The 230686-nt window shown below is 70.6% G+C and carries 209 protein-coding genes, 5 tRNA genes, 1 pseudogene and 2 riboswitches (2 of these 217 cut by a window edge); of the genes and pseudogenes, 69 read left to right on the top strand and 146 right to left on the bottom strand.

From position 1 onward, the window contains the following. The 6 genes from OG746_RS13015 to rpsB all read right to left on the bottom strand — a co-directional run. Positions 1 to 193, bottom strand: partial view of a YceI family protein gene (locus tag OG746_RS13015; protein ID WP_266714654.1) — the beginning only. The gene continues 470 nt to the left of window position 1, outside the view; only the first 193 of its 663 coding nucleotides appear in the window; the start codon lies at positions 191 to 193; its stop codon lies off the left edge, out of view. Positions 194 to 355: 162 nt separating this feature from the next. Next, positions 356 to 1588, bottom strand: coding sequence for a phosphatidate cytidylyltransferase (locus OG746_RS13010; protein WP_266714652.1), 1233 nt, complete (start codon positions 1586 to 1588; stop codon positions 356 to 358). A 32-nt stretch (positions 1589 to 1620) separates the two neighbouring features. Then, entirely contained in the window at positions 1621 to 2178 is a 558-nt protein-coding gene (gene frr, locus OG746_RS13005) for a ribosome recycling factor (RefSeq protein WP_266714650.1), read from the bottom strand. A gap of 157 nt (positions 2179 to 2335) precedes the next feature. Further along, positions 2336 to 3106: a UMP kinase gene (gene pyrH / locus OG746_RS13000; RefSeq protein WP_266714648.1), complete on the bottom strand. Its 771-nt coding sequence runs from the start codon at positions 3104 to 3106 to the stop codon at positions 2336 to 2338. A gap of 171 nt (positions 3107 to 3277) precedes the next feature. Continuing rightward, positions 3278 to 4114 carry a translation elongation factor Ts gene (gene tsf / locus OG746_RS12995; protein ID WP_266714646.1) on the bottom strand — a complete coding sequence of 279 codons (837 nt, stop codon included), beginning with the start codon at positions 4112 to 4114 and terminating at the stop codon, positions 3278 to 3280. 120 nt (positions 4115 to 4234) lie between these two features. Further along, on the bottom strand, positions 4235 to 5179 hold the full coding sequence (rpsB, locus tag OG746_RS12990) for a 30S ribosomal protein S2 (protein WP_266714644.1): 945 nt from the start codon (positions 5177 to 5179) through the stop codon (positions 4235 to 4237). Between the two features lie 289 nt (positions 5180 to 5468). Here rpsB and OG746_RS12985 point away from each other — a divergent pair, with 289 nt between their 5' ends. After that, entirely contained in the window at positions 5469 to 6014 is a 546-nt protein-coding gene (locus OG746_RS12985; RefSeq protein ID WP_266714642.1) for a M23 family metallopeptidase, read from the top strand. 146 nt (positions 6015 to 6160) lie between these two features. On the opposite strand, the gene OG746_RS12980 is transcribed toward OG746_RS12985, so the two are convergent. From OG746_RS12980 to proS, 18 genes are all read right to left on the bottom strand, one after another. Then, positions 6161 to 6718, bottom strand: coding sequence for a TetR/AcrR family transcriptional regulator (locus tag OG746_RS12980; protein WP_266718911.1), 558 nt, complete (start codon positions 6716 to 6718; stop codon positions 6161 to 6163). Positions 6719 to 6855: 137 nt separating this feature from the next. After that, on the bottom strand, positions 6856 to 7698 hold the full coding sequence (gene whiG / locus OG746_RS12975) for an RNA polymerase sigma factor WhiG (protein ID WP_266714640.1): 843 nt from the start codon (positions 7696 to 7698) through the stop codon (positions 6856 to 6858). 351 nt (positions 7699 to 8049) lie between these two features. Then, positions 8050 to 9216 carry a DNA-processing protein DprA gene (gene dprA, locus OG746_RS12970; RefSeq protein WP_266714638.1) on the bottom strand — a complete coding sequence of 389 codons (1167 nt, stop codon included), beginning with the start codon at positions 9214 to 9216 and terminating at the stop codon, positions 8050 to 8052. Positions 9217 to 9301: 85 nt separating this feature from the next. Beyond that, positions 9302 to 10921: a YifB family Mg chelatase-like AAA ATPase gene (locus OG746_RS12965; RefSeq protein WP_266714636.1), complete on the bottom strand. Its 1620-nt coding sequence runs from the start codon at positions 10919 to 10921 to the stop codon at positions 9302 to 9304. Continuing rightward, positions 10921 to 11298, bottom strand: a complete 378-nt coding sequence (locus OG746_RS12960; protein WP_266714634.1) for a YraN family protein — start codon at positions 11296 to 11298, stop codon at positions 10921 to 10923. The genes OG746_RS12965 and OG746_RS12960 overlap by 1 nt, the downstream gene beginning before the upstream one ends. A gap of 143 nt (positions 11299 to 11441) precedes the next feature. After that, positions 11442 to 11750, bottom strand: a complete 309-nt coding sequence (locus OG746_RS12955) for a DUF2469 domain-containing protein (protein WP_008737534.1) — start codon at positions 11748 to 11750, stop codon at positions 11442 to 11444. Between the two features lie 55 nt (positions 11751 to 11805). Next, entirely contained in the window at positions 11806 to 12318 is a 513-nt protein-coding gene (locus OG746_RS12950; protein ID WP_266714632.1) for an NUDIX hydrolase, read from the bottom strand. Beyond that, the gene (gene lepB / locus OG746_RS12945) at positions 12311 to 13048 is read right to left on the bottom strand and encodes a signal peptidase I (protein WP_266714630.1); all 738 of its coding nucleotides are present in this window, start codon (positions 13046 to 13048) and stop codon (positions 12311 to 12313) included. The genes OG746_RS12950 and lepB (OG746_RS12945) overlap by 8 nt, the downstream gene beginning before the upstream one ends. 93 nt (positions 13049 to 13141) lie before the next feature. Next, the gene (gene lepB, locus OG746_RS12940; protein ID WP_524540404.1) at positions 13142 to 13984 is read right to left on the bottom strand and encodes a signal peptidase I; all 843 of its coding nucleotides are present in this window, start codon (positions 13982 to 13984) and stop codon (positions 13142 to 13144) included. Between the two features lie 10 nt (positions 13985 to 13994). Continuing rightward, a complete protein-coding gene (lepB, locus tag OG746_RS12935; protein WP_266714626.1) occupies positions 13995 to 15107 on the bottom strand; it encodes a signal peptidase I in 1113 nt (370 codons plus the stop codon). Then, a complete protein-coding gene (gene lepB, locus OG746_RS12930; RefSeq protein WP_266714624.1) occupies positions 15100 to 15804 on the bottom strand; it encodes a signal peptidase I in 705 nt (234 codons plus the stop codon). Before lepB (OG746_RS12930) ends, lepB (OG746_RS12935) begins: the two co-directional genes overlap by 8 nt. Before the next feature lie 78 nt (positions 15805 to 15882). Next, a complete protein-coding gene (gene rplS, locus OG746_RS12925) occupies positions 15883 to 16233 on the bottom strand; it encodes a 50S ribosomal protein L19 (protein WP_266714622.1) in 351 nt (116 codons plus the stop codon). Positions 16234 to 16365: 132 nt separating this feature from the next. Beyond that, positions 16366 to 17187 (bottom strand): tRNA (guanosine(37)-N1)-methyltransferase TrmD, encoded by an 822-nt coding sequence (gene trmD, locus OG746_RS12920; protein WP_266714620.1) that lies wholly within the window; start codon positions 17185 to 17187, stop codon positions 16366 to 16368. Then, entirely contained in the window at positions 17184 to 17738 is a 555-nt protein-coding gene (gene rimM, locus OG746_RS12915) for a ribosome maturation factor RimM (protein ID WP_266714618.1), read from the bottom strand. Before rimM ends, trmD begins: the two co-directional genes overlap by 4 nt. Before the next feature lie 100 nt (positions 17739 to 17838). Beyond that, complete coding sequence (locus OG746_RS12910; RefSeq protein WP_014176063.1) at positions 17839 to 18078, bottom strand: RNA-binding protein; 240 nt, start codon at positions 18076 to 18078, stop codon at positions 17839 to 17841. A 2-nt stretch (positions 18079 to 18080) separates the two neighbouring features. Then, positions 18081 to 18500: a 30S ribosomal protein S16 gene (gene rpsP, locus OG746_RS12905; protein ID WP_266714616.1), complete on the bottom strand. Its 420-nt coding sequence runs from the start codon at positions 18498 to 18500 to the stop codon at positions 18081 to 18083. A gap of 208 nt (positions 18501 to 18708) precedes the next feature. Next, on the bottom strand, positions 18709 to 19305 hold the full coding sequence (locus OG746_RS12900; protein WP_266714614.1) for a hypothetical protein: 597 nt from the start codon (positions 19303 to 19305) through the stop codon (positions 18709 to 18711). A 195-nt stretch (positions 19306 to 19500) separates the two neighbouring features. Further along, complete coding sequence (gene proS / locus OG746_RS12895) at positions 19501 to 20916, bottom strand: proline--tRNA ligase (protein WP_266714612.1); 1416 nt, start codon at positions 20914 to 20916, stop codon at positions 19501 to 19503. A gap of 276 nt (positions 20917 to 21192) precedes the next feature. Between proS and OG746_RS12890 the strand changes: the two genes are divergently transcribed. Next, positions 21193 to 22056, top strand: a complete 864-nt coding sequence (locus OG746_RS12890; protein ID WP_266714610.1) for a class I SAM-dependent methyltransferase — start codon at positions 21193 to 21195, stop codon at positions 22054 to 22056. A gap of 36 nt (positions 22057 to 22092) precedes the next feature. Here OG746_RS12890 and ftsH read toward each other — a convergent pair whose 3' ends face one another. Beyond that, positions 22093 to 24036: an ATP-dependent zinc metalloprotease FtsH gene (gene ftsH, locus OG746_RS12885; RefSeq protein ID WP_266714608.1), complete on the bottom strand. Its 1944-nt coding sequence runs from the start codon at positions 24034 to 24036 to the stop codon at positions 22093 to 22095. A gap of 122 nt (positions 24037 to 24158) precedes the next feature. On the opposite strand from ftsH, the gene yhfZ reads away from it, so the two are divergent. The 8 genes from yhfZ to OG746_RS12845 all read left to right on the top strand — a co-directional run bounded on the left by yhfZ (position 24159) and on the right by OG746_RS12845 (position 32141). Then, the gene (gene yhfZ, locus OG746_RS12880; protein ID WP_266714606.1) at positions 24159 to 25103 is read left to right on the top strand and encodes a GntR family transcriptional regulator YhfZ; all 945 of its coding nucleotides are present in this window, start codon (positions 24159 to 24161) and stop codon (positions 25101 to 25103) included. 156 nt (positions 25104 to 25259) lie between these two features. Beyond that, the gene (locus tag OG746_RS12875; RefSeq protein ID WP_266714604.1) at positions 25260 to 25637 is read left to right on the top strand and encodes a PRD domain-containing protein; all 378 of its coding nucleotides are present in this window, start codon (positions 25260 to 25262) and stop codon (positions 25635 to 25637) included. Positions 25638 to 25658: 21 nt separating this feature from the next. Next, positions 25659 to 26015: a DUF2620 domain-containing protein gene (locus OG746_RS12870; RefSeq protein WP_266714602.1), complete on the top strand. Its 357-nt coding sequence runs from the start codon at positions 25659 to 25661 to the stop codon at positions 26013 to 26015. 15 nt (positions 26016 to 26030) lie between these two features. Continuing rightward, positions 26031 to 27395 (top strand): YhfT family protein, encoded by a 1365-nt coding sequence (locus OG746_RS12865; RefSeq protein ID WP_266714600.1) that lies wholly within the window; start codon positions 26031 to 26033, stop codon positions 27393 to 27395. Positions 27396 to 27499: 104 nt separating this feature from the next. After that, positions 27500 to 28447, top strand: coding sequence for a phosphotriesterase family protein (locus OG746_RS12860; protein ID WP_266714598.1), 948 nt, complete (start codon positions 27500 to 27502; stop codon positions 28445 to 28447). A 2-nt stretch (positions 28448 to 28449) separates the two neighbouring features. Next, the gene (locus tag OG746_RS12855; protein WP_266714596.1) at positions 28450 to 29679 is read left to right on the top strand and encodes an aminotransferase class V-fold PLP-dependent enzyme; all 1230 of its coding nucleotides are present in this window, start codon (positions 28450 to 28452) and stop codon (positions 29677 to 29679) included. 6 nt (positions 29680 to 29685) lie between these two features. Continuing rightward, on the top strand, positions 29686 to 30849 hold the full coding sequence (locus OG746_RS12850; RefSeq protein WP_266714595.1) for an alanine racemase: 1164 nt from the start codon (positions 29686 to 29688) through the stop codon (positions 30847 to 30849). After that, on the top strand, positions 30849 to 32141 hold the full coding sequence (locus OG746_RS12845; RefSeq protein WP_266714593.1) for a phosphopentomutase: 1293 nt from the start codon (positions 30849 to 30851) through the stop codon (positions 32139 to 32141). Before OG746_RS12850 ends, OG746_RS12845 begins: the two co-directional genes overlap by 1 nt. A 121-nt stretch (positions 32142 to 32262) precedes the next feature. Here the strand turns inward: OG746_RS12845 and ffh are convergent, their stop codons facing one another. Further along, a complete protein-coding gene (gene ffh, locus OG746_RS12840) occupies positions 32263 to 33822 on the bottom strand; it encodes a signal recognition particle protein (RefSeq protein ID WP_266714591.1) in 1560 nt (519 codons plus the stop codon). Positions 33823 to 34286: 464 nt separating this feature from the next. Between ffh and OG746_RS12835 the strand changes: the two genes are divergently transcribed. Genes OG746_RS12835 through OG746_RS12820 form a run of 4 tightly spaced genes read left to right on the top strand, consistent with a single transcriptional unit; the run spans position 34287 to position 37858 of the window. Continuing rightward, complete coding sequence (locus OG746_RS12835) at positions 34287 to 34934, top strand: ABC transporter permease (protein WP_266714589.1); 648 nt, start codon at positions 34287 to 34289, stop codon at positions 34932 to 34934. Beyond that, the gene (locus tag OG746_RS12830; RefSeq protein ID WP_266714587.1) at positions 34931 to 36040 is read left to right on the top strand and encodes an ABC transporter ATP-binding protein; all 1110 of its coding nucleotides are present in this window, start codon (positions 34931 to 34933) and stop codon (positions 36038 to 36040) included. The genes OG746_RS12835 and OG746_RS12830 overlap by 4 nt, the downstream gene beginning before the upstream one ends. Further along, positions 36037 to 36828 carry an ABC transporter permease gene (locus tag OG746_RS12825; RefSeq protein ID WP_266714585.1) on the top strand — a complete coding sequence of 264 codons (792 nt, stop codon included), beginning with the start codon at positions 36037 to 36039 and terminating at the stop codon, positions 36826 to 36828. Before OG746_RS12830 ends, OG746_RS12825 begins: the two co-directional genes overlap by 4 nt. A 31-nt stretch (positions 36829 to 36859) precedes the next feature. Further along, entirely contained in the window at positions 36860 to 37858 is a 999-nt protein-coding gene (locus OG746_RS12820; protein ID WP_266714583.1) for a glycine betaine ABC transporter substrate-binding protein, read from the top strand. A 77-nt stretch (positions 37859 to 37935) separates the two neighbouring features. Here the strand turns inward: OG746_RS12820 and OG746_RS12815 are convergent, their stop codons facing one another. The 4 genes from OG746_RS12815 to nsdA all read right to left on the bottom strand — a co-directional run bounded on the left by OG746_RS12815 (position 37936) and on the right by nsdA (position 43968). Beyond that, positions 37936 to 40434 carry a [protein-PII] uridylyltransferase gene (locus tag OG746_RS12815; protein WP_266714581.1) on the bottom strand — a complete coding sequence of 833 codons (2499 nt, stop codon included), beginning with the start codon at positions 40432 to 40434 and terminating at the stop codon, positions 37936 to 37938. Between the two features lie 33 nt (positions 40435 to 40467). Further along, positions 40468 to 40806 (bottom strand): P-II family nitrogen regulator, encoded by a 339-nt coding sequence (locus tag OG746_RS12810; RefSeq protein WP_266714579.1) that lies wholly within the window; start codon positions 40804 to 40806, stop codon positions 40468 to 40470. Beyond that, entirely contained in the window at positions 40803 to 42161 is a 1359-nt protein-coding gene (locus OG746_RS12805; RefSeq protein ID WP_266714577.1) for an ammonium transporter, read from the bottom strand. Before OG746_RS12805 ends, OG746_RS12810 begins: the two co-directional genes overlap by 4 nt. A gap of 328 nt (positions 42162 to 42489) precedes the next feature. After that, a complete protein-coding gene (gene nsdA / locus OG746_RS12800) occupies positions 42490 to 43968 on the bottom strand; it encodes a transcriptional repressor NsdA (RefSeq protein WP_266718909.1) in 1479 nt (492 codons plus the stop codon). Positions 43969 to 44442: 474 nt separating this feature from the next. Here nsdA and OG746_RS12795 point away from each other — a divergent pair, with 474 nt between their 5' ends. Further along, positions 44443 to 45111, top strand: a complete 669-nt coding sequence (locus tag OG746_RS12795; protein ID WP_266714575.1) for a bifunctional DNA primase/polymerase — start codon at positions 44443 to 44445, stop codon at positions 45109 to 45111. 71 nt (positions 45112 to 45182) lie between these two features. On the opposite strand, the gene ftsY is transcribed toward OG746_RS12795, so the two are convergent. Further along, complete coding sequence (gene ftsY, locus OG746_RS12790) at positions 45183 to 46409, bottom strand: signal recognition particle-docking protein FtsY (RefSeq protein WP_266714573.1); 1227 nt, start codon at positions 46407 to 46409, stop codon at positions 45183 to 45185. A gap of 257 nt (positions 46410 to 46666) precedes the next feature. On the opposite strand from ftsY, the gene OG746_RS12785 reads away from it, so the two are divergent. Both OG746_RS12785 and OG746_RS12780 read left to right on the top strand, forming a co-directional pair. Next, on the top strand, positions 46667 to 48112 hold the full coding sequence (locus OG746_RS12785; RefSeq protein WP_266714571.1) for a cytosine permease: 1446 nt from the start codon (positions 46667 to 46669) through the stop codon (positions 48110 to 48112). A 65-nt stretch (positions 48113 to 48177) separates the two neighbouring features. Continuing rightward, positions 48178 to 49155 (top strand): LLM class flavin-dependent oxidoreductase, encoded by a 978-nt coding sequence (locus OG746_RS12780; protein WP_266714569.1) that lies wholly within the window; start codon positions 48178 to 48180, stop codon positions 49153 to 49155. Positions 49156 to 49245: 90 nt separating this feature from the next. Here OG746_RS12780 and OG746_RS12775 read toward each other — a convergent pair whose 3' ends face one another. From OG746_RS12775 to OG746_RS12760, 4 genes are all read right to left on the bottom strand, one after another. After that, positions 49246 to 50664, bottom strand: coding sequence for a sugar porter family MFS transporter (locus OG746_RS12775; RefSeq protein WP_266714567.1), 1419 nt, complete (start codon positions 50662 to 50664; stop codon positions 49246 to 49248). 231 nt (positions 50665 to 50895) lie between these two features. After that, on the bottom strand, positions 50896 to 54477 hold the full coding sequence (smc, locus tag OG746_RS12770) for a chromosome segregation protein SMC (RefSeq protein ID WP_266714566.1): 3582 nt from the start codon (positions 54475 to 54477) through the stop codon (positions 50896 to 50898). Between the two features lie 239 nt (positions 54478 to 54716). Beyond that, entirely contained in the window at positions 54717 to 54920 is a 204-nt protein-coding gene (locus tag OG746_RS12765) for a hypothetical protein (RefSeq protein ID WP_266714564.1), read from the bottom strand. Between the two features lie 381 nt (positions 54921 to 55301). Continuing rightward, positions 55302 to 55583: an acylphosphatase gene (locus OG746_RS12760; RefSeq protein WP_266714562.1), complete on the bottom strand. Its 282-nt coding sequence runs from the start codon at positions 55581 to 55583 to the stop codon at positions 55302 to 55304. A 152-nt stretch (positions 55584 to 55735) separates the two neighbouring features. Here OG746_RS12760 and OG746_RS12755 point away from each other — a divergent pair, with 152 nt between their 5' ends. Next, a complete protein-coding gene (locus tag OG746_RS12755) occupies positions 55736 to 56674 on the top strand; it encodes a CAP domain-containing protein (RefSeq protein ID WP_266714560.1) in 939 nt (312 codons plus the stop codon). A 15-nt stretch (positions 56675 to 56689) separates the two neighbouring features. Here OG746_RS12755 and mutM read toward each other — a convergent pair whose 3' ends face one another. The 10 genes from mutM to kdgD form a co-directional block, all read right to left on the bottom strand. Beyond that, complete coding sequence (gene mutM, locus OG746_RS12750) at positions 56690 to 57550, bottom strand: bifunctional DNA-formamidopyrimidine glycosylase/DNA-(apurinic or apyrimidinic site) lyase (protein WP_266714558.1); 861 nt, start codon at positions 57548 to 57550, stop codon at positions 56690 to 56692. 176 nt (positions 57551 to 57726) lie between these two features. Further along, complete coding sequence (gene rnc / locus OG746_RS12745) at positions 57727 to 58527, bottom strand: ribonuclease III (RefSeq protein WP_266714556.1); 801 nt, start codon at positions 58525 to 58527, stop codon at positions 57727 to 57729. A 7-nt stretch (positions 58528 to 58534) separates the two neighbouring features. Beyond that, positions 58535 to 58708, bottom strand: a complete 174-nt coding sequence (gene rpmF / locus OG746_RS12740; protein WP_030361955.1) for a 50S ribosomal protein L32 — start codon at positions 58706 to 58708, stop codon at positions 58535 to 58537. 2 nt (positions 58709 to 58710) lie between these two features. Continuing rightward, positions 58711 to 59355 (bottom strand): YceD family protein, encoded by a 645-nt coding sequence (locus tag OG746_RS12735; RefSeq protein ID WP_266718907.1) that lies wholly within the window; start codon positions 59353 to 59355, stop codon positions 58711 to 58713. Positions 59356 to 59503: 148 nt separating this feature from the next. Beyond that, positions 59504 to 60571 (bottom strand): F0F1 ATP synthase subunit B, encoded by a 1068-nt coding sequence (locus OG746_RS12730; protein WP_266714552.1) that lies wholly within the window; start codon positions 60569 to 60571, stop codon positions 59504 to 59506. 91 nt (positions 60572 to 60662) lie between these two features. Beyond that, entirely contained in the window at positions 60663 to 61142 is a 480-nt protein-coding gene (gene coaD, locus OG746_RS12725) for a pantetheine-phosphate adenylyltransferase (protein ID WP_266714550.1), read from the bottom strand. A gap of 26 nt (positions 61143 to 61168) precedes the next feature. Next, a complete protein-coding gene (gene rsmD, locus OG746_RS12720) occupies positions 61169 to 61768 on the bottom strand; it encodes a 16S rRNA (guanine(966)-N(2))-methyltransferase RsmD (protein WP_266714548.1) in 600 nt (199 codons plus the stop codon). 1303 nt (positions 61769 to 63071) lie between these two features. Further along, the gene (gene recG / locus OG746_RS12715) at positions 63072 to 65282 is read right to left on the bottom strand and encodes an ATP-dependent DNA helicase RecG (protein WP_266714546.1); all 2211 of its coding nucleotides are present in this window, start codon (positions 65280 to 65282) and stop codon (positions 63072 to 63074) included. A gap of 117 nt (positions 65283 to 65399) precedes the next feature. Then, positions 65400 to 66371 (bottom strand): 2-hydroxyacid dehydrogenase, encoded by a 972-nt coding sequence (locus tag OG746_RS12710; protein WP_266714544.1) that lies wholly within the window; start codon positions 66369 to 66371, stop codon positions 65400 to 65402. Positions 66372 to 66444: 73 nt separating this feature from the next. Next, positions 66445 to 67359 (bottom strand): 5-dehydro-4-deoxyglucarate dehydratase, encoded by a 915-nt coding sequence (gene kdgD, locus OG746_RS12705; protein WP_266714542.1) that lies wholly within the window; start codon positions 67357 to 67359, stop codon positions 66445 to 66447. A 260-nt stretch (positions 67360 to 67619) separates the two neighbouring features. On the opposite strand from kdgD, the gene OG746_RS12700 reads away from it, so the two are divergent. From OG746_RS12700 to OG746_RS12675, 6 genes are all read left to right on the top strand, one after another. Beyond that, positions 67620 to 69161: an ABC transporter substrate-binding protein gene (locus OG746_RS12700; RefSeq protein WP_266714540.1), complete on the top strand. Its 1542-nt coding sequence runs from the start codon at positions 67620 to 67622 to the stop codon at positions 69159 to 69161. 164 nt (positions 69162 to 69325) lie between these two features. Beyond that, on the top strand, positions 69326 to 70255 hold the full coding sequence (locus OG746_RS12695) for an ABC transporter permease (RefSeq protein ID WP_266714538.1): 930 nt from the start codon (positions 69326 to 69328) through the stop codon (positions 70253 to 70255). Positions 70256 to 70265: 10 nt separating this feature from the next. Beyond that, entirely contained in the window at positions 70266 to 71276 is a 1011-nt protein-coding gene (locus tag OG746_RS12690; RefSeq protein ID WP_266714536.1) for an ABC transporter permease, read from the top strand. Beyond that, positions 71273 to 72262, top strand: a complete 990-nt coding sequence (locus OG746_RS12685; RefSeq protein ID WP_266714535.1) for an ABC transporter ATP-binding protein — start codon at positions 71273 to 71275, stop codon at positions 72260 to 72262. The genes OG746_RS12690 and OG746_RS12685 overlap by 4 nt, the downstream gene beginning before the upstream one ends. Further along, positions 72259 to 73275, top strand: coding sequence for an ABC transporter ATP-binding protein (locus OG746_RS12680; RefSeq protein WP_266714534.1), 1017 nt, complete (start codon positions 72259 to 72261; stop codon positions 73273 to 73275). Before OG746_RS12685 ends, OG746_RS12680 begins: the two co-directional genes overlap by 4 nt. Beyond that, the gene (locus tag OG746_RS12675) at positions 73272 to 73988 is read left to right on the top strand and encodes a sulfite exporter TauE/SafE family protein (RefSeq protein WP_266714533.1); all 717 of its coding nucleotides are present in this window, start codon (positions 73272 to 73274) and stop codon (positions 73986 to 73988) included. The genes OG746_RS12680 and OG746_RS12675 overlap by 4 nt, the downstream gene beginning before the upstream one ends. A gap of 100 nt (positions 73989 to 74088) precedes the next feature. Here OG746_RS12675 and OG746_RS12670 read toward each other — a convergent pair whose 3' ends face one another. Beyond that, a complete protein-coding gene (locus tag OG746_RS12670; protein ID WP_266714531.1) occupies positions 74089 to 75090 on the bottom strand; it encodes a 2-hydroxyacid dehydrogenase in 1002 nt (333 codons plus the stop codon). After that, positions 75084 to 76364, bottom strand: a complete 1281-nt coding sequence (locus tag OG746_RS12665; protein ID WP_266714529.1) for a glucarate dehydratase family protein — start codon at positions 76362 to 76364, stop codon at positions 75084 to 75086. Before OG746_RS12665 ends, OG746_RS12670 begins: the two co-directional genes overlap by 7 nt. A 122-nt stretch (positions 76365 to 76486) precedes the next feature. Between OG746_RS12665 and OG746_RS12660 the strand changes: the two genes are divergently transcribed. Then, positions 76487 to 77296 (top strand): IclR family transcriptional regulator, encoded by an 810-nt coding sequence (locus OG746_RS12660; protein ID WP_266714527.1) that lies wholly within the window; start codon positions 76487 to 76489, stop codon positions 77294 to 77296. Between the two features lie 37 nt (positions 77297 to 77333). Here OG746_RS12660 and fakA read toward each other — a convergent pair whose 3' ends face one another. Further along, entirely contained in the window at positions 77334 to 79043 is a 1710-nt protein-coding gene (gene fakA, locus OG746_RS12655; protein ID WP_266714525.1) for a fatty acid kinase ATP-binding subunit FakA, read from the bottom strand. 255 nt (positions 79044 to 79298) lie between these two features. Between fakA and rpmB the strand changes: the two genes are divergently transcribed. After that, positions 79299 to 79484, top strand: coding sequence for a 50S ribosomal protein L28 (rpmB, locus tag OG746_RS12650; RefSeq protein WP_266714523.1), 186 nt, complete (start codon positions 79299 to 79301; stop codon positions 79482 to 79484). A 138-nt stretch (positions 79485 to 79622) separates the two neighbouring features. Here the strand turns inward: rpmB and OG746_RS12645 are convergent, their stop codons facing one another. Then, a complete protein-coding gene (locus tag OG746_RS12645) occupies positions 79623 to 80606 on the bottom strand; it encodes a thiamine-phosphate kinase (protein WP_266714521.1) in 984 nt (327 codons plus the stop codon). A gap of 242 nt (positions 80607 to 80848) precedes the next feature. On the opposite strand from OG746_RS12645, the gene OG746_RS12640 reads away from it, so the two are divergent. Further along, entirely contained in the window at positions 80849 to 81082 is a 234-nt protein-coding gene (locus OG746_RS12640; RefSeq protein ID WP_016642988.1) for an Lrp/AsnC family transcriptional regulator, read from the top strand. A gap of 20 nt (positions 81083 to 81102) precedes the next feature. Continuing rightward, positions 81103 to 81615, top strand: coding sequence for a DUF3515 domain-containing protein (locus OG746_RS12635; protein ID WP_266714519.1), 513 nt, complete (start codon positions 81103 to 81105; stop codon positions 81613 to 81615). Between the two features lie 23 nt (positions 81616 to 81638). Here the strand turns inward: OG746_RS12635 and OG746_RS12630 are convergent, their stop codons facing one another. From OG746_RS12630 to OG746_RS12620, 3 genes are all read right to left on the bottom strand, one after another. After that, positions 81639 to 82802 carry a D-alanine--D-alanine ligase family protein gene (locus OG746_RS12630; RefSeq protein ID WP_266714517.1) on the bottom strand — a complete coding sequence of 388 codons (1164 nt, stop codon included), beginning with the start codon at positions 82800 to 82802 and terminating at the stop codon, positions 81639 to 81641. A gap of 80 nt (positions 82803 to 82882) precedes the next feature. Next, positions 82883 to 83893, bottom strand: a complete 1011-nt coding sequence (locus tag OG746_RS12625) for an NAD(P)H-dependent glycerol-3-phosphate dehydrogenase (RefSeq protein WP_266714515.1) — start codon at positions 83891 to 83893, stop codon at positions 82883 to 82885. Continuing rightward, complete coding sequence (locus OG746_RS12620) at positions 83890 to 84681, bottom strand: lysophospholipid acyltransferase family protein (protein ID WP_266714513.1); 792 nt, start codon at positions 84679 to 84681, stop codon at positions 83890 to 83892. Before OG746_RS12620 ends, OG746_RS12625 begins: the two co-directional genes overlap by 4 nt. A 121-nt stretch (positions 84682 to 84802) precedes the next feature. Between OG746_RS12620 and cofC the strand changes: the two genes are divergently transcribed. Then, positions 84803 to 85438, top strand: coding sequence for a 2-phospho-L-lactate guanylyltransferase (gene cofC, locus OG746_RS12615; protein WP_266714511.1), 636 nt, complete (start codon positions 84803 to 84805; stop codon positions 85436 to 85438). A gap of 13 nt (positions 85439 to 85451) precedes the next feature. Further along, a complete protein-coding gene (locus tag OG746_RS12610; RefSeq protein ID WP_266714509.1) occupies positions 85452 to 85664 on the top strand; it encodes a hypothetical protein in 213 nt (70 codons plus the stop codon). Positions 85665 to 85775: 111 nt separating this feature from the next. On the opposite strand, the gene OG746_RS12605 is transcribed toward OG746_RS12610, so the two are convergent. The 4 genes from OG746_RS12605 to leuC all read right to left on the bottom strand — a co-directional run bounded on the left by OG746_RS12605 (position 85776) and on the right by leuC (position 89178). Further along, complete coding sequence (locus OG746_RS12605; RefSeq protein WP_266714507.1) at positions 85776 to 86465, bottom strand: HU family DNA-binding protein; 690 nt, start codon at positions 86463 to 86465, stop codon at positions 85776 to 85778. Between the two features lie 131 nt (positions 86466 to 86596). After that, entirely contained in the window at positions 86597 to 86836 is a 240-nt protein-coding gene (locus OG746_RS12600) for an SCO5555 family protein (RefSeq protein WP_266714505.1), read from the bottom strand. 318 nt (positions 86837 to 87154) lie between these two features. Next, positions 87155 to 87748 carry a 3-isopropylmalate dehydratase small subunit gene (gene leuD / locus OG746_RS12595; protein ID WP_266714503.1) on the bottom strand — a complete coding sequence of 198 codons (594 nt, stop codon included), beginning with the start codon at positions 87746 to 87748 and terminating at the stop codon, positions 87155 to 87157. 5 nt (positions 87749 to 87753) lie between these two features. Beyond that, on the bottom strand, positions 87754 to 89178 hold the full coding sequence (gene leuC / locus OG746_RS12590) for a 3-isopropylmalate dehydratase large subunit (RefSeq protein WP_266714501.1): 1425 nt from the start codon (positions 89176 to 89178) through the stop codon (positions 87754 to 87756). A gap of 190 nt (positions 89179 to 89368) precedes the next feature. On the opposite strand from leuC, the gene ndgR reads away from it, so the two are divergent. Further along, the gene (ndgR, locus tag OG746_RS12585) at positions 89369 to 90085 is read left to right on the top strand and encodes an IclR family transcriptional regulator NdgR (RefSeq protein ID WP_266714499.1); all 717 of its coding nucleotides are present in this window, start codon (positions 89369 to 89371) and stop codon (positions 90083 to 90085) included. Between the two features lie 195 nt (positions 90086 to 90280). Here the strand turns inward: ndgR and OG746_RS12580 are convergent. The 9 genes from OG746_RS12580 to OG746_RS12540 all read right to left on the bottom strand — a co-directional run bounded on the left by OG746_RS12580 (position 90281) and on the right by OG746_RS12540 (position 94252). Then, positions 90281 to 90353: transfer RNA gene (locus tag OG746_RS12580), tRNA-Glu, on the bottom strand. Positions 90354 to 90375: 22 nt separating this feature from the next. After that, positions 90376 to 90447: transfer RNA gene (locus OG746_RS12575), tRNA-Gln, on the bottom strand. Positions 90448 to 90485: 38 nt separating this feature from the next. Next, positions 90486 to 90558, bottom strand: a tRNA-Glu gene (locus OG746_RS12570). Between the two features lie 62 nt (positions 90559 to 90620). After that, positions 90621 to 90693 (bottom strand) — tRNA-Glu (locus OG746_RS12565). A gap of 42 nt (positions 90694 to 90735) precedes the next feature. Further along, positions 90736 to 90807 (bottom strand) — tRNA-Gln (locus OG746_RS12560). 89 nt (positions 90808 to 90896) lie between these two features. Then, on the bottom strand, positions 90897 to 91628 hold the full coding sequence (locus OG746_RS12555) for an HAD family hydrolase (protein WP_266714497.1): 732 nt from the start codon (positions 91626 to 91628) through the stop codon (positions 90897 to 90899). Between the two features lie 90 nt (positions 91629 to 91718). Continuing rightward, a complete protein-coding gene (gene gltX, locus OG746_RS12550; protein WP_266714495.1) occupies positions 91719 to 93203 on the bottom strand; it encodes a glutamate--tRNA ligase in 1485 nt (494 codons plus the stop codon). Beyond that, complete coding sequence (locus tag OG746_RS12545) at positions 93187 to 93972, bottom strand: fumarylacetoacetate hydrolase family protein (protein WP_266714493.1); 786 nt, start codon at positions 93970 to 93972, stop codon at positions 93187 to 93189. The genes gltX and OG746_RS12545 overlap by 17 nt, the downstream gene beginning before the upstream one ends. Positions 93973 to 94063: 91 nt before the next feature. Next, the gene (locus OG746_RS12540; protein ID WP_266714491.1) at positions 94064 to 94252 is read right to left on the bottom strand and encodes a hypothetical protein; all 189 of its coding nucleotides are present in this window, start codon (positions 94250 to 94252) and stop codon (positions 94064 to 94066) included. Positions 94253 to 94822: 570 nt separating this feature from the next. Here OG746_RS12540 and OG746_RS12535 point away from each other — a divergent pair. From OG746_RS12535 to OG746_RS12500, 8 genes are all read left to right on the top strand, one after another. Continuing rightward, positions 94823 to 98890: a sensor histidine kinase gene (locus OG746_RS12535; RefSeq protein ID WP_266714489.1), complete on the top strand. Its 4068-nt coding sequence runs from the start codon at positions 94823 to 94825 to the stop codon at positions 98888 to 98890. A 9-nt stretch (positions 98891 to 98899) separates the two neighbouring features. Further along, entirely contained in the window at positions 98900 to 99313 is a 414-nt protein-coding gene (locus tag OG746_RS12530) for a roadblock/LC7 domain-containing protein (RefSeq protein WP_266718905.1), read from the top strand. Between the two features lie 171 nt (positions 99314 to 99484). Beyond that, complete coding sequence (locus OG746_RS12525; protein ID WP_266714487.1) at positions 99485 to 99895, top strand: DUF742 domain-containing protein; 411 nt, start codon at positions 99485 to 99487, stop codon at positions 99893 to 99895. Beyond that, complete coding sequence (locus OG746_RS12520; RefSeq protein ID WP_266714485.1) at positions 99876 to 100463, top strand: GTP-binding protein; 588 nt, start codon at positions 99876 to 99878, stop codon at positions 100461 to 100463. Before OG746_RS12525 ends, OG746_RS12520 begins: the two co-directional genes overlap by 20 nt. A 383-nt stretch (positions 100464 to 100846) precedes the next feature. Next, a complete protein-coding gene (locus OG746_RS12515) occupies positions 100847 to 104119 on the top strand; it encodes a sensor histidine kinase (protein ID WP_266714483.1) in 3273 nt (1090 codons plus the stop codon). Positions 104120 to 104129: 10 nt separating this feature from the next. Further along, complete coding sequence (locus tag OG746_RS12510) at positions 104130 to 104543, top strand: roadblock/LC7 domain-containing protein (protein WP_266714481.1); 414 nt, start codon at positions 104130 to 104132, stop codon at positions 104541 to 104543. Positions 104544 to 104637: 94 nt separating this feature from the next. Further along, positions 104638 to 105234, top strand: coding sequence for a DUF742 domain-containing protein (locus OG746_RS12505; RefSeq protein ID WP_443063146.1), 597 nt, complete (start codon positions 104638 to 104640; stop codon positions 105232 to 105234). After that, complete coding sequence (locus OG746_RS12500) at positions 105215 to 105805, top strand: GTP-binding protein (RefSeq protein ID WP_266714479.1); 591 nt, start codon at positions 105215 to 105217, stop codon at positions 105803 to 105805. The genes OG746_RS12505 and OG746_RS12500 overlap by 20 nt, the downstream gene beginning before the upstream one ends. Before the next feature lie 69 nt (positions 105806 to 105874). Here OG746_RS12500 and OG746_RS12495 read toward each other — a convergent pair whose 3' ends face one another. The 5 genes and pseudogenes from OG746_RS12495 to OG746_RS12480 form a co-directional block, all read right to left on the bottom strand. Beyond that, positions 105875 to 106228, bottom strand: a complete 354-nt coding sequence (locus tag OG746_RS12495) for an SRPBCC domain-containing protein (protein WP_266714477.1) — start codon at positions 106226 to 106228, stop codon at positions 105875 to 105877. A gap of 162 nt (positions 106229 to 106390) precedes the next feature. Continuing rightward, positions 106391 to 106819 (bottom strand): TetR-like C-terminal domain-containing protein, encoded by a 429-nt coding sequence (locus tag OG746_RS12490; protein ID WP_266714475.1) that lies wholly within the window; start codon positions 106817 to 106819, stop codon positions 106391 to 106393. Next, positions 106820 to 106948: pseudogene (locus OG746_RS45545) on the bottom strand (TetR/AcrR family transcriptional regulator); the annotation flags it as partial. A gap of 121 nt (positions 106949 to 107069) precedes the next feature. Further along, complete coding sequence (locus OG746_RS12485; protein WP_266714473.1) at positions 107070 to 107261, bottom strand: acyl-CoA carboxylase subunit epsilon; 192 nt, start codon at positions 107259 to 107261, stop codon at positions 107070 to 107072. 28 nt (positions 107262 to 107289) lie between these two features. Further along, positions 107290 to 108885, bottom strand: coding sequence for an acyl-CoA carboxylase subunit beta (locus OG746_RS12480; RefSeq protein ID WP_266714471.1), 1596 nt, complete (start codon positions 108883 to 108885; stop codon positions 107290 to 107292). Positions 108886 to 109273: 388 nt separating this feature from the next. Between OG746_RS12480 and OG746_RS12475 the strand changes: the two genes are divergently transcribed. The 3 genes from OG746_RS12475 to qcrB all read left to right on the top strand — a co-directional run bounded on the left by OG746_RS12475 (position 109274) and on the right by qcrB (position 113218). Next, positions 109274 to 109891, top strand: a complete 618-nt coding sequence (locus tag OG746_RS12475; RefSeq protein WP_266714469.1) for a YceI family protein — start codon at positions 109274 to 109276, stop codon at positions 109889 to 109891. A gap of 186 nt (positions 109892 to 110077) precedes the next feature. Further along, on the top strand, positions 110078 to 111472 hold the full coding sequence (locus OG746_RS12470) for an oxidoreductase (RefSeq protein ID WP_266714467.1): 1395 nt from the start codon (positions 110078 to 110080) through the stop codon (positions 111470 to 111472). Between the two features lie 72 nt (positions 111473 to 111544). Beyond that, complete coding sequence (qcrB, locus tag OG746_RS12465) at positions 111545 to 113218, top strand: cytochrome bc1 complex cytochrome b subunit (protein ID WP_266714465.1); 1674 nt, start codon at positions 111545 to 111547, stop codon at positions 113216 to 113218. A gap of 8 nt (positions 113219 to 113226) precedes the next feature. Here the strand turns inward: qcrB and OG746_RS12460 are convergent, their stop codons facing one another. The 4 genes from OG746_RS12460 to OG746_RS12445 all read right to left on the bottom strand — a co-directional run bounded on the left by OG746_RS12460 (position 113227) and on the right by OG746_RS12445 (position 118565). Continuing rightward, a complete protein-coding gene (locus tag OG746_RS12460) occupies positions 113227 to 114564 on the bottom strand; it encodes a hypothetical protein (protein WP_266714463.1) in 1338 nt (445 codons plus the stop codon). Positions 114565 to 114603: 39 nt separating this feature from the next. Next, the gene (gene cimA, locus OG746_RS12455) at positions 114604 to 116235 is read right to left on the bottom strand and encodes a citramalate synthase (RefSeq protein WP_266714461.1); all 1632 of its coding nucleotides are present in this window, start codon (positions 116233 to 116235) and stop codon (positions 114604 to 114606) included. Between the two features lie 292 nt (positions 116236 to 116527). Beyond that, positions 116528 to 117952: a DHA2 family efflux MFS transporter permease subunit gene (locus OG746_RS12450; protein WP_266714459.1), complete on the bottom strand. Its 1425-nt coding sequence runs from the start codon at positions 117950 to 117952 to the stop codon at positions 116528 to 116530. Positions 117953 to 117965: 13 nt separating this feature from the next. Further along, positions 117966 to 118565 (bottom strand): NADPH-dependent FMN reductase, encoded by a 600-nt coding sequence (locus OG746_RS12445; protein ID WP_266714457.1) that lies wholly within the window; start codon positions 118563 to 118565, stop codon positions 117966 to 117968. A 140-nt stretch (positions 118566 to 118705) separates the two neighbouring features. On the opposite strand from OG746_RS12445, the gene OG746_RS12440 reads away from it, so the two are divergent. Next, the gene (locus tag OG746_RS12440) at positions 118706 to 119452 is read left to right on the top strand and encodes a TetR/AcrR family transcriptional regulator (protein WP_266714455.1); all 747 of its coding nucleotides are present in this window, start codon (positions 118706 to 118708) and stop codon (positions 119450 to 119452) included. Between the two features lie 87 nt (positions 119453 to 119539). Here OG746_RS12440 and OG746_RS12435 read toward each other — a convergent pair whose 3' ends face one another. The 5 genes from OG746_RS12435 to OG746_RS12415 form a co-directional block, all read right to left on the bottom strand. Further along, a complete protein-coding gene (locus OG746_RS12435; RefSeq protein ID WP_266714453.1) occupies positions 119540 to 120862 on the bottom strand; it encodes an MFS transporter in 1323 nt (440 codons plus the stop codon). A 79-nt stretch (positions 120863 to 120941) separates the two neighbouring features. Then, the gene (locus tag OG746_RS12430) at positions 120942 to 121907 is read right to left on the bottom strand and encodes a DUF2891 domain-containing protein (RefSeq protein ID WP_266714451.1); all 966 of its coding nucleotides are present in this window, start codon (positions 121905 to 121907) and stop codon (positions 120942 to 120944) included. A 115-nt stretch (positions 121908 to 122022) separates the two neighbouring features. Further along, entirely contained in the window at positions 122023 to 122697 is a 675-nt protein-coding gene (gene pcp, locus OG746_RS12425; protein WP_266714449.1) for a pyroglutamyl-peptidase I, read from the bottom strand. 9 nt (positions 122698 to 122706) lie between these two features. Beyond that, positions 122707 to 123666: a DUF979 domain-containing protein gene (locus OG746_RS12420; RefSeq protein ID WP_266714447.1), complete on the bottom strand. Its 960-nt coding sequence runs from the start codon at positions 123664 to 123666 to the stop codon at positions 122707 to 122709. Next, positions 123663 to 124424 carry a DUF969 domain-containing protein gene (locus OG746_RS12415; RefSeq protein WP_266714445.1) on the bottom strand — a complete coding sequence of 254 codons (762 nt, stop codon included), beginning with the start codon at positions 124422 to 124424 and terminating at the stop codon, positions 123663 to 123665. The genes OG746_RS12420 and OG746_RS12415 overlap by 4 nt, the downstream gene beginning before the upstream one ends. A 172-nt stretch (positions 124425 to 124596) precedes the next feature. Here OG746_RS12415 and OG746_RS12410 point away from each other — a divergent pair, with 172 nt between their 5' ends. The 3 genes from OG746_RS12410 to OG746_RS12400 are packed head-to-tail and all read left to right on the top strand — an operon-like array spanning position 124597 to position 126970. Next, the gene (locus OG746_RS12410) at positions 124597 to 125361 is read left to right on the top strand and encodes a LamB/YcsF family protein (RefSeq protein WP_266714443.1); all 765 of its coding nucleotides are present in this window, start codon (positions 124597 to 124599) and stop codon (positions 125359 to 125361) included. After that, a complete protein-coding gene (locus tag OG746_RS12405; RefSeq protein WP_266714441.1) occupies positions 125358 to 126116 on the top strand; it encodes a 5-oxoprolinase subunit B family protein in 759 nt (252 codons plus the stop codon). Before OG746_RS12410 ends, OG746_RS12405 begins: the two co-directional genes overlap by 4 nt. Next, on the top strand, positions 126113 to 126970 hold the full coding sequence (locus OG746_RS12400; RefSeq protein WP_266714439.1) for a 5-oxoprolinase subunit C family protein: 858 nt from the start codon (positions 126113 to 126115) through the stop codon (positions 126968 to 126970). Before OG746_RS12405 ends, OG746_RS12400 begins: the two co-directional genes overlap by 4 nt. Here the strand turns inward: OG746_RS12400 and OG746_RS12395 are convergent. The 4 genes from OG746_RS12395 to ureA all read right to left on the bottom strand — a co-directional run bounded on the left by OG746_RS12395 (position 126967) and on the right by ureA (position 131018). Continuing rightward, positions 126967 to 127503, bottom strand: a complete 537-nt coding sequence (locus OG746_RS12395) for a TetR/AcrR family transcriptional regulator (RefSeq protein ID WP_266718902.1) — start codon at positions 127501 to 127503, stop codon at positions 126967 to 126969. The two genes, OG746_RS12400 and OG746_RS12395, sit on opposite strands and share 4 nt — an antisense overlap. 66 nt (positions 127504 to 127569) lie before the next feature. Continuing rightward, on the bottom strand, positions 127570 to 128601 hold the full coding sequence (locus tag OG746_RS12390) for an agmatine deiminase family protein (protein WP_266714437.1): 1032 nt from the start codon (positions 128599 to 128601) through the stop codon (positions 127570 to 127572). Between the two features lie 12 nt (positions 128602 to 128613). Continuing rightward, positions 128614 to 130326, bottom strand: a complete 1713-nt coding sequence (locus OG746_RS12385; protein WP_266714435.1) for an urease subunit alpha — start codon at positions 130324 to 130326, stop codon at positions 128614 to 128616. Continuing rightward, positions 130323 to 131018, bottom strand: coding sequence for an urease subunit gamma (gene ureA, locus OG746_RS12380; RefSeq protein WP_266714433.1), 696 nt, complete (start codon positions 131016 to 131018; stop codon positions 130323 to 130325). The genes OG746_RS12385 and ureA overlap by 4 nt, the downstream gene beginning before the upstream one ends. A gap of 330 nt (positions 131019 to 131348) precedes the next feature. On the opposite strand from ureA, the gene OG746_RS12375 reads away from it, so the two are divergent. Next, a complete protein-coding gene (locus OG746_RS12375; RefSeq protein ID WP_266714431.1) occupies positions 131349 to 131555 on the top strand; it encodes a hypothetical protein in 207 nt (68 codons plus the stop codon). 77 nt (positions 131556 to 131632) lie between these two features. Here OG746_RS12375 and OG746_RS12370 read toward each other — a convergent pair whose 3' ends face one another. After that, entirely contained in the window at positions 131633 to 132721 is a 1089-nt protein-coding gene (locus OG746_RS12370; protein WP_266714429.1) for a branched-chain amino acid aminotransferase, read from the bottom strand. Positions 132722 to 133004: 283 nt separating this feature from the next. Then, a complete protein-coding gene (locus OG746_RS12365; RefSeq protein WP_266714427.1) occupies positions 133005 to 134048 on the bottom strand; it encodes a 3-isopropylmalate dehydrogenase in 1044 nt (347 codons plus the stop codon). Positions 134049 to 134176: 128 nt separating this feature from the next. Between OG746_RS12365 and OG746_RS12360 the strand changes: the two genes are divergently transcribed. Then, the gene (locus OG746_RS12360) at positions 134177 to 135757 is read left to right on the top strand and encodes a purple acid phosphatase family protein (protein ID WP_266714425.1); all 1581 of its coding nucleotides are present in this window, start codon (positions 134177 to 134179) and stop codon (positions 135755 to 135757) included. Positions 135758 to 135763: 6 nt separating this feature from the next. On the opposite strand, the gene OG746_RS12355 is transcribed toward OG746_RS12360, so the two are convergent. From OG746_RS12355 to OG746_RS12340, 4 genes are all read right to left on the bottom strand, one after another. Next, entirely contained in the window at positions 135764 to 135907 is a 144-nt protein-coding gene (locus tag OG746_RS12355) for a hypothetical protein (protein WP_266714423.1), read from the bottom strand. Positions 135908 to 136187: 280 nt separating this feature from the next. After that, positions 136188 to 138242, bottom strand: coding sequence for an ATP-binding protein (locus OG746_RS12350; protein WP_266714421.1), 2055 nt, complete (start codon positions 138240 to 138242; stop codon positions 136188 to 136190). A gap of 2 nt (positions 138243 to 138244) precedes the next feature. Continuing rightward, positions 138245 to 139342: a PP2C family protein-serine/threonine phosphatase gene (locus OG746_RS12345; protein WP_266714419.1), complete on the bottom strand. Its 1098-nt coding sequence runs from the start codon at positions 139340 to 139342 to the stop codon at positions 138245 to 138247. Between the two features lie 69 nt (positions 139343 to 139411). After that, the gene (locus OG746_RS12340) at positions 139412 to 140215 is read right to left on the bottom strand and encodes an SDR family NAD(P)-dependent oxidoreductase (RefSeq protein ID WP_266714417.1); all 804 of its coding nucleotides are present in this window, start codon (positions 140213 to 140215) and stop codon (positions 139412 to 139414) included. A gap of 267 nt (positions 140216 to 140482) precedes the next feature. On the opposite strand from OG746_RS12340, the gene OG746_RS12335 reads away from it, so the two are divergent. Beyond that, complete coding sequence (locus OG746_RS12335; RefSeq protein ID WP_266714415.1) at positions 140483 to 141403, top strand: NADP-dependent oxidoreductase; 921 nt, start codon at positions 140483 to 140485, stop codon at positions 141401 to 141403. A 122-nt stretch (positions 141404 to 141525) separates the two neighbouring features. Here OG746_RS12335 and pruA read toward each other — a convergent pair whose 3' ends face one another. Both pruA and OG746_RS12325 read right to left on the bottom strand, forming a co-directional pair. Beyond that, the gene (pruA, locus tag OG746_RS12330; RefSeq protein ID WP_266714413.1) at positions 141526 to 143163 is read right to left on the bottom strand and encodes an L-glutamate gamma-semialdehyde dehydrogenase; all 1638 of its coding nucleotides are present in this window, start codon (positions 143161 to 143163) and stop codon (positions 141526 to 141528) included. 99 nt (positions 143164 to 143262) lie between these two features. Continuing rightward, entirely contained in the window at positions 143263 to 144189 is a 927-nt protein-coding gene (locus OG746_RS12325) for a proline dehydrogenase family protein (protein ID WP_266714411.1), read from the bottom strand. 201 nt (positions 144190 to 144390) lie between these two features. On the opposite strand from OG746_RS12325, the gene OG746_RS12320 reads away from it, so the two are divergent. Continuing rightward, complete coding sequence (locus tag OG746_RS12320) at positions 144391 to 145578, top strand: PucR family transcriptional regulator (RefSeq protein ID WP_266714409.1); 1188 nt, start codon at positions 144391 to 144393, stop codon at positions 145576 to 145578. Here the strand turns inward: OG746_RS12320 and OG746_RS12315 are convergent. Beyond that, positions 145567 to 146157, bottom strand: a complete 591-nt coding sequence (locus tag OG746_RS12315; RefSeq protein ID WP_266714407.1) for a TetR/AcrR family transcriptional regulator — start codon at positions 146155 to 146157, stop codon at positions 145567 to 145569. The genes OG746_RS12320 and OG746_RS12315 overlap by 12 nt on opposite strands. 148 nt (positions 146158 to 146305) lie before the next feature. Between OG746_RS12315 and OG746_RS12310 the strand changes: the two genes are divergently transcribed. Next, a complete protein-coding gene (locus OG746_RS12310; RefSeq protein ID WP_266714405.1) occupies positions 146306 to 147880 on the top strand; it encodes an MFS transporter in 1575 nt (524 codons plus the stop codon). A gap of 171 nt (positions 147881 to 148051) precedes the next feature. Continuing rightward, entirely contained in the window at positions 148052 to 151021 is a 2970-nt protein-coding gene (locus OG746_RS12305) for a helix-turn-helix transcriptional regulator (protein ID WP_266714403.1), read from the top strand. A 74-nt stretch (positions 151022 to 151095) separates the two neighbouring features. On the opposite strand, the gene serA is transcribed toward OG746_RS12305, so the two are convergent. The 6 genes from serA to OG746_RS12275 all read right to left on the bottom strand — a co-directional run bounded on the left by serA (position 151096) and on the right by OG746_RS12275 (position 160999). Further along, positions 151096 to 152697 (bottom strand): phosphoglycerate dehydrogenase, encoded by a 1602-nt coding sequence (gene serA, locus OG746_RS12300; RefSeq protein ID WP_266714401.1) that lies wholly within the window; start codon positions 152695 to 152697, stop codon positions 151096 to 151098. A gap of 227 nt (positions 152698 to 152924) precedes the next feature. Beyond that, positions 152925 to 153926: a ketol-acid reductoisomerase gene (ilvC, locus tag OG746_RS12295; RefSeq protein ID WP_266714399.1), complete on the bottom strand. Its 1002-nt coding sequence runs from the start codon at positions 153924 to 153926 to the stop codon at positions 152925 to 152927. Positions 153927 to 154041: 115 nt separating this feature from the next. Beyond that, positions 154042 to 154566: an acetolactate synthase small subunit gene (gene ilvN, locus OG746_RS12290; protein WP_266714397.1), complete on the bottom strand. Its 525-nt coding sequence runs from the start codon at positions 154564 to 154566 to the stop codon at positions 154042 to 154044. 23 nt (positions 154567 to 154589) lie between these two features. Further along, the gene (locus OG746_RS12285; protein ID WP_266714395.1) at positions 154590 to 156440 is read right to left on the bottom strand and encodes an acetolactate synthase large subunit; all 1851 of its coding nucleotides are present in this window, start codon (positions 156438 to 156440) and stop codon (positions 154590 to 154592) included. A gap of 265 nt (positions 156441 to 156705) precedes the next feature. Next, the gene (locus OG746_RS12280; protein ID WP_266718900.1) at positions 156706 to 159519 is read right to left on the bottom strand and encodes a putative bifunctional diguanylate cyclase/phosphodiesterase; all 2814 of its coding nucleotides are present in this window, start codon (positions 159517 to 159519) and stop codon (positions 156706 to 156708) included. Positions 159520 to 160048: 529 nt separating this feature from the next. Continuing rightward, a complete protein-coding gene (locus tag OG746_RS12275; RefSeq protein WP_266714393.1) occupies positions 160049 to 160999 on the bottom strand; it encodes a 2-hydroxyacid dehydrogenase in 951 nt (316 codons plus the stop codon). 165 nt (positions 161000 to 161164) lie between these two features. On the opposite strand from OG746_RS12275, the gene OG746_RS12270 reads away from it, so the two are divergent. Together OG746_RS12270 and OG746_RS12265 are read left to right on the top strand one after the other, a co-directional pair. Beyond that, complete coding sequence (locus OG746_RS12270; RefSeq protein ID WP_524540461.1) at positions 161165 to 162106, top strand: aldo/keto reductase; 942 nt, start codon at positions 161165 to 161167, stop codon at positions 162104 to 162106. Positions 162107 to 162243: 137 nt separating this feature from the next. Beyond that, the gene (locus OG746_RS12265) at positions 162244 to 163413 is read left to right on the top strand and encodes a PQQ-dependent sugar dehydrogenase (protein WP_266714389.1); all 1170 of its coding nucleotides are present in this window, start codon (positions 162244 to 162246) and stop codon (positions 163411 to 163413) included. Here the strand turns inward: OG746_RS12265 and OG746_RS12260 are convergent. From OG746_RS12260 to OG746_RS12180, 17 genes are all read right to left on the bottom strand, one after another. Then, positions 163406 to 163639, bottom strand: a complete 234-nt coding sequence (locus OG746_RS12260; protein WP_266714387.1) for a DUF6191 domain-containing protein — start codon at positions 163637 to 163639, stop codon at positions 163406 to 163408. The two genes, OG746_RS12265 and OG746_RS12260, sit on opposite strands and share 8 nt — an antisense overlap. A gap of 39 nt (positions 163640 to 163678) precedes the next feature. Then, complete coding sequence (locus tag OG746_RS12255) at positions 163679 to 166762, bottom strand: helix-turn-helix transcriptional regulator (protein WP_323179590.1); 3084 nt, start codon at positions 166760 to 166762, stop codon at positions 163679 to 163681. A 59-nt stretch (positions 166763 to 166821) separates the two neighbouring features. Then, a complete protein-coding gene (locus OG746_RS12250; protein ID WP_266714383.1) occupies positions 166822 to 167013 on the bottom strand; it encodes a hypothetical protein in 192 nt (63 codons plus the stop codon). A gap of 177 nt (positions 167014 to 167190) precedes the next feature. After that, positions 167191 to 167820: a hypothetical protein gene (locus OG746_RS12245; protein WP_266714381.1), complete on the bottom strand. Its 630-nt coding sequence runs from the start codon at positions 167818 to 167820 to the stop codon at positions 167191 to 167193. Positions 167821 to 167855: 35 nt separating this feature from the next. Further along, on the bottom strand, positions 167856 to 168428 hold the full coding sequence (locus OG746_RS12240) for a GNAT family N-acetyltransferase (RefSeq protein ID WP_266714379.1): 573 nt from the start codon (positions 168426 to 168428) through the stop codon (positions 167856 to 167858). Then, the gene (locus OG746_RS12235) at positions 168406 to 170664 is read right to left on the bottom strand and encodes an MMPL family transporter (protein ID WP_266714377.1); all 2259 of its coding nucleotides are present in this window, start codon (positions 170662 to 170664) and stop codon (positions 168406 to 168408) included. The genes OG746_RS12240 and OG746_RS12235 overlap by 23 nt, the downstream gene beginning before the upstream one ends. A 173-nt stretch (positions 170665 to 170837) precedes the next feature. Then, positions 170838 to 172067: an arsenic transporter gene (locus OG746_RS12230; RefSeq protein ID WP_266714375.1), complete on the bottom strand. Its 1230-nt coding sequence runs from the start codon at positions 172065 to 172067 to the stop codon at positions 170838 to 170840. Between the two features lie 111 nt (positions 172068 to 172178). Further along, entirely contained in the window at positions 172179 to 173699 is a 1521-nt protein-coding gene (gatB, locus tag OG746_RS12225) for an Asp-tRNA(Asn)/Glu-tRNA(Gln) amidotransferase subunit GatB (RefSeq protein ID WP_266714373.1), read from the bottom strand. A gap of 19 nt (positions 173700 to 173718) precedes the next feature. Beyond that, on the bottom strand, positions 173719 to 173952 hold the full coding sequence (locus OG746_RS12220; protein WP_266718898.1) for a hypothetical protein: 234 nt from the start codon (positions 173950 to 173952) through the stop codon (positions 173719 to 173721). 5 nt (positions 173953 to 173957) lie between these two features. Then, entirely contained in the window at positions 173958 to 175463 is a 1506-nt protein-coding gene (gene gatA / locus OG746_RS12215) for an Asp-tRNA(Asn)/Glu-tRNA(Gln) amidotransferase subunit GatA (RefSeq protein ID WP_266714371.1), read from the bottom strand. A 6-nt stretch (positions 175464 to 175469) separates the two neighbouring features. After that, entirely contained in the window at positions 175470 to 175766 is a 297-nt protein-coding gene (gene gatC, locus OG746_RS12210; RefSeq protein WP_016432511.1) for an Asp-tRNA(Asn)/Glu-tRNA(Gln) amidotransferase subunit GatC, read from the bottom strand. A 360-nt stretch (positions 175767 to 176126) separates the two neighbouring features. Further along, positions 176127 to 178844, bottom strand: a complete 2718-nt coding sequence (locus OG746_RS12205) for a putative bifunctional diguanylate cyclase/phosphodiesterase (protein ID WP_323179589.1) — start codon at positions 178842 to 178844, stop codon at positions 176127 to 176129. Between the two features lie 228 nt (positions 178845 to 179072). Next, positions 179073 to 181274 (bottom strand): NAD-dependent DNA ligase LigA, encoded by a 2202-nt coding sequence (ligA, locus tag OG746_RS12200; protein WP_266714366.1) that lies wholly within the window; start codon positions 181272 to 181274, stop codon positions 179073 to 179075. Between the two features lie 32 nt (positions 181275 to 181306). After that, positions 181307 to 182326: a methionine synthase gene (locus OG746_RS12195; RefSeq protein WP_266714364.1), complete on the bottom strand. Its 1020-nt coding sequence runs from the start codon at positions 182324 to 182326 to the stop codon at positions 181307 to 181309. A gap of 43 nt (positions 182327 to 182369) precedes the next feature. Beyond that, positions 182370 to 183068, bottom strand: coding sequence for an SDR family oxidoreductase (locus OG746_RS12190; protein WP_266714362.1), 699 nt, complete (start codon positions 183066 to 183068; stop codon positions 182370 to 182372). Positions 183069 to 183075: 7 nt separating this feature from the next. After that, positions 183076 to 183621, bottom strand: a complete 546-nt coding sequence (locus tag OG746_RS12185) for an LOG family protein (protein WP_266714360.1) — start codon at positions 183619 to 183621, stop codon at positions 183076 to 183078. A 110-nt stretch (positions 183622 to 183731) separates the two neighbouring features. Continuing rightward, on the bottom strand, positions 183732 to 183884 hold the full coding sequence (locus OG746_RS12180; protein ID WP_266714358.1) for a nuclear transport factor 2 family protein: 153 nt from the start codon (positions 183882 to 183884) through the stop codon (positions 183732 to 183734). 84 nt (positions 183885 to 183968) lie between these two features. Between OG746_RS12180 and OG746_RS12175 the strand changes: the two genes are divergently transcribed. After that, positions 183969 to 184298 carry a DUF427 domain-containing protein gene (locus tag OG746_RS12175; RefSeq protein ID WP_266714356.1) on the top strand — a complete coding sequence of 110 codons (330 nt, stop codon included), beginning with the start codon at positions 183969 to 183971 and terminating at the stop codon, positions 184296 to 184298. 59 nt (positions 184299 to 184357) lie between these two features. Next, positions 184358 to 184789: a hypothetical protein gene (locus OG746_RS12170; RefSeq protein WP_266714354.1), complete on the top strand. Its 432-nt coding sequence runs from the start codon at positions 184358 to 184360 to the stop codon at positions 184787 to 184789. Here the strand turns inward: OG746_RS12170 and mnmA are convergent. Beyond that, positions 184786 to 185937, bottom strand: a complete 1152-nt coding sequence (gene mnmA / locus OG746_RS12165; RefSeq protein WP_266714352.1) for a tRNA 2-thiouridine(34) synthase MnmA — start codon at positions 185935 to 185937, stop codon at positions 184786 to 184788. The genes OG746_RS12170 and mnmA overlap by 4 nt on opposite strands. Before the next feature lie 84 nt (positions 185938 to 186021). Between mnmA and OG746_RS12160 the strand changes: the two genes are divergently transcribed. After that, the gene (locus OG746_RS12160) at positions 186022 to 186717 is read left to right on the top strand and encodes an N-acetylmuramoyl-L-alanine amidase (protein ID WP_266714350.1); all 696 of its coding nucleotides are present in this window, start codon (positions 186022 to 186024) and stop codon (positions 186715 to 186717) included. 49 nt (positions 186718 to 186766) lie between these two features. On the opposite strand, the gene OG746_RS12155 is transcribed toward OG746_RS12160, so the two are convergent. Continuing rightward, a complete protein-coding gene (locus tag OG746_RS12155) occupies positions 186767 to 187936 on the bottom strand; it encodes a cysteine desulfurase family protein (RefSeq protein WP_266714348.1) in 1170 nt (389 codons plus the stop codon). Between OG746_RS12155 and OG746_RS45610 the strand changes: the two genes are divergently transcribed. Continuing rightward, positions 187835 to 188350 carry a pentapeptide repeat-containing protein gene (locus OG746_RS45610; RefSeq protein ID WP_524540403.1) on the top strand — a complete coding sequence of 172 codons (516 nt, stop codon included), beginning with the start codon at positions 187835 to 187837 and terminating at the stop codon, positions 188348 to 188350. The genes OG746_RS12155 and OG746_RS45610 overlap by 102 nt on opposite strands. 34 nt (positions 188351 to 188384) lie before the next feature. On the opposite strand, the gene OG746_RS12145 is transcribed toward OG746_RS45610, so the two are convergent. Next, positions 188385 to 188546 (bottom strand): hypothetical protein, encoded by a 162-nt coding sequence (locus tag OG746_RS12145; RefSeq protein ID WP_266714344.1) that lies wholly within the window; start codon positions 188544 to 188546, stop codon positions 188385 to 188387. A 101-nt stretch (positions 188547 to 188647) separates the two neighbouring features. Here OG746_RS12145 and OG746_RS12140 point away from each other — a divergent pair, with 101 nt between their 5' ends. Continuing rightward, positions 188648 to 189271, top strand: a complete 624-nt coding sequence (locus OG746_RS12140) for a TetR family transcriptional regulator (RefSeq protein ID WP_266714342.1) — start codon at positions 188648 to 188650, stop codon at positions 189269 to 189271. Between the two features lie 18 nt (positions 189272 to 189289). Then, entirely contained in the window at positions 189290 to 190144 is an 855-nt protein-coding gene (locus OG746_RS12135; protein WP_266714340.1) for an alpha/beta fold hydrolase, read from the top strand. A 20-nt stretch (positions 190145 to 190164) separates the two neighbouring features. On the opposite strand, the gene OG746_RS12130 is transcribed toward OG746_RS12135, so the two are convergent. From OG746_RS12130 to OG746_RS12080, 11 genes are all read right to left on the bottom strand, one after another. After that, entirely contained in the window at positions 190165 to 191040 is an 876-nt protein-coding gene (locus OG746_RS12130; protein WP_266714338.1) for a thioesterase family protein, read from the bottom strand. 61 nt (positions 191041 to 191101) lie between these two features. After that, complete coding sequence (locus OG746_RS12125) at positions 191102 to 191773, bottom strand: trimeric intracellular cation channel family protein (protein ID WP_266714336.1); 672 nt, start codon at positions 191771 to 191773, stop codon at positions 191102 to 191104. A 33-nt stretch (positions 191774 to 191806) separates the two neighbouring features. Further along, positions 191807 to 193204, bottom strand: a complete 1398-nt coding sequence (locus OG746_RS12120; protein WP_266714334.1) for a M1 family metallopeptidase — start codon at positions 193202 to 193204, stop codon at positions 191807 to 191809. A gap of 207 nt (positions 193205 to 193411) precedes the next feature. After that, a complete protein-coding gene (locus tag OG746_RS12115) occupies positions 193412 to 194572 on the bottom strand; it encodes an ABC transporter ATP-binding protein (RefSeq protein ID WP_323179588.1) in 1161 nt (386 codons plus the stop codon). 50 nt (positions 194573 to 194622) lie between these two features. Next, a complete protein-coding gene (locus tag OG746_RS12110; RefSeq protein WP_266714332.1) occupies positions 194623 to 195720 on the bottom strand; it encodes an ABC transporter ATP-binding protein in 1098 nt (365 codons plus the stop codon). Beyond that, entirely contained in the window at positions 195717 to 196718 is a 1002-nt protein-coding gene (locus tag OG746_RS12105; protein ID WP_266714330.1) for an ABC transporter permease, read from the bottom strand. The genes OG746_RS12110 and OG746_RS12105 overlap by 4 nt, the downstream gene beginning before the upstream one ends. Before the next feature lie 148 nt (positions 196719 to 196866). Continuing rightward, positions 196867 to 198639, bottom strand: a complete 1773-nt coding sequence (locus OG746_RS12100) for an ABC transporter substrate-binding protein (RefSeq protein ID WP_266714328.1) — start codon at positions 198637 to 198639, stop codon at positions 196867 to 196869. 116 nt (positions 198640 to 198755) lie between these two features. Next, positions 198756 to 199760, bottom strand: coding sequence for an ABC transporter permease (locus tag OG746_RS12095; RefSeq protein ID WP_266714326.1), 1005 nt, complete (start codon positions 199758 to 199760; stop codon positions 198756 to 198758). Between the two features lie 406 nt (positions 199761 to 200166). Next, the gene (locus tag OG746_RS12090) at positions 200167 to 200964 is read right to left on the bottom strand and encodes an enhanced serine sensitivity protein SseB C-terminal domain-containing protein (protein WP_266714324.1); all 798 of its coding nucleotides are present in this window, start codon (positions 200962 to 200964) and stop codon (positions 200167 to 200169) included. A gap of 124 nt (positions 200965 to 201088) precedes the next feature. After that, a complete protein-coding gene (locus OG746_RS12085; protein ID WP_266714322.1) occupies positions 201089 to 201922 on the bottom strand; it encodes an enhanced serine sensitivity protein SseB in 834 nt (277 codons plus the stop codon). A 111-nt stretch (positions 201923 to 202033) separates the two neighbouring features. Next, positions 202034 to 202654: an AAA family ATPase gene (locus tag OG746_RS12080; RefSeq protein WP_267072776.1), complete on the bottom strand. Its 621-nt coding sequence runs from the start codon at positions 202652 to 202654 to the stop codon at positions 202034 to 202036. 160 nt (positions 202655 to 202814) lie between these two features. Further along, positions 202815 to 202913, top strand: a riboswitch (glycine riboswitch). Further along, positions 202914 to 203015, top strand: a riboswitch (glycine riboswitch). 55 nt (positions 203016 to 203070) lie between these two features. Between OG746_RS12080 and gcvT the strand changes: the two genes are divergently transcribed. From gcvT to OG746_RS12055, 5 genes are all read left to right on the top strand, one after another. Next, positions 203071 to 204186: a glycine cleavage system aminomethyltransferase GcvT gene (gene gcvT / locus OG746_RS12075; protein WP_266714320.1), complete on the top strand. Its 1116-nt coding sequence runs from the start codon at positions 203071 to 203073 to the stop codon at positions 204184 to 204186. Between the two features lie 133 nt (positions 204187 to 204319). Further along, complete coding sequence (gcvH, locus tag OG746_RS12070; protein ID WP_266714318.1) at positions 204320 to 204697, top strand: glycine cleavage system protein GcvH; 378 nt, start codon at positions 204320 to 204322, stop codon at positions 204695 to 204697. Between the two features lie 8 nt (positions 204698 to 204705). Further along, the gene (gene glyA / locus OG746_RS12065; RefSeq protein WP_266714316.1) at positions 204706 to 205968 is read left to right on the top strand and encodes a serine hydroxymethyltransferase; all 1263 of its coding nucleotides are present in this window, start codon (positions 204706 to 204708) and stop codon (positions 205966 to 205968) included. Between the two features lie 160 nt (positions 205969 to 206128). Beyond that, on the top strand, positions 206129 to 207499 hold the full coding sequence (locus OG746_RS12060; RefSeq protein ID WP_266718892.1) for an L-serine ammonia-lyase: 1371 nt from the start codon (positions 206129 to 206131) through the stop codon (positions 207497 to 207499). A gap of 149 nt (positions 207500 to 207648) precedes the next feature. Further along, the gene (locus tag OG746_RS12055) at positions 207649 to 209526 is read left to right on the top strand and encodes an FHA domain-containing protein (protein ID WP_266714314.1); all 1878 of its coding nucleotides are present in this window, start codon (positions 207649 to 207651) and stop codon (positions 209524 to 209526) included. 65 nt (positions 209527 to 209591) lie between these two features. Here the strand turns inward: OG746_RS12055 and OG746_RS12050 are convergent, their stop codons facing one another. Together OG746_RS12050 and OG746_RS12045 are read right to left on the bottom strand one after the other, a co-directional pair. Next, on the bottom strand, positions 209592 to 210590 hold the full coding sequence (locus OG746_RS12050) for a L,D-transpeptidase (RefSeq protein ID WP_266714312.1): 999 nt from the start codon (positions 210588 to 210590) through the stop codon (positions 209592 to 209594). Between the two features lie 121 nt (positions 210591 to 210711). After that, complete coding sequence (locus OG746_RS12045) at positions 210712 to 211056, bottom strand: DoxX family protein (RefSeq protein ID WP_266714310.1); 345 nt, start codon at positions 211054 to 211056, stop codon at positions 210712 to 210714. Between the two features lie 125 nt (positions 211057 to 211181). Here OG746_RS12045 and OG746_RS12040 point away from each other — a divergent pair, with 125 nt between their 5' ends. Then, a complete protein-coding gene (locus OG746_RS12040; protein ID WP_266714308.1) occupies positions 211182 to 211733 on the top strand; it encodes a glycoside hydrolase family 25 protein in 552 nt (183 codons plus the stop codon). 22 nt (positions 211734 to 211755) lie between these two features. Here the strand turns inward: OG746_RS12040 and OG746_RS12035 are convergent, their stop codons facing one another. Together OG746_RS12035 and OG746_RS12030 are read right to left on the bottom strand one after the other, a co-directional pair. Then, on the bottom strand, positions 211756 to 212457 hold the full coding sequence (locus tag OG746_RS12035; RefSeq protein ID WP_266714306.1) for an NADPH-dependent F420 reductase: 702 nt from the start codon (positions 212455 to 212457) through the stop codon (positions 211756 to 211758). Positions 212458 to 212530: 73 nt separating this feature from the next. Continuing rightward, positions 212531 to 213235 (bottom strand): FadR/GntR family transcriptional regulator, encoded by a 705-nt coding sequence (locus OG746_RS12030; protein WP_266714304.1) that lies wholly within the window; start codon positions 213233 to 213235, stop codon positions 212531 to 212533. A gap of 187 nt (positions 213236 to 213422) precedes the next feature. On the opposite strand from OG746_RS12030, the gene leuA reads away from it, so the two are divergent. Then, complete coding sequence (leuA, locus tag OG746_RS12025) at positions 213423 to 215129, top strand: 2-isopropylmalate synthase (RefSeq protein ID WP_266714302.1); 1707 nt, start codon at positions 213423 to 213425, stop codon at positions 215127 to 215129. Positions 215130 to 215177: 48 nt separating this feature from the next. On the opposite strand, the gene OG746_RS12020 is transcribed toward leuA, so the two are convergent. The 7 genes from OG746_RS12020 to OG746_RS11990 all read right to left on the bottom strand — a co-directional run bounded on the left by OG746_RS12020 (position 215178) and on the right by OG746_RS11990 (position 222645). Beyond that, the gene (locus OG746_RS12020) at positions 215178 to 215390 is read right to left on the bottom strand and encodes an EF-hand domain-containing protein (protein ID WP_266714300.1); all 213 of its coding nucleotides are present in this window, start codon (positions 215388 to 215390) and stop codon (positions 215178 to 215180) included. Positions 215391 to 215436: 46 nt separating this feature from the next. Then, positions 215437 to 216351, bottom strand: coding sequence for a MerR family transcriptional regulator (locus OG746_RS12015; RefSeq protein WP_266714298.1), 915 nt, complete (start codon positions 216349 to 216351; stop codon positions 215437 to 215439). 44 nt (positions 216352 to 216395) lie between these two features. Further along, the gene (locus tag OG746_RS12010) at positions 216396 to 218360 is read right to left on the bottom strand and encodes a zinc ribbon domain-containing protein (RefSeq protein ID WP_266714296.1); all 1965 of its coding nucleotides are present in this window, start codon (positions 218358 to 218360) and stop codon (positions 216396 to 216398) included. 54 nt (positions 218361 to 218414) lie between these two features. After that, positions 218415 to 218918 (bottom strand): ATP-binding protein, encoded by a 504-nt coding sequence (locus tag OG746_RS12005; protein WP_323179586.1) that lies wholly within the window; start codon positions 218916 to 218918, stop codon positions 218415 to 218417. 294 nt (positions 218919 to 219212) lie between these two features. After that, positions 219213 to 219980 carry an enoyl-CoA hydratase/isomerase family protein gene (locus OG746_RS12000; RefSeq protein ID WP_266714292.1) on the bottom strand — a complete coding sequence of 256 codons (768 nt, stop codon included), beginning with the start codon at positions 219978 to 219980 and terminating at the stop codon, positions 219213 to 219215. Between the two features lie 102 nt (positions 219981 to 220082). After that, positions 220083 to 221270, bottom strand: a complete 1188-nt coding sequence (locus tag OG746_RS11995; protein ID WP_266714290.1) for a L,D-transpeptidase — start codon at positions 221268 to 221270, stop codon at positions 220083 to 220085. Positions 221271 to 221424: 154 nt separating this feature from the next. After that, on the bottom strand, positions 221425 to 222645 hold the full coding sequence (locus OG746_RS11990) for a L,D-transpeptidase (protein WP_266714288.1): 1221 nt from the start codon (positions 222643 to 222645) through the stop codon (positions 221425 to 221427). 146 nt (positions 222646 to 222791) lie between these two features. On the opposite strand from OG746_RS11990, the gene glgX reads away from it, so the two are divergent. Beyond that, on the top strand, positions 222792 to 225062 hold the full coding sequence (gene glgX / locus OG746_RS11985) for a glycogen debranching protein GlgX (RefSeq protein WP_524540402.1): 2271 nt from the start codon (positions 222792 to 222794) through the stop codon (positions 225060 to 225062). On the opposite strand, the gene OG746_RS11980 is transcribed toward glgX, so the two are convergent. After that, the gene (locus OG746_RS11980) at positions 225052 to 225507 is read right to left on the bottom strand and encodes a VOC family protein (protein WP_266714284.1); all 456 of its coding nucleotides are present in this window, start codon (positions 225505 to 225507) and stop codon (positions 225052 to 225054) included. The genes glgX and OG746_RS11980 overlap by 11 nt on opposite strands. Then, a complete protein-coding gene (locus tag OG746_RS11975) occupies positions 225504 to 226376 on the bottom strand; it encodes an AraC family transcriptional regulator (protein WP_266714283.1) in 873 nt (290 codons plus the stop codon). The genes OG746_RS11980 and OG746_RS11975 overlap by 4 nt, the downstream gene beginning before the upstream one ends. 134 nt (positions 226377 to 226510) lie before the next feature. Here OG746_RS11975 and pchP point away from each other — a divergent pair, with 134 nt between their 5' ends. Further along, complete coding sequence (gene pchP / locus OG746_RS11970; protein ID WP_323179584.1) at positions 226511 to 227617, top strand: phosphorylcholine phosphatase PcpP; 1107 nt, start codon at positions 226511 to 226513, stop codon at positions 227615 to 227617. Here the strand turns inward: pchP and OG746_RS11965 are convergent, their stop codons facing one another. The 4 genes from OG746_RS11965 to OG746_RS11950 all read right to left on the bottom strand — a co-directional run. Further along, positions 227618 to 228283, bottom strand: a complete 666-nt coding sequence (locus tag OG746_RS11965; RefSeq protein ID WP_266714282.1) for a response regulator — start codon at positions 228281 to 228283, stop codon at positions 227618 to 227620. It lies immediately after the preceding gene. Then, positions 228276 to 229565 (bottom strand): sensor histidine kinase, encoded by a 1290-nt coding sequence (locus OG746_RS11960; protein WP_266718888.1) that lies wholly within the window; start codon positions 229563 to 229565, stop codon positions 228276 to 228278. The genes OG746_RS11965 and OG746_RS11960 overlap by 8 nt, the downstream gene beginning before the upstream one ends. 71 nt (positions 229566 to 229636) lie before the next feature. Next, the gene (locus tag OG746_RS11955) at positions 229637 to 230425 is read right to left on the bottom strand and encodes an ABC transporter permease (protein ID WP_266714281.1); all 789 of its coding nucleotides are present in this window, start codon (positions 230423 to 230425) and stop codon (positions 229637 to 229639) included. Beyond that, positions 230422 to 230686: the 3' end of an ABC transporter ATP-binding protein gene (locus OG746_RS11950; RefSeq protein WP_266714279.1), read on the bottom strand. The gene runs 656 nt beyond the window's last position; 265 of the gene's 921 nt are visible here — the last part of the coding sequence; its start codon lies beyond the right edge, outside the window; it ends in the stop codon at positions 230422 to 230424. The genes OG746_RS11955 and OG746_RS11950 overlap by 4 nt, the downstream gene beginning before the upstream one ends.

The raw sequence follows: 230686 nt of genomic DNA, 5'->3' as shown, positions 1-230686 counted from the left end.
TCACCATGGCGTGCCGGACGGAGAACCCGATCCTGCTGTGCGCGGGGTCGACCATCCAGGTGCCGGTGAGCGCCGCCATGGAAGGGTCGTGACCGGCCGGGTCGGGCAGTACTGCGGTGCCGGTGCCGGCGGCCCCCGGAGCAGCGGATCCCTCTGCGCGCCGGGATGAGAAGCTGCGACCGAAAATGTTCATGAGGCATGTTGTTACTTGAGCGTAAAGAGCACCCGCAAGCCCCCCTCGACGAACCCGCCCACCTTCGCGAACAGGTCTTCACAAGTCCCGTCCTGGCACATACGGAGAGCCCCCGTCCGGTTACGGACGGGGGCTCTCACGGGGATCTCGCGTGGGTGTTCTTCAGGAACCGACGAACAGCACCAGGAGCAGCCAGACGACCGGGGCCGTCGGCAGCAGGGAGTCGAGCCGGTCCATGATTCCGCCGTGGCCCGGCAGCAGCGTCCCCATGTCCTTGATCCCGAGGTCCCGCTTGATCATGGACTCGCCGAGGTCGCCGAGGGTGGCGCTGGCCGCGACGCAGGCGCCGATGACGAGGCCCTGCCACCACGTGCCGCCGTCCACCAGGAACTGCATGCACAGCACGCCCCCCACCATGGCGAACGACACGGCGCCGACCAGGCCCTCGCGGGTCTTGCCGGGGCTGATCCGCGGCGCGAGCTTGTGCTTGCCGAAGCGCCAGCCGACCGCGTACGCCCCGGTGTCGCTGACGACGGTCAGGATCAGGAACGTGAGGACCCGCCACTCCCCGCCGTCCGCGGCGAGCATCATCGCCACGAAGGTCGCGAGGAACGGCACGTAGAAGGCCGCGAAGACCCCCGCCGTGACGTCCTTGAGGTAGCCCTCGGGAGGCTCCGTCATGCGCCATACGAGGACGGCGAGCGCGGTCAGCGCCATCGCCACCCAGGCGCCCTCGGCGCCCCGTACATACCCGGCCACCACCATGGCCGCGCCGCCGACGGCGAGCGGCACGAGCGGCGCCTTGATGCCCTTGCGCTCCTCGAGCCGCGAGGTCAGCTCCCACAGGCCGACGACGACGGCGACCGCTATCACGCCGACGAACACGGCCTTGACGATGAAGAGCGAAGCGACGATCACCGCGCCGAGCCCGACACCGACGCCTATGGCGGCCCCGAGGTCCCGGCCCGCGCTCTTCTTCTTGGGCGGTTCGGGCTGCGAGGACCCCGAAGGCTCCGCGGACCGGTCGGGCTCCGCGGGCCCCGAGTGCCGCCCGGCCGACTCCGGCCGGCCCGGCGCCTCGTCGCGGAACAAGGGACCACTCAGCCGAGCGGCCCCCCGGTCGTCCTGGTCGTCGCCCCTTCCGTCACCAGAAGGCGTATCAGGCATATCGGGCACGATGGGCATGGGCCGAGTCTCATCGACCGCGTGCCGTTCGTACGCGGGACCCGCCGGAGCGCGCCCGTGGTCGTACGACGGTCCTTGGTTGTACGACGGCCCTTGGCCGTACGCCGGCACCTGCCCGTACGCGGGCCCCTGACCAGGGGCGGACCCTTGGCCGTCGGTCGGGCCCCGATGTCCGGGCCCGGTCGGCGCACCCCAGGAAGAGTCGTTCACGGATTCCTCGAACCTCGATCTTCCGCGCTCGCTCAGACTTCGAGCAGCTCGGCTTCCTTGTGCTTGAGCAGCTCGTCGACCTGGGCCACGTACTTCGTGGTGGTGTCGTCCAGTTCCTTCTCGCCGCGACGGCCCTCGTCCTCGCCGATGTCGCCGTCCTTGATCGCCTTGTCGATCGTGTCCTTGGCCTTGCGGCGCACGGAGCGGATGGAGACCTTGGCGTCCTCGGCCTTGGCCTTGGCGACCTTGATGTACTCCTTGCGGCGCTCCTCGGTCAGCTCGGGGAACGTCACACGAATGATGCTGCCGTCGTTGCTCGGGTTGACGCCGAGGTCGGAGTCGCGGATCGCCTGCTCGATGTTGCGCAGCGCGCTCTTGTCGAACGGGGTCACCACGGCCATCCGCGGCTCGGGCACCGAGAACGAGGCCAGCTGGTTGATCGGCGTCAGCGCGCCGTAATAGTCGGCCACGATCTTGTTGAACATCGCCGGGTGCGCACGGCCTGTGCGGATCGCGGCGAAGTCCTCCTTGGCGACGACGACGGCCTTCTCCATCTTCTCCTCGGCCTCGAGGAGGGTCTCTTCGATCACCACTTGCTCCTGCGTGTCTTGAGTGAGGCCCGGCCGGGCACGGGGGCGCGGTCGGCTGCGTCGCGTGTCTTTCCTGCACGGTGTCCGACCGGCAGGACATTGTCCATCCCTCAGGAAACCTTCGAAGACACGGGGTTCCCAGGGAGACGGGAGGGTGTCAGGCGCGGGTGCCCTGCTCGCCCACAAGGGTCCCGATCTTCTCACCCTTGACCGCACGGGCGATATTGCCCGACGTGATGAGCTCGAAGACGAGGATCGGCAGCTTGTTGTCGCGGCACAGGGTGATCGCGGTCATGTCGGCGACCTTCAGGTCGCGGGTGATGACCTCGCCATAGCTGAGTCCGTCGAACTTCACGGCCTCGGGGTTGGTCTTCGGGTCCGAGTCGTAGACGCCGTCGACACCGTTCTTGCCCATGAGCAGCGCCTGGGCGTCGATCTCCAGGGCGCGCTGCGCGGCGGTCGTGTCGGTGGAGAAGTACGGCATGCCCATACCGGCGCCGAAGATGACGACGCGGCCCTTCTCCAGGTGACGCACGGCGCGCAGCGGGATGTACGGCTCGGCGACCTGACCCATCGTGATGGCGGTCTGCACGCGGCAGTCGATGCCCTCCTTCTCCAGGAAGTCCTGGAGGGCCAGGCAGTTCATGACCGTGCCGAGCATGCCCATGTAGTCGCTGCGGGCACGGTCCATGCCGCGCTGCTGCAGCTCGGCGCCGCGGAAGAAGTTGCCGCCGCCGATGACGACGGCGAGCTGCCAGCCGTCGCGTACGACTGCCGCGATCTCACGGGCAATGGCGTGCACCACGTCGGGGTCGACGCCCAGACCCCCGCCCCCGGCGAACGCCTCGCCGGAAAGCTTCAGCAGAAAGCGCCCCGCGCCTTTGCCTTCGTCGCTCTTGTCACCGTTGTCGGCCTGGGTGGTGGTCATGGGATTCTCGCCTCTTTTGCTTGGCACACATACGAAGAAGGCCATTGCCGGTGGGGTGGTTCGCATCCCATGCGCGGCAATGGCCTCCTCGTCACAACTGCGGTCGTCCGGCACGTTCCCGAACGACTGCTGTCGACCCTAGCGGGGTCTCGCGTCTGGCGCGGTACGGACTCAGATGCCGACCTTGATGCGCGAGAAGCGCTTCAGGGTGACACGGGCCTCCTGGAGGACCTTCTCGACGGACTTCTTGTTGTCGAGGGCGTACGGCTGACCGAGCAGCGTGGCCTCCTTGAAGAAGCCGTTGACGCGACCCTCGACGATCTTCGGGAGCGCGGCCTCCGGCTTGCCCTCGGCGCGCGTGGTCTCCTCGGCGACGCGACGCTCGGACTCGACGATCTCGGCCGGAACGTCCTCACGGGTGAGGTACTTCGGCGCGAAGGCGGCGATGTGCTGCGCGATGCCCTTGGCCAGCTCGGCGTCGGCCTTGTCCAGCTCGACCAGAACACCGATCTGCGGGGGCAGGTCGGGCATGGTGCGGTGCATGTAGGCAGAGACGTACGCGCCCGAGAACTGCGCGAAGCGGTCCAGGACGATCTTCTCGCCGAGGTTGGCGTTGGCCTCGTCGACGAAGGCCTGGACGGTCTTGCCGGCCTCGATCTCGGAGGCGAGCAGCGCCTCGAGGTCGGCCGGGGACGTCTTGGCGACGTGGGCGACCAGCTGGTCGGCGACGGCCTGGAACTTCGGGTTCTTGGCGACGAAGTCCGTCTCGCACTTCAGCTCGACGATGACACCGGAGGTGTTGTCGTCGGCGATGAGGGAGACGACCGCGCCGTTCTCGGCGGAACGGCCCTCGCGCTTGGCGACGCCCTTCTGGCCCTTGATGCGCAGGGCCTCGACGGCCTTGTCGACGCTGCCGTCGGCCTCGTCGAGCGCCTTCTTGCAGTCCATCATGCCGGCGCCCGTGAGCTCGCGGAGCTTCTTGACGTCAGCGGCGGTGTAGTTCGCCATGATCCTGGTTTTCTCTCTACGAAGTCTGAAGCAGTGTGAGAACGAAGGTGACGGTCACGGGTGAAGGCGGGGGTCGTAGTCGACCCCCGCCGTCACCTCATGAAACCGATCCCGTACGGGTCAGGCCTGCTCGGCGTCCGCGGCCGGAGCCTCGGCGGGGGCAGCCTCGACCGGGGCAGCCTCGACCGGGGCCTCGGCGGGGGCGGCAGCCTCGGCGGCCGGAGCCTCCTCGGCCTTCTCCTCGGTCTTCGCCTCGGCCTTGTCGTCGGCCTTGTCGTCGGCCTTCTTCTCGCCCTCGAGCAGGTCGCGCTCCCACTCGGCGAGGGGCTCGCCGGCGGCCTTCTCGCCCGGCTTCTGGTCGCCCGTGGCCACGCCGGAGCGGGCGATGAGGCCCTCGGCGACGGCGTCGGCGATCACGCGGGTGAGCAGGGTGACGGAGCGGATCGCGTCGTCGTTGCCCGGGATCTTGTAGTCGACCTCGTCGGGGTCACAGTTCGTGTCGAGGATCGCGACGACCGGAATGTTGAGCTTCCGGGCCTCGCCGACAGCGATGTGCTCCTTCTTGGTGTCCACGATCCAGACGGCGCTGGGCACCTTGGACATCTCGCGGATACCACCGAGGGTCTTCTCCAGCTTGGCCTTCTCGCGCGACAGCACGAGAAGCTCCTTCTTGGTGAGACCGGACGCGGCGACGTCCTCGAAGTCGATCTGCTCGAGCTCCTTGAGGCGCTGCAGACGCTTGTAGACGGTCGAGAAGTTGGTGAGCATGCCGCCCAGCCAGCGCTGGTTCACGTAGGGCATGCCGACGCGGGTCGCCTGCTCGGCGATCGCTTCCTGCGCCTGCTTCTTCGTACCGACGAACATGACCGTGCCGCCGTGGGCGACGGTCTCCTTGACGAACTCGTAGGCGCGGTCGATGTACGACAGCGACTGGAGAAGGTCGATGATGTAGATGCCGTTGCGCTCCGTGAAGATGAAGCGCTTCATCTTCGGGTTCCAACGACGGGTCTGGTGACCGAAGTGGACGCCGCTTTCCAGCAGCTCCCGCATCGTGACGACGGCCATGGCCGTACTCCTTGTGTTTTCTCGGTTGTTTCCTGACGCCCACTGCGTGTGCCTGCCGCGTACGCTCGCGCTCTTGCGAGGCGGTCGTACGGGACCGATAGGCCACTGACACGAAGCCTGTGAGGCCCGGTGTCGGGGCGTGCGAAGTCGATCCGGTGGGCCGGATCGCCACATGAAGTGTACGGGACCCGCGAGGTACCGGGTGACGCCGCTGTCCACAACCGTTCGGTAGTCCACGTTTCCCGGCCATGATCCCTTCGGATCCGCTCCTCGGTGGAACCTGAGCGCCATGCGAAAACTACTCACGGTGACGGTCGCGCTGTTCGTGCTGCTGGCCTTCCCGTCCTCGGCACGAGCGGGGGACGCCCGCCTGTGGCCGGTGGGCGAGCGGCCCGCGGTGGTCCGCGCCTGGGCGCCTCCGGCGACGCCCTACGGCCCCGGCCACCGCGGGGTCGACCTGGCGGCCCCCATCGATGCCCCCGTACGCGCGGTGACCGACGGACGGGTCTTCTTCGCGGGCGGGATCGCGGGCAGAGGCGTGGTGTCCCTGGAGCTCCCGGACACCGGCGACCCGCCTCTCCGCACGACGTACGAACCGGTGACACCGACGGTCCGCAAGGGCGAGGAGGTCACCGCCGGCGAGGTGGTGGGCACCCTCCAACTCCCCACGGGCCACTGCCCACTCGCCGCCCCGTCGTGCCTGCACTGGGGCCTGCTTCGGGGCGACACATACCTGAATCCGCTGACACTCCTGGACCCGTCGCTGATGCGCGGGGGACGTTCGAGGCTGCTGCCGGTGTGGGGGTGGGAGTGGCCGGGCGCGCTCCTCGGCTGAGGCCGGGCAGGTAGCCGGGCGCGCTCTTCGGCTGAGCCGGGCGGGTAGCCAGGGGCACTCGTCGGCTGAGCCGGGCGGGTAGCCAGGGGCACTCGTCGGCTGAGCCGGGCGGGTAGCCAGGGGCACTCGTCGGCCGAGCCGACCGCTCAGCCGCGGACGCCCCGCAGCGCCATCCCCACGGCCGCGTCCACGATCACGCCGGGCTCCTCCGCGGCCCCCAGCTCGATCCTGCGCACGGCCGCGTCCACCACACCCTGGACCAGCATCGCGGCGAGCCGGGGCTGCGCATGCCCCATCTGCTCGAGCGCCTCGACGATCATCGCGACGAGACCGCCGTGCGCGGCCCGGATCTTCTCCCGCGCCCCGGCGTCCAGCTCACTCGCGGAGATGGCGACGACCGCCCGGTGCCGCCGGTCCCCCACCAGCGCCAACTGCTCCCGCACATACGCCTCGACCTTGCCCTCGGGCGCCTCGGCCCGCGCCATCCCGGCCTCGACCTCCGCGGCCCACACCGGAAAGTCGACCTCGCACAGCTCCTCGACCACGGCCGCGCGCGACTTGAAGTATTCATAGACGGACGAGCGCGCAAGCCCCGTCCGTTCCGCGAGCGCGGGAAACGTCAGCGCGTCCGTCCCGCCCTCGGACAGCAGGGAACGCGCAGCGTCCAGAAGGGCGCCGCGCTGCATCGACCGGTGCTCGGCCACGGAGGCCGCTCGAATCCTAGGCACGTCTCCACTTTACGAAGATGCGGCCCGCGACGGGAGTCGGCCGCTTCAAGGAGCCCCGACCGGAGGCAGGCACGCGGCAGGCACGATTCGCCGCACCGCCGGATCGCGGCCCCTCAGCGCCCGAAACTCGCCAGCTTCGCCCGCAGCTGCAGCACGGACTTCGTATGGATCTGACTGACCCGGCTCTCCGTGACCCCGAGCACATTGCCGATCTCGGCCAGCGTCAGACCCTCGTAGTAGTAGAGCGTGACGACGGTCTTCTCGCGCTCCGGCAGCGTATTGATCGCCCGCGCCAGGAGGCGCCGCAGCTCCCGGTCCTCGGCGACCTCCACCGGATTGTCCGCGGCGTGGTCCTCGAGCGTGTCCAGGACGCTGAGCCGGTCGCTGCCGCCCTCACTGCCGACGTGCAGCAGCTCCTCGAGCGCCACCACGTTCGCCAGCGACAACTGACTGAAAACCGCGTGCAGTTCCTCGAGCGCGACCCCCATCTCCGCGGCCACCTCGCTCTCCGAAGGAGTGCGCCGCAGCTGGGCCTCGAGGGTGGCGTAGGCGCGCTCCACGTTGCGCGCCTTCTGCCGCACGGACCGGGGAATCCAGTCGAGCGCGCGCAGTTCGTCGATCATCGCGCCGCGGATCCGGGTGATCGCGTACGTCTCGAACTTGATCTCGCGCTCGATGTCGAACTTCTCGATCGCGTCGATGAGCCCGAAGACCCCGGACGAGACGAAGTCCGCCTGCTCCACATTGGGCGGCAGCCCCACGCTGACCCGGCCCGCCACATATTTCACCAGCGGCGAGTAGTGCAGGATCAGCTGCTCCCGCAGCCGCTCGTCGCCCGTCGCCTTGTACGACCTCCACAGCTCCTCGAGGGAGGAGGGAGCCGGAGGCCGCACGCTGGAGCCGCGCGCGGCGGGGGGTACCGCCGCCCGGTCGGACCCTGAGGTGTGTTGTGGCATGCGCCGCCTTGTGCCGTTCTGCTGCTGCGTACCCGGGAAACCGAGGGTGCTTGACGTACTGGTCGCTGTGATCGCTCTGCCTGTGAAGATGCCGTGTTGCCCGTCTGGTGATGACTGGTACCGAGCTACCCACCTGAATTCCGGATGGAGGGGACGAACCCGGATCCTGGTGAGCGTAGCGTGACTGGAGCGTCGCAGTGTGCGAAGGGTGGGAGATCGTCGTTGCGCAGATACGTTCCCTTCGTCGACTCGCGTGGACGGTTCCGTCGCCCCGGCCGATCACGATGGAGCGCCAACTGCCGGAATTGCCAAGGTCATCGGGGGGTCATCCGGACGGCGCAACGCAGCGCGTCAGAACAGCTCCCCTCCGGGAAAGACAGATTCGATCGCCTGGCGTGTCAACTGCCAGCCCTCGCCGTGTCGTTCGACGAACCCCAAAGAGCGCAGTTCGTACAACCTCCCGATCGTCTCGTCCCGACTCGTCCCCGCCCCGCGGCCGGCCTCGGCGACGCTGCACACCCCGCGCGCAGGGAGCGCGGCGAGCACCCGCGCCGCACCGGGTGGCAGCAGATCGCGGGGCAGCACCGGCCCACGCCTCTCCGGCGCGAGCTCGCCCATCTCCCCGACCAGCTCCACGACTTCCGCCGCATCGGTCACCAGCACCGCTTCCTTCCGCAGCAGTTCATGCACTCCCGCGGAGACGCTGCTGGTCACGGGCCCCGGGACGCCCATCGCGTGCCGCCCGAGGCGCTGCGCCCAACGGACCGTGCCCAGCGCTCCGCTGCGATAGGCCGCCTCCACCACGACGGTGCCTCTGGTGAGCGCGGCGATCACCCGGTTCCGGAGGATGAACCGGCTGGGCGTCGGATGATCCCCGGGCGGCAACTCCCCGATCACGAGTCCCTGTTCCGCGACCCGGTCGATCAACTGGGCGTGCCCCCGCGGATAGATCCGGTCGATGCCGCAGGCGAGCACGGCCACCGTCGCCCCGGTCGCCCCGAGCGCCCCACGATGCGCGGCGGCGTCGACCCCGTAGGCCCCGCCCGAGACCACGACCCAGCCCCGCTCGGCGAGCCCGGCCCCGAGGCTCGCGCCCATCCGCACCCCGTAGTCCGTGCAGGCCCGCGCGCCCACCACGGCCACCGAGCGCAGCGCCCACATCCGCAGGCTCGGCCCGCCCCGCACCCAGAGCCCGATCGGCCGCCCGTCCCCCAGGTCGTCCAACTGCCCCGGCCACTCGGCGTCCCCCGGACACACGAACCGCGCCCCGGCCGCCGCCGCCCGCGCCAGATCCCGCTCGGCGGGCGGCGCGTCCCCGGCCCGTGCGACCAGCCCCGCCCAGCGCCCGGACCGCACCCGGGGCAAGGGCTCACCCGTCTCACCCGCCTCGATGCGCCGCACCGTCTCCACGGCCCCGAACTCCCGCAGCCACTGCCCGGCGACCTCCCAGCCCGGCTCCACGATCCGCGTGAGCCGCACCCGCGCAAGCCGCACTTCGTCGCCCCCTTCCACACCCATCACGCCCCGCCCTCCCTCAACACCGCCGCCCCATGCGGGGCCCGGGCCCGCGCCGGCGACACGGACACCGCAGCCCCGCCCCCCGTCACGACCCCGCCCCGATCGTCATCGGCACCCCGCGCGAGATCCCGGTTCGTAGTTGCAGCGCGAGTGCCACGTCCTGGGCGAACGGGCGGTCACGGCCGGCGAGGTCGGCCACGGTCCAGGCCACCCGCAGCACCCGGTCGAGACCGCGCGCGGTGAGGAAGCCGCGCTCCAGGTCGAGCTCCGCCTCGTCGAGGGCGCCGGGAGCGGCGGGCCAGCGGGTGCGCAGGGCGTGGCCCGGCACCTCGCTGTTGGTCCGCCACGGGGTGTCCGCGAACCGGGCCGCCGCCCGCTCCCTGGACTCCCGCACCCGGTCCGCGACGACCTTGGTGCTCTCGCCCCGCGGCCCGTACCCCGCCAACTCGTTGCGCGTGACGGCGTCCACCTCCACGCGGAGGTCGACCCGGTCGAGCAGCGGCCCCGAGAGCCTGGCCTGGTAGCGGCGGACCGTGGCCGGCGGGCAGTCGCACTCGCCGCCCAGCGCCCGGTACTGCCCACAGGGGCAGGGGTTCGCGGCAAGAGCCATCAGGAACCGCGCGGGCAGCCGTACCACCCCGGCGCTGCGCGCGATCACCACATGCCCCGCCTCGAGCGGCTGGCGCAGGGCATCGAGCGCCTTGCCGCTGAACTCGGGGGCCTCGTCGAGAAACAGGACGCCCCGGTGCGACAGCGACACCGCGCCGGGCCTGGCCATCCCCGGCCCGCCCCCGACGAGGGACTGCATGGTCGCCGAGTGGTGCGGGGCGCAGTACGGCGCGGTGTCGATCATCGACTTGCCCGGCGGCAGCATTCCCGCGACCGAGTGGATCGCCGTGACCTCCAGGGCCTCCTCACGGGTGAGGGGCGGCAGGATGGCGGGCAGCCGCTCGGCCAGCATCGTCTTGCCCGCACCCGGCGGCCCCGACAGCATCACGTGGTGTCCGCCCGCCGCCGCGACCTCGATCGCCGTGCGGGCGGACAGCTGCCCGACGACCTCCGAGAGATCGATTCCCTGCCCGTCGTGCGCGGAGCCGCCGAGACCCGTGCCGACACCGCTGCCGGGCATGCTCAGGCCGGCGAGCAGTGGATCGGGCCGCCCCGGCTCGTCCGCCTCCTCCTGCGGCACCGGCTCGTCCGTGAGCACGGCGATGAGCTGACGCAGGCTGCGCACGCCGAGGACCGATACGCCCGGCACGAGAGCCGCCTCGCCCGCCGTGCACTCGGGGACCACCACCTGCTCGTAACCGGCGTCGGCCGCCGCGAGCACGGCCGGGAGCACGCCCCGCACCGGCCGCACCCGCCCGTCCAGGCCCAGCTCCCCGATCATCACGATGTCGGCGAGGGCCTTGGGGTCGATCCGCTCGGCGGCGCCGAGCACGGCACAGGCGACGGCCAAGTCGAAGCCCGAACCGCCTTTGGGCACGGACGCCGGGCTCAGCCCCACCGTGAGCTTCTTCTGCGGCCAGTCGCCCCCGGAATTGACCACCGCAGCCCTGACCCGGTCGCGGCTCTCCGTGAGGCTCTTGTCCGGCAGCCCCACGAGCGTGAACGCGGCGATGCCCGGCTCCAGGTCCGCCTGCACCTCGACGACGACGCCCTCGACTCCCACGAGGGCCACGGAACACGTACGCGCGAAGCCCATCAGGACACCCCTCGCGCATGCTCGACGCAGGGCGCTCCGCGCTCAGGCAGCAGCACGCCGATGAGATCGATGCGGACGCCGCCGGGCGGCGCTCCCCCGTGCTCCTGCACCCAGCGCTCGGCGAGATCGCGCAGCCGCGCCGCCTTGACCGGTGTGATCGCGGCCATCGGGTGCTCGAAGGCCCCGGCCTCGCCGCTCTGTCCGCTGCGGGTCTTGACCTCGCACACGACGATCGCGTCGCCGTCCCGCGCCACGATGTCGATCTCGCCGGACCTGCCCGCGCGCCAGTTGCGCGCGAGCACCGTCATCCCGGCCTCGGTCAGCCGCCTCGCGGCCAGATCCTCGCCGTACTTCCCCAGTGCTCCCCGTGCGTTCACGTCGGCACCACCTCCGGCACCCACGCTGACGCCCGGGCAGCAAAGAAGTGGATCTTGGTGAACTACCTACGGGTTGTGGAAAACTCCGTCACCCGCCGCCCAGCACCGGTCCCCCGCCACCGCCGCGCACCCCACAGGCCGGATCAGCTGCCGGGAAGCTCCAGATCAGTCTTGTTCAGCTCCTCGATGTTCACGTCCTTGAACGTAAGCACCCGGACCTGCTTCACGAATCGAGCAGGCCTGTACATGTCCCAGACCCAGGCATCCGCCATCGACACTTCGAAAAACACCTCGCCCTGGACCGAGTGCACCTGCATCTCGTAGTCATTGGTGAGGTAGAAGCGCCGTTCGGTCTCGATCACGTATTTGAACAGACCGACGACGTCGCGGTACTCCCGGTAGAGCTTCAGCTCCATCTCGGTCTCGTACTTCTCGAGGTCCTCGGCGCTCATGGCATGTTCCCCTTCAGCCGTGCGTCCCCCTATTGTGCGCCAGCCTCGTGCGCCTCTAGACGATTTCCGTGTCGAGGATCTCGGGCCGGCTCGGGGGACCTTCGTCGAGCAGCCGCTTCAGCAGCCCGGCGAGTCTGGTCGGATACACCGTCTCATGCGCCTCGACCAGTTCCCGGCACGTCCACCAGCGTGCTCCCGCGACACTGCGGCGTTCCAGGTCGGTCAGGCCCGTCCCCTTGAGCTCTCCAAGCTCCGCCGAAGCCGTCTTCGTACGGGCCAGGAAGTACCACTCGTCCTGATCCCAGCGCCGACCGTCGAAGGGGAAGGAGCAGATCCGCTGCCACAGCACAGGCCCCAGTTCGACGTCGGTGATGCCGGTCTCCTCTGCCAGTTCCCGCAGGGCGGCCTCTTCACGCGTCTCGTCGCCCTCCAGGCCGCCGCCCGGCGTGAACCACCAGTCGTCCGCCGTGTCGCCCGGCTCGTGCCCGTGCAGGAGCAGGATCCGCTCCTCCGGGTCGAGCAGCACGACGCGGGCGACCTTCCGCAGTTCACGGCCGGGTTCAGACACGGGCCGGTTCCGGGGACACGCCGCGCGAGCGCCGCGAGCGCTTCGCGATCGGCCCGTACGCCGCTCCGCCGAGCACCAGCACCGCGCCCGCCACGATGGCCGCCAGCACCGTCTTCACCGGCCCCGGCTGCGAGATGCCACCCGGCAGCGCCTCGAACCCGGTGGGCTTCTGCATCGACGCCATGGGCCACGCCAGAGCGTCCACGCGGCCCTGCACGGCGCCGCGCTCCACCGAGCCGTTCTCGCTGTCGCCGATGTGCGCGCTGGAGTCCAGGGAGTCGGCGCGGTGGTCACCGAGCAGGAAGAGCCGACCCTGCGGGACGGTCGTGGTCTTGATGCCCGTGAGCGAGGCGCTCTCGCCCTTCGGGAGGTACGGCTCGTCGATCTGCTTGCCGTTCACGGTCAGCTTGTTGTCCGTGCAGCAGGCGATCTTGTCACCGCCGACGGCGGCCACGCGCTTGACCATCGGAACGTTTCCCCAGGACGCCTCCTGGAAGACGACGACGTCGCCGCGCTTGACCTCGCTGCCGTCGATCCGCTCCGCGAGCACCCGGTCACCCGCCTTGATCGTCGGGTCCATGGAGTCGGTGGGCACGGTGTACGGCTGGTACAGAATGGCGCCCCAGACGAACCCACCCAGGAACAACACACAGCCGAGGGCCACGGCTATGCCGGACAGCGCGCTGCCGACCTTGCCGTGACCCTCATTCGTACGACGCGTCCTGCTCATCCCAGTTGCTCCCGCGGTTCGGAGAAGTCGATCTCGTCGAACCAGCCCCGGAACGGTGCGGACCACGGAAGATCGGCGATCTGGGACGGCACCCTACCGGGCGCCACCAGCCGCAGAAACCCTGGTGTTCCCCTCGGTAACGCGCTGATTGATCTTGCGCCTGCGCCACAGCACCAGCGGTGCCGCGCCCGCGAGGCCGAGCGCGCCCGGAGCCACGTTCGCCACGGCGTTGATGCCCGACTGGTCGAAGGTGTCCGGAACCGGCAGCGTCGACCAGTGCGTGGGCGGCCAGGCTACGACGATGGCGCGGCCCACGACGTTGTCCACGGGGACGAAGCCGCTGTTCTTGTCGTTCTGGTGGTAGCGCGAGTCCATGGAGTCCTGGCGGTGGTCACCCATGACCCAAACTTTGCCCTTGGGAACCTTCACCTTGAACGTTCCACCGGCGTTGTCGTCGCTGCACGGGGTGTTGCCCGGGTAGACGTAGGGCTCGTTCAGCGCCTTGCCGTTGATCTTGAGCGGGCCCGTGCCGTTGCACTCGACGGTGTCGCCACCGACGCCGACGACGCGCTTGATGAGGTCCTTCTCGTTGGCCGACGGCATCAGACCGACCCAACTGAGCACCGTCTGCACCGCGTTCGGCTCCGGCGTCGGCTCGCCCTCCAGCCAGCTCGCCGGGTCGTGGAAGACGATGACCTCGCCGCGCTCCGGCTCCGAACCGAACCACGGGGTGAGCTTGTCGACCAGGACCCGGTCGCCGATCTTCAGCGTGTTCTCCATCGACGCCGAAGGGATCGAGAACGCCTGGACCAGGAACGTCTTGATCACGAGCGCAAGGACGAGCGCGATACCGATGAGGAGCGGGAGCTCCTTCCAGAAGGAGCGCGGCTTCTTGGATCCGCCCTTCGACCCGCCGCTCGACTGCGCCTCGCTCATGGTCGAGCCGTCACCCGTCTCGGGCGCCCGGCCCTCGGGACCCGGACCCGCCGCGTCGTCGGATCGCCCGGGCTCCTCTTCGGGACCATGCCCTGACCGTGCGCCGACCGCCAAGTCCCCCACATCCACTCCTCACTCCGTGCCGCTGCCTGACCCGTATCCGATGCAGGCCCACCACTCCCATAACGAGCGGGAGTTCCGCAGGGGTCGGGAGGGGGATAAATCCGTCCGAATCCGAGGCTTTCGAGCCCGGTCCGGCGCCGTACGTGGAGGCCACCCTATGCGACGTTTCTGAGGCCGCTGACGACCCGTCTCCTTGCGCGTCGGCCACGGCGGCGAAGGTCGGCGGCTGTGACAACGAGGCCCAGTGACCGATCGGCCACCCGATGAACCGGGCCCGCCCCACCACGGACTCCTCGGACACGGTCCCGTTGAAGGCCTCGGTGAGGTGATAGCGGGAATCCGCGGAGTTGGCGCGATGGTCGCCCATCACGAACAGGCGCCCCTTGGGAACCTTCACCGAGAAGTCGAACTTCGAGGGGGCGTTGCCGGGATGGATGTACGCACGCTCTTCGAGCGGTGTCCCGTTGACCGTGACGCGGCCCTGCTTGTCGCAGCACTTCACGGTGTCGCCCCCGACGCCCACGACCCTCTTGATGAGGTCGCGTTCATTGTCGGACGGCAGCAGCCCGATCCAGGTCAGGCCTTCCTTGACCTGCTTCACGCCGACCGGGGATTCCTTCTTCTGACCGGCCTCCTGCTCGAGCCACTTCCCCGGGTCGTTGAAGACGACGACGTCGCCGCGCTGCACCTGCGCGCCGAACCAGGGAGTGAGCTTGTCGACCAGGACCCGGTCGCCGATCCTGATCGTCTGTTCCATGGAGCCCGACGGGATGACGAAGGCCTGCACAAGGAACGTCTTCAGGACGAGGGCGATGGCCAGGGCCACGCCTATGAGGAGGGGTATCTCCTTGAGCACGGAGCGCCTTCGGCGGCGCTTCACCTTGCGGGCGAGCTTGCGCCGCTCGGCCCTCCCCTGGTGCTCGGGGCCGCTGGTGGGCCGGCTGCCGGTGGGCAGCCGCTCGTCGCCGCCGTGGCTGCGTGTCTTGCCCCGCCTACCCATGGGCGCCGCCGGGTGCCGGCACGCGCGCGTAGACGTCCGTACGGGACAGGGAGTGCCAGTGTCCGGTCGGCCACGCGATCCACTCGGCCTTGCCGATCACCTGGTCCACGGGGACGAACCCGCCGCCAGGTGCGCCCAAGTAGTCGCGGGAGTCACGGGAGTCGCTGCGATGGTCACCGAGCAGAAAGAGGGTGCCTTCGGGAACCACGATGTTGAACGGCACCTCCGAAGGCGCGTCCGCGGCGTGCAGCACGGAGCGCTCGTCCACGGACTTCCCGTTCACCTCGATCCTCCCCTTGGTGTCGCAGCAGACCACCCGGTCTCCCCCCGTGCCCACGACGCGCTTGATGTAGTCGCCCTCCCCGAAGTACCCGCTGCCGTCGAAGACCACCACGTCGCCGCGGGTCGGCTCGGCACCGAAACGGTACGCCAACTTATTTACGAGAACGCGGTCCCCGACCCTCAATGTGCTCTCCATGGAGCCGCTGGGGATCTGGAAGGGCTGCATCACAAAGACGCTGACGGCCAGCAGGCAGGCCAGGCACAGCAGCAGGGCCAGAGTGATGCGGCCGCCCGGCAGCCAGTCGAGCACCTGGAGAAGCAAAGAGGAGCGCGACCGGTCCTCCTCGCCCTGTGAGGTGTTCTCATGGGGCTCGGAGGAGCGGTCGCGCTCCTCATGCTGTGCTTCGGTGTCCATCGAGGCCAGATGCTATCCGGCCGCCCTGTGGACGCCGCAGGCGAGATGCGCCGGCGCCCCCTCGGGGCGCCGAGCGGCTCAGCTCTCGCGCTTCTCCTTGATCTTCGCGGCCTTGCCGCGCAGGTCACGGAGGTAGTACAGCTTGGCGCGGCGGACGTCACCCTTGGTGACGAGCTCGATCTTCTCGACGATCGGGGTGTGCACCGGGAAGGTGCGCTCGACGCCGACGGAGAAGGAGACCTTGCGGACCGTGAAGGTCTCGCGGACGCCGGCGCCCTGGCGGCGGATGACTACGCCCTTGAACTGCTGCACACGGGAGCGGTTGCCCTCGATGACGCGGACGTGGACGTTGACGGTGTCGCCGGGGCGGAAGGCCGGGACGTCGTCGCGCAGCGACGCGGAGTCGACGGAGTCGAGAAGGTGAGCCATGATCGTCTGCTTTCTTCGCCGATGCCACAGGTCATCGGCGGGAGGTATGCGATGAGTTTCGGTAGCTGTTCGCGTCGGGTCTTGCGTCGTTCCCCCTGTGGCAGGGGCGCAGACTGGACGTACAGCAGCGGCCTATTCTTCCACGATCTCGGGCGTCGGCCCAAATCGTCCGTCGGGACGCGGCCCCCAGCCCAGGATCGAGAGCATTTCGCGGTCCTTCTTGTCGAAGGCCTTGGGGTCGGTGCGCTCGATCAGATCGGGCCGGTTGCGCGTGGTGCGGCGCAGCGCCTCGTCGCGGCGCCACCGCGCGATCTTGCTGTGATGGCCGCTGAGCAGCACGTCGGGGATGTCCCGGCCGCGCCACTCGGGAGGCTTGGTGTAGACGGGCCCCTCCAGGAGGTTGGCCATGGCTCCGGGCGCGAAGGAGTCGTCCTCGTGCGATGCGGCGTTGCCGAGGACGCCGGGCAGCAGCCGCGCCACGGCCTCCGTGATCACGAGCACGGCGGCCTCTCCGCCCGCGAGGACGTAGTCGCCGATGGAGACCTCGTACACCGGCATCCGGGTCGCGTACTCGTCGATGACACGGCGGTCGATGCCCTCGTAGCGCGCGGGCGTGAAGACCAGCCAGGGGCGCTCGGAGAGCTCCACGGCGAGCTCCTGGGAGAAGGGGCGCCCGGAGGGCGTGGGGACGACCAGAACGGGCCCCTGGGCGCCGCTCTCGTACCCTTCGGCGAGCACGTCGTCGAGGCAGTCCCCCCACGGCTCGGTCTTCATGACCATGCCGGGGCCGCCGCCGTAGGGGGTGTCGTCGACGGTGTTGTGCCGGTCGTGGGTCCACTGCCGCAAGTCGTGCGCATGGACGTCGAGCTGACCACGCGCGCGTGCCTTGCCGACGAGGGAGACGTTCAGCGGCTCCAGGTACTCGGGGAAGATCGTGACGACGTCGAGCCTCATGCGGACTCGTCCCCCTCTTCGCGCGAGGACACGATCTCGGCGCGGTCGTCGATCAGGCCGGGCGGCGGGTCGATGACGGCCTTCTGCTCCTCGAGGTCGATCTCGGTGACGATCTCCTCGACGAACGGGATCATGACCTCGCTGCCGTCGGGCCGCTCCACGATGAACAGGTCCTGCGAGGGCAGGTGCGAGATCTCCGTGATCCGGCCGACCTCGGTGCCGTCGACCGTGACGACGTCGAGGTCCATGAGCTGGTGGTCGTAGAACTCGTCCTCGTCCTCGGGCAGTTCCTCGGGGTCCACCTCGGCGATCAGCAGGGTGTTGCGCAGCGCCTCGGCCCCGGTGCGGTCCCGTACGCCCTCGAAGCGCAGCAGCAGCCGGCCGCTGTGCACCCGGCCGGTCTCGATGGTGAGCGGCCCCGTGGAGGCCGGGTCGGTGGCGAGTCGCGCGCCGGGGCCGAGCCGCAGCTCGGGCTCGTCGGTGCGCACCTCGATGGTGACCTCGCCCTTGATGCCGTGGGCGCGACCGATGCGCCCGACTACCAACTGCACGTCGGAAACTCTCCTGTCAGTCCGCCGGAGGCGGATCAAACGAATCGGGCCGGGGACGGCTCGTAAGCCCTCCCCGGCCCGAGCCGGTGTTCAACTTTTCTCAGCGAACCTGGTCGACGTCGACGAGGTCGACGCGGACACCACGGCCGCCGATGGCACCCACGACAGTACGCAGAGCGCGCGCGGTGCGGCCGTTGCGGCCGATCACCTTGCCGAGGTCGTCGGGGTGGACCCGGACCTCGAGGACGCGCCCCCGGCGCAGGTTGCGCGAGGCGACCTGCACGTCGTCGGGGTTGTCGACGATGCCCTTCACGAGGTGCTCAAGAGCCTCCTCGAGCATGCTCAGGCCTCGGTCGACTCGGACGGGGCCTCGGCCTCGTCCTTCTTCTCAGCCTTCTTCTTCTGAGTGATGGCCTCACCCTTGGGCTCGTCCTCGGTGGCCAGCGCCTCGAAGGAGGGGCGGGCGGACTTCGGCTCGGCGACCTTGAGCGGCGCGGGGGCCGGCAGACCCTTGTGCTTCTGCCAGTCACCGGTGAGCTTCAGGATGGCCATGACCGGCTCGGTCGGCTGCGCGCCGACACCCAGCCAGTACTGCGCGCGCTCCGAGTCGACCTCGATGCGCGACGGGTTCTGCACCGGGTGGTACAGGCCGATCTCCTCGATGGCCCGGCCGTCACGGCGGGTACGGGAGTCGGCGACGATGATGCGGTAGTGAGGCGCGCGGATCTTGCCCAGACGCTTCAGCTTGATCTTGACTGCCACGGAAGTGGTGTCTCCTGGTCTTGACGTGGGTGGGCACGGCGAGATTGCCGCGTGGGGTTGCGGTACCCGAGTGCCCGATGGACGCGTCAGCCGGAGGAGAGAGGGGTCCTATGCGACTGTCGAGTACAGCTAGCCATTGTGCCACAGGTCTCCGGAGCAGCCGAATCCTCCTCGGCCGCTCCACCGAGCCCCACCAGGAGCGCCACACTCAGCCCGCCGCGACCCCGACGATCTCCGGGATGCGGAACGGCTTTCCGCAGCCGCCGCACATGATCGGGGCCTGCGCGAGCACCGACGGCACGACACGGACGTTGCGCCCGCAGTCGCAGACCGCCTTGACGCGGACGCCGCCCCCGGAGGAGCCGTGCCGCGCGGCGGGGCCGCGGAAGCTTCGCTTGGTGTCCGCGGCGGTCGCCACGGTGTGCGCTTTCAGGGCGCGCTGGATCCGCTCGATCGTCTGCCGGTAGCGCTGCTTCGCCTCCGGGTTGAGCGTGACCAGCGAGAAGCCGCTGCTGGGGTGGGGTTCCTCGGGGTGGTCGAGGCCCAACTCCTCGGCGATGGCCAGGAATCTGCGGTTGTGGTAGCGGCCGGCGCGCGAGGTGTCGCGGATTCCGCGCGTGGCTGCGATGCCGTGGACTGCCTCGTGGAGGAGTCGCTCGAAGGAGAGCTCGCGTCCACAGGCGGACGACGACTCGCCGATCAGGGATTCGGGCGCGGCAAGATCCGGCAGCTCGGGGTGGTGCCGCTGAATGTCGGCCCACGCCCCTGCCAGCTCTGCGGCGAGAACAGGTGGTGTCGTGCTCACGTCGTGACAACGAGCCGGGGTGCCTCCGTGTTCCTATTCCGGGGCATCCCAAATAATTTGCACGTACCAGTCAGTTCCCACTGATGCGTCCCGAGGAGGGCGGGTGCGCAAATGTACGGAGAAGGCGCACAGCTCACAACAAGGTGGTGCGTAGTGGCATGTACGCCTTCGCGAGCGCCCTCCGGCTACGCGCGCCTAGTACGCGCGTGCCACGACCGCGACGTTACCGGCCGCGTCATCGGCGTCCGGCACCGCCCCTTCGGGAGTGAGCAGACACCGTACGGAGACGCCGTGCCCGGCGAGCTCGTTCTCGCCCGCCTCCCCGAGGGTGGCCCACGGGATGCGCGCCCAGCCGCCCTCGGAGGTCGCCTCCAGGGCCTCGGCCACCGTGGTCACATCGGTCGTCCGCAGCTGCCGCCGCTCCCGTGACTGCGCGAGCAGCAGCGCCTGGTCCTCCTCCAGGATCTTCGGCAGCACCGCGACGAGTGACTCCAGGGCGACCGGGGTCTTGCCGCCGGGGATGCGCCGGGCGAGCATCGCGGTGCCGTTCTCCAGGTCCCGGGGCCCGACCTCGACGCGTACGGGTACGCCCTTCAGCTCCCAGTCGACGGCGCGGCGCCCGAAGGGGATGTCGGTGCGGTCGTCCACATGGACACGGATTCCCGCCTTCTTAAGTACGTCGCCGATTTCGCGCACCTTGTGGAGCACCGCCTCGTCGTCCTTGATGGCGAGGACGACCACCTGGGTGGCCGCGAGGCGGGGCGGGACGCGCAGCCCGTTGTCGTCGCCGTGCATCATCACCAGCGCGCCGATCATGCGGGTCGTCGAGCCCCAGGAGGTCTGCCAGACGAGCTCTTCCGTGCCGCCCTTGGACAGGTAGCGCGTGTTGAAGGCCTTGGCGAAGTTCTGGCCGAGCTCGTGGCTCGTGCCCATCTGGAGGGCCTTGCCGTCGCCCATCATCCCTTCGAGGGTGAGGGTGTTGATGGCCCCGGCGAAGCGCTCCTTGGGTGTCTTGCGGCCCAGGAGGACGTCCATCGCGAGGACGTTCTCCATGAAGTCCGCGTAGACGTGCCGGTGGATGCGCGCCGCGAAGTCGCGCGCCTCTTCGTAGGTCGCGTGCGCCGTGTGGCCCTCCTGCCAGAGGAATTCCGTCGTACGGAGGAAGAGGCGGGGCCGCAGCTCCCAGCGGACCACGTTCGCCCACTGGTTGATGAGCAGCGGGAGGTCCCGGTAGCTCTGCACCCACTTGGCGAAGGAGGCGTTGATGATCATCTCTGAGGTGGGGCGGACGACGGCGGGCTCCTCCAGCTCCTTGCCGCCGCCGTGCGTGACCACGGCCAGCTCGGGCGCGAAGCCCTCGACGTGGTCGGCCTCCTTGGTGAGGTACGACTGCGGGATCAGGAGCGGGAAGTACGCGTTCTGCGCACCCGTCTCCTTGATGCGGTCGTCCATCTCGCGCTGCATCCGCTCCCACAGGCCGTAGCCGTACGGTCGGATGACCATGGTGCCGCGCACCGGCCCGTTGTCGGCCAGTTCGGCCTTGGCGATCAGGTCCTGGTACCAGCGCGGAAAGTCTTCCGCCCGGGGCGTGAGAACGCGGGGTTTGGCCATGGCGCGGATGCTACGGCGCGGGCCGTGGAGCACTCGAATCCTTTTCGCCCGGATGCCCGCGTGCACCCGTCATATGACCGCCCGGGGGCGCACGACGGTGCACACGCGCATTGTCGCCGCGCCTGCCAAACAACCCCTAGACGCGGCGGACGTTGCGGAGTTTTCTGGCATACGGGGGGAGTGCGAGCAGCGCGCGAGCACGGTCGGACGCCACGCGAACGGCCAGACATCACAGCGACAACTCTCGGCATCTCTCGGTGGATTGGGGAACTTTCGATGACACCTACGCTCGTGCGACGGCACCTCCCTCACACGGCGCCCGCGCCGCAGACGGACTTGTGCGCACGCGCGCGTGACTGGGCGGAGATACAGGAACGGATGCTGGTGCCGCTCTACGAAGCGGTCTATCAGCGTCTGGAGGTCGGTTCGGGCACCCGGCTCCTCGGCCTTGACTGCGGCTCCGGTCTCGCGCTTCTCATGGCGGCGTCGCGCGGCGCGGCCGTGACCGGCGTCGAGCCCTCGGATCCCGAGCTCCTCGCCCTGGCCGAGGAGCGGCTGCTGCCCGACGCGTACCGGCCGCGGGAGCCCGCGGACGTCCGGCTCACGACGGCCGACGCCGACGATCTCACCGCGGCCGATCCCGGCGGAGCCCCGTACAACGTGATCACCGACTTCCATCCGATCGGGTGTGTGGCCGGGGACTCCGAGGGGCTCTCCGCGCGTCTGGAGAGCGTGGCCCCGCTGGCGGGCAGGGGCGCCGCCGTGGTGCTCGTCGGCTGGGGTCCACCGGAACGCTGTGCCACGTCGTCCGTCCTCCGGGTGGCCACAAAACTCGCCGACCCGCTACGTAGTACGGGGAGTTGGCGCCCGGCGCTCCGTGACGACCTGGAGGAGGTCGCTCAGCGGGCGGGGCTGCGGCCCGACGGCTCGGGCCGGGTGGCGTGCCCCTTCGGGTACGCGGACGCCGAGAGCGCGGTGCGCGGGTTGCTGTCGACGGGCCTGTTCGACGCCGCCGTGGGGGCGACGGATCTGGCGCAGGTCGACAAGGAGGTGTCCGAGGCGCTCCAGGCGCATGTGCGCGGCGACGGCACCGTGTGGATGCCCAATGTCTTCAGGTACTTGATAGCCCGCACGCCGTGAGGCGTGCGGGCCGGGTTCCTGCGGGGGCCGTGCCGTTCAGTCCTTGGTGAAGCGCGTGACGCCGGCGATCCGGTACGCGTCGGCCTCCTCCAGCGTCTCGTTCTCCATGAGCGCCTCGGCCAGCGCGTCGAGCTTGTCCCGGTTGTCGCGCAGCTTCTGGCACGCCTCCGTGTAGCACTCGTCCACGATGCGGCGCATTTCGCCGTCGATCGTGTCGAGGGTGTCGGGGGCGGCGGCCAGCCCGTACGCCTGCTGGGCGTCGTTCGGAAGAGCGGACAGGCGGCCGACCTTCTCGCTCATGCCCCAGCGGGCGACCATGCCGCGGGCGATGTTGGTGACCTGCTCCAGGTCGTTCTCGGCGCCGGTCGTGATGACTCCGTAGACGACGTGTTCGGCCGCCATGCCTCCGAGGGCGCCGATGATGCGGCCCCTCAGGTACTCCTCCGTGTACGCGTACTTGTCGGAGTCCGGGGTGGAGAGCGTGACGCCGAGGGCGCGGCCGCGCGGCACGATCGTGATCTTGCGGACGGGGTCGGCGCCGGGCTGCAGCATGCCGAGGAGGGCGTGGCCGCTCTCGTGGAAGGCGGTGCGGCGGCGCTCCTCGTCGGGCATCACCAGGGGCCGCTCGGCGCCGAGCTGGACCTTTTCGAGCGCTTCGGAGAGGTCGGACTGGCTGACCTGCTTCTGCTTGCGCTTGACGGCGAGCAGGGCGGCCTCGTTGGCGAGGTTGGAGAGTTCGGCGCCGGTCATGCCCGGGGTCGTACGGGCGACCTGGCCGAGGTCGACGTCGGGGGCGAGCGGGATGTCGCGGGTGTGGATCTTGAGGATGGACTCGCGGCCGCCGCGGTCGGGCGGCGAGACGTTGACGATCCGGTCGAAGCGGCCGGGGCGGGTCAGGGCCGGGTCGAGGACGTCCGCGCGGTTGGTGGCCGCGATGACGATGACGCCCTCGGAACCGCTGAAGCCGTCCATCTCCGTGAGGATCTGGTTCAGGGTCTGCTCACGCTCGTCGTGACCGCCCACGCCGCCGCCACCGCCGCGGGCCCGGCCGATGGTGTCGATCTCGTCGATGAAGATGATCGACGGAGCGACCTTGCGGGCCTCGGCGAACAGCTCACGCACGCGTGAGGCGCCGACGCCGACGATCATCTCGATGAACTCCGAGGCGGACGCGGAGAAGAACGGCACCCCGGCCTCACCTGCCACCGCGCGCGCGAGCAGCGTCTTGCCGGTGCCGGGCGGGCCCGCGAGCAGCACACCGCGCGGCATCTTGGCGCCCATGGTGCGGTAGTCGTCGGGGTTCTTGAGGAAGTCGACGACGTCGTTGAGCTCGCCCTCGACCTCGTCGATGCCGGCGACGTCCTCGAACGTGGTGCGCTTCTTGCCCGGTTCGAGCTCGACCGGCTTGGGCGGCTGCTTGCGGCCGAGCATGCCGCCCGCGCCGCCGCCCATGCCCTGGCTCATGCGCCGCGCGATGAACACCCACAGCACGACGAGCAGGAGCATCGGGGCGAGCGAGATGAGCAGGTTGGACAGGAAGCTGCGTTCCTGGACGACGGGTTCGGCCGTCACGGTGACGTCGTGCTTCTCCAGGTTGGCCCAGAGGTCGTCGTCGGCGAAGGCCGGGCGCTGCGTCGTGAACTTGGTGTAGTTCTTGCGCTTGCTGTCGCTGTCCTTGGGGGTGGGCTTCTCCTTCTTGAGCTCGCCCTGGATCGCGTCGCCCTTGGAGTAGATCTTGGTGACGTTGTCGGCCTCGACCTGCTTGCTGAACTCGGTGTACGAGACGGTCGGCTCGTCGCCCTCGTTGAAGAACGACAGCACCAGGTTGGCGATGAGGTAGACGATCAGGGCCGTCAGGATGAGGCCGCCCCAGCCGCCGGGCATCTTGCGCTTGGGTCCCGGCGGGGGCGGAGGGGGCGGAGCGCCCTCGGAACGCCAGGGCTGATCCGTCCGATCGCGCGGGGGTACCGGGTTCGCCACGCCTGCCTCTCTTCCTGCCGCCTGCCGCCGTCGAGCGCTGGGTGGCCCACGGACCTTGGGCCCATGACCGCATAGATCCGACACCCTTGCCAGTATCCAGAATCCTGGTTACTGTCTTTGGCGTGAACGGTTTCGACGATCGTTTCCTCACGCGGAACGGTCTTGCGGCGCGACGGCTCGCGGTCCTCCTGATGGGGCACGAGCCGGAGACGCGACTGCCCCGCGTGAAGGACCTGGCCCAGGAGCTGGGCTGTGGGAACGGGACGGTGCAGGCCGCGCTGCGCCTCCTGGAGGAGTCCGGCGCCATCGGGACCACGGCCCGCGGCCACCTGGGCACCTTCCTGACCCATTCGGAGCGCGCCATCCTGTGGCAGCTCTCCGGCCTCGGCACCCTGCTGGCCGCGATGCCGCTCCCCTACTCGCGACGCTACGAAGGTCTCGCGACGGGTCTGCGCGCCGCCTTCGAAGCGGCCGGTACACCGTTCGCCATCACCTTCATGCGTGGCGCGGGCGCCCGTACCTCCGCACTGCTGGAAGGCAAGGTCGACCTCGTCGTGCTGTCGCGGCTCGCGGCGGACGGCCTGGTCGAGCAGCACGAGGACAGCCTGGCGCTCGTCGCCGACCTCGGACCCGCCACCTACGTAGGTGCGCACGGATTCCTGGTGCGCAAGGGCGCCGACCTGAACGCTTCCGGGCTGCGGGTCGCCGTCGACCACACGTCCGAGGACCACCGGATGCTGGCGGAGCGCGCCTTCGCGGGGCACGAGAACGTCCAGTGGGTCGAGTCCTCCTACATGCAGCTGCGCGACCTGTTCGCACAGGACCAGGTCGACGCCACCGTCTGGAACCTCGACGAGGTGCAGGGCCGGCTCGGCATGGAGGTGGACGTACTGCCTCTGGGGGACGAGGTCACCCGCGATCTGGCGCTGCGCAACTCCAGTGCGGCGATCATCGGCAGGACCGAGGGCGCGAAGGCGCTGTCCGCGGTGCACGACGCCCTCGATCTGTCGCAGGTGGCGCAGCTCCAGTCCGAGGTACTGAGAGGCGATCGCATCCCCTCGTACTGACGGCAGACATGCGTACCGACAACAACACGTAACAACAGCACGTAGCAACAACACGTACCGACGACACCCTGTCGCGAGTCCCGAGTGGGGGACCCACGACTCGGATCAGAATCCAGAATCCCGGTTACTGTCTCGCCCGTATCGCTTGGAGGTCCGATGGACGACCAACTAGCCCTCCGCATCCAGCTGTTCCGTGAGGGCGGCCAGGTCAGGCCCGAGGTCGCCGACTTCGTGACCTCCGAGCTGACCGCTCTGGAGGAGGCGGGCCACACCGTCACGGAGGAGAGCGCCGGAATGCTCACCAGCCATCTGATGATGGCGCTCACCCGGCTGCTCGACGGCGCGCCCATCGACCAGTTCCTCACGGACGAGCAGGTGGCCGGCGAACTGGCCGACCACCCCGAGGCCGTCGAGCGTGCCCACCGCGTCTCCGCACGCGCCCACTCCGAACTCGGCGCCTCCCTGCCGGAGTCCGAGGTCAACTTCCTCGCCCTGCACCTCGCCGTCCTGGCGCGGCAGCACACCACCCACTGAGCCCGAGAGAGGGAACCAGCCATGACGAAGATCCTCACCGGCGGCGTCGGCAAGGTCGAAGTAGCGAACACCATCAAGGAGTTGGGGCTCGACGGCGTCGAGGTCACCGTCTCCAGCGACATGGACGCCGCGATGAAGCTGCGCGCCGGACAGGCCGACTACTTCCTCGGCACCTGTCACACCGGGGCCGGGGCCTCCCTCGGCGTCCTGGTCGGCCTGATGGGGCAGCCCGCCTGCCACACCTTCGGCCGCGGCGTGCCCACGGCGGAGGAGGTCGACTCCCTACTCGCGGACGGCAAGAAGGTGTTCGGCTTCTCCATGGACCAGATCGACCGGATCGCGCCGCTCATCGCCCGCGCGATCGCCGACCGCTCGTAAGCCCAGGGACATGCCATGACCACCTCCCCCGGCCCAGTCCTCGCCGCCGGCGCGAACCTCGACTTCACGCTCGCGCAGCAGCTCACCGTGATCGCCCTGTGCGCCCTGACCGCGTTCATCTCGCACATGGCCCTGGCCGTCTTCAACGACGGCGTACGCCCCTTCATGCTCGACTTCATCCAGGGGCGGTCCACCCGCAGCGCCACCACGGCGGTCTCCTTCGGGCTCTCCGCCGGGTTCATCTTCGGGCTCGGCGCCCCGATGGCCCTGTCCTCGGGCGTCCTCAACCCGTGGCTGCTGTTCCTGCCGACCGACATCCTCGGCATCCTGTCGCCCAAGAAGTGGCTCGCCCCGATCCTGGGCGGCGCCTGGGGCGCGGTCGTCGTCTTCGGCCTGAGCGGCGCCAACAACCTGGCGCACGATCTGCCCGTCGACTTCCTGACCGCGATGCAGGAGATGTCGACGCCGATCCTGTTCCTGTTCACGCTGTTCCCGGTGCTCGCCATCACCAAGCAGTTCGGGCGCAAGTGGGGCGGGATCGCGGGCGTCGTCGAACTCGCGCTCGTCGTCATGACGATGAAGCTGTGGCCGACCGTCTTCGCGGGCGCCATCGCCATGGCCGTCGGCGTCCTGATGCTGATCGGGCTCGCGATCAACAAGGACCTCAAGCAGCGCAAGGTGGACCGGGCGAACAAGACCGAGGAGGCCGACGAAGGCGAGGAGCTCGCTCCCGCCGACGACCCGATGGCCTCCCTGTTCAGCGCGAGCGCGGCCCGACTGCGCAAGTACCTGCCGCTGTTCATGGTGCTCGGCGCGGGCATCTGTCTCCTGGCGCAGATGCACGTCTTCGGCGGCGGCGAGGCCACCAGCTTCCTGATCGCCAAGGGGAACTACAGCGAGGCCGCGCAGGTCGACTTCTACCGCGTCTTCGGCTTCATCCCGCTGATCGCGACGACGGCCCTGGCCTCCGGCGCGTACGGCATCGCGGGCTTCACGCTCGTCTACCCCATCGGCTACCTGATGCCGAACCCGATCCTCGCGGCGGTCGTCGGCGCGCTCGTCTTCGCGGTCGAGGTGCTCGCCCTGTCGTACATCGGCAAGTTCCTCGGCAAGCTGCCGAGCGTGCGGGACTCCTCGGAACACCTGCGCAGCGCGATCAGCGATGCGCTGCAACTGGCCATCCTGTTCGGCTCGTTGATGGCCGCGAACGCGATGGGCGCGGGGCTCGGCATCCTCATCGTGGGCGGGCTCTACCTGCTCAACGAGGCGATGGGCCGCCCCGTCGTACGGATGGCCGCGGCGCCTGCCGCCGTGATCGTCGGCGGCATCGTGCTCAACATCCTGTACTGGCTGGATCTGTTCACCCCGATCAAGGGGTGAGCCCGCGGCCGACGCCGCCCGGCCACCACCGGGCCGGCGCCCAGGCCGACTCACCGGCCCAGCACACAGGAGCGGTCCAGCACACAGGAGAGGACACCCCCACCATGCACACCACCACCCTCCACACCGTCACGGGCCCCCTTTCCCACGAAGCCGTCCGCGGCCCCGCCCTCGCCCACGAGCACCTCGCCCTGGACCTGGATCTCAAGGGCGACGGCGCCGCCGTTCTCGATCCGCGGCGGCACGGCCCCTCGATCGCCGCCGAACTGGCGGCGCTGCGCGACGAGTTCGATCTCTCGCTCGTCGTGGAGCTGACCTGCCGCGGCATGGGCCGCGATCCGGGCGCGCTCGCCGCCCTCTCCCGCGAGAGCGGGGTCGCGGTCGTCGCGGCGACCGGCTGGTACTACGAGCCCTTCCACACCCCGGAGCTGGCCGACGCGAGCGTCGAGCGGCTCACCGAAACCCTCGTGCGCGAGATCGAGGACGGCTTCGGTGGCACCGGCATCCGACCCGGTGTCCTCGGGGAGATCGGCAGCCACGGCGACCTGCCGAGCGAGCCCGAGAGCCGCTCGCTGCGGGCCGCCGCGCGGGCCGCGAGCGCCACCGGGCTCTCCGTCGCGACGCACGCCCAGCTCGGGCGCGGCGGCCTCGCCCAGTTGGAGCTGCTGACGGCCGAGGGGCTGCTTCCGGAGCGCGTATCCATCGGTCACCAGGACCTGCTCGACGACCCGGGCGTGCACAAGGAGCTGGCGGCGAGCGGCGCGTACGTCGCGTTCGACACGGTCGGCAAGGAGAGCTACCAGAGCGACGACACCCGACTCCGGCTGCTGCTGAGCCTGATCGAGGCCGGGCACGCCGACCGGGCCCTACTCAGCTGCGACATCTCCCGGCACGGCTACCTGCTGACGGAGGGCGGCCAGGGCTACGGGCACCTGTTCCGCTCCTTCCTGCCGAGGCTGCGCGCCGCCGGGGTGGACGACGACCTCGTCGACCTGATGACACGGCGCAATCCGCTGCGCTTCCTGACCGGCGCGAGCGTGGAGGAGATCTGACGATGACCCCTGTGAACACCCCGTCGACCCCTGTGAATTCCCCGTCGCTGCCCACCACTCACCCCCTGGCCACCGTCTCCGTCGAGGACGCCGCCGCCCGGCAGTTCCGGCTTCTGGAGTGCACGGCCGCGCACTTCGAGGGGCCCGAATTGTTCGCCGCCGACGCGGGCGTGGTGCCCGGGCTCGGCAGGCCCCGGACCACCGCCCAGGTGGAGGCCGTGCTCGCCGAGTTCTTCGGCGCCGAGGACGCGGCCCTCGTCCAGGGCGCGGGCACGGGCGCCATCCGGGCCGCGCTGAACGGGGCGGTGAGCGCGGGCGATCCGCTGCTCATCCACCGCGCGCCGGTCTACCGCACCACCGAGGTCACGCTGCGCGGCATCGGCGCCCGCACCCATGAGGTCGACTTCAACGACCTCGACGCGCTGCGCGCCGAGCTGGCCTCCGGCCGGTTCCGCTGGGCGTACGTGCAGCACACGCGGCAGCGGCTCGGCGACTCCTACGACCCCGCCGCGGTGCTCGCCGCCTGCCGGGAGGCCGGGGTGCGCACGATCGTCGACGACAACTACGCCGTCATGCGGGTGCCGGCCTCCGGGGTCGAACTGGGCGCCGACGCCTCCTGCTTCTCCCTGTTCAAGCTGCACGGCCCGGAAGGCATCGGTGCCGTCGTCGGCGCCCGTGACCTCGTCGAGCACGTCCGCGCGGACAACTACTCGGGCGGCGGCCAGGTCCAGGGCCACCAGGCGCTCGACGCGCTGCGCGCCCTGACCCACGTACCGGTGATGTGGGCGTTGCAGTCGCGGGTGGGCGCCGAGGTCGCCGAGCGGCTGGCGGCCGGTGAGGTGCCGGGCGTCGCCGAGGTACGGATCGCCAACGCGCAGGACCGCTGCCTGCTGGTGCGCCTGGAGCGGCCCGTGGCGCGCGAACTCCCGGACGTGGCCGCGCGCTTCGGGGCGGCGCCCTACCCGGTGGGCTCCAACTCCCGGTACGAGATCGCGCCGCTCTTCTACCGCATGTCCAGGTCGGCCCTCGACGACGCGCCCGCGCTCGCCGACTGGACGGTCCGGATCAACCCGATGCGCGCGGGCGCCGACCTCGTCGTCGACATCCTCCGCCGCTCATTGAACGAGCTCAGCTCACTGAACGAGCGCAGCTCCTCGAACGGGCTCAGCTCCTCGGACGAGCTCGGCTCATCCAACGAACTCGGCTCCTCGAACGAACCCAGCAAGGACTGACCGACCGTGTTCCTCGACAGTCTGCTCACCCGCAACCCCGAGCTGGCCGACGCCGCGGCGGACCTGCACCGACGGGGCGAGATCCCCCCGGACACGTACGTCATGGATCTCGACGCCATCGAGGCGAACGCCGCGCTGCTCGCCGCCGAGGCGGACCGGCTCGGCCTGAGCCTGTGGTTCGTCGTCAAGCAGCTCGGCCGCAACCCCGAGCTGATCAGGGCCATCGCCCGGCACATCCCCCGCTACGCCGCCATCGACCCGCCCGAGGCCCGCACCCTGCACGCGGCGGGCGCGCAGGCCGGAAACCTCGGCCACCTGGTGCAGATCCCGCGCCGCGCCCTGCCCGAGATGCTGGCCTGGCGTCCGGAGACGGTGACCGTGTACGACCTGGCCAACGCCCGCGCCGTATCGGAAGCGGCTCGCGAACTGGGCTTCGTACAGGACGTGTTGATCCGCCTGGAGGGCGCCGCGGGTTCGGTGTACCCCGGTCAGGAGGGCGGTGTACCGCTCGCCGGGCTCGATGCCTTCGCGGCGGAGGTCGAGCGGCTCCCGGGCGTGCGGATCGCGGGCGTCACGGCGTTCCCGTGCGTGCTGTGCGACCCGGCCACCGGCGCACCGGCCGCCACGCCGAACTTCGAACTCGCCCTCAAGGCGCGCCAGACGCTGGCCACGCGCGGCCACACGGATCTCAAGCTCAGCGCCCCCAGCGCGACGTCCATGGCGACGCTCCCGCTGCTGGCCGAACTCGGCGCCACGCACGGCGAACCCGGCCACTCCCTGACCGGTACGACACCGCTGCACGCCCACGACCTCACCCAGCCCGAGAAGCCCGCCTACGTGTACGTCACCGAGGTCGCGCACACCCTCGCGGACGGCAGGCCCGCCGTGTACGGCGGCGGCTTCTACCCGCGCTCGGGGATCAAGACGGCGCTGCTGCCCCGCACCGGCGAGCGGCTGCGGGTCCAGGGCGCGCCCGCCGAGAACATCGACTACTACCGGCTGCTCGACGCCCCCGCGCCCGGCGCGGACGTCCGGGTCGGCGACACGGTGCTGCTGGCGTTCCGTACGCAGATCTTCGTGACGCGCTCGACGGTCGCGGTCGTCGAAGGCCTCGCCGCGGGGGCGCCACGCCTCCTCGGCCTGTACGACGCGCAAGGAAGGGCCCTGTGATGAACAAGCAAGAGAAGGGCCCCGTGATGCCCGGAAAGCCTGCGACGAGCAAGACCGTGATCGTGGTGGTGGACGGGTTCGGAGTCGGCGCGATGCCGGACGCCGGGGCGCTGCGCCCCGGTGATCTGACAGCGGACACCTGCGGGCACGTGCTCGACCGGTGCCGGGAGGCGTTCGGCCGACCGCTGCGGCTGCCGGCGCTCGGCGCGCTCGGCCTCGGCCTCGTGCACCCGCACCCGGACCTGGCGCGGCGCACGCATCTGCCGGTCGCGGTCGGGCGTGCGGCGCTCGGCTACCCGGGGGCGGACACGTTCGCCGGGCACCAGACGATGATGGGCGCCGACTTCAGCAGGGTGACGGTGGCCCGGCTCGCGGACCACCTGGACGGCGTGACACGGGCTCTGACGGACGCGGGCCACCGGGTGGAACGCCTCGACGGCAAGCCCCTGTTGGTGGTCGACGCCGCGGTCCTGGTGCACGACAACCTGGAGGCGGACCCCGGCATCAACTGGAACGCCTCGGGCCGCCTGGACGACCCCGACTTCGATCTCGACTTCGACGGCATCCTCTCGGTCGCCCGTACGGTACGGGCCGTCGCGCCCGTGGCCCGGGTCATCGCGGTGGGCGGGCACGCGGACGGTCCGCTGCCGGAGTTCGTACGGGACGGGGACGGCGGCACGGTCGGCCTGGACACCCCTGCGACCGGTTTCTACCGCAACGGCGGGCTCCAGGTGCAGCACCTGGGCGCCGAGCTGGACCACACCCGGCAGCTCCCCGACCTGGCCGCCCGGGCCGGGATCCCGGTGACGCTCGTCGGCAAGGCCGCGGACATCCTCGCCTGCGAGGCGGCGGTGCGGCGGCCCGCCGTGGCCACGGCCGAGGTGCTCGCGCACACCCTGGAGGCGGTGCGGGCGGACGGCGGCGCGCTGGTGGTGGCCAACGTCCAGGAGTCGGACCTCGCCGGGCACCAGCAGGACGTCGAGCGGTACGGCCGCATCCTGGAGCAGGTCGACGCGGGGCTCGCGGCGCTGCTGTCCCTGCTGACCGGGCCCGGCGACCGGCTGATCGTCACGGGCGACCACGGCAACGACCCGGCGATCGGCCACGCGTACCACACGCGCGAGTACGTGCCGGTGCTGATCCACCGGCCAGGGGCGCCCGGCGTGGAGCTGCTGCCGGACGCGTCGAGCCTGGCGGACGTGGGCGCAACCGCGGCTGCCGCCCTTGGGCTCGATCCGGCGGGCCTTGCCAACGGCGCGGAGATCCGCGAGGCCGCGGCGCGGGCGGCCTGACCGTCTCCGTAGCCGCGTAAGGACACGTCTCCGTAGCCACGTAAAGGACATGCGTAAGGGGCGCCCACCATGGGTGGGCGCCCCTTACGCAATCAAATTACGCAATCAAAAAGCCGCGGCCTCAGCCCATGAACTTCTTGAACTCGTCGGGGAGCTCGAAGTCCTTGGGGTCCTGCTGGCCCGCGCCCGGCAGGCCGAGCGCGCCGCCCGCCTCGGCGGCGGCCGCACGCCGGGCGGCCTCCTCCTGCTCCTGCTGCTTGCGCTTCATCGGGTTGCCGGAGCGCTGCTTGCCCTTGGCCTTCTTCTGCTGCTTCTTCTGCTTGCCGGGGCCACCGCCCGAGCCGGGCATGCCCGGCATCCCGGGCATGCCGCCGCCCTGGGCCATGCGGGACATCATCTTGCGGGCCTCGAAGAACCGCTCGACCAGGTTCTTGACCGCGCTGACCTCGACACCGGAGCCCTTGGCGATACGGGCGCGGCGCGAGCCGTTGATGATCGTCGGCTCCTGGCGCTCGCCCGGGGTCATCGACTTGATGATCGCGGCCGTGCGGTCGACGTCGCGCTCGTCGAGGTTGGCGATCTGGTCCTTCATCTGCCCCATGCCCGGCAGCATGCCGAGCAGCTTGGACATGGAGCCCATCTTCCTGACCTGCTCCATCTGCGCCAGGAAGTCGTCGAGCGTGAAGTCCTGGCCCTTCTTGGAGGCCAGCTTGGAGGCCATCTTCTCGGCCTCTTGCTGCGAGAAGGTCTGCTCGGCCTTCTCGATCAGCGTGAGCATGTCGCCCATGCCGAGGATGCGGGACGCCATGCGGTCCGGGTGGAACGCGTCGAAGTCGTCCAGCTTCTCGCCGTTGGAGGCGAACATGATCTGCTTGCCGGTGACGTGCGCGATCGACAGGGCCGCACCACCGCGGGCGTCACCGTCGAGCTTGGAGAGCACCACGCCGTCGAAGCCGACGCCGTCACGGAAGGCCTCGGCCGTGTTGACCGCGTCCTGACCGATCATGGCGTCGACGACGAAGAGGACCTCGTCCGGGCTGACGGCGTCGCGGATGTCCGCGGCCTGCTGCATCAGCTCCTGGTCGATGCCGAGGCGGCCCGCGGTGTCGACGACGACGACGTCGTAGACCTTGGCCTTGGCGTGCTCGATGGAGTCCTTGGCGACCTTGACCGGGTCGCCCACGCCGTTGCCCGGCTCCGGCGCGTAGATGCCCACGCCAGCCCGCTCGGCGACGACGCTCAGCTGGTTCACGGCGTTCGGGCGCTGGAGGTCACAGGCGACGAGCAGCGGGGAGTGGCCCTGGCCCTTGAGCCAGGCGCCGAGCTTGCCCGCGAGGGTCGTCTTACCCGCACCCTGCAGACCCGCGAGCATGATCACGGTCGGGCCGGTCTTGGCGAAGCGCAGCCGGCGGGTCTCGCCACCGAGGATGCCGACGAGCTCCTCGTTGACGATCTTGATGACCTGCTGGGCGGGGTTCAGCGCCTGGGAGACCTCGACGCCGGTGGCCCGTTCCTTCACCTGCTTGATGAATGCGCGGACGACGGGCAGCGCCACGTCGGCTTCAAGGAGGGCGATCCGGATCTCGCGCGCCGTGGCGTCGATGTCCGCCTCGCTGAGGCGCCCCTTGCCGCGGAGGTTCTTGAATGTCGCTGCGAGGCGATCGGAGAGAGTGTCGAACACGGCGGTCGCGAATCCTCAGGTCGGGTGGCTTTACGGACAGGTCGCCCTCCAGGGTATCCGCCCGCGGCGTGGTGGTCAGTGGCCCGGTCCCGATGCGTCCCACAGGTCGCACCCACGTACGAAATAACCGCGCATACGCCTCCATATCATTCGCAGGCGCCCCTGGGTGACCCGTGGGTGACCAGGACGTTCGCCATAATTACGGCCCCAGCGGTTCCGTAAACCCGTGCACATCAGTGCCGCCCGACTGGGTAGGCGCCTTCCGGTTTCGACACCACCCCTCTCCTTCGCCCCGGGCCGGGGCGTGCCCGGTCGTGCCCGGAACCACCACCAGCAGCCGTGCGGCGAACCGCCGTACGCACCTATGAACTGAACAGGAGTTCACCGATGACCTCCCCCGCCCCCTCTGTGGACCGGCCGACCCGGCCGGTCCGTAGGCCACCGGCACCGCAAGGGAGGCCGGCGTGAACTTCTTCGACTACTTCCAGGGCAACTGGCCCGACGTGCTCGACGCCACGCTCGCGCACATCCTGCTGGTCCTCGAAGGGCTGGCCCTCGCGGTACTCATCGGCGTGCCGGTGGCGATCCTGACGTACCGGACGAAGGCGCCGCGCGCCGCCGTGCTCGGGGCGGCCGGGCTGCTTCTGACGATCCCGTCGTACGCGCTGTTCGGCCTGCTCATCACGCCGCTCGGCCTGGGCACGGGCCCCTCGATCGTGGCCCTGACGCTGTACGCGCTGCTCCCCGTCATACGTAACACGGTGGTCGGTCTGCGCGAGTTGGACCCGGCCGTCATCGAGTCGGCGAACGCGATGGGCATGACGCGCCTCAAGGTGCTCGCCACCATCGAGTTCCCGCTGGCCTGGCCCGTGGTCCTCACCGGCCTGCGGGTCGCGACGCAGATGCTGCTCGGCATCGCCGCGATCGCCGCCGCCGTGAACGGTCCTGGCCTCGGCAAGCTCATCCTCGACGGACTCGCCAGCGCGGGCACCCCGTTCGCCGTCTATCTGACGCTCGAGGGCGCGCTCGCCATCGTTGTCCTCGCGCTGCTCTTCGATCTGCTCTTCGCCCTGCTCAACCGTCTGACCACTCCGAAGGGGGTCACCCGATGATCCGGCTCGACCGGCTGACCAAGTCCTACGCAGGGCAGGAGCGTCCGGCCGTGGACGACCTGACGTTGGAGATCCCCGAGGGCAAGATCGTGGTCTTCGTCGGGCCCTCCGGCTGCGGCAAGACCACCACGATGAAGCTGATCAACCGGCTGATCGAGCCGACGTCGGGCCGCATCCACCTGGCCGACGAGGACGTCACGAAGATCCCGGTGCACGAGCTGCGCCGCCGCATCGGCTACGCGATCCAGCAGTCCGGGCTCTTCCCGCACCAGACGGTCGCCCAGAACATAGCCACCGTGCCCGGCCTGCTCGGCTGGGACAAGAAGCGCGTCCACGCGCGCGTGGACGAGCTGCTCGACATGGTGGGCCTGGACCCGGACACGTACCGCGGCCGCTACCCGAAGCAGCTCTCCGGCGGCCAGCAGCAGCGCGTCGGCGTCGCCCGCGCGCTCGGCGGCGACCCGCAGGTGATGCTGATGGACGAGCCGTTCGGCGCCATCGACCCGCTCAACCGCGAGGCGCTGCAGAACGAGTTCCTCAAGATCCAGTCGAAGCTGCGCAAGACGATCGTCTTCGTCACCCACGACATCGACGAGGCCGTGAAGATGGGCGACAAGATCGCCGTCTTCGCCGAGCACGGCAACGTCGTCCAGTACGACACCCCCGAGAAGATCCTCGCCGAGCCCGCCAGCGAGTTCGTCACGAACTTCATCGGCGCGGGCGCGGCCGTCCGCCGCCTCTCGCTGACCCGGCTCGGGAACGTCGACGTACCGCTGTGGCCCACGGTCGCCGAATCGGCGAGCGCCGAGGACCAGCGGGACGCGGCCATGGACAGCGACCGCGAGTCCGTGGTGGTCCTGGACGAGGACCGCCGCCCCGTCGGCTGGCTGCCCGCGGACGGTGGCGCGCGACTGCCGCTGATCTCCCCGCTCGGCCCCGGCACGAGCCTGTACGACGCGCTCGACGAGCTGCTCGCCGTGAACGCGTCCGCGCTGACGGTCGTGGACGACGCGGGCCGCTACCGCGGGGTCGTCACCCTGGACGCCCTGCGGATGCTGATCCACGCCGAGGGCGGCTCCGGTCTGCTGCAGGGGGCCCGGCCGTGACCCAGGCACTCGTCGACGAGCTCCCGGCCGCAGCGAAGGCCACCGAACGCACCCGTGTCCTGCCGCCGCTGTGGCGCCTCGCCCTCACCCCGCTCGCCCTCGCCGTGGTCCTCGCGCTCCTCGCCTGGTACGTCTCCGGGCAGGAGAAGGACCAGATCGAGCTGCGCAGCCTGAACGCGGACTACCTGCTCAGCCGCACCCTCACGCACCTCGAACTGACCGCGGTCGCCACGGTCTTCATCCTGGTGATCGCCATCCCGCTCGGCGTGCTGCTCACCCGCCGCTGGGCCCGCCCCCTCGCCGGGCCGGTCCTCGCGATCGCCAGCATCGGGCAGGCGCTGCCCTCGCTCGGCCTGATCGTGCTGCTCGCGGTGGCCTTCGTCAGCCTCGGGGTGACGCAGATCGCGCTGATCGCGTTCGTCGCCTACGGGGTGCTTCCGGTGCTGCGCAACACCATCGCGGGCCTCCAGCAGGTCGATCCGTCGATCCTGGAGTCCGCTCAGGGCATGGGCATGACCCGGTGGGAGGTGCTGCGGCGGATCGAACTGCCGCTCGCGGTGCCGGTGATGCTCGCCGGTATCCGTACGGCACTGGTGATCACGGTGGGCACGGTCGCGCTCGCGACGTTCATCGGGGCCGGCGGCCTCGGCGATGTGATCTCGAACGGGATCAACTCCAGCCGGAACCTGGTCCTGATCACCGGAAGTGTGCTCGTGGCCGTCCTCGCGCTGCTCGTGGACTGGGTCGCCGGGATCGTCGAGAACCTGCTGCGCCCGCGCGGTCTGTGAGAAGGGGCCTGTGAGAGAAGTGAAGACACACATGCGATTCGGACCGGCCGCGGCACTGTGCGTCGCTCTGCTCGGCGCGGCCCTGACGGGCTGCTCCGGCGCGTCCGCCGGTTCCTCCGACAACCTGCCGCGGACGGCGAGCCAGAAGCAGCTCGACGGCGGCTCGATCGCCAAGGACGTCGACCTGAAGGGCGCGCACTTCGCGGTCGGCTCCAAGGAGTTCACCGAGCAGCAGATCCTCGGCAAGATCACGAAGTACGCGCTCGAGGCCGCAGGGGCGCAGACGAAGGACCAGACGGGCCTTCAGGGCACCACGATCGCCCGCAGCGCGCTGCAGGGCGGCGACATCGACATGTACTGGGACTACTCCGGCACTGGCTGGACCCAGTTCCTGCAGCACGACACACCCGTGCAGGGCAGCGCCGCGCAGTTCAGGGCCACGTCGAGCGAGGACCTGAAGAAGCACAAGATCAAGTGGCTGGGCCCTGCGAAGTTCGGCAACCAGTACACGATGGCCCGCGCCTCCGACGCGAAGGGCCGCGCCGGGAAGGTCGACTCGATCAGCGACCTGGCGAAGCTGGCGAAGGAGCACCCCGAGGACGCCACTCTGTGCGGAGCCTCGGAGTTCCTGGACCGTGAGCTGGGGGCGCTGGAGCAGAGCCCGTACAAGCTCAAGTTCGGCGCGCCGCAGGTCTATCAGAACGCGTTCGCGCTGAACTTCGTGAACGTGGCGAAGGGCAGCCCCTGCAAGTTCGCCGAGGTGTTCACCACGGACGCCCGCCTGAAGTCCCTGGATCTCAAGGTCCTGGACGACGACAAGGGGCACTTCACCACGGAGCTCGCCGCGCTGACCGTGCGCGACGAGACCGCGAAGAAGTACCCGCAGCTCGCGAAGCTGGCGAAGAAGCTCGGTGACGCGCTCACCGAGAAGACCATCATCAAGCTCAACGGCCTGGTCGACCTGGAGGGCAAGAGCGCGGATCAGGCCGCGCTGTACTTCCTGCGGACGAACGGCTTCATCGGCAAGTGACGCGGCAGGGGCCGGGGTTCACACACCCCGGCCCCGCCCCGCTCAACCGCTCAATCCCTCACCCGCGCACCGGGGAATCACCCCCGCAGCGCCTCCTCCACGCCCCGCGCCACGGACACCGCCTCCTGCGAAGGCAGCGGCCCCCCGTCGCCCCCGGCCACGTAGAACGCGTCGACCGCGTTGGCGCCCAGCGTCGACACATGCGCCGAGCGCACCCGCACCCCGGACGCCTCGAGCGCCCGGCCGATGCGGTGCAGCAGACCCGGCGCGTCGTGCGCCCGCACCTCGATCACCGTCGCCCGCCGCGAGCCCTCCGAGGCCACCGTCACCCGGGCAGGCGGCGCCACCACCCCGCGCCTGCGCGGATACGCGGCGTCCCGCTCGGCGAGCCGCGCCGCGATGTCGAGCGAACCGTCGAGGGCCCGTACGAGATCGGCGCGCAGCCGCGCGGCCTGCGGCAGCGAGCCGTACTCGGCGGCGACCCGCCAGTCCAGCAGCAGGGCGATGCCCTCCCGTCGCCCACCACCGCCCTTCGGAGGAAGTCGCTCCGCTCCCTGACTGAATTCCTCCGGCAGCGTCAACGCCCGCAGCTCCGCCGTCCGCACGGTCAGCCGGTGCATCGCGAGCACCCCGGCGACGGCCGGAAGGACCCCGTCCTGCTCCGGCACCGCGATCACCAACTCGACGCCCAGCGGCTCCGGTTCCTCGGCCCCGTCGCCCTCGGTCGGCACCGCGTCCGTCTGTGCCCGCAGCGCGAGCACGGGCCCGCCGGTGCGCAGCGCCTCCACGGCGAGCCGCTCCTGCTCGGCCGTCGGCTCTGCGGCGTCCGGGTCGACCGGCTCGTCCCCCGCGAGCACCGCCGAGACCCGCTTGACCAGGTCGGTGACGAGTGAGCCCCGCCAGGACGACCAGGCGGCGGGACCGGTGGCCAGCGCGTCCGCCTCGGTCAGCGCGTGCAGCAGTTCGAGCGTTCCGGTCGAGCCGACCGCGTCCGCGACGGACCGTACGGTCGCCGGGTCCTCCAGGTCGCGGCGCGTGGCGGTCTCGATGAGCAGCAGGTGGTGCCGTACGAGGGAGGCGAGCACGGCGACATCGGCCCGGTCGAAGCCGATCCGCGCGGCGACGTCCCGCGCGATGATCTCGCCCGCGACCGAGTGGTCCCCCGGCCAGCCCTTGCCGATGTCGTGCAGCAGCGCCGCCACGAGCAGCAGGTCGGGCCGGTGCACGCGCCGCGTCAACTCGGACGCCCGCACCGCCGTCTCGACGAGGTGCCGGTCGACCGTCCACGTGTGCACGGCGTTTCGCTGCGGCCGGCACCGCACCCGCTCCCAGTCCGGGATCAGCCGGGTGATCAGCCCCTCGGCCTCCAGGGCCTCCCACACCTCGACGGTCGTGCGCCCCGCGCCGAGCAGCGTGACCAGCTGTTCGCGGGCCTCTGCGGGCCAGGGCGCGGGCAGCGGGCGGGCGGCGGCCGCCATCCGGCGCACCGCGTGCAGGGAGAGCGGCAGGCCCGCCTGGGCGGCAGCGGCGGCGGCGCGCAGCGGCAGGACCGGGTCGCGCTCGGGCTTGGCGGCGCGGGCGAGCACCACCTCCCCCTCCATCTCGACGACGCCCTCGGCGAGCGGCGAACGCTCGACCGGCGCGGCCTTCCCGCCGCCGAGCAGGGACCGCAGACGCGGCTTGGCGGACCGGGACTTGAGCACCCGGCCCACCTCCCGCCAGGTGACGTCGCTGGCGTACGACACCGTGCGCGCGGCCTCGTACACCTGCCGCAGCAACGTATCGGCGTCCAACAGGCCCAGTTCCGCGGCGACTTGGTCCTGCTCCTGGAGCGCGAGCCGGTCGGTGGCCCGCCCGGTGGCCAGATGCAGGGCGTCCCGTACGTCGAGGAGCCGGCGCCGCGCGTCGGCGAGGCCCTCGCGGGGCGCGTCCGCGAGCCATGAGGCGGCGACGGCGCGCAGCGCGGTGGCGTCCCGCAGTCCGCCCCGCGCCTCCTTCAGGTCGGGTTCGAGCAGGAACTGCAACTCGCCCTGGCGCTCGGCCCGTTCCTCGCACAGCTCGCGCAGTTCGGGCAGCCGGCGCAGCGCCTGGTTGCGCCAGTCCGCGAGCACGGCGGTGCGCAGCCCCGCCGTGAGCCCGAGGTCACCCGCGAGGTGCCGGGCGTCGAGCAGGCCGAGCTGCACCTTCAGGTCGTCGCCCGCGGTCTTGCGCGCCTCCGCCGGCGTACGGACGGAGTGGTCGAGGGCGAGGCCCAGGTCCCACACCGGGTACCAGATGCGGTCGGCGAGCGCCGCGACCTCCCCGTGGTCCGCCGAGCCGTCGTGCAGCAGGAGCAGGTCGAGGTCGCTGCGCGGGGACAGCTCACCGCGGCCGTAGCCGCCGACCGCCACGAGCGAGACCCCTGCCGCCCCACTGCCGAAGAGCCCGGCGAGCCAGTCGTCGGTCAGCTCCGCGAGGGCGGCACGGCGCGGCGGCCCGGACCGCGCCTCCCCCTGGAGGAGGCGCAGCCGGGCCGCCGCATAGCCGCTGGGTCCGGAATCCTCTGATTCGGCGCGTACGTCGTTCACACTCGTCACCCAGCGACTCCCGTTCCGTCCATGAATGGTCCGTTACAGCGCGTCCGGCCCACGCTCACCGGTGCGCACCCGCACGGCCGTCTCGACGGGGACCGCCCAGACCTTGCCGTCGCCGATCTTGCCCGTCCGCGCGGCCTTCACCACGACATCGAGCAGCTGCTCGGCGTCGTCGTCCTCGACCAGGACCTCTATACGGATCTTGGGTACCAGGTCGACGGTGTACTCGGCGCCGCGGTAGACCTCGGTGTGCCCGCGCTGACGGCCGTATCCGCTGGCCTCTGTCACGGTAAGACCCTGGACGCCGAAGGCCTGGAGGGCTTCCTTGATCTCGTCGAGCCGGTGCGGCTTGACGACCGCGGTGATCAGCTTCATGCGTCGACCTTCTTCGTGTTCTTCGGGTCCTTCGGGGTGGCGGCGCCCGGGGCGGGAACCGCCTGGCGGGCCACGGTGCCGCCGCCCGCGCCGCTGTAGTCGTACGCCGTCTCGGCGTGCTCGGCCTGGTCGATGCCGGAGACCTCGTCGTCCTCGTCGACCCGCATGCCGATGGTCTTGTCGAGGGCGAAGGCGAGGACCGCGGAGACGATCAGTGAGTAGGCGAGGACGCCGCCGACGCCCGCGCACTGCTTCCAGAACTGGTCGAGGCCGCCGCCGTAGAACAGGCCCGCCACGTCGGACTGGCCGCCGCCCGTGGCGAAGAAGCCGACGAGCAGGGAGCCGACGACGCCGCCGACCAGGTGGACGCCGACGACGTCGAGCGAGTCGTCGTAGCCGAACCTGTACTTGAGGCCCACGGCCATGGCGCAGAGCACGCCCGCGATGGCGCCGATGGCGATCGCGCCGAGCGGCGAGCAGGAACCACCGGAAGGAGTGATCGCGACCAGACCGGCGACGGCACCGGAGGCGGCGCCGAGCGAGGTGAACGCGCCGTGCCGGATCTTCTCGTAGACCAGCCAGGCCAGCATGGCGGCGGCGGTCGCGACCTGTGTGTTGATGAACATCAGCGCGCCGACGCCGTCGTCGTTGCCGAGCCACGAGCCGGCGTTGAAGCCGAACCAGCCGAACCACAGCAGACCGGCGCCGAGCATCGTCCACGGCAGCGAGTGCGGCCGCATCGGGTCCTTCTTGAATCCGATGCGCTTGCCGATGACGAGGATCACGCCGAGCGCCGCGGCACCGGCGTTGATGTGCACGGCCGTACCACCGGCGAAGTCGATCACGCCGAGCTCGAAGGCCCAGCCGCCGGTCCCCCACACCCAGTGCGCGACCGGGAAGTACACGATCGTGGCCCACAGCGCGATGAACAGCGCCCAGGCGCTGAACTTCACGCGGTCCGCGAGCGCACCGCTGATCAGCGCGGGCGTCAGCACCGCGAACATCAGCTGGAAGACCGCGAATACGTAGATCGGGATCGTGTAGCCGTCCCAGAGCTCGGTGATGCCGATCCCGCTGAGCCCGACGAAGTCGCCGTCCCAGCCGACGAGCGAGCCCTTGTCGGTGCCGAACGCGACGGAGAAGCCGTAAAGGACCCACAGGATCGTGACGATCCCGAGGCTGATGAAGCTCATCATCAGCATGTTCAGGGTGCTCTTGACGCGGACCATGCCTCCGTAGAAGAAGGCCAGGCCCGGGGTCATCAGCATCACCAGGGCGGAACAGATCAGCATGAAGCCTGTGTTGGCGGGCGACAGCGTGGGTGCGTCTGCCGCCAGCGTGATGGCTGGTGCCATCGGCGTCTCCTCGTCGTTGGTACGGCCCCGTGCGGGCGAAGCCTGAGCGGTCATGAGGGGTGGGCCGGTTATGCGCCATGAGATTGGCGCAGCGCCGTTTCCGTTCGGGCCCCTCGGTGTTTCGCCGCAGTGACGAAGAGGTCGCGGGTGTTACGGGTGGATGAAATGCCGGATTGTGTCCGGGCCGCTCGTTACCGTGACGCGACCGGACCGGGAAAAAGAGACCGGCCACGGTCTCCGTCCGCGATGACCTGGCGTAGGGGAGCCGAGTCGGGCTGTTTCGGGACGGATGGCCGTGGCCGGCGTTTGTGGGGGTGCTCCCCCGCCGTCAGACCGCCGCTTCGGCGGTCTCCGGCAGATGGAACGCGAGCTGTTCGGTGAGATCGATGACCTCGGCGACATCGCCGAAGTCCCGTACCGCGGTGGCGACGGTCTTACGGATCCGGGTGTTGACCCGCTCGGAGCGCACCTTCCTGGCGATCTCCAGGGCCTGCCCCGCGAGCACCGTGGACTGCTCGGGCTCCTTCTGCAGGAGGTGCACGGTGGCCATCCCGATCAGGTTCAGCGCGTACGAACGCTGGTGCTCGGAGTCCTTCCCGAACAGCTCGACGGCGCGCTTCATCACGGGCCCGGCCATCGACGCGTACGTGGGGCTGCGACCCGCCACATAGGCGAGATCCCGGTACGAGTGGCTGTTCTCGCCGTGCAGTTCGGCCTCGGAGAAGAAGCGGATCCAGTCGGGATCCGGGTCGTCCCAGTCGTCGGCGTCCGTGAAGGTGTCCTCGGCCATCCGCACGGCGCGCTTGCACTTGCCGGGCTGCCCCATGTTCGCGTACGCGCGGGCCTCCATCGCATACAGCATGGACTGGGTGCGAGGGCTGGCGCAGTCGCGACTGCCGTACTGGGCGAGGTGGATGAGTTCCAGGGCGTCGTCGGGGCGGCCGAGGTGGATCATCTGACGGCTCATGCTGCTGAGCACGTACGAGCCGAGCGGCTTGTCGCCCGCTTCCTTGGAGGCGTGCAGGGCGAGGACGAAGTACTTCTGGGCGGTGGGCTGAAGGCCCACGTCGTAGCTCATCCAGCCCGCCAGCTCGGCGAGTTCGGCGGCGACCTTGAACAGGCGGCGCGTCGTCTCCTCGGGCTGCGGCTCCTGCAGCAGGTCGGTCACCTCATGGAGCTGGCCGACGACGGCCTTGCGGCGCAGACCGCCGCCGCACTGGGCGTCCCACTGGCGGAACATCACCGTGGTCGACTCCAGGAGGTCGAGCTCCGGCTTCGAGAGCCGGTTCCCTCGACGCTGTGCGACCGACTCCGGCTCCGGCCTGGCCGAAGCGCCGGGGGTCGGCACCAGCCAGCGCTGCATCGGCTCGATCAGCGAGGGGCCCGCGGCGAGCGCGAGCGAGCTGCCGAGGAAGCCGCGGCGCGCGAGCATCAGGTCGCTGCGCGAGAACTCGCCGATGAGCGCCACGGTCTGGGGAGCGGTCCAGGGCAGGTCGACGCCGGACACCGAGGGCGCCTGGTGCGCGGCGCGCAGGCCGAGGTCCTCGACGGCGACGACACAGCCGAAGCGTTCGGAGAACAGCTCGCTGAGGATCCTCGGGATCGGCTCGCGCGGGTTCTCCCCGTCGAGCCATCGGCGCACCCGCGAGGTGTCCGTGGAGATGTGGTTCGCACCCAACTGCCGGGCCCGTCGGTTCACTTGGCGCGCCAGCTCGCCCTTGGACCAGCCACTGCGCACGAACCACGAACCGAGCAGCTCGTTCGGGCGCTTCTCGGCGTTCGTGACGCCACCGCCGCTGCCGCCCACTGGAACGCCCCCATCCCTGAAAGCCATCTAAGCCGCTGTGTGCGAAGTCCCGTCGACCACTGGGCTTCACACCCTTGCCCGCAAGCCCTACCAGGATGCCGTCAAACCAGGCTCCCCGTCCGGCAGTTGTCACTCCTCGAACAGGAAACCGACTTGCCTCCGGCATACCCACGGGTGCACTCACCCTCAGGGCTCGTGCACTGAAAGTAATCCTACGATCACCCCTCCGGCGAGGGCGAACACGGAAACGCCACCATTCGCCACCCCTTCGAATGAACCCAGCAGTGGCCCCACGCGATTCACTTGACATAGGACAGCCGGAAGTAGGCGAACCAGGGTGGACGGGGGCGCGCAACACCGGGCGCACCACCCCGAATGCGAATCAGCTCCGGTCCCACCGGAGCGGCGTGCGCATTGGGTAACGATCCGATTCCACCACGTAACCACTGGCGCACGGGATGGGTTGGAGGGGGCATGGGCTTCACGATCGGCGGCATGCGTGAGATGCGCACCGGCTCACGGCGCCGCGGCCGCACGTCCGGCCGCGCTTCGGACTGCACCACGGTGGCGGAGTTCACCGGCCTCTGGGGCTGGGACGTGGCGCCCGGCGCCCGCGCCGCCGGCTCCGAGTGCTCCTGCGGAAAGGCCGGCTGCCCGGCCCCCGGCGCCCATCCCCTCGACCCGGCCGCGGTGGTGCCGGCGGGGGCCACGCTCGACGAAGTGGCCGAGTTCTGGGGCCGGTTCCCCGGCGCCGCGGTACTGCTGCCGGTCGGCCGGGCGTTCGACGTGATCGATGTGCCGGAGGCCGCGGGGCGCCGCGCACTGATCCGCCTGGAGCGCATGGGCCTCCCGCTCGGCCCGGTCATCGCCACCCCACAGCGCCGCGCCCACTTCTTCGTGGCACCGGGCGCCGCTGCCGAACTCCCCACGCTGCTCTACCGGATGGGCTGGGACGACGCCGACCTCGACCTGCACGCGCTGGGCGCGGGGTCCTACGTCACGGCGCCGCCCTCGGACCGCGGCGGCCTCGGCCCGACGACGTGGCTGCGCCCGCCGTCCCTGGACACGGCGACCCAACCGCCGCAGGCACGCCTGCTCCTGGGCACACTGGCGTACGTGGCACACCGCTCGCCCTGCGTATGAACGAAAGCGGGGAACCACGTGACCGGTGAAGCCGGTCCGCAGTTCCCCGCCAAGTGCGAAGAGAAGCTCCGCTAGTCGCCAATAAGCGCATCCACGAACGCCTCCGGCTCGAACGGCGCCAGGTCGTCGGGACCCTCGCCGAGACCCACGAGCTTGACCGGCACACCCAGCTCCCGCTGCACGGCCACGACGATGCCGCCCTTGGCCGTACCGTCCAGCTTGGTCAGCACGATGCCCGTGATGTCGACGACCTCGGCGAACACGCGGGCCTGGACAAGACCGTTCTGCCCCGTCGTCGCGTCGAGCACGAGCAGCACCTCGTCGAGCGGCGCGTGCTTCTCCACGACCCGCTTGACCTTGCCGAGCTCGTCCATGAGCCCCGTCTTGGTGTGCAGGCGCCCCGCGGTGTCGATGAGGACGACGTCGGCGCCCTCATCGATGCCCTCCTTGACGGAGTCGAAGGCGATGGACGCCGGGTCGCCGCCCTCGGGGCCGCGCACGGTGCGCGCACCGACCCGCTCGCCCCACGTCTGCAGCTGGTCGGCTGCGGCCGCACGGAAGGTGTCCGCGGCGCCGAGCACCACGTTCTTGCCGTCGGCGACGAGCACGCGCGCGAGCTTGCCGGTCGTGGTGGTCTTGCCGGTGCCGTTGACGCCGACGACCATCACGATGCCGGGCGTCGTGCCCTCGGTGGCGAAACCTTCGGTCTTCACGGTGCGGTCGAACTCGGGAACGAGCAGCTTGAGGAGCTCCTCACGCAGCAGCGTGCGCAGCTCGTCCGGCGTGCGGGTACCGAGCACCTTGACGCGCTCGCGCAGATTCTCGACCAGTTCCTGGGTGGGCTGCACGCCGACATCGGCGGTGAGCAGCGTGTCCTCGATCTCCTCCCACGTGTCCTCGTCGAGGTGCTCGCGGGACAGGAGGGTGAGCAAGCCCTGGCCGAGCGCGTTCTGCGACCGGGAAAGGCGGGCGCGCAGCCGCACGAGGCGGCCCGCGGTCGGCTCCGGTACCTCGACCTCGGGAGCGGCGGGCTCCTCGACGGCCGGGGCCTCGGGTTCCTCCGGAGCGGCCGGCTCGGCGGTGGGGAGATCGACCTCTTCGATCGTGCGCCGCGCTTCGTCGCGCGGCGTCTCGGCCTCTTCGCCGACGTGCGGCTCGGCGGGCGGGGCGGTGGTGATGTCGGGCGCCGACGGCGGGGACGGGGGCAGCTGCTTCTTCTTGCGGCTGCCGATCACGAGCCCGCCGAGCGCGCCGATCACGACCACGGCGATGACTACAGCAAGGATGACGGTTTCCATAACCCGTCCAGTATCAGTCATGGACCCCGCCCAAGCCTTGTTCGTGCCTTCCTCCAAAGGGCAAAGGCCTCTGACGGGGTCGACTCGGACTAAAGTACGATGGCAGTCGTCGCATCAACGCGCGTAGAGTCCAACGCGATCCGGACACCACGCCCAGATCTCGACACCACTCCACAAGGGCCCTGCGGGCCCGTCACCCCCCACCGGCTCTCCGTCCCCCACGGCCGAGCCGAGCGAGAGGCACGGAACCCCACCGCATGAGCAAGACCGCCGAAGCCGAAGGCGCGCTGGAGACACGCGGCATCGAGCCCGTCCCCGACGCCGAGCGCACCGCCAAGACCCGCGAGCTCTTCCCCACCTGGGTCGCCGCCAATATCAGCGTGCTGTTGCTCACGATGGGCGCGAGCCTCGTCGTGACGTACAAGCTGAACTTCTGGCAGGCCATCGTCGTCGCGATCGCGGCGCCCATCGTGTCGTACGGCCTCGTGGGTCTGATCGGCATCGCGGGCAAGCGCGGTGGCGCGCCCGGTATGGCGCTCTCCCGCGCGGTGTTCGGGCAGCGCGGCAATCTGCTGCCCGGCTCGCTGATCTGGGTCGCGCGCTGGGGCTGGGAGACGATCAACGCGGTGACCGGCGCGTATGCCGTGCTCACCGTCCTGGACATCCTCTTCGGCATCCAGAAGAACAACTTCCTGGTGATCCTCACCCTGTTCGTGTTCGTGTGCGCCACGTTCGCGATCTCGGGCCTCGGTATCAACGTCGTGCAGGTGTGCAACAAGTACGCGACGTACCTCTTCGGGATCTTCTCGGTCCTGGTGCTTGTCTACCTGGTCATCAACACCGACTGGTCCGAGGTCTTCGGGCAGCCCGCCGGGCAGACGTCCCTGATGGTCGCGGGCATCGGCATGATCGCCGCCGGTGGCGTCAGCTGGATCCCGTCCTCCCCCGACTTCACCCGCTATCTGCCGCGCACGGCCTCCACCAAGGGGATCATCGGGAACTCGATCGGCGGCGCCGGCATCGTCGTGCTGCCGATGGTCCTGATGGGCGCCGTGATGGCGGTCTCGACCCCGGACCTGGCCTCCGCCCAGGACCCGGTCTCCTTCCTCGGCGAGATCCTGCCGCTGTGGATCGCGGTGCCGTACCTGCTGATCGCCCTGGTCGGCATGCTGCTGATCAACGCCATGTCGATGTACTCGGCCGGCTTCACGGCGCAGACCCTCGGCTTCAAGGTGCCGCGCCACTGGGCCGTCTCCATCAACGCGGTGATCTCGCTGGTCTTCGGCGCCATCCTGATGCTGGTGGCGACGAGCTTCATGAGCTCGTTCATCTCCTTCCTCTCGCTGCTCGCCGTGGCCTTCTCCGCCTGGGTCGGCGTCTTCGGCGCGGACATGTTCAAGCGCAAGCACTACGACGCCGCCGCCCTGATCGACACCACCCGCACCAGCGCCTACTGGTACAAGGGCGGCTTCTCCCCCGCCGCGTGCGTCGCCTGGGCGGTCGGCCTGGTCGTCGGCCTGCTGTTCACGTCGTCGACCTGGTTCTCGGGCCCGCTCGCCTCGAACAACTTCCTCGGTGAGTACGGCCTCGGCTGGGTCGTCACGATCGTCGTCTCCGGCCTGCTGTACCTGGCGCTGCCCAAGCCGGCCGACACCACGACGGCCCCGGACGAGTCCGACGCCGTCGAGGCCATGGCCTCCTGACGCTCCGTCAGCTAACGTCCCCCTCCACGAATCCGGCTCCACGCCTCGCGGAGGGGGACTTTTCCATGCCCGTGTCCGTCGTACGGTTCAACCTCGTCGACCCCGCCGGCACACCCGAAACGCTCGCCGCCCGCTACCAGGCGGCCGTCGAGATGGCCCGCTACGCCGACGAGCAGGGCATCGACACGGTGCAGACCGAGGAGCACCACGGCGTCGCCAACAACTGGCTGCCCTCGCCCTTCACCTTCGCGGGCGCGGTCCTCGGGGCCACGAAGCGCATCGCGGTCACCGTCTCCGCCATCATCGGCCCGCTGCACGACCCGCTCCGCCTCGCCGAGGACATCGCCGTGCTCGACCTGCTCAGCGGCGGCCGCCTGGTGACGGTCTCCGGGATCGGCTACCGGCCGGAGGAGTACGCGCAGTTCGACGTGGAGTGGAAGCGGCGCGGCAAGCTCCAGGACGAGCTGCTCGAAACGCTGCTCAAGGCCTGGACCGGCGAGGAGTTCGAGTTCCGCGGCCGCCGGGTCCGCGTCACCCCGCGCCCCTTCACCCAGCCGCACCCGCTGCTCCTGGTGGGCGGCTCCTCGAAGGCGGCCGCGCGCCGGGCGGCCCGGCTCGGCCTCCCGTTCTTCCCGAGCGCACACCTGCCGGAGATCGAGGCGTACTACAAGGAGCTCCTGGAGGAGTACGGGACCGAGGGCTGGACCATGATGCCGGGGAAGGTGACCCCGCTCCTGCACCTGTCGGACGACCCGGACCGCACCTGGGCCGAGCACGGCGAACACTTCCTGCACGAGGCGCGGACGTACGCGTCCTGGCAGTCGCAGGACATCAAGTCGGCCGTGAAATCGGGCGCGGCGACGGTCGAGGAGCTGCGCGCCGAGGGCGTCTACCGGGTCCTCACGCCCGACGAGTGCCTGGCGCAGGGGCTCGACAACTACATCCTGCATCCGCTCTCCGGCGGCATGCCCCTGGACGAGGGCCGCCGCAGCCTGCAGCTGTACTGCGAAAACGTACTGCCCCGGCTGAAGGACCAGTCGTAGGTCCTTCGGCCGGGGCAGTGACGGCAGCGGGGAGATGGCAGCGGGGACTTGACCCATCTCCCCGGGTCCCGGGGAGGGCGGGAGCGGTGGTCAGACCGTTTCCGCTTCCTCCAGCGTCTTGCCCTTGTACTCCTTCACGAACTTCAGGGTGAAGGGGATGGAGAGCGCCGCGAAGATGGTGTAGATGACGTACGTGCCGCCCAGGTTCCAGTCGGACAGGGACGGGAACGTCGCGGTGATGGCGTAGTTCGCGAGCCAGTTGAACATCGACGCGACGCCGATGGCGGTGGCACGGATCTTCGGCGGGAACATCTCGCCGACCATGACCCAGAGGATGACGCCCCAGCTCATCGCGAAGAAGAAGACGAACCAGTGGGCGGCGATCAGGGCGACCCAGCCCTGCGTGGTCGGCAGCTGGCCGTTGACCAGGTCGGACGAGAACGCCCAGGCCTCGCAGCCGAGACCGATGACCATACCGACGGAGCCGACGAGAGCGAGCGGCTTACGGCCGACCCGGTCGATCAGGAGCATCGCCACGACGGTACCGATGATGTTGATGATCGACGTCGTGAACGAGTAGAAGAACGAGTCCTCCGGGTTCACGCCGACCGACTGCCACAGCGTCGAGGAGTAGTAGAACGCGACGTTGATGCCGACGAACTGCTGGAAGACCGCGAGGCCGATACCGACCCAGACGATCGGCTTGAAGATGAAGCTGCCCTTCAGGTCCCTGAAGGTCGAAAGGCGCTCGTTCTTCATGCCGTGCTCGATCTCGGCGATGCGCGCTTCCGCGTCGGCCCCGTCGCCCTCGACCTGCCGGACGACCTTGCGGGCCTCTTCCTTCCGGCCCTTGGCGAGCAGGTAACGCGGCGACTCCGGGATCATGAACGTGAACACGCCGTACAGGGCGGCGGGGATCACCATGATCCCGAGCATGACCTGCCAGGCCTCCAGGCCGAGCAGCTCACCGCGCTGGTCGCCGCCCGCGGCGTTCAGCAGGCCGTAGTTGACCAACTGCGAGATCGCGATGCCGAGCACGATGGCGGCCTGCTGGAAGGAGCCGAGCCGGCCGCGGTAGGCCGGCGGCGCCACCTCGGCGATGTACGTCGGGCCGAGCACCGAGGCCATGCCGATGGCGAACCCGCCGATGATCCGCCACACCATCAGATCCCACAGCGCGAACGGCATCGACGAGCCGATGGCGCTGATGATGAACAGCACGGACGCGATCTGCATGCACCGCACGCGGCCGATCCGGTCGGCGATCCGTCCGGCGGTCGCGGCGCCGATGGCCGAGCCGAGCAGCGCGATGGCGATGACCTGAGCGAGGGTCGCGGAGCCGATGTCCCACCGGTCACGGATGGCTTCGACGGCTCCGTTGATGACTGAGCTGTCGTAGCCGAAGAGGAAGCCACCCATGGCGGCACCGGCCGCGATCAAGGTGACACGTCGGAGATTGCCGGGCTGTTCCTGCCTGGCTCCCGTTTGCGGTGCCGCACTGCTGGTCACATGTACTCCTCGGGCCACCGGCCTCGCTGCCGGGGGTGGGGGCGAGCCCTTCAGATGCGATTCCAGTGGCGCATAACTTCACGCCGCCCACCACCTGAAGGTAAAAGCAACGTTGCAGAGACTATGCCTTCATGTTTTGAAGTCAATACTTCGGGTCCTGTGAATTTCAGGCATGGCTGTGGCGTGACGTGTTCAAGACTTGAACAGTGGTAGAGGCCAGTACACCCGGGCCTAGCTCAGCCGCTGGCTGATGACCTTCGACACCCCGTCGCCCTGCATGGAGACGCCGTACAGCGCGTCGGCGACCTCCATCGTGCGCTTCTGGTGTGTGATCACGATGAGCTGCGAGGCCTCCTGCAGCTCCCGCATGATGCGGATGAGGCGCTGCAGGTTGGTGTCGTCGAGCGCTGCCTCCACCTCGTCCATCACATAGAACGGGCTCGGCCGCGCCTTGAAGATGGCCACGAGGAGCGCCACCGCGGTCAGCGACCGCTCGCCGCCCGAGAGCAGGCTGAGCCGCTTGACCTTCTTGCCCGGCGGGCGGGCCTCGACATCGACACCTGTCGTGAGCATGTTCTCGGGGTCGGTCAGGACGAGCCGTCCCTCACCGCCCGGGAACAGCCGGCTGAAGACTCCCTCGAACTCGCGTGCCGTGTCCCGGTAGGCCTCGGTGAAGACCTGCTCGACGCGCTCGTCGACCTCCTTCACCACTTGAAGCAGGTCGGCGCGGGTCTTCCGCAGGTCCTCCAGCTGCTCGCTGAGGAACTTGTGGCGCTCCTCCAGCGCCGCGAACTCCTCGAGAGCAAGCGGGTTGACCTTGCCGAGCTGCTGGTACGCACGCTCCGCGGACTTCAGCCGCTTCTCCTGCTCCGAACGGACGAACGGGCGGGGCCTGTTGCCCGGGTGCTCGCCCGCGGCGGAGCCGCTGTCTGATGCAGTCTCGGGCAGCTCCTCGCCCTCGGCGGGGAGCGAGGGCGGCACGAGCTGGTCGGGACCGTAGTCCGCGACAAGTCCGGCCGGTTCGACACCGAGTTCCTCCAGCGCCTTGGTCTCCAGCTGCTCGATCCGCAGCCGCTTCTCGGCGCCGAGTACCTCGCCCTTGTGGACCGAATCCGTCAGCTTGTCGAGTTCTTCCTTGAGCTCGCGACCGCGCGCCCGCTCGGCGCCGAGCTCCTGCTCCCGCGCCGCCTTCGCCCGCTCGGCGAGGGTCCGCTCCTCGTCGGCCCGGGTGATGGAGACCTCGACGTGCGCGAGCAGCTGGCGCGCTCCGGAGGCGACGGCCTCGGCGACGGAGGCCTCGTACTGGCGGCGGGCGCGCTGTTGCTCGGCACGCGCGCGTGCGTCGCGCTCGGCGCGGGCGGCCCGGTCGAGCGAGTCGGCACGCCCCGCGAGCCCCTTGACGCGCTCCTCGTGGGTACGCACCTGGAGGCGCGCCTCCATCTCCGTCTGCCGGGCGTTGGCGCCGTCGGCGGAGAGGCGGTCGCGCACGGAGGTGTCGGGTTCCTCGTCGGCGGGCTGTTCCTCGGCCACGGCGAGGCGCTCGGCCAGCTCCTCGGCGTCCTGTACGGCGCTCTCCAGCGCGTCCTGCGCCTTGGTCGCGGCGGCGGCGCTGCGCTCGGCCTCGCCCGCGGCGCCGCGCGCCTGCCCGGCGAGCCGGCCGAGCTGCTGCGCCCGGCCGGAACGCTCACGCTCTATGACCCGCTGCTGCTGCCCCAACTCCTCGACGAGCGCGGCACACTCGGTGCGCCGCTCGGCCGCGGCGTGCTGCGCCTCGGCCCACTGTTCGCACTGGGCCGCCAGCTCCTCCAGCTCTGCGGCGGCCTCGTCGACGGACGCCTGCACCTCCAGGAGGCTCGGCGCTCCGGCCGATCCACCGTGCGCGAAGTGCGCGCCGAGCAGATCGCCTTCGGCGGTCACCGCGGTCACGTCGGGCCGCGCGTACACCAGATCCTCGGCGTCCTCGAGCGTCCCTACGACGACGATTCCGCGCAGGAGCCGGCACACGGCGGGCATCAACTCATCTGGTCCACGGACCAGTTCGGCGGCGTACGGAGGTCCGCCCGGCTGCTGGGTCTCGGCGGCCGAGCCGTCCGTGTCAGCGGCGAGCAGCAACGACGCCCGCCCCGCGTCCTGTTTGCGCAGCAGGCGGATCGCGTCGGCCGCGGCCGTGGGGGTGGTCACCGCGATCGCGTCGGCCGCCGCGCCGAACGCCGCCGCCACCGGCACCTCGTACCCCGGCGCCACCGACAGCAGTTCGGCGGCGGGGCCGAGCAGCCCCGTCAACCGGTCCTTCGCGCCGAGCAGCGCACCCGTGCCGTCCTTGCGCCGCAGTCCGAGCGCGAGCGCCTCGTGCCGGGCCGCGAGCGCCGCGCGCTTGCGCTCCCCGGACGTGGCGGCCTCCCGCGCGGCGCTCAGCGCGGCCTCCGCCTCGGCGAGCGCGGCCTTGGCCGCCTCGTGCCGCGTGGAGAGCTCCTCGTCACCGGCGTCGAGCCCGTCGACCTCGGCCTGCAGCTGCTCGTACTCCTCCTGCGCGGCGGCCGCCCGCTGCTGTGCCTCGTCCCGGGAGGCGGCGAGCCGGTCGATCTCGGACTGCGCGGAAGCGGCCCGGGAGCGGGCGGCGTTGACCTGCCCCTGAAGGCGGGCGAGGCCCTCCCGCCGGTCGGCGATGGCCCGCGCGACGTCCTTGAGCCGGCGCTCCTCGACCGCCAACTCCCGCTCCAGGTCCGCCCGGTGGGAAACCGTCTCGTCCAGGGCAACCTGCGCCGCTTCGAGGGCTGCTTCGAGCTCGGCCTCCTGCTCACGCACCCGCGCGGCCTCGCGCTCCAGGTCCTCGGGCTCACGGCCGCGCCGCTCCTCCGCGGGCGCCGCCGTGGCGCTCTTGACCCGCGCGTCGGCCAGCGACACCGTGCCGCGCACCCGCTCGGCCAGCTGCGACAGCTCGTACCAGGACTGCTGCGCCCGCTGCAGCCGGGGCGTCAACTGCCGGACCGCGTCCTCCAGGTGCCCCTCGCGCAGCAGCGCCTTCTTCAGCTCCTCCTCGGCCGCGCCCCTGCGCCGCTTCAGCTCCGCCTCGTCGGCGACCTCGGTGCTGAGCGCTTCACGGTGCCGTACGAGATCGTCCGCGAGCAGCCGCAGTCGCGCGTCACGCAGGTCGGCCTGGATCACGGCGGCCCGCCGCGCGACAGCGGCCTGTCTGCCCAGCGGCTTCAACTGCCGCCTCAGCTCTTCGGTCAGATCCTGTACGCGCGAGAGGTTGGCCTGCATCGCGTCCAGCTTCCGCAGCGCCTTCTCCTTGCGCTTGCGGTGCTTGAGGACGCCCGCGGCCTCCTCGATGAAGGCGCGACGGCCCATGGGATCGGCGTGCAGCACGCCGTCGAGCTGGCCCTGCCCGACGATGACGTGCATCTCGCGGCCGATGCCGGAGTCCGACAACAGCTCGTGGATGTCGAGGAGTCGACACGTGTCGCCGTTGATCTGGTACTCGCTGCCGCCGTTGCGGAACATGATCCGCGTGATGGTGACCTCGGCGTACTCGATGGGCAGCGCGCCGTCGGAGTTGTCGATGGTGAGCGAGACCTCGGCGCGGCCGAGCGGGGGCCGCCCGGTGGTGCCGGCGAAGATGACGTCCTCCATCTTGCCGCCGCGCAGCGACTTGGCACCCTGCTCACCCATGACCCAGCTCAGGGCGTCCACGACATTGGACTTGCCCGAACCGTTGGGACCCACGACACAGGTGATGCCCGGCTCGAACCGCAATGTGGTGGCCGAGGCGAACGATTTGAACCCGCGCAGGGTCAGGGCCTTGAGGTGCACGCCGTCGGACTCTACCCGGCACCCCTGTCTCACTCCATGAACCCACCCACGGTTTCACGCGTGAACATGCAGGGCACATCAGACGTATAGAACGTCAAGGTAAAGACAGTGCGCGGGGGCACCGGAAAGTGCGACCGAGAGGAAAAAGGGACGCCGAAGCGTCCCTTGGATTACTCGGTCGAGCGGGTGATAGCGGCTGGTTACGGGCGATGCCCGACCACCTGGATCGCCGGGGGTGGTCAGGTGAGCGCAGGCTCCGCCTGGGGTACGTCGATACCCTCGATGAGAGAGTCGTGAGAAGCGGCAGCCGCGAGCTCGTCGTTCTCGGCCTGAATACGGCCGAGCTCGGATTCAAGATCCTGGACGCGCTGCTGGAGCCGTCGCATCTCGGCGAGAAGTCGCGGGTCGCTGCCGCCGACGTAACCGAGAAGCGCCTTTGCCATGATGGATGGTCCTCCACAATGAGTGACCGACCGAAGCGGTGTGGGTCGTGAGGGATTCGCACCCGCGGTGCTTGGCACTTCTTGTATTGCTGCCGTTCTCACATGCCAAACAGCTAAGGTGCGCGGGGACTTCCAGAGTCTCACCAAAAAGTTTGACGGTCAACACGATCACGCCCCGTATTGGCGGGCAAACCGGGGGCTTCGCGCCGCAGAACCTGCGGTACGGCCTCACGTTCGGGGCCCGGGGGCGTAGAGATCATCCGTTCCCGGGGAGCCTGCCACGAGTCCCTGTTATTGGCAACCACCAGGGCGTTTCTGCCGCACGCAGGTGCCTGCGGCACGTCCCGCGCCCCCTCACCCGGGCCCGCCTGCGGTAACGACTCAGCGGATGGCAAACCCGTCGTAACCGCCGCGGGGCGTGTCCCAGATCTCAGTCACACCGTCGACCCGGCCGGGTGTGTCGTCGCCGTGGAGCCAGTCGAGCAGTTGCTGACACGCGACGCGCGGTCCCTCGGCGACCACTTGGACACGCCCGTCGTCCAGATTGAGAGCAAAACCACTCAGGGCGCCGATCTCCAGTGCACGCGCACGGGTGAACCACCGAAAACCCACACGTTGGACACGTCCTCGCACCCAGGCCGTGATCCGTACTTCTTCGTTCATGGGTGCACGCTAACCGGCCAAAAGCACTCGGAGCACTTCGCCCACTGGGGAGTTGGGGTAGCGTCCCCGACCATCGAGCCTCACTCGTACGGGTGAGAAGCACGCACCACAGTGACGACCGCGAGGACCAGAGGACCAGGAAGGCACAGGACATGGGACGCCACCGACGCTCCGCCGCCGGCCGCCCGCACGCGAGCGACTTTGCGCAGGGCTACGCGGAGTACCCACCGCGCCCCACGCCTCCCGAACCACCCGGCACCTCCCACCACCGGAAGAGGCGCGACGGCGTGCCGCTGCGCACCGGTCTGCTCGGTGCCTCGGCCGCGGTCGCGATGGGCGCGGTCGCGGTGACCACGGGACTGATACCCGGCGGCGGGAGCTTCAAGTTCGGCGGCGGTGACGGCAGCAGGGTGCAGGCCGCCGACTCCCCCGACGTCACGGCGCAGGGCAGTACGGACGGTGCGGTCGACGACCGGGCGCCGTCCGCTGCGAGCCGCGACACCGAGCGGGCCACGCCGTCCGCGACACCGTCACGGTCCGCTTCGAGCGCCGCGCCGCGATCCTCCGAACCGTCGAAGCGTGAGCAGCAGTCCCGGTCCGCCGACGACAGCGGTACGAGGACGAAGAGCGCGAGCCCGACGACGGCCACCCCGTCGTCACCTGCGCGGACGAAGGCGCCCTCCGGCGCGGGCGGCGGCGCGGCGACCACGTCGGAGAAGGCGGCATCGGCGCAGGTCCTCTCCCTCGTCAACCAGGAGCGCTCCAAGGTGGGTTGCTCCCCGGTGACGGCGGACAGCGGCCTCGCCTCGCTCGCCACGGCGTTCAGCGACGACATGGCCTCGCGGGACTTCTTCGACCACACGGACCCGGACGGGGCGACGCCCTGGGACCGCGCCAAGGCGGCGGGCATCACGGACCTCGGCGGCGAGAACATCGCCCGCGGCCAGGCCAACGCCCAGTCGGTCATGGACTCCTGGATGAACAGCCCCGGCCACAAGGCCAACATCCTGAACTGCGACTTCAAGACCCTGGGCGTCGGCGTGCACTTCGGCTCGGGCGGGCCGTGGTGGACGCAGGACTTCGGTTACTGACGCGTCGCGCGCTGCCTACACGGCCGTGCGCGGAGGGCGCTGGCAGCGCGGGCAGTAGTAACTGGACCGATTCATCCACGGGCGCCGACGCATGGGCGTCGAACAGCGCCGGCACGGCAGGCCCTCGCGCCCGTACGCGTCGAGCGACCGGTCGAAATACCCCGACTCCCCGTTCACATTCACGTACAGGGCATCGAAGCTCGTCCCGCCGACGCTCAGCGCCGCGTTCATCACATCCCTTACGTGGCCCAGGAGTTCGGCCGTGCGGGGGCGGGTGAACGTCGCCGTGGGGCGCTCGTAGTGCAACTTCGCGCGCCACAGTGCCTCGTCCGCGTAGATGTTGCCGACGCCGCTGATGAGGGACTGGTCGAGCAGGGCCCGCTTGATGGTGCTGCGCTTCGCGCGCAGCGCGGTGTGGAACGCGGCGTCGTCGAAGAGCGCGTCGAGGGGGTCGCGGGCGATGTGCGCGATGACGTCGGGCAGGCCGGAGGCATCGGTGTCGTGCAGCGAGAGCCCGCCGAAGGTGCGCTGGTCGACGAAGCGCAGCTCCGTCGAAAGGTCGTCGGCGAAGCGGACGCGGATGCGCAGGTGCTTCTCGTCGGGAGCGTCGTGCGGCTGCACCAGGAGCTGGCCGCTCATGCCGAGGTGGGCGAGGACGGAGATGCCCGAGCCCTGGAGCGGCAGCCACAGATACTTGCCGCGGCGGCTCGGCTCGCCGATCGTCTGCCCCTTGAGCCGGGACGCGAAGTCCGCGCCGCCCGCGATGTGCCGGCGCACGGACCGCGGGTGCAGCACCTCGACCTCGGCGACGGTCCGATGCGCCACCCACCTCTCAAGCCCACGCCGAACGACCTCCACTTCGGGCAGCTCTGGCACGGGAGTCCTCCGGAGGGGGCAGGCGGGCTGGGTTCGGGCAGCGTATCGCGGGGCAATTCAAGCCCCGCCTTTGGACGAGAGCCAGCGGGGTCTGGGGCGGAGCCCCAGGAGGCCAAGAAAAATGCGACGCCCGCCCCTCCGGCGAACCGGTGGGGCGGGCGTAGGAAGCGGAGCGGTTACGCCCCGGAGGCCGTATCGACCGCCGCGGCATCCGCGGCAGCCTCCCGCTCGTCCGCGGCAGCGCGAATCGCACGCCACGCGGACTCAGCGGCCTGCTGCTCCGCTTCCTTCTTGCTGCGGCCGGTGCCGGTGCCGTACGAGACGCCTCCGACGCGGGCGGCAGCAGTGAAGGTCTTCTCGTGATCCGGGCCGGTTTCGGTGACCAGGTACTCGGGCACGCCGAGTCCCTCCGTCGCCGTCAGCTCCTGGAGACTGGTCTTCCAGTCCAGGCCGGCACCGAGATTCGAGGACTTCTCGATGAGTGGGTCGAACAACCGGTGGACGAGTTCGCCCGCCGCGTCCAGACCCTGGTCCAGGTACACCGCACCGATCACCGCTTCAAGGGTGTCGGCGAGAATCGACGCCTTGTCCCGGCCGCCCGTGCCCTCTTCGCCCCGGCCGAGCCGGATGAAGGAACCCAGGTCGAGCCCACGGCTGACCTCCGCAAGTGCACGCGAATTGACCACCGCGGCCCGCAGTTTGGCCAGTTGGCCTTCCGGCAGGTCGGGGTGGGTGCGGTAGAGAGTGTCGGTGACCACGAGGCCGAGGACCGAGTCGCCCAGGAATTCCAGGCGCTCGTTCGTCGGCAGGCCGCCGTTCTCATACGCGTACGAGCGATGTGTCAGCGCGCGCACCAGAAGGGCGGACTCGAGCTTGTACCCGAGCCGCCCTTCCAGAAGCGTGTGGGACGAGGCTGTGGTGTCCACCTTTTTCTTGGCGTCATCCGCCTTCTTGGGGCTCGACACTGTGCCTCTCACCAGCCGCTCAGACCTCGAGGACCTGGCGCTTGTTGTAGGTGCCGCAAGCCGGGCACGCGATGTGCTGCAGCTTGGGCTCCTGGCAACGCTCACACGAAACCAGGGTGGGGACCGCAGCCTTCCACTGCGACCGGCGGTGGCGCGTGTTGCTGCGCGACATCTTCCGCTTCGGAACAGCCACGGCTACTTCTCCTGCTTCTCGTCGACGCCCGCTTGCGCTTCGGCGCCGCTCATCTCGTCCTTCTCGCCGTCCTGGATGGATTCAGCGAGTCCCTGCAATGCCGCCCAACGGATGTCGACGGCGTCGTGGTGGTGGCCCGGCTCGTCCGAAAGCCGCACTCCGCACTCGGAGCACAGACCTTCACAGTCTTCCTGGCACACCGGCTGCATCGGCAGTGCGAGCACCACCGCATCACGCAGCACCGGCTCGAGGTCGAACAGGCCGTCCTCGAGAAAGAGCCTGTCCTCGTCTTCCTCGGCGTCGTCGGCCGGTTCCGCTTTTACGCGGCCCCGGTCGTCGGCGTCAGGGTACGAGAACATCTCCTGGAAGTCCGCGTCGACCTCTTGAACGAGCGGCTCCAGACACCTTACGCACTCCCCCTTGGCCGATGCACGGGCGGTGCCTGTGACAAGCACCCCTTCCATGACCGACTCCAGGCGGAGGTCGAGCTCCACCGGGGCGCCTTCCGGCACCTCGATGACTCCCAGGAGGCCGAACTCCTTGGGAGCGTCGATCGTGCGGGACAGCCGCTGCATGGCACCAGGACGCCGACCCAGCTCGTGCGTATCGAACACGAACGGGTTGCGGTGGTCGAGGTGGGTGTTCAGGGCTGGTCCTGCTTTCGTTCTTCGAAGCTCATGTGGGGGTTGCCGCCCCGAAAATTTCCGGGCAGCTCGGAACGCACGTGCTACGCGCGACCGAAGAACCAGGGTACTGGACCTTTCGCTCACGGCCCAATCTGCCCCTGGGACCGGCTCAGCGCCCCTGCTCGTACTGCCGCATCTGCTCCAGGCTGATCATGCTCGTGTCGAAGAGACTCGTCTCGTCGAGCGCGCCGTCCTGGGCCTGCTGCGGCTGGTGCTGCTGCAGTTCCTGCTGGTGCTGCTGGTACGCGTACGGGTCCTGCTGGTACGCCGCGTACGGGTCCTGCTGGTAGGTGCCGTAGGCGTCCTGCTGGCCGTAGGGCTGCTGCTGGTAGCCGCCGTACGGATCCTGGCCCTGCTGCGCGTACACGGGCTCCGGGGCCTGGGCCGGGATCTGGGGCACCTGCGGGGGCGCCGGCATGTGCGGGGGCTGCGGGGCGGCCGGCTGCTGGGTCTGGGCGCCGCCGATCTCGGCGAGGCCCGCGAGGTAGTCGGCGTCGCTGGTGTGCGGCTGCCCCTCGGTGTCCACGCCCAGCGTGCCGAGGTCGTCGCTGGCGATGCGGCCGTGCAGCTTCTGCCGGCCCTTGCCGACGGCGTCCAGGGTCTTGGCGAGCACCGCCTCGAAGGCGCCGAGCTTGGTGTCCACATACGCGTCGGCGTCCCGCCGCAGCGTCTCCGGGTCGTGGCTGCGCTCGGGGGCGTCCTCGTCCTCGTAGCCCGCCTCGTCGACGCCGGGTCCGGTGCCGAGCAGCTTTTCGCGGCCGCGGCCGACCGAGCCGAGCGTCTTGTTGAGGACGACCTCGAAGTTGGCCAGCTTGGAGTCGACGTAGTCGTCGGCCTCCGCGCGGACCTCCTCGGCCTCCTGGCGGGCCTCGGCGAGGATCCGGTCGGCCTCGGCCTGGGCGCGCTGGGCGATCTCCGTGTCGGCGATCAGGGTGCCCCGCTCGGCCCGCGCGCCCTCGATGATGCGCTCGGCCTCCGCGTGGGCCTGCTCGACCATCTGCTCGCGGCCGCCGATGAGCTCCTGGGCCTGGGCGAGGGAGCCGGGCAGCGCCTGGCGCACCTCTTCGAGCATCGCCAGCAGGTCGGCGCGGTTGATCACGCACGAGGCCGACATCGGCATCGAGCGCGCGCCGCCGACCGTGCCGACGATGTCGTCGAGCTTCTTCTGCACGTCCACCGTGTGCTCGCCACTCTCTCGTCTAGACGCCGGTAAGGCTGGGGTGTTGGAGACGGACGAGACGACTGTAAGCCCAACGTGCGCGTGCGCGTCACTTCTTGGGAAGGCGCTCCGCCAATGCCTGGTTGACCTGCTCGGGAACCAGGTGCGAGACGTCGCCACCCCAGGCCGCGACCTCCTTGACCAGGGAGGACGACAGGAAGCTGTACGTCGGGTTGGTGGGGACGAAGAGGGTCTCCACGCCGGACAGGCCGATGTTCATCTGGGCCATCTGCAGCTCGTAGTCGAAGTCGCTGACGGCGCGCAGGCCCTTGACGATGGCCGGAATGTCTCGCTGCTTGCAGAAGTCGACGAGGAGGCCGTGGAAGGCCTCCACCTCCACGTTGCCGAACTCGGCCGTGACCTCGCGGATCAGCTCGATCCGCTCCTCGACCTCGAACAGTCCCTTCTTGGACTGGTTGATCATCACCGCGACGTGCACGACGTCGTAGAGCTTGGAGGCTCGGGCAATGATGTCGAGGTGGCCGTTGGTGATGGGGTCGAACGACCCCGGACAGACTGCGCGGCGCACGGGAAGTCCCTCGCTCTCCGGTCCGGTCATCGTGCGTCGTCGCACGTGAGGGTGGTGTTCAAGGCGGCGCGACCGTACCAAAACGTGCCCTCGCCGTAGCGACGGGACCTCAGGCCATCGAAGCCGTCCGGCCACCGGAATTCGCCGCCTCTGGTGCTGCGTTCCACGGTGACGAGCGCTTCGTCCGCGAGCCAGCCCCGCGTGCGGAGTGTGAGCAGAATCTCGCGAAGATCGTCGTCGGAGACGGCGTAAGGGGGGTCGAGAAAGACCAGGTCGTAGGGGGCAGTTGGGGGCGGGCCCGCGACGATTTGCTCCGCTTTTCCGGTACGTGCCTCGGCTCCCGGCAGGCCGATCGCGCGGATGTTCTCGCGGATCGTGCGGGCGGCGCGGGTGTCGGCCTCGACGAGGAGTGCGTGGGCGGCGCCGCGGGAGAGGGCCTCCAGGGCGACGGCGCCGGAGCCCGCGTACAGGTCGGCGACGCGGGTTCCGTCGAGGCTGCCGCCGAGGAGCGCCTGCCAGGTGGAGAAGAGGGCCTCGCGTGCTCGGTCGGAGGTGGGCCGGGTGCCGGTGCCCGGGGGCACGGCGAGGCGGCGTCCGCCGGCGGTGCCGGCGATCACGCGGGTCATCGCGCTACGTCCTTGTCTTCCGTGTGACTGGTGCGGGTCCAGTTTGTCAGCACGCCGACACCTCGCGCCTGCCGGGCGGCGGGGGCCGACCGTCCCTACGCCACGGGGCTCCGCCCCGGACCCCGCGCCTCAATCGCCGGCGGGGCTGATATTGCCGAACCGGCGTGACGGCCTCGGGGCTCCGCCCCGGACCCCACGCCTCAAACGCCGGCGGGGCTGAAGAGATCAGGTTTTCAGCCCGGGCCCCGGGCCCCAAACGCCATCCGGGCTTAAAGATCGGGGCTCTGCCCCGGGCCCCGCGGGCTCCCGTCCCAGAGCGGGGCTGAAAATGCCCACCCGCCGCCGGGCTCGAATTGTCCTGCCCGCAGGCGATCGCCCGGCTCCCACCCACCCGCCCCCTCCGGGAGTGTCGGCCCGACGGGGCACCGCCATCGCCGTGGGTGATCCATCGGCAGGCACGGCTCCCCGCCGGGACGGCGAGGGGCGCCACCGCCTTGGGTGAACCGGCGACGGCCACGGCTCTACACCCGCTGCGGTCGACCGCACGCGCCTGGGCAATCCGCCGCCTGGCACAGTTCCCCACCCGTCGCGGTCGGCCGCCACCGCCTTGGGCAATCCGCCGCAGGCACGGCTCCCCACCCGTTGCGATCGGCCGCACACGCCTTGGGCAATCTGCCGCCTGGGGCGGCAGGGTGGGCAAGGCGGCCCCCGGTGCCGCGCACCCCTCACGACGGGCCCTGCCCCGGCACAGCGACCTGGGCTCGGGACGGGCCGAAGCCCCCGGAGGGGGCGGGCGGGAGGGAGATGACCGGGCACCGACGCAGCCGGACAGGGGCCGGTGCCGTGCGCCGAGCGCAAGCGCGCCCACCCCGACGCAGCCGGACAAGGACCGGTGCCGCACGCTGAACGCAAGGGCGTCCACCCCGGCCAAGCCCCAAGACCCGGTGCAGCGCACCCCTCACGACGGGCCCTGCCCCGGCACAGCGACCCGGACCCGGGACGGGCCGAAGCCCCCGGAGGGGGCGGGCGGGAGGGAGATGACCGGGCACCGGCACAGCCGGACAGGAACCGACGCCGTGCGCCGGGCGCGAGGGCGCCCACCCCGGCACAGTGCCGCGCACCCCGGACGGGATACGCCGACCACCGCACGGTGGGATCCCGGTGCCGCGCACCCCGGACGGTAGGCGCCGGCCACGGCACGGCGGCACCCCGGTGCGGCGTAGCCAGGACGGAGGCGCCGACCACGGCACGGTGGGAGCCCGGTGCTGCGCGAGCAGGGCGTGGGGCCCAGACCCGGCACGGGTCAGCCCTTGTCCAGGTACTGTTCGCGTTCCTCGTCGAGGAGGGCGTCCAGCGCCACCCGTAGGGCCGGCAAGGCCTCCAGTTCCGGGTCTGCCGAAACCACCTTCGTCGCCTCCTCGCGCGCCTCCGCGATGATCTCCTCGTCCTCGATCACGGCGAGCATCCGCAGGGACGAGCGGACGCCGGACTGGGCCTGGCCGAGGACGTCGCCCTCGCGGCGCTGTTCGAGGTCGATGCGGGAGAGCTCGAAGCCGTCGAGCGTGGCGGCGACGGCGCCGAGGCGGGCGCGCGCGGGGGCGGCCTCCGGCATCTCGGTGACCAGCAGGCACAGCCCCGCCGCCGACCCACGGCCGACGCGGCCGCGCAACTGGTGGAGCTGCGAGACACCGAACCGGTCGGCGTCCATGATCACCATCGCCGTCGCGTTCGGCACGTTCACCCCGACCTCGATGACGGTCGTCGCCACCAGGACGTCCGTCTCCCCCGCGGCGAAGCGACGCATCACGGCGTCCTTGTCGTCGGGCTGCATGCGCCCGTGCAGGACCTCGACCTTGAGGCCCTGGAGCGGACCGCGCGCCAGCTCCTCCGCGACGTCGAGCACGGCGAGCGGCGGCCGCTTCTCCGCCTCGTCCTCGGCGGACTGCTTCTTGGCGGCGCCCTTCTTGGGCTTCTCGTCCTCGTCGTCACCGATGCGCGGGCAGACGACGTACGCCTGATGACCGTTGCTCACTTCCTCGCGTACGCGCTCCCACGCGCGGGCCAGGAAGTGCGGCTTGTCGGCCGCCGGTACGACATGGCTGGCGATCGGCGAGCGGCCGGCCGGGAGCTGGTCGAGGACGGACGTCTCCAGGTCGCCGAAGACGGTCATCGCGACCGTGCGCGGAATCGGCGTCGCCGTCATGACCAGGAGGTGCGGCGGTTGCTTGCCCTTCGAGCGCAGGGCGTCGCGCTGTTCCACGCCGAAGCGGTGCTGCTCGTCCACGACGACCAGGCCCAGATCGTCGAACTGCACCTTGTCCTCGATCAGCGCGTGCGTACCGATGACGACGCCGGCCTCGGCCGTGGCCAGATCGAGCAGGGCCTGGCGGCGGGCGGCCATGCCCATCGAGCCGGTGAGCAGGACGACCTTGGTGGCGTGCTCGGCCCCGCCCAGCATCCCGCCCTGCGCCAGCTCGCCCATCATCTCGGTGATGGACCGGTGGTGCTGCTGGGCGAGGACTTCGGTGGGCGCGAGCATCGCTGCCTGACCGCCCGCGTCGACGACGGCGAGCATGGCGCGCAGCGCGACCATGGTCTTACCCGAACCCACCTCTCCCTGGAGCAGCCGGTGCATCGGGTGCTCGGTGGCCAGGTCGTCGAAGATCTCCTTGGAGACCTTCTGCTGGCCGTCGGTGAGTGTGAAGGGGAGCTTCGCGTCGAAAGCCGTCAGCAGGCCGTCCGGCTTCGGTACGCGTGGGACCGCGGTCAGCTGGGTCTCCGCGAAGCGGCGCCGGGCGAGGGCCACTTGAAGGACGAACGCCTCGTCCCACTTGAGGCGGTCCCGGGCTCCGGCGACGTCGTCCTTCGTCTGCGGCCGGTGGATCTTGAGCAGGGCCTCGGGCAGCGGGGCGAGGCCGCGGCCCTCGCGCAGCGACTCGGGCAGCGGGTCCTCGGCCTCGCGCGCGCTGGGCAGCACCAGGTCGACGGCCTTGGCGATCTTCCAGGACTCCAGCTTGGCCGTGGCCGGGTAGATCGGCAGCAGGGCCCCGGCCCACGAGCCGACCGCCTCCGCGGCCTCGTCGGAGGACTCGGCGTTGAGCAACTGGTAGGCGGGGTGCGCCAGTTGCATCTTCCGGTTGAAGACCGAGGCCTTGCCGGCGAACATCGCGCGCGTACCGGGCAGCAGGTCCTTGTGCGGCTTGTGGATGCCGCGGCCGAAGAAGACGAGTTGGAGCTCGCCGCTGCCGTCGGTGATGGTGACTTCGAGGCGCTGGCCCCTGCCGCCGTTGAACTTCAGGATGCGGGCGGTGGCGACCTGCGCGACGACCGTCACGTGCTCGTCGAGCGGCAGGTCCGCGAGGCGGGTGAGCTCGCCCCGCTCCGCGTATCTGCGCGGGTAGTGGTGGAGCAGGTCGCCGACCGTGTGCAGGCCTAGATGCTCGGCCATCACCTTCGCGGTGGCGGGGCCGAGCACCTTCTTCAGTGGTTCTTCAAGCGCGGGCACGAGATCCATTGCACACCACGCCACTGACAATGGCCGAACACTGCCCTGAAACGAGTCTCGGAGCGGCCCTGAAACGAGGCCCGGGGCAGCCCTGAAACGAGTCCGAGGGCAGCCCCGAAGCGCGCCTCAGCCCATCTCGGGCACCGGTGTCACCAGCTTCCCGTGCGCCAGGTACGCGGTCAGGTTGTCCAGGGTCAGCCGTTCCATCTCGTCGCGGGTCTGGACGGTGCCGCTGGCCAGGTGCGGCGTGAGGACCACGTTGTCCAGGGCGAGCAGCGGCTCCGGCACGTGCGGTTCGGCGGCGAAGACGTCGAGTCCCGCGCCCGCGAGGCCGCCGGTGGTCAGGAGGTCGACGAGCGCCTCCTCGTCGACCACGCTGCCGCGCGCGATGTTGACGAGGTAGCCCTCGGGGCCGAGCGCCTCCAGGACCTCTCGGGAGACGAGCCCGCTGGTGGCTGCGCCGCCGGAGGTGGCGACCACCAACACGTCGACGGAGGCGGCCAGTTCCGCGGGCGAGGCGGCGTACGTGTAGTCGACGCCGGGCACCTCGCGGCGGCTGTGGTAGCTGATCGGGCAGCCCATGGCGGCGAACCGGGTGGCGATGGCCCGCCCGATCCGGCCGAGTCCGAGCACGCCGATCCGGGCGCCGCTGACCCGGCGGGCCAGCGGGACGGCGCCCTCACTCGGCCAGCGGCCGGCCCGTACGTAGCGGTCGGCGGCGGAGAGCCCCCGCAGCACGTCGAGCGTCAGCCCGAGCGCGGTGTCGGCGACGCAGTCGGTGAGCACGTCGGGGGTGTTGCTGACCACGATGCCGCGTTCCAGGGCGAGGGCGACGTCGGTGGTGTCGTAGCCGACCCCGAAGTTGACGACGGCGCCGAGGCGCGGGAGTGCGGCCATGAGTTCGGTGCCGACGCCCGCGCGGCCGGAGGTGACGACGACGCCGACCTCACCCCCGTACTCCGCGAGGAAACTGTCGCGTTCGGGTCCTTCCTTCGGAAGGACGAGAGCGTCGTACGTGGTGCTCAGCGTCCGGGCGAGCGAGGGCTTGAGCGAGCCGACGGCGAGGACGCGGCCGACGGAGGCGGTGGACGTGGTCATGCGGGGACTCCTTCCTGGACCGGCTCGTGGTCAGGGGCCGGTTCATGGTCCGGGTTCATGGTCCCGGGCCGGTTCAGATCACTTTCTTGACGAGCGCGGCGAGTTCGGCGTGCTCGGCCTCGGTGAGGTCGGTGAGCGGCGGGCGCACCGGGCCTGCGCCGTGGCCGGAGACGGTGAGGCCGGCCTTCACGATCGACACCGCGTAGCCGGGCTGCCGGTCGCGGATGGCGATGTACGGCAGGACGAACTCGCGCAGCCGGTCGTAGACCTGCGCCTTGTCGTGGGCGCGCACGGCCGCGTAGAAGTCGCAGGCCCACTGCGGGGCGAAGTTGAAGATGGCCGACGAGTAGGTGGTGGCGCCGAGTTCGAGGTACGGCAGGGCGTAGGTCTCGGCCGTCGGGAGGCCGCCGATGAGGACGAGCCGCCCGTCGTGCTCGGCGTGCAGCCGGGCCATGAGGTCGATGTCGCAGACGCCGTCCTTGAACCCGATGAAGTTGGGGAACCGGGCGACGAGCCGGTCGACGGTCGCCGCCTTGAAGCGGGCGTTGGCCCGGTGGTACACGATCACGCCGAGGGACGTGGCCGCGCAGACCCGCGCCACGTGGTCGTAGAGCCCCTCCTGTCCGACCTCGGTGAGGTAGGGCGGCAGCAGCAGGAGGCCGTCGGCCCCGCCCTCCTCCGCCCGCCGGGCCATCTCCACCGCGGTCGCCGTGCCGTATCCGGCCGCCCCGATGACCGGCAGCGCGTCATGCGCCTCGGCGACGGTCGCCCGCAGCACCGCGTCGACGTCGGTGTGGCTGAGCGAGAAGAACTCGCCGGTGCCGCCCGGGGCGAAGAGGCCCGCCACGTCGTACCCGGCCAGACGTTGGAGGTGCGCGCGGTAGGCCGGCTCGTCGAAGGTGTGGTCGGGCGTGGTGTGGGTGACGGGGAAGGACAGCAGGCCGGAGCCCAGGACGCGGCGCAGATCATCGGGCGAGAAACGGGCCATGGGGCAGCTCCAGGGTCGTCGGGCGGATGAGGCCGGCTGGCCGCAAGCTAGCAGACGTCGATCATGGATAGGAATGGCGTCTACATATGAGTACGCCTCCTCTCCGGCGCACACATAGGGAACGTGTAGGGCGCGTCCAACTTCCGCGCCTGCGCGACCTATTGACGTGCCCGAGAACCCCCACTTACCGTGCGTCCACAAATCGAAACGGCGTCTACATCCGTGGACATGCTCGCGCCTGTCACGGTGGAGGAAGCCCCATGCCCCCTGTTCCCATCCCCGGTCGGGCTCTCGCTCTGGCGGTCGTCTGCACGCTCGCCGCAAGCGCCTGCACCGTGGCCAACAGCGCGTCGGTGACGGCGGGCAAGGACACGCTGCGCGTCGTACTGCCGGAGGAGCCGCCCACCCTCGAACCCTGCGAGTCCTCGCTGACCTCCACCGGCGTGGTGGTGCGCTCCAACATCACCGAGCCGCTGACCGAGCGCGACCCGCACTCGGGCGAGCTTCGGCCGAAGCTCGCGACCGCCTGGAACCGCACCTCCGACACCCAGTGGACGTACACCGTCCGCGAGGGCGTCCGGTTCAGCGACGGTTCGCGGTTCGACGCGAAGGACGCCGCGTACTCCATCGACCGCGCGGTCAACTCGAAGCTCGGCTGCAATGTCGAGGGCTACGTCTTCGGGGACATGGACGTGAAGCTGTCGACGCCCGACGACCACACGCTGAAGGTGACGACCCCCGAGGCGGACCCGATCCTGCCGCTGCGGCTCTCCTTCATCGAGATGGTGCCGACGTCCACCGACGCGAAGAAGAAGGTGCGCGAACCCATCGGCACGGGGCCGTACCGGATCGCCGACTGGGAGCCGGGCCTGCGGCTCTCCCTCGCGGCGAACAAGAAGTACTGGGGCAAGGCTCCCGACTACCGCAAGGCCCTCTACCAATGGCGCCCCGAAGGCAGCGTCCGCGCCGCCATGGTCACCAACGGCGAGGCGGACGTGGCCACTTCGCTCGGCCCGCAGGACGGGGCGGGCGACACCGCGGTCACGTATCCGAACAACGAGACCACCGCGCTGCGCATGCAGCTCGGCGAGGCGCCGCTGAACGACGAGCGGGTGCGCAAGGCGATCAACTACGCGATCGACCGCAAGAGCATCGTCGACTCCCTCTACCGGGGCGACGCCAAGGTCGCGTCCCAGCTCGTGCCCTCCGGGATCACCGGGTACGACAAAGGGCTGAAGCCCTGGCCGACCGACCTCGCCAAGGCGCGGAAGCTGCTGGCGCAGGCGAAGGCCGACGGGGTCGATGTCGGGAAGCAGATCCGGCTGATCAGCCGGACCGCGCTGTTCCCGAAGGTCGACGAGACCGTGCAGGTCATACAGAACGAGCTGGCGGGGATCGGGCTCAACGTCAAGATCCAGATGAAGGACACGGCGGGCAGCACGGAGTTCCAGGAGCGGCCCTTCCCCAAGAACACGGGCCCGTATCTGCTGCTCATCCAGCACGGGAACCAGGCCGGTGACGCGGCCTTCTCCATGGATCAGTACCTGCTGAGCAAGGGGTTCCAGAGCTCCGGTGGCACGGCTGTCTTCGACCGGAAGATCCGCGCGGCGGAGGCGCTCACCGGTGACGCGAGGCAGCGGGCGCTGGCGGGGGTCTTCGCCGCGGAACCGACCGAGGTCACGCAGTACGCCTACGTGGCGCACATGTACGGGATCGTCTCGCTCGCGGAAGGGGTTCGTTACCGGCCCAACTCTGCGACGGGCGACGAGATGCGCCTCGCCGAGTTCACGCGCTCCGATTGACCGGGGGTGGGGCGCGCGCCCCTGCGCAGGTTGCCGCCCACCCCACGGGGCTCCGCCCCGGACCCCGCGCCTCAAACGCCGGCGGGGCTGGATTTGCCCGGACTCACCCGCCCTCCACGGCCAGAAGGCCCGCCCGCTCCCCGTCCTCCGACCAAGGGACAGCGATGTTCCAGTTCCTCCGCCGTCGCACGCTGACCAGCATCCTGCCGCTGCTCGCGGTGCTCCTCGGGGTCTTCGTCCTCGCGCGGCTCACCGGCGATCCGTCGTCCTTGTACCTGCCCGAATCCGCCACCCCGGCCCAGCGCGCCGCCTTCGCCGCCCGCAACGGGTTCGACGACTCGATCTGGCAGCAGATCGCCGACTACTTCGGCGGCGTCTTCCAGCTCGACTTCGGTGAGTCGCTGCGCACCGGCGAGTCCGCGGCGACGATGGCGCTACGGGCCTTCCCCGCCACGTTGCAGCTCGCCTTCGCGACCATGCTGATCGCCGTCGTCGGCGCGGTGATCATCGGAAGCTGGGCCGCCTACCGCCCCAACTCCCTTGCCGACCGCGTCTCTTCGTTCCTGTCCATGACCGCCGCGAGCGTCCCCGACTTCTGGTTCGCGATCACCGGCGTATGGATCTTCTCCGTCACGCTCGGCGTGCTGCCCACCTCGGGCGTCACCGACGGCATGCTCTCGTGGGTGCTGCCGGTGGCGACGCTCCTGATCCGGCCGCTCGGCGTGCTCACCCAGGTGGTGCGCGGCGCGATGATCTCCGCGCTCTCCGCCCCGTACGTGCGCCTCGCGCGCAGCAAGGGGGCCGGCAGCGTCCGCGTGGTCAGCCATCACGCGCTGCGCAACGCCGCCGCGCCCGCGCTCACCGTGGCGGGCGACCTCGCCGTCTCGCTGGTCAACGGGGCCGTGGTGGTGGAGACGATCTTCGGCTGGCCGGGCATCGGGAAGCTGATGATCGACTCCATCCTGGGCCGCGACTTCGCGGTGCTTCAGGCCGCGGTGCTGATCACCGCGATCACCATCTTCGCGCTCAACATCGTCATCGACGTCTGCTACGCGCTGCTCGACGCGCGCGTGCGCGAGACGGCGACGGCCTGAGGAGGACGCCGTGAGTATCTCGACCGACAAGCCGGTGGACTCCGCGTCCGACAACCCGGTTCCTACGAAAGGCGCCTCCGCGCCCCGCGGCAGCCAAGTCCCCCTGTGGCGCATGCTGTTGCGCGACCGGGTCGCCACCGTGGCGGCCGTGCTGCTCGTCCTGATCGCGCTCACCGCGGTCCTCGGCCCGCCGCTGCTCGGTTCCGCCGCCACGGATCAGGACCTGGCGAACGCCAACCAGGCGCCGTTCTCCCTCGACCACGGCTGGCTGGGGATCCTCGGCACCGATCCGCTCGGCCAGAGTGTGCTGGCCCGGCTGGTCGTCGCCGCCCGCACCACGTTCAGCGTGGCCGTGCCCGCGGTGCTGCTCGCGCTGGCCGTCGGCTCGCTGATCGGCATGTGGGCCGGCTACCACCGCGGCCGCAGGGAGACGGTCGCGATGCGCGTCGCCGACGTCATCATGAGCTTCCCTTCGCTGCTCATGGCGGTCGTCGTGCTGTACGTCTTCTCGCCGAGCATCGCCAACCTCGTCCTGGTGCTGACCGTCACCCGGCTCCCGGTCTATCTGCGCACCGCCCGGTCGGAATCCTCCGAGCTGCAGAGCCGCCTGTTCGTGGACGCGGCGCGCACCTTCGGCACGTCCAGCGGGGCGATCATCCGCCGGCACGTGTTCCCGATCGTGCTGCCGACGCTGTTGACCCTCGCCACGCTCGAATTCTGTTACGTGATGCTCGCGGAGTCCTCGCTGAGCTTCCTCGGCATCGGCATCCAACCGCCCGATGTGAGCTGGGGGTTGATGGTGTCGCAGGGGCGGACGTATCTGCAGAGCGCGTGGTGGCTGACCTTCTTCCCCGGGCTCGCCATCGTCATCACGACGGTCTCCGCGACCGTGCTCGCCTCCTGGGCGCGGCTCGCCACCGACCCCGCGCAGCGCTGGCGCCTCGCGCTGCCCCGCAAGGCGCGGCGCCGCGCGGGCCGCGCCGCCCGCACCGCCCCGGCTCCCCAGGAGGTCCAGTCGTGACCGCGACCGCCACGCGTACCGCCCTCGAAGTCGACGGCCTCAGCGTCGACATCCGCACCCCGCACGGCACCGTACGGGCCGTCGACAAGGTCACCTTCAGCGCCCGGCGCGGCCGGACGCTCGCCCTGCTCGGCGAGTCCGGCTGCGGCAAGTCGATGACCGCGCAGGCCATCGTGTCGCTGCTCGACCCGGCCGCCGAGGTGAGCGAGGGCCGGGTGCTGCTCGACGGCACCGATCTGGTCGCGGCCGACGAGCGGACCCGGCGCGCGCTCGCAGGCCCTGAACTCGCCATCGTCTTCCAGGACGCGCTCACCGCCCTCAACCCGGTCTACACGGTGGGCACCCAGCTCGCCGAGCCGTTCCGGATCCACCGCGGGATGTCCCGCAAGCAGGCCCGCAAGGAAGCGGTCGAGCTGATGGCGCGGGTCGGCATCCCGGAGCCGGAGAGCCGGGTGGACGCCTATCCGCACCAGTTCTCCGGCGGTATGCGCCAGCGCCTCCTGATCGCCATCGCGGTCGCCCTCTCCCCCTCCGTACTCCTCGCCGACGAGCCGACGACCGCGCTCGACGTGACCGTGCAGGCGCAGATCATGCAGCTGCTGCGGGACCTGCGCTCAGAGCGGGACATGAGCGTCGTACTGATCACCCACGACCTGGCCCTGGTCTCCGAGCAGGCCGACGAGGTCGTGGTGATGTACGCGGGCACGGTCGTCGAGTCGGGCCCCGTACGCGAGGTGTTCGGGGCGCCCCAACACCCGTACACGAAGGGCCTGTTGGACTCGGTGCCGGTGCACGCCGCGCGCGGTGAGGAGCTGCGGTCCATCGGTGGCGCCCCGCCGGACCTGCACTCGATCCCGTCCGGCTGTGTCTACCAGGACCGCTGCCCGCTGGTGCGCGACCTGTGCCGTGCGCGGCGCCCCGAACCGGCCGAGGTCGCGCCGGGCCGCACGGCCGCCTGCCACTTCTCCGACGAGGTGACCCGATGAGCGACAACCCGCTTCTCCAAGTACGCGAGCTCACCAAGACGTTCCAGGTCCAGGGCGCCGGCAAGGGGCGCCGCCTGCGCGCCCTGAACGGCATCTCCTTCGATCTGCGGCGCGGCGAGACCCTCGGCCTCGTCGGGGAGTCGGGCTGCGGCAAGTCCACGCTCGCCCGGACGCTGCTCATGCTGGAGCGGCCCGACGGCGGCAGCGTCCGCTTCGGCGGCGTGGACCCGTTCGCACTCAAGGGGGCGGAGCTGCTGGCGTGGCGGCGCCGGGTGCAGATGGTCTTCCAGGACCCGTTCGCCTCGCTCAACGCCCGGATGACGGCCGGCGAGATCATCGGTGAACCATGGCGCACCCACAAGTCCCTGCACCGCACGGCCGGTGAACGTGCAGCCCGCGTACGGGAGTTGCTCGACCTCGTCGGGCTGCGCAAGGGCGACGAGCACCGCTATCCGCAGGAGTTCTCCGGCGGCCAGCGTCAGCGCATCGGCATCGCCCGCGCGCTCGCCCTCTCCCCCGACGTGATCATCTGCGACGAGCCGGTCTCCGCGCTCGACCTGTCCGTGCAGGCCCAGGTGCTCAACCTCCTCAACGACCTGCAACGCCAGCTCGGCGTCAGCTATCTCTTCATCTCCCACGACCTGTCGGTGGTCCGGCACGTCGCGGACCGCGTGATGGTGATGTACCTGGGCGGCATCGTGGAACAGGGCGACACGGAGTCCGTCTTCGGCCGCGCCCTGCACCCGTACAGTTCGGCGCTGATGTCGGCCGCGCCGTCGCTCGACGCCGACGCACGCCGCGAACAGATCGTCCTCCAGGGCGAGTTGCCCTCCCCGCTCTCGCCGCCGTCCGGCTGCCGCTTCCGGACCCGCTGCTGGAAGGCGACCGACGCGTGCGCCTCGGCCGCGCCCGACCCGGCCGTCGACGCCCGGGACCCGGGGCACACGGCGGCCTGCTTCCATCCGCTGGAGGACACCTCCGGCCTGGTGGCCGCGGGTGGCGACGGTCTGTGACGCTCACCGGCTATCTGGTCGTCGCGGTCGCGGTGGTGATCGCCTCCTGTCTCCAGGCGTCCATCGGCTTCGGCATGGGGATGCTCGCCGCGCCGGTGGTCGCCGTCGTCGACCCGTCCCTCGTACCGGGAACGCTGATCATTCAGGCGGGCGTGCTCACCCTCCTCGTGACGGTGGCGGAGCGGCAGCACATCGATCTGCGGGGCACCGGCTGGGCGCTGGTCGGCCGGGTGCCCGGCACCGTCGCGGGAGCGCTGCTCGTGGCCGCGCTCCCGCCGCAGGGCCTCGCCCTGATGCTGTCCGGCGTGGTGCTCCTGGGCGTCGTCCTGACCTGCTTCGGCTGGGCCCCGCAGCCGCACCGTCCTGTCCTGGTCCTCGCCGGGTCCGCGTCGGGGCTCCTCGGCACCGCGACCTCGATCGGCGGTCCGCCGATGGCCCTGGTCTGGCAGGGCAAGGACGCCCCCGTGCTGCGCGGCACCATGAGCGGGTTCTTCCTCATCGGCTCGGTGCTCTCCGTCGCGACGCTCGCGTCCACGGGCGCCATCGGGGCGCACACGCTCCTGACCTCTGCCGTGCTCGCCCCCGCGCCGGTCATCGGCTACGCGCTCTCGCGTTACGTGAACCGCTTCATGGACGCCCGCCGGCTGCGCTGGGCCGCGATCGGGGTGTCGGCGCTGGGGGCGGTGCTGCTGATCGGCGAGCAGCTGGTGTGACGTTCGGTGCGGCTGATCGGCGAGCAGCTGGTGTGAGCTTCGGTGCGAACGTCAGCTCCCACCCCAGCGCGACCGTCGGCTCCGCACCCCACCGCGACCGTCAGCTCCGCACCAGGTTGCGCAGCGGCCGTCCCTCCGCGAGCGCCTCGACGTTCGCCCTGATGTCCTCGGCCCGGCCGCGGAAGGTCTCCTCGGTGTGGCCCGACTGGTGCGGCGTGAGCACCACGTTGTCGAACCCGGTGAAGTCCAGGTGCGAGGGCGGCGGCGCCGCGGGCTCGCGCGGGTTGCGCCACCAGACGTCGAGGCCTGCCCCCGCGATGGTGCCGTCGCTCAGCGCGGTGTGCAGCGCCTTCTCGTCGACCACCGCGCCCCGGGCCACGTTCACGAGCACGGCGGACGGTTTCATCGCGGCGAGCGCGGCGGCGTCCACGAGCCCGCGCGTCTCGTCGCTCAGCGGCACCGTCACCACGACCACGTCGCAGGCGCCGAGCATCTCGTGCAGCCGGTCCTGCCCGCCCACCCACTCCAGGTCCACCCCGGCGGGCGGCGGCGCGCCCGGGTCGCGGCGCACGGTGCGTACCCGCATGCCCAACGCGCCCGCCAGCCGGGCGACTTCGCCGCCGATCTCGCCCATGCCGAGGACGCCAAGGGTGCGCCCGGCGAGGACGCCTCCGAAGGCGTAGGACGGGTCGACGACCGCGTTGCGCCAGACGCCGGCCCGCATGTCCCGCTCGCCGCGCGCGACGTCGCGCAGCAGCATCATCGACACCATCACCACGTGCTCGGCGATGGAGCGGCCGTGGTGGAAGGTGTTCGCCACCCGCACCCCGGGCCGCAGCGCGTCCAGCGGGATCTTGTCGTAGCCGGCCCCGGTGACGTGCAGCAGCCGCAGCCGCTCCATCCCGGCCAGCAGTTCGCGGTCGGCGGCGGAGCACACGAGTACGTCGGCGGTGGCCGCGGCGGCGGTCCGGGCCCCGGGATCGTCCCCGTACGCGAAGGTCCAGCGGTGCGCGCCGCCTTCGGTGAGTACGTCCCTGAACCGCCCCATGACCGGTTCGGTGACCAGGACCTCCAGCGGCCGCACCGCTCCCCCGCTCACCACCGCGGCACCGTCGGGTCGAACTCCGGCTGGAAGCGGCGCATGTAGGAGGTGTCGTCGCGCTCGCGGATGCCGCAGTCGAGGTACTGCTCGTGCAGCCGGGCGAGCGCGTCGCGGTCGAGCTCTACGCCGAGTCCCGGGGTGGTGGGCACGGCGACGGCGCCGTCCTTGAACGTGAGCGCCCCGGGCACGACGACGTCCTCGGCGGGGTCCTTCCACGGCCAGTGCGTGTCGCAGGCGTAGTCGAGGTTCGGGGTGGCGGAGGCGAGGTGGGTCATGGCCGCGAGGCTGATGCCCAGATGCGAGTTGGAGTGCATGGACAGGCCCATGCCGAACGTCTCGCAGATCGCGCCGAGCCGCTGGGACCGCCGGAGCCCGCCCCAGAAGTGGTGGTCGGACAGCACCACTTGGACGGCGTCCTGGCGCACGGCCGGCGGCAGGTGCTTGAAGGCGACGACGCACATGTTGGTGGCGAGCGGCATCGACACCTCGCGCGCGACGCGGGCCATGCCCTCGATGCCGGGCGTCGGGTCCTCCAGGTACTCGACGACACCGTCGAGCTCCTGCCCGACCTTGACCGAAATGGCCACGTTCCAGGCCCCGTTGGGGTCGAGCCGGAGCGGCAGCTCGGGGAAGGCCGCGCGCAGCGCACGGACCGCCTCGATCTCCTCCTCGGGCGCGAAGACGCCGCCCTTCAGCTTGATCGCGCCGAACCCGTACGCGTCGATGATGCGCCGCGCCTGCCGGACCAGACCCTCCGGGTCAAGGGCGGCGCCCCACTCGTCGTCGTCCTGCCCGGGGTGGCCGGCCCACTTGTAGAAGAGGTACGCGCTGTAGGCGACGCGGTCGCGCACGGCGCCGCCGAGCAGGTCGCTCACCGGGCGGCCGACGACCTTGCCCTGAAGGTCGAGCGCGGCGACCTCGAAGGGCGAGACGACCCGGTCGGCGAGGGAGCTGTCGGTCACCATCCCGCTCATCCCGTGCCCGCCCACGCCGCTGTCGGCGGCCAGCGACTCATTGACCGCACGCCAGACACCGTTCAGGTCGAAGATGTCAGTGCCGACCAGGTGCTGCCCGGCCCGCTCAAGGCGGCCCAGATGCGGCAGGTCCCCGTAGGACTCACCGAGCCCGCACAGACCGCTGTCGGTCACGACCTCGACGACCGAGCGCAGCGCGAAGGGCTCGTGCACACCTACGGAATTGAGCAGCGGAAGGTCCCGGAACGCCACCGGCGTCACGCGCACCTCGGAGATCCGGTGCTTCTCAGTGTCAGACATGACCGGATCCTGACACGCGTCTACGTACGTAGACAAGGCTTGCGTATGTGATTTCGGGGGTCCGGGCCGACGGCCTCCGCCGCCCCGTCGCCTACGATGTGCCGGACGTTCAGGGGGTAGAAGTGGCAGCGAAGAACGCCTCGTTGGGCGCTGCGGACACCGAGTCGGGCCGCGGCCTGGTCAAGTCCGCCGAGCGCACCGCACGGATCATGGAGACGCTCGCCGAGTCCGCGGACGGCCTCAGCCTGAGCGGACTCCAGGAGCGGACCGGCTACCCCCGCTCCAGCCTGTACGCCCTGCTGCGCACGCTGACGACGCTGAAGTGGATCGAGACCTCCGACGGCGAGCAGACGTACGGCATCGGACCGCGCGCGCTGCTCGCGGGCACCGCCTACCTAGACCGCGACCCGGCGCTGCCCTTCGCCGTCCAGCAGCTCGAGAGCCTGCGGGCCGAGACCGGCTACACCGTGCACTACGCGCGCCTCGACGCCCCGAACGTCATCTATCTGGCCAGCCGCGAGGTCACGGAGCCCAAGCGCCTCGTGTCCCGCGTGGGCCGCCAACTGCCCGCACACGCCACCTCGTTGGGCAAGGCCCTGCTCGCCGAGCGGACCTCGGCCGAGGTCGACGCGATCCTCCCGGAGGACGGGCTGCGGCAGTTGACCGAGCACACGGTGGCCACCCGCGCGGCGCTCCACGACGAGCTGGAGGCGGGCCGGATGCGCGGCTGGTCGATCGAGCGGGAGCAGAACACCGCGGGGCTGTGCTGCGTGGCGGCCTGCGTCGGCTACCGCATCCCGGCGACCGACGCGATCAGCTGCTCGATGCCGCTGTCCCGTGCATCCGACAGGGAACTCGCCCGCGTCACCGAAGCGCTGCGCCGGCACGCGGACGAACTGGCGGGAACCCTGCGCCGCAAGGGCATCCGCTAGCGTCCGGACCCCGGCCGGGCCAAGTGCACTTACCGACCTACTCGACGCCGATCAGCATCAGCGCCGACTGCCGCCCACCGCGGTACACGACCGTGTCCACGGCCAGGTAGGACTCGCGCACATGCTGTTCGAGCCCGGCCGCGACCTCGTCGGAGACCTCCTCGCCGAGGACGAGCGTGACGAGTTCGCCGCCCGCCGCCAGCATCCGGTCGAGGACCGTGCGGGCCGTCACGGGGACCTCGCCGCCGATGACCGCCACGTCTCCGTCGATCAGGCCGAGGACGTCCCCGGCCTGGCAGATGCCCGCCATGGTCCACGACTGCCGCTCGGCGACGGCCAGTTCGCCGTACCGGGTCGCCCCCGCGGCCGAGGTCATCGCCACGACGTCCTCGTCGAAGCGCCGGTCGGGCTCGTGGACGGCGATCGCGGCGATGCCCTGGACCGCCGAGCGGGTCGGGATGAGCGCGATCCGGATGCCCTCGGAGCGGGCCTGCTCGGCCGCCGCCGCGGCGGTGTGCCGCAGCTCGGCGTCGTTCGGCAACAGCACCACCTCGCGCGCGTGGGCCCGCCGTATCGCGCCGACGAGCTCCCCGCTCGCGGGCGGCTCACCGGGCCGGTCGGGCACGGTCGTGGCGCCCGCCTCCCGGTACAGCCCGGCGAGCCCGTCGCCCGGCACAACGGCCACCACGGCCCGCTGCGCGCGCTCCCGCGGCGCCGAGGCGTGCGTCGCGTGCACATCGCCGAGCCCGAAGTGCGTGATGCGGATGCGGTACGGGCGCCCGGCCTCGACGCCCGCCTCCACGGCCGCGCCCGCGTCGTCCACATGTACGTGGACGTTCCACAGGCCGTCCCCGCCGACGACGACCAGCGAGTCCCCGAGGGCGTCCAGCCGCGTCCGCAGCCGGGCCACCGCCCCGTCGTCCGCTTCGAGCAGGTAGATGACCTCGAAGGCGGGTCCCGCGGCGCCCTCGTCCTCGGGGCATTCGAGCAGCACACCGTCGGGAACGGCATCCACGCGCGCGTGGCCGCCCGCTCCGCCCCGGCGCACCGGCGCCGCCTCCCCCGAGACCGCCTCGCTCAGCGCCCCCAGGACGGCCACGAGCCCCCGCCCACCGGCGTCCACGACCCCGGCGCTACCGAGGGCTGCGAGCTGCCCCGGCGTCGCGTCGAGCGCCACGCACGCGCCTTCGTAGGCGGCACGGACGACGTCCCGGCAGTCCCCGTCAACCCCGGAGGCGGCCGCCGCGGCTGCCGTCGCCACGGTCAGGACCGTGCCCTCCACGGGGTGGGCGACCGCCTCGCGCGCGGACTCGGCGGCCCGGCCCAGCGCCAGCCGCAGGGCGTCGGCGTCGGCTCCCGCCGCGTGATCTCCCTCACCGTCTCCACCCACGGCGAGGACCTGCGCCATGCCCCGGAGCAGCTGCGCGAGGATCGTCCCGGAGTTGCCCCGGGCACCGATGAGGGCGCCGTGCGCCATGGCGCGCATCACTTCGGGGAGCGCGGGGGCGGCCGGCTCGGGCCCCGCCTCGAGCCCGGCGAAGACCGCCTCGACCGCCTGATGCGCGGACTCGAGGGTCAGATAGAGATTGGTGCCGGTGTCCCCGTCGGCGACCGGATAGACGTTGATCGCGTCTATCTCCGCGCGGTCACGGCCCAGCGCCTCCAAGGCGAGTGAGCACCAGGCGCGCACCGCGATCACGTCGAGCACCTGCGGCACCTGCGCCTCCTCGAGCAGCTGGACTGGCACCGCAGAGTAGACCGCGGAAGGTGAGCGTCCGGAAAGAGGGCCCGGCCCACAATCCGGCCCCGACCTGGTCCGGAGCCCGGGCGGGCCGCCCTACCAGCCATGGTAGTTTCGTTGTACCGACGCAGCCGTTGTATGCTGCTCGGGTTGCCCGATATTCATCGGGCCATCCCCTGGCACCGCCACTCAGATCCTCCGATCCTGATCCCGGCATGCCGGGATCAACCGTAAGAGCATCTGAAGTCTTTGGAGTGACCCGTGGCTGCCAACTGCGACGTCTGTGGCAAGGGGCCGGGCTTCGGCAACAGCATCTCCCACTCGCACCGCCGTACGCCCCGTCGCTGGAACCCGAACATCCAGCGTGTGCGTGCCGTGATCAGTGGGACGCCGAAGCGCCTCAACGCCTGCACCTCGTGCATCAAGGCCGGCAAGGTCTCGCGCTGACGTTTCGCGTAGCGCGGCCACCTAGCTGGTTGCTTTAAAGAGCCGGTCCCCTCGGGGACCGGCTCTTTTTTGTGCCCACGGGCCCACAGCTGCCGGAGAACGCCTGGTGCGGGCGCACGCCCACCCGCACCGGCGCCCTCACGATTCGATCTCGCCTCCGGCGTATCCGTCCCCGAAGTGGTCCCAGCCACCCTGGTTCGTCCAGGGCGCCCCGTCCACGGTCACCTGGGACAGCGACGAGGGGCCGAGCACCTCGCCGATCACCTTCCAGCGGGCGGGCAGCTTCACCGACGGCGGGAAGGTGGCCACGATCGCATGGTCCTCGCCCCCGCTCAGCACCCACTGCAGCGGGTCGACACCGACGGCCTGGCCGATGTCGCTCATCTGCGAGGGCACATCCACCTGCCCCGACTTGATGTCGATACGGACCTTGCTCGACTCGGCGATGTGGCCCAGGTCGGCGATGAGCCCGTCGCTCACGTCACACATGGCGGTGGCACCGAGCCCGGCCGCCGCGGGGCCCGCGTGGTACGGCGGTTCGGGGCGGCGGTGCGCCTCTACGAAGGCGCGGGGCGAGCGGAAGCCGCGCGAGAGCACCGCGTATCCGGCGGCGGACCAGCCCAGCCAGCCGGTCACGGCTACGACGTCACCGGGCTGTGCGCCGGACCGGGTCACCGGCTCGTGGCCCTGCATGTCGCCGAGCGCGGTGATCGCCACGGTGATCGTGTCGCCGCGTACGACATCGCCGCCGACGACGGCGGCGCCCGCCACCTGGCACTCGTCGCGCAGCCCGTCCATCAGCTCCGACGGCCAGGACGCGGGCAGTTCGGCGGGCACCACGAGGCCGAGGAGCAGCGCCGTCGGCACGGCGCCCATGGCCGCGATGTCGGCGAGGTTCTGCGCGGCGGCCTTGCGCCCGACGTCGTACGCGGTGGACCAGTCGCGCCTGAAGTGCCGGTTCTCCAGCAGGACGTCCGTGCTGGCGACGACCCTGCGGTCCGGTGCCGCGATCACGGCGGCGTCGTCGCCGGGACCGATGCGTACGGCCGGGGTGGTGGTGAGCCGAGAGGTCAGCTCTCGGATGAGGCCGAACTCCCCCAACTCGCCGACGGTGCCCTTCATGCGCGTGCTGCCCTTTCTGCCCCGGTTCGCTGCCGCCCGCCAGGGCCGAATGCCCCGGCCCGCTTGCGGTCGCGGGCCGTCTCTGTCATGGGTACGGTTTGTGTCACGGGCCTGCCTTCCACGTCCGTGGGCGCCACAGCCGCCACCGGGTCTCCCCGCGGCGAGCGGTGACGCGATACCGTGGCGTCCCTTTCTCCCCACATGATCCTCGTGATGATCCTCGTGGCCGCCCTGGAGGTTCCGTGGTACAGGCGTACATCCTGATCCAGACCGAAGTAGGCAAGGCGTCGACCGTCGCCGAGCTGATCGGGAAGATTCCAGGAGTGATCCAGGCCGAGGACGTCACCGGCCCCTACGACGTGATCGTGCGCGCGCAGGCCGACACGGTCGACGAGCTCGGCCGCATGGTGGTCGCCAAGGTCCAGCAGGTGGACGGCATCACGCGCACTCTGACCTGCCCGGTGGTCCACCTGTAGCCCCCGTCTACGCTGTGCCGGTGAAGTCATATCGTCACCGGATCCGGCACGGCCGACTGATCCGCCTGTCCATCGCGGTGCCCTCGCTCTCCTTGCTGATCGCCACCGCGGGCTGCGCTTCGACGGACGAGGCGCCAAAGGCGGCGGTTCCCACTCCGGACGCGAAGGCCGCCAAGCTGTGCCGGAACCTGGACAAGGTCCTGCCGGAGAAGGTCGACGGACTCGAGCGCAACGATCCCGAACCGGGCTCGGAGCTCACCGCGGCGTGGGGAAGCCCCGCGATCATACTGCGCTGCGGCGTGCCGTGGCCCGACGCGGCGTTGAAGACGAGCAGCAACACGGCGACGATCGACGGCGTCGGCTGGGTCGCGGACGAACTCGACGACGGCGCACAGCGGATGACGACGGGCGGACGCCTCGCCTACGTAGAGGTGACGATCCCCAAGGACGAGGTGACCAAGAACGGGGCGGGCTCCCTGGTCGACCTGGCCGCCCCCATCAAGAAGGCGATCCCCAAGGGGATCGCCGACTAGAACGCCTGTCATGGAAGGTGTGGTTACCGCAGTCCGGTCGACCGCCGCAGCGCCGCCTGGATGAGCCGGTCCACCAGCTCCGGGTAGCTCACTCCGCTCTCCTGCCACATCCGCGGGTACATGGAGATCGGCGTGAAGCCCGGCAGCGTGTTGATCTCGTTGATGACGAACTCCCCTTCCTCGTCGAGGAAGAAGTCCGCCCGCACGATCCCCTCGCAGGACATGGCCTCGAAGGCGTCGACGGCGAGCCGGCGGACCTCGGCGGTCTGCTCCTCGCTCAGCGGCGCGGGCACGATGCCGGCCGCGGAGTCGATGTACTTCGCCTCGAAGTCGTAGAAGGCGTGGGAGTCGGCCGGCGGGATCTCGGCCGGGACGGAGGCACGCGGCCCGTCCTCGAACTCCAGGACCCCGCACTCGATCTCGCGCCCGACGATGCCGGCCTCGATGATCACCTTCGGGTCGTGCTCACGGGCCGTCTCGATCGCCTCGTCGAGCCCTTCGAAGGAGTCGACCTTCGTGATGCCGATCGACGAACCCGCGCGCGCGGGCTTGATGAACAGCGGCCAGCCGTGGTCCCCGACGAAGTCGGCGACGCGGCGGCGGGCGCCTTCCTGGTCCTGCTCCCACTCGCGCGGGCGCACGACCAAGTAGGGCCCCACCTTCAGCCCGAAGGACGTGAAGATGCGCTTCATGTACTCCTTGTCCTGGCCGACGGCCGAGGAGAGCACACCGCAGCCGACGTACGGGGTTCCGGAGAGGTCCAGGAGGCCCTGGATCGTGCCGTCCTCGCCGTACGGGCCGTGCAGCACGGGGAAGACCACGTCGACCTCGCCGAGGGCCTTGGGGACCGATCCCGGCTCGTTGTAGACGACTTCGCGGGAGCCCGGGTCGACCGGGAGGACCACGCCGCCCTCGGGCGACTCGGCGAGATCGGCGACGTCCGGCACCTGTCGGTCGGTGATGGCCATCCGCTCGGGATCGTCCGACGTCAGCGCCCAACGCCCCGCGCGCGTGATGCCGATCGGCAACACGTCGTACTTGGAGCGGTCGATGGCGCGCAGCACGGCGCCCGCCGTGACCACGGAGACGCCGTGCTCGGAGCTGCGGCCACCGAAGACGACGGCCACACGCGGCTTGGGCCCACCTGCGGTGGACGCAGGGCTCTGGGGGAGGTTCTCGCTGCTCATATCGCGTTGAGCGTACCTGCTGGTAGTACGAGAGTCAGCGCCCGCAGAGCCCCGGTCGCACAGTTGTCGTACGCCGTCGCTCAGCGTCGTTCCGGCTTGGCGGAGCGCGACATGAGCTCCTTCACCGCGACGACCGGGGACTTGCCCTCGTGGACGATCGCGACGACGGTCTCCGTGATCGGCATGTCGACGCCGTGCCGGCGCGCCAGATCGAGCACCGACTCGCAGGACTTGACGCCCTCGGCGGTCTGCTTGGTGACCGCGATGGTCTCCTGAAGGGTCATGCCCTTGCCGAGGTTCGTGCCGAAGGTGTGGTTGCGCGACAGCGGCGAGGAGCAGGTGGCCACCAGGTCACCGAGGCCCGCGAGTCCGGAGAACGTCAGCGGGTCCGCGCCCATGGCGAGCCCGAGCCGGGTCGTCTCCGCGAGCCCGCGCGTGATGAGCGAGCCCTTCGTGTTGTCGCCGAGCCCCATGCCGTCCGCGATGCCGACGGCGAGCCCGATCACGTTCTTGACCGCGCCGCCGAGCTCGCAGCCGATCACGTCGGTGTTCGTGTAGGGCCTGAAGTACGGGGTGTGGCTGGCGACTTGGAGCCGCCGGGCCACGGCCTCGTCGCGGCAGGCGACGACCGCGGCGGCGGGCTGGCGTGCGGCGATCTCGCGCGCGAGGTTGGGCCCGGTGACGATCGCGATGCGGTCCTCACCGACCTTCGTGACGTCCTCGATGACCTCGCTCATCCGCATCGCCGAACCGAGCTCGACGCCCTTCATGAGCGAGACGAGGACGGTGTCGGGAGCGAGCAGCGGCGCCCACTCCCCCAGGTTCTGGCGCAGCGTCTGCGAGGGCACGGCGAGCACCGTGAAGTCGGCGTCCGCCGCGGCCTCGGCCGGGTCGGCGGTGGCCCGCACGTTCTCCGGGAGTTCCACGCCGGGCAGGTAATCCGGGTTCGTACGCGTGGAGTTGACGGCCTCGGCGAGTTCGGCGCGGCGGGCCCAGAGGGTGACGTCGCAGCCCGCGTCCGCGAGCACCATCGCGAAGGCGGTGCCCCAGGAGCCGGTGCCGAAGACGGCGGCCTTCACGGGTCGTGTCACTTGCTGCTCTCCTCGGTCGTACCGCTCGCGGCCGAAGTGGCCGAACTGCCCTTGTCCCCATGCAACTTGCGCCGCTGCTGGATGCGCGCCTCACGCGGGTCGTAACGCTTCTCCGGTGCCTTCTCGCCGCGCAGCTCCGCCACCTCGGCGGTGATCGCGGTCATGATGACCTCGGTCACCTCCTTAAGGAGGTCGGGCGTGATCTCCCTGTCGTAGAACTCGGAGAGGTCGACGGGCTCACCGGCGAGCACATGGTGCGTTTTACGCGGGAAGAAGTCCGGCTTCTTGGAGTACGGCGCGAGCGCTTCGGTGGCGCCCCACTGGCCGACCGGAATCACCGGGCACTTCGTCTGCAGCGCCACGCGCGCGACGCCCGTCTTTCCGGTCATCGGCCACAGTTGGGGATCGCGGGTGAGCGTTCCTTCCGGATAGAAGGCCACACACTCACCGCGCTCCACCGCGTCGATCGCGGCCCGGAAGGCACTCAGCGCGTTCGTGGACTCGCGATAGACGGGAATCTGTCCGGTGCCGCGCATCGCCGCGCCCACGAACCCCTTCCTGAAGAGGCCGTGCTTGGCGAGGAAACGCGGGACCCGTCCCGTGTTGTACTGAAAGTGGGCGTAGAGGAACGGATCCAGATGCGAATTGTGGTTGACCGCGGTGATAAAACCTCCGTCGGCCGGAATGTTCTCCATTCCACGCCAGTCCCGCTTGAACAGAACCACCAGCGGTGGTTTGCAGAGGACCGCGGCGGAGCGGTACCAGAAGCCGATTCTGCGGCGGGACACTCGGACACCTTCCTCTAGGGGGGCCTGGGCCGCACAAGCGTCGGCCCGGCCCACCGGCCTGTCGAGAACACCGTACGCCCGCACGGACAGCCGCACCTCATGCACAGGTCACAATAGGCGCGTGCAGTGGACCCTGGTGATACCGCTGAAACCGCTGGTGCGGGCCAAGAGCAGACTGGCCCCCACGGCGGGAGACGCCCTGCGCCCAAGCCTCGCCCTGGCGTTCGCCCAGGACACCGTGGCAGCCGCGCGGGCCTGTACGGCGGTGCGGGATGTGGTGGTCGTCACGGACGATTCCCGCGCGGAGCGCGAACTGGCGGCCCTGGGCGCCCGCGTGGTCCCGGACAGCCCACAGGCGGGCCTCAACGCCGCTCTCGCGCATGGAGAGGCGTTCGTACGCTCCGAACGCCGGGCCGCCGCCATAGCCGCCCTGAACGCCGATCTGCCGGCCCTGCGCCCCTCCGAATTGGCCCGCGTTCTCGCGACGGCCGCCGCATTTCCCCGCGCATTTCTGCCCGATGCCGCCGGAATCGGCACAACGCTCTTGTCCGCGGCCCCCGGCACGGAATTGCTGCCCGCATTCGGCGGGGCATCGCGCGCCCGCCACACGGCGTCCGGCGCCGCGGAACTCCCCGTCGAAGGCGTCCACTCCGTACGCCAGGACGTCGACACCGGCGACGACCTGCGGGCGGCGCTCGCCCTCGGCGTGGGCCCGCACACCGCGAGGGCCGCGGCGGGGCTCCTGATCCCGGACTGAGTACGCTGCCCGTATGCAGGCCACCGCGTACACGTACGACTCCGAAACCCGTGCCGGCAGCGTCCTTCTGGACGACGGCACGCCCGTCCCCTTCGACGCCGCCGCCTTCGACGCGGGCGGCCTGCGACTGCTGCGCCCCGGGCAGCGGGTGCGCATCGAGATGCAGGACACCGAGGGCGCGGCCGACGCGCGGCGGATCACGCTGGTGACCCTGCAGACCTTCTGAAAACCCCCGTGGGGCCCGGCGAGGACCCCTGGACACACCGCGGGCCGGTCTCCCCGAAGGGAGCCCGGCCCGACGCGTGAGCAACCTTGTGGCGTACGCCCAAGAAGCGACTTACTTCTTGCGGGCGGTGGCCTTCTTGGCGGTGGTCTTGCGCGCCGTGGACTTCTTGGCGGGCGCCTTCTTGGCCGTGGCCTTCGTGGCGGGCGCCGTCTTCTTGGCGGTGGCCTTCTTCGCCGGGGCCGCCTTCTTGGCGGTGGTCGCCTTCTTGGCCGGGGCCGCCTTCTTGGCGGCGGTCTTCTTCGCCGTGGCCTTCTTGGCGGTGGCGGCCTTCTTGGCGGTGGTCGCCTTCTTGGCCGGGGTCGCCTTCTTGGCGGCGGTGGTCTTCTTCGCCGTCGTCTTCTTGGCGGTGGCCTTCTTGGCGGTGGTGGCCTTCTTGGCCGCCGCCTTCTTGACCGTCGCCGAAGCGCCGCCGCTCAGGCTGCCCTTGGGCGCCTTCTTGACCGCGACGTCGTTCTTCGGGAGCTTCTTCGAACCCGCGACGAGGTCCTTGAAGCCCTGGCCCGCGCGGAAACGCGGCACCGAGGTCTTCTTGACCCGGACGCGCTCCCCGGTCTGCGGGTTGCGGGCGTAGCGGGCCGGGCGGTCGACCTTCTCGAACGAGCCGAAGCCCGTGACCGAGACGCGGTCACCGCTGACCACGGAACGCACGATGGCGTCGAGTACGGCGTCGACGGCGTCAGCGGCCTGCTGACGGCCACCAACCTTGTCGGCAATGGCTTCTACGAGCTGCGCCTTGTTCACGTCTTCCCCTTCGGAGACATTGCCGGAGCGAATCTTTTTCGCACCGGCTTTTCGCACGTTAGGCAGATATATACCGCAAATCAAACGCGAAACGGGCTAATCACCCTTGTGCCGCAACGAACTGGACAGCCTCAGAGTTCCTCTTCAGTGATGGAGCCCTCTTCGAAGTCGTCGAGGTCCGCCATGAATCGCTCCAGACGCCTTGCCGCACCGGCGAGATCGTGTTTGGCCGCGGCCGTGACGGCCAGCAGCTTCCGGGTCAGCGCCATCCGTACGCCCTCCGGGACTTGCAGTGTGCGCACTCTTGCGTGCGCTTCCTTGAGTTGGTCCGCGACCGCCGCATACAGCTGGAGTTGGCCGTCGTGTTCCATGCACAGATTGTGCCATCTGGGGCGAGTTGTCGCCTCCGCAGGGTGCAACTCCCGCCCCAGAAGCCCCTTCTGGAGCCTCGTACGACGTGCTTGCCCAGAGTGTCTCCGACGCACGCTTACCCCCAGAACACCCCTGGTATTCAAGGGAGTTGAGAGGTCACGGCACCCCCTCGCGCAGGGCCCGGGAGGGGCTTTGGAGCCGGACACAGAAGTACCCCCAACCGGTGCACGATTGGGGGTACGGGGCCCTGTCGATGTGGCCTGAATAAGCCTTGCCGGGCTACGGATCCGTTAGAGAGCCGTAGGAATCCGGTCGGCTCAGACCTGGACCGTCTGCGGCTTGAAGGCCGGGCGCTTCGCCTCGTAGGCGGCGATGTCGTCCTCGTTGCGCAGCGTGATGCTGATGTCGTCGAGCCCGTTCAGCAGCCGCCAGCGGGAGTTCTCGTCCAGTTCGAAGGACGCGGTGACGCCTTCGGCCCGAACTTCGCGCTCCTGCAGGTCGACCGTGATCTCGGCCTGCGGGTCGTTCTCCACCAGGTCCCACAGCGCGTCCACGACCTTCTGGTCGAGAACCACGGTCAGCAGACCGTTCTTGAGGGAGTTGCCGCGGAAGATGTCCGCGAAGCGGGAGGAGATGACGGTCTTGAAGCCGTAGTTCTGCAGGGCCCAGACGGCGTGCTCACGGGACGAGCCGGTGCCGAAGTCGGGACCTGCCACCAGGACGGTGGCACCCTCGCGCTCGGGCTTGTTGAGGACGAACTCGGAGTCCTTGCGCCAGGCCTCGAACAGCCCGTCCTCGAACCCGTCCCGCGTCACCTTCTTGAGCCAGTGGGCGGGGATGATCTGGTCGGTGTCGACATTGCTGCGGCGCAGCGGGACGGCCCGGCCGGTGTGCGTGGTGAATGCTTCCATGACTCTCAGACTCCAGCGGCGACAGGGGCGTCGGACAGGTCGGCGGGCGAGGCCAGGTGGCCGAGCACGGCGGTGGCCGCGGCGACCTGGGGCGAGACCAGGTGCGTGCGCCCGCCCTTGCCCTGCCGGCCCTCGAAGTTGCGGTTGGAGGTGGACGCGGAGCGCTCGCCGGGAGCGAGTTGGTCCGGGTTCATGCCCAGGCACATGGAGCAGCCCGCGTAGCGCCACTCGGCGCCGGCCTCCTTGAAGACCTTGTCCAGGCCCTCCTCGACGGCTTGGAGGCCCACCCGCGCGGAGCCGGGAACGACCAGCATCCGCAGCCCGTCGGCGATTTTGCGGCCCTTGAGGATCTCGGCGACGGCGCGCAGGTCCTCCATGCGGCCGTTGGTGCACGAGCCTACGAAGACGGTGTCGACCTTGACGTCACGCAGCGCCTGCCCGGCCTCCAACCCCATGTACTCCAGGGCCTTTTCGGCGGCGAAGCGCTCCGAAGCGTCTTCGTACGAAGCCGGGTCGGGGATGTTCGCCGAAAGGGGCGCTCCCTGACCGGGGTTGGTGCCCCAGGTCACGAACGGCGACAGCTCATCGGCCTTGATGAAGACCTCGGCGTCGAAGACCGCGTCGTCGTCCGTCCGCAGCGTCTTCCAGTACTCGACCGCGGCGTCCCAGTCGGCGCCCTGCGGGGCGTGCGCACGGCCCTCCAGGTACGCGAAGGTGGTCTCGTCGGGGGCGACCATGCCCGCGCGGGCACCGGCCTCGATGGACATGTTGCAGATGGTCATCCGCGCTTCCATCGACAGCTTCTCGATGGCCGAGCCGCGGTACTCCAGGATGTAGCCCTGGCCGCCGCCGGTGCCGATCTTCGCGATGATGGCGAGGATCAGGTCCTTGGCGGTGACACCCTCGGGCAGTTCGCCGTCGACGGTGATCGCCATCGTCTTCGGACGCCACATCGGCAGCGTCTGCGTGGCCAGCACGTGCTCGACCTGCGAGGTGCCGATGCCGAACGCCAGGCCGCCGAAGGCGCCGTGCGTCGAGGTGTGGGAGTCGCCACAGACGACGGTGGTGCCCGGCTGGGTGAGGCCCAGCTGCGGGCCCACGACGTGCACGACACCCTGCTCGACGTCGCCCAGCGAGTGCAGGCGGACCCCGAACTCGGCCGCGTTCTTGCGCAGCGTCTCCAGCTGCACGCGCGAGACCGGGTCGGCGATCGGCTTGTCGATGTCGAGGGTCGGAGTGTTGTGGTCCTCGGTGGCGATGGTGAGGTCGGTGCGCCGCACCTGACGTCCGGCCTGGCGGAGGCCGTCGAAGGCCTGCGGGCTGGTCACCTCGTGCAGCAGGTGCAGATCGATGAAGAGGAGATCGGGCTCGCCCTCGGCGCGCCGGACGACGTGGTCGTCCCAGACCTTCTCCGCGAGTGTCCTACCCATCGCTTTCCCTCCGACCGGCTTGAGGTGCGCCGGCCCAACTAGAGATTTCGGATCGCCGTCGCCCGTACCCCTCGTACCGGACGCCAACGGCCGGGCCCGTTTGGTCCACGGGCCGGTGTGACGTACAGGGTGGCAAGTTCCACGGAAAATTGAACTTGCGTTTCACAGAGTGAGACGGGAGTATCGACGCATGGACAACAGTAGCGGCGTCGGCGTTCTGGACAAGGCAGCCCTTGTCCTGGGCGCTCTGGAGTCCGGACCCGCGACCCTCGCAGGCCTTGTCGCGGCCACCGGACTGGCAAGACCCACAGCCCACCGCCTGGCGGTGGCCCTTGAGCACCACCGCATGGTGGCGCGTGACATGCAGGGCCGTTTCATTCTCGGCCCGCGCCTCGCGGAACTCTCGGCGGCGGCCGGCGAGGACCGCCTCCTCGCGACGGCGGGCCCGGTGCTCACGCACCTGCGGGACGTCACGGGCGAGAGCGCCCAGCTCTACCGCCGCCAGGGCGACATGCGCATCTGCGTCGCCGCGGCGGAGCGGCTCTCCGGACTGCGGGACACGGTCCCGGTGGGCTCGACCCTCACGATGAAGGCGGGCTCCTCCGCGCAGATCCTGATGGCCTGGGAGGAGCCGGAGCGCCTGCACCGGGGCCTCCAGGGCGCCCGCTTCACGGCGACGGCCCTGTCGGGCGTCAGGCGCCGCGGCTGGGCTCAGTCGATCGGCGAGCGGGAGCCGGGCGTCGCGTCCGTCTCCGCGCCCGTACGCGGCCCCTCCAACCGCGTCGTGGCGGCGGTCTCGGTCTCCGGGCCGATCGAGCGCCTCACGCGCCACCCGGGCCGGATGCACGCCCAGGCGATCATCGACGCCGCGGGCCGCCTCTCCGAGGCCCTGCGCCGCACCGGTTGATCCGGTTGCCCCAACTCCCCTTATATTCCCTGCCCGTTCCCCGGCCGGTCGCTCCAACGCCGCAGCGACCGGCCGGAGTTGTCCACTCCTGGCTTCAACTCCCGTACGTGTGCCCGCACATGTCACGGCAGCACATGTCACGGCACACGAAAAGGACCCTTCCCGACTTCGGGAAGGGCCTTGATCGTTCGCGAGTACCCCCGACCGGATTCGAACCGGCGCTACCGCCTTGAGAGGGCGGCGTGCTAGGCCGCTACACAACGGGGGCCTTGACCACTTACGTGATCGAGCTGGTCTACCAGGACTCGAACCTAGAATGACGGTACCAGAAACCGTAGTGTTGCCAATTACACCATAGACCACAGAAGTTCAAGGCCTCGCGACCTGCGAACTCAGTGCGTACCCCCGACCGGATTCGAACCGGCGCTACCGCCTTGAGAGGGCGGCGTGCTAGGCCGCTACACAACGGGGGCCCTAGCGATCCTGCATTGAAGTCAGTGGGTGCGACCCGAACTGTCCTCACGGGAAGGATCTGTACCCCCGACCGGATTCGAACCGGCGCTACCGCCTTGAGAGGGCGGCGTGCTAGGCCGCTACACAACGGGGGCTTTGTGGATGCCATATCCACGGTTGCAGATGAGCTCTGCGAGCTGGCCTACCAGGACTCGAACCTAGACTAACGGAACCAGAAACCGTCGTGCTGCCAATTACACCATAGGCCACCGAAACGCAACCCCCGAGGGGATCTTGCTTGGCTTGCGCTTCCGGGATCCGGGCTTTTGGGCCCGCTCCCCTTGGCGCAGAAAGAACATTACCCGAAGGTGGACTGCGCTCCAAAACGGGTATCCCCGGCCAACAGCGCAGGCAGTTGCCCGAGCCCTGTGATGCGTACGAGTTCGGGCCTGCCGCCCAGTTCAGCGCGGTCGAGCCAGATTCCGCTCAGGCCCGCGTCGACGGCTCCGCGGGCGTCCGTGTCGGGCTGATCACCGACATACGCGATCTCGTGCGGCTCCAGGGAGAGCTCCTCGCAGACGGCGTGGAAGGCGGCCGCCTCGGGCTTGGCGACGCCGAGTTCGGCGGCGCACAGGACGGCCTCGAAGCGGTCGCGCACACCGAGGACGCGCAGCTTGCGGTCCTGGTTGTGCAGCGAGGAGTTGGACAGCACCGCGTGCCGGTAGCCGTCGGCGAGGGTGTCGAGGGCCGGGACGGTGTCGGGGAAGAGGCTCCACGCGGCCTCGTAGTGGCCGCGATAGCGCGCGAACCAGCCGTCGGCCTCCTCGGCCTCCATGGCGCGCCCCACGAAGCTGCGCACGCGGTCCCTGCGCTGCCCCTCCCAGTCGGACTCCCCCGCCTCGAACCGGGCCCAGTGCTCGCGCGTGGTGGCCCGCCACCGCACGAGCGCCTCCTCGACGCTCCCGAAGCCGTCTAGCAGCCCCTCCGCGTCGAGGTGGGCGCGCATCCCGACGGTGTCCGCCGTCGCGTAATCGAAGATCGTGTCGTCCACGTCCCAGACGATGGCCTTGATCGGCGTGCTGTGCGGCATGTCATGACCGTAACGCCGAAAGACCCGGAAGCCGTTCGCTTCCGGGTCTTTCAGGGGCTACACGCGACGCAGCGGGCTACGCGCGCGTGGTTACGCGGTGAGCTTTGCCAGGGCCGCGTCGATGCGGGCGAAGGTCGTCTCCTTGCCCAGGATCTCGAGGGACTCGAAGAGGGGCAGGCCGATGGTGCGGCCGGTGACGGCCACCCGGACCGGGGCCTGGGCCTTGCCGAGCTTCAGGCCGTGGGCCTCGCCGGCGGCCAGGACGGCCTCCTTGAGGGACTCGGGCGAGTTCCAGTCGGCGGCGTCCAGCTTCTCGCGGGCCGTCCTCAGGAGCGCGTCGGAGCCCTCCTTCATGGCCTTCGTCCAGCTCGCCTCGTCGAAGACCGGCTCGGAGAGGAAGAGGAAGTCCACGTTGTCCGTGATCTCGGAGAGGACCTTGAGGCGGGTCTGGGCGTGGGGGGCGATCGCCGCCCACTTCGCCTCGTCGAAGTCCTCCGGGGCCCACGGGGCGACGGGGGCCTTCAGCCAGGGCTCGCAGCGGGCCGCGAACTCCTTGGGGTCGAGCAGGCGGATGTGGTCGCCGTTGATCGACTCGCACTTCTTGAGGTCGAAGCGGGCCGGGTTCGGCTGGACGTCCTTGACGTCGAAGGCCGCGACCATCTCTTCGATGGAGAAGATGTCGCGGTCGGCGGAGAGGGACCAGCCGAGGAGCGAGAGGTAGTTGAGCAGGCCCTCCGGGAGGAAGCCGCGCTCGCGGTAGAGGTTGAGGCTGCTCTGCGGGTCGCGCTTCGACAGCTTCTTGTTGCCCTCGCCCATGACGTACGGGAGGTGGCCGAACTCGGGCACCAGCTTGGCGAGCCCCAGGTCCTTGAGCGCCCAGTAGAGGGCGATCTGGCGCGGGGTGGAGGAGAGCAGGTCCTCGCCGCGCAGGACGTGGGTGATCTCCATCAGGGCGTCGTCGACCGGGTTGACGAGCGTGTAGAGCGGAGCGCCGTTGGCACGGACGATGCCGTAGTCCGGGACGTTCTCCGGCTCGTACGAGATCTCGCCGCGGACCAGGTCGTTGAACGTGATCCGCTCGTCGGGCATGCGGAAGCGGACGATGGGCTTGCGGCCCTCGGCCTCGTACGCGGCCTTCTGCTCGGCGGTGAGGTCGCGGCAGTGGCCGTCATAGCCGGAGGGCTTGCCTGCGGCGCGGGCGGCATCGCGGCGCTCGTCCAGCTCCTCGGTGGAGCAGTAGCAGGGGTAGGCCCGGCCGGCCTCGACGAGCTTGTCGGCGACGTCCTTGTAGATGTCCATCCGCTGGGACTGGCGGTACGGGGCGTGCGGGCCGCCGACCTCCGGGCCCTCGTCCCAGTCGAAGCCGAGCCAGCGCATCGCGTCGAGGAGCTGCTCGTACGACTCCTCGCTGTCGCGGGCCGCGTCGGTGTCCTCGATGCGGAAGACCAGGGTGCCCTGGTTGTGGCGCGCGAAGGCCCAGTTGAACAGGGCGGTGCGGACCAGGCCCACGTGGGGGTTACCGGTGGGCGAGGGGCAGAAACGGACGCGTACGGGTGCGCTAGCCACGCTTGACAACCTTGTTGGTGAGAGTGCCGATGCCTTCGATGCTGACGGCGACCTCGTCGCCGACGCTGAGCGGGCCGACCCCTTCCGGGGTGCCCGTGAGGATGACGTCGCCGGGGAGCAGCGTCATGGCCTCGGAGATGTTGACGATCAGGTCCTCGATGGACGTGATCATCTGCGACGTGCGGCCGAGCTGACGCTGCTGGCCGTTGACCGTGCACTGGATCGTGAGGTCGGAGGCCTGCTCCAGGGAGAGGTCGGTCTCGACCCAGGGGCCCAGCGGGCAGGACGTGTCGAAGCCCTTGGCCCGCGCCCACTGCTTCTCGCGCTTCTGTACGTCGCGCGCGGTGACGTCGTTGGCGGCCGTGTAGCCGAAGACGACGTCCTTCACGCGCTCGCGCGGGACCTCGCGGCACATGCGGCCGATGACGACCGCGAGCTCCGCCTCGTGGTGGAGCTCCTGCGAGAAGTTCGGGTACTGGATCTCGGCGTCCGGGCCGATCACCGACGTCGACGGCTTGAAGAAGGCGAAGGGGGTGTCCGGGACCTCGTTGCCCAGTTCCTTCGCGTGCTCCGCGTAGTTGCGGCCGAAGGCGATCACCTTGTTCGGGAGCACGGGGGGCAGCAGCCGGACCTTGCTGACCGGGACCTTCGTACCGGAGAGTTCGAAGTCCGCGAACGGGATGCCCTTGATGATGTCGAGGACGAGCTCGTCTGGCTTGTCGCCCTCGACCGCGCCGAAGGCGACGTTCCCGTCGATGGAGAATCTGGCGATGCGCACGGTCTGCTGCGCCCCTTTTTCTGACGTTGGCCCGGGTGGGATGTGACCGACCCAGGCTAACGCGGTGGGGAGGACGCCGTCGGCCCGGTTGTTACGCCGCCGGGGCGGTCTCCGGAGCCACCATCAGGATCGTGCGCCTCGGGTTGGCCGTGTTCGTGGGGAGCGCCGCCGCGTGTTCCGGGACGGCCGGCGCGGCCTGGATCTCTTCGGCGTCCGCGAGGTGCGCCAGCGTCGTGCGCCGGGGGTTGGCAATGTTCTGGAACATCATCGTCTTCGTCATGACTGCGCTCTGGAACCTTCTCCGTAGTCTGGTGAGTCTTGTGGGCCATCCCTTTTCAACGTCAGGCTAAACATCTGATTCCCGCCGAAAGCCGGGAAGTTGCGATCACCCGCATGTGAGTTTGCTCACGGGGTACCTCGCAAATAGGGCACTTCGGGCCGCCAACTCCCGCCCGCGAAACGGACATTACGCGACTGAAGCCACTATTCCGCTCGCGACCACGACGGCCGGGACACCCCCCTGGCGTACACGGAAAGTCCCGCAATGACCGGGTTGGAGCAGGTCGAGTTGCACGACCCGTGACTCTCCTCTTACGCCGTGTCACACAGGGTGCGGCAGTCCCCTCGGGCCTTGTTGGAGATCCTGCACTGTGCTGGAATCGCGTGGACCGCCGCAGGTACAGAACCGGCGCGCACGGGCGCAAAACAGCGCCGAGCAGCGGCGGAGAGGGGGAACCAGCGCCGGTCACTCACGACCAAGGGGGACGTTTCAGGTCGCCCCCCGAACGACGCCGACACCGTCTTGTCCGTGTATACGGGCGGGGCGCCTGGTCCAGAGGTTGCGACGCTAGTGCAGGGACGTAAGAACAGGGATGGCAGCGCTGCGGCGGAGCCGGAGCCGCGCGGCGGGACCGGCCCGACAGCCGGCGGCACCCGGCCCCCGCACGCCCAGAACCCGGGACGCACCGCGTCCGTCGACACCTCGGAGGCCGACGGCAGGAGCGGCGGTTCCGGCTCGGGCACGCAGTCCTCGGCGAAGCCCAAGGGCCCCACGGGGCCCGGTTCGCGGATGGCGCTGCGCAACTGGCGCATCTCGACGCGTCTCGTCTCGCTGCTCGCGCTGCCCGTGGTCGCGGCGACCTCGCTGGGCGCGCTGCGCATCGCCGAGTCCCTGAACGACATCCAGCAGCTCGACAACATGAAGCTGCTGACCGAGATGACCAAGCAGGCCACCGAGCTGGCGTCGGCGCTCCAGGAGGAGCGCGACCAGGCGGCGGGCCCGCTGTCCAACGGCTCCTCGACGAGCGACTTCAACGTCAAGTCGACGCGGGAGAAGACCGACCGCGCCCAGGACACGTTCCTGCAGAGCACCACCGACATCAAGGCCGACGGCGAGACCGGCAGCCTCAACGGTGTGCGAGAGCACGCGGTGCAGATCGCCCACGAGCTGATCAACCTCAACAAGATCCGGCAGGGGGCGTACGAGGACCGGTCGAACTCCTCGCAGACCGTCGACTCCTACGCCCGCATCATCGACGAGCTGCTCTCCCTGTCCACGGACATGGCGCAGGCGACCAGCAGCCCCGAGATGATTCAGCGCACGCGCGCCCTCTCGGCCTTCTCCTCCGCCAAGGAGTACGCCTCCGAGCAGCGCGCCATCATCGCGGCCGCCCTGCCGCCCAACAGCTCCCGGTTCGGCAAGCTCTCGGAGACCGACCGGCAGTACGGTCTCGCGGCAGCCGAGAACCAGGAATCGCAGATCCAGTCGTTCAAGGCCGTCTACGGCGCCGTGCCCGCGCAGGAGCTGCTGAAGCCGATCGAGGAGAACAACTCCACGATCAAGGCCGCGGACACCTACGCGAACCGTGTGCTGCAGAAGTCCGACGGCATCAAGTCGCAGGACAAGCGCTCGTACAAGGACTGGGTCGACGCGGACACCACGCGCGTCCAGGAAATGTCCAAGATCGAGCTGACGCTGCTCAACCAGATGGAGCAGCAGGCCCGCGAGCTGCGCAACGCCTCCGAGCGCTCGGCCATCATCAACGGTGCGCTGATCCTGCTCGTGCTCGGCGTCTCGCTCGTCGGCGCCTTCGTCGTGGCCCGGTCCATGATCCGCTCGCTGCGTCGGCTCCAGGACACCGCGACCAAGGTCGCCCAGGACCGCCTGCCCGAGCTGGTCCGCGAGCTGTCCGAGTCCGACCCCCAGGACATCGACACGTCCGTGGAGTCGGTCGGCGTGCACTCGCGCGACGAGATCGGCAAGGTGGCCGCGGCCTTCGACGACGTGCACCGCGAGGCCGTGCGTCTCGCCGCAGAGCAGGCCCTCCTGCGAGGCAACGTCAACGCGATGTTCACCAACCTCTCGCGCCGTTCGCAGGGCCTCATCCAGCGTCAGCTGTCGCTCATCTCCGAGCTGGAGTCCCGCGAGGCCGACCCGGACCAGCTGTCGTCGCTGTTCAAGCTCGACCACCTCGCGACCCGCATGCGCCGTAACGGTGAGAACCTCCTCGTTCTCGCCGGTGAGGAGCCCGGTCGTCGCTGGACGCGGCCCGTGCCGCTCGTCGACGTGCTGCGTGCCGCCGCGTCCGAGGTGGAGCAGTACGAGCGCATCGAGCTGGCCGCCGTGCCCGCGACCGAAGTCGCCGGCCGCGTGGTCAACGACCTCGTGCACCTGCTCGCCGAGCTGCTCGAGAACGCGACCTCGTTCTCCTCGCCGCAGACCAAGGTGAAGGTGACCGGTCACGCGCTGCCCGACGGGCGGGTGCTCGTCGAGATCCACGACACCGGCATCGGCCTCTCGCCCGAGGACCTCGCCGCGATCAACGAGCGCCTGGCGGCGCCGCCCACCGTGGACGTCTCGGTGTCCCGCCGCATGGGTCTGTTCGTGGTCGGTCGGCTGTCGCAGCGCCACGGCATCCGCATCCAGCTCCGCCCCTCCGACTCCGGTGGTACGACCGCGCTGGTCATGCTCCCCGTCGATGTCGCGCAGGGCGGCAAGAAGCCTTCCGGCAAGGGCGGCCCCGGTGGTTCCGGTGGTCCGGCCGCCGCGCAGGCCGCGGCCGGTGTCGCCGCCGCGCGGCGCGGCCAGGCGCCCGGCAACGCCGGTGGTCCTCCCGGCCTCCTCGGGGGCGGCTCCGGTGCTCCCGGTGGGCGGCCGCAGGTCGGTGCCGGTACGGGTGGGCCGCGTGCGGCGCTGCCCGGGCGCGGCGGTGGCCCGCAGGCGCCGGCCAATTCCGGTGCCAACGGTCCTTCGGGTCCCTCGGCCCCCTCCGGTCCTTCCGCTCCCGACGCGTTCGGCAAGGGCCAGGCTCCCGGCGGCCCCGTGCCGCCGCAGCAGCGCACCCACAGCGACCCCAACGAGCCGCGGGGCCGGCGCCCGATGCTGCCCCCGCGCGGTGGTGGCCCGCGTGCCGAGCTGCCGGGTGGCAACCCGCAGCCCCGTACGCCGAGTTGGAGCGACGAGAACGCGCAGCCGAACCTGGACGCTCCGCGCGGTCACGACGAGCCGGACACCACGGCCCCGTTCCCGCGCGTCCGCGACGACCGCCAGGGCCCGCCCCAGCAGGGTGGTCACGGCCCGGCGCAGGACTCCGGCCAGTTCGTCCGCTCCGACGTCTTCGGCCCGCGTGACGGCAACACCGGCGGGCCCGACGCGGCGAGCGGCTTCCGGGACGGCGGCTTCACGGACCGTCAGGACCCGTCCGCCACCGGCCAGTTCAACCAGCAGCAGGGTGGCCCGTCGAGCACCGGCCGGCACCAGCGCCCGCAGGACCCGAGCACCGACCGGTTCCCGCGCGTCCAGGACCCGTCCGCCACCGGTCAGTACGGCCGGCAGCAGGGCGACCCGTCGGCCACCGGCCGGTTCGCGCAGCCGCAGGGTCCGACGGACAGCGGCGGTTTCCCGCGCCCGCAGGACCCCTCGTCCGGCACCGGCCAGTTCCCGCGCTCCCAGGACCCGGCGAACACCGGCCAGTACAACCAGGCGCAGGGCGACCCGTCGGCCACCGGTCAGTTCCAGAACCCGCAGGAGCCGTCGAGCACCGCTCAGTTCCCGCGTGTTCAGGACCCGTCGGCCACCGGCCGGTTCAACCAGCCGCAGGGCCCGTCCGACAGCGGCGGCTTCCCGCGCCCGCAGGACCCCTCGTCCGGCACCGGCCAGTTCCCGCGCTCCCAGGACCCGGCCGGCACCGGCCAGTACAACCGTCCGCCGAGCGACCCGGCGAACACCGGCCAGTACGCGCAGCCCCAGGGCCGCTCGGCGACCGGCCAGTTCGAGTTCACGCCCCCGAAGCCGCCTCAGCGCAACGGCGGTCAGGACCAGGGCATCCCGGCGCAGCCCTCGCAGGAGGACTTCCTGCCGCCGGGCGACAACTCGGGCGGGGACGGCCGTACGCCGCTGTACGACAACCTGGAGACGAACTGGTTCCACGGCCAGAACGGCCAGAGCCAGGGTCAGAACCAAGGCCAGGGCCAGGGTCAGAACGGTCGGAACCAGAACGGTCAGGGCCGCAGCCAGGGCATGCAGTCGCCGAACGGGCGCCCCGATCAGGGTCTCCCGCAGCGGCAGCAGCAGGGCCAGGCCCCCTCGGCCGCCCCGTCGCGCCCCGCCGCGTCCCAGGACCCGGCCGAGGCCAACTGGCGGCAGTCCCCCAACGACGACCTGATGCGCCAGGCCGAGCGGGTGCGCAAGCCCGCCGCGGGCGGCGTCACCCACTCCGGTCTGCCCCGCCGTGTGCCGAGGGCGAACCTGGTGGCGGGCACCGCTCAGGAGCAGCAGACTCAGACCGGTCCTCAGGTCTCGCGCGCGCCCGACGAGGTGCGCGGTCGGCTGACCAATCTCCGTCGGGGCATTCAGCAGGGGCGGCAGGCCGGAAACACCGGCAGCTACCCCCGCCCCACTCACCAGCAGGAGCGTTAGTTGAGCCAGATGAGCCAGGCGGCACAGAACCTGAACTGGTTGATCACGAACTTCGTGGACAACACGCCGGGTGTCTCGCACACGGTCGTGGTGTCCGCGGACGGGCTGCTGCTCGCGATGTCCGAGGGGTTCCCGCGCGATCGCGCGGACCAGCTGGCGGCCGTGGCGTCGGGTCTCACCTCGCTCACGGCCGGCGCGTCCCGGATCTTCGAGGGCGGCCCGGTGAATCAGACGGTCGTGGAGATGGAGCGCGGCTTTCTCTTCCTCATGTCCATCTCGGACGGCTCGTCGCTCGCCGTGCTCGCACACCCCGACTGCGACATCGGCCTCGTCGGCTACGAGATGGCGCTGATGGTCGACCGGGCGGGCTCGGTGCTCACCCCCGACCTGCGCGCAGAGCTTCAGGGCAGCCTTCTGCACTGAGGCCCGTAACGGCCGGTAACCCCGGCCACCCCCGCAGTCTGCTTCATCGGCAGTCCCGGAATCCAGTCAGCGCACGCAATCCGCACACCCGATATTCCGCCGTCACAATCCCCCCACCGGCCCACCCTCAGACGGCAGGCCCCCGCACTTGTCGTCCCGCCCGGAGGATCCATGACCCCGCCCACCGACTCACACGACCCGTACGGCGCCACCGCCCACGCCGGGTACGGCTTCGAGGGCGACCAGCCCCTGGTCCGCCCCTACGCGATGACCGGTGGCCGGACCCGCCCGCGCTACCAGCTCGCCATCGAGGCGCTGGTGAGCACGACGGCCGACCCCGCGGCCCTGGTGACGCTGCTGCCTGAGCACCAGCGCATCTGCCACCTGTGCCGCGAGGTGAAGTCGGTGGCCGAGGTCTCGGCGCTGCTTTCGATGCCGCTCGGCGTGGCCCGGATCCTCGTCGCGGACCTGGCCGAGGCCGGGCTCGTCGCCATTCACCAGCCGGGCGGCGACGAGGCCAACGGCGGTGCGCCGGACGTGACTCTGCTCGAAAGGGTGCTCAGTGGACTTCGCAAGCTCTGACGGTTCCGTGGGAACCGCCCGTGCCACCACCTCGGCGAAGATCGTGGTGGCGGGCGGCTTCGGCGTCGGCAAGACCACGTTCGTCGGGGCGGTCTCCGAGATCAACCCGCTGCGCACGGAAGCCGTCATGACCTCGGCGAGCGCCGGGATCGACGACCTGACGCACACCGGGGACAAGACGACGACCACCGTCGCCATGGACTTCGGCCGCATCACGCTCGACCAGGACCTGATCCTGTACCTCTTCGGTACGCCGGGCCAGGACCGCTTCTGGTTCATGTGGGACGACCTGGTGCGCGGCGCGATCGGCGCCGTCGTCCTCGTCGACACCCGCCGCCTCGCCGACTGCTTCCCGGCCGTGGACTACTTCGAGAACTCCGGCCTGCCCTTCGTCATCGCCCTCAACGGCTTCGACGGGCACCAGCCGTACGCCCCCGAAGAGGTGCGCGAGGCCCTGCAGATCGGCCCGGACACCCCGATCATCACCACCGACGCCCGGCACCGCGCCGACGCGAAGAGCGGTCTGATCACGCTGGTCGAGCATGCCCTCATGGCCCGCTTGAAGTAACCGGGCGCCTGTCAAAAACGGTCGGATCTCGGTCATCAAGTGGCTGGATCCATACGGCAGTTGTCGTAGCCCATTCGGCGCCCCCTGTGGCCTTTGACACGCCGGGCCCTGGTGTTCATAACGTTTCGAAAGAGAATTCCCAGGGCACCGACACACGTCGCGCACAGCCGGTTCCACTGCGCTCACAAGAGCCCCGCCTTTTGGCGGGGCTCGCTCTTTATGACCGTTTTATCTGGGGTGTGCGTCACGCGGAGCTTCCGCTTCCGACTGTTTGGAGGTGTGCCTCCTGACGTGCTGGAATGCGCTGAACTGCCCAGTAGGAATGGGCCTGGAGACATACCGCGGCACAACGTAGGTGCCGACGCCGAGAGGTTGTTGGTCGAGTGAGGCGAAGCAAGAACAGTCCCGAGCCGGTCTCGGCGCGGGGCAACTTCACCCCGCCCCCGCGCGACGCGGCGCGGACCGCGCCGGCGGCCGAGGCCACGGCGCCGGCGTCGTCGGGCGGACGCATGTCGCCCCGTAACTGGCGTGTACCCACCAAGCTGAACGCCATCCTTCTCATACCCGTGCTCGTCGGCCTCGTCATGGGTGGCTTCCAGGTGTCGAACTCGATCGACACCTGGCAGGAGGCCGAGGACGCCGAGAGCACCGCACGCCTCGTGCAGGCCTCGCTGACGTACGGCAACCGCCTCATCGAGGAGCGCGACAGCACCGCGGCGCCCCTCCTCCAGGGCAAGACGGACGACCCCCAGGTCGCCAAGGCCCGCGAGGCCACGGACACCGCCGCCGAGAAGTTCCACGCCGCGGCAGCGAACATGCCGCAGAAGGAAGGCCTCGAGCGCCGCATGGCGCAGTTCACCAAGGTCGAGCCCCAGCTGAAGAAGCTGCGGGCCGCCGCGTACACCTCCAGGCTGCCCGGCGTGCAGACCGAAGAGGGCTACGTCGCCATCCAGCACCCGCTGATGGAGTTCGCCAACGAGCTCGGCCTCGGCACCGGCAACATCACCAGCTACGGCCGTACCGTCTACGCGATCTCGCTGACCAAGGCGGCGCTCTCGCTGGAGCGGTCCATCGGCATGCACCTCCTGGTGAAGCCCGGCCCCGGCGCCACGAACCTGACCCGTCAGCGCACCGCGCTCGGCAGCTACGCCTACCTCGAGAACATCGCCATCGAGGAGTACAAGGGCGGCGGTACGGCCGAGGACCTCCAGAAGCTCCAGGGCACGATCAAGAGGCTGAAGTCCGACGGCGCCAAGCAGGCCGCCGCGGCCAAGGCCAAGAACCCCTCGTACATCCCGCCGCCCGAGAACACCAAGATGGTCGGCGCCGTGGTGGCCCTGCCCAGCACCCAGCCGAGTGCCAGGCTCGCGCTCGCCCAGAAGGGCGTCACGCCCGAGAACTGGTGGGCGGTCAACACGGCGAAGTTCGACGCCTATCGCACGATCGAGTCGAATCTCGCGGACAAGGCCGTGACCGAGGCCTCCGGGATCGCCGCCGACGCCAAGCGCGAGGCGATCATCATCGGTGCCGCCGTCGTGATCGCCCTGCTCGTCGCCGTCCTGATCGCCGGCCAGATGGCCCGGCAGATGTCCCGCTCGATGCGCCGGCTGCGCTCCGCCGCCTTCGACGTGGCCGAGCAGCGCCTGCCGATGCTCGTCGACCAGCTCTCGCGCACCGAGCCGGGCCGGGTGGACACCCGCGTACAGCCGATCCCGATCGTCACGACGGACGAGATCGGCGAGGTCGCCCGCGCCTTCGACCAGGTGCACCGCGAGGCCGTCCGGCTCGCCGCCGAGCAGGCGCTGCTCCGGGGCAACATCAACGCGATCTTCACCAACCTGTCGCGCCGCAACCAGTCGCTGATCGAGGGCCAGCTGACCCTCATCACCGACCTGGAGAACAACGAGGCCGACCCGGACCAGCTGGAGAACCTCTTCCGCCTGGACCACCTCGCGACCCGTATGCGCCGCAACGGCGAGAACCTCCTGGTGCTCGCGGGCGAGGAGCCCGGCCGCCGCTGGGACCAGCCGGTCCCGCTGGTCGACGTGCTGCGCGCCGCGACCTCCGAGGTGGAGCAGTACGAGCGCATCGAGCTGGCCGGCGTCCCCGAGGCCGAGATCCACGGCCGCGCGGTCACCGACCTCGTGCACCTGCTCGCCGAGCTTCTGGAGAACGCCACGACGTTCTCCTCGCCGCAGACCAAGGTCCGCGTCACCGCGACCCGTCTCCCCGACGGCCGCGTCATGATCGAGATCCACGACAAGGGAATCGGCCTCACCGCCGAGGACTTCGCGGACATCAACCACAAGCTGGCCAACCCGCCGACGGTGGACGCCGCGATCTCCCAGCGCATGGGCCTGTTCGTGGTCGGCCGCCTGTCGGACCGGCACGGCATCCGCGTGCAGCTGCGCCCCTCGGGCGAGCAGGCGGGTACGACGTCGCTGGTCATGCTGCCCGAGGCGATCACGCACGGTGGTGGCGGCGGGGTCCAGGAGGACTCCGAGTTCACCGTCTCGACGATGATCCCGAAGCAGGCCGCGTTCGAGCACACCCCGCTGCGCACGGCCGCCGAACTCGGCTTCGACGACAGCCAGTACGACATCCCGGACGACGCCCGCGAGTTGGACCCGGTCGGCCGCTCCCTCATGCGTGAGGAGCGCCGTGCGGCCCTGGAGGCGCAGCAGCAGGACGACCCCGTCCAGGACCAGCGGCAGCCGCAACAGGAACGCCCGCTCTTCCGCGACGACTTCCAGCCACAGCAGCCGCAGCAGGACCGTCCGCCCTTCGCGGAGCAGAACCCGTACGACACCCGGCAGGCCCCGTACGACAACCGCCGGCAGCTCGGCTACGACGATCCGCAGCAGGGCGTCTACGACGAGCACCGGGGCGGCTACGACGGCCGGCAGCAGGGCGGTTTCGACGACCGGCAGCAGAACGGTTTCGACGGGTTCGTCCCCGTACAGCCCACCCACGGCACCGGACAGCCGGACGGGTTCGCCTCCGGGTACGCCCCGCAGGACGGCTATGCGGAAGCCCCGCGGGAGCCGTACAACCCCTTCGAGCCGTCCTCGCAGCGAGCCGACTGGCAGGCACAGGACGCCTTCCGGGAGCCCTACCGACCCGATTTCCAGGGCCCGTTCGGCACCGAAGCGGAATCCGCTCCGGGCACTGCCGCAGCGGACCGGGAACGCGTAGGCTTCGACGGACACGGTGCCACCCCCTCGGCAGATTCGGCCGGACCGGCCCCTTCCGCACCCCACGCGCTGACCGACGCAGGTCTGCCGCGGCGCGGTGGCGGTGCCCCGCAGGAGCCCGCGCCGACCCCCCAGCAGGCCCCCGAGACCCGCTCCGAGGACGACACCGACTGGCGCTCTGCCAACGACGCCCGGTGGGTGCGCGCGGAGCAGCTCAAGAAGCCGAAGGCGGGCGGGGTCACCGCGTCCGGACTTCCGCGCCGGGTGCCCAAGGCCAACCTGGTCGAGGGCACGGCGGAGTCGACGCCGCAGGGCGGCCCACAGGTCTCCCGCGCCCCCGAAGACGTCAGGGGCAGGCTCAGCAACCTGCGTCGCGGCGTACAGCGGGGACGCAGTGAAGGCAGCAGTGATACGAACGGCCAGGGCTTCGGCCCTGACAGCACCTACAACCAGGAGCGTTAGTGTGAGCCCGATGAGCCAGGCGGCACAGAACCTGAACTGGTTGATCACCAACTTCGTGGACAACACCCCCGGTGTGTCCCACACGGTGGTGGTCTCCGCCGACGGACTCCTTCTGGCGATGTCCGAAGGGTTCCCCCGCGACCGCGCCGACCAGTTGGCGGCCGTCGCCTCGGGTCTGACCTCGTTGACCGCGGGCGCCTCCCGCATCTTCGAAGGCGGCCCGGTGAACCAGACAGTTGTGGAGATGGAGCGAGGATTCCTCTTCATCATGTCCATCTCCGACGGCTCTTCTCTCGCCGTCCTTGCACACCCCGAGGCGGACATTGGCCTCGTTGGGTACGAGATGGCCCTTCTTGTCGACCGGGCGGGCACGGTTCTCACGCCGGACCTGCGGGCGGAGCTTCAGGGAAGCCTTCTCAACTAACAGACAGGCAGTGCGTATTCGTGTCCCGGGGCCGTAAGGTTTCGGGACGCGGCTCCACAGTGATGGTGCCCAGCGCAGTCGGAGGAGGAAGTTCGTGTCTGGTTCAGCAACACCCCCGAGCGGTTCGTCGGCCCAGTGGCCGCCCTACGGCCACGGCCAGGGGCGGGGCCAGGCGGGCATGGGTGACGACGGATCCCAGAACCGGTACAACTTCCCGTCTTCCCCCTCGTCGGCGAACCACGCCCGACCGACCCGGCAGCCCGGTCCCTACGACCAGCCGCCCGCGCCGCGCATCCAGCCCGTGCAGCCGCAGCCGCGCCCCGACGCGAATCCCGCACCCGCCGCAAAGAACAACCCGCTGGTGCGCCCGTACGCCATGACGGGCGGCCGCACAAGGCCGCGGTACCAGCTCGCCATCGAGGCGCTGGTGCACACCACCGCGCAGCCGCACCAGTTGCAGGGCCAACTGCCCGAGCACCAGCGGATCTGCACTCTCTGCCGAGAGATCAAGTCGGTGGCCGAGATCTCGGCCCTCCTGACGATCCCTCTCGGTGTGGCCAGGATTCTCGTCGCCGACCTCGCGGAGGCGGGACTGGTCGCCATCCATCAGCCCGGCGGCGACGAGAGCGCCGGCGGCCAGCCAGACGTGACATTGCTCGAAAGGGTGCTCAGTGGACTTCGCAAGCTCTAGCGGAGGGCCGGCTGCTCCAAGCCGTTCCACCACATCGGCGAAGATCGTGGTGGCAGGTGGTTTCGGCGTCGGCAAGACGACGTTCGTGGGCGCCGTCTCCGAGATCAACCCGCTGCGCACCGAGGCCGTCATGACGTCCGCGTCCGCGGGCATCGACGACCTGACCCACACCGGGGACAAGACGACCACGACGGTCGCCATGGACTTCGGCCGCATCACGCTCGACCAGGACCTGATCCTGTACCTCTTCGGTACGCCGGGCCAGGACCGCTTCTGGTTCATGTGGGACGACCTGGTGCGCGGCGCGATCGGCGCCGTCGTCCTCGTCGACACCCGCCGCCTCGCCGACTGCTTCCCCGCGGTCGACTACTTCGAGAACTCCGGCCTGCCCTTCGTCATCGCCCTCAACGGCTTCGACGGCGCGCAGCCGTACAACCCGGACGAGGTCCGCGAGGCCCTCCAGATCGGCCCCGACACCCCGATCATCACGACGGACGCCCGCCACCGCGCGGACGCCAAGTCGACGCTGATCACGTTGGTGGAGCACGCCCTCATGGCCCGCCTCCGGTAGTCGCCCGACCCTGACACGGCGAATGGCCGCACCCCTTGCCGGGTGCGGCCATTCGCCGTGTCAGGGGGGTCAGGACCCTAGCGCCTCGGCCCGTTCGGCCAGCGCCTCGTTCATGGCCCGGAACTGCGGCAGCGTCCGGGACGTCAGGACGCCCTGGGCGAAGGGCACGGCGACTCCGGTGAAGCGTTCGCTCTGGGTGAGACGGACGCGGTGCGGGCCGAGCCGTTCGACGGTGAAGCGGTGCTGCCTGTCGGCGATCCAGCCGGGCCCCATCTTCCCGAGCCAGCGCAACTCCACTCCGGCATCGGCGACTTGGACCTGCGGCTCGAAGGTGCTGTCTCCGCCGGAGTCGTGCATCACGATCCGCAGTCGCGCGCCCTCCGTCAGACGGCCGCCGGAGGAGGTCACTCGCGCCGAGGTCATGAACGGGTTCCACTCCTGGTAGGCCGGGAGGAGGCCGTGGAGGTGCCGGCCTGCGGGGCGGTCAGTGACGTATCAGCCATCGTGGGTCCTCTTTCGCGTCGGTGGCGAACGGACGTGCTGACGAGCGCTGTGCGTCGAGCGGTGTGCGTCGAGGGGCGGGAGTCAGGCCAGGGCGCCGCGCAGGGCGTCCGTGACGAGCTGGTCGACGTAGGCCGCGTCGAGCGGGCGGCCGGTGATCAGGAGCCGGTAGTAGAGCGCGCCGGCGAGCTGGTCGAAGAGCACTTCGGGGTCGAGGTCCGCGCGCAACTCGCGCTGCTCCTTTGCCTGTTCGAGCAGGGTCAGCACCAGCGCGTTGCGGCGCCGGAACATGGCCTGCACGGCCTCGCCGACGTCCCGGTGGCGGGCGGCCGCGGCGGCGACCTCGGCGACCAGCCCCGCGGAGGTGTCCCCCGACGTGGCGGGGCGGCCGGCCTGCCGCATGCGGTCGAGCCCGGCGACGATCGCGTTGAGGTAGCGCGTGAGGTCGGCGCGGACGTCGCCGCCGTACTCGACCGGCACGGTGTCCTGGAAGCGTCCGACCACGGCCACCACGAGATGGTCCTTGGTGGGCCAGCGGCGGTACAGGGTGGTCTTCGCGACGCCCGCCCGCGAGGCGGCCTCGTCGACGGAGAAGCGGTCGTAGCCGCGCTCCAGCAGCAGCGCCAGCGCCGCGTCGACGATACGGGCGTCCGCTCCCTCGCTGCGTGGGCGACCGCGCCGGACAAGGCGCCCACACGAAGAGGCCCCGTCTCCTCTCGGGAGACGGGGCCTCTTCGGTGCTTCGAGGTGCTGAGCGGGTGCGTCAGCGCCAGCTGTGCGGCGCGCGGAAGCCGGGCTCGCGCTCCAGGCGGCGCCACCCCGCGCGGTTGTGCCGGACGTGGTGCGCCGGGGCCTCGGGAGTGGCGGCGGCGCGGGCCAGCAGGATCGCGGTGATGGCCGCGACCTCCTCCGGCTCGGCGTGGCCCTTCTCGACGCGGATGTCAGGCATGGGCATGTGGCAGGTCTCCTACGACTAGTGCCGGTTACTGCGGCGGGTTGCCGTGCTTGCGGGACGGCAGGTCGGCGTGCTTGGTGCGCAGCATCGCCAGGGACTTGATCAGCACCTCACGCGTCTCCGCGGGGTCGATCACGTCGTCGACCAGGCCGCGCTCCGCCGCGTAGTACGGGTGCATCAGCTCGGCCTTGTACTCCTTGACCATCTTCTGGCGCATCGCCTCGGGGTCCTCGGCCTCGGCGATCTGCCGGCGGAAGATCACGTTGGCCGCGCCCTCGGCGCCCATGACCGCGATCTCGTTGGTCGGCCAGGCGTAGGTGAGGTCGGCGCCGATGGACTGGGAGTCCATGACGATGTACGCACCTCCGTACGCCTTGCGCAGGATCAGCGAGATCCGGGGCACGGTGGCGTTGCAGTACGCGTACAGCAGCTTGGCGCCGTGCCGGATGATGCCGCCGTGCTCCTGGTCGACGCCGGGCAGGAAGCCGGGGACGTCGAGCAGGGTCACGATGGGGATGTTAAAAGCATCGCACATCTGGACGAACCGGGCGGCCTTCTCCGAGGCCTCGATGTCCAGGACGCCCGCGAGGGCCTGCGGCTGGTTGGCGACGATGCCGACGACCTGGCCGTCGAGCCGGGCCAGGGCGCAGATGATGTTGCGCGCCCAGCGCTCGTGGATCTCCAGGTAGTCGCCGTCGTCGACGAGCTCCTCGATGACCTTGGTCATGTCGTACGGGCGGTTGCCGTCGGCCGGGACCAGGTCGAGCAGGACGTCGCCGCGGCGCTCCGCCGGGTCGTCGGACTCGATGGTCGGCGGGTTCTCCCGGTTGTTCTGCGGGAGCATCGAGAGCAGGTAGCGGACCTCGGCGAGGCAGGTCTCCTCGTCGTCGTACGCGAAGTGCGAGACGCCGCTCGTCTCCGCGTGGACGTCGGCGCCGCCGAGCCCGTTCTGGGTGATCTCCTCGCCCGTGACCGCCTTGACCACGTCCGGGCCCGTGATGAACATCTGCGAGGTGTCGCGGACCATGAACACGAAGTCCGTGAGCGCCGGGCTGTACGCCGCGCCACCCGCGCACGGGCCGAGCATCACGCTGATCTGCGGGATGACGCCGGACGCCCTGGTGTTGCGCTGGAAGATGCCGCCGTAGCCGGCGAGGGCACTCACACCCTCCTGGATACGGGCGCCCGCGCCGTCGTTCAGCGAGACCAGCGGGGCACCGGCCGCGATGGCCATGTCCATGATCTTGTGGATCTTCGTGGCGTGGGCCTCGCCCAGCGCGCCGCCGAAGATCCGGAAGTCGTGCGCGTAGACGAAGACCGTGCGGCCCTCGACCGTGCCCCAACCGGTGATGACACCGTCGGTGTGGGGCTTCTTGGCCTCCAGGCCGAAGCCGGTGGCCCGGTGCCGGCGCAGCTGCTCGACCTCGTTGAACGAACCCTCGTCGAGGAGCAGCGCGATGCGCTCGCGCGCCGTCAGCTTCCCCTTCGCGTGCTGGGCCGCGGTCGCCTTCTCGCTGGGTCCGGCCAGTGCCTGCGCACGGATCGCGTGCAGCTCGGCCACGCGTCCACGGGCGTCGGTGGGCTCGTCCCCAGGGTTCGAGGCGCTGTCGTCCAAAACGGTCATGTAGTGACCTTACGAAAGGCACCCATGAAAACCGTCCGTCGACTCCGTACAGTCTCCGGCCCGTTTTCCTGGTAGCCCTGAACAGAACCCGGCCGCCGGGGGGCCGAAGTGACTGCTCAGCGCGGGTCCGCCTTGTAGACGTCACACAAAGCGGCGCCCTGAGACCCGCCTCACACCGCCGCCGTCACCGCCGTCGGCGCGCACCGCGCACACGCCCGAAAGGGCGACCCGGACCATATCGGGCTGTAATCGAGGAAACACGCATCGTTTGATGTTGAACATTGAACATCATCGCGCTACAGTCGAACCAGTTGATAGTTCAACGTTCAACATCACTGCATCACTCCACCTGGCACCCCCCGTGCCGCCCGTCCCCAAGGAGCACGTCATGGGCATCTTCGGCCGCAAGAACGAGTCCGCCACCACCCCCGCCACCGCCGCTGCCGACGCGCCGGCCAACCCGGACCTCGCCGCCGTCACCGGCGACTACACCGTCGACCCCGCTCACACCACGCTCGGCTTCGTCGCCCGGCACGCCATGGTGACCAACGTGAAGGGCAGCTTCAGCGACTTCACCGGCTCGCTGCACCTGGACGGCTCGGACCCGGCGAAGTCCACGGCCTCCTTCGACGTGCAGATGGCGAGCATCTCGACCGGTAACGAGGACCGTGACGGCCACCTGAAGAGCGCCGACTTCTTCAAGATCGACGAGTTCCCGACGATGACCTTCCGGTCGACCTCCGCCGAGTCCCTGGGCGGCGACGACTACCGCATCACGGGTGACCTGACGATCCTCGGCACCACCAAGCCGCTCACCATCGACCTGGAGTTCAACGGCGTCGCGAAGGACCCGTTCGGCAACGAGCGCGTCGGCTTCGAGGGCAAGACCGAGATCCTCCGCTCGGACTGGGGCCTCACCTGGAACGCCGCGCTCGAGACCGGTGGCGTCCTCATCTCCGACAAGATCAAGCTCAACTTCGACATCTCGGCGATCAAGGAGGCCTGAACCGGCCCACTGCGTCGGCGAGTTCAGGCGGTCACGAGTTTCGTGACCGCCAACTCGTGTTTTCCTGCGGGGTGGGCAAGGTGGTCATCCAACGGCATCCATCCGCCGAAGTAGGGCATGCTGCGGTCACACGCGCGGCCCCCGGCGGAGCGCGCACCCGCCGCTGGACGGACCCCGAGGAGCCCGATGCCGCCACCCGTGCCGTCGACACCCGCCCCTGATCGGAGCGTCGACGCCGCTGTGGTGCGGCGGGGCATTCTCGACGCGGACGCGGGGCCGGACCCGTATGTGTTGCGCGACGCGCGCGTGCGCGGGGCGCTGGCGCTGGACGGGGCCGAGATCAAGCGGCTCGTACGGTTCGAGGAGTGCCGCTTCGACGAACCGATGACGTTGGAGGGTGCGAGCACGCTCGCGCTCAGTGTCACCGACTGCGATCTGCCCGGATTCCTGGCGCCGACGGCGCAGATAGGCGGGCGGCTCGACCTGCGCGGGTCGACGATCAGCGGGGACGGCCCGCGCGGCGCCGTATACCTCGTGCACGCGCACATCGCGGGCGGTATGCGGCTCGACCGGGCGCGCCTGGTGGCACCGGAGGGCATCGCGCTGAACGCGGGCGGCCTTGTCATGCAGGGCGGCGTGTTCTGCGAGGAGGGGTTCGTCGCGCACGGTCAAGTGCTCGTGCCGGGAGCCGAGTTGACCGGTGGGCTGTGGATGGGCGGGGCGCGGATCGTGGTCCCGGAGCCGGACCAGGTCGCGTTCAACGGGGACGGGCTGCGGGCGTCGACCGTGCGCCTGCACGAGGGGTTCTGGACAAACGGCCGGGTGCGGTTGCGTGGGGTGCGGGTCGACGACCTGTTGTCGTTCGGCCGCGCCGAACTCGTGGGCGCGGGCTCGTCGTTGATGTGCGTGGGCGCACAGGTGGAGGCGCTCGACCTGCGGTTCACGAGGCCACCGGCGGGCGGCGTGAACCTGCGCAACGCGCACGCGGGCCGTATCCAGGACCACCCCACCACCTGGAAGGGCCCGTTGGGCCTGGACGGATTGACGTACGACTGGCTGGCGTCGACGGCCGCCGCGCAGCACGAGGACAGTACGAACCGGCTGGCGTGGCTGCGCCTGCAACCCGGGTACGCACCCCAGCCGTACGAGCAACTCGCCGCGCACTACCGGAGGTTGGGCCATGAGGGCGAGGCCCGCCGCGTCCTGCTCGTACGCGAGCGGCGGCGCCGCGCGACGCTCGGTCCCGCCGGGCGGGCCTGGGGGTGGCTGCTGGAGGCCACCGTCGGGTACGGCTACCGGCCGTGGATCGCCGGGATCTGGCTCGCCGCGCTCACCCTGTTCGGCGCCGCCGTCTTCGCCGCGCACACCCCCGTACCGAACAAGAAGGGCGAGGGGCCGCCGTTCAACGCGGCCGCGTACGCCCTGGACCTGATGGTGCCGATCGGCGGGCTCGGCCAGCGCGGCGGCTGGCACTGGGACGAGGCGGGCGTGCAGGGCCTCGCGTACGGGCTGATCGCGGTCGGCTGGATCCTGACGACGACGGTCGTGGCGGGGGTGACGCGGACGCTGAGCCGGGGGTGAGGACGCCCGCATGTCACAGATTCGGGGTCCGCTCCGTCTCCTCTCTGAGTAACCACGGGAGGAGCCGGACCGATGTCCCACCGCACGGAGCGCCGCGAACCCACCCCCGCCGCAGGAGAACGCCTGGCCGACTGGGCCGACGGGCGGCTCGGGATCCACGGCCTCGGCCGGAAGTATCTGCGCAAGGTGTTTCCCGACCACTGGTCGTTCATGCTGGGCGAGATCTGCCTCTACACCTTCCTCATCCTGATCCTCACCGGCGTCTATCTGACGCTCTTCTTCCATCCGTCGATGAACGAGGTGACGTACGACGGCAGTTACGTGCCGCTGAAGGGCATCCGGATGTCGGAGGCGTACTCATCGACGCTCGACCTCAGCTTCGACGTGCGCGGCGGTCTGCTCATCCGGCAGATCCACCACTGGTCGGCGCTGATCTTCGTCGCGGCGATGTTCGTGCACATGATGCGGCACTTCTTCACCGGCTCGTTCCGCAAGCCGCGCGAGCTGAACTGGCTGTTCGGCTGGCTGCTGCTGTTCCTCGCCCTCTTCGAGGGCCTGCTGGGGTACTCGCTCCCCGACGACATGCTCTCCGGCGCCGGCATGCGGCTGATCGAGGGCATGACGCTCGCCGTCCCGATCGTCGGCACGTATCTGTCGTTCTTCTTGTTCGGCGGCGAGTTCCCGGGGAACGACATCGTGGCCCGCTTCTACTCGATCCACGTCCTGCTGCTGCCCGGCATCATGGCGTTGCTCGTCGTCACGCACCTGATCCTGGTCTTCTACCACAAGCACACCCAGTATCCGGGCCCGGGAAAGACCGAACGCACCGTCGTGGGCGAGCCGTTCTTCCCGAACTACGTCGCCAAGGCGGGCGGCTTCTTCTTCCTCGTGTTCGGCGTGGTCACGCTCGTCTCGGCGGTCGCGTCCATCAACCCGGTCTGGGTGTACGGGCCCTACCGCCCGGACCATGTCTCCACCGGCGCCCAGCCGGACTGGTACCTGGGGTTCGCCGAGGGCCTGGTGCGCGTGATGCCGGGCTGGGAGATCGTGCTGGGCGGCCACACCCTGGCGCTCGGCGTCCTCGTCCCGTTCCTGGCGTTCCCGCTGTGGCTGGTGCTGGTCGGGGTGTACCCGTTCGTGGAGGCGTGGATCACGGGCGACAAGCGGGAGCACCATCTGCTCGACCGTCCCCGGAATCGGCCTGTCCGTACGGCACTTGGCGCGGCCTGGCTGACCGGCTTCCTCGTCGCGATGGCGGCCGGCGGCAACGACCTCTGGGCCACGCACTTCCACCTCTCCGTGAACGCCATCACCTGGTTCGCGCGGGTGGCGCTGTTCGCAGGGCCCGTCCTCGCGTTCGTCGTGACGAAGCGGGTGTGTCTCGGGCTCCAGCACCGGGACCGGGAGAAGGTGCTGCACGGACGCGAGACGGGACGCGTCAAGCGACTCCCGCACGGCGAGTACGTGGAGGTCCACGAGCCGCTGGAACAGGGCGAGTTGTACCGCCTCACGCAGCACGAGCAGCCCGCCGCGCTTGAGGCGCTGCCGGACGAGGACGAGCACGGGGTACGTCGGCGGGTGCGGGCGGCGCAGCGGCTGCGGGTGGCGTTGTCGCGGTGGATGTTCGGGGCGGGGACGCAGGTGCCGAAGGCCGGCCCACCGCTCCAGGCGGGCTCGGCACATCAAGCCCCTCCGGCAATCGAGCAGCAGGGTCCGGGGCGGAGCCCCGAGACGTCGGACCGCTAGAAGGACCGCTAGAACCCGCCCCCGAAGTCCCCTCCGCCGCCACCACCGAAGTCGCCCCCGCCTCCGCCGTCGCCGAAGCCGCCGCCGAAGTCACCCGGGTCGAAGTCGGACCCGGAGACGTCGCCGCCGTCGAAGCCGCCACCGAAGTCACCGCCGCCGTAGTCGGCGGCGTAGGCGGGGCTCGCCAGCATGGAGCCGAGCACCGTGCCGACCAGCAGGCCCGGCAGCATGCCGCCGCCGAAGTAACCGCCGGCCCACGGACCGTACGCCGGGCCGGCCTCGTAGTACGGGCGGCGCTCCCCCTCCCCCGCGTCGACCGTGCGCACGTGCGGGTCCTCGCCGTCCCGCAGCCGCGTCGCGTCCGCCGCGCAGACCGGGACCTCGCGTGCCGAGCCGCCGGGCGGCGTCCACTCGGCGTCCTCGGTGGAGGGGCCGTGGCGCGGGTCGAAGAAGCAGGGCGCCCTGCGCTCGGGCAGCGGGCGGCCCTCACGGCGCGCGGCGAGCTGCGCGAGCGAGAACCGGCCGTCCTCAAGGGCCTGCGTCACGCCGCGCACATCGTCCGGGCGCTGCGCGTCGGCCATGTACTGCTTGGCCTTCTCGTACGCGTCGAGCGCCCGCTCGAAGTCCGCGCGCATCGCGTCGTCGGCCCCGGCCTCCGCCGGGTGGAAGTCGAGCCGGTCGAGTTCCTCGCCGAACGCGGTGATGTCCTCGTCCACCACGACCCGCAGCTTGTCGAGCGCCTCGCGCTGCTCCTCCTCGCGCCTGCGCCGGTTCCGCCTGCTCAGGGCGTACACACCGGCTCCGCCGATCACCACGACCGCGCCGACGCCGATCAGCGGCCCGGCGGAGACGCCGTCGTCACCGCCACCCGCGTCCCAGGCGGACGGGGCCGAACCCTTGGCCGTACGGACCGACGTACTCACGAAGTCGTCGAGCTGGCTCTTGGCCGACTGGCCCTGAACGCTGTCGACCGCGTTCTTGACGGACTGCTGCGACATCACCCGAGAGTCCGCGCGCGCGTCGAACCGATCGCCGAGGCGGACCCCGTACACGCCCACGACCCCGGTCTTCGCCCGCAGGTCACTGAACAGCTTCTGCGTCGGGAAGTCGGCGGGCAGCACCGCCACCATCACCGGCTTGTCCGCGTCCTTGATCTTGTTCTCGAGCGCGTCGACGTCGTCCGACGTCAGTCCGGCGGACGCGCCGGGCGCGACGTAGACGGGGCTCTTCTCCAGGGCGTCGGCCACGGTGGACACGTCCGTGGCCGCCGAGGCGGGTGGCGCCACCGCGAGGGTGGCGCCCAGAGCGAGGAGCGGGGCGGCGAGGGCGGCGATAAGGGGCCTCATGTATCGACGCTAACTCGCTTCGCCCACAAACGCGGGTGCTTACTCGACCGGTTCCACGCCCGCGCGCAGCAAACCGAAGGTGTAGGCGTCCTCCAGCGCGTCCCACGACGCCGCGATCACGTTCTCGGCGACGCCGACCGTGGACCACTCGCCGGTGCCGTCGGAGGTCGAGATGAGGACGCGGGTCGTGGAGGACGTGCCGTGCTTGCCCTCCAGGATGCGGACCTTGTAGTCGACCAGCTCCAGCTTCGCGAGCTGCGGGTAGATCCGCTCCAGGCCGACGCGGAGCGCGCGGTCGAGGGCGTTGACCGGGCCGTTGCCCTCCGCCGTGGCGACGATGCGCTCGCCCTTGGCCCACAGCTTCACCGTGGCCTCGTTGGCGTGGGAGCCGTCGGGGCGGTCCTCGACGATCGCGCGCCAGGACTCGACCTGGAAGTACTTGCGCTCCTTGCCCTCGACCTCGGCGCGCATGAGGAGTTCGAACGACGCGTCCGCGGCCTCGTACGTGTAGCCCTGGAGCTCGCGCTCCTTGACCCGCTCGACGACCCGGCCGACCAGCTCACGGTCGCCGCCGAGGTCGACGCCGAGCTCCTTGCCCTTGAGCTCGATGGAGGCGCGGCCCGCCATGTCGGAGACCAGCATCCGGATGTGGTTGCCGACGAGGTCCGGGTCGATGTGCTGGTACAGGTCCGGGTCGACCTTGATCGCGGAGGCGTGCAGGCCCGCCTTGTGGGCGAACGCCGAGACACCCACGTACGGCTGGTGCGTGGACGGGGTGAGGTTCACGACCTCGGCGATGGCGTGCGAGATACGGGTCATCTCGCGCAGCGAGCCCTCGGGGAGGACCTTCTTGCCGTACTTGAGCTCCAGGGCCGCGACGACCGGGAAGAGGTTGGAGTTGCCGACGCGCTCGCCGTAGCCGTTCGCCGTGCACTGGACGTGGGTCGCGCCCGCGTCCACCGCGGCGAGCGTGTTGGCGACGGCGCAGCCCGTGTCGTCCTGGGCGTGGATGCCGAGCCGGGCGCCGGTGTCGGCGAGGACGGTGGAGACGACCGCCTGGACCTGGGCGGGCAGGAAGCCGCCGTTGGTGTCGCAGAGGACGACGACGGAGGCGCCGGCCTCGTGCGCGGTCCGGACGACGGACTTCGCGTACTCGGCGTTGGCGCGGTAACCGTCGAAGAAGTGCTCGCAGTCGACGAAGACCCTGCGACCCTGCGCGACCAGGTACGAGACCGTGTCGCGGACCATCTCCAGGTTCTCTTCGAGGGTCGTGCGCAGGGCCAGTTCGACGTGCCGGTCGTGCGACTTGGCGACCAGGCAGACCACCGGGGCGCCGGACTCCAGAAGGGCCCGCACCTGCGGGTCCTCGCTCGCCTTGGCGTTCGCCCTGCGGGTGGCACCGAAGGCGACGAGCTGCGCGTGCTTGAAGTCGATCTCTTCCTGCGCGCGGGCGAAGAACTCCGTGTCGCGGGGGTTGGCACCGGGCCAGCCGCCCTCGATGAAGCCCACGCCGAAGTCGTCCAGGTGCCGTGCGATGGTCAGCTTGTCCGCGACGGTGAGGTTGATGCCCTCGCGCTGCGCGCCGTCGCGCAGCGTGGTGTCGAAGACGTGGAAGGAATCGTCGAGTTCAGTGGGCTGTGCACTGGGACGTTCACTGAGGCTGCTGCTCATGCTGATCTGGCTCCTGATGGGGATCTCGGTCTACCGGAATGACCGGCTCCACCGTCCATCTATGATCCCTCGCGCTCTCCGCCTGGCTATGGGTGGGCCAGAAACAGAAAAACCTCTCGCGGGTGCGAGAGGTCTGCGCGCGGGTCGAGGACGACGGTGTCCACCTGTACCGGGTCGTACGAGGTGGTCACTGCGGACCGGCGCGCCTGCTGCCAATAATGCTGGCGAACGAGAGCACGCCCGCAGTCTGCCACAGCCCGGCCGAGGGCCGGGCTGTGGTCTCACGATGCGGTCAGGCGGCCCCGCGGAGCGGCGCTTCCTGGACAAGGAGCGCCGCCGCGAAAGCCACCGCGCACAGCACTGCCGACCCGACCGCCACCCCGTGCAACCCGGCGACGATCCCCTCCGGGTCGGAGCCGCCGTGCGCCCGTTGGGCGAACACGGACCCGAGCACCGCCACGCCGAGCGAGCCTCCGACGGTCCGCAGCAGCGTCTGTGTCCCGCCGGCCGCGCCGATGTCACGGCGCTCGGCGCTGTTCATGGTGATCAGCAGGGAGGGCTGAAACAGGCACCCGAGGCCGATACCCAGGGCCAGGGGCAGGGCGGATGCCGCCCAGGTCGCCGTTTCGGTGCCCAGCAGGAGCAGAGCCAGGGCGCCCGCCGTCGCGAGAGCGCCGCCCGCGATCGGGTAGCGCCTGTAGCGGCCGCCGTTGCTCACCCGGCGCCCGATGGCCAGTTGGGCGCCCATCATGCCGAGCATCAGGGGAAGCAGCAGCAGCCCGCTGCCCGTCGACGACATGCCCCGTACGTGCTGCATGTACTGCGGCAGATAGGTGGCGGCCGCGATCATCGCCGCCCCCGCGGTGAAGGTCAGCACCTGCGCGACGCCGAAGTTGCGGTCGCGGAACAGCCGGGGCGGGATCACCGGCTCGGCCGCTCGCCGCTCCACCGCGACGAACCCTGCGAGGGCCGCGACCGAGACCAGTGCGAGCGCCGCGATCTGCGGCGACATCCAGGCGTACGTCACCCCGGCCCAGGACGACAGCAGCGTCAGGGCGAGGATCGCGGCGGTGAGCAGCGCGGCGCCCGCGAGGTCGACCCGTGCCCGTACCCGCTCCGTACGCACCCGTACGCCCGCCCCGACGATGGCGAGGGTGACGGCCCCGACGGGCACATTGACGTAGAACGCCCACCGCCAGTTCAGCTGGTCCGTGAGGAAGCCGCCGAGCAGCGGCCCGCCGATCATCGCGGCGGGCAGCAGCACGCCGATGACGGACTGCGAGCGGCCCGCCTCGGCCGGGCCGAGCAGTGTCCCCACGAGCGAGAGCGCGCCCACGAACAGGCCACCCGCGCCGATGCCCTGGACCGCCCGGAAGGCGATCAACTGCCCGATGTCCTGGGCGAGTCCGCACAGGACGGACCCGGCGAGGAAGATGACGATCGAGGTGAGATAGCTGCCCTTGCGGCCGTAGAGGTCGCCGATCTTGCCCCAGAGCGGGGTGGTGACGGCCGTGGCGAGAAGATAGGCGGTCACCACCCAGGACAGATGATCCAGGCCACCGAGGTCGTCGACGATGACGGGCAGGGCCGTGCCGACGATCGTGCCGTCCAGCGTGGCGAGCACGATGCCGAGCAGCAGGCCCGCGATCACGATCCGGGAGGGCGCGCCCGTCGTGTCGGCACTCGGACCGGCCGTGGTGGTCAGGTTCGTGGCCATGACGCTCGCCCGCTCAAGCCGCGTACGGACGAACGGACTTGGCGTCACGCAGCGCATGCGCCCACCACGTCAGCTGGTCGAGCATCGCCTTCGCGGCGGCGTCCACGGCCGGATCGTCGACGCGCCCCTCCGCGTCGAAGGCGCCCCACGCATTGTGGAAGCTGACCGTGTTGCGGATGGTCGTGGCGTGCAACTCGGCCATCACTACGCGGAGTTGCTCGACCGCGCGGAGACCGCCGGACAGGCCGCCGTACGAGACGAAGGCGACCGGCTTGCCGTGCCACTCCTGGTTGTGCCAGTCGATCGCGTTCTTCAGGGACGCGGGGAAGCTGTGGTTGTACTCGGGCGTGACGAAGACGAACGCGTCGGCGGCCGCGAGGCGCGGCGTGACGAGAGCGAGCGCCTCCTTCGCGCCCGGCGGCGGCTCCTGGCCGAAAGCGGGCAGCACGGTCGGCAGGGGGGTCTCGGCGAGGTCGACGACATCGGCGCGCAGATCGGCGCGCTGGCCGAGCTGTCCGGCGAGCCAGCGCGTGACGACCGGAGCGAACCGGCCCTCGCGGGTGGAGCCGATCAGGACGGCGACGCGGAGCGGGCTGGAGCTGTGCGTAGACATGAAGGATCCCCCTGCTTGCGGATGAGTTTGTGTACGACGTATCCGATGGCGTACAACGTACACATCAATGTGTACGGCGTCTACTGGGGATACGCTGTACACGAACGCAGGCGAGGGTGGGATCGGGAGGAGCCGGGGTCGTGGCAGCAGAGAAGAAGACCGGGGACGCGGAGAGCCGGCTCGTCGAGCCCTCGCTCTGGGAGCGGCTGGAGCGGCCCGCGCCCACGCGGCGCGCCTCGCTGACCCTCGACCGGATCGCCGCGGCGGCCGTGGAGCTGGCGGACGAGGAGGGCGGCGACGCCGTCACCATGCGCCGTCTCGCCACCAGGCTCGGTGTCGCACCCATGGCCGCGTATCGGCACGTCTCCGGCAAGGAGGACCTGTGGGCGCTGATGTTCGACCGGGTCTCGGGCGAGCTGACCGTGCCCGACGACGTGACCGACTGGCGCGAGGTATTGCGCTCCTTCGCCTTGCAGACAAGGGAGTTGATGCTCCGCCACCCCTGGCTGGGACAGACGCCGCTACCGGTCGTCCAGCTCACTCCGGCGCGGATGGCCGTGGCGGAGCGGCAGTTGAGGGCGCTGGACGGCCGCGATCTCGACGCCGACTCGATGATGGCGGCGTTCCGTTCGGTCAGCGCGTTCGTCCACGGCGCGACACAGGTCGAGATCGCGCTGGGCCAGTACAAGCGCGAACACGGCTGGGAGAGCGGGGTCGAGACCCGGCAGGCACTCGCCCCGCAGATGAACCACCTGATGGGCAGCGGCCGTTACCCGACCTATAGGGAGTACGCCATGTCGGCGACCCGCAAGGACGACCCTGCCTGGGAGTTCGAGTTCGGCCTCGACTGCGTGCTCGACGGGATCGCGCGACGGCTCGGCATCTGACGCCCGCCCCCGCACGAGAAGAAGCCCCGGCCCCTCCTGGTCGCAGGAGGGGCCGGGGCGCCTTGATCTAGGGGGTTCAGGGCCTGGTCAGGCGACCTGCTTGGCCGTTTCCGTGGTGGTTTCCTCGGACTTGACCCGGTTCAGGTCGATGTCACGGGTCTCGCGCATCGACAGGTAGACGATCAGCGAGACGGCCGCGCACCCGGCGACGTACCAGTAGTAGCCGGACTCGATGCCCGCGTCCTTGAACCAGAGCGCCACGTATTCGGCGGTGCCGCCGAACAGCGCGTTGGCGATGGCGTACGGGAGGGCGACGCCGAGGGCGCGGATGCCCGTCGGGAACAGCTCGGCCTTCACGCAGGCGTTGATGGACGTGTAGCCCGTCACGATGACGAGGGCCAGCAGGGAGAGGCCGAGGGCCGGCCAGAACGAACCCGCGTGCTGGAGCAACGTCATGATCGGGACCGTCAGGAAGGTCGAGCCGATCGCGAAGGTGATCAGGAGCGGGCGGCGGCCGATCCGGTCGGAGAGCGCACCGGCGACCGGCTGAAGGCAGGCGAAGACGACGAGCGCGCAGAACGAGACGAGCGTGGCCGTCTCCTTGCTCAGGCCCGCCGAGTTGGACAGGTACTTCGTCAGGTACGTCGTGTACGTGTAGTACGCGACGGTGCCGCCCATGGTCAGCGCGATGACCAGGAACGCCTCGCGCTTGTGCGCCCACAGCGCCTTGATGGTGCCCTTGTCGTCGCCGCCCACGGTGGCGTCGGCGTCGGCCGACTCCTCGTAGACGTCGGTCTCCAGCATGTTGCGGCGCAGGTAGAAGATGATCGCCGCGCCGAGGGCGCCGATGATGAACGGGATGCGCCAGCCCCAGCTGTGCAGGGCCTCGTCGGACATCGTGCGCTGGAGCAGGATCTGCAGGCCGAGGCCGACGATCTGGCCCGCCGTCATCGACACGTACTGGAAGCTGGAGGCGAAGCCGCGCTTCTCCGGGCTGGACGCCTCGGTGAGGTATGTGGCGCTGGCCGCGTACTCGCCGCCGACCGAAAGTCCCTGGAGCAGGCGGGCGATCAGCAGGACCACGGCGCCGCCGTAGCCGGCCACGCCGTACGTCGGCGCGACGGCGATGAGGACCGCCGACGCCGACATCAGGCTGACCGTGAGGGTCAGCGCCGCCTTGCGGCCCTTGCGGTCACCGACCCGGCCGAGCAGCCAGCCGCCCACGGGGCGCATGAAGAAGCCGACGGCGAAGATGCCGGCGGTGTTCATCAGCTGGGCGGTCGGGTTGCCGCTCGGGAAGAAGGATCCCGCGAAGTACGTCGCGAAGCTCGCGTATACGAACCAGTCGAACCACTCGACCATGTTCCCGGCCGATCCGACCAGGACCTTCTTCCATTGTTCTCGTCCCATGATCGGCACGATGCGGGAATCGTCATGCTCAGGGCAAGGGCACCCGGGCAACGATCACGCTTACTTGCGTTCATAGTGTTCACGCACGGGATTCACGGGCCAGTTCGGCGAACGTCGCGAGCCAGTGGTCGGTCGTGAAGTCGCCGCTCTCGACGGCCGGGAGACCGGCGTCGAGGTGTTCCTGTGCGGCCTTCGTGAGCCGCTCGCGTACGACTCCCTGGGGCAGGGCGTCCGCGATCGTGCGCAGGGCGGCGGCGCGGGAGAGCGCGAGGCCGAGGAGGTGGCCGATCTGCGGGTCGCTGTGGTCGGAGACGACGGGTACGTCGAGCAGCGGGCAGGGGGCGTCGGTGGCGAGGGCCGGGAGGAAGCGGTCGAGCCAGGTGGCGAAGTCGTCGGCGTTCTCGAATACGCGGCGCATCGCGTCGGCCTCCGTCAGGGCCGGTGACAGGAAGTCCTGGCCGGACGGCTCCCAGTGGGCGGGCGCGTCGTGGTCGTCGGCGAACCAGGTGCGCAGGCGGTCGCGTACGGCGTCGAGCGTTCGGGCGGGCAGCCCGGAGCGCTCCCCCGTGTCGAGGATCAGGCCGAGGGCGAAGGCGCTGTTGGGGTGGTTGCCGTGGCGTACGGGATACGTGGCCTTCGGGAGCCAGTCCGTGAGGAGGCGGTCGACCGCGTCCACGGCGGGGGCGAAGGCGTCGGCCCAGCGGGTGCCGTGGCACTCGGCCGCGAGCGCGACGAGCCAGGCCCAGCCGTAGGGGCGCTCGAAACTCGGGCGGGCGAGGAGGTATTCGGCTTCCCGGGCGAGGTTCTCGCGCGTGAGGTGGCGGTCCAGTACGTCGGCGTGGGCGTGGGCCTCCGGCCGGGTCCGGAGCAGCAGCCAGTGCATGTGGACCGACGAGTGCCAGTCGTAGGCGCCGTAGAAGGCGGGGTGGAGGTCGCTGGGGCGGGGGCGGTCGTCCGGGGAGGTGGTGAGGTGGGCGGTGAAGTTGGGGTATTCGCGAGTGACGTTGGCTGCCGCCAGTTGGGCGGTTTCGTCCGGGGTGAGCATGGCGTGTTCCTTCGGTGGGGCGGGGTGCGGGCGGGTGCCCGTGGGCGTGCGTGTTCGTTGCCGGGTGCGGTGCTGCTTTGGGTTGCGTTTGCGCAGTTCCCCGCGCCCCTGGGGACTAGTGCGTTGCGCCCTCGGTTACCTGGAGGTCGTCGTGGGTCGTTGCTGCGGTGAGCAGCATTGCTCGGATACCCGTGGCCACCGTCTCGATCGGGAGGGACGGGGACGTGCCGTTCGTGACCTGGGCTGGGGACCACGGGACGTGAACGAAGCCGCCCCGGATGTGCGGGAGTTCCGTGGCGATGAGGTGCCCGAGGCCGTACGCGATGTGGTTGCAGACGAACGTTCCGGCCGTGTTGGAGAGTGCCGCCGGGACACCTGCCTCCCTCATCGCCGCGACGCATGCCTTCACCGGGAGCGTGGAGAAGTAGGCCGCGGGGCCGCCCGGCACCACCGGTACGTCGATCGGCTGGGCGCCGGCGTTGTCGGGGATGCGGGCGTCGTCGACGTTGATGGCCACCCGCTCGACGGTGACGCCGGGGCGGCCGCCCGCCTGGCCGAGGCAGACGACCAGGTCGGGCTCCACCTCGGCGACCGCGGAGCGCAGTGCCGTCAGCGATTCGCCGAAGACGCACGGGAGTTGGACCGCCGTGACGGCCAGGCCCGGTGGTGGCGTGGCGGCGACCGCCTCCGCCACCTGCCACGACGGGTTCGCGGACTCCCCACCGAACGGTTCGAACCCGGTGAGCAGAACGCGAGGCGTCGCCCCGGAGACCCCTGAGTACCCCGACATACAGACCTCCTAGAACGCGAAGAGCGCCATGATCACGATGTTGCAGCCGAGGAGCGCGAAGCCCGTCGGGAGTTGCGCCTTGATCGGCCCGTACTGGTCCTTCAGTTCAAGGAGCGTCGCCGGGACGATGTTGAAGTTGGCCGCCATGGGCGTGACGAGCGTGCCGCTGAAGCCCGCGAGCATGCCGATCGCGAGGACCGCCGCCTCGTTGCCGCCCATCTGTTGGATGAGCACCGGCCAGCCGATCGCCGCCGTCATGACGGGGAACGCGGCGAACGCGTTGCCCATGATCACGGTGAACAGGAACATGCCGACGCAGTACGCGATCACTGCCAGGTACTTGGAGTTGTCCGGCAGCACGGCGTCGGTGATCTTCCCGACCTGGGTGCCGACGCCGGCGACCGCGAAGATCGAGCCGAGGACGGAGAGGAGCTGCGGCAGCAGCAGCGCCGAGCCCATCGCCTCCAGCATCGAGCGGCCGGAGTGGATCGGCGTCGACACCTTGCGCTCGCCGGTGACCAGCATCCCGACGACGAGCGCCACCAGGCAGCCGACGCCGAGCCCGAGGAGGGTGGCCTGGCCGGTCTCGAAGAGGCCCGATTCGTCGAGGAAGGAGGCGCAGATGATGGCGACCAGCGGGATGGTGAGCGCCGGGATGAAGAGCTTGTTGCCGAGGCGGGCCGCCGACTTCTCACGCTGCTCCTGCGTGGTGGTGACCGGTTCGCCCTTGCCGATGAAGTTGAACCCGGCCAGCGCGATCAGTGCGAGGACCGCGACGCCGAGGGGTTCGGCGGGCAGCGCCTTCGAGCCGCCCGCGACCCCGGTGCCGTAGGGGAAGGTCAGTCCGAGCAGCCCCCAGAAGGCGGCCGACGTCCAGCGCTTGGGGTTGGTCCGGTCCTTCGCCATCTGCACGGCCATGACGACGAAGACGAGACCGATCAGCCAGTAGAGCCATTCGACCTTGATCACTTCGTGGTCTCCTTCCCGGACTTCCCGGACTTCCCGGACTCACCCGACGACTGCTTCGGCAGCGGGATCTCGTGTTCGGCGACGGCGAGCGCCATCTCGCGCTCCAGCTGCTTGTCGAGGAGCAGCAGCCGGGCGCCGTGGATGACGAAGGCGCAGACGGCCAGCGGGATCGCCCACAGTGCGAGCTGGGTGGGCTCGAGGTGCTCGTGGTACGTCGAGTTCACAAAGCCGGTGATCAGAAGGATCGAGCCGATCGCGATGAAGCAGTCCTCACCGAAGAAGACGCCGACGGTGTCGGCGGACGCCGAGTAGGAGCGGACCTTTTCGCGCATCTTGTCCGGTAGCACGGCCCCCGACTTCCGTTCGGCGGCGGCCTCTGCCATCGGCGCGACGAGCGGGCGCACCGCCTGGGCGGGGCCGCCGAGGTTGTTGAGGCCGAAGGCTGCGGTGACCTGGCGGACCAGCAGATACGCGGTGAGGAAGCGGCCGGCGCTGAGCTTGCCGAGTTTCCCGATCAGGGTGCGGGCCTGCTCGCGCAGGCCGTAGCGCTCCAGAAGGCCGATCACCGGCAGCACGATGGCGAAGACGGTGACGGAGCGGCTGTCGGCGAAGGAGGTGCCGAAGGCGGCGAGGATCTCCAGCGGGTTCATCTTGCCGAGCAGCCCGGTGACGATGCCGGCGACGCCGACCACGAGGACGGGATTGCGGCGCGTGACGAATCCGAGGATCACCACGAGCACGCCGAGCAGAACGATCATGCGGCGGCCTTTTCGATGAGGGACGCACTTATGGATGAGAGATGCACGGACCTTAGGGGATCGTTCAACGATCTAACAAGAGGTTCCGGAATTCGGACGTCCGGGCAGGCTTCCCAGGGCGCGAGAATCTCGACCCTTGTCGGATCGTTGAACGATCCTCTACGTTGAGTTCGTGATCCAGGACGTCATCGACCTCAATGCCGACCTCGGTGAAGGCTTCGGCCGGTGGACCCTCACCGACGACGAGGCCCTGCTCTCCGTGGTGACCAGTGCCAACGTCGCCTGCGGCTTCCACGCCGGCGATCCCTCCGTGATGCGCCGGGTCTGCGATCTGGCCGCCGAGCGCGGCGTCCGGATCGGGGCGCAGGTCTCGTACCGGGACCTCGCCGGGTTCGGGCGGCGCGCGATGGACGTACCGCCGGACGAGCTGGCGGCCGAAGTGGCTTACCAGATCGGGGCGCTCAGGGTGTTCGCGGAGGCGGCCGGGGCCGAGGTCTCGTACGTGAAGCCGCACGGGGCGCTGTACAACCGGACCGTGCGTGACGGAGAGCAGGCCCGCGCGGTCGTCGAGGGGGTGCGGCTCGCCGGTGGCACGCTGCCCGTGCTGGGGCTTCCCGGGTCTCAACTGCTGCGTGCCGCTGAGGAGTTGGGGCTTGCGCCGGTGCGGGAGGCCTTTGCCGATCGGGCCTATACCCCCGAGGGCACGCTCGTGCCGCGCCGCGAGCCGCACGCCGTCGTCGAGGACGCGGACGCCGTGGTGCGCCGGTCCGTCGCGTTCGCGGTGGACGGCGGGGTCGAGGCGGTCGACGGGTCCCATGTCGCCGTCGCCGCGCGGTCGTTGTGCGTACACGGTGACACCCCCGGCGCGGCGGCGATCGCGGCGCGGGTCCGGGTGGCGCTCGAGGGCGCCGGGGTCAAGGTCGGGGCGTTCACGTGAGTCTGCGCGTACGGACTGCCGGGCGGCATGCGCTGCTGGTGGAGTTCGCCGACGCCGAGCACGCGGGGGCGTTCCACGCGGAGGTGCTGCGCAGGCGGGGCGCGGGGGTGCTGCCGCCGGTGCGGGAGATCGTGCCGGGGGCGCGGACGGTGCTGCTCGACGGGGTGGCGGAGCGGGATGCGCTCGCGCGCCAATTGGGCGAGTGGGACGTGCCGTTGGGCGTCGTGGCGGACGGGGACGTCGTGACGATTCCTGTCGTGTACGACGGGCCGGATCTGGCCGAGGTGGCGAAGCTGTGGGGGGTGTCCGAGGAGGACGTCGCCGCGCGGCACGCCTCATACACGTATCGCGTGGCGTTCTGCGGGTTCGCGCCGGGGTTCGGGTATCTGGCGGGGTTGCCGGAGGAGTTGCATGTGCCGAGGCGGGCGACGCCGCGTACGAAGGTCCCTGCCGGGGCGGTAGCGGTTGCCGGGGGCTACTCGGCCGTGTATCCGCGGGCCACGCCCGGGGGGTGGCAGTTGATCGGGTCGATGCCGGATCCCTCAGGGTTGTGGGATCCGTTGCGGGAGTCCGCGGCGTTGCTGTCGCCTGGGACCCGGGTTCGTTTCGCTCCGGCGGGGTTGACGACTCGGGGCTCCGCCCCGGACCCCGCTGGCTCTCGTCCCAAAGCGGAGCTTGATTTGCCTGCTGCACCGGGGGCCGCCCTGCGCGAATCGCAGGGGCCCGATGTCCCGGAATCGGAGCTTGGGCGATGACCGGGAAGATCACCGTCGTTCGGGGCGGGGCGCTCACCACCGTGCAGGATCTTGGGCGGGTCGGGTATGCGCATCTGGGGGTTCCCCGGTCGGGGGCGCTCGATGCGGATGCCGTGCGGCTCGCCAATCGGCTGGTCGGGAACCCGGAGGGTGCCGCCGTACTGGAGACGACCCTCACCGGGTGTGCGTTGCGGCCCGACCGTGGCGTCACGGTTGTCGTGGGTGGCGCGCCCTGCCCGGTCACCGTTGATGGCGCGCCCGTGGCCTGGGGCGTCCCCGTGTACGTACCCGCCGGGGCCGTCCTCGACGTGGGGGCCGTCAGTGCCGGTGTGCGGTCCTACGTCGCCGTCGCCGGAGGGGTCGCCGTCGAGGCCGTGCTCGGGAGTCGGGCCACCGATCTGCTGTCGGGGCTCGGGCCCGCGCCGCTCCGCGCGGGGGACGTGCTGCCCGTCGGCGAGGCGCCCGCCGCGCGGCCCGTGCTGCCGGTGGCCGCGCCGTGGCCCGCTCCCCCGGCCGAGCTCGTGCTGCCGGTGCGGTTCGGGCCGCGCGCGGACTGGTTCACCGAGGCTGCGCGGCGGACCTTCGTCACCGCCACGTACACCGTCTCGGGCAACAGCAACCGGATTGGCCTGCGTACCGAAGGGCCCGCCCTGGAGCGGGAGTTGGACGGTGAGCTACCCAGCGAGGGCATGGTACTGGGTGCGGTGCAGGTGCCGCCGGACGGGCGGCCCGTGGTGTTCCTCCACGACCATCCGACGACCGGTGGCTATCCGGTGATCGCCGTCGTGGAGGAGGCCGCGCTCGCGGCGGCGGCCCAGGCCGCGCCCGGGACGCCGCTGCGTTTCACCGTCTAGGGCAGTAGACCCTCGTCGAGGAACTCCCGTACGTGGCCCATGACTTGCTCCCGGTCCGCGCGCAGGCCGATCGCCACCGCGATGGAGAAGCCGTCGAGCAGTGCCCGCAGGCGGGTGGCGAAGCGGTCCGGGTCGAGCGCCCCGAACTCTCCGCGTGAGATGCCCTCGGCCAGCAGTGCCACGAGGTCGCGGTGCCACGCTCCCTCGATGGCGGCCTGGCGGGCGCGCGCGTCGTCGTCGGCGCCCCGCGAGCGGTTGAACACCTCCAGCCACAGCGTCCAGTGCGGGTCGCGCGGCGCGTCCGGGACGTACAGGTCGACGTACGCGTCGAGCCGGGCACGCGCACTGGATCCGCGGACCAGCAACTCCCGGCGTCGCGCGCCCAGTCGGCCCTCGCTCCACTCCAAGGTGCGCAGCAGCAGTTCGTCCTTGCTGCCGAAGTGGTACGCGACGTGCCCGCTGCTCATGCCGACCTCGCGGCCGAGCGCGGCCAGCGTCAGCCGCTCCAGGCCGTGCTCGGCGATCATCGCCATGGTCGCGGCGAGCACGTCCTCGCGCGGCGGCGCCGGTGTGCGCCGCCGCTGTGTCCCGGTCACCGTTCAGGCTCCCGCGCGCGGCTGCTGCTGGGTGATGCAGTGGATGCCGCCGCCCGCCGCGAAGATCGTGCGGGCGTCGACGAGGGTGACCGTCCGGGACGGGAAGAGCCTGCGGAAGATCGCCGCGGCCTCCTCGTCGTTCGGGTCGTCGAAGCCGCACAGGACCACGCCGTCGTTGCAGAGGTAGTGGTTGATGTACGAGTAGTCGACCCAGCCGCCGTCCTCCTCGTCCGTGAGTACGGTCGGGGCCGGGACCTCGACGATCTCCAGGGGCCTGCCCTGTGCGTCGGTCTGCCCGGACAGTACGCCGATGATCTCGCGGCTGACCTCGAAGTCCGGGTGCGCCGGGTCCCGCTGCGAGTGGACGAGGACGACGCCGGGCGCCGCGAAGGCCGCCACGATGTCGACGTGTCCACGCGTGCCGAACTCGCCGTAGTCCGCGGAGAGTCCGCGCGGCAGCCAGATCGCCTTGGACGTGCCGATCCGGGCGTGGATCTCGGCCTCGACGTCCTCCTTCGCGCGGCCCCCGTTGCGGTCGGGGTCGAGCTGGACCGTCTCCGTCAGCAGCACCGTGCCCTCGCCGTCGACGTGGATGCCGCCGCCCTCGTTGACGAGCGCGGTGGAGTGCACCGGTGTGCCCGCGAGGTCGGCGACATGCCGGGCGATCTTGGAGTCGTGCTCCCAGCGGGCCCAGTCCTGGGCGCCCCAGCCGTTGAACGTCCAGTCCACGGCGGCCAGTTCACCGGTTTCGCCGTGCTTGACGAACGTGGGGCCGATGTCGCGCATCCACGCGTCGTCCAGCTCTCGTTCGGCCAGGTCCACGGACGGGTCGAGGAGCGCCTTCGCGGACTCCAGCTGCCCCGGTCCGACGACCATCGTCACCGGCTCGTACCGGCGCACCGTGTTCGCGACACCCGCCCACGCGGCCCGCGCCCCGGCCAGTTCGCTCTCGTCGGAGAAGGTCGGGTTGGGGCCCGGCCACGCCATCCACGTGCGCTCGTGCGGGGCCCACTCGGGCGGCATCACATACGTCATGAGCTTGATCCCTTACAGGAAGTAGAGGCGGTTGAGGGAGACGGACTCGGCCGGTTCGGAGCGGAGCGGGTCGCCGTCGAGGGTGACGAGGCCCGTGCGCTGGTCCACGTCGACCGCTCCCGTACGGGAGTTGAGGCGCAGATCGGCCGGGCCGATGCCGCGCGTGCCGCGCACGGCGACGCGGCGCCTGCGGGTGGGCATCGTGTCGTGGCCGTCGTCGACGGCGGCCTGCGCGACGAAGGCGACCGACAGCTCGGCGGCCGTCGCTCCGTACGCCCCGAACTGCGGGCCGAGGACGAGGGGTTCGCAGGTGTCGGTGGCGGCGTTGGGGTCGCCCACCACCCCGTACGCGGGGAAGCCGGACTTCAGGACGAGCTGCGGCTTCGCGCCGAAGTACTCGGGGCGCCACAGCACGATGTCGGCCATCTTGCCGGGCTCGAGGGAGCCGATCTCGTGCGAGAGGCCGTGCGCGATGGCGGGGTTGATGGTCAACTTCGCCATGTAGCGCAGGACGCGCTCGTTGTCGTGACCGACGCCCGGGTCGCCGAGCTCGCCCTTCATCTTCCCGGCCATCGCGAACGTCCGGCGAACGGTCTCCCCCGCGCGCCCCATGCCCTGCGCGTCCGATGACGTGATGCCGATGGCGCCCAGGTCGTGCAGCACGTCCTCGGCGCCCATCGTCCCGGCGCGGATCCGGTCGCGGGCCATCGCGGCGTCGCCGGGCAGGTCCGTCTTCAGGTCGTGGACGGAGACGATCATCCCGTAGTGCTCGGCGACGGCGTCCCGGCCGAACGGGAGGGTGGGGTTGGTGGAGGACCCGATGACGTTCGGAACTCCCGCCATTTTCAACACATTTGGCACGTGGCCGCCGCCGCAGCCCTCGATGTGGAAGGCGTGGATGGTCCGCCCTTCGAGGACCTTGAGCGTGTCCTCGACCGACAGACACTCGTTCAACCCGTCGCTGTGCAGGGCGACTTGGACGTCGTACTCCTCGGCGACGCGCAGCGCCGTGTCCAGGGCGCGGGTGTGCGCGCCCATGTCCTCGTGCACCTTGAACCCGCAGGCGCCGCCCTCGGCGAGCGCCTCGACCAGCGGGGCACCGTCGGAGGACGAACCCCGGCCCAGGAAGCCGATGTTGACGGGCCAGGCGTCGAAGGCCGAGAACGCGTGCTTGAGCGCCCACGGCGAGTTGACCCCGACGCCCCAGACCGGGCCGAACTCCTGGCCGATGATCGTGGTGACGCCGGAGGCGAGCGAGGCCTCCATGATGCGCGGCGACAGCAGGTGCACGTGGGTGTCGACGGCTCCGGCGGTGGCGATCATGCCCTCGCCGGACACGATCGTGGTGCCCGTGCCGACGACGACGTCGACGCCGTCCATCGTGTCCGGATTGCCGGCCCGCCCGACGGCGTGAATGCGGCCCTCGCGGATCCCGATGGAGACCTTCCTGATCCCGAGCGCGGCGTCGATCACCACGACGTTGCTGATCACGATGTCGCAGGTGTCGCGGACGGCGGCGGCCTTCAGGTGCAGCCCGTCGCGCGCGGTCTTGCCGAACCCGGCGAGGAACTCGTCCCCGTACGCCTGAGAGTCGGACTCGACCTTGATGGTCAGCCCCGAGTCCCCGAGCCGGACGCGGTCACCGGCGCGCGGGCCGTGCGTCCCCGCGTACTCGTACGGGGTCAGTCGGCGGGCTTCGGCGGCGTGGCCTCCGGGGCGGCTCATCGACCCTCCTTCTCGGTCTTGGCACCCAGATATCCGCACGCGGCGGCGCGGCGCAGCGCCTCCTCGCGGGCGCCGGGCGCGTCCAGCGGGCCGTCGACGAGGCCCGCGAACCCGATGGCGACCCGGGCCCCGCCGATCGGCAGCAGCCCGACGTCCTGGGTCTCCCCCGGCCCGAACCGCACCGACGACCCCGCGGGCACCGCGAGCCGCATCCCGTAGGCCTTGTCCCGTACGAAGTCCAGGCGCGGGTTGACCTCGAAGAAGTGGAAGTGGGAGGTGACGGAGACCGGGACGGTCGCCGTGTTGGTGACGGTGAGCGTCAGCTCGGGCCGCGGGTCCTCGTGCTCGGGCCCTGGCAGCAGCGCGCCGGGCGCCGCGTCCCCCTCGCCCCCGCCGATCGGGTCACTCACGACCGCGAGCCGCGAGCCGTCGTCGAAGACCGCCTCCACGTGCACCTCGGTCACCACATCGGCGACGCCCGGCAGCACGTCCTCGGGCCCGAGCGCGGACCGCGCCGCCTCGATCGCCTCGGCGAGCCGCTTCCCGTCGCGGGCCGCCTCGCAGACGGTGTCCGCGATCAGGGCGGTCGCCTCCGGCACGTTGAGCCGCAGGCCGCGGCCCTTGCGGGCCCGCGCGAGCTCGGCGGCACCGAACAGCAGCAGCCGGTCGCGTTCCGTGGGGGTCAGTCTCACGCCGTCACGCCTCCTCGTCGTTCTTAGAACGCCACTCTAAACGTTGACGCCGCACGTGGGCAGCCCTGGGCGCGCTCCATGAGTCGATACACATAGAGCGCAGCTCTAAACCAGACGCCCCCACCGCCCCTTCCCGTCCCGTCCCCGGGGGCTTCGCCCCCGGACCCCCACGGGCTCTCGTCCAAGAGCGGGGCTTGATTTATCAAGCTCCGCCGGCGATTGAGGCGGCCCGTCCGGCAGGACTTTCGGGAAGGGGCGGGGTGGGGGAACAGGAACGTGTGGGAGGCTCCCTGCCACCGGGCAGGGACCTCACGGGGAGGCAGGACACGCATGACGGACACCACCGGAGCCGGAGGCTCCACCAGATCCGCGGCCAGGACGAACGTGATCCGCGCGGCCAAGTACACCGGCGCCGCACTCCTGCGCTGCGCACAGGTTCTGCTCATCGTTCTCGGCGCGCTGGGACAGGCCATGAAGAAGGGGAAGGGCTCCGGCTGGTCGGGGAGCCGGTCAAGCAGTTCCGACGGCGGGGACTGAGCGGGCCCCGGACATGCGTCGGCCCCCGCCCCGCGAGCACGCGGGACGGGGGCCGATCTTCGTACACCTGACGCGGACTAGCCCAGCTCGTGCATCCAGCCGTGCTTGTCCTCCGCCTTGCCGCGCTGGATGTCCAGGAGCGCGTTGCGCAGCTTCATCGTGACCTCGCCGGCCTCGCCGCCGGACTGGGTCCACTCGGCGCTCGCGCGCTTGACCGTGCCGACGGGCGTGATGACGGCGGCGGTGCCGCACGCGAAGACCTCGGTCAGCTCGCCGGACTCGGTGGCGGCCTGCCACTCGTCGATGGAGATGCGGCGCTCCTCCGACTCGTAGCCGAGGTCGCGGGCGACCTGGAGGAGCGAGTCACGGGTGACGCCCGCGAGCAGCGAACCGGTCAGGGTCGGCGTGACGATCTTGTTGCCGTACACGAAGTACAGGTTCATGCCGCCCAGCTCCTCGACCCACTTGTGCTCGACGGCGTCGAGGTAGGCGACCTGGTCGCAGCCCTTGGCGGCGGCCTCGGCCTGCGCGAGCAGGGACGCCGCGTAGTTGCCGCCGGTCTTGGCGTCGCCGACGCCGCCGGGGACGGCGCGCACGCGGTCCTCGGAGAGCCAGATGGAGACGGGCTTCACTCCGCCGGAGAAGTACGCGCCGGCGGGCGAGGCGATGACGATGAAGAGGTACTCGTTCGCGGGCTTCACGCCCAGGCCGATCTCGGTCGCGATCATGAACGGGCGCAGGTAGAGGGACTCCTCGCCGCCGTGCGCGGGCACCCAGTCCTTGTCCTGCTGGACGAGCAGGTCGCAGGCCTCGACGAAGGTCTCGACCGGCAGCTCGGGCATGCCGAGGCGCCAGGCGGAGTGCTGGAAGCGCTTGGCGTTCATGTCGGGGCGGAAGGTGGCGACAGTGCCGTCGGGCTGACGGTAGGCCTTGAGGCCCTCGAAGATCTCCTGCGCGTAGTGCAGGACGTTCGTGGCCGGGTCGAGGGAGAGCGGTCCGTAGGGCACCAGCTGCCCGTCGTGCCAGCCCCGCCCCTCGGTCCACTTGACCGTCACCATGTGATCGGTGAAGTGGCGGCCGAATCCCGGGCTGGCCAGGATCTCCTCGCGCTGCGCGGCGGACAGCGGGGTGGCGGTGGGCTTGAGCTCGATCGTGGGCGTCGTCATGGTTGCGTGTCCTTCACCGTTGGTTGTGACGGACCGCGTTCACGTATGCACTCCCAGGTCCGCAGGACAGGGAGGCGCGTCCGAGCTTCCACGTACATCGCGGCCCCACGTTCGATTATCGCGCGAGGCGGGGTGTGCTCGAAACGGACCCGGTGAGTACGGATGCGTAAAGCGGCCCATGGGTTGATGGTCGCACCCCAGGGGCCGCACAGGAACAGCCGCCGGGCGCGGTGTGCGACCCGGCGGCTGCTGCTGTTTTCAGCAGTACGAGATGAGCGCCGGGTCAGCCGGCTACTACTCGGGCGACGAGGGCGTCACCGATCTCGTCGGTGCTGCGCACGGAGTCGCCGCGCTCGCCGAGGTCCGCGGAGACCGCGGTCTCGATGCGCGCGGCCTCGGCCTCGTAGCCGAGGTGACGCAGGAGGAGGGCGACCGAGAGGATCGTGGCGCTCGGGTCGGCCTTGCCCTGGCCCGCGATGTCCGGGGCCGAGCCGTGCACGGGCTCGAACATGGACGGGAACTCGCGGCTCGGGTTGATGTTCCCGGAGGCCGCGACGCCGATGCCGCCGGAGACGGCCGCGGCGAGGTCGGTGATGATGTCGCCGAAGAGGTTGTCGGTGACGATCACGTCGAAGCGGGCCGGGTCGGTGACGAGGTAGATCGTCGCGGCGTCGACGTGGATGTAGTCGGTGGTGACCTCGGGGAACTCCTTGGCCACCTTGTTGAAGATGTTCGTCCACAGGTGGCCCGCGAAGGTCAGCACGTTGTTCTTGTGGACCAGCGTGAGCTTCTTGCGGGGGCGGGCCTGGGCGCGGGCGAAGGCGTCACGGACCACGCGCTCCACACCGAAGGCGGTGTTGACGGAGACCTCGGTGGCGACCTCGTGCTCGGTGCCCTTGCGGATCGTGCCGCCGTTGCCCGTGTACGGACCCTCGGTGCCCTCACGGACGACGACGAAGTCGATGTCCGGCTCGCCCGCGAGCGGGGTCGAAACACCCGGAAGGAGCTTCGACGGACGCAGGTTGACGTGGTGGTCGAACGCGAAGCGGAGCTTGAGCAGGAAGCCGCGCTCCAGGACGCCGGACGGCACCGACGGGTCGCCGATGGCGCCGAGCAGGATCGCGTCGTGCTTCTTGAGCGAGTCGAGGTCGGCGTCGGTGAGGGTCTCACCGGAGGCGTGGTAGCGCTTGGCGCCGAAGTCGTAGTCCTCGGTCTCCAGCTTCACATCCTGCGGAAGGACGGCGGAGAGGACCTTGAGACCCTGGGCCACGACCTCCTGGCCGATACCGTCACCGGGGATCACTGCGAGATTGATGCTGCGAGACATGCGAGCACCGTACTCCTCGTCCCATGGGATGACACGCGGTGTCCATGATGTGGACGTCCGCGCGATCGCCGCTTTTTGTTCACCCGTATGTATGGCGGGAGTTGGAAGTTACTGGGAAGTTCCCCTTCATGACCACCGCTCCTGACACCCCCAATGTCGGCATCCCCGAACACCTCGCCCGGCGCCTGAGCATGCCCGAGCAACACGAGTACCTGCGGAAGAAGTTCAGCAGGCGCCGCGCCCTGACGGGGGCCGCGGCCTCCATGGGCGGGGCCGCGCTGCTCGGCGGCGGCTCGGCGACGGGCGCGTACGCGGCGCCGCTGCTCCCGGCGCGGGCGGCCGCGGCGCAGGTGGACGGCTCCCTCGTGGCCCCCTTCGGCCGGCACCTCGCCTTCGGCGCCGATCCGAAGACGCAGATGCGGATCTCGTGGCAGGTGCCGTTCGCGGTCGGGAACCCGTATCTGCGGGTGGGGTCGAAGCCCTGGGAGCTGAGCCGGAAGATCCCGGCGGAGGTGCGCACCCTGCACACGCCGTCCCTGTCGAAGAAGCTCCCCGAGGTCGAGCAGCTCTATCTGCACGCGGCGCTCGACAACCTCAGGCCCGGCACGACGTACTACTACGGCGTCGGCCACGACGGCTTCGACCCGGCGGACGCGGAGCGCCTGGGCACCCTCGGCACCTTCCGTACGGCGCCGGCCGCCCCGGAGTCGTTCGTCTTCACGGCCTTCGGCGACCAGGGCGTCAGCTACGACGCGCTCGCCAACGACCAGGTGATCCTCGGCCAGAACCCGTCCTTCCACCTGCACGCGGGCGACATCTGCTACGCCGACAGCAGCGGCCACGGCAAGGAATCGGACACGTACGACGCCCGTGTGTGGGACCAGTTCCTCGCGCAGACGGAGACGGTCGCCAAGTCGGTGCCGTGGATGGTGACGACCGGGAACCACGACATGGAGGCCTGGTACTCGCCCAACGGGTACGGCGGGCAGAGCGCCCGCTGGTCGCTGCCCGACAACGGCCCCGACCCGGACAGGGCGCCCGGCGTCTACTCCTTCACGTACGGCGGTGTCGGTGTGGTCGCGCTCGACGCGAACGACGTCTCGTACGAGATCCCCGCCAACAAGGGCTACCTGGACGGGAAGCAGACCGCCTGGCTCGACAAGCGGCTCGGTGAGCTGCGGGCGCGGGACGACATCGAGTTCGTGGTCGTCTTCTTCCACCACTGCGCGTACTCGACGTCGACGCACGCCTCGGACGGCGGGGTGCGCGACGCGTGGGTGCCGCTGTTCGCCAAGCACCAGGTGGATCTGGTGATCAACGGGCACAACCACGTCTACGAGCGCACGGACGCGATCAAGGGCACGGGGAACGGGGAGGTCGGCAAGCCGGTGCCGGTCGGCGCGTCGACCGATCCGACGCGCGACGGCATCGTGTACGTCACCGCGGGCGGCGCCGGCAAGGACCTCTACAGCTTCGGGCCGGGCGTGCCGGACAGCTACGAAGGCGACGTGCACGACCGGGAGTCGATCGTCACCTTCCACTGGACGAAGTCACGCCTGCCCGACCCGGACACCGTGGAGTGGTCCCGGGTGCGGTACACCGGCTTCTCGTTCCTCGCGGTGGAGGTGGAGAAGGGCCGGATGAAGGTGTCGGCGCTGGCCGAGACCGGCGAGCGCATCGACCACTTCGAGGTGAAGAGGGGGTCCTGAGGCGGCTCAGTGACCTGTCTCGCCGCCGTTGTCCCTGCGGTCCAGCGCGCGCTGGAGGGCGGCGGCCGCGGTCCTGGCGGCCTGGCGGTCGGCTTCGCTCGACGGGGAGACGTGACGGACTCGGCGGCGGACGGGCGTCGCAGTGGCCATGAGGGATCGACTCCTTGAGATCCGTGGGAATCCTCGCGCGCCATGTGCGCAAGGGGATTTCGAGGCGCCGGAAGGGCGGGAAGCAGGAGCTGCAGGGGTTGCCTGCCAGGTGCTCCGGCTCGCGGCCGCCATTCGCCGGATCGGGCGAGTCGTTCGGCTTCTACAAAGCTAGGACAGGTCTCTGCTTCTGTCTCCACAATTACTCGGACTTCCTACTATCTGAGACGGGGCCCACCTCTCCAGTCCCATCGGCACCATCGGTCCCCCCAGTCCCAGGGCGTCAGTGGGCCCGCATCGGCTCCTGCGTCCGCCCCAGGGCCAGCGCGACCACCTCTTCGAGGCCCAGCCCGCCGCCCCGCTCGAACGCCGCCTCGTACCCCTGGTCGCCGAGGGTCTCGCGGGCGAGCGCGACGGCGGTGTCGTGCGGCGCGTTGAAGTACACGGAGCCGAACAGGGGCAGGCCCACCCGGTCCCAGATCCGGCGCGCGGCGCCCTGCAGCACGGCCGCCTGCTCGCAGTCGCCGCGCGAGGCCCACAGCAGGGCGATGACCTCGACGGGCAGCACGACCCCGACCAGGTCGCGGAACTCGTAGTTGATGACCAGGCAGTCGCCGGCCAGGCGCGTCGCCTCCTCGCTGCGGCCCCCGGCCCAGGCGGCGAAGGCGAGGACGTAGAGGGCGTAGGCCTTCGCCCAGCGTTCGCCGTGCTCCTCGCAGGTGGCGCGGGCCTCCTCGCACAGCGGGACGGCCGCCGCCAGGTCGCCCTGGAACGCGAGGGCCATGGCCAGCTCGATGCGGGCCATCATGACGTTGCTGTCGAGCTCGCCGAGCTCGGCGTAGCTGGCCAGGGACGCCCTGAAGTACCGCTCCGCCGTGGCGTGTTGGTCGCGCATCAGCGCGGCGCACCCCAGACGGTGGGTGGCGTACGCGTACGCCGCGTCGTCATCGGCGCGCAGGGATTCGGCCCGGCACTCGGTGAGCATGACCGCCGCGGGCCGCGCGTCCCCCTGGAGGATGGCGATGTAGCCGCCGACCCACAGCGCCTTGAGCCGCTCCGGGTGCGGCCCCGGGACCGCGGCGAGCGCGCGGTCCACCCAGTAGCGGCCGTCGCTGAGGAGCCCGCAGCCGACCCAGTAGAACCAGAGCGTCCCTGCGAGCCGCGCCCCGGCCCGTTCGTGGCCCGGTGTCGACAGGGCGAAGTCGAGTGCGGCGAGGAGCTGTGCGTGCGCGCGCCGGGTGGTGCGGAACACGGCGGTCTGGCCAGGACCGAACCACACCGCCTCGCCCTGCACGGCGAACTCCTGGCACCAGGCGAGATGGCGGGCGCGCACGCGCTGCTCCTCGCCGAGCCGCCGCAGCCACTCGGCGCCGTAGCCCCGGACGGTGTCGAGCTGCCTGAACTTCTCGCCGTCGGAGCCGTCCTCGCGTACGAGCAGGGACTTCTCCACGAGTCCCAGGAGCAGGGGGCCGATGGCCGAGCGCTCCAGGGCGGCGTCGGCGCACACCTTCTCCGCGGCTCCCCGGGAGAAGCTGCCGGCGAAGACGGAGAGGCGGGCCCAGAGCAACCGCTCGGCGGGCAGGCAGAGTTCGTGGCTCCAGCCGATGGTCGTACGCAGCGTGCTGTGCCGGCCGGTGTACTCCGGCTCGTCGCGGACGAGCTGGAAGCGGTCCTCCAGGAGGGCGAGGAGTTCCTCGGTCTCCTCGCCGCGCAGCCGTCCCGCGGCGAGTTCGATCGCGAGCGGAATGCCGTCGAGGCGCGCGCAGATGCGCTCCACGACCGGCCTGGTGCGGGCGGTGAGCCGGAACTCCGGGTGGGCGGCGTGGGCGCGCTGCATGAAGAGCCGCACCGCGTCGGGCGCGACGGACATCGGCGCGACGGCGAAGATCTCCTCCCCCGACAGGCCGAGGGGCTGCCTGCTGGTGGCGAGGATGTGCAGCCCGGGGGCCGCGGCGAGGAGCCGCGCGGCGAGCTCCGCGCAGGCCCCGATGAGGTGTTCGCAGGTGTCGAGGACGAGCAGCAGGTGCTTGTCGGCGAGGTGCCCGGTGAGCACCTCGTGCTGGGGCCGGGTCGTGTGGTCGGTGGCGTGCAGTGCCGTGGTGACCGCGTGCACGAGCAGTTCGGGGTCCTGGAGTTCGTGGAGCTCGACGCACCAGGCGCCGTCGGCGAACCCGTCCGCCACGTCGGCCGCGGCACGCAGGGCGAGGCGGGTCTTGCCGATCCCCCCGAGGCCGGTCACCGTCACCAGCCGGGAGCGCGCACTCAGTTGTCGCAACAGGTCGAGTTCGCGGCGGCGTCCGATGAAAGGGGTGTGCTCCGTCGGCAGCTGGTGGGCCACGACTACCTCGTCTCGCGCAGATCACTTCGTGTGCGGTATTCATCAATTCCGGGAATACGGGCTGCCCGAGAACCTCGGCTCAACCGAGGGCTGTGCGACCGAAATTGACCGTCTTCCGCCCGAATATCTCCGTAGTCGACCAGAAGGAGCGCGGCATCGTCTTTCGGTCGCCCCTTCACATGGCGGATCAGGTCCGCCGAGATCGCGTCGAGGAATGTCCCGGGGTCCCGGTCGTAAAGGGCCACCGCGCGTTCCGCGAGCGGATAGAACTCACCGCTGCCGCTCCGTGCCTCGGTGACTCCGTCGGTGTAGAGCAGCAGCCGGTCGCCCGCGGCGAGGGACATCGTGCTCGAACGGCACCACTCGTTCTCCAGCCGGATCAGGCCGAGCGGCGGTGACGGCGGCAGGGGATCCACGAAGGTGGCATGGCGCCCGCGGATCAGCAGGGGCGGCGGGTGGCCGCAGCAGACCAGCTCGAGCTCTCCGTCGTCGCCGTTCGTGCCGAGCAGCAGCGCGGTGACGAAGTCCTCACAGTGCTCACGGCGGGCCAGCGCCGCGTCCATACGCTGGGCCACCACGGTCAACCGGGCCTCGCACTGGACCAGTTCACGGTAGGCGCCGAGGGTGTCCAGGGCGGTGCCGACCGCCGGCATGCCGCTGCCCATCACGTCGCCGATGAGCAGCCGCACCCCGAAGGGCGTGCAGGCGACGTCGTAGATGTCCCCGCCGATCCGGGCCTCGCGGTGCGCCGCCAGGTAGCGGACCTCCGTGCGCAGCCCGCCCACCCGGCCCGGCAGCGGGCGCAGCAACCCCTCCTGCAGGGTGCGGGTCACCGTCCGCAGCGAGTCGAGCACCCGTGACTGAAGATAGAGCCGCACCACGGCGGCGCCGATCGTCGTCAGCAGCAGGAAACAGAAGAGAACGGCCGTGCTATGGCTCGCGAGTTCCCCGGAAACTCGGCGCACGTCTTCTCCGAAGCTCGCACCCGCGCCTGCGCCCGCGCCCGGCGAAAGGAATCGAATTTCTTCTTGAGAAGTCATCATGGTTGCGCCAGCTTTGTCGACCGAGGGGGCCTTCGGGACTTTAGAGCACAACTCCACGCCGCACGAGAGAATGGACAGATCCCGAATCCGTGACAATCGGGAATCGGCTCTCGGGCCACACCCGCCTCACATGCCCATGCCCCCGTCGACCGGAAGCCCCGCGCCGGTGATGAAGCGGGCGGCGTCGGAGGCGAGGAAGACGACCGCGTCGGCCATGTCGGCGGCCTCGCCGAGCCGTCCGAGCGGGGTCCGCGCGATGACGTCCCCCACGGCCGCCTCGGCGCTCGGCCACAGTCCCAGGGTCTCCATGTCCTGGGCGAGGCGGGTACCCATCGTGGTGGGAACCAGGCCCGGGTAGAGGCAGTTGACCCGCACGCCGTAGCCCAGCCTGCCGGATTCCAGGGCGGCCACCCGGGTCAGCCGGTCGACCGCGGACTTCGTCGCGGCGTAGCAGGCGATGCCGGGGAAGGGGATCGTCGCGGCCACCGACGAGATGTTGACGACCGCCCCACCCCGGCCGGCCCTGCCGCCCGGGCGCATCGCCCGGAAGGCGTGCTTGAGGCCGAGCGCGACGCCGAGGACGTTGACGTCGAGCATCCTGCGGACGTCCCGCGGGTCGAGGTCGACGACCAGCCCCGAGATCTCGACACCGGCGTTGTTGACGAGGACGTCGAGGCCGCCGAGCTCGTCCACGGCGCGGCCGACGGCCGTCTCCCAGCTCTCGTCGTCGGCCACGTCGAGCGGGACGAACGTCGCCGCGCCGCCCGACTTCTGCAGCCTCTCGGCGGTCGCGCGGCCCGCGTCCTCCTGGACGTCGGCGATGACGACGGCGGCACCCTCGCGCACGAGTGCCTCGGCCGCCGCCGCCCCGAGCCCCTGGGCGCCCCCGGTCACCAGCGCCTTGCGCCCCGTCAGATCGCACGCGTTCATGGCGGTCCCCTTCTGCTGCTGCCGAGCGGGCGCATCATGTGATGCGGGTCACAGTAAAGCCCCTCGCCCGCCGCCAGGACCGCTCATGGCACCAACTACCCGAATCTGCCCGGGAGTTGATTCGAAGAGTGCTACGGTGCCGACCTTTCGCCGACGCCCGGACATGGCGCTCTCCGCGGCATGGCGCGGTCGTCGCCCACGTCCCACGATGGACCCAGTACCGGCCGGGCCGCGATGGCCGGGCCGACCCTGGGGAGGAGTCCCACCATGCGCGTCATCAGTCAGCGCCGGCTCGGCGGACCCGAGGTGCTCGAAGTGGTGGAGGTGGAGCGGCCCGAGCCGCGGGCGGGCGAGGTACTGGTCCGGGTCCGGGCCGTGGGGGTGAACCCGGTGGACCGGTCGGCGCGCTCCGGCGACGCGCCGCTCTTCGGCGACCCCCCGTTCACGCTCGGCTGGGACGTCTCGGGCGTCGTCGAGTCGGCGGGCCAGGACGTCACCGAATTCCGGCCGGGCGACGAGGTGTTCGCCATGATCCGGGGCGGCGGCTACGCCGAGTACGTCGTGATCCGCACCGAGCACCTGGCGCCCAAGCCGGGCAATGTCGACCACATCCAGGCGGCGGCGCTGCCCGCGGCGGCGCTCACCTCATGGCTCGCGCTCGTCGACATCGGGCAGATCGGTCCCGCCCGCCGGGTGCTGATCCATGCGGCGGGCGGCGGCGTCGGGCACGTGGCGGTGCAGATAGCCAAGGCCGAGGGCGCGTACGTGATCGGTACCGCGGGCGCCGACAAGCACGACTTCCTGCGCGAACTCGGCGTCGACGAGCTCATCGACTACACGACCACGGACTTCGCCCACTCCCTGCGTGACGTGGACGTGGCCCTGGACCTGATCGGCGGCGACTACGGCCCACGCACCCTGGTCACCCTGCGCCCCGGCGCCCTCCTGGCCTCGGCGATGCTCTGGGACCCCGGCGTCACTCAGGAGGACGCCGAGACCCGTGGCGTCCGCTTCGCCCCCATCTCGGTCCAGCCCTCGGGCGCCACCCTCCGCAAGGTCGCGGCCCTGATGGCCGCGGGCCGCCTCCGCGCCCACGTATCGGCGACCCTCCCCCTGGAAGAAGCAGCCAAGGCCCACGAACTGGGCTCATCGGGCCACACCCAGGGCAAAATCGTCCTGACCATCTAAGCCCCGCCGGCGCTTGAGGCGCGGGGTCCGGGGCGGAGCCCCGTGGCGTAGGGCCGGCCCACGCAGAACCGCCCCCGACCGAGGGAACACCTCGACCGGGGGCGGCACCGCTACAGAGGCGCTCAGCCCATGTGCGGGTACACGTAGTCCGTCGGCGGAACCAACGTCTCCTTGATCGCCCGCGTCAGCGTCCAACGCTGCAGGTTCTGCGGCGCCCCCGCCTTGTCACACGTACCGGACGCACGCCCACCACCGAACGGCTGCTGCCCGACGACCGCCCCGGTCGACTTGTCGTTGATGTAGAAGTTGCCCGCGGCGTACCGGAGCTTCTCCATCGTGTGGGCCGCGGCCGCACGGTCGTTCGCGATGACCGAGCCCGTCAGCGCGTAGTCCGACGCCGACTCCATCTGCTCCAGCATGGCGTCGTACTGGTCGTCCTCGTAGACGTGCACGGCGAGGAACGGACCGAAGTACTCCGTGGAGAACACCTCGTTGGCCGGGTCCGAGCACTCGACGACCGTCGGACGCACGAAGTAGCCGACGGAGTCGTCGTACGTGCCACCGGCGACGATCGTGCAGGACTCGTCGGACTTCGCCCGGTCGATCGCCGCCTTGTTCTTGGCGAACGCGCGGTCGTCGATGACGGCGCCGATGAAGTTCGACAGGTCGGTGACGTCACCCATGGTGATGCCGTCGACCTCGGCCGCGAACTCCTCCTTGAAACCGGAGTTCCAGATGGAGGCCGGGATGTACGCACGCGACGACGCGGAGCACTTCTGGCCCTGGAACTCGAAGGAGCCACGGGTCAGGGCCGTCTTGAGGACGGCGCGGTCGGCGCTCGGGTGGGCGACGACGAAGTCCTTGCCGCCGGTCTCGCCGACGAGACGCGGGTAGGTGCGGTACTTCTCGATGTTGTTGCCGACCGTCTTCCACAGGTGCTGGAAGGTCTTGGTCGAACCGGTGAAGTGGATACCGGCCAGGTCACGGTGGTTGAGCGCCACCTCGGACACGGCCAGACCGTCACCCGTCACCAGGTTGATGACACCCTTCGGAAGACCGGCCTCCTCCAGGAGCTGCAGGAGCAGCACGGCGGCGTGGGTCTGCGTCGGGGACGGCTTCCAGACGACGACGTTGCCCATCAGCGCGGGCGCGGTCGGCAGGTTGCCCGCGATGGCCGTGAAGTTGAACGGCGTGATCGCGTAGACGAAGCCCTCCAGCGGGCGGTGGTCCATGCGGTTCCACACGCCCGTGGAGTTCGCCGGCGGCTGCTCGGCGAGCAGGTTGCGGGCGTAGTGGACGTTGAAGCGCCAGAAGTCGATGAGCTCACAGGGAGTGTCGATCTCGGCCTGCTGCGCGGTCTTCGACTGGCCGAGCATCGTCGAGGCGGCCAGCGTCTCGCGCCACTTCGTGGACAGCAGCTCGGCGGCGCGCAGGATGATCGCGGCGCGGTCGTCGAAGGACGTCGCGCGCCAGGCCGGGGCCGCGGCCAGGGCGGCGTCGACCGCGTCCTGGGCGTCCTGCTCGGTGGCGTTGGCGTACGTACCGATGACGGACTTGTGGTTGTGCGGCTGCACGACGTCGAAGCGCTCGCCGCCACCCAAACGACGTTCGCCGCCGATGGTGCAGGGCAGCTCGATCGGGTTCTCGGCCAGCTCCTTGAGCTTGACCTCCAGGCGGGCGCGCTCCGGGGAACCGGGGGCGTAGCCGTGCACCGGCTCATTGACCGGGGCGGGGACCTGGGTCACGGCGTCGAGGGTCATGGGTCCGTATCTCCTTCGGGGGTCGGGGAGTTGGGGACGGAACGGGAAGCTTGGTTGGGTCGTGCCCAGAGGGTCAGCCCTGGGGTTCGGCCCTGGGGGTCAGCCCTTGGTGAGGACCGAGCGGGCGAAGAAGAGAAGGTTGGCCGGCTTCTCCGCGAGGCGGCGCATGAAGTATCCGTACCAGTCGGTGCCGTACGCGGTGTAGACACGCATCCGGTGCCCCTCGGCGGCGAGCCGCAGGTGCTCGTCGCTGCGGATCCCGTACAGCATCTGGAACTCGTACTCGTCCAGCTTGCGCCCGGCCTGCCGCGCGAGCTCCTGGGCGATGGCCACGAGCCGCGGGTCGTGGGACCCGATCATCGGGTACCCGGCGCCCTCCATGAGGATGCGCATGATCCGCACGTACGCCTTGTCGATCTCGGCCTTGTCCTGGTACGCGACCTCGGCGGGCTCCTTGTAGGCGCCCTTCACGATGCGCACGCGGCTGCCGGCGGCGGCGAGGCGGCGGGCGTCGTCCTCGGTGCGGAACAGGTACGCCTGGATGACGCAGCCTGTCTGCGGGAAGTCCTTCCGCAGCTCCTCGTGGATGGCGAACATCGAGTCGAGGGTGGTGTGGTCCTCGGCGTCGAGCGTGACCGTGGTGCCGATCTTCGCGGCGGCCTCGACGACGGGCCGTACGTTGGCGAGGGCCAGCTCGTGGCCGCCCTCCAGCGCCTGGCCGAACATCGACAGCTTCACGGACATCTCGGCCTTCGTGCCGAGGCCCAGGTCCTTCAGGCGCTCGACCAGGTCCAGATAGGCGTCGCGCGCGGCCTGCGACTGCGCGACGGTGGTGATGTCCTCACCGACGACGTCGAGCGTGACCTCGAGTCCCTTGGCGGCGGCGTCCTCGATGATCGGCACGACGTCGTCGACCGACTCACCGGCGATGAAGCGGTCGACGACCTGCTTGGTGCCCGGCGCCGCCGACACGAAAGCGCGCATCTTGTCGCTGCGCGACGCGGCGAGGATCAAGGGAGCCAGCACGGGGCACCTCCACGGATCACGAGTTGAGAGCGGGTGGGAACGGACCACTGATTCAGTACGTCAAAAGGTCCATTTCCGTGCGTAACGGGACGGCACGGAGAACCACTCAGAAATCTAAGGATCCCTCCGATCCTGTGCCATCGACACCTGTCACGCATCTGTGGCCCCCACCTCAGACATCTGTATGAAGAGGGGTCCGTGATGGGTGAGAATGGCGGGGTGAAAGGTGATTACCAGGAGCTGGTCGACGAGATCTCGGCGCTGCTCGGCGCCCCGGCGACCCTCGAGAACCGCGACTTCCGCCTCATCGCCTTCGGCGCCCAGGCCAGCGCCGACGACGACACCGACGGCTTCGACGAGGCGGCGCTCGACCCGGTGCGCACGCGCTCGATCCTGACGCGCGGCTCGACCTCGGCGGTCCGCTCCTGGTTCGAGGGCTTCGGCATCGCGAGCGCCAAGGAGCCGGTCCGGATCCCGGCGACCCCGGAGGCCGGCGTCTACCGCGGCCGCATCTGTCTGCCCGTACGCCATCACGGTTTCGTCCTCGGCTACGTATGGCTGCTCGACGACGATCCGGGTCCCACGGAGGAGCAGCTCGATGCGGCGATGGCGGTGGCGGGCCGGATCGGCGCGCAGCTCACCGACGAGGCGCAGGCGGGCGCGGACCTGACCCGCGAGTTCCACTCCGTGCTCACGGCGGAGCGGGGCTGGCAGCGGGACATGGCGGTGGCGGCGCTGCGCACGGCGCTCGGTGACCGGGCGCCCGGCCTGCACACGGTGGTCTGCGTCGCACCGTGGCCGTCGGCGGACCCCGACGACGCTCCTTCGGTACGCACCGTCCCGGCGGCGGACGCGCTGTGCACGGTTCCGTGGGGGGTGACGGGCCAGTGCCTCGCCCTGCTGGTGCGGCTGCGCTCGCGCGAGGCCCTGGAGCCCGCGCTGACCGCGGCGGCGAAGCTGCGCGCCCGCGCGGGTTCCCCGGTGGCGGCGGGCGTCGGCGCCGCGCGTGACGACCTCGCCGAACTGGCCACGGCCTGGCAGGAGGCGACGGCCGCGGCGCGCGCGGCGCTGGCCGACCCGCACCTCGGCCCCGACGCGCAGTGGTCGTCGATCGGCCCGTACCGGCTGCTGACCGCGCTCCCCGCGGAGGCCGCGCACGACCCCGCGGTCGCGCCCCTGCTCTCCCCCACCCACCGTCAACTGGCGCGCACCGCCGAGGTGTTCCTCGACTGCGCGGGCCAGGCGGGCCGCACGGCCGCGGCCCTCGGCATCCACCGCCAGACGCTGTACTACCGCCTGTCACGGGTGGAACAGCTCACCGGCCTCGACCTGGACGAGGGCGAGGACCGGCTGCTGCTGCACATGGGGTTGAAGGCGTCACGACTGTGAGGACTCCGTGGCCTGCGCGGCCGTGATCAACCGACGCATCCCCTCGGTGAGCTCCTCGGCGCTGGGCGCGCTCTCCGGGTCGAGCATGTACTCGGCGATGAGCCCGGTCATCAGCGTCATGTAGAGCTTGCCGAGAGTGTCGACGGCGGGGTGGTCGGCAGGCGGCTCCTCGCCACCCATGAACATGGGGATGGTCCCGCGGCCGCCCTCGCTCTGCGCCTTGCCCACGATCTCCCGCACGGCGGGCAACTTGTCGCCCAGCACCACGAGTTCCATGCCCAGGTACCACATGGAGTCGGGCTTGCCCAGGCTCTCGATGACGTTCCCCCAGACCTCCTGGAAGCGCTCCAGCGAACCGGCCGGGGCCTTGAAACCGCCCTGGTCGAAGACGTCGGACGACTCCTCCACCAGGGCGAGGTAGGCCTGCGCGAGCAGCGCGTCCTTCGACCCGTAGTGGTAGCCGATCGACGCCAGGTTCGCCCCGGACTCCTTGACGATGTCGCGCGCCGTCGTGCGCGCGAACCCCTTCTCCAGAAGGCAGCGCTTGGCGCCTTCGAGCAGATCTTCGCGGTGTCCCATGGCCCCACCCTACCCAGATTCCAGACGGCTGTCTTAAACGACTGTCTTACACGACCGTCCATGACGACCGTCCATGACGACCGTCCATGACGACCGTCTTACACAAACGTACTAGACAACCGTTTAAGACGCTCGTACAGTTCCTGCCATGACGAACCCGACGAGCACCACCCCACCCGCCGAAACCCTTGCGGGGCGCCGCGAGTGGACCGCCCTCGGCGTGCTGATGCTTCCGCTGCTCCTGGTCTCGATGGACGTCTCCGTCCTCTACTTCGCGATCCCCCAGATCAGCGCCGACCTGGAGCCGAGCGGCACCCAGCAGCTGTGGATCTTCGACATCTACGCGTTCGTGCTCGCCGGCCTGCTGATGACGATGGGCTCGCTCGGCGACCGCATCGGGCGCCGCAAGCTGCTCCTGTTCGGCGCCGCCGCCTTCGGCACCGCCTCCGTCCTCGCCGCGTACGCGAACAGCGCCGAGACGCTCATCGCCGCCCGCGCGCTCCTCGGCGTCGGCGGCGCGACGCTCATGCCGTCGACCATGGCGATCGTCCGCACGATGTTCACCGACCCCGGCCAGCGTGTGAAGGCGATCGGCATGTGGTCCGGCGTCATGACCGGCGGCATCGCGCTCGGCTCGGTGATGAGCGGCATCCTCGTCGAGCACTTCTGGTGGGGCTCGGTCTTCCTGGTCAACCTGCCCGCGATGGTGCTGCTCCTGGTCCTCGGCCCGGTCCTGCTGCCGGAGTCCAAGAACCCGGAGCCCGGCCGCTTCGACCTGCTGAGCGTGCCGCTGTCGATGGCCGCCGTGCTGCCCGTCATCTACGGCATCAAGGAGATCCCGTCCGAGGGCTGGAACGTGCGGTACGTCCTCTCGATCACCGTGGGGCTGCTGTTCGCCGCCCTGTTCGTGCACCGCCAGCGCACCGTCAAGTCCCCGCTGATCTCCCCCGCCCTGTTCCGCGGCCGCGGCTTCGCCCCCGGCGTCGTCCTGAACCTCGTCTCGTCCTTCGGCATGATGGGCTCGGCGTACTTCACCACCCAGTACCTGCAGTCCGTGCTCGGCAAGAGCTCCATGGCGGCCGCGCTCTGGTCGCTGCTCCCCACGGTCATGGTCGGCGTGGCGGCCCCCGTCGCCGCGCAGCTCGTCGCGAAGGGCGTGCACCGCGCCCATGTCGTCGCCGGCGGCTTCACCGTCGCCGCCTGCGGATACGCGCTGCTGGCCTTCACCGGCACCGACTCGCTCTGGCTGGTCCTGGCCGGCGCCGGCGTCCTCGCTTCCGGCATCGTCACCGTGATGTCCCAGATGATGGACCTGGCGCTCGGCACCGTCCCGACCGCCAACTCCGGCTCCGCCGCGTCCCTGTTGGAGACGGGAGCCGAGTTCGGCGGCGCCCTCGGCATGGCGGTCCTCGGCTCCATCGGCACGGCCGTCTACCGCCACGGCGTCCCCGCCGACGCCCCCGCCGCGGCCCACGAGACGCTGGGCGGCGCCCTCGCGGTCGCCGGGCAGCTGCCGGGCGACGCGGGCCGGGCCCTGACGGCCGCCGCACGGGAGGCCTTCACCAACGGCATGCAGGCGGCGGCGATCGCGGGGGCGGTCGTGCTCCTGGCCGCCGCGGTCCTCTCCGTGACGACCCTGCGCAAGGTGACGGTGCGCGAGGACACGGCGGACCACGAGGCCGGGGCCCCCGCGGCGGCGCCGGACGAGAAGGCGACGGTCTGACGACGCCGACAGCCTCACGGCTCTGACCGCTCCGACAGCCACCAGCCGGTCACCACGCGATGCCGGGCGGACCGGAACACTCCGGCCCGCCCGGCATCGCCGCACAGGGAGGCCGGAAGCCGGAAGCCTGTAGCCAGGGATGACGCCGCCGGACCGTGCCAGGATGGCCCCGTGGCTCAGACATTCGATACGCCGTTCATCGGCCGGGCGGACGAACTCGCCCGGCTCACCGGCGTCCTGGAGCGGGCCGCGGCCGGCGACCCGCGCGCCGTCCTGGTCGCCGGGGACGCCGGCGTCGGCAAGACCCGGGCGCTGACGGAGGCCGCGGCACACGCCGCCGCCACCGGCCTGACCGTCCTCACCGGCCACTGCGTGGACCTCGGCGACGTGGGTCTGCCGTACCTCCCGTTCACGGAGATCCTCGGCGCGGCGGCCGCCGACGAGCGGCTCGCCCCGGCCTTCGCCGCGTACCCGGCGGTGGACCGGCTCATCGGCGCGGCCTCGGGGGCGGGACCCGCGCCCGACCCCGGCAGCCGCCTCCAGCTCTTCGAGGGCGTCGCGGGGCTCCTCGCCGACCTGGCCGACCTGACCCCGCTCCTCCTGGTCGTCGAGGACCTCCACTGGGCCGACCAGTCCTCCCGCGACCTGCTCCGCTTCCTGCTCAGCCGGGGCGTCCTGCAACGGCCCGCGCCGGGCGGCCCGCCCCGCCGCCTCGCCGTCTTCGCCTCGTACCGCGCGGACGACCTGCACCGCCGCCACCCCCTGCGGCCACTGCTCGCCGAGCTGATCAGGCTGCCCGCCGTCGACCGTCTCGACCTGCGTCCGATGGCCGACACGGACATGGCCCGCCTCGTACGCGCCCGCCGCACAGGACCCGTGCCCGACAGCACGGTCCGCCGCATCGTCGAGAGCGCCGAGGGAAACGCCTTCTACGCCGAGGAGTTGCTCGCCGCGCTGCCCGGCGACGACGAGGGGGCCGACTCCCCCACCATGCCCAGCGGCCTGGCCGACGTGCTGCTCATCCGGATCGAGCAACTCACCGAGACCGCCCAGCAGGTGCTGCGCACGGCGGCCGTCGCGGGCCGCCGGGTCGGGCACGAGCTGCTGCGGTCCGCCGTTCAACTGCCGGAGGAGGAGCTGGAGTCGGCGCTGCGCGAGGCCGTCGGGCGCCAGCTCCTCGTGCCGGGCGACGACGCGACGTACTCGTTCCGGCACGCCCTCACCCGCGAGGCCGTGTACGCGGATCTGCTGCCCGGTGAACGGGTCAGGCTGCACGGGCGGTTCGCCGCGCTCCTCGCGGGCGAGGGCCGTTCACCGCAGAGCGCGGCGGAGCGCGCCCACCACTCGCGCGAGAGCCACGACCTGGCCGACGCCCTCGCCGCCTCCCTCGAGGCCGCCGACCACGCCCAGCGCGTCGGCGCGCCCGCCGAGGAGCTGCGGCACCTGGAGACCGCGCTCGAACTGTGGGCCGTGGTGGACGCGTCCGCGCGCCCCGAGGCCGACGACACGGCCACCCTCACCCTGCGCGCCTCGGCCGCCGCCGCCCGCGCGGGCGACCCTCATCGCGCGGTCCAGCTCACCCGCTCCGCGCTCGCCCGGGCCGGCTCCGACGCCGACTCCGAGCTCGCGGCGCGCGTGCGCTACACCCTCGCGGGCAACCTGATCCGGATCGACCACCTGGAAGCCGCGTTCACGTACAGCAGCGAGGCGCTGGCCCTGATCCCGGCCGAGCCGCCCTCGGGCACCTGGGTGTGGGCGGCCTCGACCCATGTCATGGCCGCGCGGCACGTGGGCAGGAACGAGGACGCCGAGCGCGTCGCCCGACAGGCGCTCGGCATCGCCGAGCGACTTGAACTGCCCGACGCCCGGGCCGACTTGATGATCTCGCTGGTCGGCCTTGAGGCGCACAACCGGCGTACGCGGCAGGGCCGGGACCGACTGGTCGACGCCCGTGGGCTGGCCGGCGGCGCCGGGAACCTCCCGGTGGAGATGCGGGCCCTCTACAACCTCGCCATCGGCTGTTACGAGTCCGGCGACCTGGACGCCTGCCTGCCCTGGATCGCCGACGGCCTCGACCTCGCCCGCCGCGGCGGGCTCCTCACCTCGCCGTACGCCCTGGAACTGCGCTACCTGCAGTCCCTGCTGCTCTACACGCTGGGCCGCTGGGACGAATGCGCGCGAGCTGCCGTCGCCGACACCGAACTGCTGCCGCCCGCAGGCGGGTTCGCGATCGCGCCCGCGCTGTACGTGGCCCTGGCCCGCGGCGCGTACGACGCGGCCGTCACCGGGGCCCGGGGGCTGCTCGACCATCACTTCGACTGGATGGCGGCGCTCGTCGCCGCGATCGTGCTGACCGACGCGGCCGCACTGCGCGGCGACGCCGAGGAATGCGTACGACAGATGCACGCGTCGGTCGAGTCGCTCACCGACGTCTCGGGCGGCACGCGGCCCGACGCCGTGGTGCGGCTCGCCGCGCTTGCCCTGGCGGCGGTCGCGGACGCGGCGGAGGAGGCCCGGCTCTCCGGCGACACGGCGGGCTCGGAGCGCTGGGCGGTGACCGCGACCGAGCTGGTGGAGCTGGCCCGCGACACGGCGGCCCACGGCGAGGACGGCACGGAGCAGGGCCCCGAGGGCCTGGCCTGGCTGGCCCGCGCCGAGGCCGAGCGGGTGCGCGCCGCGACCGGCCCCGACGTCGCGACCTGGGAGCGGGCCGTGACGGCGTTCGACTACGGCGAGCCGTACGAACTGGCCCGCTGCCGGCGGCGGTTGGCCGAGGCCCTGCTCACGGCGGACCGCCGCGAGGAGGCCGCCGAGCAGGCGTACGCGGCCCGGGACGCGGCCGTACGGCTCAGCGCCGAGCCGCTGCGCGAGGCCCTGGACACCCTGATCAGGCGGGGCCGCCTCGCCGACGCCCCGGCCGCCGGGGACCGTATCGCCGCGCTGACCGCCCGGGAGAGCGACGTGCTGCGCCTGCTCGGCCGGGGGCGCACCAACCGCCAGATCGGCGAGGAGCTGTTCATCAGCGGCAAGACCGCGAGCGTCCACGTCTCGAACATCCTCGCCAAGCTGGGCGCCGCGAGCCGCACCGAGGCGGTGGGCATCGCGTACCGCGAGGGCCTGATCGAGCCGGAGGCGTCCTGAAACGCGAGGGCCGGGTCACCCGTGGGTGACCCGGCCCTCGTACTAATCAGACCAGCAAACTCGGCCCAGGAACCTCAGACGAGGTTGACCGACCGCGCCGAGGTCGCGCCGATCTCGGCGGACAGCTCGTTCAGCACCGACTGCGGCACCGTGTCGTCCACGGTCAGGACCGCGAGGGCCTCGCCGCCGACGTCGGCGCGCGAGACCTGCATGCCGCCGATGTTGATGCCCGCCTCACCGAGGACACGGCCCACCGTGCCGACGACGCCCGGACGGTCCTCGTAGCGCAGGACGACCATGTGGTCGGCGAGCGCCAGGTCCACGTCGTACTCGTTGACCGCGACGATCTTCTGCAGGTGCTTCGGGCCCGCGAGCGTGCCGGAGACCGAGACCTCCTGGCCGTTGCCGAGGGTGCCGCGCACCGTGACGACGTTGCGGTGGTCGGGCGACTCGGAGGACGTGGTGAGGCGGACCTCGACGCCGCGCTCCTGCGCGAACAGCGGGGCGTTGACGTACGACACCGTCTCGTCGACGACGTCCTCGAACACGCCCTTGAGCGCGGAGAGTTCGAGCACCTTCACGTCGTGCTGGGTGATCTCGCCGTACACCTCGACGTCGAGGCGGGCCGCGACCTCGCCCGCGAGGGCGGTGAAGATCCGGCCGAGGCGCTCCGCGAGGGGCAGGCCCGGCTTGACGTCCTCGGCGATGACGCCGCCCTGGACGTTCACCGCGTCCGGCACGAGCTCGCCGGAGAGCGCGAGGCGCACCGACTTGGCGACGGCGACGCCCGCCTTCTCCTGCGCCTCGTCCGTGGAGGCGCCGAGGTGCGGGGTGCAGACGACCTGGTCGAACTGGAACAGCGGGGAGTCCGTGCAGGGCTCCTTCGCGTACACGTCGAGACCGGCGCCGGCGACGCGGCCCTCCTTGATCGCCGAGTACAGCGCTTCCTCGTCGACGATCCCGCCGCGCGCGGCGTTGACGATGCGCACGTTCGGCTTGACCTTGTGCAGCGCCTCGTCACCGATGAGACCGAGGGTCTCCGGGGTCTTCGGGAGGTGCACGGTGATGAAGTCCGAGACCTCGAGCAGCTCGTCGAGGGAGAGGACCTTCACGCCCATCTGCGCGGCGCGCGCGGGCTGCACGTACGGGTCGTACGCGACGACCTTCATGCCGAAGGCGGACATGCGCTGCGCGACGAGCGCGCCGATGCGGCCGAGGCCGACGACACCGAGGGTCTTCTCCGCGAGCTCGACGCCCGTGTACTTGCTGCGCTTCCACTCGCCGCCCTTGAGGGCCTGCGAGCCCTGCGGGATGTTGCGCGCGGTCGCGATGAGCAGGCCGCAGGCCAGCTCGGCGGCGGTCACGATGTTCGAGGTCGGCGCGTTGACGACCATCACGCCGGCCTTGGTGGCGGCGGACACGTCCACGTTGTCGAGGCCGACGCCGGCTCGTGCGACGACCTTCAGCTTCTTCGCGGCGGCGATCGCCTCGGCGTCGACCTTGGTGGCCGAGCGGATCAGGATCGCGTCGACGTCGGCGATGGCGGGCAGCAGGGCCGCCCGGTCCGCGCCGTTGCACTGGCGGATCTCGAAGTCCGGGCCCAGGGCGTCGACCGTCGCAGGCGACAGCTCTTCGGCGATGAGTACGACGGGTTTGCCGTTGGCAGCAGTGCTCACGTGAGTCCTCACAGGTCCAATGCGGACGGCCGTCCCGACGGCCGCAGGCGGTGGAGGGTGCTTGCCGCGATTAAGACGCACGACGCTGTGGGCCCAACGCGAATGTGTTCAGCAGTGTAGTGCCGCCAGGGAGCCGTGCTTACGCCTCCCTGGAAGGATCACTCGTCCGAGGCTGGACGGAATGGACAACGGGCCGCGGCGTCCACCGCGGCCCATTGTCCGGAGGCTTACGCCTCGTCGTCGTTCACCCAGCTCATGAGCTTGCGCAGCTCCTTGCCGGTGGTCGCCAGGAGGCTGGACTCGTCCTGGGTCTTGTACTCGTTGTACTTCTTCAGACCGCCGTGGTACTCGTCCATCCAGTTCTTGGCGAACGTGCCGTCCTGGATCTCGGCGAGGACCTTCTTCATCTCGGCCTTGGTGGCGTCCGTGATGATCCGCGGGCCGGTGACGTAGTCGCCCCACTCGGCGGTCTCGGAGACCGACCAGCGCATCTTCTCCAGGCCGCCCTCGTACATGAGGTCGACGATGAGCTTCAGCTCGTGCAGGCACTCGAAGTACGCGATCTCCGGCTGGTAACCGGCCTCGGTCAGCGTCTCGAAACCGGCCTTGACCAGCGCAGCGGTACCACCACAGAGGACGGCCTGCTCACCGAACAGGTCGGTCTCGGTCTCCTCGGTGAAGGTCGTCTTGATGACGCCGGCGCGCGTGCCGCCGATGCCCTTCGCGTAGGAGAGGGCCAGCTCGAAGCCCTTGCCGGTGGCGTCCTGCTCGACGGCCGCGATGCACGGAACGCCGCGACCCTCCTCGTACTGACGGCGCACGAGGTGGCCCGGGCCCTTCGGGGCGACCATGCAGACGTCCACGCCGGCCGGGGGCTTGATGAAGCCGTAGCGGATGTTCAGGCCGTGGCCGAAGAACAGCGCGTCGCCGTCCTTCAGGTTCGGCGCGATGGTCTCCTCGTAGACCTGGCCCTGGATCGGGTCCGGGACGAGGATCATGATGACGTCGGCCTCGGCCGCGGCCTCGGACGGGGTGACCACGCGCAGGCCCTGCTCCTCAGCCTTCGCCTTGGACTTGGAGCCCTCGTGCAGACCGACACGGACGTCGACACCCGAGTCGCGCAGCGAGAGCGCGTGGGCGTGGCCCTGGGAGCCGTAACCGATCACCGCGACCTTGCGGTTCTGGATGATGGACAGGTCGGCATCGTCGTCGTAGAACAGCTCGGCCACTGGGGTTCTCCTCGTTTGCGGTATTGCTGGTTCTGCGTCCCACCGTACGGCGGGGTGCGGAAGGAAAGATTTCAGGTCTCGCTATGCGAGAGGGGCGCGCAGGAGTGCTGCGCGGTCACGCGGTGCGGTCGAGCGCCCGCAGGCTCCGGTCGGTGATGGAGCGCGAGCCGCGGCCGACCGCGATGGTGCCCGACTGGACGAGCTCCTTGATGCCGAAGGGTTCCAGCATCTTGAGCATCGCCTCGAGCTTGTCGCTGGATCCGGTGGCCTCGATGGTGACGGCCTCCGGGGAGACGTCCACGGTCTTGGCGCGGAACAGCTGGACGATCTCGACGATCTGCGAGCGCGTCTCGTTGTCGGCGCGGACCTTGGCGAGCACCAGCTCGCGGGCCACGGCCGCGTCGGGCTCCAGCTCGACGATCTTCAGGACGTTGACCAGCTTGTTGAGCTGCTTCGTGACCTGTTCGAGCGGGAGCGATTCGACATTCACGACGATGGTGATGCGCGAGATGTCGGGGTGCTCGGTGACGCCGACGGCGAGCGAGTCGATGTTGAAGCCGCGGCGCGAGAAGAGGGCGGTGATCCGGGCGAGGACACCGGGCTTGTTCTCGACCAGGACGGAGAGCGTGTGCTTGGACATATCTCGTGGTCTCTCTCTGCGTCTCAGTCGTCTTCGCTGTCGCCGAAGTCGGGGCGGACGTCCCGAGCGGCCATGATCTCGTCGTTGGAGGTGCCGGCGGCGACCATCGGCCACACCATGGCGTCCTCGTGGACGATGAAGTCGACCACGACCGGGCGGTCGTTGATCGAGTTCGCCTCCTCGATGCACTTGTCGAGGTCCTCGGGGCGCTCACAGCGGATGGCGTAGCAGCCCATGGCCTCGCTCAGCTTCACGAAGTCCGGGATGCGGGTGCCCTTGTTGGGCGGGGTCTCGCCGTCCGGGCCCGCGTGCAGCACGGTGTTCGAGTAGCGCTGGTTGTAGAACAGCGTCTGCCACTGGCGGACCATCCCGAGGGCGCCGTTGTTGATGATGGCGACCTTGATCGGGATGTTGTTCAGGGCGCAGGTGGTCAGCTCCTGATTGGTCATCTGGAAGCAGCCGTCGCCGTCGATCGCCCAGACCGTCTGGCCCGGCGCGCCGGCCTTGGCGCCCATCGCGGCGGGCACCGAGTAGCCCATGGTCCCGGCGCCGCCCGAGTTCAGCCAGGTGGCCGGCTTCTCGTACTGGATGTAGTGCGCGGCCCACATCTGGTGCTGGCCCACGCCCGCCGCGAAGATCGTGTCCGCGGGGGCGAGTTGGCCGATGCGCTCGATGACCTGCTGCGGGGAGAGCGAGCCGTCCGCGGGCTGGTCGTAGCCCAGCGGGTACGTCTCGCGCCAGCGGTTGAGGTCCTTCCACCAGGCGGTGTAGTCGCCGGCGTGACCGTCGCTGTGCTCCTTCTGGACCGCCTGGATCAGGTCGGCGATGACCTCGCGGGCGTCCCCGACGATCGGCACGTCGGCGGCGCGGTTCTTGCCGATCTCCGCGGGGTCGATGTCGGCGTGGACGATCTTCGCGAACGGGGCGAAGCTGTCCAGGTTGCCGGTGACGCGGTCGTCGAAGCGGGCTCCGAGGGCGACGATCAGGTCGGCCTTCTGCAGCGCGGTGACGGCGGTGACCGCACCGTGCATGCCCGGCATTCCCACGTGCAGCGGGTGGCTGTCGGGGAATGCGCCGAGCGCCATCAGGGTGGTGGTGACGGGCGCTCCGGTGAGCTCGGCGAGCATCTTGAGCTCGGCGGTGGCACCCGCCTTGAGGACGCCGCCACCGACGTAGAGGACGGGCCGCTTCGCATTCGTGATCAGCTTCGCGGCCTCACGGATCTGCTTGGCGTGCGGCTTGGTCACCGGGCGGTAGCCGGGCAGGTCCTGCTGCGGCGGCCAGGTGAACGTCGTCCGCGCCTGCAGGAGGTCCTTCGGGATGTCCACGAGGACCGGGCCGGGGCGGCCGGTCGAGGCGATGTGGAACGCCTGGGCGATCGCCTGCGGGATCTCCTCGGCCTTGGTGACCAGGAAGCTGTGCTTGGTGATCGGCATGGTGATGCCGACGATGTCCGCTTCCTGGAAGGCGTCCGTGCCGATCGCCTTGGAGACGACCTGGCCGGTGATCGCGACGAGCGGCACCGAGTCCATCATCGCGTCGGCGATCGGCGTCACCAGGTTGGTCGCACCCGGGCCCGAAGTGGCCATGCAGACACCGACCTTGCCGGTGGCCTGCGCGTAACCGGTGGCCGCGTGGCCCGCACCCTGCTCGTGACGGACGAGCACGTGGCGCACCCGGCTCGAGTCCATCATCGGGTCGTACGCGGGAAGGATCGTGCCGCCGGGGATACCGAATACGGTGTCGACCCCGACCTCCTCAAGCGAGCGAATGAGGGACTTCGCACCCGTGACGTGCTCGACGGGGGCGGACTGCTGTCCTCCGGAACGGGGCCGCGGCTGCGGCTGGCTGGCCCCGGTGGCCTGCTCGGTCATCGGCATTCTCTTCTCGATGCTGAGGGTTTTTGCGAGGGTTATGCAGGGTCTTACGTGTGTGTCGGGCGGTTGGCGGCGGTTCTGAACCGGCACCCGTGCAACAAAAAACCCCTCGTGCCGTGAGGCAAGCGAGGGGAGCGCGCCGGGTGCGGTCGCCAGGTTTCCGGTGTTCTGACCGGTGGTCCCAGCTTCAGCCGACGCGCTTTCCAAGTACGAGAATTCGGGTGCGCATGGCACTGACCCTCCCCCCGGCGCGTAGGGCGTGTCAAGTGGGTGGGACGGGCGTCTCATTATGTGAGCGCAGCGTGGTGAAGCCCGCGAACACCGGCTCGGCGGGGCCCGTGGGGACCGGGTACTCCCCCGAGGTGAGCGCGCGGCGCAGCCGGTACTCGTCGAGCGGCCCGGAGAACGCCATGCCCTGCCCGTGCGTGCACCCCATCGAGCGCAGCGCGGCGACCTGCTCGGGCAGGTCCACGCCGTCCGCCACGGAGTTGAGCCCGAGGTCGCCCGCGATCCGCAGCAGCCCACTGGTGATCTTGTGCAGCCGCGCGGACTCGACGACGCCCTCGATCAGCGAGCGGTCCAGCTTCAGTACGTCGACGGGGAGGCGGCGCAGTGCCGTGATGGCCGCATAGCCGCTGCCGAAGCCGTCCAGCGCGATCCGGACGCCGAGGCGGCGCAGCGCCGTCAGACGCCGCTCCAGCTCGTCCAGCGGGACTCTGGGGTCGCTGTCCGCCAGCTCGATCACGAGCGCGCCCGAGGGCAGCCCGTGCCGGGTGAGGAGCGCTTCTATCGAGCCGAGCGGCATGGCCCGGTCGAGGAGCCTGCGGGCGCTGATCCGCACGGCGACCGGCGTCGCATGCCCGCTGTGCCCACGCTCGGCGGCCTGCTCGACGGCCTCCTCCAGCATCCAGCGGCCGAGCTCGGCGGTGCGCTCGCTGTCGTCGGCCACCCGCAGGAACTCGGCGGGGGTGAACAGGATGCCCTGCGCGCTGCGCCATCTGGCCTGCGCGGCGACCGCCGTGATCCGGCCGTCGTCGAGCGAGACGATCGGCTGGTGGAGCAGCGCGAACTCGCCCTCGTGCAGCGCCGACCGCAGCCGCGTCGCCAGCTCCGCCTTGCGTACGACATCGGCCTGCATCTGCGGCGCGTACAGCTCGACGCGGCCCTTGCCCGCCGCCTTCGCCCGGTACATCGCCAGGTCGGCATTGCGCAGCAGCTCACCGGCCCCGATGTCCGGCTCGGCGAAGGCGACGCCGATGGAGGCGGCGACCCGCACATTGTCGTGCCGGTCGATCGAGTACGGCTGGGACAGGGTGATTCTGAGCCGGTCGGCCAGCTCGTAGATCTGCTGTTCTCTCGCGGCGTGGTCGCGCCCCCCGTCGCCGACGATCAGCGCCGCGAACTCGTCACCGCCAAGACGGGCCGCGGTGTCCGATGCGCGCACGGATTCGGCCAGCCTTCTCGCCGCCTGGACGAGCAGCTCGTCGCCCGCCTGGTGGCCGATCGTGTCGTTGACCTGCTTGAAGCCGTCGAGGTCGATGAAGAGCACGGCGGTGCCCAGGTCGCCGGCCCGCCGCCCGGCGAGCGCCTGTCCGACCCGCTTGGTGAACAGCGACCTGTTGGGCAGGTCGGTCAGCGGGTCGTGCTCCGCGTTGTGCTGCAACTGGGCCTGGAGGCGCACCCGTTCCGTCACGTCTCTACTGTTGAGGATCAGGCCGCCGTGGTGGCGGTTGACCGTCGACTCCACGTTCAGCCAGGTGCCCGTGCCGGACCGGAAGCGGCATTCGATGCGCGTAGTGGGCTCCTCGATCTGGCTCGCGGCGAGGAATCTGCGCACCTCGTGCATCACGCGCCCGAGGTCCTCGGGGTGGATGATCGACGCGAGCTCGGAGCCGACGAGATCCTCGGCGTCCCGCCCGTAGACGCCCGCGGCGGCCGGGCTGACGTATCTCAGCGTCCCGTTCGGCGCGGCGATCATGATGACGTCGCTTGAGCCCTGGACCAGGGAGCGGAAGTGGTTCTCCTTCTGCGCCAACTCCTGGGTGAGCGTGATGTTGTCGAGCAGCATGATGCCCTGGCGCATGACGAGCGCGAGGACGACCGTGCACGCCGTGAAGAGCACGACGCGGTCCACCCGGTGCCCGTCCAGCAGGTTGTAGAGAATGCCCAACGTGCAGACGGCGGCGGCCAGATACGGGGTGAGCGCGGCGAGCGAGCCGGAGATCGGCCGCGTATAGCTGACCTGATAGCGGCCGCCCGGCCCGAGCGAGTGCTCCTCCTCGCGCACACCGCGCCGCGTCCCCACCCACGGCGCGTACGCGAGCAGCAGCGAGCCGGCGAACCAGCCGGCGTCCAGGATCTCGCCCGAGCGGTAGCTGGCATGCAACAGCGGCGAGGTGAACAGGGCGTCGCACATCACCGTGAGGGCGAGCGCGCCGATCGCGGTGTTCACCGCCGTACGACTCCCGGGAGAGCGCCGGAAGTGCAGCGCGAGCACCATGCTGACCAGGGCGATGTCGAGCAGCGGGTACGCGAGGGAGAGCGCGGTGCGGGTGACGCTCTGGCCCTCGAACTCGGCGGTGTGCGCGAGGGCGAGGCTCCAGGAGAGGGTGACCAGGGAGCCGGCGATGAGCCAGGCGTCGAGCGCGAGGCAGATCCAGCCGGCCTTGGTGACGGGCCGCCGCGCGAGGACGAGCAGGCCGATGATGGCGGGCGGCGCGAAGCAGAGGAAGAACAGGTCGGCGAGGCTCGGCGTCGGCACCGGCTCGCGCAGAACGACCTCGTACCAGCCCCACACCCCGTTGCCGAAGCTGGCCATGAGCGAGGAGAACGCGAACAGGAGCCAGGCGGGTCGAAAGCGGCTGCGGCTGCTGCGCGCGTACACGAAATTCGATACGGCGGCGATCGCCGCCGCGAGGCTCAGGCCGAAGTCGCCCATGATCAGGGCGAGTCGGTCGGAACCCCAGCCGACCGCGGACCCCACCGCGAAGCCGGCGCACAGGAGAGCGAGGAGCAACTGGGCTCTCGCACCGCCCCGCTGTGGCGCGCGGACGGGGGCCTGGCCGCCGGAGTACATCGAGGCGCCCAGTGCTGTCGTCGGAGTGGGGTGCGTACTCACCGGGCCGCCCAGGTCCGCCGGGCGGCTCCTGTGTCCGCCTTCTCCTGCCCCGCCTGCTGATGCCTTCTGCGACTGCCGCGCGGGCCCGCTCGATGCACATGTGCCCTGCGACAGCTCGGACTTCGGCCCCGCATCGCTGCGCGGGTCACCGCACAGGACCGCCGTCGGCCGCGCCGCGTCGGATCGTTCGCCCATAGGCCGTGCATCGCCCGTCGCCCCCCTCGCAGTCCGTCACTCTTCCCCGGCGCCGCGTGCTGGCACGGCGCTGCCCCAGTCGGGACGATACACCAGTCCCGTCACTCAGGGACATAGTTCCTCTACTCTCCGTGACGACCAGGCACGATGCGGACGCGGGTCGGGCACAGGGCGCATTCAAGCGGGCGCACAGCGTGCCCGTCGAACGGCATGCGGCCGTACGGGAGTTACCCGAGGGGCCGGTGTGGTTCGCGAGGTCTGCGGGGTGTGCAGGGTCGCGTGGGACCGGATGTCAGTCGCTGTCCCCGTCGATGGTGAGCACGACGTTCTCGAGCGGCTCCCCCGCCGCGAACCGTGTGAGCTGAGCGGCGAGGAGACGCTTGGCGCGCGGCAGGAAGGCGGATGTGGGGCCGCCCACGTGCGGCGAGATGAGCACCCCTGGAGCCTGCCACAACGGGTGCTCCTGGGGCAGGGGTTCGGGGTCGGTGACGTCGAGGGCAGCGGTGATTCGGCCGGTTTCCAGCTCCGCGAGGAGGGCCTTGGTGTCGACGACCGGGCCACGGCCGACGTTCACGAGCAGCGCGCCGTCCTTGAGGCGCGCGAGGAACTCGGCGTTCACCAGGCCGCGGGTGTCCTCGGTGAGCGGGGTCACCATGATGACGACGTCGGCCTCCGGCAGCAGTTCCGGCAGTTCGGTGAGCGGGTGCACGGGCCCGCGCTCCGTTGTACGGGCGGAGCGCGCGACGCGTGTCACCCGCGCGACCTCGAAGGGCGTGAGCCGGTCCTCGATGGCACCGCCGATGGCGCCGTACCCCACGATGAGGACGTGCTTGTCGGCGAGCGCGGGCCGGAAACCGCCGCGCCACTCGCCGCGGTCCTGCCCGCGGACGAAGTCGGGGATGCCTCGCAGGGAGGCGAGGATCAGGGTGAGCGCGAGCTCGGCGGTGCTGGCGTCGTGCACGCCGCGCGCATTGCACAACTGGACGCCGGGGCGCAGGTACTTCAGCCCGCCCTGTACATGGTCGACGCCCGCGGAGAGCGTCTGCACGGCGCGCAGGGACGTCATCTCGGGCATCGGGCGGACGCCGAGGCCCGGCGGCTTCATGTAGGGGACGACGTAGTACGCGCAGTCGGCGGGGTCCGCCGGGAAGTCGGGTTCGCCGTTCCAGAAGCGGTAGTTGAGCCCCTGCGGGAGGCCCGGAATCTCATCGGCGCGGAAGGGCAGCCACACATCACCAGTCATGGTCAGGAGGCTATGTCAGCCACGTGAAGGTACAGAGGTTAGGTTGGGGACCTCGGCAGGAGGGGCCGGAGGGCCAGGGAGGGTCACGGGCACGTGAAGCAAGGTGGTGCGCGCAAGGCGATCGGTGCGGCGGGCCTCGACGTGGGTGCCGTCGGAATCGGCTGCATGCCGATGAGCTGGGCGTACACGGGCTCGCGGCAGCGCGGCGAGGAGTCCCTGCGCACCCTGCACACCGCCCTGGACCGGGGCTGCAGCCTGGTCGACACCGCGGACATGTACGGGCCCTTCACCAATGAGCTGCTGCTCGGCCGCGTGCTCAAGGAGCGGCGGGCCGACGCCTTCGTGTCGACGAAGGTGGGGCTGCTCGTCGGCGAGCAGCACATCGTCGCCAACGGCAGGCCCGGCTACGTGAAGCGGGCCTGCGACGCGTCGCTGCGGCGCCTTCAGACCGATGTCATCGACCTGTACCAACTGCACCGCGAGGACCCCGAGGTGCCCGTCGAGGAGACGTGGGGCGCGATGGCGGAGCTCGTGAGCGCGGGCAAGGTGCGCTCGCTGGGTTTCTGCGCCGTGGGCCCGCGGGGCTCGCGGCGCGGTGGCCGGGCCGCGCGGCATGCCGGAACGATCCGCCAGTTGGAGCGGGTGCAGCAGGTGTTCCCGGTGAGCGCGGTCATGGCCGAGCTGTCGGTGTGGTCGCCTGAGGCGCTCGGGGCGCTGCTGCCGTGGTGCGCGGCGCGCGGTGTCGGCTTCCTCGCCGCGACGCCGCTGGGCAGCGGTTTCCTGACCGGCACGCTCACCCCCGGAGGGGGCTTCGAGCCGGACGATCTGCGCGCCCGCCACCCCCGCTTCACCGCGGAGATGATGGCGGCGAACCAGCCGATCGTGGCGGGCCTGCGCCGTATCGCCGCGCGCCACGGTGAGCACGTGACACCGGCCCAGGTGGCGCTCGCCTGGGTGGCAGCGCAAGGTGAGGGCGTGGTGCCGGTGCCGGGCACCAAGCAGGAGCGTTGGGCGCTGGAGAACGCGGCGTCCGCGGAACTGCGGCTCACCGACGAGGACTTCACGGAGATCGCGGGGCTTCCGGCGGCGCAGGGCTCCTGGGACTGAGCGGCCGGGTTCGGGGCGCCGGGTTCGGGGCGCCGGGTTCGGGGCGCGGACTTCGGGAACCTGAGCGGCGCCCGAGGTGTTTGAACGGTAGAGCGGTGTGTGAACGACCGAGCTTCGCGTCGAAGGGATCCTGAATCGTGCAACGTTCAGCTGTGCGGCCCGCGTTGGCCATCACCGCCTGTGCCGCGCTCCTGCTCACGGCAGGGTGCTCCTCCGGTGACGACTCCCCCGCGCCGAGCAAGGACTCGACGTCCGCGCCGAGTGCGAGCGGGTCGAAGGGCTCCTCGTCCCCCAAGGGGGACGTGCCTCCGGCGAAGGGCTCGGTGAGCGTCGAGCGGACCGTCGCGGACGGCCTCAAGTCGCCGTGGGGGCTCGCCGAGCTGCCCGGTGGCGGCCTGCTCGTCTCGTCCCGCGACGAGGGGACGATCACGCGTGTCGACACGAAGACGGGGAAGAAGACCGTGCTCGGCGAGGTGCCGGGCGTCGCGCCCGAGGGCGAGGGCGGGCTCCTCGGCCTCGCGCTCTCCCCCTCGTACGCCTCCGACCACATGGTCTACGCGTACTTCACGACAGAGTCGGACAACCGCATCGTGCGGATGATCTACGACGAGAAGAAGCCCTCCGGGGAGCAACTGGGCGCCCCCGACACCGTGTTCCGTGGCATCCCGAAGGGCACGAACCACAACGGCGGGCGGATCGCGTTCGGCCCGGACAAGCTGCTGTACGTGGGGACCGGCGAGACGTACGACAAGCCGCTGGCGCAGGACAAGAAGTCGACGGGCGGCAAGATCCTCCGGCTGACCGCGGAGGGCGAGCCGGCGCCGGGCAATCCCTTCGGCGACTCCCCCGTGTACTCGTACGGGCACCGCAATGTGCAGGGCCTGGCCTGGGACGAGGACAAGCGGCTCTGGGCCTCGGAGTTCGGGCAGGACACCTGGGACGAGCTGAACCACATCGTGGCGGGTGACAACTACGGCTGGCCCGACGCCGAGGGCAAGAACGGCGACGACAAGTACCACGACCCGATCGCCCAGTGGCACACCGCGGACGCCTCGCCAAGCGGCATCGCGTACGCCCAGGGGTCGATCTGGATGGCCGGGCTGCGCGGCGAGCGGCTCTGGCGGATCCCGCTCGACGGCACGAAGGCGGCGCATGACCCGCAGGCGTTCCTGGAGGGGAAGTACGGGCGGCTGCGCACGGTGGTCGCGACGGGTGGCGACAAGCTGTGGCTCGTGACGAGCGAGACGGACACGCGCGGGACGCCGGAGAAGGGGGACGACCGGATCCTGGAGCTGAAGGTCAGCTGACGTCCTCGTCGCTCTTGCCCTCGGCGGCGGGATCGTCCGGCTCGGGTGTCTCCGGTGCGTCCTCTTGGGACGGCGGGCGGACGACGACCTTGCCTGATGTGAGGTCTATCGGGCCGCGGCCCGGGTCTCCGTCGTTCAGGTCGACGCGGGACAGCTCCAGGCGCTTGCGCTCGTCGTTGGTGTGCTTGCGGCCCGGCGAGAACAGCTCCTCGAACATGTTGAACACGGCGCCTCCCAGGGGCGGGGTCCGGCCGGGCCCTCTCCTTCAGCGTACGGGAGCCCGCCCCGACGGGAAGAGGTGCAGGCGGTGGGCCAGGGCCGCCGCCTCGCCGCGGCCCGCGACGCCCAGCTTCGCGAGGATGTTGGAGACGTGGACGCTGGCGGTCTTCGGCGAGATGAACAGTTCCTCGGCGATCTGCCGGTTGCTGCGCCCCGCCGCGACCAGGCGCAGCACGTCCCGCTCGCGGCTCGTGAGGCCGAACTCCTGCGCGGGGTCGGCCGGAGCGCTCTGTCGCGGCGGAACGCGGGCCGGGGTTCCGGAGGTAAGGGTGAGGCGGGCGCGCCGGGCCAGCAGGGACACGGATTCGGCGAGCGGGCGCGCGCCCAGGTGCTCGGCGACGGCGCCGGCGAGCCGGAGCAGTTCCGTGGCGCGCTCCCGGTCGTCCGGTCCTGCGGTGGCCAGGAGCGACTCGGCGAGGCGGAGCCGGACGCGGGCCAGGTCGTAGGGACGGTCGAGGGGTTCGAACGCGGTGACCGTGGCGGACCAGTCGTCCGGGGTGTCGTGGCCCTCGGCGCGCAGGAGCTCGGCGCGCACCCACTGCTCGTGCGCCTCCCAGACGGGGACCGGGGTGGCCTCGCGCTTGGCGGCGTCCCGGATGCGGGCGACCGCCTCGGCGCGCCCCGCGTCGGCGGCGGGCAGACCACGGGCGTCGGCCTCTGCTGCGGCGGCGGTGAGCAGGAGGGGCCACAGGTAGCGGTGCATGGAGGGCGGCAGCCCCGCCGTGACCAGCCGGGCGAGCTCGGCGCGGGCGTCCGGGAGGCGGCCCTGGGCGGCGGCGAGCGCGAGAGTCAGGTGCGTACGGGGCAGCGTGTACTGGGGCTGCGGGTCGTGCGCGCCGTAGTACCCGTTGGCAGCGGCCAGGTGGTCGGCCGCTGCCTGGAGGGCGCCGCGGCCGAGTGCGATCACCGCGAGGTGCGCGCACGCGGTGCCGCGAGGCTTGTCGCTGAGTCCGAAGCGCCGGCTCACCCAGTCGGCCACCTCGACCGCTTCGTCCCAGCGGCCGAGGGAGACCAGGGACTCGGCCAGATTGGAGCGGACCCACCCCTTGTTGTCCGTGAGGCCGTAGCGGCGGCACAGGACGATGGCCTCTTCGCAGATGCGCGCGGCTTCCGCGGAACGCCCGACACCCTCCAGGTGGGAGGGCAGATTGACATTGACGTTGATGAGGCGGGCGGTCATGCCCCGTGCCAGGGAGCGCTCGCGGACCGCGTACATCTCGGCGAAGCCCTCCTCGATGGCACCCGCGTCCACGAGGAGTCCGCCGCGGACGAGACGCGCATGGAGTTCGATCTCCTCGGCATCGTCGACCATGCGCGCGTACTCGACGGCTCGCTCGGCGGCGGCAAGGGTCTGGGCACCGGGGCTGTGCAGCATGCCCCAGGCGGCCACGTTCACCAGGACCTCGGCGTGCACGGCGGACGGCGGGAGGCCCCGGACGAGCTCCTGAGCCGTGGCGAGCTCGTCCCACCCGTCGCCGCGACCGATATGGGAGGCGATCTTGGAGTTCTGGATGTGGAACCACGCGGCCCTCAAGGGGTCCGCCTTCCCGCTCCCCTCGGCCTCCTCCAGGATGCGCAGCGCCCGCTTGCCGATCTTCAGCGCGCGCTCCCGCTCCCCGCACAGGCGCCCCGCCACCGCGGCCTCGGACAGCAGGTCGAGGTAGTCGAGCGGGGTCTCGGCGGGGTCGCAGCCGCAGGAGTTGAAGGCGATGGCGTAGTCGCCCATGCGCAACGCGGCGCGGATCTCCTGCGGCGCCCCGTCCCACAGCTCCATCCCCCGCTCCAGGAGCCGCAGTTGCTCGGAGTACGCGTGCCGGCGGCGGGCCGCCACGGAGGCGTCGAGGACGGCGGGCAGGGCCTTCGCCGCGTCGTGGGAGTGGTACCAGTAGCTGGCCAGGCGCGTCACGCACGCGTCGGCCGGCACCAGCGTCGGGTCGGCCTCCAGGGCCTCGGCGTAGCGGCGGTTGATGCGGGAGCGTTCGCCGGGCAGCAGGTCGTCGCTGACGGCCTCGCGGACCAGGGAGTGGCGGAACCGGTAGCCGTCGCCGTCCGGCGAGGCGAGCAGGATGTTCGCGCCGACGGCCGCGCGCAGCGCCTCGATGAGCTCGTCCTCGCCGAGCCCGGCGACGGCCGCGAGCAGCGGGTACTCGACCGTGGAGCCGCCCTCCGCGCAGATCCGGGCGACGCGCTGGGCGGACTCGGGCAGCGATTCGACGCGTACGAGGAGGACGTCGCGCAGCGAGTCGGTCAGGCCCGTGGCGCAGCCCTCGGCGGCGGACACGGCGAGTTCCTCCACGAAGAACGCGTTGCCGTCCGAGCGCCGGAAGATGTCGTCCACGACGGTGGGGTCGGGGTCCGATGCCAGGATGCCGGCGATCTGCCGGGCCACCTCGTCACGGCTGAGGCGGCCGAGTTCGATGCGGGTGACCGTGCGCAGCCGGTCGAGCTCGGCGAGCAGGGGGCGCAGCGGGTGGCGGCGGTGCACGTCGTCCGCGCGGTAGCTGGCGATGACGGCGAGGCGGCCGCTGCGCAGCGTACGGAACAGGTAGGAGAGCAGGTGGCGGGTGGAGGCGTCCGCCCAGTGCAGGTCTTCGAGGATGACGACGACGGTGTGCTCGGCAGAGACGTGCTCCAGGAGCCGCCCGGTGAGTTCGAAGAGGCGGGCCGTCGCGCTCTCGTCGCCGTGCCCGCCGAGGCCCCGGCCCGCGTGCTCGCCCAACTCGGGGAGCAGCCTCGCCAGTTCGTCCTCGCGGTCCGCGGCCGCCGCGTCCACCTCGGCGGGCAGTGTGCGGCGCAGGGCGCGCAGGGCGGTGGAGAAGGCGGCGAACGGCAGCCCGTCCGCGCCGATCTCGACGCAGCCTCCGGTGACGACGACGGCGCCCCGCTCACGGGCCGCCGCGGCGAACTCCTCGATGAGGCGGGTCTTGCCCACACCGGCCTCGCCGCCGAGCAGCAGCGCCTGCGGCTCGGCGGCTCCGGCCCGCTCAAGGGCCTTGTTCAGTACGCCCAGTTCGTCGGCCCGGCCGACGAAAACCGGGCTGACGGACCTGGTCTCCACATCGGTGAGCATCGCACACGGGTCTGACAGCGGGGCAGTGGTTTTGGCGCCGCCCGACCCGGCGGAGGGGCTCACGCGGCGCGTGGGGCGCGGCGCCTGCGGGAGTGGCCGGAACTCACCGGCCCCTCGGCGTCCTGGCGCTGCGCTCGACGCTCCGCACGGCGGGCCTTGGCCTGCGTACGGGCGAAGCGTGCGAGGCGGTACCGCTCGGCCGCCTCAATGAGTTCGGCGGAGCGGATCTGGTGCAGTTCGTACTCGAACATCTCGTCTCCCTGGTGACGATTTCTGCGGCTCTCGCGGAGCGTTTTCCGCGATGCCTCGACTCTCGTCTCCCAGGGGGGTGCGGCACATCGGGAGAGTGCCGCATGTTCGTGGGCCGCGCCTCCTTAGACGCGGCCCACGGGGTGCCTTAGGCGGCTCGGCCGCCTTATGTAAGTGCCTCAGCCGCTGGTGCCGGGCATGCCGAGGATGAGGTCGGTGTACTTGGCGACGGCGAGCACCAGGCCGATGGCGCCGACCGCGAAGCCCGCCCAGGCGGTCGACTTGATCCACGGCGCCTGCGGCTTGCCGGGGGCGCCGAACGCGGGCCGGGCCAGGACGGCCGCGGCGACCAGCAGGGCGACGAGCGAGAAGGCGCCGCCGACCAGGGCGGCGGAGTGCCAGGCCTCGCCGTACATCGCGGAGATCTGCTTGGCGATGCCCGCGCTCTGCGCGGTGGTGAGCTGGCCCTTGAGCTGCGCGCGGGCCGAGGCGATCGTGCCGAGCCAGTTGCCGCTGAGCGCGACGACACCGAGGGCCACGGAGACGATCGCGCCCGCGCCCTGGCCGATGCCGGACGGCTTCTCGTCCTGGTCCTTGAGGGCCGCGAGCTCGGCCTCGGCGGCGGCCTCGGCGGCCGCGTCGTCCGCGGCGGCCTGGTCCTCGGCGGCCTCGACGCCCTTGGTGTCCTCGGCGTCCTTCGTGGTCTTCCCGGCGGCCTCGGTGGCCTCCTCGGTCGCCTCGGAGGTCGTGACCTCCGCGCCCTCCTCCCGCGTCTCGGCGTCGCGCTGCGCTTCAGTCTTCGTAGTCATGCTGCGCACCGTACGGACGGAGTCTGAGAAGTGTCTTAACGTTTCCTGTGCCCGCTCCGTGCGCTGCGCCACTCGGGCGCGAGCACGGACCAAACCTCCCTGTCATGGCGCTTTCCGCGCCAGGGAAAACTTTCCCGGAGCACTCCCTCTTTCGTGAACCCGAGGCGCCGGGCCACGTTCAGACTCGGGGTGTTCTCCGACGCGGCGACCCACTCCACCCGGTGGATTCCGCGCTCCTCGACGGCCCAGTCGATGAGGTGCCGCATCGCGCGCGTGATGAGACCGCGCCCGGCGGCGGACGGCTCCAGCCAGCAGCCGACCTCGCAGTTGCCGTTCTCCGCGTCGAAGTTCAGCGCCAGTACGCCGCCCACGAGCGTTCCGTCGAGCCAGATGCCGTGGTACGCGCGCGTGCCCGCGGCCGTCGCGTCGGCGTGCTTCTGGAGCAGGTCCCGCGTGGAGGCGAGATCCGTCGCCGTGGCGCCGAACGGGATGAACTGCCCGATGAACTCCCGGCCCCGGTCCATGTGGGCCAGGAACTCCTCGGCGTGCCAGGGCTCCAGGGGCCGCAGTTCGGCGGCGCCGTCCTCACCCAGCGGGATCGCGTACATCGGTCTCCTCCGTCACCAGCTCGTCCAGCGCGCCGTTCGTGGCCTTGCGCTGCACCGGGATCCTCGCACCCGCGGCGGCGCGGCACTCGGGCGGCTCGATACTCAGGCGCGGCAGGCGCCGATCGAGCCACTTGGGCAGCCACCAGTTGGCGCCGCCGAGCATGTGCATCAGGGCGGGGACGAGGAGCGTACGGAGGATGAACGCGTCGACGGCGACGGCCACGGCGAGCGCGATGCCGAACATGGCGATCACCCGGTCCCCGCTGAGCACGAACGCCAGGAACACCGAGATCATGATCACGGCGGCCGAGTTGATCACGCGGCTGGTCTCGGCGAGCCCGACCCGGACGGCCCGCCGGTTGTCGCCGGTCTCCAGCCACTCCTCGTACATCCGGCTCACGAGGAACACCTGGTAGTCCATGGAGAGCCCGAAGAGGACCGACACCATGATCACGGGAAGGAAGGGCTCGATGGGCCCGGACCGCCCGAGCCCGAGGAGTTCGCTCGCCCAGCCCCACTGGAAGATCGCGACGACGACCCCGAAGGCCGCGGCCACGGCGGCGACGTTCATCGCGGCGGCCTTGAGCGGGATCCCGACGGACCGGAAGGCGAGCAGGAGCAGCGCGCACCCGAGGCCGACCACGACCCCGACGAACAGGGGCAGCTTGCCGACGATGACCTCCGCGAAGTCGTCGTAGCTCGCGGTGACGCCGCCGACCTGCACATCGAGGGTGCTGTCCTGTTCGGCGGCCGGCACGACGTCGGCGCGCAGCCGGTCGACGAGTTCGCTGGTCCGCTCGGACTGCGGCGAGGAGGTCGGCACGACGGTGACGTGGGCGGCGCTGTCGTCCGCGTTATACGTAACACGCGAGACGGAGGCGACCCCGTCGGTGGCCCGCAGCTCGCTCGTCAGCTTCGCGAGCGCGGCCTTGTCCTTGGCGCCGTCGACCTGGGTGACGAGGGTCAGCGGCCCGTTCACACCGGGCCCGAAACCGTCGGCAAGGAGGTCGTACGCCTGCCGGGTGGTGCTGCTCGCCGGACCGTTGCCCTGGTCGGACGTGCCCAGGTGGAGGAAGAAGGTGGGCAGCGAGAGCACCGCGATCACGGCGACGGCGAGCGCGCCGAGCAGCTTCGGCCGGCGCTCCACGAAGGCGGCCCAGCGGGCGGCGAGCCCGGTCGGCAGCTCGGGTTCGGGCCCGTGGTCGGCGAGCCGCCGCCGCTCGCGCCGCGACAGGGCCCGCATCCCGATGAACGAGAGCAGCCCCGGCAGCAGCGTCACGGACGCGGCGACGGTGAGCAGCACGGTCACGGAGGCGGCGATGGCGACGCCGTTGAGGAAGCTCAGGCCCAGCATCAGCATGCCGAGCAGCGCGATGCAGACGGTGGCCCCGGCGAACACCACGGCCCGCCCGGTGGTGGCGACGGCCCGCTCGGCGGCCTCGGCCACCGGAAGCCCCCGCTTCAGCCCCTTGCGGTGCCGGGTCACGATGAACAGGGCGTAATCGATGCCGACGCCGAGCCCGACGAGCATGCCGAGCATCGGCGCGAAGTCCGCGACCGTCATGGCGTGCCCGAGCAGCACGATCCCCGCGTACGCGGTGCCGACGCTCACCAGCGCGGTGGCGATGGGCAGCGCGGCCGCGGCGAGCGAGCCGAAGGCGAGGAAGAGCACGACGGCCGCGACGACGACGCCGATGATCTCGGACGTGTGGGCCGAGGTCGACTCGGTGAGTGCGACGGCGCTGCCGCCGAGCTCCACCTCCAGCCCGTCGGGCCCGTCGTCCTCGGCGGTCCGCGCGGTGTCGACGACGGCCTGCGCCTGCCCCTTCGGGATGTCGTCGGCCTGCTTCTCGAAGGTGACCGTGGCGTACGCGGTGTGCCCGTCGGCGCTGATCCCGCCCGTGCCACCGGCCTCGTACGGCGATCCGACGGACGCGACACCCGGGAGCCCGGCGAGCTCGTCCAGGGTGTTGCTCATCGTCTTCTCGACGTCGGCGGCGCGCACGGTGGAGCCCTCGACGTGCCAGACGACGGTGTCGCTGTCGCCGCCGAGCCCCGAGAAGTTCTCGTTCAGGAGCTGCGTGGCGCGTCCCGACTCCGTACCCGGCGCCTCGTAGTCGTTCGAGTACGCGGATCCCGCGACGGCCGCGGCGGCGCTCGTGCCCACAAGGGCGGTCAACCACAGAAGGACGACCACGAGCCGGTGACTGACACACCAGCGGGCAAGTGCGGCCACGGACGCGCTCCCTGAGTCATTCGTTGATCTTTGTCCGGGAACATCCGCTTGGTGCGTGTACCGACCGCAAAGAACACATGAGCAATGACGAGACACTCTTACAGCCGGAAGTGATCCTTTGTCTCTTTCGTGTCCTTACTCACAAGGGGGTGCAGTCGCAACAAAGCGCGCACTCACAGTGAGAGCACGGCCCACAACGCCACCGTCGACGCCGCCAGCGTCGCGGGGACCGTGAGCAGGCCGAGGCGGGTGAATTCTCCCAGCTCGGGCTCCGTGCCGTGGTCGTGCACGATGCGCCGCCACAGGAGGGTCGCCAGGGAGCCGACGTACGTGAGGTTGGGGCCGAGGTTGACGCCGATCAGGGCGGCGAGCACCGGTCCCGGGCCCATCGGGGCGACGACCGGGAGCAGGGCGAGGATCGCCGGCAGGTTGTTGATGACGTTGGAGAGAAGCGCCGCGACCCCGGCGATCGCGAGCAGCGCGGGCAGGGACGAACCGTCCGGCAGAACGCGGGCGATCCCGTCCCCGAGCCCGTTGTCGACCACGGCCTTGACCACGACGCCGAGCGCGAGAACGAAGAGGCAGAACGGCAGGTTGGCCGCCTTGAGCAGTTCCACCGGGGTGCTGTGGCGGCGGGCGAGGGCCCGGGCTCCGAGAACGGCCGCCCCGGCGAAGGCGGCCCACAGCGGCTCGATGCCCGCGAAGGACGTGACGACGAATCCGGCGAGCGTGAGCACGAGCACCGTGAGGGTGAACAGCGGGACGCCGGGCGGCTCTTCGGGGTCGGGGTCGTGCGCGGGCGCGGCCAGGTCGCGCGCGAAGTAGCGGCGGAACACCAGGTACTCGATGCCGATCGCCACCAGCCACGGGAGCGCCATGAGCCCGGCGAAGTGCGTGAACGTGAGCCCGCTCGCCGCGAAGGCCAGCAGGTTCGTCAGGTTCGACACGGGCAGCAGCAGGGACGCCGAGTTGGCGAGGTGGGCGCTCGCGTAGACGTGCGGGCGCGGGCGTGCGCCGATCCGGGCCGCGGTCGCGAAGACGACCGGGGTGAGCAGGACGACGGTGGCGTCGAGGCTCAGTACGGCGGTGATCCCGGCGGCCACCGCGAAGACGCCGCCGAGCATGCGCTTCGGGCTGCCGTGACAGGCGCGGGCGACCAGGTCACCGGCCGCCTTGAACAGGCCTTCGTCGGCGCACAGTTGGGCCAGCAGCAGAATCCCGGCGAGGAACCCGACGACCGGAAGCAGCTCCTGGACCTCGGCCCAGGCGTGGGCGGGCGTCACTTCCCCCGCGACCACGGCCACCCCCGCCGCAGGCACAGCAACAACGGCCTCCGGCCACTTACGGGGACGCAGGACCGCGAAAACGAGCGTGACAGCGAGAAGGGCGAGGGAGACGAGCAATTTAAGCCCCTGCGGCGTTTGAGCAGCGGGGTCCGGGGCGGAGCCCCGAGACGTCGGACACGAAGAGGCGGCGGCCCACCGGCAACCCGATGCACCGCCGCCCAGGCGCTGTCAGCCTTCGCTGACGCCCAACTTCTCCAGGATCAGTTCCTTGACGCGGGCCGCGTCGGCCTGACCCCGGGTCGCCTTCATGACGGCGCCCACGAGCGCACCGACGGCCGCCACCTTGCCACCCCGGATCTTGTCGGCGATCGCCGCGTTGCCCGCGATCGCCTCCTCCACGGCAGTGGTGAGCGCACCCTCGTCCGAGACGACCTTCAGGCCGCGCTTCTCGACGACCTCGTCCGGCGTGCCCTCGCCCTTGAGGACGCCGTCGATGACCTGGCGGGCCAGCTTGTCGTTGAGGTCACCCGCGGCGACCAGCTCGGACACGCGGGCCACCTGCTCCGGCGTGATCGGCAGCGCGCCCAGCTCGACGCCCTGGTCGTTCGCGGAACGGGCCAGCTCACCCATCCACCACTTGCGGGCGGACGCCGAGTCGGCACCGGCGTTGATCGTCGCGACGATCGGGCCGATGGCGCCGGCGTTGCGGATCGACTGCATGTCGTGGGCGCTGACGGCCCACTCCTCGATCAGCCGGTTGCGCTGCGTGAGCGGCATCTCCGGGAGCTCGGCACGCAGCGCCTCGACCCACTCGCGGGACGGGGCGACGGGCACCAGGTCGGGCTCCGGGAAGTACCGGTAGTCCTCGGCGTTGTCCTTGATGCGGCCCGACGTGGTGGAGCCGTCCTCCTCGTGGAAGTGACGGGTCTCCTGCACGATCGATCCGCCGGAGGACAGCACCGCGGCGTGCCGCATGATCTCGTACCGCGCGGCGCGCTCGACGGAACGCAGCGAGTTCACGTTCTTCGTCTCGGAGCGCGTGCCGAACTCCTCGCGGCCGTGCGGCCGCAGGGAGAGGTTCACGTCGCAGCGCATCTGGCCCTTGTCCATCCGGGCCTCGGACACGTCGAGCGCCTTGATGACCTCGCGCAGCTCGGCGACGTACGCCTTCGCGACCTCGGGGGCCCGCTCGCCCGCGCCCTCGATGGGCTTGGTGACGATCTCGATGAGCGGGATGCCCGCGCGGTTGTAGTCGAGCAGCGAGTGCGAGGCGCCCTGGATACGACCCGTGGCACCGCCGACGTGCGTCGACTTGCCGGTGTCCTCCTCCATGTGGGCGCGCTCGATCTCCACGCGGAAGACCTCGCCGTCCTCCAGCTGTACGTCGAGGTAGCCGTCGAAGGCGATCGGCTCGTCGTACTGGGAGGTCTGGAAGTTCTTCGGCATGTCCGGATAGAAGTAGTTCTTCCGGGCGAAGCGGCACCACTCGGCGATCGAGCAGTTGAGCGCGAGGCCGATCTTGATGGCCGACTCGATGCCGATCTCGTTCACGACCGGCAGCGCGCCGGGCAGGCCGAGGCAGGTCGGGCAGGTCTGGCTGTTGGCGTCCTGCTTCAGCTCGGTGGAGCAGCCGCAGAACATCTTGGTCTTCGTGCCGAGCTCGACGTGGACCTCAAGGCCCATGACCGGGTCGTACGACGCGAGCGCGTCCTCGTACCCCATCAGCTCGGAAGTGGTCGTGGCAGTCACGATTTCTGAAACTTCCCTCTCAGCCCAGCAGGACGTCGTCGTCGCCCAGGCGCTTGAGCTCCCGGTAGAGGATCGCCATGCCGGTGACGATGGCGGCGGCGGACACGGCGGCGTCGACCAGCCGCAGGGTGTCGTTGTCGTTGCGGGCCATCTTCGCCTGCTTCGCGACGCTGAGCGCCCCGAAGGCAGTGCTGGCCAGCGAGACATAGACGCCGGTCTTGGACTTCTTGAAGTTCTTGGCCTTCTTTGCCATGGCACTCACAGCGACGGAGCCTCCTCAAGCAGCGGGTGTCCCCACTTTTCCACGAAAGCGGCCTCTACGGCGGATCCCACCTTGTACAGGCGGTCGTCCTTCATCGCGGGGGCGATGATCTGCAGGCCGACCGGCAGCCCGTCCTCGGGGGCCAGGCCGCAGGGCAGCGACATCGCCGAGTTCCCCGCCAGGTTGGTCGGAATCGTGCACAGGTCCGCGAGATACATCGCCATCGGGTCGTCGGCGCGCTCGCCGATCGGGAAGGCGGTGGTCGGCGTCGTCGGGGAGACGATGACGTCCACGCTCTCGAACGCGGCCTCGAACTCCTGGGTGATGAGCGTGCGCACCTTCTGGGCGCTGCCGTAGTACGCGTCGTAATAGCCGGAGCTCAGCGCGTACGTGCCCAGGATGATGCGGCGCTTGACCTCGTCGCCGAAGCCCGCCTCGCGGGTCAGCGCGGTGACCTCCTCGGCGGAGTGCGAACCGTCGTCGCCGACGCGCAGGCCGTAGCGCATGGCGTCGAACCGGGCGAGGTTCGAGGAGCACTCGGACGGCGCGATCAGGTAGTACGCCGACAGGGCCAGGTCGAACGACGGGCAGTCCAGCTCGACGATCTCGGCGCCCAGCGACTTCAGCAGCTCGACGGACTCGTCGAAGCGCTGCACGACACCGGCCTGGTAGCCCTCGCCGCGGAACTGCTTGACGACGCCCACGCGCATGCCCTGGACGCTGCCGTTCTTCGCGGCCTCGACGACCGCCGGGACCGGGGCGTCGATGGACGTGGAGTCGAGCGGGTCGTGGCCGGCGATGGCCTCGTGCAGGAGCGCGGCGTCGAGGACGGTGCGGGCGCAGGGCCCACCCTGGTCGAGGCTGGAGCTGAACGCCACCATGCCGAAGCGGGAGACGCCGCCGTAGGTCGGCTTGACGCCGACGGTGCCGGTGACGGCCGCGGGCTGGCGGATCGAGCCGCCGGTGTCCGTGCCGATGGCGAGCGGGGCCTCGTACGCGGCGAGGGAGGCGGAGGAACCGCCGCCGGAGCCGCCCGGGATCCGGGTGAGGTCCCACGGGTTGCCGGTGGGCCCGTACGCGCTGTTCTCGGTGCTGGACCCCATGGCGAACTCGTCCATGTTGGTCTTGCCGAGGATGACGACGTCGGCGGCCTTCAGGTTCTTGACCAGCGTCGCGTCGTACGGCGGGATCCACCCTTCGAGGATCTTCGAGCCGACCGTGGTCGGGATCCCCTCCGTGGTGAAGATGTCCTTCAGCGCGAGCGGGACGCCGGCCAGCGGGCCGAGCTTCTCGCCCTTGGCGCGCTTCTCGTCGACGGCGGCGGCCTGCTTCAGGGCGCCTTCACGGTCGACGTGCAGGAAGGCGTTCACCTTCTCGTCGACGGCCTCGATCCGGGCCAGGTGGGCCTCGGTGACCTCGACGGCGGTGAGCTCGCCGGAAGCGATCTTCGCCGCGATCTCGGCGGCGGTCAGCTTGATGATGTTGACGTTGATGTCCGTCATGACTGTTTAGTCCTCCCCCAGGATCTGCGGCACCTTGAAACGCTGCTGCTCCTGGGCCGGGGCGCCGGAAAGCGCCTGCTCGGGGGTGAGCGACGGACGGACCTCGTCCTTGCGCATGACGTTCGTCAGCGGCAGCGGGTGCGAAGTCGGCGGTACGTCTTGGTCGGCGACTTCGCTGACGCGGGCGACCGCGCCGATGATGTCGTCGAGCTGGCCTGCGAAGTGGTCGAGCTCTTCGGGCTTCAGCTCCAGACGCGCCAGCCGGGCGAGGTGGGCGACCTCCTCGCGCGTGATGCCAGGCATGCGGATCCTCACGGGGTGCGTGTTCTCGGTTTGGCCCCAATCCTATGGGGCGCGGAGCCGTGCCGAGGAACGGGTTTGCGGGGGCGGGGTGGGGCGGCACGCCGGTGCGGGTCCTCGGGGCCGGTGACCGGCCTGCGGGGGCGGGGTGGGGCCGCGCCCCGGTGCGGGTCCTCCGGGCCGGTGACCGGCCTGCGGGGCCGGGGTGGGGCCGCACCCCGGTGCACGTATGACGTGGCTGGGCGCGCAGTTCCCCGCGCCCCTTACGGCATGCGGCTGCGCCGCTGCCTCCTACGGCGCGAGCCCAGCCGCGGATGGCCCGCACCGCCGGTGGCGTGGGCCGCGTCCGCGTGGGGCGCACCGTCAGGCGAGAGGCCCGCACTCGTCGCCGGGGGCCGCCGGGAGCGCCGCGGGCAACCGTTGCCAGCCCCGATCGCCCCGCGCGCGGAGCCACGCCGTCGTCTCGTCGGGCGGCATCGCGGCGGCGACCAGCCACCCCTGCACCGCATCGCAGCCCAGGTCCCGCAGCCGCTCCCACGTCTCGTCGTCCTCGACGCCCTCCGCCACGACCAGCAGGCCGAGCGAATGCGCCAGGTCGACGGTGCAGCGCACGATCTCCGCGTCCTCGTTGTCCACGGCGAGCCGGGCCACGAACGACCGGTCGATCTTCAGCTCGCTCACCGGGAGCCGCCGCAGGTGGACCAGCGACGAGTAACCGGTGCCGAAGTCGTCGAGCGACATCTTCACGCCGTGCCCCGTAAGCCCCGCCAGGGTGTCCGCCGCCCGCTGCGGGTCCTCGAGCAGCACGTGCTCCGTTATCTCCAGCTGCAACGACCCGGCAGGGACCCCGTGCCGAGCGAGCCGCGCGGCGACCGCTCCCGCGAAGCCGGGCGTGTGCACATCACGCGGCGACACGTTCACCGCGACCGGCACGTGCAGCCCCTGCGCACGCCAGCGCGCGACCTGTCCGAGCGCCGTCTCCAGGACGTACTCGGTCAGATGCGGCATGAGCCCGGAGGACTCGGCGATGGCGATGAACTCGTCCGGCGGGACCTTTCCGCGCTCCGGGTGCACCCACCGTACGAGCGCCTCCAGGCCCGCCACGTGCCCGTCGAACCGGACCTTCGGCTGGTAGTGCAGCTCTACGTCGCCCGCGTCGAGCGCGCGCCGCAGATCGCCCAACAGGCCGAGCCGGTCGGGCGTGTTGGAGTCCCGCTTCGACTCGTAGACCTCCACACCGGTGCGGTCCCGCTTGGCCTGGTACATCGCGACGTCGGCCCGGCGCAACAGCCCCTCGGCGTCCAGCGCGTGGTCGGGGAAGACGGCGAGTCCCGCGCTCGCCTCCAGTACGAGGGTCAGACCGTCCAGGTCGAGGGGCGAACCGAGGGTCGCCACGAGGTTGCGGGCCACGCGCGTCGCGGACGTCGTGGAGTCGGCGACGGGCAGCAGCACGGCGAACTCGTCGCCGCCGAGGCGCGCGACCTCCGCACCGCGCGGCAGTGCCGCTCTCAGCCGATCCGCGATCTGCAGCAGGAGCCGGTCACCGGCGAGGTGGCCGAGCGTGTCGTTCACCGAACGGAACCGGTCGAGGTCGATCAGCATCAGCGCGCTGCGCACCCCGATCCGCTCGGCGTCGTCGAGCGCACTCCAGGTCCGCTCCAGCAGCCACTGCCGGTTCGGCAGACCGGTGAGCGGGTCGCGCAGTTGCTCCTCGGCGCGGGCCCGCGCGATCCACAGCGTGGAGTCGAGCGCGATCAACGGGATCGCGAACAGCGGAAGCAGCACCGGCAGGGCGATCGCGACGACGCAGATCAGCGGCGCGATCCCGAGCAGCGCGACGGCGACAAGGGCCTGCCGCACGAGCGCGGTGCGGGCGACGGTCGGCAGCCCCGAGTTCGGTGGTGCATGCACGTACCAGAGCAGAGTGCGGGTGATCAGCAGATACGCGAACGCCGCGAGGGCCACCTCGGGCACGGCCGAGATGCTCCAGCCCTCCGGCTTCCACGGCGCCTCGACGGACGGCACGCGGCCGAACGCGGCGAGGACGAGGGCGCCCGCTCCGATGCCGAGGATGTCGATCGCCCCGTGCAACAGGCCCTGGCGCCAGCGGTGCCTGCGGGCGATGCCGACGAGGACGACGACCGTGAGGCTGACCATGCCCGCGGGCACCCAGCCGTACAGGAGCAGCACGGCGAGGGTGAGGGCCGCGCCGGATCCGGTGCCGCCCCACCAGCGGTCGCGGCCGAGCGCGACGAGGTGGCCGACGATGATCCCGGTCAGGATCGCGAGGCACCAGCCGACCGTGCCGGACGGGAAGAGCGCGTGCCCCTGCCGGAGCGACCAGTAGAAACCGCCGCCGAGCACCACGGCGGCGAGCGCCACCACCACGCCGGGCAGCAGCGGCACGAGCGCGGCCCGCGATGTCTCCCCCTGCCCCGCGTACTGATTACGCGCGGGTGTCGCCATTCCGACCCGGCCGCCCGCGGGGGCGGTCCCGGGGAGCGGGCCCTGGGCCCTGCCGGGGCCCACGGCGCGCCCGGACACGACTCCTCGGCCGTCACGCACGCGGTCGCCGGTCGGGGTGTTGGCTTCGCCCTGCGGACGCGCGCCGGTCCTGAAGCCGTTGGACTCCCCGCCGCCCGCCGCCCGGTCACCGGATATGCGCACGCCGGGTGCGCCTTCGGACCTCGGGGGGCGGGCCGGCAGGCTGCGCAGGGGCTCGTCGATGCCTCGGGGCCGGGCCGGGGCGGGCTGCTCCGGTCCTGCCGCGGTGTGGATGTCGATCGAACTGCCGCTGTCCGCAGGGCGATCCTTCGCCCCGCGCCTCAGCAGCCCTTCGTGGCCCGCCACTTCGGGACCGGACGCGCCGGGGACCGGGGTCCCGCCCGTCCGGTCGGCACCGAATCCGGCCGCACGCCACCATTTGCGCCAGTTCACCACACCACCGCGCTCGCTCTCCCCGTGACCGCTTTCGCTGCCGTCGACTCCGTCGCCGCAGTCGGGGCGCGGTGCCGTATCGCGCCGCGCGCGTCGACGCGGGCGCAGGCGTGAGTCCGGGGCGGCGCTCTCGGTCGGTTCCATTCCCGTCCCTCTCACTGCCGGCGGTGCCTGCGTCCGCTGCCCGCTCTCCTCGCTTCGAGTGAGCGAGGATTCGCCCCATCCGCAGCAGGACTCGGCAGCCGCACACCTCAACAGTAGGCCGCAGAAGGCTTCCACGGGCACCAGACGGACGCGCCCGGGCACGGTTGCCCGAATGACCCCGGCGTTCCGTCTGCGTCTGGTATGCGCCGATCGGGTGACTCCCGGCCGCTACTCGCCGGCCTCCTGCTCCGGGGGAAGCGCCACGTCAGCGGCGGCCTCGGGCCCCTGTTCCAGCAGCACGACGAACCCGTCCTCGTCCAGAACCGGAACCTTGACCTGCATGGCCTTGTCGTACTTGGAGCCGGGGTTGTCCCCCACGACCACGAAGGACGTCTTCTTGGAAACGGAACCCGTGACCTTGGCACCTCTGGTCTGCAGGGCCTCTTTTGCGCCATCCCGCGTGAAGTTCTGCAGCGTTCCGGTGACCACGACCGTGAGTCCTTCGAGGGGGCGCGGGCCTTCGTCCTCACCGGCCCCTTCCTCCTCCATCCTCACACCGGCCTCACGCCATTTCCGCAGAATCTCCCGATGCCAGTCCTCGGCGAACCACTGCTTCACGGAGGTGGCGATGATCCCGCCCACGCCGTCCGTCGCGGCGAGCTCCTCCTCGGTGGCCTGGTCGATGCGGTCGATGGAGCGGAACTCGCGCGCGAGCGCTTCGGCGGCGACCGGGCCGACATGACGGATCGAAAGGCCGTTGATGACCCGGGCCAGCGGGCGGCTCTTGGCCGCCTCGATGTGCTCCAGCATCGAGATGGCGTTCTTGCGCGGCTCTCCCGCCTTCGTGGCGAAGATGTCCGCGATCTTCTCCTCGCCCGTCTTCGGATCGCGCTTGGGCAGTCCACTGTCCTGGTCGAGGACGTACGCCTTGATGGGCAGGAGCTGGTCCATCGTGAGGCTGAACAGGTCGCCCTCGTCCGTGAGCGGCGGCTGCGCCGGCTCGAGCGGCCCGGTGAGCGCGGCGGCGGCGACGTACCCGAAGTTCTCGATGTCCAGGCTCTGGCGGCCGCCCAGGTAGAAGAGGCGCTCGCGCAACTGGGCCGGGCACGTGCGGGCGTTGGGGCACCGGAGGTCGATGTCGCCCTCCTTCATGGCCCGCAGCGGGGTGCCGCACTCGGGGCACTCGGCGGGCATCACGAACTCGTACTCGCTGCCGTCCCGCAGGTCGGCGACCGGGCCGAGGATCTCGGGGATGACATCACCGGCCTTGCGGATGACGACCGTGTCCCCGATGAAGACGCCCTTCTTCTTGACGATCTCCTGGTTGTGCAGCGTCGCGAACTCGACCTCGGAGCCCGCCACGGTGACCGGCTCCACCTGCGCGTACGGCGTCACGCGGCCCGTGCGGCCCACGCCCACGCGGATGTTGATCAGCTTGGTGTTGACCTCTTCGGGCGGGAACTTCCAGGCGATCGCCCAGCGCGGGGCGCGCGCCGTGGAGCCGAGGCGGCCCTGCAGCCGGATCTCGTCGAGCTTGATGACCGCGCCGTCGATCTCGTGGTCCACGGAGTGGCGGTTCTCTCCGTAGTACGCGATGAACTTCCGTACGCCTTCGAGGTCTTCGACGACCTTGCTGTACTTGGTGGTCGGCAGGCCCCACTCGCGCAGCAGGTCGTAGGCCTCCGAGAGGCGGTCGATGTCGAAGCCCTCGCGGGCTCCGATGCCGTGCACGACCATGTGCAGCGGGCGCGTCGCGGTGACGCGCGGGTCCTTCTGGCGCAGCGAACCCGCCGCCGCGTTACGAGGGTTGGCGAAGGGCTTGTCGCCCGCCTCGACGAGCCGGGCGTTCAGCTCCTCGAACTTGTCCATGGGGAAGAAGACCTCGCCGCGGATCTCGACGAGCGGCGGGATGTTGTCGCCCTTCAGGCGGTTCGGGATGTCCGTGATCGTGCGGACGTTGGACGTGATGTCCTCGCCGACCCGGCCGTCGCCACGCGTGGCCGCGCGGGTCAGCCGCCCGTCCTCGTACGTCAGGTTCACCGCGAGGCCGTCGATCTTCAGCTCGCACAGGAAGTGGTAGCCGGGCGCGCCGACGTCCTTGGCGACGCGGTCGGCCCAGGCGGCCAACTCGGCGTCGTCAAAAGCGTTGTCGAGCGAGAGCATGCGCTCGCGGTGCTCGACGGACGTGAACTCCGTCTCGTACTGGCCCGCGACCTTCTGGGTCGGCGAGTCCGGCGTGCGCAGCTCGGGGTACTTCTCCTCCAGCGCCTCCACGGAGCGCAGGAGCTTGTCGAACTCGGCGTCCGAGACGACCGGAGCGTCGTTCACGTAGTACCGGAAGCGGTGCTCCTCGATCTGCTCCGCCAGCTGGGCGTGCTCGTCCCGCACCTTGGCGGGCACCGTGCCCTCGCTCTGCAGTTCGTCAGCCACCGTCTCGTCCTCCCGTTCGCCTTCGTCCACGGTCACTCAGGGTTGTCCGCGAGTGATCTCGCCGCCCGGACGCAGTGGGCGAGTGCCGCGCGGGCGTACGCGGGCGAGGCACCCGCGAGTCCGCACGACGGCGTGAGCACCACCGAGTCCGCGAGAGAACCCGGATTCAGCCCCAGCCTGCGCCACAGCGTCCTGACACCCATGACGCTACCGGCAGGGTCTGACAATGGGCCGTCCACTCCCGGCACGACACCGGCGACGAGTCGCAGGCCGGCCTCGACGGACTCCCCGATCACCTCGTCGTCACGCTCGGTGAGCAGCGAGAAGTCGAAGGAGACCGCGTCCGCGCCGGCCCGGCGCAGGAGGGCGAACGGCACGTCGGGGGCGCAGGAGTGGACGAGGCGCGGCCCGTCCTCGAGCACGGAGAAGACGTCCCGCAGCGCGCTCTCGACGTGCTGGCGGTCGACGGCGCGGTGCGTGCGGTACTCGCTGGCGGTCTTGACGTGTCCGCGCAGCACGGCGACGAGGGAGGGCTCGTCGAGCTGCAGCACCAACTGGGCGCCGGGCACCCGGCGGCGTACGTCGGCGAGGTGCTCGCGCAGTCCCTCGGCCAGGGACGCGGCGAGGTCGCGGCACGCGCCGAGGTCGGAGAGGGCGGACTCGCCGTTCCGCAGCTCCAGCGCGGCGGCGAGCGTCCACGGCCCGACGGCCTGCACCTTGAGCGGGCCCTCGTACCCCTGCGTGAACTCCTCGAGCGCGTCGAGGTCCTCGCCGAGCCAGGACCTGGCGCGCTTGGTGTCCCGGCCGGGCCGGTCGCCGATCCGCCAGCCGCTGGGCTCCACGCGCGCGTACAGGTCGACCAGCATTCCGGCCGTACGGCCGATCATGTCGGCGCCGGGGCCGCGCGCGGGCAGCTCGGCGAGGAACGGCATCCCCTGCTCCGGGCCCTCGAAGCTGCCGGTCACGGTCCTGGCGGCCTCGCGGGCATCACCACCGGGCATCGAGCCGACGCCCGTGGCCGGCCCCCACCTGAAGTCGCTCTTGTCAGTCACCCAGGAAGGGTACGTAACGCCGGCCGCCGGGCGGGCGGCGCCGTCAGCGGCCGGGGCGCACCGTCAGGTCGTTGACCTCGGCGTCGCGCGGCAGGTCGAGGGCCATCACGATCGTCGTGGCCATGGACTCGGGGTCGATCCAGCGGGACTCGTCGTACTCCTTGCCCTCCTGGTGGTGCACCTTGGCCTGCATGGGGCTGGCGGTGCGGCCCGGGTACACGGAGGTGACCCGCACCCCGTTGCCGTGCTCCTCCTGGCGCAGCGAGTCGGCGAGCGCCTTGAGGCCGTGCTTGGAGGCGGCGTACGCGGACCAGTCGGCGTTGGCGTTGAGCCCGGCGCCGGAGTTCACGAAGAGCACGTGCCCCTGGGCGAGGCGGAGTTGGGGCAGGAAGTGGCGGGTCAGCTCGGCCGGGGCGATGAGGTTGACGTTGAGCTGGTGACGCCACGACTTCGGGGTGAGCTCGCCGACCTTGCCCAGGTCGACGACGCCGGCGATGTGCAGCAGCGAGTCGATGCGGTCGGGCAGCGTCTGGTGCGAGAAGGCCCAGGACAGCTTGTCCGGGTCCGCGAGGTCGCCGACGAGCGTCCGGGCGCCCGGGAATTGTGCGGCGAGCTCCTTGGCGCGGCCCGCGTCGCGCGCGTGGAGGACGATTTCGTCCCCGCGCTCGTGGAGGCGGCGGGCGACGGCGGCGCCGATTCCGGAACCGGCGCCGGTGATCACATGTGTAGCCATGCCCGCCATGCTCGCACTACTCGACGCCGCGCGACTCTTCGAGGTAGGCCAGGGCGCCGACCGGCTCCTCGGCGAAGAACACGAGGTCAGTGAGGGGGATCGGAAGGAAGCCCTCGTCCTCCATGCGCCGGAACTGCTCCTTCAGACCGTCGTAGAAGCCCGCGGAGTTGAGCAGCACGATCGGCTTGTCGGTCTTCCCGTGCTTCTTCAGCTCAAGGATCTCGGTCGCCTCGTCGAGCGTCCCCGTGCCACCCACCATGATCACGACGGCGTCGGACTTCTCCAGGAGCAGCGCCTTGCGCTCCGCGAGGTCCTTGGCGATCACCATCTGGTCGGGCTCGGCCACGACGCGCGCCTTGGCCGCGAGGAAGTCCACGGACACCCCGGTCAGCCGCCCACCGGACTCCGCCACCCCGTCGGCGACGACCTTCATGAGCCCACTCTCCGAACCGCCCCACACGAGCGTGTGCCCACCCTTGCCGAGCAGCTCGGCGAATTCACGGGCGGGCCGGGTGTAGCGCTCGTCGAGATCGGCGGCGGAGAGAAAGACACAGATGTTCATGCCATCTACCGTACGACCCGCCACTGACAGCCGGGCCGCCCCGTCACCGGCCGCCGAGCGGCACCCGGCGCGCGATCCGCCATCTGTCAGCTCCGCGCACCACGGTGTCCTCATAGGTCGCGCTGCCCGAAGTCCGAGATGTCGTAGACGACGTCCGGGGTGAAGAGCTCGTCCAGTCGATCCAGTTCGCCGGAGTCGATCAAGTGGCCGTGCAGGGAGAGCAGTTCGGTGATGGCGGTCCGGTCGGTGGGGTCGAGTGCCATGGCGATCCTCTCGTAGGCCTTGATCCTTCCAAGAGTTGCGGCCGCGCCGGGAAGAACCCGCCCGCTGTGAGCGCTGACACACGTATGACTCAAGGACACACGATCACGGTCGAGCAGGGCTCCGAGCACGTGCGGGTCGTCCATGACGGGCAGGTGGTCGCCGAGAGCTCGCGGCCGCTGGTGCTCAAGGAGACCGGTTGTCCGGTGCGGTACTACCTGCCGCCGGAGGACGTACGGACCGAGCTGCTTACGCCCTCGAACACGACTACGCACTGTCCCTTCAAGGGCGACGCCTCCTACTGGTCGCTGCCCGGTGCGCAGGACCTGGTGTGGGCGTATCCGGAGCCGAAGGCCGAGGTGGCCGCCGTCAAGGACCACCTGTGCTTCTACGGGACGCAGGTCGACGCCGCATAACCACGCGCGCGTGGTCGAATGAGGAGGTACGGCAGAGCAAGACGGAGGGTGAGGCGGACATGGCTCACGGAGACGGGCAGCAGGACGTTCCGACGGGCGGGTTCGGCGGTCCCCCGCCGCCGTTCGCGCCGGCGCCTCCGCCGCACCCACCGGCGGCCCCGCCGCCGCCCGCTCATCCGCCGCAGTTCGCGCCCGGTCCCCCGGCCGCGGCCGCCGGTCCCGAGTTCGTGGCCGCCGACAAGCACAACGGCATGGTCGTGGACGCGGACGGGCTGCACTTCGAGCAGGGCCCGCACGCCATCGACCTGCCGTGGACGCACGTGCAGACGGCGCACTTCCAGCCGATGCCGTCCGGGGTGTTCGTGACGGCGGCGATGGTGGACGGCGCCGTCTACACGTGCGCGGTGCAGGCCCGGAAGAAGGCGCAGGTGTCCGAGTGGTGCGGTCAGCTGGGTGCCGTACTGCAGTACTACCTGCGGGGGCGCGGCTAGGCGACCGCCGCGGCCCGCTCCGTAGTGGCGATCGTCGCCGAGCCCACCACGCGCGTGCCGTCGTACAGCACGATCGCCTGGCCGGGGGCGACGCCGCGGACGGCCTCCGTGAAGCGGACCTGGAGTTCGTCGTCCACCAGCTCCGCCGACACCTCGGTCTCGCCGCCGTGCGCGCGCAGCTGGGCGGTGTACGTGCCGGGTCCGGAGGGTGCCGCGCCGCACCAGCGGGGCTTGATGGCGGTGAGGGCTGTCACGTCGAGTGCCTCCACCGGGCCCACCGTCACCGTGTTGTCCACCGGGGAGATGTCCAGGACGTAGCGCGGCTTGCCGTCGGGGGCGGGCCTGCCGATGCGCAGGCCCTTGCGCTGGCCGATCGTGTAGCCGAAGGCGCCTTCGTGGGTGCCGAGCTTGTCGCCCGACTCGTCGACGATGTCGCCCTCGGCCTTGCCGAGGCGGTTCGCGAGGAAGCCCTGGGTGTCGCCGTCGGCGATGAAGCAGATGTCGTGGGAGTCGGGCTTCTTGGCGACCGCCAGGTCGCGGCGCTCCGCCTCCGCGCGGATCTCTTCCTTGGTCGTCTCCGTGTCGCCCAGCGGGAACATCGCGTGGGCGAGCTGCCGGTCGTCCAGGACGCCGAGGACGTAGCTCTGGTCCTTGGCCATGTCGGCGGCGCGGTGCAGCTCGCGGTCGCCGTTCCCGTTGACGATCACCTGCGCGTAGTGGCCCGTGCAGACCGCGTCGAAGCCGAGGGCGAGCGCCTTGTCGAGGAGCGCGGCGAACTTGATCTTTTCGTTGCAGCGCAGGCACGGGTTCGGCGTGCGGCCGGCCTCGTACTCCGCGATGAAGTCCTCCACCACGTCCTCGCGGAAGCGGTCGGCGAGGTCCCAGACGTAGAACGGGATCCCGATGACGTCCGCCGCGCGGCGCGCGTCGCGGGAGTCCTCGATGGTGCAGCAGCCTCGGGCGCCGGTGCGGAACGATTGCGGGTTCGCCGAGAGCGCGAGATGCACGCCGGTCACGTCATGGCCCGCTTCGGCGGCGCGGGCCGCGGCGACGGCGGAGTCCACGCCGCCGGACATGGCGGCCAGGACACGGAGGGGTCGGGCCGCCTTCTCGGGGCCCGCGGAGCGCTGCGGTGTCTGGGAAGTCATAGCACTAACAGGGTAAGGGCCCGTGGGAACCGAATCGCTCGGATATCCGTTGTGGATCTCGTACGGGACTGACGGGGGCGTCATATGGGGAAGCAGGGAGCCGGGTCCGGGAAGGGCCGCGGCGGGGACCATGACCGTGGTGTCAGCCGGCGGACGCTGATCATCGGCGGGGCCGCTTCGGCCGTGGGCGTCGGGCTGCTCGCGCGCGGCGATCTCGCCCGCATGTGGTGGCAGATGCCGGGCGTCGACAAGCCGCGCGAGGCCGGCGCGGTGGACTTCAAGGGCGCGGAGTGGGTGGCCGCGGCGTCGGCGAACTGGCGGCGGGCGGACCGGCCGGACGACTACACGATCGACCGGGTCATCATCCATGTCACCCAGGGCAGCTACCAGGGGACGCTGAAGGTCTTCAAGGATCCGTGGCACGGGGCGGCCGCGCACTACGTGGTCCGGCAGGACGGGCACATCGCGCAGATGATCCGAGAGCTGGACGTCGCGTTCCACGCGGGCAACCGGGACTACAACGAGCGCAGTGTCGGCATCGAGCACGAGGGCTTCGTGGACCGGCCGGCCGATTTCACCGACGCGATGTACGAGTCGTCCGCGCGGCTCACCGCCCGGATCTGCAGGCGCTACGACATACCGGTCGACCGGAAGCACATCATCGGGCACGTCGAGGTGCCGGGCACCGACCACACCGACCCGGGGCCGAACTGGGACTGGGACCGGTACATACGCCTGGTGAAGACGGCGTACGAGCGGGCCGGTTCCACCAAGGCGTGACAGCGCTGGCGTCACAGCCGGGGCGTGACAGCAGGGGCGTCACAGCGCTCTACGAGAGCCCCGCCGACCGCGCCCGCTCCACCACCGGCCCGATCGCCGTCGCCACCGCTTCCACATCGGCCTTGGTGGTGGTGTGGCCGAGGGAGAAGCGGAGCGTGCCGCGCGCCAGGTCCGGGTCCGTGCCGGTCGCGAGCAGGACGTGGCTGGGCTGGGCCACGCCCGCGGTGCAGGCCGAGCCCGTGGAGCACTCGATGCCCTGGGCGTCCAGGAGAAGGAGGAGCGAGTCCCCCTCGCAGCCGGGGAAGGTGAAGTGGGCGTTGGCCGGCAGCCGGCCGCCGGGTGCCGGGTCGCCGCCGAGGATCGCCTCGGGAGCGGCCGACCGGACGGCGTCGACCAGGTCGTCCCTGAGCGCGCCGATCTCGCGGGCGAACCACTCGCGCTGCTCGGTCGCGATCCGGCCGGCCGTGGCGAAGGCGGCGACCGCCGGGACGTCGAGCGTGCCGGAGCGGACGTGCCGCTCCTGCCCGCCGCCGTGCAGTACGGGGACGGGGGTGTACTCACGACCGAGAAGGAGGGCACCGATGCCGTAGGGACCGCCGACCTTGTGGCCCGACACGGTCATCGCGGCGAGCCCGGAGGCGGCGAAGTCGACCGGGATCTGGCCGTAGGCCTGCACCGCGTCGGCGTGCAGCGGGATGTCGAACTCCCCTGCCACGTCGGCCAGTTCACGTACCGGCTGGATCGTGCCGATCTCGTTGTTGGCCCACATGACCGTGGCGAGCGCGAGGTCGTCGGGGTTCCGCTCGATCGCTTCGCGGAGCGCTTCGGCGTGCACCCGGCCGCACGCGTCGACCGGCAGGTACTCCACGATCGCGCCCTCGTGCTCGGCGAGCCAGTGCACGGCGTCGAGCACGGCGTGGTGCTCGACAGGGCTGGCGAGGACGCGGATGCGGGCCGGGTCGGCCGCGCGGCGCGCCCAGTACAGGCCCTTGACGGCGAGGTTGTCGGCCTCGGTGCCGCCGGAGGTGAACACGACCTCGCTGGGCCGGGCACCGAGGGACTCGGCGAGGGTCTCGCGGGACTCCTCGACGGTGCGGCGGGCGCGGCGCCCCGCGGCGTGCAGGGACGAGGCGTTGCCGGTGACGGCAAGCTGGGCGGTCATCACCTCGACCGCCTCCGGAAGCATCGGAGTGGTCGCGGCGTGGTCGAGGTAAGCCATGGTGGGCTCGATTCTACGAGCCCACGTGCGCGCACCCGACGGTCAGCCCGTAATGCTCCAGGACATCGTGCCGTCGGCGGCGATCAGGGCGCCGAGCACGACGAGGTCGGCGACTCCGAGACCGAGCCCGAGGAAGGCGCGGCCGCGCCGCTCGGTGCCGCGCCACAGGGCGACGGACGCGAGGACGATCGAGACGGGGCCGAGGAAGACGTTCATGACGAGCAGCCCGACCAGACCGAGGACGAACGAGGCGACGGCCATGCCGTCGACGTCACGCCGTCCGACGGAGCGGGCCTTCGTCCCCGGCTCCTCGGCGCGCGGCTCTGCGGCGCGCGGCTCTGCGGTGCGCGGTTCCGCGGTACGAGGCTCTGTGGTGCGCGATTCTGCGGTGAGTTGCACGGTGATACCCCCTGAGAGCGTGAACTGCTGAACGTGAACTGCTGACGGTTCAGTGCTGGTGCCTGCGGCGCGCGTGGCGCTCGCGGACCGCGAAGACGGCCAGCCAGACGCCGATGACGGCGGCCGCGACGAGCGTGACGGGCAGCGGGGCGTGGGCCACGGTGCCGAGCGCGAAGCCCAGCAGCAGGAGGGCCGCTACGAGGAACAGCATGGAAGCCTCTCGAAAAGTTGGGTTACAACTGTTCACTGACTATTGAGTCTAGCTCGCGACTCGACTTCCCCATCACAGAGAACAGTTGTTAACTGGATGACATGAGTCACACCCTCGGCGCCCGTCAGGCGCAGAAGCAAAAAACCCGACAGGCGCTCCTGGACGCGGCGTTGGAACTGCTGGAGGACCAGAGCCTCAGCAGCCTCGGCCTGCGCGAGGTGACGCGCGCCGTGGGCGTGACCCCGACCGCGTTCTACCGGCACTTCGAGAGCACGGCCGACCTCGGAGTGGCCCTGGTCGAGGAGGCGCTCGGCAGCCTGCACGCGGTGATCCGCGACGCGCTGACGGCGACGTGGGACAGCGACGAACGCATCGCGCGCACCATCGAGTTGATCGCCCGTCACGTGCAGGCGTACCCCGCACACGTCCGCTTCATCGCGCGCGAGCGGCACGGCGGCGTGCAGCGGGTGCGGGAGGCGATCGGCGAGCAGCTCGCACAGTTCGCCGACGAGGTGCGGGAGGCGCTCCGCCACGACCCCGACGCGGCGGGCTGGAGCCAGGAGGACCTGATGATGCTGGCGAACCTGTACGTCGATCACATGCTGGAGACGGCATCGCTGCTGCTCAGCACGGATACCGAGGACTTCGGGCGGGTGGCGCGGCAGGCCGAGCGGCAGCTGCGCCTGGTGAGCATCGGTCGAAAACACTGGCTCGACGTGTCATGACCAACTAGCGTTACGGTCATGACAGCAGCCGACTGGAACCTCGACCGAAGCTTCTCCAGCTCGTCCGGCGAAGTCCGCTGGACCGTCCTCGGCCCGGCCGACGCACCGCCCGTCGTCCTCGTCCACGGCACGCCGTTCTCGTCGTACGTCTGGCGCGCCCCGGCCCGCGCACTCGCGCACCGGCACCGCGTCCACGTATGGGACCTGCCCGGCTACGGCGTCTCCGAGGCGGGCCCGGACCAGGACCTCTCGCTCGACGCCCAGGCCCGCGTCCTGACCGAGCTGCTCGACCACTGGGGCCTCGCCGACGGCCGGGCGGAGCAGCTGCCGACCGTCGTGGGCCACGACTTCGGCGGCTGCATCTCGCTGCGCGCACACCTGGTGCACGGCGCCGCGTACGCGCGCCTCGCCCTGGTCGACCCGGTGGCCGTCCGGCCGTGGGGCTCCCCCACGTACCGGCTGCTCGGTGAACACTCCGACGTGTTCCGGCAGTTGCCGCCCGACCTGCACGAGGCGCTCGTGCACCACTACATCGCCTCCGGCAGCCGCCACGGGCTGCACCCCGAGACGCACGCGCGCGTGGTCGCGCCCTGGCTGACCGAGGCCGGGAAGGACTCCTTCTACCGGCAGATCGAGCAGAACCCCCTGTGGGCCGCCACCGACGACATCCAGGACCGTTACGGGGAGTTGGACCTGCCCGTACTCGTCTGCTGGGGCGCCGAGGACACCTGGATCCCGGTCGCGCGGGCGCACGAGCTGGCCAAGCTGATCCCCGGCGCCGAGCTGCGGATCATCGAGGGCGCCGGGCACCTCGTCCAGGAGGACGCGCCCGCGGAACTCGCCGCCGTACTGGGCGAGTTCCTGCGTTCGTAGGGTTCAGTCGTTCGTAGAGCTCAGCCGAGCCGGACCCTCGCCAGCTGGCGCGACTGGGCCACCAGGCGGTCCTTCGCGTCCCAGATCTCGGCGTCCTCCTCCAGGAAGCCGCCGGCCAGGTTCCGGGTCATGATCGACACGCGGACGGGCCCCGGGGCCGGGCGGCAGCGCACGTGGACGGTCAGCTCGACCGTCGGCACCCAGCCCTTGAGGCCCATCTCGAAGGCGGTGGGCGGCAGCGCGTCCACCGCGAGCAGCAGCGAGAGCGGGTCCATGTCGCGGCCGTCGGCGAGGCCGAACCAGGCGCGCATCTCGCCCTTGCCGGACGGCGCGCCGAGCGCCCAGCCCAGCGTGGCCGGGTCGAGCTTCAGGTGCAGGCGGTCGGAGATCGCGTTGCTGCCGGGCACGGGCGGCGCGCCCTCGGGTGCGTCGCCCGCCCCGAAGCACTCCTCCAAGGGCGGCATGACGGGCGCCTCGGCGCTCGTGCGCACATCGTCGGGGAGCGCGTCCAGGTCACCGTACGAGGCGATGACCCGGATCCGCTCGACCTCGCTGCCGTCCTCCGCGAACTGGAAGAGGGAGGCCTGTCCCGTGGAGAGGGTGCGGCCGGAGCGGGCCACGTCCGTCCTGATCACGGCGGGGCCCGGCGCGGACGCGGTCAGGTAGTGCGCCGAGATCGTGAACGGGTCGTCGTGCGGCAAGGCGTCCGCGAGGGCGCGGCCGAGCACGGCGAGGAGGTAGCCGCCGTTGAGGGCGTTGATGATCGTCCAGCCCGCGGAGAGGTCGATGTCGTAGACACCGGGTTCGCCCGCGCGCCGGGTGACGGCGGTGTCGCGGTCGAACTCGCTGTCGCCGATGACGGCCGGGCGACTCTGCGTGGATACTGCGTCTGCCATACCCGGAAACGTACAACAGGTAATTACTGAGCGGTAGCTTTCCTCTCGCCCCAGTCCCCGGCTACGGCGTCTCCTCCGTCACATCCACCCCCGCCGACCTGCGGTTCCAGGCGCGCGGGGCCCGCCAGTGGTAGCGCATCGCGAGCAGTCGCAGAACGAAGGCGGTGAGGACCGCGAGGGCGCTGGTGAAGCCGTCCAGGGCGTCGAGGTGGATGCACAGGACGACGATCCCGGCGCCGACCATGGCGGGCACCGCGTACAGATCGCGGTCCCAGCGCACGAGGGACGGCACCTCGTTGGCGATGATGTCGCGCAGCACACCGCCGCCGACCGCCGTGGCGAGGCCGAGCGCGGCGGACGCGGTGAGCCCGAGCCCGTAGTCGTACGCCTTCGTCGTGCCGGTGACGCAGAACAGGCCGAGGCCCGCCGCGTCGAAGACGTTCACCGCCGTCTGGGTGCGCTCGACCTCCGGGTGCAGGAAGAAGACGAGCGCGGCGGCGACCAGCGGCGTGACGAAATAGCCGAGGTCGGTGAACGCGGCCGGCGGCACCGCGCCGATGACCAGGTCGCGGAAGACCCCTCCGCCCAGCGCGGTGACCTCGGCGAGCGCGGCGATCCCGAAGACGTCCCAGTTCTTGCGGACGGCCATCAGGGCACCGGAGATCGCGAAGACGAAGATCCCGATGAGGTCGAGCCAATGCTGGACGGAGGGCGTGAACAGTTCCTGGAGCACGCGACATTCTTACTCGCCGCGCCCGTGGGGGCCCTACAGGCTGGGCTTGCCCGTCGTGAACAGCCAGGTGTCGAAGAGGTCGTCGAGTTGCTGGCCCGAGACCCGTTCGGCGAGGGCGATGAAGTCGGACGTCTGGGCGTTGTCGTAGCGGTGCAGCTTGGTCCACTGCGGCAGCAGCTTGAAGAACGCCTTGTCGCCGATGCGCTCGCGCAGCACCTGGAGGGTCATCGCGCCGCGCTGGTAGACGGCGGAGGCGAACATCGTGTCGCGCTGCGGGTCGCCGACCTTCACCTGCCAGAAGGAGGAGTCCGCGGGGCGGGAGTTGTAGCCCGCGAGGAAGGAGTCGTGGGCGGAGGCGCCGCCCTTGTGCTCGGTCCACAGCCACTGGGCGTACGTGGCGAAGCCCTCGTTGAGCCAGATGTTCTTCCACTGCTCGACCGAGACGGAGTCGCCGAACCACTGGTGGGCCAGCTCGTGCACGATGGTCGACTCGGAGCGGACGGCGGAGTAGCTGGGCTTGGTCTGCGTCTCCAGCGAGAAGCCGGCCTGCGGCATGTCGTCGACGACCGCGCCCGTCTCCTCGAAGGGGTAAGGGCCGAAGACCTGCGACCAGTAGTCGGTGGCCTCGGCGGTCACGGCGTACACGTCGACGTTGTTGCTGTTCGCGAGGACCGGGTCGATGGCTACGTAGATGGGTGTACCGGCGGGGGTGCGGCCGGTCTTGACGTCGAACTTCCCGATGCTGGCGGTCGCGAGATACGTCGCCATGGGCTTCGTCTCGCGCCAGTGGTTGACGGTCTGCTTGCCCTTGTCGGTGTTGTACGTGTCGACGAGGCGGCCGTTCGAGACGCCGGTGAGGCCCTTCGGGGCCTTGATACGGATGTCGTACGTGGCCTTGTCGGACGGGTGGTCGCTGGACGGGAACCAGGTGGAGGCGGCGTTCGGCTCGCAGGCGACGAAGACGCCGTCCGCGGTCTTCATCCAGCCGTAGTCGGATCCGAAGACGATGGGGCCGCTGAGGGGCTCGGGCACGCCGCCGTACGTGACGGTCGTGGTGAAGGTCTTGCCCTTGCCGAGCGAGGTGCGGGGCTTGACCTGTATCTCGTCGCCGCTGCGGGTGAAGTCCGCGCGTCTGCCGTTCACTTCGATCTTGGTGACGGTCAGCTTCTGCAGGTCGAGGTCGAAGGCGGAGAGGTTCTGGGTGGCGCGCGCGGTGAGGGTCGTGCGGCCGTCGAGGCGGTCGGTGTCGGGGTTGTACGCGACGTCGAGCGCGTAGTGCTCGGCGTCGAAGCCGCCGTTGCCGAGCTGTGGGAAGTACGGGTCGCCGATGCCGTCGGAGCCGGGGGTGGGGGCGGGTGCGGCGGCTATCAGGCAGAAGGAGGCGGCGGCGACGGTGAGCGCGGCCAGGCGTGCCGAACGGGAGAGGGCCATGGGGCGTCCCTTCGAGCGGGTTCCGGTGTAACGGACACCGAGACTCTCGCCCGTTCGGGGCGGCGTGTACATGACCCTTACGGGTCATGTTGGGCGGCACCGGGGTGGGCGCCCGATCGAGCGCTCACCCCGCGCCGGGGTGCCGCCTTGCCCACCCTGCCGCCCTTGGCGGCAGATTGCCCAAGGCGGCGGCACATCGAGCCGCGGCTAGGCGTCCTTTGGGTCGTCCGCCGAAGGCTCGGTCTCCGCCGACTCCACCGTTTCCGGCACCGTGATCACGTCGATCGCCTCCTTTGCCACCTGGAGGAGCTGGGAGTCCTGCGGGGCCTGGTCCGCCGCGTTCTCCGGGTGGTGGCATGCCACCTGGTGGGCCCTGGCCAACGGGATCAGCGGGGGCTCCGTCGTCTTGCAGAGCTCCGTCGCCTTCCAGCACCGCGTGTGGAAGCGGCACCCGGTGGGCGGGTCGATCGGCGAGGGGACGTCGCCGCGCAGCAGGATGCGCTCGCTCTTGGCGCCGCGGCGCTTGGGGTCCGGTACCGGGACGGCCGAGAGCAGCGCCTTCGTGTACGGGTGCATCGGCGTCGAGTACAGGTCGTCGCGGTCCGCCAACTCGACGATCTTGCCCAGGTACATGACCGCGATCCGGTCCGAGACGTGCCGGATGACCGAGAGGTCGTGCGCGATGATCACGTACGTGAGGCCCAGCTCGTCCTGGAGGTCGTCCAGGAGGTTGACCACCTGCGCCTGGATCGACACGTCGAGCGCCGACACCGGCTCGTCCGCCACCACGAGCTTCGGCCGCAGGGCCAACGCCCGCGCGATGCCGATGCGTTGCCGCTGACCGCCGGAGAACTCGTGCGGGTAGCGGTTGTAGTGCTCGGGGTTGAGGCCGACCTTCTCCAGGAGCTCCTGGACCGTCTTGCGCACACCGCCCTCGGGCTTGACGCCCTGCAACTTGAACGGGGTGCCGACGATCGTGCCGATGTTGTGGCGCGGATTCAGGGAGGAGTACGGGTCCTGGAAGATCATCTGGACGTCACGGCGCAGCGGGCGCATGCCCCCGGTGCTCAGGTGCGTGATGTCCGTGCCCTCGAACTCGACGCGCCCGCCCGTGGGTTCGAGCAGCCGGGTGATCAGCCGGCCCATGGTGGACTTTCCGCAGCCGGACTCGCCGACGACGCCGAGGGTCTCCCCCGCGCGGACGTCGAAGGAGAGCCCGTCGACCGCCTGCACGGCGGCGACCTGCCGCTTGAGCAGGCCCTTGCGGATGGGGAAGTGCTTGACCAGGCCGTCGACCCTGAGCAGCGGCTCGCCGGCCGCGGCGTCCGGAGAGGTCGTCGCCTGCTGGGGAATCGTGGAGGGCGTCATCTCGGTCTCAGTCTCGGTCTCAGGTCCTTTGGATCCTTCGGCGGCGTCCGTCACAGCTTCGGCGCAATCTCTTCGGTCCAGATCCGCTCGCGTTCGTCGGCCGACATGTGGCAGGCCGAGTAGTGGCCGGAGCCGATCTCGCGCAGTTCGGGGCGCTCGGTGCGCGTGATGTTGTCCTTGGGCACGTCCGCGTAGGGGCAGCGCGGGTTGAAGGCGCAGCCGCTCGGCAGGTTGATGAGGCTGGGCGGGGCGCCCTTGACCGGGGTGAGCCGCTCGGTCTGCTCCCGGTCGATGCGCGGCATCGAGCCCAACAGACCCCAGGTGTACGGGTGTTGGGGCGTGGAGAAGACCTGGTCGGCGGTGCCGTGCTCGACGCAGCGGCCGCCGTACATCACCAGGAGCTCGTCGGCCATCTCCGCGACGACCCCGAGGTCGTGCGTGATCATGATGACGGCGGAGCCGAACTCCTTCTGCAGGTCGCGGATCAGGTCGAGGATCTGCGCCTGCACCGTCACGTCGAGCGCGGTGGTCGGCTCGTCGGCGATCAGGAGTTCGGGGTTGTTGACGAGCGCCATCGCGATCATCGCGCGCTGGCGCATACCGCCCGAGAACTCGTGCGGGTAGGAGTCGATCCGCTTGTCCGGCTGCGGAATCCCGACCCGGTCGAGCATCTCGATGGCCCGCTTGCGCGCGGTCTTCTTGTCGACGTCGTGGTGGACCCGGTAGGCCTCCACGATCTGCCGGCCGATCGAGTAGTACGGGTGCAGGGCCGACAGCGGGTCCTGGAAGATCATCGCCATGTCGCGGCCGCGCAGCTTGCGCACGGTGTTCTGGTCGGCGGTGAGCAGCTCGGTGCCGTCCAGCCAGATCTCGCCGCTGATCTGCGCCTTGCGCCGGCCGTACTGGCCGGTGGTGTGCAGGCCCAGGATGCCGAGCGAGGTGACGGACTTGCCGGAGCCCGACTCGCCGACGATGCCGAGGGTGCGGCCCTTCTCCAGCTTGAAGGAGAGCCCGTCGACGGACTTGACGAGGCCGTCGTCGGTCGGGAAGTGCACCTTGAGGTCGCGGACCTCGAGGAAGGAGCTGGGGGCGCCGGAGGCCGCGGTGGGTTCACCCACCGCCGCTCCGGTCTTGTGCAGTTCGGTCATCCCAGCCTCACTCGCGGGTCGATGACGGCGTACAGAAGGTCCACGACGAGGTTGGCGACGGCGATCGCGAGGGCCGCGATGAGCGTCACGCCGAGGATCACCGGCAGGTCCTTGTTGCTGATGGCCTGGACCGCCGCGAGGCCGAGGCCCGGCAGGTTGAACGTGGACTCGGTGAGCACGGCGCCGCCGAGCAGCACGCCGAGGTCGAGGCCGAAGACGGTGAGGATCGGCGTCATCGCGGAACGCAGCGCGTGCCGGGTGATGACGGACGATTCACCAAGTCCCTTGGAGCGCGCGGTGCGGATGTAGTCCTCGCCGAGGATCTCCAGCATGGTGGCGCGGGTGAGCCGGGCGTACATCGCGGCGTTGAGGAAGGCGAGCACGATCCACGGCAGGATCAGTGTCTCGATCCAGGTGCCGATCGAGTCCTCGGTGGAGAGCGAGTCGGCGATGTGCACCCAGCCGAGGCTGTGCACGAAGATCCCCATCGCGACCATGCCGGTGAAGAAGACCGGCAGGGAGACACCGGCGAGTGCGGTGGTCATGGCGGCGCGGTCCCAGATGGTGCCGCGCTTGAGGGCGGAGACGACGCCGGTGGCGACGCCGCCGATCAGCCACAGCACGCAGGCGCCGGCCGCGAGCGCGGCGGTGACGGGGAGCGCGTCCTTGAGGGTGGTCCAGACAGGTTCCTCCGTGCGGAAGGAGTACCCGAAGCAGGGCGCCGCGCAGTGGGTCACGTCACTGCCGTTGGCGTAGTCGCGCCCCATCGGGATGCCCTTGACGAAGTCCCAGAACTGGACGAGCAGAGGGTCGTTGAGCCCCAGTTTGATCCGGATCCCGGCGAGCTGCTCGGCTCCGGACGACTTGCCGGCGAAGAGGACGGCGATGTCCTGACCCGCCCATTTGGGCAGCATGAAGAAGATGGTGAAGGTCGCGAGAAGCACGACGAGCACCATGACGACAACGGCGAACAGGCGCCGGATGAGATAAGCAAGCACTGTGCGCGGCCCGGCGGCGGCCGCCGGCCCCTTGTGGGGGCCCACGACCGTCGCCCGGGGCCATCACCTGCCCTTCGGACTGGCGGGTTTTCGGCGGCGGAGCGGAAGGGGCCGGCAACCGGATCAACTCCGGTCCCCGGCGCGGGTGTTACTTGACGACGCCCAGGGAGGCGTAGTCGTAGCGGCCGCTGTACGCGTCGGCCATCATGGCGTTCGTCAGACGCGAACCACGCCAAGTGATGTTGTTCTCGTAGATGAACGGCATCCAGTCGGCCTGGTCGAGGATCCGCTTGTCGAGGCCCTCGTAGATCTTCCCGGCCTTGTCGGTGTCGGTCTCGGCGATCGCCTTGTCGAAGGCCCCGTCGATCTTCGGGTCGTCGATCTCGGACTCGTTGTAGTTACCGGTCTGCGCGAGGAAGCGGCTGTCCCACAGCGGCTGGCCGAAGCCCTGCCCGGACGGGAAGTCCGGGCCCCAACCGCTCATGATCATGCCGTAGCCGCGCGACTTGACGACCTTCGGGGAACCGGTGACCGAAGCGGACTCGGCGCCGTCGAAGGAGTCGACCTCGACCTTGATGCCGACCTTGGCGAGCTGCTCCTGCAGCGCCTCGGCGGTGTCGACCTCGCCCGGGTTGTTGGTACGGGCGGTGATCTTCGTGGAGAAGCCGCTCGGCTTGCCGCACTCCTTCAGCTCGGACTTGGCCTTGGCCGTGTCCGGCTTGCCCTTGCGGGCGAGGATGCCGTACGGGTCGTAGTCCGTGTGGCCCTTGATGGACTTCGGCAGCGTCGAGTTGGCGATGTCACCACCGGCCAGCTTGCCGCCGCGCACCTGCTGCAGGCCCGCGAAGTCCGTTCCGTAGAACACGGCCTTGCGGCAGTGCACGTTGTCGAACGGCTTGGCCTTGTGCACCAGGGCGACGTAGCGGACGAAGGAGGTCCGCATGTTGTCGACGTTGTCCTTGTGGTCCTGGACGGCGGTGACGCGACCCGACTGGGTCATGCCGGTGCCGTTCATGTCGACGTCGTAGTCGCCTTCCATCAGGCGCTTGTCGTTCTCCTCCAGGTTGGCGGAGATCGTCACGTCGACCTTGTTCGGGAGCGCGGCGCGGACCGGGTCCGAGGACCGCTTCCACTTGTCGTTGCGCACCAGCACGATCTTCTTGTTGGCCTTGTACGACTGGAACTTGTACGGGCCCGAGGAGAACGGCGACTGGGTGTACTTGGCCTTCGTGTCCTTGTCCTGCTTGACCGGCGAGCCGGACGGCATGGCGAGGAACTGCTCGAAGTCACCATTGGGCTTCGGCAGCTTGAAGACGATGGTCTGGTCGTCCGGCGTCTCGATCGACTTCAGGCCGAGCTTGTCCTTGGACTTGTCCTTGTACGGGCCCTTGTACTCGCCCTTGGGGTCCAGGTTCTGCTTCAGGTACTGCGGGCCACCGGTGATGGTGTCCGCCGCCCAGATGCGCTCGATGCCGTACTTGATGTCCTTGGACGTGATCGGCGAGCCGTCCTGCCAGGTGATGCCGTCACGCAGGTTGTACGTGTACGTCTTGCCGTCGTCGGAGATCTTGCCGGGGGCCTTGGCCAGGTCGCCGACGAGCTCGTTGGACGCCTCGCCCGGCTTGGGCGCGTAGGTGACCAGTTGGCGCGTGTAGAACCGCATGAAGTCCCACGACATGCCGTAGTAGGCGCGCTGCGGGTCGGCGGAGTCGAGGTCCTGCTTGCCGACCATGCGCAGTGTGCCTCCCTTCGCCTTCGAAGGGTTGGCGATCTTGTTGTACGCCGCGTCGTAACCGGCGCCCTTGGACGAGTCCTTGGAGTCGTCGTCGCTGCCACCGCCGCACGCCGTGGTCGACACCAGCGCCGCGACCACGAGGGCGGCGCCGGCGGCAAGCCGTCGTTTCGAGGAACCTGTGGGCATTTTCTCGTAACCTCCGAGATCGCGGTCCCGGACCAAGTGCCGGAGAACCATGGAGTCAAGCCGCCTGACGGTGCTGCAGGGGCAGTTCTGTAAAAGCCGGTTGGACTTGTACGGCGCTACCGGGTGCCCTTGGGATCGAGGGCGTCGCGCAGCCCGTCGCCGAAGAGGTTGAACGCGAGAACGGTGATGAAGATCGTGACACCCGGGACGATCATGAACATCGGGTCGTGTTCGTACGTCTCCAGGGCGTCGCGGAGCATGCCGCCCCAGGAAGCCGTGGGCGGCCTGACACCCGCACCGAGGAAGCTGAGCGCCGCCTCCGTGAGGATGTTGGTCGGGATCATCAGCGTCATGTAGACGACGATCGGCGCGACCAGGTTCGGCAGCAGTTCGCGGAACAGGATGTGCCGCTTGCCACCGCCCAACGACCGTGCCGCTTCCACGTATTCGCGCTCCCGCAGCGAGAGCGTCTGCCCTCGGACGATGCGTCCGATGTACGGCCAGCCGAAGAAGCCGATGACCATGACGAGGACGGCGATGCGCACCCCGCTGCCGGTCAGGCCGAGCAGGTCGTCCGGGAGCACCGAGACCAGGGAGATGATGAAGAGCAGCTGCGGGAACGAGAGCAGCACGTCCATCACACGGCTGATCACCGTGTCGACCCAGCCGCCGAAGTAACCGGCCATGATGCCGAACAGCGTGCCGAGCACCGTCGCGACGATCGCCGCGAGGAACGCGACGAGCAGCGAGATCCGGGCGCCGTAGACGATGCGACTGAAGACGTCACGGCCCTTGTTCGGCTCGATGCCGAGCAGGAAGTCGCTGCTGATGCCGCCGAGCGCGCCCTGGGGCAGGTTCGTCAGCGGGTCGAGCTTGTCCTGGTGGAACTCGTTCGGCGGGTGGCCGAGCAGGCTGACGATGAGCGGCGCGAAGACCGCGACCAGGACGAGGAGCACGACAACGATGCCACCGCCGAGGGCGACCTTGTCGCGCTTGAGCCGGTTCCAGGCGATCTGCTTGAGCGACCGTCCCTCGACCTTGCGACCTCCGTCGTCCTTGGCAGGCTCGACCGGTGCGCTCGGTACCGCTTCCGCGCTCGTGTCGTGCAATGGTGCCGTCATCGTGGCAGGGACCCCTCTCAACCGGCGGTGACCGGCCCGCACTTGCCGCTGTGGCGGCGTGGTTCAGTCCGTCGTACACAGAGGCGAAGCCCCCTTGCTGCGGGAGTCTTCAACCTGGGTGTGATCTGTTGCCAGACTTGACGGCGAAAGGATGCCTAAACGTGATGCTGGCTGGGGTGTTCCGTTATCCGGACTGCCGTGAACGGGAGGCGGACGGTGGGCAGTTGGGGTGGAAGGTGTCGTAGAGCGGACATTGGGTGTCACACCCGTGCTTCTCTCCCCAACCCGCCCCTTCCCGAAATCCTCCCGGAGGGGCGGGAGTTGGTCGCTGAGCGGGCTCAAAAGATGTCCTCAAACGCCGGGCAGGCTGGAATTATCCAGCCTGCCCGGCGTTTGAGGACATTTTTCAGTACGTAGCGCCGTAAGGCGGCGGATACCCGTACCCGCCCCCGGCGGGAGCCGCCGGTGCCGCGTGCGCCTCACGGTCATAGAACGGCCGTGCCTGACGGAGCCACATCGCCACCGGGTCGTACTCGTCCGACATCGCCACGGTGGACACCGGGAGGCCCTCGGGGACCGCGGGGATGGACTGCTGCATCATCGCCCGCACCGCGTCCACGGACGCCGGAGACGTGTCGTAGACGTCCAGGCCGATGGCGAGGTAGGGCGCGCCCAGCGTCGGCTGGACCCAGGCGCGGCGCAGGGAGCGGATCGCCGTCGTGCGATGCGCGTTCTGCGTCAGGACCGCGTAGAACTGGGGGATTTCGATCGCGGGCTCGGAGAGCCGCAGCGGACCCGCCGGCTGCCGGTCGAGGCCGCCCGCGATGCGGCGCAGGTCGAGCCACGGGATGCCGACGCCGCCACCCGGCGCGTGCGGGTTCAGCCAGAGCCCGTAGTGGTCCGGGTACAGCGTGCGCGCCGCGTCGACCCCGCTCACCACCTCGTACGCCCGCGACCAGCCGGAGGCGGAGAGCTCCTGGGCGGACGTGACGCACGGGGCGTACGAGAAGCCGTCCACCTCCATGTTCCCGTACTGGGCGTCCGGGGATCCGGCCTGGCCGTGCCAGAGCAGCATCCAGACCTGCCCGGCCGCGGGGTCGGCGAGGGCCTTGAGGAGCGCCTCGTACGCGTCGTAGCGTCCCGGCGTCACCTGGCGCAGCATGTGCTCGACCTGTCCGGCCGCGGCCGTGCCCGACGCACTCACCCGTAACCGCCCCTTCGGCTCTTCAAATACGTCCGTGTTCACGTGGCCGGAAAGCGAAGCACCGACCGGTCACGTCATGAAACCAGCTTAAGCGGCGATACTGACACCGACTTGACGGACGCCGTCACCCTTCTCGTACGTAGAACGGCCGTACGTGTGTACGCAACCAGTCCGCGACCGGGTCCTGCGTCACGTCCAGGAACACCAGGTTGACGGCCCAGGCCACCGGCGCACGGCCAAGCGCCCGCCCCAGCGCGTCCAGCGGAAGGTCCCCCGCACCGCTCGGGGCGCCCACGGGCTGCGCCAGTTCCACGCCGATGAACAGGGACGGCTGCGCGTCCTCCACCGTCGCGAGGCAGCGCCGGGCGCTCAGCACCGTGCCGAGTCCCTCGAACTCCTCGCGCACGGCGGCCAGGAAGTCCATGGGGTCGATCTGCCAGTCGGGCTCGCTCAACACCACGCGGCCACCCGTCGCCGGGCCGTCGAGCGCCGTGCGACCACTGCGGGCCAGCTCGGCGACGGCGGGCGGCGGCAGCGGTACGCCGACCGTGCCGTCGGGGTTCACGGCGATGCCGACCTGCGGCGGAAGCCCGCGCGCGAACTCCACGGCCGGGGCCACCGTGCAGTCCATGCGGCCACCGGTGACCGCCATGAACTGCTGCTCGGAGCTGAACACGGGGACGTAGGCCTGGCCCTGGATCTCCAGGCTCGGCAGATCGAGGTCCCTGCTGGCGTTCGAACCGCCCCTGGGCAGCGGTATCCACACGTGGCTGCGGCCGAGCACCTCGACGATCCGGCGCCCCGTCGAATCCCCAGCACTCCCCGCCTCCTGGCCGAGGGCCGCGGCGAGGGCCTCCTCCAACTCGTTGGCGGGCCAGCCCTGCGCGGGGTGGGCGTAGCCGCCCTCGTGCCCCTGGGCGTGACCGTGACCCGGCTCAGGGGTACCTGGGAACTCCATGACTGCCATCAACCTCTGCTGTTCTGCCCGCTGCTGTGCCCGCCCGACCTTAACTCGTACACACAAGGGGCCACGGTGCGGTTCCTTCCGCTTGCCGGGCGGGACCCCGCGTCAGGCGCCGAACGTGATCCCGCCCAGCGCCTCCATCGCCGCCCGGTCGAGCAGTACCGCCGACTCCATCCCGGTCGGCAGGTCCCCGCGCTCCGTCGAGCTGACGAGCGCGCCCACCGCACGGCGGTGCCGGGCGAAGGCGTACCGGGACACCCCGCGGCCGCGGTCCCGCTGCCCCTCAAGGGCCGTGTCCGCCGGTACGTCGAGCAGCATCAGGTGGACGGCGGCCCCGCGCCGCCGCGCCGTGCGGATCACCCAGCGGCGCACCCACGCCTGCGTACCGCAGTCGTGCACGACGACGCTCGAGCCCGAGCGCATCGCCCGGCGCAGCCCCACGTAGTGCGCGACGCGGACCAGCGGGCGGTACAGCGCGTACGGCAGGTAGCGCGGCATGCGGGCGGCCCAGCGCTCGCGGGTGTCCTGCGAATCGATCCGGATCTCCGTGACGGCCCGCCGCATCAGCGTCGACTTGCCGCTGCCCGGCAGGCCCGAGAGCACGACGAGGTCGCCCGCCGCGAAAGCGAGCCGGCGTGGTGTGTGACCACGGCGGCCGCGCAGGTCCCGCACCGAGCGCTGACCAGGGATCCGCACCCCTGCCACCACCGGCGCCGAAGCAGACACCGCATAAGCCCCCGCCACTGCCTTGTGCACCGTGATCGTCCTCCCCGCTGCGGTCACGTCACCCTTGCCCCTCAAGTGTAAAGAGAAGGTAATGCCACTCAAGGGGTTTCCCTGCCGGACGGGCATGCAATGATGTGCCCGCAACTGCATACCGGCCGCTTGAATCCGCGCGGGAGAGTTCCGGGTACGACGAGTACCCGGACGCCGAAGGAGCAAGTTCCTCCCTTGAATCTCTCAGGCCCCGTACCGCGCGGGCGAGGCAGATCTGAAAAGTGGGGCGCCTTTGTGACACGGCGCCCCCACCCAAGGTGCAAGCCCCCTCGGGGCGAACCTCTCAGGTTCCGATGACAGATGGGGAGGACGTCTCGTACGCGAGACCCCGCCATCGCCGTCATGCCCCTGGGAGCAGACCAGCTATGACCCGCACTACCGCACTGGACGCCCTGCACCGTTCGCTCGGCGCGACCATGACCGACTTCGCCGGCTGGGACATGCCGCTGCGCTACGGCAGCGAGCGCGACGAGCACAACGCCGTGCGCACGCGGGCCGGCCTCTTCGACCTGTCCCACATGGGCGAGATCACGGTGTCCGGGCCGGAGGCCGTGGACCTGCTCAACCACGCCCTCGTCGGCAACATCGGCTCCGTCGGCGCCGGCCGCGCCCGCTACACGATGATCTGCCGTGAGGACGGCGGGATCCTCGACGACCTGATCGTGTACCGGCTCGGCGAGACCGAGTACATGGTCGTCGCCAACGCGGGCAACGCGCAGGTCGTGCTCGACGCCCTCACCGAGCGCGCCGCCGGCTTCGATGCCGAGGTCCGCGACGACCACGACGCGTACGCGCTGCTCGCGGTGCAGGGCCCCACCTCGGCCGCGATCATGAAGTCCGTCACGGACGCGGACCTGGACGGCCTGAAGTACTACGCGGGTCTGCCCGGCACCGTCGCCGGTGTGCAGGCGCTCATCGCGCGCACCGGCTACACCGGCGAGGACGGCTTCGAGCTGTTCGTCTCCCCCGCCGACGCCGAGAAGCTGTGGCAGGCGCTGACCGAGGCGGGCACCGAGTACGGCCTCGTCCCCTGCGGCCTGTCCTGCCGGGACACGCTGCGCCTGGAGGCGGGCATGCCGCTGTACGGGCACGAGCTGACGACCGATCTCACCCCCTTCGACGCCGGTCTCGGCCGCGTCGTGAAGTTCGAGAAGACCTCGCACGGGGAGGACTTCGTGGGCCACGACGCGCTGGTCTCCGCCGCCGAGCGCGCCGAGGCCAACCCGCCCCGCAAGCTCGTCGGCCTGATCGCCGAGGGCCGCCGCGTCCCGCGCGCCGGGATGTCCGTCGTCGTCGACGGCACGGTGATCGGCGAGGTCACCTCCGGCGCCCCGTCCCCGACGCTCGGCAAGCCGATCGCGATGGCGTACGTGGACCCCGCGCACGCCGAGGCGGGTACGGCGGGTGTCGGAGTCGACATCCGCGGCAAGCACGAGCCGTACGAGGTCGTGGCCCTGCCGTTCTACAAGCGCCAGAAGTAGTTCCTTCTACAAGCGCCAGAAGCAGTTCCCCCGAACCAGAAGTGGTTCCTTCGAAAGCGCCAGAAGCAGCTCGGCCGCCCGTCGGCGCACCCACCGTCACCAGCACCTTCCCGCGTACAGGAGAATTCGCATCATGAGCAACCCCCAGCAGCTGCGTTACAGCAAGGAGCACGAGTGGCTCTCGGCCGTCGAGGACGGCGTCGCCACGATCGGCATCACGGAGCACGCCGCCAACGCGCTCGGTGACATCGTGTTCGTCCAGCTCCCCGAGGTCGGTGACACCGTGACCGCGGGCGAGACCTGTGGCGAGCTCGAGTCGACCAAGTCGGTCTCCGACCTGTACTCCCCCGTCAACGGCGAGGTCACCGAGATCAACCAGGACGTCGTCGACGACCCGGCCCTGGTTAACTCGGCCCCGTTCGAGGGCGGCTGGCTGTTCAAGGTCCGGCTGGCCGACGAGCCGAAGGACCTGCTCTCCGCCGACGAGTACACCGAGTTCTCCGGGAGCTGACCCCACCGATGTCCGTACTGAACGAATCCCTGCACGAGCTCGACCCCGAGGTCGCCGTCGCGGTCGACGCCGAGCTGAAGCGCCAGCAGTCGACCCTCGAAATGATCGCGTCGGAGAACTTCGCTCCGGCCGCCGTCATGGAGGCCCAGGGCTCGGTCCTCACCAACAAGTACGCGGAGGGCTACCCCGGCCGCCGCTACTACGGCGGCTGCGAGCACGTCGACGTCACCGAGCAGATCGCGATCGACCGCGTGAAGGCGCTCTTCGGCGCCGAGTACGCGAACGTGCAGCCGCACTCGGGCGCCTCCGCGAACCAGGCCGCGCTCTTCGCCATCGCCAAGCCGGGCGACACGATCCTCGGCCTGGACCTGGCGCACGGCGGCCACCTCACGCACGGCATGCGCCTGAACTTCTCCGGCAAGCAGTTCAACGTGGTCCCGTACCACGTGGACGACGCGGGCCTGGTCGACATGGCCGAGGTCGAGCGGCTCGCCAAGGAGCACCGCCCGAAGGTGATCATCGCCGGCTGGTCCGCGTACCCGCGCCAGCTGGACTTCGCCGAGTTCCGTCGCATCGCCGACGAGGTCGAGGCGTACCTGTGGGTCGACATGGCGCACTTCGCGGGCCTCGTGGCCGCGGGCCTGCACCCCAACCCGGTCCCGTACGCCGACGTCGTCACGTCCACGACGCACAAGACGCTCGGCGGCCCGCGCGGCGGCATCATCCTCGCCCGCAACAAGGACTTCGCGAAGAAGCTGAACTCGGCCGTCTTCCCGGGCTTCCAGGGCGGCCCCCTCGAGCACGTGATCGCGGCCAAGGCCGTCTCCTTCAAGGTCGCGGCCTCGGAGGACTTCAAGGAGCGCCAGGCCCGCACGATCGAGGGCGCCCAGCTCCTCGCCGAGCGTCTGACGACCCCGGAGTCCCGCGCGGCGGGCGTCAACGTCCTCTCCGGCGGCACCGACGTGCACCTTGTCCTCGTCGACCTGCGCGACTCCGAGCTCGACGGCCAGCAGGCCGAGGACCGGCTCCACGAGGTCGGCATCACGGTCAACCGCAACGCGGTCCCGAACGACCCGCGCCCGCCGATGGTCACCTCCGGCCTCCGGATCGGCACCCCGGCACTCGCCACCCGCGGCTTCACCGCCGAGGACTTCCGCGAGGTCGCCGACGTCATCGCGCTCGCGCTGCAGCCGTCGTACGACGCCGAGGCGCTCAAGGCCCGGGTGACCGCTCTGGCCGATAAGCACCCGCTGTACCCCGGCCTGAAGTAATTCGGCCCGGATTACGTACCCTTTCGTAGGTACGTCCCGTCGGGGCACCGCGCACACTGGAACAAGCAGTCATCAGTGAGCGCGGTGCCCCGTTCCATGCACAGCCACCATGCACAGCCCGGCAGACAACGGCGTCTACCACCACCTTTGGAGTCCCACCGTGGCCATCTCGGTCTTCGACCTGTTCTCGATCGGCATCGGCCCGTCCAGCTCGCACACGGTCGGCCCGATGCGCGCGGCCCGCATGTTCGCGCGGCGCCTGAAGAACGAGGGCCTGCTGGCCCACACCTCCTCCGTCCACGCCGAGCTGTACGGCTCCCTGGGCGCGACCGGACACGGGCACGGCACCCCGAAGGCGGTGCTGCTCGGCCTTGAGGGCGACCCCCCGCGCACCGTCGACGTGGAGAAGGCGGACGAGCGCGTCGAGACGATCAAGGAGCAGGGGCGCCTCAACCTCCTCGGGGCGCACGAGATCCCGTTCTCGTTCGACGACGACCTGATCCTGCACCGCCGCAAGACCCTCCCGTACCACGCGAACGGCATGACCGTGTGGGCCTACGACGCCGAGGGCAAGGAGCTGCTCACCAAGACGTACTACTCGGTGGGCGGCGGCTTCGTCGTCGACGAGGACGCCGTGGAGGGCGAGAACCCGATCGTCCCCGACGACACCTCCCTCAAGTACCCCTTCCGCACCGGCGACGAGCTGCTCCGCCTCGCGCAGGAGACCGGCCTGTCCATCCCGGCCATGATGCTGGAGAACGAGAAGGCCTGGCGCACGGAGGACGAGATCCGCGAGGGTCTCCTGGACATCTGGCGCGTCATGCAGTCCTGCGTCTCCCGCGGCATGTCCCACGAGGGCATCCTGCCCGGCGGCCTCAAGGTCCGCCGCCGCGCGGCCAGTTCGGCCCGCAAGCTGCGCGCCGAGGGCGACCCCGTGGCCCACGCCATGGAGTGGATCACCCTCTACGCGATGGCCGTGAACGAGGAGAACGCGGCCGGAGGCCGGGTGGTCACCGCCCCGACGAACGGCGCCGCGGGCATCATCCCCGCCGTCCTGCACTACTACGTGAACTTCGTGCCCGGCGCCGACGAGGACGGCGTGATCCGCCTCCTCCTCACCGCGGGCGCCATCGGCATGCTCTTCAAGGAGAACGCCTCCATCTCCGGCGCCGAGGTCGGCTGCCAGGGCGAGGTCGGCTCCGCCTGCTCGATGGCGGCCGGCGCCCTCGCCGAGGCCCTCGGCGGCTCCCCCGAGCAGGTGGAGAACGCGGCAGAGATCGGCATGGAACACAACCTCGGCCTGACCTGCGACCCCGTCGGCGGCCTCGTCCAGATCCCGTGCATCGAGCGCAACGGCATGGCGGCGGTCAAGGCCGTCACCGCCGCGAAGATGGCGCTGCGCGGCGACGGCTCGCACAAGGTGTCCCTCGACAAGGTCATCAAGACGATGCGGGACACCGGCGCCGACATGTCCGTCAAGTACAAGGAGACCGCGCGCGGCGGGCTCGCGGTGAACATCATCGAGTGCTGAGGCCGCCTCCTCGGGGTCGGCCGGTTCGCGCGCCAGGGGGTTCCCGAATCCGTCGACGCCTCTAGCTTTGACGTACGGGCAGGGCGGCCGGGGTAGGGCCGCCCTCGCCGCACGGTCCTGGCTCGTTGGATGAATGGAACCGAGGACTCATGCCCCCTGAGATAGTCAGCCGTCAAGGTTCCCTGGCCGGAGAGCGGTTCGGCATCGGAGCGAAGCCCCTCACGTTCGGCCGCAAGTCCGCGAACGACGTGGTGATCCGCGACGTGAGCATCTCGCGGTTCCATGCCGAGGTACGCCGCGAGGGCCATGGATTCATGCTCTACGACCTGGGAAGCAGCAACGGGACATACGTCAACGGGGAGCGCATGACCTCGCGCGTGCTCCAGCCCGACGATGTCATCACGATCGGCGAGGAGACGTTCTCCTTCGAGGCGGCCGGGCCGATGGAGACCATCATGGACCTCTCCGTCCTGGAGGCCCTCACGCCGCCACCCGCCGAGCAGCCGGTCCCTGTACTCAAGGTGACGGTGTCGGGCGGCGGCCCCGTGGGCCTTGCCTTCGCCCTCCTCCTGGAGTCCCTGCTCGGCCCCCGGGCCGCCGTCACGATCTACGACGGCCGCTGGACCCGGTCCGGGGACAGGGTCGTCTGGAAGGACGCGACGCAGGGCAACGTCCGGCGCATGCAGGTCGTCACGGTGCAGAGCCGGCAGTACCTCGGCCTTCCCCAGGAGGTCCAGGACCGGCTGTTCAAGGACGGCGCGTACAGCGAGATGTGGCCGGCGGGCCCGGACTCGATCCGCGGTCACCAGCCGCGCAACATCCGGATCTCCTACGTGGAGGACACGCTCCTGGAGATGGCCAACGAGAAGCCGGACCGCATCCGCCTCGTGCCGGAGCGATTCGACCCGGCCGAGCACGAGAAGAGCGCGGCCGCGGACCACGTGCTCGCCATCTGCGAGGGAGGCCGCTCCCGGACGCGTGAGCACTTCGGCGAAAAGTTCGGCCGGGCCGACACGTCCATCTACTCGCTGGAAGGCGCGCACCTCCAGGACGTGGTGCTCGGCCTGAGGGTGAAGTCGGGGCTCCCGGATCCGATGTCCGTGCTGCTCACCGTGGCGCAGAACCGGTTCCTCCTCAACTCCCTGCGCGGTGAGGGCTTCCTCAACATGCGGCTCACCGACGAGGAGGCGAAGGAGGTCGTGGGGATCGACCCCGTCCGGCAGGTGTTCGAGGAGTGCATCGCCTCGCGCCCGTGCGTGATGAACCGGAGCGAGGACGGCGACTTCCTCTGCGACACCCACAGCACCCTGTTCCTGCCCGCCCTGCTCAAGGGGTCGGCGCTGTGGAAGCGGGTCAAGGAGGGTCTCGCGCTGTTCGCCGTGCCCGAGCCCGACCTGAGCGCCGTCACCGCGTTCCGCCTCGACATGGTGCAGCGCCCGCGGTTCACCGCACGGCTGCACCCCAAGACGACCGCGGCACCGGGCACGTACGGATTCCTGCTCGGGGACGCCGCCAACGCCATCCACTTCTGGCCGGGCCGCGGCCTCAACAGCGGCTGGGGATCGGCCATTTCGCTCGCCCGGTCACTCAGCGGCACCTGGCGGGGGCGGCCGCTGCGCGATGCCGACTTCGTACGCCACGAGGCGGCCATGTCGATGCTCCAGTACCGGCACAAGAGCCGCGCCTGGAACTCGATGATCACCACGGACGAGCAAGGGGTGACCCGCGCCATCAAGGACAAGATCCAGCAGAGCATCTCGGAGGCCGCGGAGCGGACGCCGGACCGGCAGACCGACCTCGACGCCCTCATGGATCAACTCCGCGCGATCCGCGACCGTCTGGCGCCGCGCATTCCCGGACTGCCCGACGACGCGACGCTCCTGAAGCACCTGGACACGCTCAACAGCCAGACCTTGTACACCCTGGTGCACAGCGGCGCCTGGGACACCCAGATCGTCGGCGGCGAGGAGGTCGACATCGACATCTTCTATCCCGCGGAACGGCTGGACCCGCTCCTGGTGAGCTGAGCGACCGGCCCACCAGGGCGTCCCGTCCGGCGCCCGCCCTGTGAGCCGGGCGGGCGCCGGACGGCTCACAGGGCGGCGCTCGTCCCCTGCCCCGACGCGCTCCCCTGGAGCCACTGGTCCCAGCTCAGGTTGAAGGCCGCGTAGCCGTTGTCCGCCGGGGCCTTGGCGCGCGGGGAGCCGGTGATGGTGATCGGGTCGCCCTGCTTGACCTGGCCGTAGAACCACTTGGCGTCGGCCATCGACAGGTGCACGCAGCCGTGCGAGCCGCGGGCGCTGCCGCTGCCCGGGTTCGGGTCGCCGGTCGAGTAGTGGACGTACGTGCCGGACTGGGTGAGGTGGACGTCCCAGGGCAGCGTCAGGTCGTAGTAGTTGGGGCTGCCCTTGTCGCAACTGATGCCGACGCTGCAGGAGGTCATGTGGACCTTCTTCTGCTTGTCGATGACGGCCATCGTGCCGTTCCAGGTCGGGTACTCGGCGCTGCCCGCGTTGATCGACAGCGTGCGCAGGGCCTTGCCGTCCTTCGTCACCTTCAGGGTGTGGCCGCTGACGGAGACGTCGGCGCGCACATCGTCGCCGACCTTGAAGGTGTGGGTGTAGCCGTGCACGCCGTAGCGCCCGTTGCCGTTGCTGACGCCCTTCATGTCGGCGTCGACCTTCACCTTCGTACCGGAGGGCCAGTACGTCTTGGGCCGCCAGTCGGCGCGCCTGTCGCCGAACCAGTGCCAGGCGCCCTTCACCGGCGTCGACGTGCTCACCTTCATGTGCTTCTCGACGGATTCCCGCGCCTTCGCCGCCACCGGGTTGGTGAACACCACGGAGACCGGCATGGCGACGCCGACCGTGGCGCCGGACTGCGGGGTGATGGTGTCCAGGAGCATCGGCGGCCCCTTGGGCTTCGTCGGCGACGGCGGCGCACTCGACTTCTTGTCCGCCTTCCCGTCACCCCCGCTCGCCTTGTCGCTGCTGCCGCCGCCACTGCAGGCACTCGTGCCCACCAGCATCGCGACCGTCACGAGCGAGATTCCTATAACGCTGCCCTTGCGCCGTCCCACGAACTGCCCCACTTCTCCGTCACCGCGTGCCCTCTACCGGGGGCCGCCTCCCTGTGAGACAGCCGAGCGGGGCACGGCAGTTGCGTACCGCGTTGCAAAGCGTGTTCCAAGATTGCGGCAGCTCATGCGCGTACTAGACAGTGATCCGCAGCACCAGGGCGGCGACGGCGAGCACGAAGCAGAAGGCCCACGGCCCGAGGTGCCGGTCGCCCACGCGGACATGCGCGCCCAGCGCCCCCACGAAGTACAGGACGAGCCCGATACCCGCCGCGACACCGAGCGCCGGCACCACGAACCCGGCGAGCAGCCCCAGCGCCCCCGCCCCGAGCGCGGTCCCCAGCCACGGCATCCAGGAGTACGGCACCCCGAGCTTGTCGGCCTCGGCCTTCGGATAGGGGTGACCGACGAAATTGGCGACAGCCGCGGAGCCGTAGACGACGGCGGCGAGAACGGTGACGATGACATGGACGGTGAACATGGTGTGCTCCTTCGGGAAGAGTTCACCACTCGGACGTACCACCCTGCGCAAACGTGACATCGGCGGGCACCCGATCAGGGACGATGAAAGTTCGACCTCGTCGCCCCACAGACCAGGAGGCCCGCATGATCCGTGGCATCGACGTCAGCTCGCACCAGTCCACCTTCGACACGGACGGCCTGTCCTTCGTCTTCATCAAGGCCACGGAGGGGCGCTCGTACGTCAATCCGCGCCTGACCGCCCAGACGAAGCGGGCCCGTGACGCCGGGTGCGTCGTCGGCTTCTACCACTTCCTGTGGCCGGGGAACATCACGGCGCAGGCCGAGTACTTCGTGAGCAAGGCCCCGGAGAAGGCCGGGGACCTGCTGGCCGCCGACTGGGAGACGACCGGCGAGGGCACCCACGCGAGCAACGCGGAGAAGGACAAGTTCATCCGCGAGGTGAAGCGGCTGCGGCCCAACCACCGGACCCTGCTCTACGCAAACAAGAACTATTGGCAGAACATCGATACGACGTCCTACGCCGGCGACGGCCTCTGGATCGCCGACTACGTCACCGCGGGCAGGCCCCGCATCGAGGCGGACTGGAAGATCCACCAGTACACCGACAGCCCCCTCGACAAGAACGTGGCCGACTTCGCGAGCGAGGCTTCGCTGCGTGAATGGGCCACGCCCTGACGAGAGTTGAGGCCTTGGGCGGTCAGGCCCGCCACTCCGCCGTGCGCTCCGGGGACGCCGCGTCCAGCGCCTTGCGCACCGCCGCCGCGTCGGACGCGAGGCCGTAGACCGGGGTGCCGGGCTGCTGGCGCCAGGACTCGTCCTGGCCGCCGGCGTCCACGGTGTCGAAGCCGATCTCGTCGAGGAGCGCCGAGACGACCTGCTTCGCGGCCGCGTCGTCGCTCGCGATGGGCAGGGAGACGCGCTGCGGGTCGCCGGACGGGCGGGGCTTGTCGAGGATGTCGTGGGCGTAGGTGCCGTTGAAGACCTTGACCACCTGGTGGCCGAGCTGCCGCTCCGTCCAGCGGCTCTCGGTCAGGCCCTCGTCCTCGATCCCGGCGATCTTCCCGTCGCGCTGCTGCGGGTAGTAGTTGCCGGTGTCGATGACGGTGACGTCGGGGGCCGCCGTGCCCAGGAGGCCCTTGGGCAGGTTCGGCACGGCCTTGAGCGGGATCGTGACGACCACGACCTGCGCGTCGCGCACCGCGTCCTCGATCGTGGCGGCAGTCGCGCCGGTCTCCTCGGCCAGTGCGGTCAGGGTGTGGGGACCGCGGGAGTTCGCGACGTGGACGTCGTGGCCGACGGGGGTGAGGCGCCGGGTGAGGTTGCCACCGATGTTGCCCGCGCCGATGATGCCGATCTTCATGTCGTGCCCTTGCTCTTCGGGGTCAGCGGATTCACGCACGTATCTACGTGGACTGCGAACCGGGAGGTCCCGCGGGCTATTCCCAGACCGCCCCCAAACGGGCCAATCGGGCTCACTCGGCCTCCCGCGAGGCCAACTTCCCCTGCATCACGGTCAGTTCGTCCCGCGCAGCCCGCCCCGCCGCCTCCGCGTCCCCCGCCGCCACCGCCTCGACCAGATCCGCGTGCGCCGCGTCCCCGTGGTCCTGCTCCGCCTGCTGTACGTCGACCAGCGCGAGGAGGTCGACCAGGGCCTCACGCAGCGCCGGGGCGAACTCGGCGAAGAGGTCGGTGAGGACCGGGTTGCGGGCGGCCGCGACAACGGTGGCGTGCAGCGCGATGTCGGCGTCGACGAACGCGCCGCCGGGGCCGCCGGCCGCACCCCTGCGTGCGTCGAGCGCGGCCCGCATCGCGGCGATGTCCTCGTCCGTGCGGCGCTCGGCGGCGAGGCGTGCGGCCTGGATCTCCAGGAGCGTACGGACTTCGTAGACGTCGGCGACCGCCGCGCGGCGCAGCCGGGTCGGCCAGTCCTCGACCGGGCGCAGCGCCGTGACGAAGACGCCCGCGCCCTGCTTCGGCCGCAGCATCCCCTGGCCCGTGAGCGCGCGCAGGGCCTCGCGGACCGTGGAGCGGCCGACGCCGAGGTCCTTGGCCAGTGTGGTCTCGCCGGGCAGGCGGGTGCCGAGGGGCCAGGCGCCGTCGGCGATCTGGGCGCGAAGGCGCTCCGCGGCCTGTTCGACGAGCGGGCTGGGACGGAGGGGGCCGGTCGGCGACGACACGGGATCACCAACTTGTCTGAGGAGTACTTGTCTGAGGACCTGAGGTGTGGCTAGTCTAGCGGGCATGTTCCGCGGACTCCTTCTTCTCGGCTGCCGCGGCGGGGCCTGACGCGACCGGCACCCCGCCGCGGGGTGCCGTGCTGCCGGTCGTCCCCGCACGACCGAGCCGAGGAAGGCCTCAGCCACCATGTACCGCTGGAATCCGCAGACCCCGGGCCCGATGCCGTATCACCGCTACCGGCCCGACCACGAGCGCGTCAACATCCCTGCGATTGACCGGAGTTGGCCGTCGAAGCGGCTCACAGAGGCGCCGCTGTGGGTGCCCGTCGATCTGCGCGACGGCAATCAGGCGCTCGCCGAGCCGATGGACACCGCCCGCAAGCGCCGCTTCTTCGATCTGCTGGTGGGGATGGGCTTCAAGGAGATCGAGATCGGCTATCCGTCGGCGAGCCGGACGGACTTCGACTTCGTACGTCACCTGGTCGAGCAGGTCGCGGCGGGCGCCGTGCCCGATGACGTCACCCCCGTCGTGTTCACGCCCGCCAAGCCGGATCTGATCGAGCGGACCTTCGCCTCGATCGAGGGGCTGCCGCGCGCCGTGGTGCACCTCTACATCCCCACCTCCCCCACGTGGCGCGACGTCGTGCTCGGCATGACGCGGGCCGAGATCCAGCGCACCGTCCGCGAGGCCGCCGCGCACATGGCCCGCCTCGCCGACGCCCGACCGGACGCGCACATCCGCTTCCAGTTCGCCCCGGAGACCTTCAACGTCACCGAGCCGGACTTCGCCCTGGAGGTGTGCAACGGGCTGACCGAGCTGTGGGACGCGAGCCCCGAGCGCCCGGTGACCCACAATCTGCCGACGACCGTCGAGATCTCGACGCCCAACGTGTACGCCGACCAGATCGAGTACATGCACCGGAACCTCGCCCGCCGCGAGTCCGTCATCCTCTCCGTGCACCCGCACAACGACCGCGGCACCGGCGTCGCCTGCGCCGAACTCGCGGTCCTGGCAGGGGCGCAGCGGGTGGAGGGCTGCCTGTTCGGCAACGGCGAGCGGACGGGGAACGTCGATCTCGTCACCCTCGCCATGAACCTGTACGCGCAGGGCGTCGACCCGATGATCGACTTCTCGGACATCGACGCGGTGCGCGAGACGGTCGAGTTCTGCAACCGGCTGCCGGTGCACCCCCGGCACCCGTACGGCGGTGAACTCGTCTACACCGCCTTCTCCGGCACCCACCAGGACGCCATCTCCAAGGGCTTCGCGCACCGCGCCGCGCACCCGGACGAGCCGTGGAACGTGCCGTATCTGCCGATCGACCCGGCCGATGTGGGGCGTACGTACGAGGCCGTGATCCGCGTCAACTCGCAGTCGGGCAAGGGCGGGATGGCGTATCTGCTGAAGGAGCACCACGGCGTCGACCTGCCGCGGGCGCTGCGGCCCGAGTACGCGCGGATCGTGCAGGAGGCCACGGACGACAGCGGCCGCGAGGCGGAGCCGGACGAGCTGTACGCCCTGTTCCGTGCGGCCTATCTGAATGTCACAGGGCCCGTGGCGCTCGCCGACGGCTGGTCGGCGCGGCAGGACGGCGCCGTGCACCGCTTCACGTGCACGCTCGAAGTCGACGGTGCGGCACGGGAGTTGGAGGGCAAGGGGAACGGCCCGCTGGCGGCCTTCGCGGACGCGCTCGCGGCGGCCGGCCGGGACGTGGACGTCCTGGACTACACCCAGCACGCGCTGACGGCGGGGCGGGAGGCCGAGACCGTCGCGTTCGCGCACTGCCGGGTCGGCGGGGTGCCGGTGTGGGGCGCGGGCCGTGACACGTCGGTGCTGGCCGCTTCCGTACGGGCGGTGCTGTCGGCGGTGAACAGGGCCGCGGCCGGGGCGTGAGACACCGGTGGGGCGTGCGCCGCGCGCACGCCCCACTGGTGTCCGGGCTCACTTGTTCAGGTTCGCCCAGAACTCGTCGAACGAGAGCCGCTTGTCCCCGTTGGCGTCCTGCCCGGCGATGAGCACCTCGGCCACGGAGTCCGTGACGTTGAAGTCGCCCATCTGCGCCATGGCGCTCTTGTACTCGGCCGCCGTGATGAAGCCGTCGCCGTCCGCGTCGAACCGATCGAACGCCTTGCGTGCTTCCTCGATGTCCGCCACCGGGTCACCCCTCGATTTTCGTACTGCCGTATTGACGGGGGTCAGATTATCCGGAGGCGTGAGCGCGCAGTGCGGCGAGTACCCAGGCGAACTCCTCGCGGTACGGGTGCTCGGGGGTGCCGCCCTTCAGAACGCCGAGGAGTTCCCGGTAGCGGGCCACCTTGTCGTCCATCGTGGCGAGCAGCCGGTCGAGGACGGCGGACCGGTCCGCGTCGCCGAGCAACTCCTGCAACACCGGCTCCGCGGCGGTCGACTGCGGGTCGATCCCGTCCCGCACCGCGTCGCCCGCGAGCGCGACCAGCTTCTGCAGGAACACCATGGACGAGCCGGCCGCGTCCTCGGGGGTGCGGTCGGCCGCGTTGTACTCGGTGGCCTGCCGCATGCGGGCCTTGAACGCCGGGTCCTGGAGCAGTTCGGCCAGCTCCACCCAGGCGTCGACCTGCTCGGGCGTCGGGTCGTCCGGCAGGCCCGCGCTCATGTTCCGCATCCGCTCCTGGACCGCCGGGTCGACGGTGTCCAGGCCGTGCAGCATCTCCTCGGCGAAGTCGTCCATGATCCGCTTGCGCTCGGCGGCGGACTGTCGTGCCAGCTTGTTCATCAGGGCCATCTCCTCGGCGCTCGAATTGCGTTTCGCGACGGTCGACAGCACGGCCCGGTTGAGCCGCAGCACCTGGATCTGCGCGTCGAGCGCCGCCACGTGCGCGGCGGCGACGGACGCGATGTCCCGGTCCCCGGAAAGGATCTTCCGTACGTCGTCCAGGCCGAGGCCCAGCTGGCGCAGGGTGCGGATCAGCTCCAGGCGGGCCACGGACTCGGCGTCGTAGAGCCGGTAGCCGCCCTCGCTGCGGGCCATGGGGTGCAGTACGCCCTCGTCGGACCAGAACCGGATGGTGCGCACCGTGAGGCCGGTGCGGCGTGCCAGCTGTCCGATCGTGAGCAGCTGCGGGCCGTCGTCGATCATGTCGAGGAGTCTGGGCCTTCCAGTGGGTGGAGACTCAAGCGTCTCTAATTGGCTTGGGTTTCCTGAGTCATCCCGGGTGTTCGGGATGGTCCGGGAGGGGGACTCGGCCACGGCCACCTCTGCCTTCGGGTGGGTGTGGTGTGGGCGTGGCGGTGGAAGCCTGCCCCGAGTCGTGCCCCGCTCGGCCGGGGTGGCCGTGTAGGGGTGCCAATCGTGGTCGGGCCCTGCTGCCGTGGCCACCGCTGGCTGCGGCGTGTCGGGTGCGTGGGGAGCCGCCCCGCCGGACGCTTGCCACCCGGACCCGTCGTCCCCGCCGGGGCGGGGGTGGGGGTATCGGGTGGGGCGGGGACCCTGCGCCGCTTGCCGGGCACAGGGCGTCTGGTTGTCGGACCGCTCTTGGTGCGGTCCGGAGTCTGCGGGTGGACCGCACTGGCGCGGTCCAGGGCCTCGATGACGCCGCGGATCACATAGGTGCCGCTGGTGCGATCGGGGCAGGTGGCGTGCTGGTGGGTCAGCCCGCGGGCACCGATCCGCTGCCAGGCGGCCTGATCCCGGCCGGTGCTGTACCCGCAGGCAGTGTTCGGGCAGCTCGCCCACGCCCACCCGGGGCGGGGGTCATCCGGGGCGCGGTGGTGACGGAAGGCGGTGAGGCAGCGCGGGCAGTACTTCGACGTGCCGCGCGGCGGGACGATCACCACCGCGATGCCGTGGACGGCGGCCTGATGCCGGGCGTGGGTGACGATCGCGCCGCGCACCGTCTGAGACAGCCGAGTGTTCAGCGTGCGGCCCCTGCCGCGGGCCTCCATGTCCCGCAGATCCTCCAGATAGATGACGCTCGCCCCGGCCGCCCGCGCGTGGTCGACCATGAACCGGGCCGCCGCCCGCGCCAGATGCGCGTTGAGGCGAGACCGCTTGCGGCCGACCCGCTCCCGCTCCGCCTCCAGAACGGAAAGCTTGCCGCGCACCCACGGATCCGGGGGCAGGCCGCGTGCGGTGCGGGACGCGGTCAGGGTATCGAGCGCAGTGATGCGGGTATGCAGGTGCTCGCCCTGGACGCGCAGCCGGTCGGTCTTGGCCAGCACCCCGTCCGCGCGGAAGAACAGCGGCCGCCTCTCGGTGACCACGCGGGGCTGGGCCTCGTCGGAGAGGTGCAGGCGGCCGCCGGTGAACAGGGTGTTCAGTCCCCAATCGAAGGCCACGGCCACCCGATGACCCGACTTTTCGGTCTTGGGCACCGGGTGGGCGTAGGGCACGTCCAGCAGCAGGCGGCCCTGGCGGATCCGCAGGGTGGGCGGGCACAGCACCGCGGCCGCGGGGACATGCGGAGGCAGGCGGAAACGGAGACGCACCGGATGCCAGTCTGTCCGGGTCATAGGGTCGGGCCGCACTGGCAGCCGCACAGTCAGCACCGCATAGCGGACCGGGTCCTGATCGCAGCGCTCCAGAACGGCCATCCGACGGTCGACGGCGGCCAGCAGCACCTGCCCACCTACCCGCGGGACGTCCTCGCACTCGGTCAGCCCCGCCGGAAGCGAGTCGTGCCGGGCCCTGTGGGCGGCGATCTGCCGGGTGCGGGCCTTCAGCACACTGGATGCCACCGCACCGCTGCCATCGGGCAGCGCGGCCCGCAGCGCTTCCCACTCCTGCGTCGTGCGGCGGTCGGGATCGGCGGGCCAGGTCGCCAGCACCGCATCGGCAAGCTGGGCGCGCCACCAGGCCGACCTCAAGACCCGGCCCGCCTGTTCCTGCACCATCCGCGCCACCCGATCGGACACGTACACACCCTCCGGTGCCACCGAACCCCAGCCCAGGCGGCGCAACGCCATCCACGCCTGCGACGGCAACGCCACCCCGAACCGGTCGACTCCGGAGGCCAGTTGAGCCAGATCAGCCTGTGTCCAGTGTGCGCTGACCAACCCTTCGACCATCTCGCCGACCAGCGTGGTGAGCCAGCCGGCCCGCTCCACCACTCCCGCCTCACCCAAGGCTTCGCCGGTCGTCAGGTCCACACCCCGCGGCGCCCCTCACGTATGCGAATGGCTATGTACGCAGACATACGGGGGTCAGCGGTCGGCGACGCGCATCTCGAACCAGGTCGTCTTGCCGCGCGGCAGCAGGTCGACGCCCCAGCGGTCGGAGAGCTTGTCGACGAGGAAGAGGCCGCGCCCGGAGATGTCGAGCTCGTGCACCGGCATCAGGCAGGGCAGGCCGCGGGACGGGTCGCGCACCTCGATGCGGATCCAGCCGCGGCGGCGCAGCATGCGCAGGCCGAAGTGGCGGGCACCGGTGTGCCGCACCGCGTTGCCGACGAGCTCGGAGACGAGCAGGACGCCGTCCTCGGTCATTTTCGGGGAGAGGCCCCAGTGGCGCAGGACGACCACCTGTGCGAGCCGTCGTGCGGTCGCGGCCGACTCGGGGCGCGACGGCAGTGACACCTCCGCCTCGGCCGGATTTCCGAACAACTCCAGTGCCCTCAGGGCGTGTTCGTCCTCGACCGCGGGAGACCAGCGCGCCGCGGTCGCACTCCCGTGCCGCCGCGGTTGTTCCACACCCTCAAGCCCCGCCATGGCTCCATGATGGGGCCATGGAGCCCCTCGTGGGGCCGTTCCGACGGAATAAGCCCCCCGGAACGCTTCGTTCCGGAGGGCCGTTTGGGCATATGCCCTTGGCAGTACAGGGGTGTTTACACCCGGGCTGACCTGGGACAACTCCGCGCGTGAAGGTCGCATTTGATCGTTTGCGGCCGAACGCGCTTAAGGCTCGCTTAAGGTTGGGATAATGCTCCCCGAACGAGCGAACTGATCAACTCGGTTTGCCTGAAAGGCAATTGACGGGTCGTCCGAGGGGCGACCGGACACCTGTCAGGCGAACTTCGCCTTACCCGGGCCTTCTTCCACAAAGCTGCGCATCCCGGTCTCCCGGTCCTGTGTGGCGAACAGGCCTGCGAACCAATTGCGTTCGATCGCCAGACCCGTGTCGAGGTCCGTCTCCAGGCCCGTGTCGATCGACTCCTTCGCCGCCCGCAGCGCGATCGCGGGCCCCTTGGCAAGCTGCCCCGCCCAGGCGTTCGCGGCGTCGAAGACCTCGGCCGCGGGGACCACCCGGTCGACGAGCCCGAGGGTGAGCGCCTCGTCGGCCCGCACCTGGCGGCCCGTGAAGATCAGGTCCTTGGCCTTGGACGGGCCGACGAGCCGGGACAGGCGCTGGGTGCCGCCGGCGCCGGGGATCAGGCCGAGCAGGATCTCCGGCTGCCCGAGCTTGGCGTTGTCGGCGGCGATCCGGAAGTCGGCGCACAGCGCCAGTTCGCAGCCGCCGCCCAGCGCGTAGCCGGTGACGGCGGCGACGACGGGCTTCGGGATGCGGGCGACCGCGGTGAACGAGTCCTGCAGTCCGCGGGAGCGCGCGACCATGGCCGCGTGATCCATGTCCCGCATCTCCTTGATGTCCGCGCCGGCCGCGAACACCTTCTCGCTGCCGCGGACGACCACGGCCCGGATGTCGTCCCGGGTCGTGGCCTCCTCGGCGAGTTCCTTGATGCGGTCCTGGACGGCGACGTCCAGGGCGTTCATCGGGGGGCGGTCCAGACGGATGGTCCCGACGCCGTCGGCTACTTCAAGGTGAACGGTCATGCGGCGCAGCGTACCCAGCGGATGGGTGCGGGCCACCGGCGGCAGGGTCGCGGGGCTCTGCCCCGGACCCCGCGCCTCAATCGCCGGCGAGGCTGAAGGTGTCTACTTCTTCCAGTCCGCCCAAGACATGTTCCAACCGTTCAGGCCGTTGCCCGCGTCGACCGTCTTGTCGTGGGTGTTCTTGACCACCACCACGTCGCCCGTCATCGACTGGTCGAAGAACCAGGCCGCCGGGACCTTCTTGTCGTAGCCGCCGCGGACGTCGCGCAGGCCGATGCAGCCGTGGCTGGAGTTGACGTTGCCGAAGGTGCCGCCGCCCCAGTAGTTGCCGTGGATGAACGTGCCGGAGTCGGTCAGGCGCTGGGCGTGCGGGACGTCCTTGATGTCGTACTCGCCGCCGTAGCCGACCGTCTCGCCGTTCATGCGGGTCACCCGCAGCCGCTCGCTGATCACCATCGTGCCGCTCCAGGTCTCGTAGCCCGGCTTGCCCGTGGTGATCGGGATCTTCTTGATGGTCTCGCCGTCGCGCTTGACCGTCATCATGTGGGTCTTGGCGTCGACCGTGGAGATCTGGCTGCGGCCGACGGTGAACTTCACGGTCTTGACCTGCTTGCCGTAGACACCGGGCCGGCCCTCGACGCCGTCGAGGTTCAGCTTGACCGTGACCTCGGTGCCCTTCGCCCAGTACTTCTCCGGGCGGAAGTCGATGCGGTCGTTGCCGAACCAGTGGCCCTCGACCGGGACGGAGGGCTCGGCCTTGACCGATATCGCCTTCTCGACGTCCTCGGGGTGCGTGATGCCGCGCGAGAAGCGGATCGAGAACGGCATGCCGACGCCGACCTTCGAGCCGTCCTCCGGGGTGAACGTGCCGATGAAGGTGTTCTTCGGGGTGAGCGTGGTGAACGTGGAGTCCTTGGCGGACTCGCGGCCGGCCTTGTCCTTGGCGACCGCGTGCACCTTGTACTCGGTCGACGCGGCGAGGTGCCGCGCCGGGGTCCAGCTGCTGCCGCCGCCGGTTATCGCGCCCTGCACCTCGTTGCCCTTGGTGTCGGCGACCTTCACCTCGGTCAGCTTGCCCTTGTCCGCGGTGACCTTCAGGGCCCCGCTGGTCGCGACGCCGTCGGCGCCGTTCTTGGGCGCCACCGCCACCACGGCCTGCGACTCCTTGTCGGCCGCCTGGCCGGAATCCCCCTTGTCGTCACCCGATCCACCGCCACCACCGCCACATGCGGTGACAAGGAAGAGTGCCGTTCCCAGCAGAAACGCGGATATCGGTCGTCGCCCGTTCAAGATCTTTCTCCCCTCGCACGGCCTTGCCCCCAAGGCCCGCACTACCGCGCCTGCAACGCGCGCACTGCGAAAGATAACCACACGACCTGGGAGAACGGATCCCCAGAGATGTCACCGTTCAGTCCCAACAGCGGGCAGGATGCCCGACTTTCGGCTAGGACGTAACCGCTCCCCCGGCCTTCCAGCGCGTCCAGTCCATGTTCCAGCCACCCAGCCCGTTGTCGGCCGCGACCTCCTTGTCCGCGCTGTTCCTGACCTCCACCACGTCTCCGATCAGGCTGCGGCCGAAGAAGCGGCCGGCGGGGGTCCGGGAGCCGCCGCCCTTCACATCGCGCAGTCCTACGCATCCGTGGCTGACGTTGCTGCGGCCGAAGACGCCGTCCGACCAGTAGTTGCCGTGCAGGAACGTGCCGGAGTCGGTGAGCCGGATGGCGTGCGGGACGTCCGGGATGTCGTACTCGCCGCCGAAGCCGACGGTGCGGCTGTCCATGCGGGTGACGTCGAGCTTCTCGCTGACGACCATCTTTCCGTTGTACGTCGTCGAGCCCGGCGCCCCCGCGGTGATCGGCACGGTCTCCATCGGCTTGCCGCGCCTGTGCACGCGCATGGTGTGCGACGCCGCGTCCACCACGCTGACCTGGCTGCGGCCCACCGTGAACGTGAACGCCTTGTCCTGGAGGCCGTAGACGCCGGGCGCCGCCTGTACATCGCGCAGGCCCAGGTCGACGGTGACCTCGGTGCCCGGCTTCCAGTAGTTCTTCGGCCGGAAGTCGAGGCGGCTCCTGCCGAACCAGTGCGGGGCGATCTCCACGCCGGGCTCGGCGGTGACCCTGATCGCGCGCCGCACGGCGGCCCGGTTCTCGATCTCCCGGTTGAACGCGACCTTCACGATCATGCCGGTGCCGACCTGGGCCCGGTGCTCGGGCGTGACGTAGCCGATGAAGCGCTTGCCGGGAACGTACGTCTTGAACGTGGTGTGCCGGGCCACCCGGCGCCCGTGGCCGTCCATGGCGACCGCGTCGACCTTGTACTGCGCGGCGAGCGCGAGGCGGTCCGCACCCGGGCCCGTGGGGCGCCAGCGCATCGAGTCCCGCTCCAGGCGACCCGGCACGGACCGCTCCTGCGCGTCCTGGACCCTGACGACCTTGACCGACTCCAACCGGCCCTCGGGAACGGTGACTTGAAGCCTTCCGCCCGCCCGTACGCCCTTCGCCCCGTCGTCGGGCGTGACCCGGATCAGTTCCTTCGCGGACCGCGGCTTTCCGAACGTCGTGTCGCCGCCGCATCCGGCGAGCGTGCCCATCAGTCCTGCCCAGGTCAGTACGGCGCCCAAGGTCGCCCCTGCGTGCCGCGCACGCCTCACAGCTGTTCTCACGCCAGAGCCAACGACGTGCCCCCCGCTGGGGAAACGTGAGTGCGAGCGAAGCTCTGGGCAGAACAGTGGGAGGAAGCAGGGGGAGCGCGGCCGGGACGCCGCACGCCCCGCTGCCCATGAGTCGTGGAGCCGCGGGAGGCCGTCAGGTGTCGAGCGCACCCGAGCAGGAGGCAGTTCAGAGCGCGCCGCGCGCGGGCAATGGCAGAGCGCTGCCCGCCCCGTTCACCGGTCGCGGCCGCGAGCGGGAGCACGTGTCCCCGCTGGAGCCGGTGTGGCCGGGCACGCCCGTGCCGCTCGGCGCCCGCTTCCGGGTCGGACCGGAGGGTGTGGCCGGCACCAACTTCGCCCTGTGGGCGGGCGGCGCCGAGTCCGTCGAGCTGTGCCTGTTCGACGAGGAGGGCCGTGAACGCCGGGCCGCTCTCACCGAGCTGACGCACGAGATCTGGCACGGCTTCGTGCCGGGAGTGCTTCCGGGACAGCGCTACGGCTTCCGGGTGCACGGCCGCTGGGACCCGTGGACGGGCGCCCGCTGGAACCCGGCGAAGCTGCTGCTCGACCCGTACGCGCGGGCGGTGGACGGCGAGTTCGGGCTGCCGCCCGAGGTCTACGGGCACGTACGGGACTGGCCCGAGCAGCATGTGGCCGACACGGTGCGCGACAACCGGGACTCGGCGCCGTACGTCCCGAAGGGCGTGGTCGTGCACGACGACGCGTCCGGCGACGAGTGGGTGGACGACCGGCGCCCGAAGACGCCCTGGGCGGACTCGGTGATCTACGAGGTGCACGTGCGCGGCTTCACGCGTCAACACCCGGGGATTCCGGAGGAGTTGAGGGGTACGTACGCGGGGCTCGCGCACCCCGCCGCGATCGAGCACCTCGTGAATCTCGGGGTGACGGCGGTGGAGCTGCTTCCGGTGCACCAGTTCGCGCACGAGGACCATCTGCTGCGCCGGGGCCTGCGCAACTACTGGGGCTACAACTCCATCGGCTACTTTGCCCCGCACGCGGGATACGCGGCGTCCGGCACGGGCGGGCAGCAGGTGGGTGAGTTCAAGCGGATGGTGCGGGCGCTGCACGACGCGGGGATCGAGGTCATCCTCGACGTGGTCTACAACCACACGGCGGAGGCCGGCGAGCTGGGCCCGATGCTGTCCCTGAAGGGCATCGACAACCGTGGCTACTACCGCCTCCAGGACGACGCGCGCCGCTACGCCGACTACACGGGCTGCGGCAACACGCTGCACGTGGTGCAGCCGCAGGTGCTGAGGCTGATCACGGACTCGCTCAGGTACTGGGTCACGGAGATGGGCGTCGACGGCTTCCGCTTCGACCTGGCCGCGGCGCTCGCCCGCTCCATGCACGACGTCGACATGCTCTCCCCCTTCCTCGCGGTCATCGCGCAGGACCCGGTGCTTCGCCGGGTGAAGCTGATCGCCGAGCCGTGGGACGTCGGCTCGGGCGGCTACCAGGTCGGCTCCTTCCCGCCCCTGTGGACGGAGTGGAACGACCGCTACCGGGACGCCGTCCGCGACTTCTGGCGCGGCGCGCTGCCCGACGTACGCGACCTGGGGTATCGCCTGTCGGGGTCGAGCGACCTGTACGCATGGGGCGGGCGCAGGCCCTACGCCTCGGTCAACTTCATCACCGCCCACGACGGCTTCACGCTCCGCGACCTCGTGTCGTACGAGCGGAAGCACAACGAGGCCAACGGGGAGGGCAACCGGGACGGCACGCACGACAACCGGTCGTGGAACTGCGGCGTCGAGGGCGAGACCGACGACGAGGGCGTACGGGCCCTGCGCAGACGGCAGTTGCGCAATCTGCTGACGACGCTGCTGCTGTCGACCGGGGTGCCGATGCTGGTGGCGGGCGACGAGTTCGGGCGCACGCAGCGCGGCAGCAACAACGCGTACTGCCAGGACAACGAGATCAGCTGGGTGGACTGGGGGCTTCTCGACGACCCCGGCTGCCGGGAGCTGTTCGCGCTCACCGCACGGCTCGTCGCGCTGCGGCACGCGCACCCCGTGCTGCGGCGCCGCGCGTTCTTCTCGGGGCGCGCGCACTCGGCGGACGGGCTGCGGGACCTGGCGTGGTTCACCTCGCGCGGCACCGAGATGACGGAGGGCGACTGGTACGCGCCCGCCGCCACGGTCGGCATGTATCTGTCGGGGCGCGACATCCCTGGCCGGGACGCCCGCGGCGAGCCCATCACCGACGACAGCTTCCTCGCGGTCCTGCACGCGGGCGACCGGGCCGAGAGCTTCGTGCTGCCGGGCGAACCCTGGGCCCGGTCGTACGAGGTGGTGGTGGACACCGGCGAGGAGGAGCAGGGCGCGGCGCCGGCCGTGCTGCACGAGGCCGGCGCCACGGTCACGGTGGAGGCCAGGACGGTGCTGCTCCTGAAGGTCAGGAGCTAGCGCCCTGGGGTCGCGGCTCCCCCGCGTAGGTGCCGAAGGACCACTTGTTGCCCTCCGGGTCGGTGATCGCGAACTCGCGGCTGCCGTACGGCTGGTCCTCGATTTCGCGGAGAATCTTGACGCCCGCGTCGACGAGCCGCTCGTACAGCTCGTCGACCCGGGCGGTCACGACGTAGCCGCCGAAGGTGCCCGGCTCGACGCACCAGGTGCCCGGTTCGGCGTCCGGCTTGTGGGAGCCGAGCATGATCCCGCCGCCCTCGGGCCAGTCGAGCTGGGCGTGGGCGACGCGGTCGCCGTCCTCGTAGACGGCGGTGCGCAGGAAGCCGACGGTGCCGACGAGGAAGTCGATGAGCGCGGGCGCGTCGGTCGCCTGGAGGGTGGGCCAGACGGCGGGCTCGCGGGGTGTCTGCTGGGTGCTCTGCTGGGTGCTCTGTGTGGTGTTCATGGCTCCGAGTCTTCGCCGTTGTGGTGTCCCCCGGCTTGGATGTTTCGGCACTCCTCGGCGAGCCAGCCGGTCGGGCTCAGGCCCGTGTACTGGCGGAAGTCGCGGACCAGGTGCGAGTGGTCGCAGTACCCGTGCTCCGCGGCGACGCGGGACAGGTCCGGCGGGGCGCCCGCGGCCACGGCGCGGACGACGGCGGCCTTCGCGTGCTGGAAGCGCATCAGGCGGGCGGCCTGCTTGGGGCTGAGGCCCGTCTCGGCGCGGAACAGCGTGGTGAGGCGGCGCTCGCTGAGGGCGACGTGCGCGGCGAGCCCCTTCAGGGTGCCCGCGCCGCGGTGCCGGGCGAGCCAGGTCCACGCCTCGGCGACCTCGGGGCGCACGCCGGCCAGCGGGTCCTCGGCCGTCCGCCGCGTCACGTAGTCGGAGACGAGCTCGAAGCGGGCCCGCCAGTCGTCCAGTTCGGCCAGCTCCTCCCGTACGAGCGCCGCCGTCCGGCCGAGCACGTCCGCGCCCTCGACCGCGACGGGCCCCGCGAGGTCGGCCGCGGGCGCCCCCAGCAGCGCGCGGGCCGCGAGAGGGTGCACGGCGAGCTGGATGCCGCCCTCGGACCCGGACTGCGCGATGAACTCGGGGCTCTGGTGCAGCCCGCCCACGACGATGTCCGTACGGACCGCGTCGGGGCCCAGGGCCTCCTCGGGGGTGTGGCCGCCGACGACCGGCTCGTCGAGGGTGAAGATCACCGTGAGGTACGGGGAGGGCAGGCCGCGGTGGAGCGCGGGAGGCAGGCCACGGGTGCGATAGCCGACCGCTGAGACGATCGGGCCGCCGGGCCGTGGCGTCGCGCGCACGAACTCCTGGGAGCCGGTGCTCATGCCTTCAGTATGGGGTCCGGCGCGCTGCCGTGCCGGGCGCCTGTCGGCTACCCGTACCCGCCGGGTACATGCCGGTCACACACGGTGAATTCGATCATGGCGGGCGGCACCTGCCCGCCCTACGGTGGCCAGTCGTGAACTTCACCAAGGCAGACTCCCTGCGCAAGAAGCCCCTCCTGCTCGCCACCGCGGGCGCCGCCCTCGCCGCCGCCCTCGCCACGACCGTGCTGTGGCCGGGCGCCGACGCCTCCGCCACCACCTCCGGTGACGTACGCGCGGTGGCCGCCCAACTGAAGCACTGGCCGAGACCGCAGGCCAAGCAGCTCGCCCGGGTGATCGCGGCGCACGAGCACCAGGGCGCGTACGCGACCTTCGACGCGGACAACACGACGTATCGCAACGACCTGGAGGAGTCGCTGCTGCCCTTCCTGGAGATGAAGGGCGTCCTGACGCGGGACACGATGGACCCGTCGCTGAAGGTGATCCCCTTCAAGGACACGGCCACGCACAAGGAGACCCTGACCGAGTACTACAACCGGCTGTGCGAGGTCGACGACCAGGTCTGCTATCCGTGGGCGGCGCAGATCTTCTCCGGGTTCACGCTCAAGCAACTCAAGGGCTACGTCGACGAGTTGCTCGCGTACGACAAGCCGCTGCCGGGCGGTGCGAAGCCGCCGGAGTTCTCGGACGGCATGCGGGAGCTGTACCACGCGCTGCGCTCGCACGGCATCGAGGTGTACGTGGTGAGCGCCGCGAGCGAGGACCTCGTCCGCATGGTGCTCGGCGACCCGAAGTACGGCTACGACGTGAAGCCCGAGAACGTGCTCGGGGTCGCCGCCCTGCTCAAGGACCGCAAGACGGGTGACGTCACGAGCTCCCGCAAGGAGATCGCGGCCGGGACGTTCGACCAAAAGGCCCTGGAGGACCGGGAGTTGACGCCGAACCTGTGGGCCCCGGCGACCTGGTACGAGGGCAAGCCCGCCGCCATCAGTACGTACATCGACGCCTGGAAGAAGCCGATCCTCGCGGCCGGGGACACACCCAAGAGCGACGGCCCGATGCTGTTCCGGTCGGTGGACGTGGCGCACGGCGGCGTCCGCGTCTGGGTCAACCGCAAGGACAGCTCCATGAAGGAGCTGAACGGGATGAAGGCGGACGGGGTGAAGCGGCAGAAGGAGCTCGGGCAGAAGGTCACCGCCGACAAGCGATGGGTGACCGTGACTCCTGAGCAGATCCGTTAGCTAGCCGAGGATCCTGCGGTCGTACGCCACCGCCACCGCGGCCGCGCGGTCCTTCACGCCCAACTTGCCGTAGATGTGCGTGAGATGGGTCTTCACCGTCGCCTCGCTGATGAACAGCTCGCGCGCGATCTCCTTGTTCGAGGTGCCCTTGGACACCAGGACCAGGACCTCGCGCTCGCGGGCCGAGAGGGTCTCGTCGGCGGGCGCGGCGGGCGTGCGCACGGCCGTGACCAGGCGGGACGCGACGGCCGGTGAGAGGACGGTGCGGCCGTCGGCAGCGGCCCGTACTGCCGTGAAGAGTTCCTCGCGCGGGGCGTCCTTGAGCAGATAGCCGGTGGCGCCCGCCTCGATCGCGGGCAGCGTGTCGGAGTCCGTGTCGTACGTGGTGAGGACCAGGACGCGGGAGCGGGCGCCGCGGCGGGTCAGCTCCTTGATGGCGTCGACGCCGCCCCCGCCCGGCATGCGCAGGTCCATCAGGACGACGTCCGGGTCGAGCGCGGCGGCGCGGGCGACGGCCTCCACCCCGTTCGCCGCCTCGCCGAGGACCGTGAAACCGGTGGTCGACTCGAACATGCCGCGCAGACCGTCCCGTACGACGGGGTGGTCATCGACGATCAGGAGCGTGATCACGGGGCCGGTCACGGAGTCGGGCGCAGGGTCAGTCATGGCGCACCAAAGGTACGCGAGCGGAGATCGCCGTGCCGCCGCCTTCCTCCGACTCGACCGTGACGCCGCCCGCGAGCCGCTCGGCGCGGGCCCGCATCCCGTCGAGGCCGAAGCCGCCGGCCCCGGAGCGGGCCGGTACGGAGAGCGGGTCGAAGCCGCGGCCGTCGTCGCGCACGTCGAGGGTGACCTCGCCCGCCATGAAGGAGAGGGTGACGCCGACGCGGGTGGCGGCCGCGTGCCGGGCCGCGTTGGACAACGCCTCCTCGGCGATCCGCAGCAGGCTCGCCCCGATCTCCTCGTGCAGCGGCTCCGCCGTGCCGGTGAGGGTGAAGTCGGCGCGGACGCCGGTGCGGGCGGACCAGTCGGCGACGGTCTTCTTCAGGGCCTCGGCGAGCGTCGCGTCGTCCAGGGCTGCGGGCGCCAGATTGTGCACGGAACGGCGGGCCTCGCCGAGGCTGTGCCGGGCGAGGTCCGCGGCCCGGTCGAGGTGCTCGCGGGCCTGCTCCTGGTCGGGGGTGTTCGCGACGACCTGGAGCTGGGCGATGATCCCTGTCAGGCCCTGGGCGATGGTGTCGTGGATCTCCGCGGCGAGCCGGCGGCGCTCGTCGGAGACGCCCGCCTCCCGCGCCTGGACGAGGAGTTGGGCCTGGAGCGCGGCGTTCTCGTCGAGCGCGTCCTGGAGCGCCCGGTTGGTGTGCTCCAGCTCGGCGATGGTGGCGACCTGGGCGAGGGTGCGCTCGCGCTCCTTCGAGTCGAGGTGGACCATGGCGGCCACCAGCGCCATGTTGATCGCGTACAGCGCGCCGAAGAAGGCCCACTGCCCCGCGTTCTCGGGCGGCAGGCCGCCGGACTGGGACCCGGCCAGGATCACGGCAGACGCGGCGAGGCCGAATTTGACCAGGCGGGGCAGGAGGAAGCGGTCGGCGCCGAAGTAGCCGATGGCCGCGTAGAAGGCGAAGAGCGGGTTGATCCAGGCCAGGCCGAAGGCGAGCGCCCAGCGCAGGCCGTAGTAGACGGTGCCCGCCACCGAAGGACCCTTGCGGGCGAGGCCGGCCCGGATGGCGATCCCTTCCAGGACCGCGGCGCCCGCGACGAGCCCCACCATCGCGTACCAGCCGGTGTCGCTCACCTTGAACATCGTGTTCGTGGCCACCGCGAGCAGCACGCCGATGCCGAGCAGGGTCAGCGGGGAGAGGCGGTGGAAGTCCCGCCACCGCTGCTCGACGTCCTCCACGGCGCGGCCGAGTTCGTCCCCCGCCTCCGGTGTGTCCCGCTCGTCCATGTCCACAGTCTGCGCGACCACACCCGCCTCCAAGGTCATTGCCACCGGAACGGTCACTGCCGGCGGACCGGTCATTCCCAGCGGAACCAGCGCGCGGCCACGCCGGTCAGGCCCACGGCCCAGACGGCGAGCACCAGCAGGTGCGACCAGGCCGGCCAGTCGCCCGCCGCGGCCTGGTTGAGGGCCTGCGCCGCGGCGCCGAACGGCGTCAGCTCGACGATGTGGGCCAGGGTGTCCGGCATCGCCTGCACCGGCAGCCAGACGCCCGCGCAGAACATCGCGGGGAAGAAGACGACCGAGCCGATCGCGTTGGAGATCTTCGTCGTACGGGCCCGGGAGGCGATCACCGCGCCGAGGGCGAGGGAGACGACGACGGACAGGACGAGGGCGAGCAGATAGCCCGCGATCTGCCGCGGCAGCGCCACGTCGAAGGCGAGCCGGCCGACCGCGAGACAGATCGCGACGGACACGAGGACGGCCACGCCGTGGATGCCCATCTGCGCGCCGAGGACGGCCGTCGGCCGCACCGGCGTGGTCGACATCCGGCGCAGGATGCCGCGCTCGCGGTACCCGGTGATGATCGGCGGCATCGACTGGATGCCGCCCGCGATCATGCCGAGCAGCACGGTGACGGGGACGTACGCGTCGACGAGCCGGATGCCGCCGAGCCCCGCGTCGGTCTCCCGGAAGGCCGGGATGGAGCCGAGGATCACGAGCAGGACGACGGGGAACAGCAGAATCCCGACGAGGCTGCCTGCCTCGCGCCGGAACAGCGTGAACTCGGCCTTGAGGACGGCCCGGTCGACGGATGCCCGGTCGGCCGGGACGGCTGTGGTGGTGGGCGCGGTGACGGTGCTCATGACTGGCCGGCTCCCGTGAGGTCGAGGAACGCGTCGTCCAACGTGGCGTCGGACACGCGGAGTTGGTGGGCGGTGATGTGCTGGCGTGCGAGCAAGCTGAGGAGGGCGGTGACCGTCTCGTCGGTGCCGTTGAGGGTCACGCGGCCGTCCTTGTGGTCCACGGAGGTGACCCCGGGCAGCCCGGCCAGCGCGCGCTCGTCCAGCGGCGCGGACGGGGTGAACGAGATGACGGTCGACCCGGCGGCCCGGCTGATCAGGCCC

The sequence above is a fragment of the Streptomyces sp. NBC_01016 genome, assembly GCF_026341035.1.
Classification (GTDB): domain Bacteria; phylum Actinomycetota; class Actinomycetes; order Streptomycetales; family Streptomycetaceae; genus Streptomyces.
Note: the sequence above shows the minus strand (reverse complement) of the source record. Positions and strands in the feature narration are given on the sequence as shown.

What these genes read in the sequence shown, in the direction of transcription:
- pyrH (WP_266714648.1), bottom strand. Translation starts at nt 3,106, where the DNA reads ATGACCACCACCCAGGCCGACAACGGTGACAAGAGCGACGAAGGCAAA.
- tsf (WP_266714646.1), bottom strand. Translation starts at nt 4,114, where the DNA reads ATGGCGAACTACACCGCCGCTGACGTCAAGAAGCTCCGCGAGCTCACG.
- rpsB (WP_266714644.1), bottom strand. Translation starts at nt 5,179, where the DNA reads ATGGCCGTCGTCACGATGCGGGAGCTGCTGGAAAGCGGCGTCCACTTC.
- OG746_RS12985 (WP_266714642.1), top strand. Translation starts at nt 5,469, where the DNA reads ATGCGAAAACTACTCACGGTGACGGTCGCGCTGTTCGTGCTGCTGGCC.
- whiG (WP_266714640.1), bottom strand. Translation starts at nt 7,698, where the DNA reads ATGCCACAACACACCTCAGGGTCCGACCGGGCGGCGGTACCCCCCGCC.
- dprA (WP_266714638.1), bottom strand. Translation starts at nt 9,216, where the DNA reads ATGGGTGTGGAAGGGGGCGACGAAGTGCGGCTTGCGCGGGTGCGGCTC.
- OG746_RS12965 (WP_266714636.1), bottom strand. Translation starts at nt 10,921, where the DNA reads ATGGGCTTCGCGCGTACGTGTTCCGTGGCCCTCGTGGGAGTCGAGGGC.
- OG746_RS12955 (WP_008737534.1), bottom strand. Translation starts at nt 11,750, where the DNA reads ATGAGCGCCGAGGACCTCGAGAAGTACGAGACCGAGATGGAGCTGAAG.
- lepB (WP_266714630.1), bottom strand. Translation starts at nt 13,048, where the DNA reads ATGAGCAGGACGCGTCGTACGAATGAGGGTCACGGCAAGGTCGGCAGC.
- lepB (WP_524540404.1), bottom strand. Translation starts at nt 13,984, where the DNA reads ATGAGCGAGGCGCAGTCGAGCGGCGGGTCGAAGGGCGGATCCAAGAAG.
- lepB (WP_266714626.1), bottom strand. Translation starts at nt 15,107, where the DNA reads ATGGGTAGGCGGGGCAAGACACGCAGCCACGGCGGCGACGAGCGGCTG.
- lepB (WP_266714624.1), bottom strand. Translation starts at nt 15,804, where the DNA reads ATGGACACCGAAGCACAGCATGAGGAGCGCGACCGCTCCTCCGAGCCC.
- rplS (WP_266714622.1), bottom strand. Translation starts at nt 16,233, where the DNA reads ATGGCTCACCTTCTCGACTCCGTCGACTCCGCGTCGCTGCGCGACGAC.
- trmD (WP_266714620.1), bottom strand. Translation starts at nt 17,187, where the DNA reads ATGAGGCTCGACGTCGTCACGATCTTCCCCGAGTACCTGGAGCCGCTG.
- OG746_RS12910 (WP_014176063.1), bottom strand. Translation starts at nt 18,078, where the DNA reads ATGCTCGAGGAGGCTCTTGAGCACCTCGTGAAGGGCATCGTCGACAAC.
- proS (WP_266714612.1), bottom strand. Translation starts at nt 20,916, where the DNA reads ATGGCCAAACCCCGCGTTCTCACGCCCCGGGCGGAAGACTTTCCGCGC.
- OG746_RS12890 (WP_266714610.1), top strand. Translation starts at nt 21,193, where the DNA reads ATGACACCTACGCTCGTGCGACGGCACCTCCCTCACACGGCGCCCGCG.
- OG746_RS12875 (WP_266714604.1), top strand. Translation starts at nt 25,260, where the DNA reads ATGGACGACCAACTAGCCCTCCGCATCCAGCTGTTCCGTGAGGGCGGC.
- OG746_RS12870 (WP_266714602.1), top strand. Translation starts at nt 25,659, where the DNA reads ATGACGAAGATCCTCACCGGCGGCGTCGGCAAGGTCGAAGTAGCGAAC.
- OG746_RS12865 (WP_266714600.1), top strand. Translation starts at nt 26,031, where the DNA reads ATGACCACCTCCCCCGGCCCAGTCCTCGCCGCCGGCGCGAACCTCGAC.
- OG746_RS12860 (WP_266714598.1), top strand. Translation starts at nt 27,500, where the DNA reads ATGCACACCACCACCCTCCACACCGTCACGGGCCCCCTTTCCCACGAA.
- OG746_RS12855 (WP_266714596.1), top strand. Translation starts at nt 28,450, where the DNA reads ATGACCCCTGTGAACACCCCGTCGACCCCTGTGAATTCCCCGTCGCTG.
- OG746_RS12845 (WP_266714593.1), top strand. Translation starts at nt 30,849, where the DNA reads ATGAACAAGCAAGAGAAGGGCCCCGTGATGCCCGGAAAGCCTGCGACG.
- OG746_RS12830 (WP_266714587.1), top strand. Translation starts at nt 34,931, where the DNA reads ATGATCCGGCTCGACCGGCTGACCAAGTCCTACGCAGGGCAGGAGCGT.
- OG746_RS12820 (WP_266714583.1), top strand. Translation starts at nt 36,860, where the DNA reads ATGCGATTCGGACCGGCCGCGGCACTGTGCGTCGCTCTGCTCGGCGCG.
- OG746_RS12810 (WP_266714579.1), bottom strand. Translation starts at nt 40,806, where the DNA reads ATGAAGCTGATCACCGCGGTCGTCAAGCCGCACCGGCTCGACGAGATC.
- OG746_RS12805 (WP_266714577.1), bottom strand. Translation starts at nt 42,161, where the DNA reads ATGGCACCAGCCATCACGCTGGCGGCAGACGCACCCACGCTGTCGCCC.
- OG746_RS12795 (WP_266714575.1), top strand. Translation starts at nt 44,443, where the DNA reads ATGGGCTTCACGATCGGCGGCATGCGTGAGATGCGCACCGGCTCACGG.
- ftsY (WP_266714573.1), bottom strand. Translation starts at nt 46,409, where the DNA reads ATGGAAACCGTCATCCTTGCTGTAGTCATCGCCGTGGTCGTGATCGGC.
- OG746_RS12785 (WP_266714571.1), top strand. Translation starts at nt 46,667, where the DNA reads ATGAGCAAGACCGCCGAAGCCGAAGGCGCGCTGGAGACACGCGGCATC.
- OG746_RS12780 (WP_266714569.1), top strand. Translation starts at nt 48,178, where the DNA reads ATGCCCGTGTCCGTCGTACGGTTCAACCTCGTCGACCCCGCCGGCACA.
- OG746_RS12765 (WP_266714564.1), bottom strand. Translation starts at nt 54,920, where the DNA reads ATGGCAAAGGCGCTTCTCGGTTACGTCGGCGGCAGCGACCCGCGACTT.
- OG746_RS12760 (WP_266714562.1), bottom strand. Translation starts at nt 55,583, where the DNA reads ATGAACGAAGAAGTACGGATCACGGCCTGGGTGCGAGGACGTGTCCAA.
- OG746_RS12755 (WP_266714560.1), top strand. Translation starts at nt 55,736, where the DNA reads ATGGGACGCCACCGACGCTCCGCCGCCGGCCGCCCGCACGCGAGCGAC.
- rsmD (WP_266714548.1), bottom strand. Translation starts at nt 61,768, where the DNA reads ATGACCCGCGTGATCGCCGGCACCGCCGGCGGACGCCGCCTCGCCGTG.
- recG (WP_266714546.1), bottom strand. Translation starts at nt 65,282, where the DNA reads ATGGATCTCGTGCCCGCGCTTGAAGAACCACTGAAGAAGGTGCTCGGC.
- OG746_RS12710 (WP_266714544.1), bottom strand. Translation starts at nt 66,371, where the DNA reads ATGACCACGTCCACCGCCTCCGTCGGCCGCGTCCTCGCCGTCGGCTCG.
- kdgD (WP_266714542.1), bottom strand. Translation starts at nt 67,359, where the DNA reads ATGGCCCGTTTCTCGCCCGATGATCTGCGCCGCGTCCTGGGCTCCGGC.
- OG746_RS12700 (WP_266714540.1), top strand. Translation starts at nt 67,620, where the DNA reads ATGCCCCCTGTTCCCATCCCCGGTCGGGCTCTCGCTCTGGCGGTCGTC.
- OG746_RS12695 (WP_266714538.1), top strand. Translation starts at nt 69,326, where the DNA reads ATGTTCCAGTTCCTCCGCCGTCGCACGCTGACCAGCATCCTGCCGCTG.
- OG746_RS12680 (WP_266714534.1), top strand. Translation starts at nt 72,259, where the DNA reads ATGAGCGACAACCCGCTTCTCCAAGTACGCGAGCTCACCAAGACGTTC.
- OG746_RS12665 (WP_266714529.1), bottom strand. Translation starts at nt 76,364, where the DNA reads ATGTCTGACACTGAGAAGCACCGGATCTCCGAGGTGCGCGTGACGCCG.
- OG746_RS12645 (WP_266714521.1), bottom strand. Translation starts at nt 80,606, where the DNA reads ATGAAGGGCACCGTCGGCGAGTTGGGGGAGTTCGGCCTCATCCGAGAG.
- OG746_RS12630 (WP_266714517.1), bottom strand. Translation starts at nt 82,802, where the DNA reads ATGAGCAGCGAGAACCTCCCCCAGAGCCCTGCGTCCACCGCAGGTGGG.
- OG746_RS12610 (WP_266714509.1), top strand. Translation starts at nt 85,452, where the DNA reads ATGCAGGCCACCGCGTACACGTACGACTCCGAAACCCGTGCCGGCAGC.
- OG746_RS12600 (WP_266714505.1), bottom strand. Translation starts at nt 86,836, where the DNA reads ATGGAACACGACGGCCAACTCCAGCTGTATGCGGCGGTCGCGGACCAA.
- leuD (WP_266714503.1), bottom strand. Translation starts at nt 87,748, where the DNA reads ATGGAAGCATTCACCACGCACACCGGCCGGGCCGTCCCGCTGCGCCGC.
- leuC (WP_266714501.1), bottom strand. Translation starts at nt 89,178, where the DNA reads ATGGGTAGGACACTCGCGGAGAAGGTCTGGGACGACCACGTCGTCCGG.
- ndgR (WP_266714499.1), top strand. Translation starts at nt 89,369, where the DNA reads ATGGACAACAGTAGCGGCGTCGGCGTTCTGGACAAGGCAGCCCTTGTC.
- OG746_RS12555 (WP_266714497.1), bottom strand. Translation starts at nt 91,628, where the DNA reads ATGCCGCACAGCACGCCGATCAAGGCCATCGTCTGGGACGTGGACGAC.
- OG746_RS12540 (WP_266714491.1), bottom strand. Translation starts at nt 94,252, where the DNA reads ATGACGAAGACGATGATGTTCCAGAACATTGCCAACCCCCGGCGCACG.
- OG746_RS12530 (WP_266718905.1), top strand. Translation starts at nt 98,900, where the DNA reads ATGAGCCAGGCGGCACAGAACCTGAACTGGTTGATCACGAACTTCGTG.
- OG746_RS12525 (WP_266714487.1), top strand. Translation starts at nt 99,485, where the DNA reads ATGACCCCGCCCACCGACTCACACGACCCGTACGGCGCCACCGCCCAC.
- OG746_RS12510 (WP_266714481.1), top strand. Translation starts at nt 104,130, where the DNA reads ATGAGCCAGGCGGCACAGAACCTGAACTGGTTGATCACCAACTTCGTG.
- OG746_RS12495 (WP_266714477.1), bottom strand. Translation starts at nt 106,228, where the DNA reads ATGACCTCGGCGCGAGTGACCTCCTCCGGCGGCCGTCTGACGGAGGGC.
- OG746_RS12485 (WP_266714473.1), bottom strand. Translation starts at nt 107,261, where the DNA reads ATGCCCATGCCTGACATCCGCGTCGAGAAGGGCCACGCCGAGCCGGAG.
- OG746_RS12480 (WP_266714471.1), bottom strand. Translation starts at nt 108,885, where the DNA reads ATGACCGTTTTGGACGACAGCGCCTCGAACCCTGGGGACGAGCCCACC.
- OG746_RS12475 (WP_266714469.1), top strand. Translation starts at nt 109,274, where the DNA reads ATGGGCATCTTCGGCCGCAAGAACGAGTCCGCCACCACCCCCGCCACC.
- OG746_RS12470 (WP_266714467.1), top strand. Translation starts at nt 110,078, where the DNA reads ATGCCGCCACCCGTGCCGTCGACACCCGCCCCTGATCGGAGCGTCGAC.
- qcrB (WP_266714465.1), top strand. Translation starts at nt 111,545, where the DNA reads ATGTCCCACCGCACGGAGCGCCGCGAACCCACCCCCGCCGCAGGAGAA.
- OG746_RS12460 (WP_266714463.1), bottom strand. Translation starts at nt 114,564, where the DNA reads ATGAGGCCCCTTATCGCCGCCCTCGCCGCCCCGCTCCTCGCTCTGGGC.
- cimA (WP_266714461.1), bottom strand. Translation starts at nt 116,235, where the DNA reads ATGAGCAGCAGCCTCAGTGAACGTCCCAGTGCACAGCCCACTGAACTC.
- OG746_RS12450 (WP_266714459.1), bottom strand. Translation starts at nt 117,952, where the DNA reads ATGGCCACGAACCTGACCACCACGGCCGGTCCGAGTGCCGACACGACG.
- OG746_RS12445 (WP_266714457.1), bottom strand. Translation starts at nt 118,565, where the DNA reads ATGTCTACGCACAGCTCCAGCCCGCTCCGCGTCGCCGTCCTGATCGGC.
- OG746_RS12435 (WP_266714453.1), bottom strand. Translation starts at nt 120,862, where the DNA reads ATGGGACGAGAACAATGGAAGAAGGTCCTGGTCGGATCGGCCGGGAAC.
- OG746_RS12430 (WP_266714451.1), bottom strand. Translation starts at nt 121,907, where the DNA reads ATGCTCACCCCGGACGAAACCGCCCAACTGGCGGCAGCCAACGTCACT.
- pcp (WP_266714449.1), bottom strand. Translation starts at nt 122,697, where the DNA reads ATGTCGGGGTACTCAGGGGTCTCCGGGGCGACGCCTCGCGTTCTGCTC.
- OG746_RS12415 (WP_266714445.1), bottom strand. Translation starts at nt 124,424, where the DNA reads ATGATCGTTCTGCTCGGCGTGCTCGTGGTGATCCTCGGATTCGTCACG.
- OG746_RS12400 (WP_266714439.1), top strand. Translation starts at nt 126,113, where the DNA reads ATGACCGGGAAGATCACCGTCGTTCGGGGCGGGGCGCTCACCACCGTG.
- OG746_RS12395 (WP_266718902.1), bottom strand. Translation starts at nt 127,503, where the DNA reads ATGGCGATGATCGCCGAGCACGGCCTGGAGCGGCTGACGCTGGCCGCG.
- OG746_RS12390 (WP_266714437.1), bottom strand. Translation starts at nt 128,601, where the DNA reads ATGACGTATGTGATGCCGCCCGAGTGGGCCCCGCACGAGCGCACGTGG.
- OG746_RS12385 (WP_266714435.1), bottom strand. Translation starts at nt 130,326, where the DNA reads ATGAGCCGCCCCGGAGGCCACGCCGCCGAAGCCCGCCGACTGACCCCG.
- OG746_RS12375 (WP_266714431.1), top strand. Translation starts at nt 131,349, where the DNA reads ATGACGGACACCACCGGAGCCGGAGGCTCCACCAGATCCGCGGCCAGG.
- OG746_RS12370 (WP_266714429.1), bottom strand. Translation starts at nt 132,721, where the DNA reads ATGACGACGCCCACGATCGAGCTCAAGCCCACCGCCACCCCGCTGTCC.
- OG746_RS12365 (WP_266714427.1), bottom strand. Translation starts at nt 134,048, where the DNA reads ATGTCTCGCAGCATCAATCTCGCAGTGATCCCCGGTGACGGTATCGGC.
- OG746_RS12360 (WP_266714425.1), top strand. Translation starts at nt 134,177, where the DNA reads ATGACCACCGCTCCTGACACCCCCAATGTCGGCATCCCCGAACACCTC.
- OG746_RS12355 (WP_266714423.1), bottom strand. Translation starts at nt 135,907, where the DNA reads ATGGCCACTGCGACGCCCGTCCGCCGCCGAGTCCGTCACGTCTCCCCG.
- OG746_RS12340 (WP_266714417.1), bottom strand. Translation starts at nt 140,215, where the DNA reads ATGAACGCGTGCGATCTGACGGGGCGCAAGGCGCTGGTGACCGGGGGC.
- OG746_RS12335 (WP_266714415.1), top strand. Translation starts at nt 140,483, where the DNA reads ATGCGCGTCATCAGTCAGCGCCGGCTCGGCGGACCCGAGGTGCTCGAA.
- pruA (WP_266714413.1), bottom strand. Translation starts at nt 143,163, where the DNA reads ATGACCCTCGACGCCGTGACCCAGGTCCCCGCCCCGGTCAATGAGCCG.
- OG746_RS12320 (WP_266714409.1), top strand. Translation starts at nt 144,391, where the DNA reads ATGGGTGAGAATGGCGGGGTGAAAGGTGATTACCAGGAGCTGGTCGAC.
- OG746_RS12315 (WP_266714407.1), bottom strand. Translation starts at nt 146,157, where the DNA reads ATGGGACACCGCGAAGATCTGCTCGAAGGCGCCAAGCGCTGCCTTCTG.
- OG746_RS12310 (WP_266714405.1), top strand. Translation starts at nt 146,306, where the DNA reads ATGACGAACCCGACGAGCACCACCCCACCCGCCGAAACCCTTGCGGGG.
- ilvN (WP_266714397.1), bottom strand. Translation starts at nt 154,566, where the DNA reads ATGTCCAAGCACACGCTCTCCGTCCTGGTCGAGAACAAGCCCGGTGTC.
- OG746_RS12285 (WP_266714395.1), bottom strand. Translation starts at nt 156,440, where the DNA reads ATGACCGAGCAGGCCACCGGGGCCAGCCAGCCGCAGCCGCGGCCCCGT.
- OG746_RS12280 (WP_266718900.1), bottom strand. Translation starts at nt 159,519, where the DNA reads ATGTACTCCGGCGGCCAGGCCCCCGTCCGCGCGCCACAGCGGGGCGGT.
- OG746_RS12275 (WP_266714393.1), bottom strand. Translation starts at nt 160,999, where the DNA reads ATGACTGGTGATGTGTGGCTGCCCTTCCGCGCCGATGAGATTCCGGGC.
- OG746_RS12270 (WP_524540461.1), top strand. Translation starts at nt 161,165, where the DNA reads ATGCCGATGAGCTGGGCGTACACGGGCTCGCGGCAGCGCGGCGAGGAG.
- OG746_RS12255 (WP_323179590.1), bottom strand. Translation starts at nt 166,762, where the DNA reads ATGCTCACCGATGTGGAGACCAGGTCCGTCAGCCCGGTTTTCGTCGGC.
- OG746_RS12250 (WP_266714383.1), bottom strand. Translation starts at nt 167,013, where the DNA reads ATGTTCGAGTACGAACTGCACCAGATCCGCTCCGCCGAACTCATTGAG.
- OG746_RS12245 (WP_266714381.1), bottom strand. Translation starts at nt 167,820, where the DNA reads ATGACTACGAAGACTGAAGCGCAGCGCGACGCCGAGACGCGGGAGGAG.
- OG746_RS12240 (WP_266714379.1), bottom strand. Translation starts at nt 168,428, where the DNA reads ATGTACGCGATCCCGCTGGGTGAGGACGGCGCCGCCGAACTGCGGCCC.
- OG746_RS12220 (WP_266718898.1), bottom strand. Translation starts at nt 173,952, where the DNA reads ATGGCAAAGAAGGCCAAGAACTTCAAGAAGTCCAAGACCGGCGTCTAT.
- gatA (WP_266714371.1), bottom strand. Translation starts at nt 175,463, where the DNA reads ATGACGGACATCAACGTCAACATCATCAAGCTGACCGCCGCCGAGATC.
- gatC (WP_016432511.1), bottom strand. Translation starts at nt 175,766, where the DNA reads ATGCCTGGCATCACGCGCGAGGAGGTCGCCCACCTCGCCCGGCTGGCG.
- OG746_RS12205 (WP_323179589.1), bottom strand. Translation starts at nt 178,844, where the DNA reads ATGGAACCGACCGAGAGCGCCGCCCCGGACTCACGCCTGCGCCCGCGT.
- OG746_RS12190 (WP_266714362.1), bottom strand. Translation starts at nt 183,068, where the DNA reads ATGGCGGGCATGGCTACACATGTGATCACCGGCGCCGGTTCCGGAATC.
- OG746_RS12185 (WP_266714360.1), bottom strand. Translation starts at nt 183,621, where the DNA reads ATGAACATCTGTGTCTTTCTCTCCGCCGCCGATCTCGACGAGCGCTAC.
- OG746_RS12180 (WP_266714358.1), bottom strand. Translation starts at nt 183,884, where the DNA reads ATGGCACTCGACCCCACCGACCGGACCGCCATCACCGAACTGCTCTCC.
- OG746_RS12175 (WP_266714356.1), top strand. Translation starts at nt 183,969, where the DNA reads ATGACTCAAGGACACACGATCACGGTCGAGCAGGGCTCCGAGCACGTG.
- OG746_RS12170 (WP_266714354.1), top strand. Translation starts at nt 184,358, where the DNA reads ATGGCTCACGGAGACGGGCAGCAGGACGTTCCGACGGGCGGGTTCGGC.
- mnmA (WP_266714352.1), bottom strand. Translation starts at nt 185,937, where the DNA reads ATGACTTCCCAGACACCGCAGCGCTCCGCGGGCCCCGAGAAGGCGGCC.
- OG746_RS12160 (WP_266714350.1), top strand. Translation starts at nt 186,022, where the DNA reads ATGGGGAAGCAGGGAGCCGGGTCCGGGAAGGGCCGCGGCGGGGACCAT.
- OG746_RS12155 (WP_266714348.1), bottom strand. Translation starts at nt 187,936, where the DNA reads ATGGCTTACCTCGACCACGCCGCGACCACTCCGATGCTTCCGGAGGCG.
- OG746_RS12145 (WP_266714344.1), bottom strand. Translation starts at nt 188,546, where the DNA reads ATGCTGTTCCTCGTAGCGGCCCTCCTGCTGCTGGGCTTCGCGCTCGGC.
- OG746_RS12140 (WP_266714342.1), top strand. Translation starts at nt 188,648, where the DNA reads ATGAGTCACACCCTCGGCGCCCGTCAGGCGCAGAAGCAAAAAACCCGA.
- OG746_RS12135 (WP_266714340.1), top strand. Translation starts at nt 189,290, where the DNA reads ATGACAGCAGCCGACTGGAACCTCGACCGAAGCTTCTCCAGCTCGTCC.
- OG746_RS12130 (WP_266714338.1), bottom strand. Translation starts at nt 191,040, where the DNA reads ATGGCAGACGCAGTATCCACGCAGAGTCGCCCGGCCGTCATCGGCGAC.
- OG746_RS12120 (WP_266714334.1), bottom strand. Translation starts at nt 193,204, where the DNA reads ATGGCCCTCTCCCGTTCGGCACGCCTGGCCGCGCTCACCGTCGCCGCC.
- OG746_RS12115 (WP_323179588.1), bottom strand. Translation starts at nt 194,572, where the DNA reads ATGACGCCCTCCACGATTCCCCAGCAGGCGACGACCTCTCCGGACGCC.
- OG746_RS12110 (WP_266714332.1), bottom strand. Translation starts at nt 195,720, where the DNA reads ATGACCGAACTGCACAAGACCGGAGCGGCGGTGGGTGAACCCACCGCG.
- OG746_RS12100 (WP_266714328.1), bottom strand. Translation starts at nt 198,639, where the DNA reads ATGCCCACAGGTTCCTCGAAACGACGGCTTGCCGCCGGCGCCGCCCTC.
- OG746_RS12095 (WP_266714326.1), bottom strand. Translation starts at nt 199,760, where the DNA reads ATGACGGCACCATTGCACGACACGAGCGCGGAAGCGGTACCGAGCGCA.
- OG746_RS12085 (WP_266714322.1), bottom strand. Translation starts at nt 201,922, where the DNA reads ATGGAGTTCCCAGGTACCCCTGAGCCGGGTCACGGTCACGCCCAGGGG.
- gcvT (WP_266714320.1), top strand. Translation starts at nt 203,071, where the DNA reads ATGACCCGCACTACCGCACTGGACGCCCTGCACCGTTCGCTCGGCGCG.
- gcvH (WP_266714318.1), top strand. Translation starts at nt 204,320, where the DNA reads ATGAGCAACCCCCAGCAGCTGCGTTACAGCAAGGAGCACGAGTGGCTC.
- glyA (WP_266714316.1), top strand. Translation starts at nt 204,706, where the DNA reads ATGTCCGTACTGAACGAATCCCTGCACGAGCTCGACCCCGAGGTCGCC.
- OG746_RS12055 (WP_266714314.1), top strand. Translation starts at nt 207,649, where the DNA reads ATGCCCCCTGAGATAGTCAGCCGTCAAGGTTCCCTGGCCGGAGAGCGG.
- OG746_RS12045 (WP_266714310.1), bottom strand. Translation starts at nt 211,056, where the DNA reads ATGTTCACCGTCCATGTCATCGTCACCGTTCTCGCCGCCGTCGTCTAC.
- OG746_RS12040 (WP_266714308.1), top strand. Translation starts at nt 211,182, where the DNA reads ATGATCCGTGGCATCGACGTCAGCTCGCACCAGTCCACCTTCGACACG.
- leuA (WP_266714302.1), top strand. Translation starts at nt 213,423, where the DNA reads ATGTACCGCTGGAATCCGCAGACCCCGGGCCCGATGCCGTATCACCGC.
- OG746_RS12015 (WP_266714298.1), bottom strand. Translation starts at nt 216,351, where the DNA reads ATGATCGACGACGGCCCGCAGCTGCTCACGATCGGACAGCTGGCACGC.
- OG746_RS12005 (WP_323179586.1), bottom strand. Translation starts at nt 218,918, where the DNA reads ATGGCGGGGCTTGAGGGTGTGGAACAACCGCGGCGGCACGGGAGTGCG.
- OG746_RS12000 (WP_266714292.1), bottom strand. Translation starts at nt 219,980, where the DNA reads ATGACCGTTCACCTTGAAGTAGCCGACGGCGTCGGGACCATCCGTCTG.
- OG746_RS11980 (WP_266714284.1), bottom strand. Translation starts at nt 225,507, where the DNA reads ATGAACACCACACAGAGCACCCAGCAGAGCACCCAGCAGACACCCCGC.
- OG746_RS11975 (WP_266714283.1), bottom strand. Translation starts at nt 226,376, where the DNA reads ATGAGCACCGGCTCCCAGGAGTTCGTGCGCGCGACGCCACGGCCCGGC.
- OG746_RS11965 (WP_266714282.1), bottom strand. Translation starts at nt 228,283, where the DNA reads ATGACTGACCCTGCGCCCGACTCCGTGACCGGCCCCGTGATCACGCTC.
- OG746_RS11960 (WP_266718888.1), bottom strand. Translation starts at nt 229,565, where the DNA reads ATGGACGAGCGGGACACACCGGAGGCGGGGGACGAACTCGGCCGCGCC.
- OG746_RS11955 (WP_266714281.1), bottom strand. Translation starts at nt 230,425, where the DNA reads ATGAGCACCGTCACCGCGCCCACCACCACAGCCGTCCCGGCCGACCGG.